This window comes from Nitratiruptor tergarcus DSM 16512 (assembly GCF_027946175.1).
Lineage (GTDB): Bacteria > Campylobacterota > Campylobacteria > Campylobacterales > Nitratiruptoraceae > Nitratiruptor > Nitratiruptor tergarcus.
On record NZ_AP026671.1, the window covers coordinates 1035060 to 1265745 of the forward strand.

Consider the following 230686-nt stretch of genomic DNA (forward strand, 5'->3'; position numbering starts at 1 on the left):
AAGATGTCATACCAATCGTAAATCTGGAAAAGTGGATGAAAATAAAAGCTCCTGCTGACAAAGAGAGCAAATATGCTATAGTTATGGAGTTTTTACGTGAGATTATAGGTATTTTAGTGCATGAAGCTAAAAGAATTCGCCGCATCAAGTGGACAGATATTAAAAAACCCCCAGCTAGCGTAGATGAAAAACTGGGAGGAAAAGTTGTAGGGGTAATAGAAATAGAAGATAACCAACTCCTTCTTTTATTAGATTTTGAAGGAATTTTGGATGAACTTGGCATGATAAAAGTTTTCAATGTAGAAGATAAAGATGAGTATGGAAAGAGTGATACATCTTACAATATACTGATTCTCGATGACAGTCCAGTTGCAAGAAAAATTATTCGTAAAATTCTTACACAAGATGGACATAATGTTTATGAAGTTGAAAGCGGAATTGATGGCCTCAAATACCTTGAATCACTTAAAGAGGAAGCTCAAAAAGAGGGAAAAGATATTACAGACAAAATACAACTCATAATTAGTGATATTGAGATGCCAGGAATGGATGGGCTGACATTTACAAAAAGAGTAAAAGAAGATCCAGTATTGTCAAAAATTCCTGTAGTTATCAATACATCACTATCTGATAAAGCAACAGTTGATAAAACAAGATTTGTCAATGCAGATGCACATCTTGTAAAATTTGATACAAAAGATCTTTTACATATAGTTCATGAATATGCAATAAAAAAATAGGGAGGATAAATGGCATTACCAGATAAAAACATAAGAATTTTAGTAGTAGATGATGCACCTATGATTCGCAGAATTCTCAAAAACCTTCTCAAAGAGATGGGATTTAGCAATATTGATGAAGCAGAAGATGGTATGGTAGCACTCCAAAAACTTCGTAGCCAAAAATACGATTTTGTTATTACTGATTGGAATATGCCAAATCTTACAGGCATTGAGCTTGTTCAAGAGATTAGAAAAGATCCCAATCTCAAATCTTTACCGATAATGATGGTTACAGCAGAAGCAAAAAAAGAAAATATCATACTAGCCCTTAAAAGCGGAGTCAATAACTATATCGTCAAACCTTTCACTCCAGAAAATGTCAAAGCTAAAATCGAGGCAATCTTTTCGGCCAAAAAAAAGTAACAGGAGCACAAAATGAGCAAAAAAGAGCTAAAACTAGAAAATGTAGATGAATGCAGAGAAGATCTCGAAACTTGTATAAGAGAAAAAGAGACGATTTTGAAAAATGGAAAAAGACAATGGATAAGAAGTGGTATCAATTTAAGCGAAGGTATCTTTAATGCAAGTTTAGTTGCAACTGGAATCTATAATTTTAAAAACCGTTTTTCAAAGTTTAACGATACGTTCGACAAAATCACAAGTACAAGCGAAGAGAGTCTCAAAATCACTGATACTATTATGCATAGTATTTCTGAGATAGAGCAGGCACAGAAAGATACAACCACTGAAATTGAAAATGGCGAAAATATCTTAAATAAAACAAACCAAGATATCTTAGAGTCTGTTAAAGCTATGGACAATCTTACAAAAACCACAGAAGAACTCAAAAGAAAAATCAGTGGTATCGACCATGTGCTTAATGTCATCTTAGAAATCACTGAACAAACAAACCTCCTTGCACTCAACGCAGCAATCGAAGCAGCCCGAGCTGGAGAAGTAGGACGTGGATTTGCAGTTGTAGCTGATGAAGTAAGAAAACTAGCTGAAAAGACAAGCAAAAGTGCAAGTGAGATACGTGAAGTAACAATTTCAGTTATGGATGAGATGGATAATACATCAAAAGTGGTTGGAAACGCAAAAACAATTGTAGAAGATAGTGCAGAAGGTGCAAGTAATGTACTAAAAACCTTCCGTAAAATAAAAGAGACAAGTAATAGTGTAACGCATCTTATTCAACGCCAAATCCAATATACTAACCAACAAAAAGAGCATATCTATACCTTTAATGATGAAATTTTAAAACTTAATGAAGATCTCAAACAGGCTCAAGATTTAGCTCATATAACTGGACTCCGCATCTTCTCAACAATCGATTTCATGAATGAAGGAATTGAAAAGTGTGAAGTAAATGAAAAAGATGAGGTGATCACAAAACTTTTTGATGCAATTAAAACACATTCAGTCTATATTATGAATGTTGCGAAAGTTCTTGAAGGTTATGAAAATATTTCTCTTCAAGATTTTACATCTTGCAATTTTGGTAGATGGTTCTATTCTGGAGAGGCTTTTAAAGCATTAAAGCCATACGGTGATGAGGTAATAGCGCTCCTTGAAGGCACCGAAGATCTTCATAAAAAAGTACATAATCTTGCTTTTGAATTAATAAGGCTACAAAAAGAGGGTAGAAAAAATGAAGTTTTTGAAAAAATTGAAGAGCTTGCAGACACAGCCAATGCAATTGTAAAAGAACTAACAAAAATAGTAGCAATTATTTCTGCAAAAGAGCTCGAATAAAGGCTGTAAAATGACATATAAAAATATTTATAATAAAAGAGGGATTGAGCCCAAAAATAGCGAATCCCCTTTTGCCCTTGATGAGCTATTCTTTTCAATTACTGATCCAAAAGGTATAATCCTTACAGGAAACGATGTTTTTCAAGAAGTTTCAAAGTTTGATAGAGATGAACTCATTGGTAAACCACACAATATCATACGTCATCCAGATATGCCACGAGCTATCTTTAAAGCTGTGTGGGATACTATCAAAGCAGGAAAACCTTTTGTAGGGTACGTAAAAAATATGGCAAAAGATGGCAGCTACTACTGGGTCTTAGCTGCAATTTATCCTGTTGTAAATGAGGAAGGAGAAATAGAGAAATATATCTCCATTCGTCTTAAGCCCTCTTCCAAGATATTTGATCTTATCCCCAATCTTTACAAAGAGATTTTAGAAGTTGAACTCAAAAACGATATGGAGAGTGCACACGCCTTTTTAATGGAAAAACTCCATGCACTTGGTTTTGAAACATATGAAGATTTTTCAAAAAGAGCATTTTTTGAAGAGATTGAAAGTAGAGAGAAACTTCTTGATAATCAAAATAACGTCTCTTGTCAAACAGATTTAACACAAGTTAATAATAAAAATATTGGATTTATTGATTTACTATGTAATCTCCAAACAATCTTTTTCCGTCTCAACCGCTACTTTAATGAGATTTTTGGAAAAGTAAATCTTTTTTTAAATCTCAATGAGGAACTCAACAAAAAAAGTAAGTTTATTTATGAACTGGCAGAAGATATCCGTCTACTCTCACTCAATGCTTCAATAGAGAGCTATAAAATAAAAAAGGATGGAGTCTCTTTCTCTACACTCTCACATGAGATGCGAAAAAATGCTGAACTAAGCGAACGTAAGATTTTGCAACTTAGTAAAATCATAGAAAATACAAAAAAAGATATCGAAGATATAGGCTTTAATATTCTCTCCTCTAAACTCATTATTGAGATGATTACCTTCTTTATCAAAGAGATGATCCAAAACCTCTCACAAGCCTCACTCAGCCATGAAAAACAGCAAGAAGTTATCAATAACATTAACGAACTCTTTGAGCTTTTGCGAATATATGCAAAACACTTAGCAATAAATGTGGATAAATCTAAAAGTCAACTGCGTTCAATGTATTACAACATTCAAGAGCTCAATGTCCTCATCAATAGGCTCGACTTTATCCACATCAATGGTCTTATTGAATCTGCTCATACTAAAGAGGAAGGCGGAGGATTTACAATTATATTTTCACAAATGCTCAAACTCATAGAGGCAGCTAAAAGCGAAATAATAAATTTGGAAACAAGTATTTATAGCGCTTCAGAAGAGAATCAAAACGTCAATCTTATTACGCAAATTGCTCAAAGAAAGATAATGAAGTTACAAAAGGAGTATGGTGCAGTTTTAAGCTCTTATATCTAGTCTAAGATCTCTTCTAGCTTTTTAAATGCTTTTTGTAAAATGCGCTCATTATATCTTTCACAATCACTTTTGAGAGATTTTTTAAAACTAAGCCTCTTTATCTCCTCTTTACTTGCACCCTCATCAATCGCTCTTTTGAGCTCTTCGTCTATATCAAGCTCCATATTAGCAAGCTCCCAAAGGGTAATACCAAAAGCACGAGAGTATTTAATAGCATCACTATCTGCTAATACAAGGTAGTTACGATCCTCTTCATCGATATAGTTTATAACACCTTTTGTATCAAAAAAACCGTACTTATCACCTAAAAAAATATCAAATTGCGACTCTATTTCACGCATCTCATTCCATCGATTGAGAGCAAATACAGTTTTTAGCTCACTATTAGCATTTTTAAGTTTTTGGTAGATGTGAATGGCACTTGTCGCATCAAGCTCCCCATCCATTAACGGAATAACAACTGCATCTAAAGCATATACCATACCACTATCTATAAGTGCATCGAGTACATATACAGCTGTCTTATTTGCACCTACATCCATAACAATATTATTTTCAAGAAGCAAGATATCACGCAATTCCTCACGAAGATCTTGCCCTGCAACACCTATACGCTCTAGCCATACCAAACGGCTCTTTTCAAAAGAGATACTATCTTCGTTTTCATCATCAAGTTCAAAAAATGATACTGGGTTTTGCGATTTCTGGTAGAGAAAGGGAGCTACTAATTGCATGCTGATCGTACTTTTTCCAACACCTCCTTTGGTGTTGATTACAGCAATTTTATAAAATTTTTGCATTACTACCTCTTATTACATCTTTGAGGTAATTATACCAAAAGCGAGGTCTCCCTCGCTTAGTGATTACATCCGCATCCACCATCTTGATGGCCGCCACTTTGTGTATTGCCACCAGTAGAGCATGCACTCACACCTGGAGGTGTTGTTGGTTGGATCATCTCGTTGCTCGCCCCTCCCTCTTCATTCACTTTTTCGATAAAGTGCCAGAGTCTGTTTGCAGCTTGATGATAGCGCTTTGCAGTCTCACTCTCAGGATGATAGAAAACTACCGGTTTTCCTTCATCACCCCCTTCCCTAATTGCTGGCTCAATTGGAATCTCCCCGAGTACACTTGTTCCATACTCAAGAGCTACATCATGTGATGTACCTTTGCCAAAAATATCACTCTCAGTGCTACAATTTGGACAGATAAAACCACTCATGTTTTCTACAATACCAGCAATTGGAATATGGAGTTTTTTGAACATATCAAGACTTCGTCTACTATCATCAAGACTCACCATCTGTGGTGTTGTAACTGTTACTCCAGCAGTCACTGGTACACTCTGTGCTAGAGTCAGCTGTGCATCACCAGTTCCTGGAGGCATATCGATAAAGAGCACATCCAAATCACTCCATAAAATATCTCTTAAAAACTGCTCAACCGCCTTCATAATCATTGCACCGCGCCAAATGAGTGACTGCCCTTCTTCCATAAGTACACCCATACTCATCACTTCTACACCATATTTTGTCTCAATAGGCTTAACTTTATTGCCAACAACTTCTGGCTGTGCTCCGAGAATTCCCATCATACGAGGGATATTTGGGCCATAAATATCTGCATCAAGGATTCCTACTTTTTTGCCTTGCATTGCAGTTGCGATTGCGAGGTTGACTGTAGTAGTCGATTTACCAACTCCCCCTTTACCACTACTTATCATCACAAAATTTTTCACTTGAGGAGCGAGATTTTTTCCTCTACTTGATGTCTCTCTTGGCATTTTTGGCTGATGAATATTGACAACAACCTCTTTTGCCCCTTCAAGCTGCAGCTTTTTTGTGATTTCATCACGCAGTTGCTGTGCTACTTCCGGAGCACTTGAAGTGATATCGAGCTCCACAAAAACTCTGTCTCCACTTACTTCTACAGCTTTAACAAAACCAAATGTCACGATATCTTTGGTAAAACCAGGATATGCAACAGTGCCTAAAACCTCTTTTACTTTTGCTTCATTTAGCATTACACTGCTCCTTTATTTTTAATTCGGATAAATTTTATCCTATTTAACTTTAATAGAGATTAATTTTTGAGGTAAATGCAGAATATAGTGCAGCGGAGCTTATGCTCCGTGCTCTTCGAGGATAGTTTGTGTGATTTTATAACTACAAAATTTAGGTCCACACATAGAGCAAAATTCAGCCTCTTTAAAAACATCTTGTGGAAGGGTTTCATCGTGATACTCACGCGCACGATCGGGGTCGAGTGCAAGTTCAAACTGCTTATTCCAATCAAAATGATACCTCGCATCACTCATAGCATCATCTACGTCTCTTGCACCTTTTCTTCCTCTTGCAATATCTGCTGCATGGGCAGCTATTTTATACGCTACAATACCTTCGCGCACATCTTGGGCATTTGGAAGGCCAAGGTGCTCTTTAGGTGTCACATAGCAAAGCATACTCGCTCCATACCAGCCAGCCATTGCAGCGCCAATTGCACTTGCAAGATGATCATATCCTGCAGCGATATCGGTAACAAGCGGACCTAATACATAAAAAGGTGCTTCATGGCAGTAGTCGCGCTCTATTTTAATATTGCGCTCGATCTGATTCATTGGAACATGCCCCGGCCCTTCGATCATCACTTGGACATCTTTATCCCATGCTTTGAGTGTGAGCTCACCTAAAACTTTGAGCTCTTCAAGCTGCGCATCATCGCTTGCATCAGCAAGGCATCCCGGTCGCAAGCTATCTCCAAGAGAGAGGCTTACATCATATTTGCGACAAATATCTAAAATATCATCAAAGGCCGTATAGAATGGATTTTCTTTATGGTAATGCATCATCCACGCTGCCATCAAACTGCCACCTCTTGAGACTATTCCCATTTTTCTCTTAGCTACAAGTGGCATGAAACGGAGTAAAAATCCAGCATGGATAGTAAAGTAGCTTACACCCTGCTGCGCCTGGCGCTCTATGACTTCAAGCATCTTATCAATAGTAAGATCTTCTATTTTATTATTGCAGTCATGGAGGATTTGATAGATTGGTACTGTACCAATAGGAACTTCTGCATTTTTGATAACCTCTTGCCTGATTGCATCAAGATCTCCACCAGTTGAGAGATCCATAATAGTATCAGCACCATATTTTTGGCACACTTTCACCTTTTCAACTTCGCCCTCAATATCGCTTGCTAATGCACTACTTCCAATATTTGCATTGATTTTACACTTTGCTGCAATTCCTATTGCCATCGGTTTTTGATGGATATGATTAACATTAGCAGGAATTATCATGCGTCCACGCGCTACCTCTTTTCGCACTGTCTCAGGCTCCAGCCCTTCAACTTGTGCTACATATTGCATCTCCTCAGTGATAATGCCCTGTTTAGCATAGTACATTTGTGTTTTAACAGTATTATTTTTTCTCTTTTCAACCCATTCTCTTCTCATATTTTTCTCCTTCAAAGCTTAAAGCTAAGGCTGGCTTTTCAAAATATTACTCAAAAAAGATAAAAAAAAGCTTTTATTATGTATAATTTTGTAACATTCAGGGAAAAAGGATAAATATTGTCCGAGATCACACTTGTGTTACTAGGAGCTGGTGCCTCTTCGCGCTTTACACTGCCAGTAAAGAAACAGTGGTTATGGATAGGTGATGAGCCTCTATGGCTCTATGTGTTACACAGATTTACATCTTTTGCACAATTTAACAATATCATACTTACAGCCCATCCTCAAGAAAAACCACTTTTTGAAAAGTATAGTAATGCTTTGGTCATACCAGGTGGAAATACAAGACAAGAATCAATACGCAATGCTCTTGAGCATGTAAGAAGCGAATATGTCCTCATTAGCGATATAGCAAGAGTCTGTGTGCAAAAAGAGGTAATAGAAAGAATCCTTGAACAAAAAGGCAAAGCAGATTGCATTGCTCCCTATGTACCAGCAGTAGATACTGTTATGTATAAAAATGAAACAATTGATAGAAGTGAAGTAAAACTTATCCAAACTCCACAGCTCTCTCGCACAAAAATATTACAAGAAGCTCTTTTACAAGAGAGAGAGTTTACAGATGAGAGCTCAGCAATTAAAGCTCTTGGAAAAGATGTAGTGTATGTATTAGGAAGCGAGAAGCAGCGTAAACTTACATACAAAGAAGATCTTCACTATCTTGATTGCCTACAACCCCCAGCAAATACGCAGCGTGTTGGAATGGGATTTGATGTACACGCATTTTGCGAAGGTAGGCCTCTCATGCTTTGTGGAGTAGAAGTTCCTCACCATTTAGGACTAGCTGGACATTCTGATGCAGATGTGGCAATCCATGCTATTATTGATGCACTTATGGGGGCTGCGGGATTTGGCGATATTGGAGAACTTTTTCCTGATAGCAATATGGAATATAAAGATATTGACTCAAAAGTTTTGCTACAAAAAACTGCTACACTTCTGCGTCAATGCGGATTTACAATCGTGCAGATTGATCTTACTATTATGGCGCAAGCGCCAAAACTTCTCGATTTTAAACCTGCAATGCAACAAACCATTGCATCACTGCTTGAGCTACCCCCGCATAACCTTAATATAAAAGCCACAACTACGGAGAAGTTAGGATTTGTAGGACGCAAAGAAGGAATAGCTGCACAAGCTATTGCTACATTGAAATATTTTGATTGGAGAAAAATATGAGAGTATTAATTGTCGAAAATGAGATATATTTAGCTCAAAGCATCTCTGCAAAACTGAGTGAAATAGGTTTTCAGTGTGAACTGGCTGCTGGAATCAAAGATGCTTTGAGTGATAAAAACTATGATGTCATACTACTCTCTACCAACATTAATGGTCAAGATTTTTATCCTGTACTCAACGCTTTTAAAGATAAAATCGTCATTTTACTTGTAACACATCTTACTCATGATACTGTAGCTGAACCGCTGCAAAAGGGAGCCAATGATTACATTATTAAACCATTTATTATGGATGAACTTATTCGCAAAATAAATCACCTCATAGAGCATGAACATCTAAAAAAAGAAAATCTTGCATACAAAGCATATATTGCTCACTCCTTTAAAGGATTACAAATAGACAATATCTCCATCAAAGAACCCCTCCCCCTCTTTATAAAAACGAATTATCAAAAATATGCCGATGCATATGCATTCTCATTTGCTAATCTCTTACAAGAGCCCTTTAAATTCTACTCACTTACTGAAAAAGGGATCTTCAATAAAATCAAAAATGAAAAAGATACACAACTCCTCTATATTAGTGATTTTCAGACACTTAAAAAAAGCGAAAAGCAGCAGTTTTTCGATATTATCAAAGATAAAAGAGCAATTGTCTCTACTACTGAATCTGCAGAAGAGGAGATACCTTTTAAGACAATCTTTCTTAAAAGCGATAACAAAATATTTGATAGGAATGATATTCTCACTATAGATGAGTATGTCAAATATATAATTATAAATTATCAAAACAAATTTCCCGATACTATGCTCTCAAAAAAATTGGGGATTTCTCGCAAAAGCCTTTGGGAAAAAAGGAAAAAATATGAAATCTTTAAGAAAAAATAAAATCTATATCGATAAAGAGGCGCTCGCTTCATTAGCTCTCGTGCAAGAGGGACTTCTCTTTCCAGTCGATAAACTTATGAATGAAAAAGAGACGCAAGAGGTAGACCGCACTAAAGAGTATAAAAATAGAACTTTTCCTTTCTCTTTCATTCTCGCACCCAGTGGAAAAAAGAATCAAGAGGTTATTAAAGCTTTAAAAAAAGGGGATAAAGTCGCACTTGTTGAAAATGATAGAGATGTAGGTGAGATTGAAGTCGAAGAGGTTTTTACAATTGATCCACTACAACGTATCAAAAATATATATGGTACAGATGATATCTCTCATCCAGGTATTAAAAAGAATCTCCAAAGACTTGGAAAATATGCTGTTAGTGGTAAATTTCATGTTATTTTTGATGATTTGAAAAGAACAAAAGAGCTTATCGCAAAAAAGAAAAAAGAGCTTAAAGCAAAAAATGTGGCAGCTATTATGCTTGCAGCAAAACCTCTCCATAGAGCCCACGAAAGACTCATTCGGCTTACTATGGAAAATAGCGACCTTGTAGTACTCTTTTTACTCAAACCCTACACTGAAGATAGATTTTCCTATGAGCTGCGTAAAAAGTGTCTTGAGTATTTTGTGAGTAACTACCTTCCAAAAAATCGTGTCATTATAGCACCATTAGAAAACACCTATATTTTTGCTGGATTTAATGAATTGATTCTCGATGCAATCGTAGCACAAAACTTTGGTTGCACAAAACTGGTTGTAGGAAAAAACCACGCGGGTCTGGGACTTTATTACGATAAAAATAGCGTAAAAAGTGTTTTTGATAATATCAAAGGCATTACTATTGAAATCGAAACAGTAAGTGAGTTTGTATACTGTAATGAGTGTAAAACATTAGTGAGCACCAATACCTGTCCTCACGGTACGCATCACCATATCTCCTACCATGCAGACTCTATTTTAGAACTTCTAGAGCTTGGTATTTTGCCGCCTGCAGTTTTAGTGCGCAAAGAGATAAGTGCTATAATTTTGAGTGAGCTCTTTCCAAATAGATTTAAAAATCTTGAAAAACTCTTTGCTGACCTCATACCAAACCCAGGCCTCATAGTCAAACATAATGAAGAAGATTTCTATAAAGAACTCATGAAACTCTATCAAACTACCTCTTTGACATAGGAAAAACCATGCAAAAATGTTTTCTTACAGGATGCTATACTGGACTCCTCCCAAAAGCTCCCGGCACATGGGGAACGCTCTTTGGAGCAGTTTTAGCTTGGATTATTTTACTTTTTATGCCCCAATCAACACTCTTTTTGCTTGTTGTTCTCATAACTATTATTGCTATAAAAGAGATTAACAAATATGAAGAAGCAACAAAAACACACGATGATCCTTCAATAGTTATTGATGAGATTGCTGGTATTTGGTTAGCAATCTCTCTCCTACCTAGTACCACACTGCCTTGGCTTTTATTGAGTATACTCTTTTTTAGATTTTTCGATATCAAAAAGCCTTCATATATAGGAAAACTTGAAAAACTCCCCGGTGGCATTGGTGTTATGGCAGATGACCTTTTAGCAGGAGTTCTTGCAGGACTATCTACAGGTTTAGTATACGTTGTTTTTACGCACAATCTGTTATAATGAAAAAAAGGAGGTGTACAATGAAAAAACTGCTCATATTGCTATTTACTGCACTAGCACTTTTTGCAAGTCCATATACAGGGTTTATGAAGCTTAAAAAGGGTGATTGGGCTAAATATATAATCTATACCGATGAAGGTACATTTTCAATGACTACAAAGTTTCTCGGTACCACCGAGTATAAGGGACTTAAAGTCAATATTGTAGAAATAGAGAGTAACGGAATGGTTACGCAATACTGGAGTGCAGTAGGAAATGATAGAGCTATCCAAAAACTTATAACAAAAACACCTCAAGGTATTATGTGTATGAGTGAAGAGATGATAGGAATGATGAATGCAGATAAAAATGCTGGATACCATACAACAACACCTAAAGAGTATAACCCCAATAAACCGCATATTAAATTTGCAACCTACACTCTTCCCAATGGAAAAAAGATAAAAGTTGCTATATTTAAAAATAAAAAGAGTGAAGTTTGGGTAAGCTCGCAAGTTCCTTTTGGCATTGTACTTGCAAAAGAGAATGGAAAGACAGTTATGAAACTTGAAGACTTTGGAAGTGGTGCAAAACCTACAATACCACTTAAAGAGGCGCGTAGCTGTACACCTATGGCATTGCCATTTCCAACAATGTAAAGCGGGCTTACGCCTGCTCTACCTCTTCAAAATTTTGCAAGATTTTATCTAACACTTTTCTAAACTTCTCATAAGCCTCTTTTTTGCCTTCAAAAATTTTCGCACTGTGAGGAAAGTTTTGTGCCAATTCATCATAGACAGCAATCTTTTGTTTTGCTGTAGCATCAACTGCATCAATAAAAGCAGCAAACCCCTCTTTGGAGGTAATAGAACGAAGAATGTCTCTGAGCATTCTTTTACGCTCTCGTACCTGTACATCTTCATCAATCATAAGGCCTATCACTTTGATATCTAATCGACTAAAATAGATCCCACAACGTACAGGTGCTAGCATATACTTTTGAATTGTCTCTATAAACCCACTCTCTTCATCCTCGGCCGTTTCACACCCAATTTCACACGCTTCCTCTTTTATATCTTTTACAGCTTTGAGTGCATCAAACTCTTTTTTAATATCATCAAAATTGATATCCATTCTTTTCCTTTATATCTTTTTTACTAAATCTAATAGTTTTCTATCATCAATGAGCGTCTCCTCTTGTGCTGTGAAAAACTCTAACCCATTTTTGCCCTTTTTGCTCATAAGCAGATACCCATCAATTCCGAAAAACTGGGCAGATTTTTGTTGAAACTCTGGCATAAATATAGTAACTTCAAGTTTTGAGTCTGCAAGATTGTAAATAAAGAATCCAAAATCCTCTTCATTGATGTTTATACCAATAAGCATCAACCCATCTTTGGCAACCTCTTTGTTTACGACACTTATAAAAGCTTTGCCAAATGTATCATGCCCAGCTACTGCTATGAGTTTTTTTCCATGAATATCTTCAGGTCTCATTCTATCCCCCACAACTGTTTTGCCTCTTCCTCTTCGATTTTACATCTTTGACAAATTTTCTCTCCACCAAAATAGGTAAAACATATTCCACAATCTTCACATCTTACTATTGTAAATTTCGCTAATATTTTGGCTTCAGGTTCGAAAAACTGCTTTGTATCAAAATATTCAGCTAGCTTGATGCTTCCTTTTTCACACACATCATGACACAGATGACATCGCACACAAAGCAAAGGATCAAACAAAATTGCAGACGCCTTACTCGTGGTACTGAGTGCCTCTGTTGGGCATATACGATAACAAATAGAGCAGTTATCGCAGCTCTCATCAATCTCTTTTTCTGATGTAAAACTCAAATGCTCATTTTCAAGATACTTGTAGTTTGCTGGTTTTTCAATTTTTTTAAGAAGAGTAAAGAGGAGTTTTCGCTTATTTGGAATACTCTTTTGCCTAATGGCTCGAATCTGCTCTGTATCAAGGCCAACTGTTGGATCTTCTAAAGCTTCAAGCTGCTCATCAATTTTTGCTTTCGTTTTTACTACATTTTTGAGTGTAAAGATATTAAAAAACTCTCTCCTATCTGGAACATTCTCTTTTTGCACTCCAAGTTTTTTGGCTTGCACTCCTCTTTGCTCAATAGCCTCAAGTACATAGTTGGCTTCTGCAATATTGTGCTCTATTTGCGCAAAACACTTCTCTTTAATATCACATGTCTCACAGTGTCCAATATCAAGCACAATCTCTTTGACTGCCCCAAGCGCTATGAGATACTCCACTCCTAATGCTGCAAGGCAGACAAAGTTGCTTTTACATGAAATGATTTTTTCATCAGATTTTACAAAATCAAAAAAGAACTCTGTAACATTAAAATCACTCAGTTGCAATGCTTCAGTGGGACACACCCCAACACATGCGCCACAATCGATACAGCCATCTTGCTTTAATGCAAGCGACCCTTCTTGCGTCTCAATTACATCAGCAGGGCAGATCTGCTCACAACTATTGCACTCATTTAGTTTTGAGTAGTAGCGGACACACTTAGCCGCATCAAGCCTTATCAAGCAATCTCCTCACTCAAATACTCATAATCTTCAAGCAAAAACTCTAAAGCAAGCTTTGCAGCATCTTTATAAAATGGTGTACGAGCTTGCTCTACAACATTGATAAAATACATTGGAGCAAATTGTAAAAGATGATTTTCTAAAAACTTCTTTTGCTCTGCTTTTATCGATTGCACAGCCTCTTCGTCGTTCTCTTCTTCAGCCTTTTGCTGCGCTTCGGTAAGTAGCTTCATAAACTCTAGCTCCACTCCAATATGATCAGGGCTTACTACGCGCGCCCTCTCATAATCCACACGAAATCCCAAATCATTATATACCTGCAATACAGGATTTGCTCCACCGCTCTCTATCATTCCGTCTTCACGCGTATAAAAAGTCTCATACGGTATAAGATGAAGTACTGCAATGTCAGTGAAATCTACGTTGAGAACTTCATTGATAAGTTTATAGCGGCTCTTATTTTGACGCTCTCTCCATTCATAGTAATGAGGAAAAAGTTCTTGAAAATTTGGTAATTTTTCAATGGTAGCAAGCGTTAAATCATCCATCTCGCCAACAAAAATTCTTGAAATAAGTCCATACATTGCATTTCTACTATGAGTCAAAAACTATCCTTTTATATAAAATTATCTTAGCTTCAAAGTTGATTTTATCAATTTTGTTTATTATTATACAGTGTGTCATTTATTTTTACCTTAAGCACTTTATGGGATCTTCAAACTAAGGAGAGTATATGAAAAAAGCCCTTCTTTTAAGTATCACTGCAATTTATCTATTAGCACAGGATAGTAATGTAACACAAGGTGAGCAGCTCTATACAAAAAATGGATGTTATGGATGTCACGGCAGTAAAGCTGAAGGTGCAAACAGTTTTCCAAAACTCGCTGGAAAAAGTGAGTCTTATATAATTAAACGACTTCATGGATACAAAAATGGAACTATCCATTCCAATAGAGCCGATATGATGACACCTTTTGCTAAAGCATTAAATGAAAATGAGATAAAGGCAATTGCCCAGTATATTCACTCTCTTGGTAAGAAGAAACTGTTTGATGAAGAGCGCTATTTTCAAGATTATGAGATAGGAACAAGTAGCGGGAGCTAAAATTTATTTACTTATATATTACACAAGCCAAAAGGCTTGTGTACATTACCCTTTATACATAGGGTTTTTATAGGCTCTTAATGTAAGAGGTGTTGCAGGTCGTTTGATCCAAGGTGGACGTCTAAACTTCATCTTCTCGCTTACTGGACGAGTCAGTTTATCCCTCCAAGCTTGATATGTTTTGAAGTTATTTTCATAGTTCACATAGACATCACCAAACTTATCACCCGGTTTTGCTTTTTCGATATAAACCATCTGATGCCACGCATGGTTACCTGCAATTGGATCTGGATGCACTGGAGCTACTGCATTTTGCCATGCACCAGTTAAACCATCCCACCAGATGTTATCGAGATCTTTATTGATCTCTTTAAATTGCCAGCTATCTTCTCGTTTCTTAAGTCCCTTATCTAGTCCCTCTTTTGCGCGCATCTTACCGATTTTACCATCCATCTCCATTTTATACAGAGGTGCTCCAACTCCCATGACACCAAGCTTATGCTCAAACCCAGGAATCTCTACCGCATTTTTAAGTTTCCATCGTCCTGCGTGGTGACTATTTGCTAAAACTCCTGGTCTTGTAGCTTCAGTTGGAATTGCCATTGCAACAAAATATCCACTTTCAAGCCCACTTACTGTATCCACGATTCGTACTCGAATCTTATCGCCTTTTTTAATTCCTAGTCTCTTCGCATCACTTGTATGGATCCATATAGGGTTATGGTTTTGGCTAATCTCCATCAAATGCTTAGAGTTAACGCTTCGTGTATGGATGTTGTATGGCAATCTATAAATTGTATTGAGTGCAAATTGGTTTTTATCTTTAATATAATCGTGGTGAACCTGTGTTACGAGATGCACCATCTCTTTGCGCTCTCTCCTATCTCGTGGGTAGATAGGAATTGCATATTCAGGCCACTGATACTCTTTTGCAAGCCAATCTACATAGAAATCGAGTCTCTTATCTGGTGTATGGAACCCATGATAGACTTTCCCATCAATTTCTATTCCAAATGGCTTTCCATCATGATAGAGTACATCATACTCATCTTTTTCTACATGGTCTTTATGAACTTTCTTCCCATGAATAGTGTAATACTCTCCATCAAATGGAATCTCTTCTTCTTGTGGTTTATATACATCAGTCTCTTCTGTCCATGCACCTCTATCTCTCATAAACTCATAGCAAGGATACTTACTGTTTGGATATGCTGCAATTGCTGCTTTTTTAAGTTTTGGTAAGTTAGCAAATGCTGCATCATAGAGCTCTGCAATTGTGATAGCCCGGTTTGGATCCTCTTTACTTGCCCAGTACTGTTTTACGCCATATTTTCCATCTGGATCAACATAGTGAACAAAAAGATTTGCCCAAAACTCATTCTCTTCCCAAATTTCCCCAAGACCAGCTTTAATATGTGCTTCAAGTGTTGCTCTTGTTGGATCTTTTGGCTTCCATCCCATTTTTTCTAATGCAACTCTTAAAGCTGGTTGTCTAAATGCTGTCCACTGCTCTGGTTTTGTAGGAGCAGATTGCTGGTCATGTCTCTCGCCAGAAAGCCCTGTTGGCAATACATAATCACAGTACCAGTTTGTCTCACTCCAGGTTGGTGAAAGGTTGAATGTTAGTTCAAACTTGTCTTCTCGCTTCAGTGCTTCTATCCATCGGAAACCATCTGGATTGATCCAAACTGGGTTATACATACGTGGTACCCATACAGCTATTTTTTCTGCTACTTTAAATCCTCGTTTATTCCATTTTTCTCTCCACTCATCATCCATAATAAGGTGTGGAAGCAAAAAACTCATCTCGTATGTAGAGAGTGGATACTCTGGTGGCCATGAGTAGTCATTCCATGTATCGACACGCTCTGGCGCTTTTCCAGCTACTGTCGCTTTGAAAAATTTACCGTTGACACTTACTTCATGCCAATGGTGCCAACTTACTCCACCAATATCACCTTTAAGTGCACCAGTGAGTGCTAGGAGCAAGAAGCCACTTCTTGTGTTCATCCATCCACCTCTATGGCCAATAGTCCCAGCTCGCCATAAATAAGTTGATATTTTATCTCCAGCATCCTGTATCATCTCCCAAAGCTGTTCAAGCTTATACTCTTGCCCTTCAAGCTTACACTCTTTGACAACAAAGTCAAGATCGTATGGCTTATACATATCTTTGAGTAGCTCAACAAAACTCTCATAGCTCTCATCTTTTGGAAGTCTGCTAATATACCCTTTTTCTTTGATGAAGCCCAGATACTCTTTATCTTTCATGAGTTTCTTCCAGTTGACCCAGTTTTTCACAAATTCATGGTCAACCATATCTTCACCATTTTTCTTCTTCTCATGAAGTACTCTATTTGCTAAGTAAAGATACAATGCAGCTTCTGTTCCAGGCCAAACTGGAAGCCAAAGATCAGCCATACCAGCACTATTTGAGAGACGTGGATCAATTACAACAAGTTTTGCACCTTTCTTTCTTGCATCTGCAATTAATCCTGCACTTTGTTGGAAGTAGTGTCCTGCATCTGCAGCATGGGAAGATTGCAAGAAAATAAGCCTACTATTTGCCCAGTCTGGTGAGTTCCTATCATCATTTGCCCACTGGATTGAACCTTGTCTTGCACCTGCACTACAGATGTTAGTATGTGAGTCAAATCCGTCAAAACCAAGTGTGTGAGGCACTTTCCCACTAAATCCATTCTCATTTGGTCGACCGACATGGTAGATGAACATTTTTCTACTTACTTCATCACCTTTTTCTAAAAGTTCGGCTACTTTTTTGCCGATCTCTTTCATAGCATCATCCCAGGTTACGCGAACCCACTTTCCTTCACCTCTTTTGCTTCCAGGTGCACGCTTAAGTGGGAATGGGACTCTATCTGGATCATACATCTGTGACCAAACTGCATACCCTTTTGCACAGTTGCGACCACGGCTTCCCGTATGGAGCGGGTTACCCATATATTTTTTAACTGTTAAGCTCTTTTTGTCAACCCACGCAGTCAAACCACACCCAGCTTCACAGTTACTACATACTGTTGGAACAATGACAAAATCATTTACATAGATACCATCTGGGTTATCTTCGCTTTGTACACCTTTGCGATCTATACCACCTCTTTTCCAATCGTCACCATCAAGCTCTTTAAAATCATCCCACTCTTCAAGTGGAGGATAAAAAGAGATGGTTTTTGGTGTATTGGTAAATTTTCCTACTTCTTCACTTTTTGCTTCAGCAATAGTTTCAAATACACCTTTGCTCACAGCTATTCCTGCTACTGCAGCAGCTGCTGTGCCTTTGAGAAAATTTCTTCTACTTTCTAAAAAACTCATATCGACTCCTTAACTGAGTGGTAGTAATTGTGGGATAATAAGCCATACATGTTTTGTGATATACAAACCCACAATCGCTGAAACGCTAGCCAAATAAAGCAGTGACGCACTTCTGCTTTTAAGGCTAAAATAGACTAAAATCATTGGGATAATAAATGCAAGCCACTGTCCAGCCCAGAACATTGCATGATATGCGCCATGCTCTTTTACATACGCTAAAATTGCTGCAACCTCTTCAGCTTTCATATGTCCAAAATAGTATTCACCCATATAGATTGTAAAGCTCAAAAATGCACTCACACCAAGAATAATTGCCAAATCACGTTTTATCTCATAGCCCCATTTTCCACCAATAATAAGAAATACTGCACTACCAGTTAAAAGAGCTGCTAACATCATCTGCACAAGTTCTGTTGGAGTTTGCCAAAGCTCTCGTGCAGTTGCTTCGCCCATGATAGTAGCTGTGTACATAGTAACTGGTACTGCTAGGACTACAGCAGCTTTTAAAAGAGGAGAATAGAGTGAATCACTAAGAACCTCACACTTTTTAGTAAGCTCTCTTACAAATCTTGGCATCTTATCTTCATGTTTTTTAGCAAAATTTTTGAGAGCTATAAGCATCATGATAAAAATGATACCTGTAAACACTGTCGCCATCCAAGCACCAACTGTAATAGCACTAGTAAAATGAGGATAAGCAAATATATGCCACATTCGCAGCGGCTGATGGAGATCTAAGAGTGTAAAGAGTAAAAAGATATTTAAAAAGATAAATGAAATAAGAGGCATCCAAAACTTCACCTCTTCTCCAACTTTGTCGTTATAGCGTGCTAAAAGATATGCACCGATAAAAACAACACCTGTACCAATACTTTTTGCCCACATATTGAGTGTAATCATCCATCCCCAAATCACCTCTGGAATTGGGACATCAAGCGTTACAATTGCATTTGTTGCTGCTACTGTATGTTCTACCATTAGTGACCTCCTATATGGTCTAAATGCGTGATTTTATTGAAAAGATTGTATCCCTCTTCTCTCTTCGCTGCCAATGGATTGAGCTGTACTTGACCACCACCTACATAAAAATGTTTCGGATGAGTGTTTTTCTCTGGTTTTCTTACTTGTACGCCACCATCTTTTTGATGTTGCATAATATATTGGCTAATATGACTCGTTGGATCGTCAAGATCTCCAAAGATATTTGCTTCAACCGGACATGCTACAACACATGCTGGCATCATCTCACTTGCAATTCTATGTGCACAGTATGTACATTTATCTGCAGTATTTGTGACTGGATCCATATAAATCGCACCATATGGGCAAGCCATCATACATCCTGCACAGCCGATACATCTCTCTTTGTCGATATTGACAATACCGTTTTCAAGATAGTGCAAAGCACTCACTGGACAGATACGCTCACACGGTGCATCTTCGCAATGGTTACAACGGAGTGGCGTATATGTTCTTTTTGTTTCAGGATATACACCTACATCCACATACTTTACACGAAGTCTCCAGCTATGCAGTGGAACCTTATTTTCCACTTTACAAGCAACTTCGCAGCCCTTACACCCCATACATAGGTCAAGGTCGACCAAAAAGCCTAGCTTCATACTTTCTCCTTTCAACTGATAAGCACCAGTGTTATAAGCTTGACTTTTAATAACTATAAGCCAAGCTAAATACCGAAAATGCGCTATTTCATAGCTATTAATAGTCTAACACTCTTTGCTTAACTTTGACTAAAAAATTGTAAAATTGAAAGATTTTTGCAATAAATAAGTTGAAAAAATGAAACAAATAGAGAGAATTTCTATTTACAATTTTTTAAATTCAGTTATATTGATTTATTTTTCAATTTATTTTGAATTTAATTTATGATTTTTGTGATGTATTTGGATGGTGTAATATCAAAGTAGATATTGATTGCATTTGGAAAATGAAGCTCTTGCGGATTGCGCTCTTCTTTGGGAAGAGCGTAGTCTGATGGCCATATTTTTTGCTTTGGACATAAGCTCATCAAAGGTACTTGCATTTCATATGCTGCCAAAGCTATGGGGAAGCTACCCACTTTATGGACTAATCCAAAACTGCCTATACCATCAGCTCCAAAAACTACTACATCCACCTCTTTGATGAGTGTTGCAGCAGCTGCATCTATGATGAGAGTTGCATCGATGCCATCTTGCAGAAGTTGCTGTGCTAAAACTCTGCCCTCATTTTTTGGTCTCGATTCTGTACACAATACTTGCACATCTTTTGCTTCCAATAGCGCTTTATAGACAAGGGAGCTAAAGGAGTGCGTTAAAATCTTTTTACCTCTTAGTATTGGTGCAGCTTTTTGTACTATAAGCTCGTTTGCTTTTTCAAACTCTATCCACCATTTATCACAAAGAGTCGGGGAAAAGTTTTGTAAATTGTTCTCAATAAAAGAGGCAAAGTTATAGATTGAAGCCATGAACGGCTGTGCATTTTTTAGTTTTGGAAGTATTAGTGGAAGTTCATTGAAAGAGGCTTTTTTTACAAGTTCTATGCTCTTTTTCGTTAGATATGTAGCTCCATGAAAAGAATCATTCGCTATCTCATCTATCTCTTTCTCCCACCACTTCATAGCTACTCTTGTAAACTTTTAATTTTTACTAAATAGCTATATTTCATATCTAGTTCAAAACTCTCATTTGTAGGATATTCATAGCCAAATACATCCTTCCACAATGAGTGATCCTCCATACACATATAAAAAAATACTTTTCCATGCCATGGCTTTAAAGACTCATAAGCAAAACGAAAAAGCTCTCTTTTGATTGAGAATGGATAGGAGAGTTTACCAGCTGCATTTACAAGTGGCATCTGTAAAATTTTGCTCTTCATTGCCCTTTGGCGCAGTTTTTTAATCACTGGTTTGATAAAAGTTAACGTTCCTAAACTCACCAATGCGACTCTATTGGGGTCAAACTCTTTTATAAGCCTTGCAAAAATCTCTCCATACTCCTCTTGCCACCCTTTGTAGTAGATCATTGGATGAAAATGAAAACCAACCAATCTTCCTTTATCGTGCACCTTTTTTGCCGCTTGCAATCGCTCCTCTAACGAAGCAGTGAGGCGCTCCTCTTTTTCGATAATTGTTTGAGGATTGAGACTCCATGTGGTTATAATATTTGGAGGATACTCATTTTCTACTAAGTAGCTTACATTATCGCTTTTTGTTTTGAGCTCTAGTATCGCATTTGGATTTTGTTTTGCAAAAGCAAAGAGGGCATCAAGCACTCCTCCACGATTACCCCACATGAGACTATCGCTACTTTGCCCTGTACCAATATGGTAAATCTCATTGGGATCGAGCTCTATATTTAAAAGTTTTTCTTTGAGATTTGTATTAAAAGTAATTGTATCTTCATTGTAAAAACTCTGAATCGAGCAGTAGCTGCAATCATACCCGCAAGACTCTACCATATCCAGTGTCCAAAGATTGCAGCAGCGCGTCTTTGGACTAGCCACAGGACACATACCAAAGCCAAGTTTTTTATCAATTTGCTCAAAACGAATCTTATGTGTTTTTTCTTTGTCTATAGAAAAATTCTCATAGCTTTTGAGATCTTTTCTATAAGCCTCATAGCGCTCATACAAGTGCTTAAGCGCCTCTTTTTTATTTTTTCCCTCTTCCCAAAGCCCCTCAATACTCGCCTCTGCCCACATATAGAGATCTACAGCAATATCACAAATCTGCTTGAGCTCAGCATGAGAGAGTCTATACTTGTAGGCTAGATTACGTATAAACTCTCTTTGCTTTTCGGGAAGAGAGAAATAGTGGGTATGTGCTACTTTTTTTTCAAAATCGTATATTTTCATCCTGGCAGCATAATTCCTCGAATCATAAAATAAAACATCGCTGCCAGCACTCCTGCAGCTGGTACAGTAATAATCCAAGCTGCTACAATCATTTTTAAAGCACTTCGTTGTACAAGCTCATACTTTTTAAGTGCCTTTATAGCCTTTTTCTCAATTTTTGTTAATTTTATCTCTCCATGCTCTAGACTAGCTATAACCTCTTTTTCTCTATTAATTTTTTCAATGAGCGCTTTTACGATAAAAGGATCAGCTTTTTTTGGATCTCCCAAAGCCTCTAATGCTCTTTCATACTCTTCTAATTTTTTCCTCTCCTCCTCTATCTTTGCCTCTTGAAACTCTTTTTCCAACACTTTTTCCTCTTTTTTGGCACGATCTTCTAATCGCATCAAATATTCACGCAAAAATCCAACACCAAATACACCCCCAACAGCAATATGTGTAGAGCTTACAGGAAGTCCCAAAGCAGACGCTACAATAACAGTAATAGCAGCAGCAAGTGCTATACAAAAAGCTCTAATTTGATCAAGCTCAGTAATTTCACTTCCAACTTTTTTAATAAGTTTTGGACCATACAGTGCTAGCCCTATGGAGATTCCAAGAGCTCCCACCATCATAACCCAAAGGGGGATTGGCGCCTTTTTTCCAAATTCTCCACTCATAATAGCATCATTGATACCTGCAAGAGGACCCACTGCATTAGCAACATCATTTGCTCCATGCGCAAAGCTCAAGAGTGCTGCACTAAAAATAAGCGGAATTGTAAATAGTTGATTAATAGATTCTCGCTCATTGGGAAGCGTTTGCGCTTTTTTTGCAATATATGATCGCACAAACATAAAGATTGGTACAGCTATAAAAAAGCCTATTACAACAGCAAGGGGAAGAGGAACTTTTACTATATGTTTGAGTCCTTTAACGATTAAATAGCTTGCAAACGCCCAACTCATTGTAGCAATATAGAGTGGAACCCATTTTTTTGCCGCTGCAATTTTATCTTCTTGAAAAATAACATTCTTCTTGATAATATACAAAAATCCAGCTGCAATGAGTCCGCCCAATACGGGAGAAATCACCCATGAAGCGGCAATTTTACCCATAGTCACCCAATTAACCATTCCAAAACCTGCTGCTGCTATACCCCCACCCATCACACCACCTACAATAGAGTGAGTGGTAGAGACTGGTGCTCCCATAGCAGTAGCAAGATTGAGCCATATTGCACCAGCAAGGAGTGCAGCAAGCATAATCCAAATAAACATCTGCGTATTGGCTATCAGATTAGGATCGATAATGCCTTTTCTGATTGTACCCACAACATCAGCTCCTGCGATAAGTGCACCTGCAGCTTCAAAAATCGCAGCTATAATAATTGCACCCATCAAAGAGAGTGCCCCACTTCCCACTGCAGGACCAACATTATTAGCCACATCATTGGCACCAATATTCATTGCCATATATCCGCCAAAAATTGCTGCAACTATAAGCAGTGTTCTATGCTCAATGCCGCTTGCGTGCATAGATGCATACCACATAACACCAATGATAAAGAGGAGCGCTATAATAATTCTCCCAGCATCTGAAGCTTCAAATTTCCTCGCTCTTTTGACTTCTGGTATATGTTTGAGTTCCAAAATATCTCCTTGCTATGCTTTTTTGAGATGAAGAGTCTATTTTTTTAGTCGTATTTCAATAGATTTTGCATGAGCCTCTAGCCCTTCAGTATGTGCCAAAATTGCTGCTGCTTCACCAATATCTTGCATTGCTTGACAAGAAAAACTAATAATCGAGCTCTTTTTCAAAAAGTGCTCAACACTCAGAGGTGAGTAAAAGCGTGCAGTTCCGCCTGTTGGCAAAGTATGGTTAGGCCCAGCAATATAATCTCCTATAGGTTCTGGCGTATTATCCCCTAAAAATATAGCTCCAGCGTTTTTAATTTTTGGTAAGAGTGTAAAAGGATTTTGCGTCATAATCTCTAAATGCTCAGGAGCTATCTGGTTCATCAAATCAATTGCCTCTTCCATACATTGCGTAACTATTATAGCTCCCCTCTCATCAATAGATTTTTGCGCAATTTCTCTTCTTTGTAGATTTTGCAAAAACTTCACTACTTCGCTGCTTACATTTTTTGCCAAAGTAGCAGAAGTTGTTATTAAAATAGAGCTCGCCATCTCATCATGCTCTGCTTGACTAAGAAGATCTATTGCAACAAAGCGCGGATTTGCACTCTCATCTGCAATAATTCCAATCTCACTTGGACCTGCAATCATATCAATATTGACTTCGCCATAGACAAGTTTTTTTGCAGTGGCTACAAAGATGTTGCCAGGACCAGTAATAACATCTACCTTTTCTATCGTTTGCGTACCATAGGCGAGAGCTGCAACTGCACTCGCTCCTCCTACTTTATAAACTTTTTCAATTCCACAAAGATGGCATGCAGCAAGTAAGAGCTCATTTGGCTCATTGTTGGGAGTAGGAGTAGTCACAACTATATCTTTTACGCCAGCTACTATTGCTGGAATAGCATTCATAAGTAGACTACTTGGATACGCAGCCTTTCCTCCAGGAATATAGAGACCAGCTCTTTCAACTGGTGTGACTTTTTGCCCTAAAATAGTGCCATTCTCTTCAAAATCGTTCCAAGACTTTGGCATCTGCTTTTCATGGTATGCCTTGATCCTCTCATACGCCAAATGCAAAGCCGCACGCAGCTTCTCATCAAGATTTTCATAAGCCTTTTGCATTAAAGCTGCATCAATGCGCAAATCTTCACTGCTCTTTGGTTCCCATCCATCAAACTTTGCTATATGACGATAGAGTGCATCATCACCCTCTTTTTTAATCTCATCAATAATTTGCATCACAATTGGAGTAACCTGCTCTATATCCATATCGGAACGCTCTAAAATTGCTGTAAATTCCCTTTGAAAACTGCTATCATCTGTGTGGAATATTCGCATAAAAGATTCCTTCTCCTACTAATTTATTATGAGATTGTAGCAAACTTTTTCTTGTATCTCTCTTCCATTGTAATATTGCCAAGTACACCTCCTTGATGGATATATAAAAAGGCATTGGACATGAGACATTGGAGATTGGATAAAATTGTGCTAAAGGCTATTGGATCATACAAGAGATCAAATTCCACTCCTGTTTGTTTTTTTAAATTTAGCCATATTTCAAACAGCTCCTCATAAAGTTTTCCAAAACGGTATCTCTTTGGAGGCTCAAGAATAGTTGGATGAAACTTCTCATCTGCTTCAAGAGCAAAAAACTGCTTTTTTAGATACTCTTTATCACCTACACAAGGAACAGTATAGACATTGGACATTGGACACCGGACACTAGAAAGAGTTTTTTGAAGATACAAAGCTGTAGTACCTGTTCCTGATGGTAAAAAGATATTGAGTTTTTCTATATTTTTCTCGTTTGCCCACTCTATAATCTCTTGGGCTAAAATTTTTATGCCATATTCAGCCTCTTTACATCGTACCCCCTCGGGTACTATTAAAGTGTCATCTATGATTTTACACTCACTTAATAAATTCTTCTCCCCAATGTCCATTGTCAAGTGTCCAATGTCTATAATTTTCATCCCCTTTTCAAGTGCTGCTTTTAAATTTCCCTTTGGATTTTGCAAAAGTTCTTCATTGATCCTTGTATGATATTCAAACTGCCAACCCTTCATCTTTGCTAAAACTGCAAGGGAATACATTGCATTGGATTGCATAGAGCCGTAGGAGATAACCTTCTTGATTTTTAAGGGAATTTGGAAAAAGTAGTAGAGTTTTCTTGCCTTATTACCACTAAAATCGGGGTGTAAGAGATCATCACGTTTGAGATAAAAAGAGTACCCTTCAAACTGCACTTTTTGTATGGGAGAAGATTGAAGCTTCAAAGAGCAAAAGCCCTTTGATTAATTGATATTGAGGCAACGAAGATCCTCATAAGCCTTTAGGACTCTTGCTTTCATACTCTTTTCACCCTCTCTTAGCCACTTTCTTGGGTCGTAATATTTTTTATTTGGCTTATCTTCCCCTTCTGGGTTACCAATTTGGCTTTGAAGATAGTCATGATATTTTTCGATATACCCTTTAACACCACTCCAAAATGCCCACTGGGTATCGGTATCAATATTCATTTTTACAACGCCATAATTGATCGCTTCATGGATTTTTGAGAGTTCACTCCCACTCCCACCATGGAAGACAAAGCTCACAGGTTTATCCTTATCAATGCCAAAATGCTTCTTTATATACTCTTGTGAGTTTTTAAGAATAATTGGCTCTAATCTTACATGCCCAGGCTTATAGACGCCATGTACATTGCCAAAACTTGCTGCAATTGTAAAATATGGACTAATTGCACTCAGACGCTTATACGCTTCAGCTACCTCTTCAGGCTGGGTATAGAGCTTGGCATTATCGATACCGGTATTGTCCACTCCATCCTCTTCACCACCAGTTACACCAAGCTCAATTTCAAGATGCATACCAAGAGGTGCCATACGCTTGAGATACTCTTCACAAGTTGCTAGATTCTCTTCAAGAGGCTCTTCGCTTAAATCTAGCATGTGGGAGCTAAAAAGTGGGCGACCATGCAATTTAAAATACTCTTCGCCTGCTGCTAAGAGCCCATCAATCCAAGGAAGCAGTTTTCTTGCAGCGTGATCTGTATGGAGTACCACACTCACACCGTAGCTTTCCGCTAAGATATGAACATGTTTTGCAGCAGCAACTGCTCCAAGAATCGCTGCTTTTTGCCCCTCATTATCAAGACCTTTGCCTGCCCAAAAATGCGCGCCACCGTTACTCAGCTGTATGATAACCGGAGAGTTTGCTTCTCGCGCAGCCTCCATGACAGCATTAATCGAGTTGGTACCTACAACATTGATTGCTGGCAGAGCGAAAGAGTGCTCTTTAGCATACTCATACAGTCGCAAAAGATCCTCACCCCACACTACACCAGGCTTGAGAAACTCTCTCACTCCCATCTCTTATCCTTTATCAGACGTTTTTCTTTATTTTCGCACTTTTTTTAAGCTTTTCAGCCTCACTTTTTATTACTTTTTGAAATTTTTGCATTTTAAGCTGAGATTTAATCTTCTCTTTTACTTGTGCAAAAGGAACAGTTGAAGCTGGTTTTTTATCTTCTACATAGATAACATGGTATCCAAATTGTGTTTTGACTGGTTTTGTTGTAAACTCTCCAGGTTTAAGTGAAAATGCTGCATCACTAAAAGGTTTTACCATCTGTCCCTGTTTAAAGTATCCTAAATCTCCTCCTCTTTTACCGCTTGGACCAACAGATTTAGTTTTTGCTAACTCAATAAACTTCTCTTTGAGTTTATCTTTTGGAGTTTTTTTGAGCTCATTGATAATATCTTTCGCCTCTTTCTCGCTTTTTACAAGAATGTGTCTTGCATGTACTGTCTCAGGCTGTTTAAATTTATCGATATTTTTTTTATAAAAATCCTCCGCTTCTTTATCAGTAACTTTTATAGAGTTAAACTGCTTTCTCATCCAGATTTCAAGAGCTAAATCGGCTTTAAGTTTATTGAGAGCTTCTTTGTACTCTTTTGTCTTTTCTACACCACTTTTGAGAGCCTTTTCTTTGAGAAGTTCTCTTTCAACTAGTTGATCCACAACTTTTTGTTGGATTTGTGGAGGGAGTTGCTCAAATTTCATACCGCTTTGTGCAAGCATTGGAGCTGCATCTTCAGTTGTAATCTTTTTACCATTCACAACAGCCAAAACTTTACCTGCTACTGCACTACTTGCTACAAGGCTTAATGCCACCAAACCACCAACGAAATATTTCTTCATCACTTTCCTTTTGTTGTAATATATAATTTACCCTGCAATTATTTCATATTATGGTAAACGTTTTGCACATCGTCATTTTCTTCAAGTACATCAATAAGTTTTTCTACTTTCTCTGCTGTTGCATCATCTACATCGATCTCATTTGAAGCTACAAGCCCCACGCTACTTTCTAAAATATTTGCCCCAACCTTTTCTACCGCTTCAAGTACGCTGTTAAAATCTGCTGGATCAGTTTCAATCACAAGCACTTCATCAAATTCGAGTATATCACTTGCCCCCGCTTCAAGAGCTGCTTCCATTATTGCATCTTCGTTTTCGCCACGTTCTACAGTGATAACTCCCTTTTTCTCAAACATCCATGATACGCTTCCGCTTGTGCCCAAACTTCCACCACTTTTGCTAAATGCATGGCGTACTGCCGCTACAGTTCTATTCTTGTTGTCTGTAAGGCACTCTACCATGATAGCTACACCACCAGGCCCATATCCCTCATAGGTAATCTCTTCATATTTTACACCTGGAAGGTTACCACTCGCTTTATCGATTGCTCTTTTTATATTATCTTGAGGCATTGAGACCGCTTTTGCCCGCTCAATTGCAAGGCGCAGTGCTGCATTTGTTTCGGGATTCGGTCCTCCATCGCGCACAGCAGTCATGATATCACGCACTGCTTTGGTAAAGACTTTTCCCTTTTTCGCATCCTCTTTTGCTTTGATGTGTTTGACTTTCGACCATTTATTATGACCGGCCATAAAATCTCCTCATAGAAAAATTTAGGTAAAATTATATCAAAAACGAAAGGCTCACTTATGGTACTGCGAAAGCCAAAAGAGATAGAAGAGATAAAAAAAAGACTTTTAGAGCACTATCCCCAAGCCCATACCGAGCTCAAATATAAAAATCTCTACCAACTTCTCGTTGCAGTTATGCTCTCTGCACAGTGTACAGATAAACGCGTCAATATGATTACACCTACGCTTTTTGCGAGATATCCTGATATTCATACACTCGCTCATGCAGATATCGATGAAGTTAAAGAGATTATTAAAAGCTGCTCATTTTTTAACAACAAAGCAAAAAATCTCATCAAAATGGCACAAATGGTAGAAGAAAAATATGGCGGCAAAATTCCTGAAGATGAAAAAGAGCTTGTGAAACTTCCAGGTGTAGGACAAAAAACTGCGCATGTGGTTATGATTGAATACTTCAAAAAAAATCTCATGGCAGTTGATACTCACGTATTTCGCGTAGCACACAGACTAGGTCTCAGTGATGCAAAAACGCCACAAGCTACAGAGAAAGATCTTGTAGAGGCTTTCAAAACAGATCTCAATGCAATCCATCAAGCTATGGTACTTTTTGGGCGCTATATCTGTACAGCTAAAAATCCAAAATGCGATCAGTGTTTTTTGTATGATCTTTGTGAAAGTGAAGATAAGAGAGAAATCAAAAAATAGCGCAAATTAGATCTTTGTAAGGACCCATTTGCCATATCTTTTTTCAAATACTACATCATCGCAACGTTTTTTAATATCATTTTTTTGAAAGTTATCAAATTTTTTCCCTAAGAGTGCTACGAGACCAAAATCAAATTTAGCAAAATGGGAGTTTGGATGTTTTTTGATATAGTCGACCAGACTCTCATAGCTTGTTAAGAAGCGAAATTGATAGCAAACCTTCGCAATGGCTCTTTTTTCATCTACTTTTTCAATCTTTACAACTTCTACACTTTGTGGCACCAAAATATCTATAGATGAGTAGGGCATAAAGTAGTTTACTACCTCATCAGCCACATACACACGCGACAACTCTCTGCTTCCACATCCAGTTAGCACAAATATGAGAAGAAGAAAAAAGAGTCTTTTCATAATAGCTCTTGTAACATTGTATAAAGAGGTTCTATCGTTGCTATCTTTACACGCTCTCTTACAGAGTGGGGATTTTCTATCTCTGGGCCAATAGAAACTATCTGCATATCAGAATATTTTTGAGCAAATATAGCACACTCAAGCCCTGCATGAATTGCTGCAAAATCGACACTTTTACTAAACTTTAGATATTTTTCTCTTATCTCTTTTGCTAAAGGTGTAATTTGTGGTTTCCAAGCTGGATACTCATCTTCCCATTGGCAATTCCAATCTTGAAAAAAGCATCCATATTCACTTTTGAGACGCTGGAGTTTTTCTTGAGAGTTTGCTCTTAGGCTCACTTCAATAGTAAGCTCACTGCCTTGCAGGGAGATTTTTGCTAGATTTACACTCTCTTGAGGAATATTAAAATTTTTCTCCCACGATCTTACTCCATTTGCAAAAGCGCAAAGGGTCTGCACTAAAGGATAATCAATTACTTCAAAAGCTTGGACTGTCTCAACTGTGAAGAAATCATTGTTCTTTAATTTTTTATCTGTAGCAATTAGAGCGTGCAAATGTACAGGAATAGAGTTGCGTCGCTCGCCCGCTTTTATTGCTCCAACTGCAGCATCTTCTACAAAAAATGCAAACTCTTTGATAGCATTGGGGATATCTTTATCAATATCCACACCACTATGACCGCCAGGAAAGTTTTTGGAAGTTACTTTATAAAAATTTTGCTGTGTAGCAGGAATATATCCTATATCTTTTTTAGCAATAAGATCAGCTCCACCTGCACAGCCTACATAAATCTTGCCAAACTCCTCACTATCAAGATTTATCATCTTCGTCGCTTGCAAATCTAAATCAAGGTTTTTAGCTCCAATAAGTCCAATTTCCTCATTATTCGTAAAGAGAAATTCTGCCTCTTTTCCCTCTTCCATAAGTGCAAGCATCATTGCTACGCCAATACCGTTATCAGCACCTAGTGAAGAGTCTTGTGCATAGAGATATCCATCCTTTTCGATACGCTCTATAGCAGGTGCTTTGCCAACACACACCATATCATAATGTGCTTGAAGGCATATATCACGTCTATCTTTATAGCATAAAATATTACCAGCTCTATCAGATTGCACACAATATCCACAATCTTTTGCAAAATTTGCAATGAAGATGCGCAGCTTGGCAGTATTGCCAGAGCAGTGAGGAATCGTTACGATTTCAAGAAATATCTCTAGTACGCGCATAGGGAGGGCAAACCTTCGTTAGAAGTGTTTGCCTTTTTCTTTAAAGATTTTAGGAAGTTCATTTTTATCTGTTTTTGTGAGATCCTCTTCAACATAGCGAAAGAGTTTATTAACAACATCTGGGTATTTTGCCTGTAGATCTTGCACTCTTTGCCAAACTCTTGAAAAGATATTCTCAGGAAGTGCTAGAAAATATTTTGGAGGATTATATTGTTCAACCATTTTCGCAATATCTTCTGCTATCACTTTTATCACATCCTCTTCCATCTTCTTTTCAAGTTCATGGCGCTCTCCTGCATTCCCTCCCATTTTACCAGCATCAGCTTTAAATCTTCCTGCTTCATCTGTAACAATATCTTGAAGCTTCCAGTGAGCTTCGACATAATCAACAGCGTTGACAAGATCAAGCTTAATATTTTCTGGCTTGAGTCCTGCTTCAGCTTCAAGATCTCTTGGATTTGCTTTGTAAACCTTCATCTCTCCAAGGTTTGATACGATTACTAAATCTCCAACTTTCATTCTTATCCTTTTTTTCTTTTATTGTAGCTATTTTTGAGTAAATTTTTGATAAAAGTAGTTGGTAGCAGCAACATATCCTTCCACACTTCCACAATCAAAGCGTTCTCCTCTAAATTTATAGGCAATCACCATATTATTTTTTGCTTGAACTCTTAGAGCATCTGTGAGTTGAATCTCTCCGCCAGCTCCTGGTTTTATATCTTGTAAAATTTCAAAAATATCTGGTGTCAAGATATAGCGACCAATCACAGCAAGATTGCTCGGGGCTTCGTCAATAGATGGTTTTTCTACCATATCGCTCACCATATATACCCCTTCTTCTATCTCTTTGCCGCTAATAACGCCATATTTGCTAATATTCTCCTTCTCAACCTCCATAACAGCTACTATAGATGTACGATACTTTGTAAAAAGTTCCACCATTTGCGCTAAAACCCCTTTGCCCTCGCCTTCACACAAATCATCAGCCAATACCACACCAAAGGGCTCATTTCCTATAAGTGTCTCTCCTACTAATACAGCATGCCCTAACCCTTTCATCTCTTTTTGTCTTGTATAGGCAAAAGTGTAGTTTTCCACCAAATTGCGAATATCTTTTAAAAGATACTCTTTTGATGTACCTTTGATTTGATGCTCAAGCTCATAACTTATATCAAAATGATCTTCAATTGCCCTTTTGCCTCGCCCCGTAACAATAGCCATCGTATCCATACCAGCTTCAATCGCCTCTTCTACACCATACTGAATGAGAGGTTTATTGACGATTGGAAGCATCTCTTTTGGAATCGCTTTTGTTGCTGGCAAAAACCTTGTACCATAACCTGCTGCTGGAAAAAGACATTTTTTAATCATTTGCGCCTTTCAAAAGATTTTATAAATAGCATAATTATAACAACTTCCACTACTAAGAGCAGATAGTGGAGCATATAGACCTGCTGCTGCTTTGATGCATCAACAATCTGATAGAAGATAAAACTTCCCACCATCCCAGCTAAGTAACCCACCTGTTTGCTTACATCTACTTTCGTCAATGCAACTGCTTTTTTGACTATAAGAGTCTCGGCACGCACCAAATAAGCACCAAACATAAATGTAAGCTGATAACCACTATATACTAAAAGTGCTGTCATGTAAGTATAGGGGTGCAGTAAAAAAATGATAATGAGTCCAAGCATTACAAGTTCTACAAAAATGCCTATTTGAAAGTAGCGTCTGATTTTGAGAAGCACATCATAAAATTTTGCAATAAGAAGCATTCCAACTGCAAGCACAATTCCACCAAAAGAGAATATTGAGGGCTGCAAGGGAGTATAAATCACAAAAATACTCCCTACTGAGAGCCCAGTAAAAAATGAATTAAAAAATTTATAAAAGATATAGTTTTTTAGACGCAGTCTCAAAAGCTGCCCTCAATTCCTATATAAAAACTGCGTGGCTGCGCACCGTATCCGTAAACCTCTTGATAGCGTCTATTAAAAATATTTTGTACTCGTACATATCCTCTATAGTTTTTTGCAAACTGATAGGAGAGCAAGAGGTTTGTTACATTGTAATTGCCAGTTTTCTTACTTTTTGCAGCATCATCATAGCGTTTGCCTACATAGTAACCATTGATATTGATAGTATGTTTTGCAGTAGGATACCAAGAAAGTGCATAGCTATAGCGTGTTTTAGCCCTGCGAGGAAGATAGTTACCTTGTGAATCTTTTGTTTGGAGGTAGGTAAAGCCAATTTGAGCAAAAATATCTTCTCCAACTGCTTGGCGATAGCTAGCTTCAACACCTTTAAACTTACTTGTACCAGGAAAATTTTTGTAGTATTCATCTCCATAGCTATTATAGTCTGGATCATACCAGTTGATAAGATCTTTTACTCGCTCTACAAAATAGACCAGTTTTACTCCATATGCTTCAATACCAACATCATAGCTTCTACTCTTTTCTGGCTGGAGATTGAAATTGGCTTTTCCCCATGGATTTATCATTTTGATTTGGTTTGGAATATTGTATGCTTTGGCAATATTGGCAAAGAGATTCACATCTCCTAATGCATATTTTGCGCCAATCTTTCCTGTTACTTGGTTATCAAACTTATCATAAGCATCGTAGCGAACATTTTCTTGGAGTATCAAAGATCCAAAACGGTTAAAATTTGTAAAGTAGATATAGCTATCATCATAATCGATACTTCCACTTTTTGCTGCAGTATCGCTGTATGCGCTCTTATATCTTTGTGATCCTCCTCCTAGTTGCAACTTTCCATTATCATAACGAAAAGTATCTCGCACCTCCACTGTACCTGTTTTACCCTCAAAATAGTTAACACCCCAACTTGCATCTAAAAAGTAGCGTTTAGTCGTTGTAGAATCTAAATGGAATGAGAGATGGTGCTTTTGTAGTTCTTTTGATCCATTGAGAAAAATTGCATAGTATTTGAATTTATCATTATTGCGAGAGTTTGGATCTGGAGCAAAGCTTTTTGGATTGTACCCATCAGCTTCATTATACGCATTGATATAAAAGCCACCAGTATCTAACGAAAAGCTCTCTGCATTATACTCTACTTTAAAGCGAACATTTCTATTGATATAGCCATCACTCTCATAATCTTTTGGATTTTTACGATAAGGTGTAATTGCAGAAAACCCATCAGTTTTATAGTAACTCATATCGAACACATAAGAGAACCTCTTTGTTAAAGAGTCTGCCAAATAGAGTGCTGCTTTTGTAGTACGAAAGCTGCCTCCCATTATATCAATACTCTTTTGGGCTTTTGTTTTCGTAATAATATTGATAACACCTGCAGCAGCATCAGCACCCCAAATTCCACTTTGGGCACCTTTGATAATCTCAACCCTTTCGATATTTTGTAAAAGAAGATGCTCAGAAGATGGACCACTTATATTGGAAGGATCGTTAAATCTTACTCCATCGATGAGAATAAGTACTTTGTCGTTTGCTAAGCCTCGCAAATAAATTGCATTTGCCTTACCCGGGCCACCATTGCTACTTTGCGTCACTCCTACTGCGTATTGCAAAAGATCTTTTAAGCTTTCTATCCCCAGCTCTTCTAATTCTTGTGTATCGATGACTTCGATATCGTCACTCACATCCTCTATCGATTCGCTCGATTTACTTGCACTTACAACCACTTTTTGGATCTGTGCAATTTGTGAAGCCTCAGCTTGCAATACTACCGTTGAAACAGTTGCAGCAATTGCAGCAAGAGAGAAGTACTTCCTTTTAAATCCTTTTGCCATTTTTGCTCCTTCATTGAAATAGAAGGAAATTATACTAAAACTCAAAACCTTCTCGCGCTGCTACTCCTGTATCAAAATAGTGTTTGATTTTCTTCATCTCTGTTACGAGATCTGCAATCTCTATCAGCCTCTTTGTAGCACCTCTACCTGTTAGTACTAGTTCACACTGGGCTTGTTGCATAAGATCTATTATCTCCTCTTCATAGAGCAGTTTAAAATGCATCGCTACTATGATTTCATCTAGCACAATTAGATCGTAACCCTTTTGCAGTGCCTCCTTTGCTCGCTGATATTGCCTTTGCACCATCGCTTTTTGCTCTTGCGATGGAGCATCAACGATAAATCTCCCATCCCACTCCCTATCTACCTCAATTCCTAGGCTCTGCAATACTGCAATTTCACTGGAATGCATTCCTTTCATAAACTGCATAAAGAGCACGCGTTTTTTAGCTCCCACTGCACGTATTGCCAAACCAACTCCAGCTGTTGTTTTGCCTTTACCATCACCAGTGTAGATCTGAATCACTGCGATACCTTGATGACAATATCATCAAAAACTGCTTGCGAGCTACCAGAGGCTACAACTCCTACTCCACCCGCTCTTTTTTTGAGATTTGTGAGTTTTGCAACCTCTTTTTCATCTATAAAAATAGTCGCACTATCTCCACAATAGGCAACTTTTAGTACTTTAGGCTTTTCACTTAAAGAGAGCTTTTTTTCAAGAAGCAGTTTTGGTTTTTTGTTTTCAACCTCCTCTACAATAAGTTTATTGTTTTTAAAATCGATGCTTACTGCATAATAGTTTTTGCGATCTCTTGCTCGAAAAAGCACTCCAGCATTTTTTTTGCTGAGGATTTTTGCTTGGCATACCCCATTGGTAAAATACTCATCTTTTGTAAAGAAGATATTTTTCTCATCTGCTCTATTACCTCGCGGATATTTTATAAAAAGTCTTTTCTTCTCATCTACCTCCCAGATACCTGGAAAAGATTTACCGCTACAGCTCACAATCCAGCCAAAAGGAAGTTCTCCTTTTTGTACATTTGCAAAATCCATCGTAACAACTTTTTGAAAATGTTCACACTTTCCAAACAAAAAGCTTGCCAATAAAGCTATAAATACAACTCTTTTCATACGACTCTCCTTTTTTGGTATTATACCTTGTAGCTAGTTTATTATAAATTTTGAGGAAATAGTATGTGTTTAATAGTAACAACTCTTTTTCTTGTACTCACTTTCTGGGCACTCATGCAAAAAGATTTTACAGCTGCTGCCCTTTATGCAAGCATTGCACTGCTCTTTGGTGCTTTAATGGTTTGGAATATCAAAAAAACTTGGAAAAGTCGTCATAAAACTTGAGAGCTTTTTTCACTAGTGTTGGTAAATGGGCATTACGCGCTTTTGCTAAATCCATCCATATAAAATCTCCTTCAACTTCTTCAGCGTAGCAGTAAACGGTAATTGCATATTTTGTATAGTTGTGTTTGAATGTTCCAAGGAGCTTCTCTTTTTTCTTTGCTTCAGGCAAAAGCAGCATACCTTTGTACATAGAGCCTTTGGAATACGTAAGTGCAATTTTTTTATCTTTGATAAAAAGAGCATAGTGAAGATCGAGTCTTTCATGCTCTCTTTTTCCTTTACTCCAGTACGTTTGTGGCTCGTTTTGCCCTTTGCAACTCTTTTGTAATGGACAATTTTCACACTTTGGATTTTGCACACATACAAGACTTCCAAGATCCATAAGTGCAAGATTGTGCTCTTTAGGAGAGGTTTTATCTAAAAATTCGCTAGCTTTTTGCCATATCTCTTTTTGCGAGCCAGTAAGTGCAAAGAAGCGCCGCAAAACCCGCTCAATATTCACATCCACTACAGGAACTGACTGGTTAAAAGCAAATGAAGCAATTGCATGGGCAGTATATTTGCCTATTCCTGGCAGTTTTTGCAGCTCTTGAATATTTTTCGGTAATGTATCTACAAGCTCCGCAACTTTTTTCATAGCAAGTGCTCTACGGTAATACCCAAGGCCACTCCATTGGGCTAAAAGCTCCTCATCACTTGCCATGCGAAGGCTTTGTAGTGTAGGAAATTTTTGCAAAAACGGCTCATACTTTTGCAGCACCCGCTCTACTTGTGTCTGCTGGAGCATTATTTCGCTCACATAGATATGGTAAGGATTATCTGTTTGGCGCCAGGGAAGATCGTGGCGCCCATGTTGCTTAAACCATCTTAGAAGCATGAGAGTTTTTCCCATTGGATTTTATTATTTCGTTATACTGAAAAATTATTATATCTTAAAACTTTTGTATTGACTATATATGTACATTTTGTTATTATAGTTCACATGAAAGAGATTAAATGGAACGAAGAGAAAAATCAGATTTTACAACTTACGCGAGGTTTTTCATTTGAAATGGTTTTAGATGCTTTAGAAAATAAAGAAATTATTGATATCAAAGAACATCCGAACAAAGATAGATATCCAAATCAAAAGATATTTATTTTAAGACTCAATGATTATTTATGTTATGTTCCATTTGTAGAAAATGAAAAGGAGATCTTTTTAAAAACAATAATACCAAGTCGAAAACTTAAAAAGGAGTATGAAAATGGAAAAAAATGACTTTTTTTACAATTTAGAAGAGATGGAAATCTTGGAAAATATAGAAAATGCAAAAAGTATATTGAAAAAAGAGGATAGAGAAAAATATGCAAAATTTGCAAAATATACAAAATCTTTACGCAAAAAAAAGCCTGTTACTATCCGCTTTAGCATAACCGATTTAGCAGCAGTAAAGGCTAAAGCTAAAGAGCTTGGTATCAGTTATCAAAACCTCATCCAAGCACTTGTACATAATTTCGCAACCGGAAAGATTAAGATAGATTTGTAGGTTTGTTTAATACTAAAAATTTTTTATAAACAATTATTATGATAACTATAATATTACTTCAAATTCTTTGTACTTATTGTCTCTAAACGTTAAAATACTTCGCCTCTGGATGATGTACAACTATCGCACAGGTTGACTGCTCAGGATGTATTTGAAACGTTTCACTCAGCTCAATACCAAACTCCTCTGGTTTTAAGAGGTTAAATATGTGACGATTGAGCTCAAGATCAGGACATGCTGGATAGCCTGGTGAATACCTAGCTCCTTGATAGCCTACCATTTTTACATCGCGTAAATCTGCCTTTTCATTGCGTAAAATCCCAAGCTCTATTCGTATCTGCTTGTGTGCAATCTCAGCCAATGCTTCGGCAAGCTCAACGCTGAGACCATGTACCAAATGATACTCATGATATTTCCCAGCTTTAAAAAGCTCTCCCTCATATTCACTAAACTTGCTTCCAGCACTCACGCAGGTAAAAGCACTTACATCCATTCTATCAGCATGAAAATAGTCTGCGATACATCTATGAGGCGGTTTAGACTGCCTTGGAAAGGTGAAAATCTCTATCGCGTCACCGATGATATTCTCTATCGGCTCACGATTGGCATCCTCATCCCTTTGCCAGCCAAACTCTTCTCCAAAAACATAGAGCTCATTATCTACAGCTCTTGCAGGCCAATATCCATAGAGAATTACTGGCTGGAATATATCTTTTAGCTCACTTCTAAGCCTATTAAAAGCTGGAATCACCTTTTCATCAAGCTGCTTTTGATACTCCTCTTTGCTCAGACCTTTTGACTTATAACCCCAACGCTGTTTAAAAAGAAGCCTTTTGTTGATCCACTCATAGGCGATATCCGGATCAATCTCAAGTGTCTTTCTACCCCAAAATGGTGGGATAGGTACAGGAGCCGGTTTTGGCAAGATAATGTTTGCCGGATCGATCTTTACTTCCTCTTTTGGCTTGACCTCGACAATCTCCTCTTCATCCTTGTCGCTTCCAAGCTTTGTATCAAAGTTTCCCTCTTCGATTCTGCTCATTGCCACTATTCCATCAAAAGCATCGCGGCAATAAAAGATAGGTCCATCATAGGCTGGACGGCAAAACTCATCCACAAATTTCTTCGTCAGCGCAGCCCCACCCAAAAGAACAGGCGCATCAATTCCTTTTTGCTTCATCTCTTTGAGGTTTTCCAACATCACTTGGGTAGATTTGACCAGCAGTCCACTCATTCCGATTGCCTGGGCATTATGCTCTTTATAAGCTTTGATAAACTCTTCGAGCTCTACTTTGATACCTAGATTGACAACTTTAAAGCCATTATTGGTGAGCAATATATCTACAAGGTTTTTACCAACATCATGCACGTCACCTTTGACCGTTCCTAAAATGAGCGTAGTCTGCGACTGTTTCTCTGTCTTTGGCAAAAACTGGTTGAGATAATCCACTGCTGCTTTCATCACCTCTGCACTTTGTAGTACAAATGGCAGCTGCATCTGCCCACTTCCAAAGAGATCGCCCACCTCTTTCATAGCCCCGATTAAAATCTCATTGATAATCTTTTCAGGATCTATCACATCTTTGGCTTTTTCAAGCAGTGGCATCATCCGATCTTTGTCCCCATCGATGAGGAGTTTGTGGATTTGCTCTTCAAGTGGGAGTTTGCTCAGTTCATCATCACTTGCAGTCTCTTTTTTCTCCGCTTTGCTGAAGTGCTCGATAAAGGCAAAGAGTGGATCGCCATTTTCGCGTCTGTTAAAGAGCAGATCCTCACAAACTTTTCGATCCTCTTCACTGATTTTGTGGTAAGGGATGAGATTTTTGACATTGACGATCGCCATCGTAAGACCGGCTTCGACGCAGTGGTGCAAAAAAACACTGTTGAGGTACTCCCTTGCATGTTTGTCTAAGCCAAAGCTGATATTGGATACTCCTAAAACTGCTCCCACTTCTGGATGACGCTTTCTTAACTCACGAATCGCTTCAATGGTTTCAATAGCTGCTGTTTGATACTCCTCATCCCCACTTCCAACAGTAAAGGTTAAAAGATCAAAAACAAGATCACCAGGATTGAGGCCATGCAGATTCACAGCTCTTTCATACATACGCTCAGCAACCGCCAATTTTTTCTCTTTTGTCTTTGCCATTCCCTCTTCATCGATTGCCAACAGTACCAATGCCGCACCATAGCGCTTTGCCAATGAACAGATCTTGTCAAACTTCTCTATCCCATCTTCGAGGTTGGCTGAGTTGATAATCGGACGTCCGCCAATGTGCTTAAGAGCTGTCTCTATGGCTGGCACTTGCGTGGAGTCCGGCATGAGGGGGATTGGAATCTTTTCATTATAGAGCTGGATGACTTCTTTCATATCTTTTGTCTCATCACGCCCTGCAAACCCCACACTTACATCAATTCCATGGGCTCCACTGCGCACTTGCTGCTGGGCAACACTGAGTGTCCCTTCATAATCGCTTTTTAAAAGAAGCTCTCTAAAAGCTTTGCTTCCTGTCGCGTTACTTCGCTCACCCATTAAAAAGGGAGGAGGATTTTGCATGAGTGTACGAGCTTCAAAAAGGCTTGCAATGCTTCTTGGCTGCTTTCCTTTTGGAGGAAGGGGCTTTTTGCCTTCAACTGAATCTACCAAAGCTTTGATATGCTGAGGAGTCGTCCCACAACATCCGCCTAGCAGCGTCACACCCGGTATGGCGGTAAATTTTGCTTCAAGCTCGGTAAACTCTTTTGGTCCCATAGGATAGTAGGTATAGCCGCCTCTGTTTTGAGGAAGCCCAGCATTGGCATGGATACTAATTGGCCGATCCCACACTTCGCTCAGCACTCTTACATGTTTTTCCACCATATCAGGACCGGTTCCGCAGTTAAATCCCAAAGAAATAATGTCAAACGGTTCTAAAATAGTCGCAATAGTTGCTGCATCAGTTCCGATAAGCATTGTACCATTTTGCTCAATGGTAACACTTACCATAATGGGAATTTGGGGAGCTGTATCTTGACAAGCATGAATCGCTGCTTTAATTTGAAGTGGATCTTGACAAGTCTCAAGCAAGAAAAGATCTGCTCCTCCATCTCTTGCCCCACGAGCAGCTTCGCTGTATCCTGCATACATTTCATCATAATCGATATGCCCAAGGCTTGGCAGTTTTGTTCCAGGTCCCAAAGAGCAGGCAGTAAAACGCGGTTTATCAGGTGTGCTATAAGCTTCGCAAACCTCCTTGACTAGCTCACATCCTCGTTTTGTAAGATCATACGCTTCGCTGGCTAAATCATACTCCTCCAAGACCCATGGCATTGAGCCAAATGTGTTTGTTTTAATGATATCAGCCCCTACTTTTGCATAGGCTTCATGGATCGACCTAATCACATCTGGAGCAGTTTTATTGAGAAGCTCATTACACCCCTCTTTACCTTCCCAAGCTTTGGCTGGAATCTCATTTGCTTTTGCCTGAAGCTGCGTTCCCATTGCACCATCAATGACTAAAATCCGCTTTTTTAGCAGCTCTTTAATCAATCTGCACCTCTTTAAATTTTTTTGCCATTATACTATTATATTTAAAAGGAGTTTGCAATGTTTATCAACCGCTTTCCCAAAATGGCAGCACTCCAAAAGTTTCGCGCAATTGCTTTAGGATTTAATGAAGAGATAGCTGAAGCAATTGGCATCGCAGAAGCTACAAAGTATGCAATATTTAAAAACCTCTCTTATAGAAGGCGCAGGGAAAAAGAGCGAGAATATGTCACTAAAAAGCTTAAAATCACACCAGAAAATCTAGATGTTGAGACATTTACTCTATTTAAACTCCAAGCGCTCAATGGGCTACCTTTTGTCGGAGAAAAGACATATACTAGTGAAGATTACAATAGAGCAGTCTTTATGAAATTTGGCGAAGAAGCTGGCAAAAAAATTGAAGAGTGGGCAAAAAATATAATAGATTCATGTGATAAAGCGCTCTTAGAAAATGAACAAAAATTCTTCAATGAGTGCTGGAAACCACACCGGGATGAGAATCCTTTAAAGAATTGATAAGAATCAATATAAAGAGAATAAAAAAAGTTTACAATAGAAACAAGAACTAAAAGGAGATAAATAAAAAAAATGAAAAAAGTCTTAATTTTTATTGTGTTACCTCTTTTTATTTTTTCAACTCCCTATATTGTCGGAAAAATGAGTACATATATTATCCTCAAAACTTCTAGTCAAGAGATTTCCCCTCAGCAGCTACGCAAACAAGCGATTGCAGCTGGATTTCGATCCAATCCCAAAAATTTTAATGATCTTATGAAACTCCTTGATACACCATCCAATCGACTCACAAAAGAAAAAATTCTTCTTGGAAAAATGCTCTTTTTTGATCCAAGCCTATCTAGAGATGGAACGATTAGCTGTGCAAGCTGCCATAATCTCGATAGTGGTGGAGATGATAACAGGCCAACAGCAATCGGTTATAAGAATCGAAAAAATCCTCATCATCTCAATTCTCCAACTGTACTTAATGCAGCGCTTCAAAAGTTTCAATTTTGGGATGGAAGAGCTAAAAGTGTCGAAGAACAAGCCAAAGGGCCATTACAAGCACCTTTTGAAATGGCAATGACGCCAAAAGAGGTGGTAGAACGGGTACGACAAAATCCATCTTACCGCAAGATGTTTAAAGAGGTTTTTGGCGATGAGACTATTACATTTGATCGTGTTACCAAAGCGATAGGAGCCTATGAACGAACACTCCTCACACGAGGGCGGTTTGATGATTTTCTCGATGGTAATCTGAGTGCATTGAATCCAAAAGAGCAAAAAGGTTTGAAACTTTTCATTAGCATCGGTTGTAAAGCATGCCATATGGGACGTAGTATTGGTGGGAAAATTATACAAAAATTCCCTATCATTGAGCGCCATACTCCAATTTATCCGGTTTTTGGTTTTCATGAGGGCAAATACTACTTCAAAGAATTACGTTTCGATACAAATATTTCTTATGAACCCTATCCATTTCCTAATTTTGGCCATTACTATGGCAAAAATAGTGCAAGATATTTTAAAGTTCCAATCTTACGGAATATTACAAAAACTGCCCCCTACTTTCACAATGGAGCTGTAAAAGACCTCAAAGAAGCCATTCGTATTATGGGGAAATATCAAAGAGACTTAAAGTTAAATGAGAATCAAATTGATGCTATAGAAGCATTTTTCCACACATTAGAAGGCAAAATAGTTGATTATGGTATTTAGCGAACTTTCACAACTCTTTTTTTTGACAATTTAAAAATCTTTGATGGCTCACTCTCATAGAGCCCTCGCCAATCTTCTACAACAATATCGGCTCGCTTTATAGCCCACTCTCTCTCAAATCTCTTTCCACTTTCATTGGCACTTGTAGAATAGAACCAACAAAACTTTTGTAAAAACTTATAGTGCTCCCCGCTATTTATCACACGCAAAGCTTTGCCATTCGGATAGATAAAAGTAGTTTTTTTCGCTCGCCTCACTAGGTTTTTGTGCTTTTTGGGAACTCTTACAAACTTTTGTAAATTTTTCAATGAAGATACTGCTATGAGAAATGGTTTGGAGGGAGGACGTTTTTTAATTTGTGCTAGTTTTTCACTATCTTGGCTCAAAAAACCGACAGTTGTGTCGGTTTGAGCAAGGTAAACTTTTGTGGGTTCCATTATTCGCTGAGGTAGTCTTGCAGCGCTTTTGGAGTAAGCTCTTTGGCTCTCAGGCTCTTAATCGCTTCAGCTGCTACTTTTGCTGCTGAAATAGTTGTAAAGTAAGGGATCTGATGGCGCAGCACCTGCTCGCGTATCTTTCTTGCATCACTCTTACTTGCTTTATTGTCACTTGTATTGATTGCCATTGCAATCTCACCATTTTTAATCATATCTTCGATATTCGGACGCCCTTCGCTAATTTTAAGTACCAATGTACTCTCAATTCCAGCATCTTCTAAGATTTTATGCGTTCCTCGCGTAGCAACGATCTCAAATCCTAAATCTTTATAAAGTCTCGCAATCTCTGGGGCATATGGCTTATCATAGTCAGTCAGCGATAAAAAGAGCTTTCCAGCAGTTGCCAGGCGGTTACCTGCTGCAAACTGTGATTTAGCAAAGCTCTCTCCAAAACTTTCACTTATCCCCATTACCTCCCCGGTACTCTTCATCTCAGGCCCTAATAATAAATCGGCTCCAGGAAGTTTGTTGAATGGAAATACCGCCTCTTTTACGGCTATATGATTTTTGAGTTTTGGTTTGAGAATTTCTTGGCTAAAATCTACTACTCCATATTCATCATAATATTGAAGCGCTTCTACAAGATCACCTTTGATCATCACGCGCGTTGCCACTTTTGCCATCGGAACACCTGTAGCTTTACTCACAAATGGCACGGTGCGCGATGCTCTTGGATTTACTTCAATCAAATAGACCTCATCTTTATAGATTGCATATTGGATATTGAGTAATCCCTTTACGCCAAGTCCAAGGGCAATTTTTGCAGTCTGCTCTTCAACTTCAAATAAAATCTTCTCGTCAATCGTCACTGTTGGCAAAGAGCAAGCACTATCACCAGAGTGGATCCCAGCCTCTTCGATATGCTGCATAATTCCACCGATATAGACTCTCTTACCATCACTTATAGCATCTACATCAAGTTCAATTGCGTGATCGAGAAATTTATCAATTAAAACGGGAGATTCATGGCTGACACTCACTGCCTCATCCATATACTCTTTAAGCTCACTTTCATTATAGACGATGCGCATTGCTCGCCCACCGAGAACGTAGCTTGGTCGCACAAGCACAGGATATCCAATCTCTTCTGCAATTTTCAAAGCATCTTCTTTGGTAAAAGCTGTCCCATTTGGAGGCTGTTTGAGTCCATTTTTGGCTATAAATTCGCTAAATTTCTCTCTATCTTCAGCTAAATCTATCACTTTTGCACTTGTTCCTACAATTTTAGCTCCAATAGCTGTGAGAGGCTTGGCAAGTTTGAGGGGAGTCTGCCCTCCAAAGTGCACTATCACACCACTTGGATTTTCTTCTTTGATGACACTGCGCACATGCTCAAAATCGATAGGCTCAAAGTAGAGAATATCACTTGTATCATAATCAGTAGAGACCGTTTCAGGGTTGCAGTTGTACATAATTGATTTAATCCCCATATCTTTGAGAGCAAAGGCAGCGTGCACACAGCAGTAGTCAAACTCAATCCCCTGCCCAATGCGGTTTGGGCCTCCACCGATGATAAGCACCTTCTCTTCATTTGACTCTTTTTGCACCTTTGGAAGTTTTGTAATATTTGTAGAGCTATAGAGATAGGGAGTAAGGGCTGGAAACTCTGCTGCACAAGTATCTACTTCGTTGTATTCAAGTTCAATTCCTAAAGAGACTCTGGCGCTGTACACATCATTTTCTGTAAGCTCTGTATGCTCTTTTTCATTGATAAGCTTTGCAATCATCTTATCGCTAAAGCCATATGTTTTGGCTCTGCGTAGCATCTCTTCATTTTGCAAAATATCAAGATCTATTTTTTCTTCAAACTGCACAATCTCTTCTATTTGATACAAAAACCATGGATCGATTTGTGAGAGTTCATGGATCTCTTCTACACTCAATCCTTCACGAAAACCTTGCGCAATATAGAGGAGGCGTTTCTCATTTGGACGGCGGATTTCATGCTTGATAGTCTCGATATCTGCTTCAATCTTCTCAAATCCAGCAAGTCCCGTCTCTAGTGAGCAAAGCCCCTTTTGGACAGATTCTTTAAAGGTGCGTCCTATTGCCATCACTTCGCCAACACTTTTCATAGATGTAGTAAGTGTAGAGTCAGCTTGTGGGAACTTTTCAAAAGTAAAGCGTGGAATTTTTGTTACAATATAGTCAATCGTTGGCTCAAAACTTGCAGCAGTACCTGTAATATCATTTTCGATCTCATCAAGGGTATAGCCAACAGCAAGCAGCGTCGCTACTTTTGCTATAGGGTAACCTGTAGCTTTACTCGCAAGTGCACTTGAGCGGCTCACTCTGGGATTCATCTCGATAACAATCATGCGCCCAGTTTTTGGATTGACTGCGAACTGCACATTACTCCCACCAGTATCCACACCAATCTCTCGCAAAATTGCAAAAGAGGCATCGCGCATACGTTGATACTCTTTGTCCGTGAGAGTGAGAGCTGGGGCTATAGTGATAGAGTCTCCTGTATGTACGCCCATAGGATCGAGGTTTTCGATGGAGCAGACAATAATACAGTTATCTTCGCGATCTCTGATTACCTCCATCTCATACTCTTTCCAGCCAAGAAGCGACTCTTCGATGAGAATCTCACTAATAGGACTTGCCTCTAAACCCTTGGCTGCAAGAGTTTTAAATTCATCGATATTGTATGCTACACCACTTCCACCACCAGCAAGTGTATAAGAAGCGCGGATAATAAGAGGAAATCCAATTTCACGGGCTGCTTCCATCGCCTCTTCGAGGCTGTAAGCGTAACGGCTCTTTGGAAGATCCATACCAAGCCGTAGCATCGCCTCTTTGAAAGCCTGTCTATCTTCACCCTTTTTAATAGCCTCTGGATTTGCTCCAAGAAATTTTACTCCCTCTAACATCCCCTTTTCATACATACTCATTGCAACATTAAGAGCAGTCTGCCCACCCATTGTAGGCAAGATCGCATCAACTTTTTCTTGTTGAATAATCTTATAGATAATATCTTCTGTAATTGGTTCGATATATGTGCGATCTGCAAAGCCTGGATCAGTCATAATAGTTGCAGGGTTGGAGTTTACTAGAACTACGCGATAACCTAAAGATTTGAGAGTTTTTACTGCTTGAGTTCCTGAGTAGTCAAATTCACATGCTTGGCCTATAACGATGGGACCTGAGCCTATGAGGAGAATCGTGTGGATATCGTCTCTTTTTGGCATTGTTACCCTTGTGATTTTAGTTTTTGATTTTATCGAAAAGTTCTTTATAACTTCATTAGCCAAAAAAATCTTGGATGGGATAAATTAGCAAAAGTACGTACTTTAGCTACTTTATAGCTTCCTTCTTGCCAGATTTTGATTACAACTCCCACTTTCAGTCCATAGACAAAAATCTTATCAAGCCCACTTGTTACAACCTGTTGTCCTACGTGAAAGTTCTCATAATTTGGGATATATTTGACAATGACGAATCTATTATCACCACTTCCAGTCGCAACACCTTGTGCTTTCTCCCCAATAATAACTCCATAGCTACATTTTGTATTACCATTGAGCAGTGCAAGTGTTTTGCCATTCTTTTCAATGGCTATACCTGCAACATACTCTCCTTTAAGTAGCCCAGCAATATTTTGGGATTGCAGTTTTGTATCTAGCCATAATGCAGTAAAATCTCCAAATTTTTCATATGCTAAGGCACGTACATACCGCAAATCTACTTTATATGGAAGTGAAATATTGCAATCATGCATAAGTGATTGGAGATGCTGCTGGAGATCTGCTACAAGAAGTTGCGATTTTTGTAGTTCTCTATTTTCTCGCTGTAATTGTGCTATTTTATCTGCTTGATTGAGATATTTATAAAAAAAAGCATCAATATTATCTAATGTTTTTACTACAGTTGATTTAATAAAATTGGTAGAAGTAAGTATTGCATTGCGCAAATGTGAATCAATCTCAAAAAAGAGCAGCGCCAGTAGCAATGCTGCTATGACAAAACCTACTCTTTTAATCATTAGCGAGTTGTTCGAGGATCTCTATCTCTTCAAGAACTTTTCCAGTACCTTTTGCAACAGCAAGAAGTGGCTCTTCTGCAATATAAACAGGAATTTTTACCGCTTGTGAAAGGTAAGTATCGAGATTACGAATATGAGCACCACCGCCCGTTAGCACAATACCATTTTCTATGATATCACCAGCAAGTTCTGGCGGGGTTTGCTCTAAAACATCTTTGAGTGCTTCTGCAATAGCCTTAATTGGCTCTCGCATTGCTTCATAAATATCTTCACTTGTAATAGTTATACTATTTAAAAGGCCTCCTACCTGATCTCTTCCTGTTACAGTCATCTTGAGAGGCTCATCAAGAGGCATAGCAGTACCTATCTCTATTTTTACCTCTTCAGCTACCCTATCTCCAATGATAAGGTTATACTTTTTCTTTATATAATCTATAATAGCATTATCTATTTTATCCCCAGCTACGCGAATAGATTTACTCACAACAAGACCACCTAAAGAGATCACACCAATCTCGGTTGTCCCTCCTCCAATATCCACCACTAAACTTCCTTGGGGCTCTTTAACAGGAAGTCCTGCACCAATTGCTGCTGCCATCGGCTCTTCTATGAGATAAACCTCTCTTGCTCCAGCACTGAGGGCTGACTCTTTGACAGCTTTACGCTCTACTTGTGTCAAACCATAGGGAACACAAATAATAATACGCGGGCGGATGAAAGCTTTGCGTTTATGAGCCTTTTCAATGAAGTAACGAATCATTTTTTCAGTTATATCAAAGTCTGCTATAACACCATCTTTCATAGGACGAATGGCTGTAATATCGCCTGGAGTTTTTCCTACCATCTCTTTTGCTTCATGTCCTACTGCAAGGATGCGCTGCCTACCAAATTTATCTTTTTTGATTGCTACAACAGAGGGCTCATTGATAATAATCCCTTCGCCGCGACTCAGCACTAAAGTATTCGCTGTACCAAGATCGATTCCCATATCATTGGAAAAAAACCCTATAACTTTATCAAAAATCATACTCCGCCCTTATGCACTCTTCTTCTGTTTTTTTACAAGCAGTGGTGCTGCTTTTTTGGTAATCACATCTTTTGTAATGATAACCTCATACCCTTTATATTCAGGCAGATCATACATAATATCCATCATTATCTCTTCCATAATGCTACGAAGGCCCCGCGCTCCTGTTTTTCTTTTGATAGCAAGATCAGCTACTGCTTCAAGGGCATCTTTTTCAAAAGTAAGCTCCACTTCATCAAGAGCAAAAAGCTTTTTATACTGCTTCACAAGAGCATTTTTGGGCTCAGTCAAGATGCGTACCATATCATCTCGGCTCAGTTCATTGAGTGTAGCTATCATATGAAGACGCCCTATGAGCTCTGGAATAAGTCCATAATGGACAAGATCATCTGGCTCTACATAGTTAAGGAGATCGCTCTCATCTCTTTTACTACGTTTTTCTTGTCCAAATCCAAGGACATTACCACCAAGCCTTCGCTTAATAATATCAGTTAAACCATCAAATGCACCACCACAAATGAAGAGAATATTTGACGTATCTATCTGTACAAACTCTTGATTTGGATGTTTTCTGCCACCTTTTGCACTGATATTAACTACACTCCCCTCAATAATTTTTAAAAGGGCTTGCTGTACTCCTTCACCACTCACATCTCGTGTGATGCTTCGATTTTCACTAAGTCTAGCAATTTTATCTATCTCATCAATAAAAACAATACCCTTTTCTGCCTTTTTCACATCTTCATCTGCTGCATGATAGAGACGTGTAAGGATATTTTCTACATCCTCTCCCACATATCCGGCTTCAGTAAGACTCGTAGCATCTGCAATTGCTAAAGGAACATCAAGCACTTTCGCCATCGTTTGCGCCATTAGAGTTTTTCCACTCCCAGTAGGACCGATAAAGAGAACATTTGATTTTGCAATCTCTGTATCATCCTCTTCAATCTCATTTTGTTTGAAAATGCGCTTATAATGGTTATATACTGCAACACTAAAAACTTTTTTAGCTTTTTCCTGCCCTATAACATACTCATCTAAAATAGCCTTTAACTCTTTTGGAGTAGGAAGATAATCAAGTTTTATCTCTTCTTCACTCTGCTCTTTGATATCTCCAAAAAGAATTTTATATGCTGAGACTATACAGTTTTTACAAATATAGACATCACTCTTCTCTTGTCCAGCTATCAAAGGATTATCACGACTCTCAAAACTTCCACAAAAACTACACTTTTTTAACATCATTCACCTCTATATGGTATCCCTCTTTTTGTTGTAAGCACAAACTGTGCCAAATTTTTTACATGTTCATTGTGAGACTCTTCAAGTAGCTCTTTTGCTACCTCTTGCAAAGGTCTACCACTCAAAAAAAGCTCTTTATATGCTTGTTTTAATGCATTAACAACATCGCTGCCTAGTCTGCGTCTAATTCCTGTAAGATTCAATCCTCGCAGCTTTGCACGATTACCTTCAGCAAGACAGTAAGGTGGAATATCTTGACTCACTGCACTAGCTCCTGCAATCATAGCATAATCACCAATGTGCACAAACTGGTGTATTGGTGTCATTCCTCCAATGACAACAAAATCTCCCAATTCCACATGTCCAGCAAGCGTAGCAGCATTTGCCAAAATACAGTTATTTCCAATTATACAGTCATGTGCCACATGCACGTATGCCATAAGAAGATTATTATCACCAATTACTGTTTTACCACCTCCCCCTTCAGTACCTGGATTTATAAAACAAAACTCTCTTATTATATTATTTTTACCAATTATGAGCTCTACCTCTTCACCTTTAAATTTAAGATCTTGTGGAATAGAGCCTACTACTGCATTATAAAAGACCTTTGTACCTTCACCAATTCTTGTTTTGCCATCTATGATGGCTCCTTGCATAATGGTTACTTCATCCTCAATAACAGCATCTTTTGAGACAAAGGCATAAGCACCTATATTAACATTTTTACCAATCTGAGCACCTGGCTTTACGATTGCAGTTGGATGTATCATCACTTATCCACTATCATAGCTTTGAGCTCAGCTTCAGCTACAAGATTATCATCTACGTAAGCTTTTCCTTCAAGTACCCAGATATTTCCTCTATGTTTAAGAACTTCAAGACGATATTCTAGTCTATCTCCTGGACGTACGGGATTGCGAAACTTACATTTATCAATACTCATAAAATAGACCACTTTATCTTTTGCAGCCTCCTGTTCAGACTCGCTTGCACTCTTAAATGCAAGCACCCCACCAGCCTGTGCCATTCCCTCAACTATCATAACACCCGGATATATAGGATGGCCTGGAAAATGCCCTTGGAAGACTGGCTCAGATATACTGACATTTTTATAAGCTATAATACTCTTTCCCTCTTGAATCTCTGTTACTCTATCAACTAGCAAAAAGGGAAATCTATGGGGTAAAATCTCTTGAATAGCTATCACATCAAGCATTCTTATCCTTTATAATTAATTTCTCTTTTACATCTTTGTAGCTTACTGCATCAATAGCAATCTCAAACTTATCTGGAATTTTATCTAAAACTACAATAGGTGACAAACTCCATTCTCCATCTATATCAGCTCTTATCTTTTGCTCAAGCTCCCAAGGAATTCCTCGGTAATAAAGCTCCTTCATGCTTTGCACATTCATATAATTACGTAAATACTCAAGATCTATGATGCGAATCTCATCTCTATTTGCATACCCCACACCATCAATAATCTCTTCAACTCTTGCTCTTGCATAGTTGCGGCGTAGATGGGAATAGCTCAAAATATAGCTTGGAACAACCTCTTTATTTATTCGAACAAATCCTCTCAAAAGTCTATAATTCAAAAATCTTTTTCTTACAATTGTGTAAGAGATATTTTGTTCTTCTAATTTTATGCGTTTTTGATAGAGTGCAAGACGCTCTTCAATTGAGGCTGGCAAAATCTGGCGAGTAATAGGAGAGAGCATCTCATCCATAATCACCTCTTGCTGCGCACGCTGCTGTGAAAGCCCAAAGAGACAGCCGCAATAGTCTTGGCGATAAAGCTTTTGCTCTTTTGTAACCCTGCTTTGTAGCTGTGTCCCTCCAAAGGATCGGAAATCTACAAAAACAAACTCCGTACCAAGCTTGCTATCTACCTCGAAGGCACTCTGTTTGAGCTGCTCTTGCGATTTGAGAGGACTTACAAGAAGTGTTGTGGTATAGCGTTTAATTCCCAACTCTTTTGCTTTCTTAGCACTCACATGCAGCCGTCTATCAAAGCAAACCCTGCACCGCTCCCCTTTTTCAGGCTCATTTTCTAAACCTCTCACAGCCTGCAGCCAATTTTCGTAATCATACTCCCCTTCAATAAGCTCTATACCTAATCTTTTACAACTTCTTTGCACATCTAGTAAGCGCAGTTTATACTCACTATAAGGATGGATATTGGGATCATAAAAAAAACCTACAAGTCTCTCATGAGGATACTTTTCTTTAAGTTTTTCAAGAAAAAAGTGGCTATCTACACTGCAACATATATGTACTAGCATTACTCTTTCAACTCCTTTAGCCACATAGCAACATTTACATCACTTGGCATACGCCAATCACCCCGAGGGCTTAGTGCAATTGTCCCAACTTTTACACCATCTGGCATAGCATCACGTTTAAACTGATTTGCAAAGAAGCGCTTAATAAAAACTTTTAGCCACTTTTTGATAGTCTCTTCAGAGTATTTTTTACCAAAAGCGAGTTTTGCGATCATGAGAAGTTTTTTTGGCTCTGCTCCATATTTGACAAAATGATACAAGAAAAAGTCATGCAGCTCATAAGGACCTATAATCTCTTCAGTTTTTTGTACTATTTTCTCCCCTTGTGCTGGTAAAAGTTCAGGAGAAACAGGACGCTCAATGATCTTAGTAAGAGTTTCACTCAGATCCTTTTTCACACTAGCTACCCAAGCTATCACATACTTGACCAGTGTTTTTGGTACACCTGCATTAACATTATACATAGCCATATGATCACCATTGTATGTGTTAAACCCTAGTGCAATCTCACTCAAATCTCCAGTTCCTACAACGATACCACCCAACTTATTTGCAAGATCCATAAGCACCATTGTACGATAGCGCGCCTGGGCATTTTCAAAGGTTACATCATGCACACTCTCATCATGACCAATATCTGCAAAATGTTTTTTTACTGTATCAACGATATCAATCTCTTTAAACGTTACTCCAAGCGTAGTTGCTAGCTTTTTAGCACTCTTCCTTGTGCCCTCAGTGGTTCCAAATCCTGGCATAGAAACTGCTATAATATCTTTACGTGATTTACCAAGTTTCTCACACGCTTCAACGCACACAAGAAGCGCAAGTGTAGAATCGAGCCCTCCACTTATTCCAATAATTAGTTTAGGATCTCCAATTTGCCGTATGCGCCTAGCAAGAGCACTCGATTGAATCGAAAAGATCTCTTTACATCGCTCATCTCTATCGGCCTTTTTGCCAGGAACAAAAGGGTGGGGATCGTAATAGCGTTTTGGAGTTTTTTGGACAGGAACATCTGCGCATGCAACAATGCGAAAAGATCTTCTCTCGCTTTGTGCATAACTTGTCTCTGTACCACGTAGATTTTTCAGCTTAGCCGTATCAATATCAGCAATGCAGCCTTGTGAGGCAAAAGAAAACCGCTCTCCTTGTGCTAAAAGCGCTCCATTTTCTGCTATGAGTGTAGCTCCGCTATAACACACATCTGCGCTACTCTCCCCCACACCACTACTTGCATACGCATAGGCGCATACTCCTCTTGCACTCTGGGTGCGCACAAGCTCTGTACGATATGCTGATTTGCCAACCACCTCATCGCTTGCAGAGAGATTGCAAATAAGATTTGCCCCGGCTGCAGCTTGATAGAGTGAGGGGGGAATTACGCTCCACAAATCCTCACAAATCTCCACTCCTACTACAAGTTCGCCACTTTGGAAGAGAATATCCACACCAAAAGGAGCACCAAGAAGCGTCTCTCCATGTATTTCTTTACCACTCACAAACCAGCGCATCTCATAAAATTCACGATAGTTTGGTAAATAGCTCTTTGGCACAATACCTCTTATTTCTCCATTTTGCAAAATAACTGCACAGTTATAGAGCCTCTGGCGAAACCAAAGGGGCGCACCAATAATCACAATTGAGTCCATTGCTGCAGCCTTGAGCTCCTCAATAGCTGCCAAAACCTCTTTTTCTACCTCTTGCTGCAAGAAAAGATCCCCCATTGTATAACCAGTTATACAGAGCTCAGGAAAAACTATTACTGCAGCATCTTTGTATGTATGCATGAGCTCTTTGATGATAGCAACATTTGCAGCTATATCGCCAAGAGAGAGCTTGGGACTCACTGCAGCAACGCGGTAAAAACTCATCTTGTCTCTTTGACTTCAATCTTTTCTATAATGTCGTTTTGATCAATCATATCAAGAGTCATAAAAGATGCGGCATCATCTTCAGGGATCTGTCCAAAAACCGTATGAACTCCATCAAGATGAGGACAATCTACAAAACAGATAAAAAACTGGCTTCCTCCTGTATCTTTGCCAGCATGTGCCATAGAGATTGCTCCCCTTTTATGTTTATGTACATTTTTGTCACATTCACACTTTATCGCCCAACCTGGTCCTCCTCTGCCAGTTCCTTCGGGACATCCACCTTGTGCCATAAATCCTTTAATAACACGATGAAATTTGAGTCCATCATAAAAACCACTATTGGCTAAATAGGCAAAGTTGGCTACTGTATTTGGTACCTCTTCAGGAAAGAGTTTTATCCAGATATCTCCTTTATCTTTTACTTTTATATGAGCCCACTGGTACGTATCTACATTACTCAAATCATACTCTTTGAGCTTTTTTCCAAATATGTTTAACATCTTCGCAAACCTTTTATAATTTTTTGTCTCTTTTGTACATTAAATAGATTTTATCTTAATCTTTGTTACAATTTTATAAATTTCTTTTTTAAGGATTAGCTATGAAAAAGGTTTTAGCAATCACAGCAGCAGCTTCAGTACTCTCTTTTGGCGCAGCATACAAACTCCCTGAACAGTCGGCTAGAAGTGTAGCCCTTTCTGGTGCGTATGTTGCTGGAGCAGATCATGCAGATGCAGCATATTTTAACCCAGCTAATATGAGTTTTATGCCAAATGATAGCTTTTTTGAATTTAGTCTTACCGGCATCTACTTGCCAAAAATCACTTTTACTGGCCAGGTCTACTCTCCGCAAACTAAACAGTTTGAGCCTGCAAATGCCAGAAGTAAAAAAGAGGGATTTTTAGTTCCACATCTACATTGGGTAGGAAAAGAGTACAAAGGTCTTCGTTTTGGTTTAAGTATAGTAACTCCCGGAGGACTTTCAAAAAGATGGACAACACAGCCTCAAATCTGGAGTGCAGAGGAGTTTACACTCCGCATAGCAGAAATCAACCCTTCTGTTTCATATAAAATTACTGATAAAGTTGCGATAGCTGCAGGAGTGAGGGCTCTTTATAGTGATGGAAAAGTACGTGTCCATTTTCCTCATCTCTATAAAGAGGATCTCGATGGAGATACCGATTTTAAATGGGGATACAATTTAGCCCTTGCCTACCGTATCGATCCTACATTTACCCTTGCAGCAACATACCGATCAAAAATTAGCTTGCAAGAGGTTGGATCTGCAAAAGGGTATCTAGGCAAATATCTTCTTTCTAAAAATCCACAAGATCTTACAACGCTTATTCCCTACTACACCAAAGCTAATGTTGCAGTACCGCTTCCAGCAACACTCACTCTAGCAGCAGCACTTTGGATGAGTGAAAACACAAGAGTAGAGTTTACGTATGAACGCACATACTGGAGTAAATATAAAAACCTCGATTTTAATTTTTACAATAATCAATTTGCAGAAGCGGTACTTGGACAACCAAAAGCAAAAAATTGGAAAGATACAAATACTTTTAGAGTGGGTATTACTCACAAAAATAGTCCAAAATTCACAACTATGTATGGTCTTGCATACGATGAAACACCAGTGCCAACAAATCGTGTAGGATTTGAGCTTCCAGATGCAGATGCCATCATTCTCTCTCTTGGTGCACTCTATAACCATACACAAAATCTCTCTTTTGGTATTAGCTATCTCTATAGACTATAAGGTAGAGCGCTCTATTTCGCCACTTGATCGCAATAATAACGGCATAGCTGGAAAATTTAGTAATGTGCGTGCACATCTACTCAATCTATCTCTTTGCTATAGGTATTGATAGATGTTTGATTACAAATACAACAGCTTTTACGAAGTTCTCAAAGAGCATGCCCAAAAACGCCCCAAAGCTACTGCATACTATGTAGGAGATCGTAAAATTAGCTTTGAGCGTATGCTGCTCAAAGTAGACACATTTGCAAGATTTCTAGAGTTAATAGGCGTTCATAGAGGCGATAAAATAGCACTCTATTTGGCAAACTCTATTGAATTTATTGTCGCACTCCTTGCTGCGCAAAAACTAGGAGCCATTCCCGTACCAGTGAATAATTTTTTAAAAGAAGAAGAGGTTGTATTTATACTTAATGACTCTGAAGCTAAAATACTCGTTGCCAGCGCAGATTTTTCAAAAGAGCTGCAAAATATTTTTAGCCGTACCGGAGTACAAAAAATTATATGGGAGGGCGAATACAATGGATTAGATGAGAATAATATCTCTTTTAATGAGATCTTATCCAATCTTGAATCCCATGAAAAGATTACACAAAGTGTAGATATCGACGATATTGCTGTTATTATCTATACATCTGGCACAACTGGTAAACCAAAAGGTGCAATGCTTAGTTACCGCAATATCTTTTCTAATATTTTAGGCATCGAGCAGCTTCTACAAATTAAACCAAAAGAGCGTTTTATTGTATATCTGCCTATGTTTCACTCTTTTACTCTTACCGTTACTATACTTATGCCCCTTTATTTTGGATCCCCGGTGGTTATTATTAGATCAATCATGCCTTTTTCTAATATTATCAAGCAGGTTTTACTCAAGCGTGTCTCAATCTTTGTTGGCGTCCCTGATGTATACAATGCTCTATCCAAAGCAAAACTTCCATGGTATTTTCACTGGTTTAATAGTGTGAAATATTATGTAAGTGGAGCAGCAGCGCTGCCAGAAGATACGCTCAAACGTTTTCGCAAGCGCTTTAAAAAAGGGGTTTTACTTGAAGGGTATGGCCTTAGCGAAGCAAGTCCCGTTGTTGCAGTGAATCTTCCCAATAAGCAAAAACCAAAATCAGTAGGCCCAGCAATTCCAGGTGTTACTGTGAAAATAGTCGATGAAGATATGGTAGAGCTTCCGCTTGGAGAGATTGGTGAAATCATCGTCAAAGGTGATAATGTAATGCAAGGTTACTGGAAAAGGCCAGAAGCGACAGCCGAAACAATTGTCAATGGATGGCTAAGAACCGGGGATCTTGGATATATGGATGAAGATGGCTTTATCTTCATAGTAGATCGTAAAAAAGATCTCATCATCTCCAAAGGCATCAATATCTATCCAAGAGAGATCGAAGAGGTGCTCACTTCACATCCACTCGTAAAAGCTGCAGCTGTTATTGGAATCAAAGATGAAAAGAGTGGAGAGGTACCAGTGGCCTATATTGAGAGCGAAGATGGTGAGCAGATCAGTGAGAGCGAGATAAAAAAATATTTGCGTGAACATCTTGCCAACTATAAGATCCCAAAATCTATATTTATTGTCGATGAACTTCCAAAAAACGCAACAGGTAAAGTGCTCAAACGGGTACTCAAAGAGAGGCTCTCACAATGAAAATAGCAGTAGTAGGAGGTGGTGGAGTTGGCGGCTATATTGCCGCAAAACTGAGTGAACATTTTCATGTGGATCTTCTTTCAAAATCGATGCAGCAACTCCATCTCATTGAAAATGGCAAACTGCAAACCTATCATCCTCATATTCTCGATAAACCAAAAGGGGTATATGATATTATCTTTTTTGCTACAAAAAGTACTGTACTTCCACAAAGAGCTAAGGAGCTACAAACACATATCCATACTCATACCATCATTGTACCCCTTCTCAATGGGATCGAGCCATATAACCAGTTAAAAAAACTCTTTCCCACAGCCAAAGTCCTCAAAGGCGCAATCTATATTATCGCAAACAAAGTAGCACCAGATACAATAGAACTCAAAGGTAAAGGAGCGCTTGTAGTTACTGAGCAAAATGAGACTCTTGCACACATCTTACAAACTGCTGAAATTAAATATAAAATGCCTCAAGATATCGACAAAGCTATTTGGCAAAAGTACCTTTTTATTGCAGCAACTGCAGCTTTAACGACTCTTTATAATGCAACGTTTGGTGAGATTGCAAAAAACCATCTTGACGAATTTACAAGGCTTTTAAAAGAGATAAAAGATATAGCAAACAAAGAAGGAATTCCTCTTAATGAAGAAGATATTGAGCGCTCAATAATGCTTTTAGAAAAGTCTCCACCCAATGCAAAAACTTCTATGCAACTCGATTTTGAAAAAGGGGCTCCAAGCGAAGTTGATAATCTCATTGGGTATCTTGCACAAAAGTCACCACTTTTTACACAGATTCATAATAGACTCTTAGAACAAAGAAGATGAATAGCTCTTTGCTATCTCTTCTGGCTTTACCTCAAGATCCTCTACAAGATTATTTATCTTTTCAAACTCTCCTCGCTCCAGTTTTTGTGCTATACGTAACAGCAACCCATAAGGTGTCTCATGAGCCACTATCGCTTTATGTATCTCTTCATCAAGGGATGGAAACTCTGCTAAAATCTCCTCCTTCTCTCCAAGCACTTCCGTTAACACTGATAGCATTCCTACAAGATATGCTTTATCGCTATCAAGTTCCAACCTTGAAGCTATATTATTTAAAAATGTAGCACGGCTTACTGCCACAGCTACCCAAGGATTTGTATCAAAATCACCTCCTTCATGTGCAAAAAACATGAGTAGAAGCCACTTTTTAAGATTTTTGATACCAAGGTAGGCAACCGCCTGACTAATAGAAGCAACTTCTTTTTGTAGATTAAAATAAGATGAATTTATAAGTTTTAAAATATTAAATGAGAGTTCTGGACTCTTTTTCAATGCTTCAACGATTTCTTCAAACTCATCCTCACTCATTGACCATATCTTTAATATCTCATTTTTTGATGGCATCACTATTTTTTGTCGAGCTATTTGTGGCTTCATAAAATAGTAACCCTGAAAATAGTCAAAACCTAGTTCCTTGAATCTATCATACTGCTCTTTTGTCTCTATTTTTTCTGCCAAAAGTTTAATACCGTTTTTCTTAAGACTTATTACAATCTTCTCTAAAGCATCTTCATCTAAATCTTCATGAAGAGCATCGAATTTAACAATATCAAAAAGTGAAAAAAATTTCTTGTATTTATCAAATGCATTCCAGTTTGCCACAAAATCATCAAGTGCAATCTGAAATCCGGCTTTTTTATGTTTTTCTAAAATATGTGCCACACGAGATATTTCAACCTTTTCTAATACCTCAATAACAAAATACTCTTTGGGAAGAGACTCTATTGTACCACTTACTAAAAGCGTCTCATCTATATTGATAAATCCTAGCTTTCTATGCAGTACTGCCATAAAATTACTAAACAAAAAACCTGTTAGAACTAGACTAGTAGCACCTCTATCTGTTAATTGTTGTTTTTCGCCACGAAAAAGCAGTTCATAACCAAACAGTCTCTCTTCTCTATCTAAAATTGGTTGCCTCGCAAAAACCACCTCTTTAGACATTACCCCTCTATTCCGCAAAGTTTGAGAAGTGCTTCACTTCTTGGCTCTCTACCTGCAAATGCTTTAAAGCTCTCCATTGCTGGACGACTTCCACCTTTACAAAGTATCTCTTGCAGATAACTTTCGGCAATCTCATCATTATAAATGCCATTATCCACAAACATAAAAAATGCATCAGCGCTTAATACTTCTGCCCACTTGTAGCTGTAGTACCCTGCTGCATATCCTCCCGCAAAGATATGACCAAAACCCCATTGAAACTTATTGTATGGTGGTACAGGCACCACACTTACCTCTTTGCGAACTTCATCTAGTATTTGCTGTACGTCCACTGGCCACTGCATGTGTACTTTCATATCAAAAAGACCAAATTCAAGCTGACGTACCATTGCCATGGCACTTTGAAAATTTTTGGCTCGTTTAAGATTTTCTATCATCTCTTTTGGAAGGGGCTCTCCTGTTTGATAATGCTTTGCAAAAAGACTTAGCACCTCCTCTTCATAGGCAAAATTTTCTAAAAATTGGCTTGGAAACTCCACAGCATCCCACTCAACTCCTGCAATGCCACTGACTGCAGGCTCTTTAACTTCGCTTAATAGATGGTGCAAAGCATGTCCCATCTCATGAAAAAGCGTTACCACATCATCTGGTCTTAGAAGACTTGGAGCAGTATCACTACTGGGAGCAAAATTTGCCACAATATAGGCAACAGGATAGACAACCTCTCCCTTTTCATCTACATGGTGCGTTACCCACTCATCCATCCATGCTCCGCCTCGCTTACCTTCTCTCGCTTCCAAATCCACATAGAGTCTTCCTACGAGTCTGTGAGGCAAAGAGATCTCATAGCATTTGACACTCTCATGCCAAACAGGCGTATCAATCTCTTGAAACTGTAGTTTAAAAAGTCTGTTTAAAAAAGTAAAAAGTCCATTTACTGTTGCATCCTTTTCAAAATAGGGTTTATACTTTTCATCATCCACATCCAATTTTGCAATTTTGAGTTTTTCGCTCCAGTAAGCAATATCGTAGGGCTGTAATTCATAGGCAGCACCATTTTCTTTGGCAAATTGTTGCAGCTCTTCAAACTCTTTTTGTGCCTGAGGTTTGCTCTTTTTTGCAAGATCTTCTAAAAAGCTCACTATCTCTTCTGGACTTTGCGCCATCTTTGTCTCTAAACTTAGCTTGGCATAATTTTTAAATCCCAATAGCTTTGCCTTTTTATGGCGCAATTCCAAAATAGCATTAATAAGTTTTTCATTTTCTGGCGCTCTCGTTACATAGGCTTTGTAGAGTTCCTCCCTCCGCTCGCGGCTTGGACCATAAGTCATATAAGCAATATAGCTTGGCTGCTTGAGAGTAAAGCGCCATCCATTTTCTACTTTGGCAGCCCTCAGCTCATCTTCTGGCATCTCAGCTACCTCTTTTGGATCTGTAATGAGCATCTCATACTCATCAGTAGCTTTGAGGAGGTTTTGGGCAAAACTGCTTGAAAGTTCACTCAATTTTATATTAATCTTTTTAAGCTCCTCTTGCTCTTTTTGAGGCAATGCTACACCACTAAGCTCAAACTCTATGAGCATATCTGTTACCACTTTTTTTTGCTCATTACTGAGATCTTGCAACTCAAAAATCTCTTTGAGAGCATCATACACTGCACCATTTTGCCCAAGCTCTGTATGATAGCGACTAAGCTCAGGCAAGAGTTCATCATAAACCTTTTGCGTTTTAGGAGAGTTTTTGACGTAGTTCAGATGACTAATAGGACTAAAATAAAATCCAAGTTTCTCCTCCATAAGCTGCAAAGGTCTTACAAAGTTTTCATAGCTCTTTTTTGGAATTGTCAAAAGATTTGCAAGTTTTTCTCTATTTTCCTCAATTGTTTTTAATACAAGCTCTTTTTGCTTTTCAATATTCTCTTCAGTAATTGTAAACTTTGGGAATTTAGGCATTAAGCCTCCTTGAAAACTTTTTTTCTTCATTTTATCCAAAATATCGCTAATTTTATAATAAAGCAAAGCTTTCAATGATTTTTATGCAGATTAAAAAATATTCTTGTTTTACTCAACTTCGTTTATTTCAAGATAAACTAGATATTTGTATGCCAAGTACAAAATTCTTAAGATTTTCGCAAAAACTCTTAGCGCACTTTGGCGCGCTACCCTCTTTTGTCGTGCTGAGAATGGATCCTTGGTGTAACAAATAGTGAAGCTATAAAAATAGCCTTTCAAAAATATGAAAAAAGATCCTTGGCAGCTATCAAAAGCTTGAGAAATTCAAACGAGGAGAGGATATTAAGAGGATTTTAACAGGCTAAGACCGAAGTATCCGATACGAAGATACAAAGAGGTGATAGGATATAATAGTAAAATGAAAGAATATGAGCGCAATATTATAAGTAAATTCAAAGACTTTGATGCCACAAGCACATTGCAAGCTATCAAAAGCTTCAAAAAAGTCTGGAATAGTGAGCAAGATTATTTAAAGCATATAGAAAAAAGATTGGCTGAAAAAACTATCAGAAATGAAGAGGAATATCTCTATAAAACCATAGATTGTCTGGCAAACGCTGAAACATACGTTGTAGCCGAATATGAACAAAGTTGGGATAGGATTCGATATGCATCTTTTGGTAATTTGGCTGTTGTGTTTAATGAATATGGTACAATATTAACAAGCTACAAAATAGATGAGACAAAAAAGCCTTTTTAGGTGAAGCATAAAGAGTTTGGAGCAAAAATTAAAAAAAGTACGACTGATGAAAAATTTAGAAAAGTTTTTAGAAAGCTACGAGATAAACTTAAAATATTTTGATTTAGAGGCTTTTGAAAATGAGATAATGGATATCCCATATCAAATTGAAGTGCTTGAACAAAACTATGATAAGCTTACAGATGCCCAAAAGAAGAAATTTTTAGAGCTCAATAAAAAACTTGTTGAAATTCTTGGCAATATTCAAGCAAAAAATAGCTTGCAAGAGAAAATTTTAGAAGCGCTAAAAGAGTCTTTAAAAGTAGAGCAAGAAAAAGAACATATAGCAGCTCAAAATTATGCCATAGGCAAGAGGGCTCCCACCTCCTCCTTTGCCCGTTCCTCTGTGCGAGGCGGCACGGCCGGGAGAATCACCGCGTCAACCTATGGCTTTAATAGTATTATAATATAAAATTTACTCTTTACCTAAATCCTCCAATTCCATCCTAATCTTATCCATATATTCAATATCAATGGAGTTTAAATCATTATTAATAATCTGCAGCAGCTTTAGTCTTTCATAGATAAGTTCTGAATAGCCCAAGTTTTTAAATGCTTCGAGTGTACTATGTTTTGATTTTTTTTCAAGAGATCCTATAGAAATACTTACTTGAGTAAAGCGAAAATAGCCCACCTGGTTATTGAAATTTTTAAAATAAAGGAGTAATCACAAACTTGTTTCGCGTCACTCAACTTCGTTTGCTTCAGGGTAAACCAGCCACTCATATGCTCAGACACGAAATTTCTTGAATTTCTACTTCGTATATACTTACGGCTTTCGCTTTGGAACGAAAGCAAAGCAGTTTGCTTTCTTAAGCCTTTGGCTTGCGATTTAATGAAATCATAAATTTGTTTCGCTTCGCTCAACTTCATTTATTTCAAAGCAAACCATCTGCTCGTATATTCGTCACTAAAATCCTTGATTTTAGGACTCACATATACTCGCAGATTTCGCTCAGGCACGGACAACAAGCAGTTGTTGTCCTAAAACTTCGTTTTGCCCTCGCTCACTTAAAATCGGGTCATCGGTGTAATATAAGAAAAGTGGTTCTTTTTTTGAAAGGACATAATATGAGTCTCAATCCCCTTAAAATCGGGTCATCGGTGTAATTTGAAAAAATTGTCAGCTAAAGAATTGGCTGACATTAGTCTCAATCCCCTTAAAATCGGGTCATCGGTGTAATGAAGGCTTGAAGAGGCAGATAAGCTTGCAATAGAAGTGTCTCAATCCCCTTAAAATCGGGTCATCGGTGTAATGTAGGTGCTATTTCATCAAATGTAAAAAAAGTGCTGTCTCAATCCCCTTAAAATCGGGTCATCGGTGTAATTATGATTATCGCTTCAACACTGCAATGGATGTGGCTGAGTCTCAATCCCCTTAAAATCGGGTCATCGGTGTAATATTTAGTCCAGATATAGCTAAATGGGAGGAACTATCAGGAAAGTCTCAATCCCCTTAAAATCGGGTCATCGGTGTAATAAGTTATTAGAGGCATGTTAAGAGGCTATTATGTCTCAATCCCCTTAAAATCGGGTCATCGGTGTAATTGATGTAGCTTTTGAAGCACATTCAGTTAAATCATTAAGTCTCAATCCCCTTAAAATCGGGTCATCGGTGTAATAGCTAAATGGGAAGAGTTAAATAGTGAACAAAAGCTTGGTCTCAATCCCCTTAAAATCGGGTCATCGGTGTAATATAGTGAACAAAAGCTTGAAGTTAAAAAATCCTTAAGTCTCAATCCCCTTAAAATCGGGTCATCGGTGTAATAGTAACAACAAGTTGTCAAATACCCATAAATACGATAATTTAGTGTATCAATAGTTTTCTTAAAATTTACTTTAGTATCCATTATTTGTCTTTTTATCGAAAATCGATCTCCGAAAAATCGATACTTTAAGTCTCATTTAATACTTAAATGAAACTTTAACACATTTACCGTATGAGAAATATCTCTTTCAAATCATACGCAACACCCATGTATATACCATGATCTTTGATTTTGTATATTCTTACATCGTCCTCATCTGGATCAATAAGTTCGGTAAGTTTATCAGCTATCGCATAAATCTCCTCTTTAGTTGCTTTCTTTGCAAGGAAGATAGAGTATTGGATCCTTATACATTCTTGCTCTAATAATTTTGCAATTTTGCGAAGTCTTTTTGGATTGCTAATGTCATAGCAGATCAAATAGTCACTTCTTTTCATAATTTACCACTCTTCCCACTATGTATCTACGTGCATCAATGATATAAACTTTAAAGAATTTTGTAAGATAGAAGAGTTCGCGCAGTGATATTTCGGTATTGAGACTGAGGTAGAGTGCATAAATTTTGTTATATGAAACAATAAATTGAGTATCTTCGATTCTGATATCCAGATATCCATCATTAGCTTTTACTTTGGCATTTGATTTAATGATGAGTTTTTTTCGATAATATCTCTCATTGTTGCGAGGGTTTGCTTTATTGCTGACTCTTGGCCTTCTATGAAAATCTTGAGATTTGTCCATAACTTTTTCCTTCCATTGTGCGTTAGCAGTACACTTTTCTTATTTTTAGAAAAATCCTGAATTGTAAGATGCTTATCGAGAAATTGATATGCTACAAACTTGTCAATTTCAGCTCTGAAAAACTCTAAGATATCTGAACTCAAAGCTAAATGATCTCTAAAAGAGGTATGTAAATAGCCAATAAGTGGCTCAAAACCATAAAAATGAAGCCATGTTGATATTTCAAAATAGAAGATAGTATATACATAGGATAGCAGAGCATTTACCGGATCAAGAGGCGGATTTTTACTTCTTTGCCCTTTGGCTAAAATTTTTGGAAATAACGTAAAATAGTGTTTGAAGTACTCTTTTGCCAAACTACCCTCAATTCCTAAAAGGGTTTGAAGATCTTTTGCTTTTTGCAGTTCTTTTAAAATTTTTCCTTTTTCAAAATTGAGGTTGAAGTGCTTGAGCGTTTCGTATGATTTATGGATCTTCGCTTCAAGAATAAATTTTGCAATTTCTACTCTTTTGACAAGAGCGTGATATTGAGCCTCTTTGAGGTGCGCATTTTTGTTATATTTTTTTTGAATATGGATAAACTCTTTTGGGTTTGTAGTTACTATCAAGATTGCAGTATCATTTTTGGCAATTGTTGCAATATCCTTGAGTGAAATATCGGTTCTATGTGAGAGTATGAGATAATCTATAGCCTTCAATGGGAGCTTCATCTCATTGTCTATTACCAAAACAGTGCTTTTTATCTCTATTGATGACGCTCTATCGATGATGACTCTATTCATATAACAACTGTTCCTTTGTCAAAAGGCAACTGCTTTGCTTTGCCGAGCAAAATAGCATCCTTTTCAACTTCAACAATATTGATTCTATCAACTTCAGCATCCATTCTCAAAAAGAGTTTTCTTATCAATTTTTCGAGATCTTTTTGTGATAGATAACTCTCCACTGCACTCTTTTGCCCGCCAAAGGCAAAAGAGTAAACTACTTTTCTTACCTTATAGAGTCGCTTTTTATCTGCTATGTCATAACAAATAAGATAGAGTTTAGTCTTCATCGACTCTGCTTTTCAAGGATGCAACAAAACTACAATCTTTTTTAATGGCAGACTGCTGTAACGCTTCATATTCACCTTTTAGGCGGCTTAATTCTTCAGCTTTGTCGCCACTTGCCAAAAAGAAAAGAGCCGGCCAAAACACTACTAAACCCACAGTGGTTGCTAATACATCTCGCTTATGAGCTTTATCTTGAACACCTGCAATTTCAGATACTTTTGCAGAAACTCTTGCCATCTCGTCTTGAAGCTGTTCACAAGAGTAATGACGGTATTGCAATGGAGATACATACGCAGCATTGATATCTTCAGCCTTTTTGGCACATCCTGTGAATAAGACTCCCAACATGAGAGACAAAGAAACAATTTTTCTCATAACAACCTCCAGTTTTTGAGGAGATTGTAGTAGATAAAACCGTCAATTATTGTCGTTTAGAAACTTTAATAGAAGATTTTCAAGCTCTTTTTGAAGATATGCAGGGGATATTATTCTCATATGAGGAAGCCATCTCTTGGCCAAAAGGAGAATTTCATTGTCGTTGTTTATATTGTATTCTATGAGCAACGAACCATCTTCATGCTCCTTGAGAATTTTTTGAGATTTTAAAAACTTTTTTACCTTAAAATGCCTTGCAACCTCTGCATCAACTTTTACAGTTACAGGAAAAAATGGCTCATTATAACTTGTAAAGAGAGATTGGAAATTTTTGAAAAAATAGTCTACTTCTGCTGGTGTTTTAAATGTATTCGGATGTTGCGTTATTTCTTGAATAAAATTGATTCTTAAAAATTTAAAACCATTATTAATAGGATCTTTGCTCAAAATCGCCAAATACCAGTTATTTTCTGCAAAAACAATTTTAAGCGGTTTTACTTTACTAAAATAATACGTTTTATCAGATTTATAGACTATATCGATATATTTTTTGAAATAGATTGCGCTTTTGAGGATCTGCAAATGTTTTGTAGCTATTAACTCTTCGAAAGGAGGCTCTTTGATGAAGAATATTTTGTCATCTTTTTTAATTATATTGTTTGGGCAAAAGCCAAGATATTGTAAAAAAGGGCTATTGGTCAAAATCAAAACATCTATAAATTTTTCATACTCTCCAAAATCTCTTTTTGAAGGCAGAAGATCCCCTATAGCCAACGTTTGCGGCAATGCGTAACAGCCTTTTGTAGTTGGGATAAATGAAATCTGAAAAAACTCTTCAATCTCAGCTTTTAACCTCTGTACATTTCGCACAGAAGTTTGAAGCAATTCTGCAAGATGTTTGATACAGAATTTTCTATGTTTTTGAATATACATCAAAAATGCAAGGAGTTTTCTGCTTTTAGTCACTGTCAATCCTATCGCCAAAATAATCTCATCAGCTGTTAAATAGTTCAATGTCTTTGTTTGCTTAAATTTTAAATTGCTCTGCTTCTTTTTTGCTCATTTTGATAACAAATTCTTTGTTCTTGCCTGTTTGGGTCTCTTGAAGAGTTTTTAACATATTTTTATCCTGAAAAAATGAAAGCTTGTATCTTGTATCTTGATCTTTTTGTATCATCCCCAATATTCCCATAAGTTCGCTTCTTGTAAAATTCTTCCTCAATAGAGACAAGCCTGTATCGACCCTTTTTCCATCTATTTCAAAAATGATTTCTACGGGCTGTTCGTTTCTTATGAACTCTATAAAACCCCAGCCAGCCAAAATTGCCAAAGCAACAGCGCTTGCTGTATCCAAGATCCCATATATTTCCCACAAATAAGAATTAAGAATTTTTGCAATGATTCCGCTAATGATTACAACTATAAATACAATAAATGGAATATATCGATTCACTCATATCTCCTAAATCTCACAAATTGAAACTCAGAGTATTTTGCAACTTTATCATCAATGTTTCTCTCTTTTACAATACGTTTCGTGGTAGCATAAACTGGCACTACTCCCAGCTTTTTAGCTTCATTTACAAGAATGCAACAAAGTCCAAAATCTCCTTGAATGAGAGCAAAATCTCCCTTTTTGGTATTCTCTTGCAAAAAATCGACTAGAGGCTTCGCATAATTTCTCAGACTTTCAAGATCAGGCGGCACATTGGAAAAAAGCGTTTGAAGATCTGGCGGAAGATAGACAAACTCTTCTATTCCCATCTCTTTTGCAGCTTTAATCTGTTCAGGTATCAGTTTGTGGGAAAAAAAGAGAAGTAATTTTTTCATTTGTGATACTTTCTCTTCTTTTTTTCCAGTTCATTTAAAAGAAATAGCTTGAAATTACTTTTATCTATAATAGGAGCTTCTTGTAAAACTTTATTTGCTTGATTGATATAATTTTGAAGGTGTTCAATGCTTTTCTTTAGACTTTTTTTACCACCTTTTTCTCCAATGAATGCGTGATTGGCCAAATTCCTCAAATCTTTAATTTGTTCAACAAGCTTGATAAACTCTTTTTTAAAAAAATGCTGCTGATATTTCAATATGTATCCTATTGATGAATCAATATCTCGGATTTTATAACCTTGTTCCAATAAATTAAGTTCTTCAATAATGTAATAATGAAGCGTTTCACGTAAAATAGTAAGAGCCTGAGCATATCTGTTTTTATGAAACAATACATCAGATAGTATAAGATAGAGTTGCCACTTTGGTAAATTGAAATCAAAGTTTTTAGTTTCTTTTTTCAATTCATCGATTATAAATGAAAACGATTTTATATCATTAGGTACATTTTCAACTTTTTCTAATTTCTCTTCAATTTCTTTAATTGTTTCTAAATAGATATCAGCAGCGGCAAAACCGACGCTTTTTGTATAGATATCAAATTTATTCGCCAATGAACTGATTGGATGATATTCTTCATCTCCTTTATGTTCTCTTATTTTTTTAGAAATCAATTGAGCTATTTCTCTGCCATCGCCATATTTTTTAAAAATATTTGCAGACTCTATCCATTGATTAAGTTCGATAAATGGAAGCATATTGACAATAGGTGTTATATTTTCCTCTTTGGCTTCAAATATACCGTAATACACTCCCTTTACTTCAGCATTTTTGAAATTTTTAAAAAATTGCAATATAGTAGATATAAAAAGAGGCAAGGAGCGAAATCCATGAGTAATATCGAAATATATTTCACTATTATCAACATCTAAACTTGTTAAAACTTCAAATATTTTCCAAAACTCTTCACTGTTTTTTCCAAATGGGATAATTACCTTTTCATAATCTTTTATATATTCATCAGCCAAATTCCACAAGGATTCTACAGTTCCTACAATAAAAATTTTGTCAGGATTATATAATCTCCTTAAAGCATCACCGACCAATTTACTTTGAATTATCTTGTCTTCTATTTTATAGGATGTCAAACTATAATTATATTTTTGGTTTTCTTTTTGATATTGCCCTTTTCCAAGTATACTGATAAGTATTTTCTCTTTCATGTTTCTGCCTTAAATGTCTCTTTTTTCTTAATATGGACAGCCTATTTATCTCTACCTACTTTTTTATACTAGTTCCCATAAATGAAATCAAAATTTTCGCCATTATTCAAACTATCTTATTTTTTTACCACACATTTTTGCAGTTTTTTATCAAATGTTTTAATCATATAATCTTGTGACATTGAGCAAAGTAATGCATCTACAAAATCTAAATTCTTTATTGTATATAATCTAAGGGCGTCTATAATGTAATACTTCTTTGGTAAAAGAGTGATATTTGGATATTCAAAAAGCAACTGCAACGAATCAACAATCTCTTTTTTCTGAACATCGTATACACCTCTTAAAACATAAATTACTTCTGCCACCACTTCACCTAAAATTAATATCTCTTGATTTTCGATGATATCTTTCACTTCTTCAAACATTTTTGCATCATCTTGCAGCAAATAACGCAAAACAATATTAGTATCGATTACTATCATTAATCTACTTTTCGATACTTATTCATAACATACTCTTGCCAAGCACCTTCTTCTTTTTCTTTTAAAGTTGGATTTGCATACTTTTTCAACATTCCTGCTGCTCTATTTTTTTTAATTTGTACTATTTTTTTTTCGATTTCATTTACTAAATCTGCATATTTCGCTTGAATATAAAATCCTTTTACTACATTTTTTTTCTTATCGATAATCTCGATAATTTCATACTCATCCAATTTATGCAAATTTCTTTGAATCTCAGAAATTGATAATTTTTGCACAACTTTCCTTTTCATATATATTTTCATATATTATAACAAACTATTTCAAATGGTCATCAATTTTTTCCAAAACTATTTTATTGTCTTTTTCGTTACAATAGACTCTTCTACTATCATCTCCATCAAATGGATAAAATTCATGAGAATTTTTTTTAAAATTTTCCTTCTATTTGTTGTCTCTGTGGGAGATAAACAAAATCCCTTATTCCTTTTTCTTTGATTACTTTAATCTGCTCGGGCACTAGTTTGTAGGAGAAAAAGAGGAGTTTTTTCATAATTGTTAAATTTTAAAAAGTTCTACTTGTTTTAAAAATTCATCTTTTATTATTCGCTTTTTTTCTTCATTTAAATATTTTATATATTTATCATGATCTTCAAAAGTTTTATAAATATAAAAATTATTATCATTAACAAAATAGAAAATTCTATACGGATTATCTCCATTATCATATACATAGTGACCATTTTTTAATTCAGTTTTATTTTGATAGTTCCACTGAAATTTGTTTTTAAGAATATCTATTATGTGTGGTTGTTTTTTAATCTCATTATAAATATCGTCAGTAGTATAAAAAATAAAATTTTCTCTTTTATACTTATCCCATAAAATTTTTCCAAGAGGATTTAATGCAACAATATCCTCTTCTATTTCTAATAAATTTTTACATTTTTTAAGATATTGATAATTTAATTCACTTTTATTTAACAATAAATTTGCGTCAATGATACAAAACTCTTTCCAATACTTATCAAAAAGTTTTTCATCAATACTAATTGGAATTTGTGGAATTTCTATTAGTGCATCAGTAAACTCAAATATATAAAAAATTGGTATTTTATTAACCTGTCCAAATATTGTCATATAAGGAATCACACCTTTAAATCCACCAGTTACATTAAGCACCATATCTCCAAAATATTCTCCATTTGAACCTATTTGATTTAATCTATTAAGAAGATTAATCAAACCTTTTTTATATCTCTTATAATCTGCAACTTGCAGATCTTTAATAATATTTTTCTCATCAAAATTGACTCTATAATTACTATTTTTCTCAATTAGCTCTTTTAATATTTCGCTACATAAAGGAGATAATATAGAGTCTGTAGCAATAAGTTCAATATCAATTGAAAAATTTTTAAATTTTTCATTTTTTTGTATAGCAATAAGACTTTTTATTTCTGCTGAAGTTTTTTCATCAAAAGTAATATTTTCTTTTATAAAATCTTTTAATGCATTAAACTCTTTAGAAAAAGATTCTTTTTCCCTATAGTCCTTCTTAAAAAGTTTAGAAAAATTCTCAAGAGCTTCTTTTTCACTTTGTATTAAATTACATTTATTTCTCAAAGGGTTAATAATATTAGTTACCAAAGATGTCCCTACAGTAGTAACTATTTTCATGGTTTTATCTCCAACTTAGTCCATCCTAATTGATTTTTATCCTCATCACACCAAGTTGAAAGTTGATAAGCAAAATCTTTTTTTACTTTCTTACCTTTTTTATCTTTTACATCAACTTTTATTTTTCTTTTGTTCTCTATTGTTTTGGCACCAGCACCTGAATGTTTACCAATTTTGATTAAATATTCTTCATATTCTGGTATCTTTATACCTTGCCACCACTCTCTTTTTCTCTCAAAACTGTTTATTTTTTGATAATAATCTTTTAAACAAGTTTTGATAAATTCAAAATCAAAATTTTCCGGTACGTGTGAAATCTTTTTTAATAAATTTTCATTTATATTTATTGTTCCTTCAAATTCTCCATTTTTTACCACTTCTAATATTACTGGTATTAATTGAAAATCTTCTTTTCCTTTATTGAAAGGTTGAATTATATTTTTCTCAACATTAACAGGTTTTAAATCACTAATGCTTAAAACTTTTAAAAAGTCTTTTGTAGCATCAAATTTATCTTGATTACAAAAAATTTGAGCCATAAATTTATTTTCATTTTGAATATCTTTTAAATCTTCATACTTTTGATTAAAAATATAGTTTGCAACTGCTGTTCTTATTGCTCCCTTAATACTACTTCCGGGAATATATACTTTTTTATAAACATCTTTAATAAATTGATTAATCGGTGCTCTAATATCTCCCCTTTTTGATAAATACTCTTTTGCATTTGGTTTAAGTTTAATCTCTTCTAAAAATTCTTTTGCATTTTTTCTATAGAAACTAACAATTTTTTGTGAATTTTCGCTAATTTCTAAAAAATTTTGATAAAGTTTTTCATCACTTAACACTCTTTTATTAAACTCTATATCATTAATAATTTTAACACTATTATTTGTAATTAGATAATCATAAGGCCAATAATCTTCCCCACTACCAATATGAATAGGAGTTTTAACTATCAATCTTATTTTAGCTTGCATCTTTGACTCCAAAATAGATTCCTATTGAATAACCACTATGAAAATAGCCTTTTTTATTAAAAACCTCTTCTTTAGCTGTTCCATAAACTTCATTAAACTCTTTTATCAAAAAACTTGTTCCAGGTAAAAACATAATTACAGGATTTTTAAATGGATGATGACTTGCTAAATAACCCCCACTTTTTGGAAATTTGGTGATTTTTTTACCAAAAGAAAGTTGAAGTTTTTTATCTTTAAACATTGTAGAGAGATTTAAATAAAAATTTCTATTTTCTTTTGGTTTAAAAAACTTTTTCTCTTCAAAATCTTCAAAGATTTCAATTCCAAATTTTCCTTTACCGCTACTTTTATCCTTTCCATATCCTCTCATTCCAATAAATTCAAATACTTCTTTAATTTCTTCTAATGAAATTTGCCCTTCATCAAACTTTGCATAAATCTCTATTGCAAAATTTTCTATATAAAAAATCTCATTAATTGCATAAAGTCCTTTTGACGTTCGATTAAATCTTCTATCAATTGAGTTTTTTAAAGTAAGAGTAGTTTTTTTATCTTTTTCATATTTGAATTGTTCCTCTTTAAATTTTTTAAAAATTACTTTATCCGTTAAATTATCAATATTTTTAAATATCCAATTTTTAGGGATAAAATTTGTTTTTTTATATTTTTTATTTAAATCCATAAAATTTGGCGGAATCAGATAAGAAGATAAAAAAGGTTTTGGTAATTTTCCTTTATCAAAACCATCACTAAAAACTATAAAAGGCTTTGATTGAAAATTTTTTAATAGTTCTTTTAACTTACCCTCACCATACTTATAAACTACTCCCCAAGCAAAATGACCAAATATTGTATCACTTTGCAATGGAGTAATAAAAGGTGTTTTAAGTTTCAAAACAATCTTAATTATTTTCATTGCCCAAACCTAACTCTTTTTCAATTTCTTTAATATCTATTAATTTTTTATTATCTAAAAATTTTTCATCAATCCCTTCAATATCAAAAAACTCTACTTTTCCATATCCTCTACTACTATTTCCACCAAGTGCAGTAAGTTCCAAAAGTTTCATTCCAAGAGCTAAATAATTAAAATTATTTTTATCATCTTCATTAAATACCATATAAGTTAAATAAAACTCAAATTCAGCTCCAGCTGGCACTCTTTCAATCTGTCTTAATCCACCCCTTCTAACAGTTCCACTAAACCTGTCTATAATAATCTCATATTTAGATTCAGTTAATGCATTAACGCTCATTAGCTGTTCTTTACTCTCTTTTGTTAAATAACAATCATAAAAACTCACTTTTGTCGGACCTATATCTTTTGCAATGTCTTCATTTTTAATAGTTGCACCATTTCCAAATATTTTAGCGATTATTTTAAAATTTTTTAATTTTTTATCATCTTCATAAATCCATTTATCATCTTTTTTATCTTCAGTTGGTTTATTCACTTTTGTTGGTGAGCCATCTACAATAGTGCCAAGTCTCCATTCAAGCAAAGTTCTCATTTTTCCTTTTATACTACTTCCTGGGATATATGGTTCATTTGTAATTGGATTTTTAATTACTGGCGTATCTATTCCACCTATTTTAATTTCATCATTACCTGCACCAATATGAAGCCCAGTTAATACTTTTATTTTTCCACTAATTTGTTTAATCTCTTGTAGTTTCATTTTCCATCCTTTTTAGTTTTCATTAATTACACCTTTTGCATATGCAATAACTGCTTCAAATAAAGAAACAAAAATTGTAAATTTTTCCAACGATTTTTCTAAATCTTTATCATACCCCTCTACTATGTAATCAATGTTTTTATCAATGAATCTTTTAAAATTTGTATTCATATTTTTCTTTTGATAGGCAATATTTGCTTTAGCTTTTTCCATCTTTATAAGAGGTAAAAGTTCTCTAAATTTTTGTAACTTTTTTTCTTTATAACTTATAGAGTTTATTTGAATCTGATAATTTAAAATCTCATTATAAAATTTTCTCATCTGATTTATAGAAATCTTTCTTTTATTACTTTGATCATCATAAGTAAGATACTTGATACATTTAAAAACAATTTTTTCTGCTATATCACTAAATAAATCTACTTTAATTTTCCCATCAACATCAAAATAATTTACTTCCCATTCAAAATCCCCACATTTCATTTTTTTATCCTTTTTTTCTATTGCTTTTTTTATTTTTTCAAGTCCTTCCATCTTTAATCCTTTTTATATTTTCTCTTAGAATAGAGGTATAAATTTAGTGGAATTTTTAACTTCTCGCCCCACTTTTCTATCCAATCTGCAATTTGCAAAGCTTCATTCCATTTTCTTTCTTGCTCTAATTTATTCTTATCTTTTACACTATTTTTTAAATAATAATTAAATAAGGCTTTCCAACGTGCATTTTCTATTAAAACTTGAGAATTTACATTTTGCATATTTTGCAAAAAAATTAATGTTTGTTGCATATCGATGAAAGTATAAACTTTATATAAAAAACTCTCACTTAAATAATCCATTTTTTTAAACTCATCCTCTAATGCATAAAGCTCTAAAACTTCCTCATTACTTACTTTTATTCCAAAAATTACAGAATTATTTTTATTAAAATCTTTTGCTTTATTTAAATCCTCTTCTGCAAACTCTGCCATTTGCATTATTGGAACATTAGCAGATATGAATTTAATTGCATAACTTAGATGAAAGTCACTATTTTGTGTGAACTTTTTAAAATCTATTATAAGTTCTTTATGCAAAGCAATAATCTCTTCATAATGGCCAATTAAAAAAAGATCATCTCCACCAGCAAATACGGTATAAATATTTTTATATTCTTCTTTTTCTTCTTTAATCTTCTTTTTCAAAATTGAAGTAAAATAGAAATCTGTAAATCTTGATAAACTCATTATTCTTGAAAATGTAGCTTCATCAAAAATTTTTTCATTTTTTACTCTTTTAATTGGAATATAATCATTTTTTTCATTTTTTCCTTTTTTAAACCCATATATAAAAATTTGCCCCAAATTATCCACATCAGCCTTTAAAATAGCCAAATATTTTCGTCCATAAAATCCATCATCTTCTTCTTTTAATCCCTCTACAGCTATATGATAAAAGCTTTTTACATCTCCTTTTTTTAATCTTTCATCAAACTTTTCTTCAATAAGTTTATATCTTTTATCATTTTCATCTTCTATCAAAGGGACATAATTAGCAACTCTTTTATATGCAAAATTATCATTTTCATCCATAGAAAAATAGATTAGATTATGATTTTGTATATCATTTACAAAATCAAATGCATCTATTAGATCTTTTGATAAATCTATTTGAATATATTTTTTCTTCGTAAATTTTTCACCTATTTCTTTAAATTTTTTACAAAACTTACAAATATAAATATCATCTATTTTTTCAGTTGTTGGCACAATTCCACATATATCACATTTTTCTTTACTTTTAAACTCTTCTATATAGTCTTCAAAAACTTCTATATTACTATCAAATTTTAGTTTTTCTTCTTCAAAAGATTTTGCTAAATTCCAAAATACACAAGAAGCATTATAAGGTCTATTTTGACAATGTAAATTCTTTTCTTTTTCAAATATTTTATTATTATATTGCAAATGCTCATATTTTTCTTCTATAAAAGTAAGTGCAAATTTTGTTTGCAAATAATTTATAGTAGCAAACTGCTTATTTATTTCATCTTTTATATACTCAATAAATTCATCAAAAGTAAATTCTTTATTATTAACTTTTACCTTCTCATATTTTGGTGCGATAATAGTGAATTTTCCTCCAGCACTTAATACAATATTTGTAGGAGGTATTTGAAGTAATTTACATATTTTAAGTGCAATATATTCTGTTGAAAGTGATACAAAAAGCGATTTTGCTCTTAATATTTTTGCTAAAAATTTATTACTTTCTCCAAATTTAGAAAAAATAAAACTCTGAATTGAAGTAAAATCACCTTGTATAAGATAAAATTTATCTTTATTTGTTTTCAATGCAACACTTAAAGCAGAGGTTAAAAGTAAATGATCAAACAGTGATACATCTGGATAAGATCTGTAGCTTGAAGAAGGTATAAAGGTTGTATATTTCTCAAGTAATGACTTAATTTTTAAAAACTCTAAAAAATTATCTTCTTTATTAAAGTTCAATTGCAAATTTTCGGCATCTTTTTTAAAATCATTATAAAGTCGTTGATATTTTTCTTGTGCTTGACTATCTTCTTTTTCTCTATTTGGATAAGCAATATTAGAAGTAAATTTTTGCACAGGAAAGAAAAACTCTTCATTTTCATTACATAAAGCTACTTCACTAAAAATTGACATTAACTTAGTCTTTTTAAAATTGGAGCTTTCTCCTTCTTTTCTTTCAGCACTTGCATATCTATCTGCAAGTTGAATTATTTTTTTATCATCATTTAAATTATTTTCATGATGAGATGATGCAATCTCAACTAGATTCTCAATGCCAACTAATCCCATCTCTTCAATAGCTTTGCTCGTATGAGCCGCATGAATATATGAGCATTTTTGTTCATTACATAAAGCAAAAGTCATATCATGATCATCTAAATCCTTTTTACCTGTTCTTTGTCTAAACTTCCCAATATCATGTAAAAGTCCCGCAAGTGCAATTAAATCAACATCTCTCATCTCACATCCTCTACTTCAATTTTCCCTAGTCCAAATGTCCCAAGCTTCCCCACTCCTACAATCTCACCATATTTTAAAAATTCATACGTTTGTCTATCAAGTCCATCAACAACCATTTCTCCTACTATGCCTCCAATTTTCATTTTTGTTTTTTGTCTATTGGAATATCTTGCAAAATCAACAAATCTCAAATCTTTTTTTATTACTTCTGGAAAATTTTCTATCTTTTCATCAATTCCATCAAAAAAGAGCCTCTTTTTATAAATTGAAACTAAAATATCCTTTATATCAAGCTCACTAAGTCGCAAAAATTTTCCCTCCCTCTTTAATCTAAGAGGCGTTACAAATCTTATCTTTACTTTTGGACAAAATTCGTCGCATTTAAAATTTTTTGGCTCTGTTTTTATACTCTTAAACTCATTTTCAAACACAACCTCACTACCTAGATAAATCTTTTCTATCTCATATTTTTTTCTATTTGCCCCAAGTCCTTTTTGCGTTAGCATCCTATAAAGAGCACTTAATACATACGGATACTTTTGACACGCTTCATTAAAAAGATACAAGGAAAAATCAAGTTTTTTTGGCTTTAGTGTAAAATCGAATCTAAACTTGTGAAATCTATTTTTCTCTTCATAAAACTCATAATAAAGACAATTCTCTTTTGCAAAGCAGGTTGAACATTCAAAAGAGGGATTTATGCAGACTACATCTTTGAGATTCACTCCAAAAGCACCACGTAGCATGGAGCCTATAAAGGGAGGTAATTGTGCAAAATCTTTTGATACTACATCTATTTTAAAATAGTTCAAAAACTTACCTTTAAATCTACAATTAATTTATTTTACATTCAAAAAAGTTATATTAAACTTAATTTATGAATACCCTTATAATGTATGATATAAGCTGTGACAAAAAAAGAAACAAAGTTGAAAAGCTCCTCTCTTCATATGGTTATAGGGTCAACTATTCTGTCTTTGAAATTTCAGTGCCAAAGCATCAATTCAAAAAACTTCTTCAAAACCTAATAAAACTAACTTCCAAAGAGGATAATGTAAGAGTCTATATCCTCACAAAAGAGGTATTAAAAAAATCTTTCAAACTCCACTCAAATGAAGGGATCTTTACAGATGAAGAGCTATATTTTTAATAAAACTTTTGAAGATATTTTCACAAAAGAGCGAATTGCATATGAGGCAAAAAGAGCCGGATTTGATATACCATATAAAAACTTTTTTAATTTTGCACCGCACAAAAGTTTTTTTATTCCAAAAAACTCAAATGGAATGCGCCAGATTTCAGTTCCAGATACAAAAGCCAAAATCATTCAAAAAATCCTGCATGATGAACTCACTTCTGTTTTGAGATTTAGTGACAGAAACTATGCATACCAAAAAAATAAATCGCCTCTTAAAGCCATCAATAGAGTTAAACATATTATAAAAAATTACGAATTCATACTCAAAGCCGATATTAAAGATTTTTTCGACAGTATTGATCACGATAGACTCCTTGCTAAACTTTCAAAGATTATCAAAGATCCTAAAATCATATATCTCATCGCTCTTTTCCTCAAAAATGGCTCACTATTTCATAATCAATGGATTGACAAAACTGAAGGAGTTTATCAAGGTGATGTTTTAAGCCCGCTACTATCCAATATTTATTTGCACAAGTTTGATATGAAACTCGAAAATGAAAATATAGAGTTTGTCCGTTTTGCTGATGATATGATCTTTTTTGCCAATCCCTACAAAGAAACTAAAAAGATTTTAAATTTCATAAATCAACTATTACAACAAGAAAAACTCTCTTTACATCCTGATAAACTCTATATTACCCATAAAAACAAACCTTTTGAATATTTAGGAGTACTTTTTGACATCCCTACTAACAGCTACTCCATAGAAAATGAAAGACTTATGAGCAAAATCTCCACCATCTCAAAAGAGACAAAAAATCTTGACCTCGATCAAACTATTAAAAAACTTAATGAACATATTGAAGGATTTTTAAACTATTATGCAAAGATAATCAACAATACAAATCAATTGGAACTTCTGCAAAAAAGAGCCGATGAGATCATCATAGCAAAAATCATAGAGGCAAAACAGAATAAAACCATAACACGCAAAAGCGATTTTTTGCAAAAACTATCTTCTCTTCTTGCCTATACAAAAACCTCTCCTATAAATTTGGTAAATCATGCATACGAACAACTCAGACTCAAAAGTCCAAAAAAAGCAGCGTATAAAACTATTGAACAAAAAAAGAGGGACTTTTTCAAAAATAGTCTTAAAACTACAGAACTCATCATCTCAAAACCAGGAACCTATCTCTCTTTCTCGCAGGGAAAAATTTCTATCAAAACCCACGATGCACCCATCAAAAGAATCCCGTTCAAAAAACTTCGCCGTATCATTATCCTTACAACAAGAAGCTCTCTTTCTACATATCTCATCAAAAAATGCGCCGAAGAAAAAATAGATATAGATTTCATTGCAGAAAATGAACCATACGCTCTTCTCACATATCATAAAACAATAGCTAAAGAACTTCATATCAAGCAGCTTAAACTCATCTTATCCCCAAAAGGTTTACATTACACCAAAAATCTTTATTATGCAAAAGCAAAAAATCAAAGGAATTTGTTAAAATATTTCAATATAAGAAGAAAAAATGAAAGTTTGCAAAAATATATTGAAAAAATCACTCTTCTTATTCCCAAAATCAAAAATGCAAAAGATAGCAAAACCATTATGGGCATAGAAGCACAGATTAGTCAACTCTACTGGAATGGCTTTAAACTTATTACCAATTTACCATATTTCCAGCGAACTCACAAAGATTCCAAAGATCCAATAAATCAAGCTCTAAATTATGGCTATGCAATACTCTATAACAGAATCCAAGCAGCTCTTATCAAAGAAGGATTAAATATCTATTACTCTTTTTTACACGTCACAGATTACCGCAAGCCTACACTGGTTTTTGATATGATAGAGCCTTTCCGTCAACCTATAGTAGATCGAGAAATCATCTCAATAATCACCAAAAACCAAACAATAAAACAAAAAGATGGTAGGCTTACTTCAAATTCACTCAAACTCATTATCCAAAATATCCAGGAGCGTCTTGCATCATTCACCAAAACAAAATTTGGCAAAACCACCTATCTCAATCTCATCTATTTTGAAGCTAATGCGCTCAAAAAAGCAATAGAAAATGAAGATCCAAACCATACATTTTTTATAGCAAAATATTAAAAACAATATTAGAACTTTTTTCATAATCATAAGATAAGATTGAAAGCAAAAATTACCATTTTATGGAATTATTACTTTTTCTGATAGTTCTGATTTCAGGGATTATTAAGTATTCATCAGCAGATGTTAGAACTTTTAGCTAATTTTAAGTTTAAAAAGCCTTATTTTATGGGCTATATTATTTGCAGACTTCTAACATCACATTTTCACAATAATTTTTTTTCAATGTTAGAACTTTTTTAAAGTCAAAAATCCCTTATTTTAGGGGCTTTAAGTTAAAATTAAGCAATTTTTACATATGATATCTTAATAGATGTTAGTATTTTTTGGATATTTGAAAACTCGCTTGTTTTAAAAAGGTAAGTTTTTAAAAAGTCTCGTTATTTGGGTTATTTACCTATTAGACCCGATTTTAAGGGGATTGAGACAGAAAGAGTCTCTAAGAGACTCTTTTCTCTCACCTTTACCCTCTATTTACCTATTAGACCCGATTTTAAGGGGATTGAGACATTTGAAAAGCCCTTTAATGTCGGGCTTTACTAATTCACTATTTACCTATTAGACCCGATTTTAAGGGGATTGAGACTTTAAAAAGAATAACACTGCTTCGCCTCTCATTTTTACTATTTACCTATTAGACCCGATTTTAAGGGGATTGAGACACTTTACTTCCATGTCCCGGGTAAGGTTCCCAACTAAAATAAATTTACCTATTAGACCCGATTTTAAGGGGATTGAGACTTAATTTTAATATTGTAGTCGGTGATGTACAAATTTATTGTCATTTACCTATTAGACCCGATTTTAAGGGGATTGAGACTCAAAACCCGCAACCTTAACATCTCCGTAAATCTCATTAAGATTTACCTATTAGACCCGATTTTAAGGGGATTGAGACCTTCGCTAAAATCGTTCCCGTAAGAGGGGGCTTTGGCGTATTTACCTATTAGACCCGATTTTAAGGGGATTTTTTTTCGGTAACCGGGCGTAGGCTATGGTCGCTACGCTCCCATAAACGCTCGCCGTGCGAGCCTGAAAAAGCCAAGCAGTTGGCTTTTTCTTTACGGCTCTCCCCTATTAGACCCGATTAATAAGTTTGTGGTTAAGATAGATCCTTCGCTTGTGTTCAGGATGACGAAGAGAAAAGCTCAGGATGGTAAGACGTCTATTTTTAAAAATATATCTTATAGACAATTTATGACGCTTTCAAGATGTATCCTTTCAAAAAAAGAAAGGATACAAAATGCGAGAATTTCTCTATTTGTTAGGAGGCGCCAGCGCTTTTGTGGCAATGTTTGTCTGGAGAACTTTTTTCTTCGTGAGTGCCATTGTGATGGCTTATGCTTTTATCAATAAAAGTTTGGATATAGGTGATGCGATCATGATGGTTTTGGGATATGCTTTAGTGGGTTTCGCGTGTATAATCATTGGAGGCTTGGCTATGATGTGGGCAGAAAACATGAAAGGTGGAGACCATTTTAGTCATTGAGAATTTTGGGTATATATATGAACTTTCATACGCCTTTGGATCTATGTGGCGATTATGTTCTCTTGACATACTCCCCATGTATTTTTTTTGGGGGGTTCAGGTAATAACAGCCTATGGCATAGGCTATAAACCTGGCGTAGGTTATGCAAACAAGCTTGCATATACGCCCATATTGGATCTTTTAAAAAGTAGTCAGCTACCCCACGCCTAAAGGCGGGGGAGTAGCTGACCCAAATATTCATTGCTAACGATTTTTAAAATCCATTCTACATCCAAATTCACTATCAAGTAAAAGATTCACTTTTTTCATTTTTTTATCAAACCCTCGGATTTTGACTTCTATTTGCCCATTTTTTAATAGCTCTTTTGCATCTTTTTTGGTTAGCATTTTGCCTCCAAATTTTTTGATACTATCTTTAAATATAGCAAACTCGCACCCCTCTTCCCATTTACTACATCCGTAACTTAGTGGATACTCCACTATATCCGCTCCACACACTGGGCAACTCCCAAGTGATTCTGCTGCAATACCTGCTGTAAAATCGACTTGTGGTAAAAATTTGCTAGCTTTTTGCACAAGCTCCACCCAAAAGAGACGCTCAATGCCACTACTTATTTTAAAAGAGAGTTGGACTGAACCCTTCAATAGTGCTCGCATCTCTTTGGGAGTGATAGTTGGGTGTCCAAGATGAGACAGGGAGCTTTTGCCGATGCTAAAGTCACACCCTTTTACAAATCCAGCGCACCCATAAAAGCTTCCTCTATCTACAACAGCCTTACCGCACTTTGGACACTTTCCAACTTTAGATTGCATCAAGTTTTGCTCTTAACCTCTTAATAAACTCTTCCATCGAAGGGATCTGCACATTGCCTTCTCGCTGCTTCTTGCCCCAAAGAGGCTCTGGGAAGAAGCTGTCATTTTCAAATCTTGCCTGTATGTGCCAGTGGACTTGCGGCACATAGTTGCCAAAGGAGGCGATATTAATTTTATCTGGCTTAAAATAGTCTATCATCTCTTTTTCTACAATCTCTAAAGCTTTGTAGATTGCCTCTTTAGTCTTCTCATCGCACTCGCTCATCTCTTTGCATCTTTTTTTGGCGAAAATTTTCAGCCACGGAACTTCACCAGGCTCACTTTCAATAGTGATATACTCATTTTCATAAATCATCCAAACTCCTCTTTTCAACAATCTCTTCGCTTTTACTTTCTCCATAGGGAGCAAAAAGTTTTTAAAAATTAAATATAACATTTTTTCTTTTTAATATCTTTTTAAGTAATATCTATTACACTTTTTATTGTAACATGAACCCTAATTACAATCTTAGCTACAAAGGAAAAAAATGAGAAAAATATTGATACTTATATTAGCATCTCTTACACTTTTTGCCTCTATCAATTGGTATACAGATTTCAATAAAGCATACCAAGAATCACTTGCAACCAACAAACCTCTTTTTGTCTTTATTGAACGACTCAATCCCCCCTGTCAGTGGTGTCATAAAATGAAAACTACAACACTTAAAGATCCAAAAATCATCGATTTTATCAAGAAATATTTCATAGCTGTCAAACTTGATCGCGACACTAGCGACTATCCTGATAAACTCTATCCAAGATATGTACCAACAATTTACATCATTCAAAAAGAAAAGGTCATTAAACGTATCATTGGCTACTGGTCCAAAGAGGATTTTTGGAGTGATTTAAAAGATATTGAGCGAACTTTGCATAAATGATTAAGAGGATCAGTTTTAAAAGTATAAAGCTCTTTACACTTGGTCTTTTTATTCTTTTTGTTACACTTTTTACTGCATTGATTGTATATGAAGAGTACAATGAATTTAAAAAGGAGATTGCTCTTTTTGAAAAAAATTTCATCAATAAACAAAAAGAGCTCGTCAAAAAAGAGACGCTTCGCGCCCTTCGCTATATATCTTACAAACACCATGAAGCTCCAAACAAACCCCTCGCACAACTCCAAAAGGAGATAATCGATGCTATAGAGTATATGAGAAACGAAAGAGATGGCACAGGATATATATTTATCTATACATTTGACGGAATAAATGTTGCAGATCCAATTTTAAAACAAAATAAAGGTAAAAATCTCATCAACTTTACTGATCCTACTGGGAAAAAAGTGATAAAAGAGCTTATTGAAGTCTCAAAAAAGCCTGATGGGGGATTTGTACAGTACTACTGGAACAAACCAACCACAAATACTCTTGCTCCAAAGATAAGCTATGCAAAAGCATATAAACCATTTAATTGGATGGTAGGTTCCGGTGTATATCTCGATGAAATTGAAAAGATGATTCGCCAAAAAAAGCTAGCCTACCGAGACAAAATGGTGAAGTACATCATCAACATTCTCACACTCTCTTTTATGCTCTTTTTTGCTACATTCGTAATTTTACGCTACACCTCCAATCTCATTGAGCGCTCACTGCAAAAGATTAAAATACGAACACAGGATGCTGCTAACCATGGAACCTATATCTATGCCCAAGATCTTTTATTTAATGAATTTAAAGAGATAGCAGGCTATACCAACAAAATGATAAAAATCATCAAAGATAGAACAAAAAAGCTGCAAGAGCTCAATAGAACACTTGAACTCAAAGTCTTACAAAAGACACAAAAACTCAACCAACAAAACGAAGAGCTTAAAAGAAGTAAAGAGTTTACAGAAAAGCTCCTTCACGATCAAGATCGTTTCTTAAAAACCGCCATTCATGAGATCAATACACCTTTAAGCATCATTCTTACAAATATCGATCTTTTAAAAATGGAAAATATCAAAAACCAAGAGCTTACCAATATTGAATCTGGTATCAAAATCATCCACAATATCTATAATGATCTGGCATATCTACTGAAAAAAGATAGAGTCGAATATAAAAAGGGCTTCATTGATGTCTCATCATTTTTAGAGCAACGAGTGGAGTTTTTTACTGAAGTTGCCAAAGGGAATCATCTACGCTTTATCACTAAGATTGAGCCAGATATCACTCTTTTTATTAACGAGATAGAGTTACAACGCATCATAGACAACAATCTCTCCAATGCTATCAAATACTCCCATATCAATACAGCTATTACTATCAAACTCTATAAAAAAGATACAATAGTACTCGAGTTTTGGACTGAGTCAAAAAAAATAGAAGATAAAGAGGCTATCTTTAAGCAGTTTTACAGAGAAGATAGAGCTAAAGGTGGATTTGGACTAGGCTTAGCCCTTGTTAAAGAGATCTGCGATAAAAACGGTTGCACCATTGAAGTAGACAATGATGGAAAATATAATATATTTCGCTATATTTGGAAGAGACAATGAAAATACTTTTGATGGAAGATGAGATAATTTTGTGCGATTCGATAGAGCGCTACCTTGAAAAGATCGGACACCAGGTCACAACTGCATACGATGGACAGCAGGCATTCGATCTTATTCAACACAATTCTTATGATCTTTTAATCCTTGATATCAACGTTCCCGATATCGATGGATTTACTTTGATGGAGCTTTTGAAAGAACACAAGCGCTATACTCCAGTTATTTTCATCTCTTCTCTCACAGATATTGAAGATATTACAAAAGGTTTTGAACTTGGATGCAAAGACTACATCAAAAAGCCCTTTCATCTCAAAGAGTTGGAGCTTCGCATAGAAAAGCTTGCCATCCAAGACAAATCCCATGTCGTTCTTTCAAAAAGCTACAGCTACTCTTTTGAGCAAAAAACGCTCTTTTTCAATAATACCCCTGTAACCCTTTCCAAAAGACAGCAGCAAATCATCGAACTCTTAGCAAAAAATAGAGGCATCGTGGTCAATTACGATATGTTTCGCGAATATGTATATACAGAGGAGTTTGTGGATAATCCCACAATTAGAGCAGAAATCAGTAGACTCAAAAAACAGCTCAAGGAAGATTTTATTATTAATGTACGAGGACTTGGATACAAAATAGATAAATAGTTTGAGATATTAGATATTCAATGACAAAAACTTATGAACGATTTCTTATACTCCATTAACAAATTACATAAAACTTGCAAATCCTTGTATTTTCAATTTATAAAGCATTTCTAATAATTTTTGGACTGTATGTTTATAACGAATTTCTTTTATCTGCGGGATTCCTTCTTTGATTTTTTCTTCAGGACTCTCAATTTCGAATTGTTTTAATAAACTAATAATTGGTTTTTCTAACTTTTGCCTAGTTCCATGGAGTTTTGGCAGCACTTTCATTTTTACAGCTAAATCAAAAGCTTCCTCTGGGTTATCAAATTTAAATTGTGAATCTTGAGAGTTATATAAAAACATTATGATTTCATCAAAGACACGATATCCAAAGTGAAGGTTATATTTCCTCAAAGTATTATTCATTTTTTCTAGAATTTCTAAATATTTTCTATTTTCTTCTCTTTCCAAAAACTCTCTTATCTTTTGCTTGTCAACAACAGCAAATTCGCCATTATTTATAAAATCTTCTTTGAGATTTCCGATTGTAACTGAGTTTTTATTATCAAAATTTTCTTGTAAAAATTCTAAATAATCCTCAAAACTTCCAACGTTAAACTCTATTGTAAATGCTCTATCTAAAACTTTTGGAGAAAACATGTGGGTAGTTTCATCAATATTTACAGTTCCAACGAAATAAAGGTTTGGTGGTAAAAACAACTCTTTTGGAGTGTCATTTATATCTTCATTATGAAGCTTTATACTTTGAGATGTAAAGTTATAGTTTTCTTCATTTAAAGAGGAAGTATTTTTTCCCAAAGTAACTAAAAATTTTTGAAAACTATGATTTCTCTGCGTTTCATTTTCATTATCAAATCTTTTAACTTCTAATACTGACAAAAAGTCTGCAAAATAATACTCAACTTTTGCCAAATTCATCTCATCAAATAATACAAAAAATGGGTCTGCATTTTTGCCTTTTTCTAAATAATTCTTCGAAGCTACTACAATAAAATCTAATAAAGGGGTAGAATGGTATTGATTTTTTAGTGGGTTATAAAATCCAAGTAGCGATTTTGTATCTTTAAAATCAGGGCGAATGGGGAAGAATAAATTATTTTCTGCATTTGGAAAACAGTTCACAAACTCTTCGAATATTTTTGTTTTTCCTGTTCCAGAAAGCCCTGCAAGGATTACAAAGCCTTTTGTTTTCAAAGAGTTATAAAAAGAGTTTTTAATATAAGGGTCAAGCTTTAGATTTGAATTTTCAAAGCAATTTATTTCATTTGTTGGTGAAGGTGGTTTTGATGAAAATGTAGCAATGTATGATTTTATTATTTCATCTAAATTATTCAACACATCTTCTAATTGTTCTTCTTTTAATTTACCATCTTCTAATTTATAACATTTTTTCAAATAAGAATTAGGATATTTTTCTTTTATTTTTGATAAATTGCATTCACAAGTTGTTTCTTTGATTTGTTTATAATTATTAATTATTTCATCTGGCCACTTTATTTCTGAATTTTCTGTTTCAGATACGCCATAAGCTAAAACTAAGCAATCTTTTCTATTAAATAAAATTACGGGATATATTCCTTTCGATACTGTCTGATTAAATCTTAAGAATGCCATCCAAGATATATCAGCTTGTTGTCCTTGTCCAAAACTAACTTTAGTTTCTAATCCTTCATAATAGGTTTTATAATTTTTGGTTCCTAAAGTATTTTTTTCAATAGATTCTTTTATAAATTTTTTTATTAATTGTTTCATATTATTTTTTGAAAAGAGAGGTTCATAAATATATAAAAAACTACCTACTAATCTATTTGTACTAACAGGTTGGTTACAAAAACTTATTAAATCATCTATTGATATTTCATTTTCTAATTTTTCGATTTTATCAATTAAGAACCAAGTTTTAAAGATTTCACTTCTTTTTCCAGATAATCTTTTTTTCTTTGCCCACGTTTTATTTAATAAATATTTCTCCCATTCTTGTGGACATTCTATTCCTTCATCACCTTCTTTTGTCTTAAAATCTATAACTCTATATCTTGCTTTTAAACTTTTATCTTGATATAAATAAAACCAAAAAGGCTTTTCTTTCTCATAATCCTCTTTACAATGTTTTATTGGATAACTCCACCAAAGAGATATTTTTTTATTTTTATTTAAAAATTCATCGATTTCTTTTATCATTTCATTAATGGATGATTCTTTTTCAACAGCTCCACCTAATGCAATTCTGCTCATATTCTATCCTTAAGCTTATTATTTCATCTCTAACTTTAAATCTAAATACCCAATACCTTCTAATTTTTCTTTATTTTCTTTTATAAATTCAAAAAAAGAATTTATTAGTTTTTTATCTTTGTTTACTTTCCAAAATTTTCCTTCTTTGTTCTTTTTTCCTAAACAAACAGCAATAGCAAACTGTGTTTTTATTCCATCTTTATAATAATGCATATTTTGTAAAATATCTTTTTTATTATCTTCAAAAAATCTAAATTTAGCATCAAAAATACATCTATGTTCTTTATACTCTATATAGATATCCGGTCTAAATTTAAGATTCGAATAACTCCATTTGGTTGGTTGATATTGCAAAATTAATCCATTATTAAACTTAAATTTTGCATACTCATAAATAGTTCCTTGTTCTATCTTTTCTTCAAAATTGATTTCAACTTCATAACCTCCAAAATTGTCTTTAAATTCTTTTAAGATCGTAGTTAAAACATAATACTCCCATAAAGTTGCCATATCTTTTAAAGAAAATGCCATGTCTAAATCTTCAAAGATTTTTGGAACAAATGATAAATGCAATAATCTATAAATCTGGAAAACTTCTCTGTATCCTGATCTTTTCATTAACACCTGTGAATTTGAAGGAAAATAGTTCAGCTCTCCAACATCTGAAAATATATCTGATAGAAGTGCATATTCTATGTCGTTTTTTAGTTCTCGTATTTCTGATAAAAACATAAACTCCTTTAAATCTGTGGATAACACAAACTCTAATTCTTTTAAAAAGTATTTAATAAATCTATTTTCTATTGTGTCAAAAGTTTCTTCTGTTTCATATTGTAAAACTGCCATAGGAGAATATTTTTTATTTTTATATTCAATTATTCCGTTTTCAGTTTCGTATAACCTTTCTGGATTTTGAGCTATATTGACAATTACATCCGGATCTATACAGCTTACTTCATTTAGATTTTTATAAGTTTCATATACAAATAATTTTCTGTGTGGATTCGACAAAATCAAATGTAAAGAACTAATTAACTCTTCTTTCTTTTCCAAAAGTAAAAGCAGTTTGAAAATTTTGCTTTCATTCAGATAACTTTCTTCTACTGAAAAATGAGATAAGCTTAATGTATAAAATAAGTTTTCTTTAGAAAGCTCTTTTAGGATGTATTTCAAGAATTTTTCAAATTGTTTATAATATTTATCTTCGAAATTAGGTACAGGTTCTTTAGTCTCATCTATTAATCCAAAATGCTCAATTAATTTTTCTGGAATAATAAGATATTTTTCACCATTTACTTCAAAAATCCCTGTGAAATTTTTAAAAATTATAAAATTTCCATAGATTTCAATATGCTCTTTTTGTTGTAAGAAATTTAATTTATCTTCTATTTTAATTTCATTTTTTTTTATTTCAAGTTGTTTTTCTGCAAAATGAATTTTCATATCGTTAAATTCGTCTTTAAGTGGAAACAATATTTCTTGTTCAAAGTGATACCTCCTTACGCAAATTTTATTTTTTACCTTGTGAAGTCCTATTTCTATTATAATATTAGAAATTTAAAATCTCAACCTATCATTATCTCGTAAATTTTGCTACGTTTATGCTACGTTTGCTCCTTACAATATAGTTTGAACTACTTCTCAAGGAGCAGATATGAAAAAAATTGCACTCTCATTTGTTGCAAGCTCACTGCTTACTCTTAGCTATGCTAGTGAGGCTACAACACTACAAGAAGCCTTCACAAATGGCAACTTCAAAGGCCATATACGTCTCTTCTATATAGATAGACACTGGCAAGGAAGCATTTCAAAAAAAAATATAGACGCTTTTGCTACAGGTCTTGATCTTCACTACGAAACTGCTTCATTTAAGGGAGTTAGTTTAGGAGTTGGGCTCTACAGTGACAGTGACTTTGGACTCAATCACTCATTTTCAAGCGGCAAACTCAATACTTCCATTCTTGGCGATAAGGGTGAGGGATACGCTTTTGTAGGAGAAGCTTATCTCAAATACCAAATTGGCAAAACCACATTCAAAGTAGGAAGGCAAAAACTCAATACTCCTCTTGCAGCAGCTGATGATGCAAGAATGATTCCAAGCCTCTTTGAAGCCTATGTACTAACAAATACCGATTTGCCAGACACTACGCTCGTTGCTGCCCATGTAACAAAAGAGGCGCCTGGAACATTTTACAATCAGTATCGTATCCCAACACTACCTGCTTTGGCTCTTACAGCGGGGTATGGTGCAGGATATCTCAATCCTACGCAAACAGGTGTAGTAGGACACTTTTTGGATATGGGTCGCTACGCAATTGGACAAGATACAGATGGAGTCACTGCAGCAGCAATTATTTATAAAGGAATACAAAACCTTAGCCTTCAAGTCTGGGACTACTATGCACATGACATTCTCAATGCACTCTATATCCAAGCTGACTACAAAATAGCTCTTGAAGGTGATATAAAACCTTTTATCGCAGCACAATATATCAATGAGCAAGAGGTAGGCGACGAGCTTGCCGGTAAAGTAGACAGCAACTACTTTGCAATCAAGGCTGGTTTAGTATATGGTACACTCAGTGCATATGCAGCCTACTCTACCACAGATGATAGCACTAATGCAGCTCTCAATGGTGGAATCATTACTCCTTGGGGAGGTATGCCGGCATTTACGCAAGGCATGGTAACAAGACATCAATTCTTTGCCGATACCGATGCTTGGAAAGTTGCAGCCGCATATAAATGGAGTGAGTATGGAGTCAATCTCAAAACTGCCTTTTACTACACCTCTTTTGATGTAGGTAAAAACAACTCACTTGCAACTGATTCAGCAGCTTATGCACACAGCTGGACTGCAACAGAAGCGGGATTTGATTTTATCTACTATCCTGAAGCTGTAAAGAACCTTCAACTTCGATTTCGAGGCAATTTCCCAAGAAAATTCCTTGAAAAGAGTGATGGCAACGATCTTGGCTGGAACGAATACCGTTTCATCGTCAACTACACATTCTAAGGAGCAGACATGAAAACAGAAGTTTTAGAAAAACTCAAATCCAATCCAAGACTTTGGGAGCTTGTAGAAAAACGTGAGAAGTTTTCCTGGACTATGGCAATTATCATGCTCATAGTCTACTACGCATTTATTCTCACCATCGCTTTTGATCCTTCATTGTTGGGAAAACCTCTCAGTGAAGGAAGCATCACTACAATCGGTATTCCTATCGGTATAGGAATTATTGTTTTTGCGTTTATCTTAACAGGAATTTACGTCAACAAAGCAAACAAAGAGTTTGACACTATCACAAAAGAACTCAAAGAGTCGATTAAGGAGCTGTTATGAAAAAGTGGCTACTTCCATTTATCTTTTCTCTCTCGGCATATGCAGCAGGTGCAGCAGAGGTAAGCGGTAAAAGAGATCTCAATGTCTCTGCTGTGGTAATGTTTTTGCTCTTTGTTGCATTGACACTTTTCATCACATACTGGGCAGCTAAGAGAACACGCACAGCAAAAGATTTCTATACTGCAGGTGGAGGAATTACCGGATTTCAAAACGGTCTTGCGATGGCAGGGGACTACATGAGTGCTGCCTCTTTTTTGGGGATTTCGGGGCTTGTGTATCTCAAAGGATATGATGGGCTTATCTACTCCATCGGATTTTTGGTTGGCTGGCCTATTGTGCTTTTCTTGATAGCTGAGAAGCTCAGAAACCTTGGTAAATACACATTTGCCGATGTCGTCTCTTTTCGCCTAAAACCGGGACCCACAAGAACATTGGCAGCTTTTGGATCTATTGCAACAGTGCTTTTATACCTCATCGCACAGATGGTTGGTTCAGGAAAACTGATTCAAGTACTTTTTGGACTTGACTATGCCTTTGCAGTCATCATTGTTGGGGTCTTGATGATTTTATACGTTACATTCGGAGGAATGCTTGCTACTACATGGGTGCAGATTATCAAAGCAGTGCTTCTTTTAGCTGGTGCTACCTTTATGGCTTTGGCAGTTATGGCACATTTTGGATTTAGCCTTGAAGATCTTTTCAAAAAAGCAGTTGCAACACACCCTGATGGCTTAAAAATCATGTCTCCAGGAGGATTGGTCAAAGATCCAATATCTGCAATCTCCCTTGGTATGGCTTTGATGTTTGGGCTTGCTGGTCTTCCACACATCTTAATGCGATTCTTCACTGTTGCCGATGCAAAAGAGGCACGCAAATCGGTCTTCTATGCAACAGGATTTATCGGGTATTTTTATATGCTTACATTCATCATCGGTTTTGGTGCAATTGTGTTTGTCATGACAAATCCAGAGTATCTTGGTCCTGATGGGAAAATCTTTGGTGGAAACAACATGGCTGCTATCCACTTAGCGCATGCAGTTGGCGGCAACTTCTTCTTAGGATTTATCTCTGCGGTGGCATTTGCAACGATTTTGGCAGTTGTATCAGGTCTGACACTTGCAGGAGCTTCAGCCATCAGTCACGACCTTTATGCAAGTGTTTTTAAAAGAGGACAAGTAGATGAGATTACAGAGATGAAAGTCTCTAAAATTGCCACACTTGCAATCGGCATTTTGGCAATTTTGCTAGGAATTGCATTTGAAAAACAAAACATCGCTTTCATGGTGGGTCTTGCATTTGCAATTGCAGCAAGTGCCAACTTTCCGGTACTTTTTTTGTCAATGTACTGGAAAGGTCTCACAACAAAAGGAGCATTTCGAGGAGGTCTTCTTGGACTCGTTACTGCAATCGTATTGGTGATTTTGGGACCTACTGTGTGGGTAAGTGTTCTTGGCAATCCTGAGCCAATCTTCCCATATAAATACCCGGCACTTTTTAGTGTGACAGTAGCGTTTATTGGTATCTGGTTTTTCAGCAAAATCGACAACTCCCCAGAAGCGCAGGAAGAGAGAGAAAAATTTGAAGCGCAATTTATCAGAGCACAAACTGGTATCGGTGCCGAAGGTGCATCAGCTCATTAAGTCCAGCCGCTTTTTGCGGCTGCAAAAAGGATAGTAATGGAAGAAGTAAAAAATTTTTTGAGTACAATCCACCCTTTTGATACTCTTACTCCACAACAGCTCAATTTGCTCGTTTCTCATACCGATATAGGTTATTATCAAGAGGGTGAGGAGATTGTACTCAATAGATTTTTTATTATTTTCAAAGGAAGCGTCCAAGAGATACAAGAAGATGATGTAGTTGAAATCTATCATGAAAAAGATTTTTTCGATATTCAAGCACTGCTTGGAAAGAAAGATGCACGCTTTGTGGCAGTGGAAGAGACACTTTTATATGAGATAGATAAAGAGACCTTTTTAGACGTTTTTCACAAAAACAGTACATTCAAACAATATTTTTTTCAAACAATTTCTCAAAAAATTGATAAACTCAAAGAGCAAAGAACTCTTTCACAAGTAGGTGAACTGCTCTCAGCCAAGCTAGAAGATATTCCTCTTACACCTCTTTGCAAAGTGGACGCTTCCACTCCCATCAAAGATGCAGTGAAAAATATGCAACACCTTCTGCTTGTACAAAAAGGAAATCTCGAAGGAGTGGTAACGTCTAGCGATCTTAAAAAAGTTATTCTTCATGCAATCGATTTTTCCTCACCAATAGAGTCAATTGCAACGTTTCCTGCCATAACTATTCAATATGATGACTTTTTATTCAATGCCCTTTTGCTCATGACGAGTAAAAATATCAAACACCTCATCGTTAAAAAAGAGAATATTACAATAGGAAGTATTGAAATTGGAGATCTTTTAAGCTTCTTTTCCAACCAATCCTATCTTTTGGCACGTAAAATCGAGCAGGCAGACTCCATAGAAGATCTCAAAAATGTTACAGATAAGTTTATCCAAATGGTAGAGATCTTGTACCATAAAGGCATTAAAACACGCTATTTAGCAAAACTTGTAAGCGAGCTTAATGAAAAAGTGTATAAAAAGGTCTATGATCTGACATTTTGTATAGATGGTACATTTTTGCTCCTTGGCAGCCAAGGAAGAGGTGAACAGCTTCTTAGAACTGACCAAGACAACGCCTTTATAGTAAAAAATCTGGCAGACAAACAAATTGCACTCAAAAAAGCCGAAGAGTTTATAGCTGCTCTGAAGCTTCTTGGCTATCCACGCTGCAAAGGCAATATTATGCTCAATACTCCGCTATGGAATAAAACTTCCAAAGAGTGGGAAGAGACTATACTTAGCTGGATCGAAGATCCAAATGAGACCCATTTGATGTATATGAGCATTTTTCTCGATGCCAAAGCAGTCTATGGAAATCATAAGCAACTTGAAAATCTCAAAAAGATAATTTTTGATCATGTAAGCGATAATTTAGCATTTCTAGCGCAAATGGCGCGACCTGTTATGCAGTTTGAAAATCCACTCAATATGTTTGGTTTTTTTCGCAAAACGCAACATATCGATCTTAAAAAAGGTGGGGTTTTTGCAGTTGTTCATGGAGCTAGAATCTTAGCATTGCAATACCATATCCACAATACAAATACAGTTGAGCGACTTAAAGAGATCAGCAATCTTGGCATTTTGGAAAAGAGCTTTGTTACCGATCTCATTGAAAGCTATGAGACACTCAACTCCTTTAGACTCAGAGCTTCACTGCACAATATACAAAAAGGATTAGATGCTACCAATAGCATCGATGTTACAACACTCAATAAACTAGAGCGAGATATATTGAAAGAGAGCTTTAAGACAATCGAAAAATTCAAAGAGTTTTTATCATACCACTATAAACTATCGATGGTGAGCTGATGTTTTGGCAAAAGTGGCTATATAGAGGTGATTTTAGGTTTCTTTTTGAACCATACAGTGGTGATGAAGTGATTTTTATCGATTGTGAAACAACTGGACTCGATCCCAAAAAAGATGAGATTGTTTCTATTGCATGTTTGCCTGTCAAAAAAGATAAGATACTTCTCTCGAAAGCACTCTACCTTGAAGTCAAACCACAGCATGATATCAGCGCCCAAAGTATCAAGATCCATCACTTAAGAGCTTGCGATCTGCAAGGTGCGATGGTTCCAAAAGAGGCAATTGAGAGAGTTTTATACTTCATCAAAAATCGCCCAGTAGCGGGGTATTATGTGGAGTTTGATGTGAAGATGATAAGTAAATATACCAAAAAGTTTTTTGGATTCACTCTTCCCAATAAACAGATAGAGGTTTCGGGACTCTACTACGACTATAAACAAAAAGCGATACCGCAAGGGTTTATTGATTTGAAGTTTGATACAATACTTAAAAGTTTGAATTTACCAAAATTCAAAGCACACAACGCCCTCAATGACACTATAATGGGTGCAATGATTTATCTTAAACTTACAAAAAGGAGATAGCATGGAAAAAGTACCTGTTTTTGACCCCACACCAAGGATTAAGGAGCGAGCTCGCATTAATTCTATGGATCAATATTGGCAAATGGTAAAAGAGGCTGAGAGTGATTATGAGGGATTTTGGGATAAACTCGCAAAAGAAAAAATCAACTGGCGTGAGCCTTATACAAAAGTGCTTGATGAAAGTGAAGCACCATTTTACAAATGGTTTGTAGGTGGAAAGCTCAACGTCACTGAACAGTGTATCGATAGACACTTAGAAACGAAAAAGAATAAAGCTGCAATCATCTGGGAAGGCGAGCCGGGAGACAAAAGAGTTATCACTTACTTAGAGCTCTACTATGAAGTGAACCGCTTTGCAAACTTACTGAAAAGCAAATTTGGGATTAAAAAAGGTGATAGAGTCGTTATCTATATGCCAATGATCCCTGAAGCCGCTTTTGCAATGCTTGCATGTGCACGTATTGGTGCAATTCATTCAGTGGTTTTTGGTGGATTTAGTGCTGAGGCATTGAGAGATAGAATCCAAGATGCTCAGGCAAAACTTGTCATCACTGCTGATGGTGCTTATAGACGAGGTAAGCCATATATGCTCAAACCCGTTGTGGATGTAGCGCTGGCAAAGGATTGCGAAAGCGTAGAAGCAGTTTTGGTTGTTAGAAGAAACAACGAAGAGATCAAATGGCATGACCATAGAGACTATGACTATAATGAGCTTATTAAAGATATGCCAGCACGCTGCGAACCAGAAATCATGGATAGCGAAGATCCACTCTTTTTGCTCTATACTTCTGGCTCTACAGGTAAACCAAAAGGGGTGCAGCACTCACAAGCTGGATATATCCTCTGGGCGCAACTTACGATGGAGTGGGTATTTGATATCAAAGATACCGACACCTACTGGTGTACAGCAGATGTTGGCTGGATTACAGGTCACACCTACATTGTCTATGGACCGCTTGCAGCGGGAGCAACAACCATGATGTATGAAGGAGTTCCAGTCTATCCAGATGCTGGGAGATGGTGGAGAATGATTGAAGAGTATAGAGTCAATCAGTTCTACACTGCTCCTACTGCCATCAGACTCCTTCATAAACTTGGAGCGGATGAGCCGGATAAGTATGATTTAAGCAGCCTCTATATCCTTGGAACCGTTGGAGAGCCTATCAACCCAGATGCTTGGATGTGGTATTTTGAAAAAGTGGGACGAGGGCAGTGCCCAATCGTTGATACATGGTGGCAGACTGAAACAGGAGGTCACATGATTAGTCCACTCCCAGGTGCAACTCCAATTAAACCGGGATCTGCAACATTCCCTCTTCCAGGAATCTTTGCTGAAATTATTGATACTGATGGCAACAAAAAAGAGCCAAACGAAAAAGGGTATCTTTGTATCACAAAACCTTGGCCTAGTATGATTCGAACCATCTGGGGAGATCCAGATAGATTTGTCAAAAGCTACTTTGGCACATGTAAAAAAGATGGAAAGCCAGTCTATTTTAGTGGTGATGGCGCAATATATGATGAAGAAGGGTATATCTGGATCACCGGACGTATGGATGATGTAATTAATGTAAGTGGTCACCGCTTAGGAACTGCTGAGATTGAAGCGGCTATCGGTCACCATCCAAGGGTTGCTGAGTGTGCAGTAGTTGGAAAGCCGCATGAGGTAAAAGGCGAAAGTGTTTTTGCATTTGTGGTACTCAAAGATGATGAAGGCGTAGCTGATGAGATGGAGCTCATTAAAGAGATCAATGAAGTAATCACTAAAGATATCGGACCACTTGCAAAATGTGATGAGATAGCATTTGTTCCAGGACTTCCAAAAACAAGAAGCGGTAAGATCATGCGAAGAATCCTCAGAAGCATTGCCAAAGGCGAAGAGATCAAACAAGATACCTCAACTCTTGAAGATCCTAGCGTAGTAGAAAAGATTATTCAAATTGTTCAAGGATAAGAGAGTTTTCTCTTATCCTTACAATCCACAACTCCCATTACTGCAACTCCCACCACCTAGATTAAAATCCTCTTCATAGCCACAGGCACTACATTTATACACTACATTGGATGTGCCGCTGCACCCTCCCTTTTTGGAGTTTTTTACATAGATTGCAGGCTCTTCACACTCTGGACAGATGCCTTGCTGCAGTTTTGAGAGATGTTCCCCTTTATGTTTGATATAAAGGTAATAGGCTAACGCACTTAATGCTATTAAGATTGTCACCACAATAAACATATACATAACTACTCTCTTGCAAAGACACTAGAAGTAGAGCAGATAGTTTGGAGCATATATTTTGCATCAAGATTTCCTCTACGATTTGCTTTTTTCCACCACTCAACCGCCTTGTTTTGATCTTTTTCTACTCCCCACCCTTCATAGTACATCATCCCAAGATAGTACATCGCTTCACCATCACCATTTTTAGCCAACTCTTTAAAAAGTGGCAACGCTTCATCAAATTTATCAGCTTCAAAAAGTGCTACTGCTTTTTGTAACATCTACCCTCCTTCTATCTCATGAAAATGGAGTTTCAACCCCTCTTGCATCATCACAAATCCACTAATGATTATTTTGCCCTCATGCACCATTTTATGGTGTTTTGCACAAAGGGGGATAAGATTATATTTGTGATTTGCTTTGAAATGATCGATAAAACCAGCTTTTGCTTTTGCCTTTGGGGCAATGTGGTGTACTTCCTCTACCGGTGCATTGCAAATAGCACACTTTGTTAAGTATACCTTCTTATTATAGCGGCTCTTTCTTTTTTGCTTCAAAAGCTCCGCTTCACTTTTTTCACCTGTGAGATTTTTGCGAATACTATATGCATACTCTAAAAATTTCCTATCCATATGAAGCGCTTTTGCAAACTCTAGCCCATACATAGTGCTTCCACTTCCAATTTGTAGCTTCCTATCATACACAAGCCTATCTTTCTCCTCATCATAGTACACACCAAGGTGCAAAAAGACAATATTTGAAAGCTCTGCAATAGCTTTAATGGAAGTGAGTTGGTGCAGATGTGTAGCAAAGATAAAGTAGCTTCCAATTTCACTAAGCCGCTTAATCGCTGCACTCACTATGGAGAGTGCTGAGTAAGTCTCTGTCCCATGGCTTATCTCATCTCCGAGTACTAGGGAATTTGCTGTAGCACGGTTAAAGATATTTTTGAGCTCCAACATCTCTATAGCAAAAGTAGAAAGCCCTTTGTAGAGATTATCTTTTGAGACTATTCTTGTAAAAATCTTATCTACCAAACCAAAGCGCATAGCAGCAGCTGGTACAAAAAAGCCAGCTTGCGCCATCACTACTGCAATCCCAACACTCTTCATGAGCGAGCTCTTGCCACTTGAGTTTATTCCATAAAGGAGCACTCCCCTTACCTCTTTGCCACTACTTGCCAAGGTAGTAATATGCTCATGCTCACTTGAAGGCTCACCTAGCAAAAGATCGTTTGGAACATAGATACCATTTTCTTCCCGTGACTCTATGATTGGATGGCGCAAGGCGATGAATTCGAGCTTTTGCTCTTTCGTAATCGTTGGTCTTGCATAGTTGTAGAGTTTGGCAACCTTTGCCCCACTAATTGCAAAGTCAAGCTCACCTATATAGCTAATGAGGCGCTCAAGCAGCGCACTGTAGCGTAGCTCAATCTCTTCAAGAGCCTCTTCATAACTCTTCTTCACTAGAGCAATGAGTTTTGCTTGCAGTGCGATATACTCTTGCGAGAGGTTATCAATATAGCTATTTGTAAGTTTAACGCTATTTTTCAATCGCTTAATGTGAAAATCTTTAAAAAAGTAGTGCTTCCCATCTATTGTGACAAAACTATTAAGGAGTTTTTCTTCAATAAGCTTATAGCGATTTTTAGTAAGGTTTATAAAAAAACCTTCACTCTCTAACCAACCTAAGGTTACAAAAGATTCATCTTTATCAAAAAAACTTTTTACATGCTGCGTGAAGTGCTCTAATTTTGTAAAAATATGCGCAATCTGCTCTTCAATGCGATCGATAAAGATATTAACACCTTCATTGAAAATATTTGCTTCAATTTGGTCGCGGCGAAATTTTGCAGTCTCTTCAAGATTGAAAATATGCTCTAACTCTGTGCGAAAACTATGGAGTTCTGCAAAATCAAACTGGGCAAGATCTTGGAGGCTCTCTTCAAGATCTCTATAAATTTTCTCTATCGCATAGAGCGAAGCATGCAGGTAGTTTATCTCAAAAGGATGGAGCTTTTTTAGCTTTATACGGCGCAAGATGCGCTCTATATCATAGACTTGTTTGAGAAGCTTTTCAAATTTTTCGTACCGCTCCAAAAATGTCTCTATAAGATCGTAGCGTCTTTGCAGCTCATTTGCATCTTGAATAGGATTGAGCAGACGCTCTTTAAGAAGCCTCTTTCCAATCGGTGTAGAGGTGTGATCAATGAGTTTGAGCAGCGTCATCTCTTCAGGATCGCGTGAGATGATATTGAGCTGCTCTAAAGCGTTGTTACCAAGGTAAACATAGTGTTTATTGCCCAAAAATATTGGACGCATAAGCTTTTGTACTAAAGCAGGATCATGCTCGATAATAAAATCGATTAAAATCGCCAGCGCTTCACTGCTATAGGGATAGCGCTCAAGATCGAGATACTCTATAGGTGAGAGAATGGAGTTAATGGAAAAAATCGAAGCAAAGAGAGAGTTTTGATAATCTATTTTGAGTCGTGAGCGATTGATATTGCAGGTATAGTGCTCAAGTTCAAGATAGTTTTGCACAAATTCTTGATCTACATTCCCATCATAAGTAATAACAATTTCATTTGTTTGATAGGTTTGCAAAAGTGTAAAAATCTCATCAAGTGCAAAAGTTTTGTCATCTTTTGTGGAGTAGAGTTGGTTGACATAGCATTTGCCAATAGTTACATCTACAGCTGCATAGCCAGCATAGTAACTTCCTCTATTTTGACCAATAATGAGTGAGACAATGAAGTTCTCATTTGGCTCAGCCTGATAGTCAAAATTGGTACCGGGAGAGATAATATTGGCAATATAGCGCTTGACATTTGGAGGCGCTCCCTTTTGGCGTATAAGGACGATTGTATATTTTTTGCTCTGCACGAGGCGACTAAGATAGCGATCAAGCGCAAAATTTGGCACTCCCGCCATCAAAGGGTTGGCTATAGAGTTTTCTATGATTGATTTATTTTTGCGAGTAAGTTGGATATTGAGAAACTCTGCTATCTCTTTAGCTTTTCCTATTTTTATCTCATCATTGTTGACCTCATACACTTCAAAAAAAGATCCTATCTCCATCAACACAACGGTATTGCTTCCATACTTTTGCTCAAAAAAGCGCTGCAGCTCAAAATATATTTCAGTTAAAAGACGCTTTTTGTCGTTTAGGATCTCATGGAGTCTTGCGAGGTCTTTTTCCAACTATACCCTTTTTTTGTATAATTTTAGCAAAAAAGGCACATAATGGAGCTTTGTGTAGCACTCGATCTCCCCTTGCGTGAACAAAATCTCACTCTTGCCAAAGAAATCAAAGAGTTCCCTGTCTGGCTTAAAGTTGGACTGCGCAGTTATATACGCGATGGCAAAGAGTTTATACAAGATCTCAAAGCAATTAATCCTGAGTTTAAAATCTTTGCAGATCTCAAACTCTACGATATTCCCAATACGATGGCAGATGCAGCCGAAGAGCTTGCAAAAATTGGCGTTGAGATGTTTAATATTCATGCAAGTGCTGGCAAAGAAGCTATGCAAACAGTTATGCAACGATTGGAGCAGTTTTCAAAGAGGCCTCTTGTACTTGCAGTCACAGTGCTTACATCTTTTAATGAAGAGCAGTTTCGCACTATCTACAACGCTTCTATCGATGAAAAGGCAACGCAATTTGCAAAAGATGCCTTTGATGCAGGCTTAGATGGAGTAGTTTGCAGTGTATATGAGAGCAAAAAAATAAAGCAGATTACTGCTCATAATTTTATTACTCTCACTCCTGGCATTCGCCCTTTTGGCGAAGATGCAGGAGATCAAAAGCGAGTTGCAGATATACCTATAGCAAAAGAGAACCGTAGTGACATCATTGTAGTTGGTCGTCCTATCTATAAAGCTAAAAATCCAAAAGAGGTTGTCCAAAAAATATTGACAAAATTGTGAATTTTTTCTATAATGCCAACTCCACAAGGACAGGTGGGTGAGCTGGCTGAAACCACCTCCCTGCTAAGGAGGCGTACCCATTGCGGGTACCGAGGGTTCGAATCCCTCCCTGTCCGCCACGACTTCAAAAATCCCGTAAAACTGGCTTTTTAACGGTTCAAATTAAAAAGTGTCAATTACTTTTGCAAAGCTATTGTTGTAATTCTGCTAAACTTTAATATGAGGATAAATTTTATATACTCTTCGCTATTCCCTCATATTTATCTATCCTATCACTTTGCTTAACCAGCTAAATATTTCAAAAATGAGCAAATATTAGAATTAAACCATTCTCAATGATTCTTTTTAGATAATCCTCTTTTTAAACTATAGCATCTTGGATAATCAACTTAGAGAATCTTTATACTTCTCAATGCAAAAGTAGCAAAAATTTGAATAAATTCAATAATGAAACCAGAATAAAAATATATTCTATGTTTTTCAGCAATGATTTCTTATCTTCAAATAAGTTAAATTGTTATTAAGTTTTTATTCAATATTATTTAAATATACTTTTTGAAATTTATAGTAATAATAAAGGAAAATATCATGAAAAGAGATCTTTTAAAAATGATCTTTTTTGGTTTAGTGATATCACTATTTTTTGGTATAGCAAATCCAGCAAAAGCAGATCATTGGATAAAAGCATATGGTCTGGATAGTTTTGATGAGTTCAATTCTATCATAAAAACAGATAACGGATATATTGCTGCTGGAAGGGTAGGAGGTAATGCATGGATAATGAAATTGGATGACAATGGAAATATAACTTGGCAAAAAAGTTATGGTGAGGATGATTCTGATTGGTTAAATTCTATCATAAAAACAGATAATGGATATATCGCTGCTGGAAGAAAAAGAGGTAATGCATGGATAGTGAAATTTGATGAAAATGGAAATATAACTTGGCAAAAAAGTTATGGTGGGGATAGTTCTGATGAGTTCAACTCTATCATAAAAGCAGATAACGGATATATTGCTGCTGGATATACATATTCTTTTTCTATTGAGGTAGGATATGCTGATGCATGGATAATGAAGATAAATGAAGATGGAACTATTGCTTGGCAAAAAAGGTATGGTGGAAGTAATGATGATAGGATCAATTCCATCGTAAAAATAGATGATGGATATATTGCTGCTGGAGATAGTAGTGGTGATGGATGGATAATGAAAATAAATGAAGATGGAACTATTGCCTGGCAAAAAAGTTATGGTGGAAGTAATAATGATAGGATCAATTCCATCGTAAAAATAGATGATGGATATATTGCTGCTGGAGATAGTAGTGGTGATGGATGGATAATGAAAATAAATGAAGATGGAACTATTGCCTGGCAAAAAAGTTATGGTGGAAGTAATGGTTATTGGATCAATTCTATCGTAAAAATAGATAATGGATATATCGCTGCTGGAAGTACATATTCTTTTGGAACAGGAAATGGAGATGCATGGATAATGAAATTGGATGACAATGGAAATATAATTTGGCAAAAAAGGTATGGTGAGGATGGTTCTGATTGGATCAATTCTATCATAAAAACAGATAATGGATATATCACTGCTGGAAGAACATCTTTGGGAGCAGGAAATGGTGATGGATTTGTTCTTAATCTTGATCAAGATGGAAATGTAAATAATTGTGAAATCATAAAAACTTCTTATGCAGAGATAGAAGACACAACTGTACAACCTGTAGATACAGCAATTGTTCCAGTTGATACAGATGCAAATCCAGTTGATACACTTGTAACACTTCATGAAACTAATATAAGTATATATACAATATGCAAATCTGTTGCCACTGTAGCTGTACCTCTTTTTGGACCTTTTGGTTATCTTGTCTTAATAACTCTACTAGGTTTCTTTGGATATAGAAAATCAAGATAAAAGTGGGGGGGTTTTCCCGCTTTTTAAAAGGTGGAATTCAAATTTTTAGTATTCCCTATATTTGCTAAAAATACACAATCTAAAAGCTCCATGGTGTAGAAATAGAAGAGTTTTTTGTTCCAAGAATAGAAAAGATACAACTTCATCAAATTAAACCTTTTCATTTACATATGCTTTTTACTGTTGAAAAAGGGTCTAATGAAAATAGAGTAAAAGAGCATGTTATCAAAGAATTAAAAAATATTCTTAAATTTTTATCATTGGAAAATATTGTTAAAGTTACAGCACAAAAAGTAGAAGATATTCCACTTGATAAAAAAACAGGAAAATTTAAAATAATATATCCTTATAAAGAGAAAAAATAATAGTCGTTACGTCAGAAAAGACAAAAAGAAGATGTAACACCAAGTACTTTGGTTACCTTGCTATGAAATATAACTTGAAATGTTTCTTAGTACCTTAAATATGCAGAAAAAGAGTTCTCTACTACTCTTTTTAGATAACTTAGTTAGGTATCGAAAATATCACACAGAATTAATTGACATAGATACATTTCTAATAAAACTTGATTAATATTTAATCAAGTCGTTATTTGATAATATTTATAGAAAATGAATGAAAAAGGAGAGGAAATGAAAAGAGATCTTTTGAAAACGATCTTTTTTGGTTTAGTGGTATCAGTTTTTTTATAGCAAATCCAGCAAAAGCGGATCATTGGATAAAAGCTTATGGTGGGGATCAAAATGATGAGATCAATTCCATCATAAAAACGGATGGTGGATATGTTGCTGCTGGATATACAGAATTTTTTGGAGCAAGAGGGACTGCTGCATGGATAATGAAGCTAAATGAGGATGGAACGATTGCTTGGCAAAAAGGTTATAAAGCTGTTCCTGGTGCTTATCTCCTTTCTATCATAAAAACGGATGGTGGATATGTTGCTGCTGGAGATATAATAAGTGATCCGCCTAGTGGATGGATAATAAAGATAAATGAAGATGGAAGTATTGCTTGGCAAAAAACATATTGGGATGGTTTCTATTTCTACTCTATCATAAAAACAGATAACGGATATATTGCTGCTGGATATAGTAGTGGTCCTGGATATAGTAGTGGTGATGGATGGATAATGAAAATAAATGAAGATGGAACTATTGCTTGGCAAAAAAGATATGGTGGGAATAAGAAGGATAAGATCAATTCTATCATAAAAACAGATGATGGATATATTGCTGCTGGATATACAGAATCTTTTGGAGCAGGAAAGTCTGATGCATGGATAATAAAGCTTAATGGAGATGGAAGCATAGCCTGGCAAAAAAGGTTTGGCGGAGATGAGGATGATTTTATCAATTCTATCATAAAAACAGATGATGGATATGTTGCTGCTGGATATACAGAATCTTTTGGGGCAGGAGAGGATTATGATGCATGGATAACGAAGTTAAATGAAGATGGAGATATCGTTTGGCAATATAGATATGGTGGGGACAAGAAGGATAGGATCAATTCTATCATAAAAACAGATGATGGATATATTGGAGCAGGAGTAATAGATTCTACAATGGTAGAAAGTGGAGATGCGTGGATAATGAAGATAAATGAAGATGGAGACATAATTTGGCAAAAAAGGTATGGCGAAGATAATAAAGATGAGATTAATTCTATCATAAAAACAGATGATGGATATGTTGCCGCTGGAGGAACAGTTTCTTTTGGAGCAGGAAATATGGATGGATTTGTTCTCAATCTTGATCAAGATGGAGATGTAAATGGTTGTGAAATCATAAAAACTTCTAATGCAGCAAGATATCCAACAACTGCACAAACTAACAATATAGTTCAAGATCCCGTAGATTTTGATGTAAACCATGTGTCTGATTCAGATGCAACAATTAGTGATCTAGACGTAAATATATATACAATATGCAAATCTGTTGCCACTGTAGCTGTACCTCTTTTGGGACCTTTTGGCTATCTTGTTTTAATAACTCTATTAGGTTTCTTTGGATATAGAAGATCAAGATAAAAGCGGGAATTTTCCCGCCTTTTAAAGGATGGAATTCAAATTTAGTATTCTTTTTATTTGCAACCCAAAAGCTTCAATCACTTCATACAAAATAATCATATATCCTGTTGGCTGATCAAAAAATATGAAAGAACAAGAGCAATAATGGCACTAATGATTCCAAAGATCAAAAAGCGGAGTCATCTACCTTTACACCAAAGCTGAAAAACAATGTATAAAAAGGCTTTTAATCAAGTTTTGTGGCAGAGCAAATAAAGCCTAATTTACTAAAAAACTCCAAATATTTTAAGCTAAAATAACAATTACACTAGCCATTGCCTAAAATCTTTTTGTTTAGAGACAAAAGAAATGAGAAACTCTTCCGAAAAAGCAAACATAAATAGAAACATAATCTGATATTTGCCATCAAAGAAAGCAATGAGCAGCTATTATAAGCAATATACCTAATACTCGACTCTTTTTGCAAAAGAACGGCAATTTTTTGGCCATAGCTATTTCCTCTTATTTCTTACATAAATTGCTTTTGGTCCGTTGAAGCTTTTACGCTCATCTATTTCAAAAAGTCCTGTAGCTTTGACTAATTCACTAAGTTTTTTATAACCATAGTTTCTTGGATCAAATTGTGGTGACTGCTTAGCAATATAGTTTCCCAATGCTCCTAGATGTGCCCAACCACTCTCATCACTTGTTGCATCAGCAGCCTCTTGCAAAAGACGTATCAGTTTTTTATCACGCCTAAGCTCCTGCGTACTCCATCTCTTTTGGTTCTCTTCACTCTGTTCATCGGCTCTTAAAACCTCTGTATAGATAAATTTGTCACAGGCTGCTACAAACGGTAGTGGAGTCTTCTTTTCCCCAAATCCATATACCATCAAACCAGACTCTCTGATTCTTGATGCAAGCTTTGTAAAGTCGCTATCACTACTTACGATACAAAAACCATCAAAATTTCCTGAATAGAGAAGATCCATAGCATCAATAATCATGGCACTATCTGTAGCATTTTTGCCTGTAGTATAACCAAACTGTTGTATAGGCTGAATAGAGTGGGTAAGCAGCACTTCCTTCCAGCCTTTGAGTTTTGGACTTGTCCAATCACCATATATTCTTTTCACATAGGCTGTACCATATTTTGCGATCTCTGCCAATAGCGCATCAATAATAGAAGGCTGTGCGTTGTCTGCATCGATGAGGACTGCTAGTTTTTGAGGTTTTTCCATACTGCTACTTTTTTACTATAATTATACAAAAAGACTTAGAATGCGACTCTTTATCGATGCTGATGCACTCCCTAATATGCTGAAGCCTCTTTTGCTCAAAGCAATAACAAGATACACAATTCCCACATATATTGTTTCTAATAAGCCTGTATCTATCGGATCTTCACCCTTTATCCAGTCAATTATTGTAGACCAAGGTATTGATAAAGCAGATCTATGGATCATTGAGCAAGTAGAGCCAGAAGATCTCGTCATTACAGCAGATATTCCTCTAGCTGATAAAGTAGTTGCAAAAGGAGCTTGGGCATTAGATCACAGAGGAATACTCTACGATCCTGAGAATATCAAACACTATCTTGCACTGCGCAATCTCATGCAAACAATACGAGATACTGGAGAAAAAACGAAAGGGCCTGCATCTTTTAGTCCAAAAGATAAACAGGCCTTTGCAAATGCTCTGAGTAAATTTTTAGCTAAACACATTACACATTAGATAGTATCTGGAATTGGATAGTTTTCAACAACAAAATCGATATCTTTATCCCCACGTCCACTTAAATTCACCAAAATTGCTTCATCCTTATGCTCTTTTGCATGTTTCATCGCATAGGCTACAGCATGGGCAGATTCAAGAGCAGGAATAATTCCTTCAAGTCTTGAAAGTTTATAAAATGCATCAATTGCCTCATCATCGCTAATAGTTTTTACCTGAGTTCTTCCAATCTCTTTGAGATAAGCATGTTCAGGTCCTACCGATGGATAATCCACTCCGCTTCCAATAGAGTGCACCGGTGCAGGGTTGCCTTTTTCGTCTTTGAGCATAATAGAGTTAAACCCATGTAAAATCCCCTCTTCCCCATACGTCAAAGAGGCAGCATGTTCACCAAGTTTCTCCCCTTTTCCCAAAGGCTCTACCGCATAAAGCTCAACTGGATCTTCAATAAATGCACTAAAAAGTCCCATGGCATTACTTCCACCACCTACCACAGCAGCGCAAGCATCCGGAAGTCTCCCCGTCATCTCATAAAACTGCTCTTTTGCCTCAAATCCTACAACAGATTGAAAATCACGTACCATTTTTGGAAAAGGGTGAGGCCCAACAACAGAACCAATTGCGTACATAGCAGTATCAGCTTGCTTGAGATAACTCTCAAAGCAGCTATCGACTGCCTCTTTAAGCGTTCTAAGACCATGTTTTACAGGAACTACTTTGGCTCCTAAAATTTGCATGCGCACTACATTTGGCCTCTCTTTTTCCATATCAACTTCACCCATATGGATCTCACACTCTAGTCCAAAGTACGCAGCAGCCGTAGCCAATGCTACCCCATGCTGTCCTGCTCCAGTTTCTGCCATAATCTTCTTTTTTCCAAGATATTTGGCAAGTAACGCTTCAGCCATACAGTGGTTAAGTTTATGTGCTCCTGTGTGATTGAGATCTTCTCTTTTAAGATAGATCTGCCCTCCACCGATATACTCACTGAGCCTATGACAGTAATAGACTGGAGTAGGCCTTCCCTGAAAATGCTTTCTGATTCTTCGCAGCTCATCGAGATACTCAAAACTTTTAGAGAGTTTTTCATACGCCTCATTTATCTCTTTAAAAGCTTTTTCAAGCTCAGGAGGAATGAAAGCTCCACCATATTTTCCAAAATATCCCTTTTTATCTGGCACTCTCTCAAGATATGGACGCTGCATGTCAAATCCTTTTTTGTTTTATGATAATATTTTTTGTCTTAAAGTCTCCATTACCTCTTTGCAAAACTTCTTTTCATCTATACTCTTTTGATAGAGCTATTATAAAGCCTAATATAATGCAAGACTATATGTTCAACTTCATCAAGCGTAATGTCACTGCTGGCAATATTATTGGAAATAATAGTTGCTAAGAGTTTTGGATCTGTTATCATACATATTGCCCAATTTTCTCTATCGCCTCTTTTGCTCCCATCGCCAAAGAGATATCTGCCCCCTCACTCTCTCTTGGATTGATACGAATAAGTGTAGCATCAAAGCTTTGAGCAATACGCTCTCCCATAATACGAATTGTTGGCACAGCGGTACCTGCACCAAACTCTAAAATCGTAAGTTTTCCATCTACTTTTTGCAAAAAGGTTTCTAAACGTTTGCGCTGTTCCTCCTCACGAGACTCTATCCATCTCCAATCACCAAACATCAAAATATTTGGTCTTGCAATAGCTTGACATTGTGGGCATCTTGGTAATGGATCTTTTGCTAAAAAATGCTCTTCATCGATAACTATCTCTACATTTTCAGCACTCCAAATAACCTGATTGCAAGGAACGCTACACTGCATATAGTGAATACTTCCATGTACCTCATCGATCTTTTCTTCATCAAATCCGGCTTTTTGAAACTGCCCATCTACATTGGAAGTAAGAACAAAATAGTCTTTTTTGCTTTTAGCAATTGCTAGAAGTTTTGCAAATCCGCTATGAGGAGTAGTATCACGATAGAGATGGAGTCTATGCCCATAGAAAGCCCATGCAAGGTGAGGATCTTCTTCAAACCATCTGGGATTTGCCAGCTCTTCAAAGCGCAGTCCAAGCCTTTTTGCTACTGGATAGGCTCTCCAAAACCCTTCAACTCCTCTAAAATCAGGAAGCCCGCTATCAACCCCCATCCCAGCTCCAGCTGTAATGAGAAGATACTCAGCATCTTTTATAGCTTTTGCAGCTTCAGCAATCATGATTTTCTCCCACGCTTTTTATTATTGTATAACATTTTGAAGTACAACTGTGAGACTAATATAAATTATTATGTAAAAAAATGAAAGACAAATAGCAAAATAAAATGAATTAAATAATTTGATATTTAACACACTTGTAGATAGAGATCGGATATGAAGGATTTGAAGAGTTATGGTAGCTGGGGGGAGACTTGAACTCCCGACCTCCGGCTTATGAGACCAGCGCTCTCACCAGCTGAGCTACCCAGCCAAAGCGAGTGAAATTATACTTCAATTTCGCTTTTATGTCAATAATTTGTATAAGTCCAATACATATGGCACTCATAATGATTTTCAAGAAGGTATTGTACCGGAGATTTAAAATTAAGAGAAGAGTGTGGTATTTTGGTATTGTAATCGATGAGCCATTTTGCTAATTTTTTATTGAATTCATCCAAATCTGTAAAGAGTAAATCTTCATAGTATTGAATAAATTGTTCTTGAATTGTTCTATTGAATCTTTCATTGTGTGCATTCATTTTAGGGCTCCTTGGATATGTCCAGTAGTGTGTAAAGCCTTTTTGTTCAAGCAGAGCGTCAAACTCTTTTTTAAATTCACTGCCATTATCTGAAAGAATTGCAAGTTTACGTTTTTGTTTGATGGAGGTTATTCCATCAATTAAAGCTTCAAGAGCATATGCAGTATGTCTTGCTCTTTTGGATGGAATTGCTACTGCGAATGCAATACGTGTGAGTGGGTCAATCATAGTAAGGATATATCGTTTTATACCGTTTGATACTATTTGGATGGTATCGACTGCCCAGAGTTCAAATGGTTTAGATTTGAGGTTTTTTGGTTTTCTGTTTTTTTGTGTCTTCTTTTTTGGTTTCACTTTTCCTTTTGTATCGATGCGGTAGGGAAAAAGTCTCATTGTATCTGGTGCTTTTGCGATTATTCTTCCTATTGTGGATTCCGAGGGAGTTTTAAGTTCTTTTTCTTCACAAAAAGGTTTAAGCAGGTGGTAGAGTTTTGCTTTGCCGATGTTGGGATATGCTTTTCTTAATCGTTTTATCTCTTTAATAACTTCTATTGGAACTTTTGACTCTCTTACTCTTTTTGGTCTTCGTGATTTTGGATTTAAGGCTTTTATATCGCCATCTGCATTATTGAAACTCTTTTTCCATCGAAAGAGTGTTCTTCTGCTTACTCCAAAAGCTTCAGTTGTTGCTGCTAGTCCATATTTTTCCCAAAACTCCAATATCTTTTTTCTTCTTTTTGCCTCTTCGCTTATCATAAGCGAATTGTAGTATATCCTCTCTAATCTTTTATATCCTTTGAGCCCTGGCAACGTGTATTTGATTTGCACTCCTCACTCTCCCTCTCGGAGTGCCATATGTGTTTGAACTTATGCATAATTATATTTTTTCATTACAAATCAAAAAAGATTCAACAACCCTTTTGCTGCTGGGGGAAGGTTCTTTTTCAACAGTTTATCTTGCAGTCTCTTTTTTAGCTCTTTTTTTACTCTGCCTTTTATAAACTCTTTTACATCAATTTTGATATCAGGATTTTGCGGATCTCCTTGCAGTTTTACATATACAGGTCTCTTTTGAATCTCTATGCGAAGTTTTGCATCTATTTTTTGCTTATCAAGATCAATTTTTGCATTTTGAGCACTGATATGTGTCAGTCTACTTTGCATATCAAGATTTGCAATAACTACCTTATCATTAATAGTACTATTGATTTCTGTGAGTTTATATATCTCTCTAGTTATATCGAAGTTTGCCATCTGTTTGAGCATAAAACTCATCTTATTTGGCAAGATCCTGCCATCATGTGCCTCGGCATGGAGCTTTCCTTTTTTGGTTACAAGATTATAATGCATATTCACATCCATTGAAGAATCAAAGATTTTAGGATAGTAGAGCATATGGGTAAGTTTAACTACTTGGATACCTTTTAAAAATGCTTCTACTTTATTATTTAAAAGTTTGCCATTTATTATTCCGCCAAGGGTACTGCTATGGAGTGTTATTAAGAGATTTTTATCCTTTTTAATTTTTCCATTGAGTGTTATTTTTCCTCGCATTTTTTGCTTTGTCAAAAAGTAGAGTTTACCAAGATCTGGAACTTTTACAACATAATCTGCATCGACTGTGCCACTCTTAATAACAAATTTTGCTCCTTTTGTATGAACATCTCCAATATTTGTAAAGAGATCTACATCACTAAAGACTATGCCATTTTTAATACTACTTTTATGTGAAGCATTGAAAGTAATGCGGGCTTTCTCAATCCCAAAATTTTGTTGCAACACTTTCGCATCTGTCTTTCCAGATTTGATCTGAGAAACGATATTGCCTGCTAAATGCTCTGGTTCAAGATTTGTTAGATGAATATCTGCATCTATCAAAGCATCTGCATAGTGAGGCTGATAAAGCATATAGAGGATCTTTTCCAACTTTGCTTGACGAATCTTTGCATCTACTAAAGCTGGCTCAAACTCTTCTAATACTATACGATACTGCGTAGCTGAGCCTACCACATCTGCTTTTCCTGTAATATCAACTTTTTGTTTATCACCTTTTACGTCCCCACTTGTTATAAGTGGTCCTCGCAGTTTTTGCCCTGTAAGGGCTTGGAGATCTTCAAGTTTTGCAATATGTACATCATAGTGAATATCAAAACTTTGCGCAAAGGGATCAAGTTTGCCCCCAGCTTTGATGAGTGTACTTTTTCCCACTTGCAACTCAATATCTAGTGGAGAGATACGAAATTTTTTGAGTGAAGCTTTGACGGGAAGCTTTTTATTGAGATTTGTTTCTATAATTGGACGCAAAAAATTGTTACCGCTTGCTGTAAAGAGTACCCAATAAGTTGCTCCTAAGAGTATCGCTATGATGAATATTATAAATAGTAGTAGCTTTTTCATTGCTCGCCCCTTCTTCGATATAAACTATTATACATTAATTATTGTTCAATAAAGCAAAGAGAGGTTTATTGCATCAAAAATATTATGTTAGAAGATTTTTTAAGTGCTATATACTCAAATTTAATGATATTCATAGTTTAATTTAAGCTTATTTTAAGTTTTATTGCTATAAAATTTTGGCACTGAAAATGACAGACTGACAAAGAAAAAGGAGGGTGCGATGAATTTCAAACCACTTGGAAACAGAGTATTAGTAGAAAGAGTAGAAGAGCCTGAAAAAACTCCATCAGGAATCATTATCCCAGATAATGCAAAAGAGAAACCTCTTGAAGGAAACGTTTTGGCAATTGGTCCAGAAGTAGAAGAAGAGGGACATATTAAAGTTGGAGATAGAGTAGTTTTTGCTAAATATAGCGGAACAGATATTACACTTGAAGGAAAAGAGTATCTCATTTTACAAACTGACGATATTCTTGGAATTTTGGAATAAGAAGGAGGTGATAGATGGCAGCAAAAGAGATTCATTTTAGTGATATTGCTAGAGGAGAACTTTTCGAAGGTGTTAAAAAATTAGCGGACGCTGTAAAAGTAACAATGGGGCCTCGCGGTCGCAATGTACTTATTCAAAAATCTTTTGGAAGCCCAAGTATTACAAAAGATGGTGTAAGTGTTGCAAAAGAGATTGAGCTTCCTAACACTGTTGAAAATATGGGTGCACAACTTGTAAAAGAGGTTGCAAGCAAAACTGCGGATGAAGCTGGTGATGGTACAACTACTGCAACAGTACTTGCATACAATATCTTTAAAGAAGGTCTTAGAAACATCACAGCTGGTGCAAACCCAATCGAAGTTAAAAGAGGTATGGATAAAGCAGCTGAAGCGATTGTGGCTGAGCTTCAAAAAATCTCTCGTGAAGTAAAAGATAAAAAAGAGATCGCACAAGTTGCAACAATTTCTGCAAACAACGATCCAAAAATTGGTGAGCTCATCGCTGAAGCTATGGATAAAGTTGGTAAAGATGGTGTTATTACTGTTGAAGAGGGTAAATCACTCCAAGATGAGCTTGAAGTTGTTGAAGGTATGCAGTTTGATAGAGGATACCTCAGCCCATACTTTGTAACAGATACTGAAAAGATGGAAGCTGTGCTTGAAGACCCATATATCCTCCTTTATGATAAAAAAATCAGTAATATGAAAGATCTACTTCCAATTTTGGAAAAAATTGTACAAACTGGAAATAAACCACTCCTTATCATTGCTGAAGATGTAGAGGGTGAAGCACTTGCAACACTCGTTGTGAACAAACTAAGAGGTACACTCAATGTATGTGCTGTAAAAGCTCCTGGATTTGGTGATAGAAGAAAAGCGATGTTGCAAGATATCGCAATCCTCACTGGTGGCCAAGTAATTAGCGAAGAGCTTGGACGTACATTAGAGAGTGCAACACTTGAAGATCTCGGACGCGCTTCAAGAGTAGTTGTAGATAAAGAAAACACTACTATTGTAGATGGTAAAGGTGACAAAGCTGCAGTTGAAGCACGCATTAAAGAGATCAAAGCACAAATTGAAGTAACAACAAGTGAATATGATAAAGAAAAACTTCAAGAGCGCCTTGCAAAACTTGCTGGTGGTGTAGCAGTTATCAAAGTAGGTGCTGCAACTGAAACTGAAATGAAAGAGAAAAAAGATAGAGTTGATGACGCTCTTAGCGCAACTAAAGCTGCTGTAGAAGAAGGTATTGTTATTGGTGGTGGTACTGCCCTTGTAAGAGCAGCAAACAAAGTAAGTCTTGAACTTGAAGGCGATGAGAAAATAGGGGCTGAAATAATTCTTAGAGCAATCAAAGCTCCACTCAAACAAATCGCTGAAAATGCAGGATTCGATCCAGGTGTTGTAGCAAACAATGTTGAAAATGCTGACAATGAAAACATCGGATTCAACGCTGCAACTGGAGAGTATGTAGATATGTTTGAAGCTGGTATCGTTGACCCAGCAAAAGTTGAGCGTGTAGCATTGCAAAATGCAGTATCAGTTGCAAGCTTGCTCCTTACAACTGAAGCAACTGTAAGTGAAATCAAAGAGGAAAAACCAGCAGCTCCAGCTCCTGACATGGGAGGAATGGGTGGTATGGGAGGAATGGGATTCTAATCCCTTCCCTCACCCAAACTTTTTTATTATCTCATCTACTTTCGATCTTTTAACTTTTTGCACTAAAACCACTTCATTTGTTAGCTTTTCTTCTTTATACTCATCAAATATGTAAAAATTATTATTGTATTTCTCTTTGAGAGTATGATAGGTATTGTCTTTTCGTGGATCTCTTTCAATGAGAAAGTGACCCTTTCCAAGCACTACTTTGCGAAGTAAAATATCATCTACCTCTTCAATAAGAAATTCTATTTTCTCTTTTTCTATAACACCACCCTCTTGGAGCCTTTTGCGCAGTTTCAGTAGCATTTTTGGATAATCGCTTGCTATAAGATCTGCACCTCTTTCATGCATGGCAATGGCAAGATCCTCTTCATTGACTGTCCACACTCCAACTTTGAGATGGATATTGTGTGCAAACCTGTTGGCTTTAGCTGTAGCTATTCGATAGTGAGGCAAGACAAGAGCACATCCAAGCTGCTTTGCATCTGGAATTTTGCCTGGAGGATAGCTATATACAAGACCTGTAGTAATAGTGCTATCAAGGCGTTTTACTTCACTTACAACCTCTTCATAAAAGCTTATAATACATACATCTTGCTGCATCTGATACTCTTGCACAAGCTCTACTACCTTTTGACACGTATCAGGCTCTTTAATCTCCAAAAACATAGCAATTTTGCCTTTTGCGCTCTCAAGCGCTTCAGCCAAAGTGGCTACAGGCTCACTATCTTCAATGAGGATATTTTCTTTGATATATGCAAATTCAAGCTCTTTAGCCTCTTTTGCCACACCAGCCACCCTCTCAAAATCGCTATCGTGCAAGAGTATCAACTCACCATCTTTGGTGCTGCGGATATCTACCTCTACAATATCGGCTTTGATACGAATAGCATGTTTTATGCCTTTGATAGTGTTTTCAGGAACTTCTAATCCCCCACCTCTATGTGCTATAACACCAAAAGGCTTTTGATTGAGTGCTTTTTCAATCATTTTGAATCTTTTCTGTAAGAATTGCAAGAGCTCTCTCTTGCTCTTTTGGAGAGAGTTTTCCAGCTTTATAGAAAACTACTTTGCCCTCTTTATCAACAATGACAATATCTTGATTTTGATCTGCTAATCCCCACTTTTTAACGAGGATCTTCTTATTATCTTTCACATAGATAGTTTATGGAAACTTCTTTTGCTTCTTTTTCAAAATTGCATTGAGTAAAAAGTTTGGCATCCAGGTAGCTGCCATATTGATAATAGCAACTGATCCATACTTGCTTCTATCAAAATTTTTTGCTTTGACTTTTTCAAAAAACTCCTCATTGAGATCTCTTTTATCGGGATCGCTATACACAAGGAGGTAGACCTTGCCGCGAAGGGATGAGAGGTCAAATGCACCACCACTCACTAGTCCTCCATCTTTCTTATCAAGCACCACTTTTGGCACTATACTTCCTATCTCAATACCTAAGCTAAAGATAACCAACATTACAAGTAATGCTATCTTTTTCATTTTTGCTCCAAAAATCGTTTTCTAATGGCAGGATTTGTCATATTCTCTCCTCTTGCCATCATTGCCAAAAACTCTTCAAATCCTACTGCACCAGCTACCTTTTTCTCATAAGCACCAAAGCCATAATTCATTGGAGTTTTATCTCCTAATTTATACCAAGCCTTGCGTGCATCAATATAGCGGTGTGTATCATCAGTATAAATCCAAAGTTTTATTTTGTCTTTCTCTTTTTGGTTGAGATACCACTTTGCCAAGCATCCTGGATCATCAAAAAAATAGACTCTACCATTTGGCATAATAGCTTGGGCACTATGGAGTTTCGTTTCAAGCTGCATAGTACACTCTACACACTGCACTTCACCCGGTTTAAAGATTACCGGCTTTCCATCTTTGCTTTTTTTATAGACTTCAATCTTCTCACATCCCACAAAAAAAAGAAAAAATAGTAATAAAAAAACTCTCTTCATCTCTCCTCCTAAAAGAGCCATACACCATTTTTGAGATAGTAGCTTATGACATAATATGTAAGTATCAATGTAAAAACTATATCAAAAAGAAGCGCTAATTTTACTGAAGAGACAACTCCTAATGCCTTCTTGACCCCTACTGCGATACCTAAAAATGTCCCTAAAAAGAGCAGTGTATAGAGAACGTAGCCTATATAATAGTACTCCTTTTGCAAAATACAAAAGGGGCAGTGATGCGTAGGTAATTCATAGATATAAGGAGAGAAAAAGAAGATAATCGCCAAAATGGCAATGAAAATAAATGTCACACTCAAAAATGCAAAAATATAGATCCTCTTATAAAAAACTATTAACAGAGCAAGATTACCATAAAAAAGCCCTAAAAGCAGTTTTGGCGGAATATGGGATAAAATCCCTAAAGCGCTCTGTCCAACAGGATTAAAGAGCACTCCACAGCAACTTACAATCTTATTCACATCAAGGGCATGAAAATAGGCATATTCAAGCAATAGTTCAGCGACAATAAAAAGATAGAGCAGCACAAACAAGCGAAATTTGAGCTTTGTATAGGCGTAATCGATGGTTTTCATATCAAGTGCGTTGATAACAAGCCAGATACCAAAGAGGTAGATATTAAGAATTTTCACACCAAAAAGCCATACACCATAAGGATTTGCCGTAACAACACCAGCAGCGCACATTGCGCCAGGGATAATATTGGAGAGTTTATCAAGAGTGTATATAAAATAAAAAAGAAGAATGATTTTAAAAAAGAGAGCAAACTTAATAATCGTAGCGGCCAAATAACTTTGACGTAATAATGCATACTGTCTTGGCGTATCGGCATTATAATCAAACCACAAAGAGATCTTTATACTAATTATCCATGCAATACTCAAAAAGATAAAAAGCAGCGTATCTAAAAAGAGATTGATAAAAACCTCAGGAGAGAAAAACATTGCCCTCTCTCACTTCATAAATCTCATCTACAATTTCTAGATCGGCAAATCTGGGATCATGTGTGGCAATTACTATCGTCTTGCCCTCTTGCTTTAATTGGCCTAAAATCTGCAAAAACTGCTCAGTAAGAGCACTATCGAGATTTGCTGTGGGCTCATCTGCTAAAATAATAGGAGGATTGTCTATGAGTGCTCTTGCAATGGCACAACGCTGCTGCTCACCGCCGCTCAGTTTCCTTACAACCATATCCTTTTTGTGTGCAATTGCAAAGCGCTCCATAACTGCACTAGCCATCAGCTCAAGCTCTTTTAGAGGAGTTGGAGTAGGAATTAATGGGACTATCACATTTTCAAAAACTGTGAGATCTTCTAAGAGATTAAATTTTTGAAAAATAAAGCCTATCTTTTCTCTTCTATATACAGCTGCAAATCTATCTGGAAGCTTTGAGATAGTTTGCCCATCTACTACCACTTTTCCACTTGTAGGTCTAGTGAGTGCCGCAATGAGTGAAAGGAGCGTACTTTTGCCACTCCCACTTGGCCCCATAAGAAGCACAAGAGAGCTCCTTTTTATTTGCAAACTTACATCTTTTAAAGCCACAACCTCTTTTGCAGTACCTAAATTGTAAATTTTACTCACTTTTTCCAAAGAAATAATAGCACTCATCGTATCGCCTCTTCTGGATCAATAACTGCCGCTCGCCAGCTTGGAACAATCGTTGCAGCTAAATAGAGAGGCACAAGAATTAAAAAGATGCTCACTGCAATGGAGGGCTCATACACCACCATGAGATCTGCTTGGGGTTTGAGAGCTGAAAAGCCGCTAAAGAGATTGCGTAAAAGAGGCGCTTGTAAAGCAAAAACAAAGAAGTAGCTCCCAATCACTCCTACCAAATAGGAGCTCCCTATCACAATCAAACTCTCTAATAACTTCAAAAACAAAACATCCTCTATGCGCCACCCTAAGGCTTTGAGAATACCAATCTCTTTAATCTGCTCTTTTCCTACACTGCTAGCTTTTTCAAATACCAAGATAAAAAAGGCAAAGAGTGCTCCAATAAAAAGCGCCAAAAAGAGTCCACTCTTATAATCAAAGAGGTTTTGATAGCTAGTTCGCAGATCCTCTTTTGTAATAACACGGGTATCGGGATAGAGTGTGCGTAGTTTAGCAGCGATGGTACGCATCTCTTTTGGATTTTGGAGTTTCACAACAATATCTGTAGCCTCATTTTTTGGAAGTGCAAAGATTTTTCTTGCTAACTGCATCGGAACCAATATCGTATCACTCGCTTCTAGTGCACTTTGTGCTGGGAAGGTACCTGCAAGTTTAACCTTGATAAAATCGCCTTGGGGAGTGATAAAGTTGAAAAAATCTTTATAGTAGTGGTTTTGTAAAACTCTCTTTACCCCCTCTCCTACTACCATAAAATTACCTTCTGCTTCTGTGTTGGCAATAGCTTCATTGAAACTCTCTTTATAGCTTACATCATCAAAATCGATCCCCCCTACACTAAAATTGACTCCAGCAGGTGCGTAGTAGTAATACCCCCACACACGTGGCATTGCCCAGGCTATACCACTGATATTTTCAATTTTTTCAACTCTTTGCATATCTATTGGAGCAAGTCTTCCAGCTGCTACCTTTTGCACATAAATATCAGGTAACGCATTAAGAGTAACAAAGAGCTCCTTTTTGAGCGAAGCTGCAATCAAAAAAACACTCATAACAGTAAAAATGAGCAGACTAAAAATTATAAAAAGACTCACATTTTTCCATACTCTTCGGCGCAATGATGCTAGCGCAAAGGCGAGCATTTTCATTGAATTTGATCCTTTGCATTGAGATAGGGTGGAGGCGCATAGATAAAAGTACTTGGAAAATAGGGAGAAAGCGAAGGACCATATCCAAAAACCTCAAAAAGATTTGTAAGAGACCTGTGGCGAATGCAGTGCGCTTCAGTACTCATTGCAAGATCTGGTAGCTGCAAGAGGTGCACTACTGCTCTTTTTTGCTGCACACTTCCATGCTGCTTATGCATAATCCAAGCAGTCTGCCCTCCCCAGAGTAAAATAAAAAGAATAAAAAAAACAAAAAGATAGAGATATCTATTCAAGTTCTTGTAACACCTCTTTATTTATTTGTGAAAACCGTAAAATTTTCTTTCCTTTATGATCATTCAAAAAGCTCTTTGCATCTTGCAAAGATTTAAATGGAATCAACTCTTTACCCATAGGTCCATACACATCACTGCCTAAAACATAGTAAGCTTTTGTAGCATCTACTGCTTCTCCACTGTAGTAGTCACTCACATAGGCTCGCTTAAATTTATGGTTTTGGAGATATTTCATCATATCTTTGACACCATCAAAGTAGAGCTTTCTCCCCTCTTCATCAACAATCATCGTAGCCCACCGAGGATGTTTTGCTACAAACATTCCACATACAGGACATTTTGCATCTTTTGGTACATGAATATGTTTTTTGTGCTGTTTTTGCCACAGATAGAGCGCCACTGCTTGGAGTTTTTTACCTTGGAGGTTACAAAGATGGTTTTTTACAATATGCTCTTTGAGTTTGGCTAAAGAGGCAAACTCTCCATCAACCTTTTTACAGTGCTTTTTATAAAGAATTTTACCCATCATTGCCATTTTTTTCTGCTTGTGAGCAATTTTTGCTTGCTCTTTTGCAAACATTTTTCGCTGCAAAGCAAAAGCCTCATCAAAGCGCATGATTTTTCCACCATACTTCTTTTGAAATGCTTTAGCATCATCTATCGAACTAAAGGCAATTTTACTTTGCATACTCATCGTCCCAGGTACACTGCTGCCTACTACATAGTAAGCATTTTGTACAGGGATGAACTTACCGCTTTTTGCATCGACTACCATTATTTTTGCAATTTTATCTTTTATATGTGGATAAACTTGCGCTAAGCAGTGCATAGAGCATAGCTGCATCTGCTTGCCATCTTTGAGTACAACAAGGTGATTTGTTTTATAAAATTTTGCAAGATTCATACCACACACACTGCACCATTTTTGATGAAGTTCTGGATGTAGCATCGACTTATTAAAAGCAAAGAGTGCAAGAACAAAAAACATTGGAAGCAGTAGTTTTCTCATAAATCCCCCTTTGCTTTGATTATAGAGCAGAAGTGTTAAATTTATCTTAATTTATACTCTATAGGAACTATAATCTTTACACACTCTTTTGGTGCTGGAAAATCGCGGCGAGCCTTATTTATTGTTTTGATTGCAGCCTTATCCAAGATTTTGTGTCCACTCGATTGTAAAATCTCAATATTTTCTATCTCTTTTTGGGGAGTAAGCTCAAAACATACACGTACAATACCCTCTTTTTTTGTTCGTCTTGCCACTCTTGGATAGTATTTATGTTTTTGGATAGCCAAGCGGATCTTACTTGCAAAACGAGTGGTATATTGCTCTGCATAGGAAGGTTTGCGAGGAGGCTGAGGATGAGGCTTTTGGGTGCTACTCTTGTTTTTGTTTTGTGGTAGTGTTTTTTGCACAGAAGTTGTGTCTACCACCTTTTTCTCAATTTTTTTTACACTCTTTTTTGCAACCACTTTTTTTAGCTGAGGTTTCTGTTTTGGCTTACTATGTTTTTTTGTTATTTTTCGAGGTTTTTTTATAGTTTTTTTGGGTTTTAATAGCTTTTTTGGTTTTTTTAGTGTTTTTTTTATTATTTTACGTGGATTATTTTTTGGTTTTATATTTGGTTTTTGCTTAAGAACCTCTTTTTTGGGAAATTGCGTTTTCTTTTTAGGAGGCCTTTTTATAGTTTTATGCATTTTACAATTTTTACAGGCACATTTTTTGCAACTGCACTCTTTTTTTATTTTTATATCACTAATAACCACTCTTTTTGGCAACTCTTTTGGCATGGAAAAATTAAATTGAGAAATAAGAGCAAAAAGAGCTGCATAGAAAGCTAGTGTTATAAAAAAGGATCGTTTCATTTAACCGTTTCTACTGCAATATTTGTAAAACCTTCTGTTTTTAAAAGATCCAAAACCTCAATAAATACTTCAAACTTTGCATTTTTATCAGTACGAATGAGTATATTGCTCTTTTTATTAAGAGAGAGGAGTTTATTCTTAAGTGTAGCTAAAGTTACAGGATCTTTAAAGTAAAAGATCTTGCCATCTTTTGTAATGGAGAGCTCTATTTTTTTTACTGGCAGATTCTTTGCAGAACCTGCTTTTGGGAGATCAAGAGGAATAGCACCTTTGGCAATAAAGGTTGCAGTTGTTAGTACTATCACCAATAGCACCAACATAATATCGATAAAGGGGATAACATTAATTTGATCAAACTTTTTGAGCTGCATGTACTATATCCCATCGTGCAAGCAAGACTTCTACACGTCTTATCAAAAAGTTGTACATCATCGTTGCTGGAATTGCTACAACCAATCCCATTGCAGTGGCTTTGAGTGCAAGAGCAAGTCCAATCATAATCTCTTTTGTATTGACAATGCCATGCTGTCCCATTGTATAGAAAGTAAGCATAATTCCAAGCACCGTCCCAAGGAGGCCAATATAGGGAGCAGAAGAAGCAATGGTGGCAATCAAAGAGAGATAATCGGTGAGTTTAACTTCTAACTCCTCTTTATTGCTAAACTCTTCAAGCTTGATACTTCTAAAATAGAGCAGTCTTTCAATAAAAAACCAGACACTCAAAAAACTCATAAAGATTAAAAAACCAATTATCCCATAGTCGATAAACTCTTTTAAGTGATTCATACTTTTACCTTTGTAAGATCCAGAGTCACTTTCGTCCCCTTCCCTTTTTCTGCATCAATTGAAATCCTGATATTCTCTTCATCACAAAATCTTTTTACAATATTGAGCCCTATACCATATCCTTCGTTTTTGTCTGTTGCGCGATAGTATCTATCAAAAACTCTCACAAGATCTGCATCGCTCATGCCGATGCCATTATCTTCTATCACAAGTTTTGCATCTTTGACAATGATTTTAATCAATCCATCTTCTGGCGTATACTTTATCGCATTGGATAAAATATTATCAAAACTTTTTATAAATCCAATTTTTGGAAGATTGACCTGCAAAGGCTGTAAATCTATGTAGACTCTTTTTTTTTGTAACAACTCTTTAAAAAACTCTACGCGATCTTTTACAACTTCAGCTACATCAAAATGCTCTCTTGTATCTTTGTCTATCTCTTTTTTTATAAAAAAATCCACCTCTTTATAGAGTGCTAAGAGTTGTTCACTTGCTTTTGCTATGCGCTCAAGCCTCTTTTGCGATTTCTCATGGGGGCAGGATTTTTTGAGCATCGCTACATTGGCTTTAATGGTAGCTACTGGGATATTGAGCTCATGCAAGGTATCTTTGAGCAGATTATCAAGCTCACTATTTTGCTCTATCAGTGGAGAAAAGGCATATTTTGCAAAAAGATACCCAAGCATAACCACTAAAAGCGCTATAATCGCACCTAAAATCCACAAATAGTTCCAGCCAACATTATCGATCCACAAGTACCCCACAAATAGAAGCAAAAAAATAGAAACCCCATAGAGGAGCATAAAAGCAAAGATATCTCTACTTTTCAAACTTATATCCCACGCCTCTTACATTTGTAATAGCATCCTTGCCAAAAATCTTCTTGAGTGTATTCACATAGACACGCAAAGCCCCATCACTTACCACTTCATCTGGTTTCCAAAGATACTCATAAATACGCTCTTTTGTAACAATCTTTTTGCGATTTTTTACAAAAAGCTCCAAAAGCTTCATCTCTTTGGGATTGAGCTCTATGACTTCATCTCCCTTTTGCAATTTCATCTGCTTGATATCAAAAACATACTGATCTATTGCGATTTTTTCTGCACCATAGCTTCTGCGCAGTAAAGCTTTTATGCGAAGAGAGAGTTCGTCCAAGTCTACAGGCTTTGTCATATAATCATCAGCGCCGCGTAAAAACCCCTCTTTGATGTCCTCTTTTTGATTTTTGCTCGTAATAAAAATGGCTGGCGTCTCATCCCCACTCTTGCGCAACTCTTCTAAAAGCGTAAAGCCATCCATCCCTTCAAGCTTTACATCAAAGAGATAGAGATCATATTTGGTGTGATAGCAAAACTCTAAAGCCTCTTTTGCATTCACTGCCCAATCAACCCTATACCCCTCCTCTTGCAAAAACTCCTCTACTGTCTCCCCAAAGAGCTCATCATCTTCAAGCAGCAAAACTCTATATGCCACCCGCTATCCTCCATGCTAAACTTTCGCCTGCAAACATTGGCACTACATTGTTGTAACTTGAAGGAACTTCAAATGGCTCTTTTACAAGTTTGACCTCTTTTTTTGGTGGAGTGATACCATAAATATTTTGCGCATTATCGCTCACAAACTTTTGCAGATTCTCTAGTACCCCTGCTGCTTCAAAGAGCTGGGCTAGAGCTGGGAGTGCAATAGGAGCAGTAAAGACCCCGGCAGCACATCCAGGAGCTTCCTTTTTATCTCTTGGATGGGGAGCGCTGTCACTCCCAAACATCACCTTCTCATGTGCCATGAGTGCTACTTTGCGCAAGGCCATGCGATCTTCTGGTCTCTTTGCGATTGGTTTACAGAATAGATGTGGCTGCAAAAGTCCGCCTGCTACATCATCAAGAGTAATGTAGAGATGGTGCAGCGTAATAGTGGCGTAGAGATTTTCATACTTCATCAAAGCATCTACCGCATCTTTTGTCGTGATATGCTCCATTATTATTTTGAGATCTGGAAATCTTTTGGCTATGCGCTCATAGATAGGAATAAACTCAGCTTCTCTATCCATCACAAAGCCATTTGTCTCTCCGTGTACGCAAAGAGGAATACCCAGCTCACTCATAGCTTCTAATGTTGGTGCTAGAGCCTCAACACTAAAATTATCTACACCATCTTCACTATTTGTGGTAATTCCAGCTGGATAGAGTTTTATAGCTAAAATCGAATCTTTTATATCAGCTAAAAAGGCATAATCATACTCTGGTCTAAAAAAAAGCGTCATATATGGCTCAAAAACCTCATCGCCCATTGCCTCTTTGATACGCTCTTTGTAGCTTTGTACCATCTCTTTAGTTGTTACAGGTGGTACGAGATTTGGCATCACTAGAGCACCTGCAAAGCTTTTGGCACTTAAAGGGGCAACAGTTTGGAGCATCTGTCCATCGCGCAGATGCAGATGCATATCAAGTGGAGAGTGGAGCGTCAATTGCATGTGCTACCTTTCTAAGAAGTTCTATTGTTTTTTGTTGATAAAGCTTGGCAAGTTCAGGACTTTTTGCTTCAAAGCGCGTCACAAGTACTGGCGTAGTATTGGAAGCTCTCACAAGAGCCCATCCCTCATCAAAGACAATGCGCACACCATCTACATCGATAATCTCTTTGATAGGAGGAAAATCATCTGGTGGCATAGCAAGAGCCTCTTTAAGCTTTTCAATAATGGCAAATTTTGCCTCTTCGCTTGTATGGATCTTAATTTCTGGTGTATTATAGACCTTTGGAAGTGAGGCTACTTCTGCATCAAGATCAACTCCCCTATATACAAGTTCAAGTACTCTTAGCATTGCATATATTGCATCATCATATCCAAAATAGCGATCATTAAAAAAGAGATGGCCGCTCACCTCCGCTGCAAAATCGGCATTAGTTTGGGCAATTTTTACTTTAAGATTGCTATGGCCAGTTTTATACATAATCGCTTTGCCAATTTTGTTTATCTCATCATACATCACCTGAGAGCACTTTACTTCACCAATGACTGTAGGATTATCAAGCTGTTTAGCAAAGATAATTGCAAGTTCATCTCCTTTGAAATTGTGCTGCTGTGTTAGTACTGCAATGCGATCTGCATCCCCATCAAAAGCAAAACCCAAATCTATAGCTTTCTCTTTCATTGTTTTTTGCAAATCTTTGAGATTCTCCTCTTCACTTGGATCTGGATGGTGATTGGGAAATGTTCCGTCTGGTTTGCAATAGAGACCTTCGTAAGAGATATCAAGCCCTTTTAGAATCGGCTCAGCAACAATGCCAGCTACGCCATTACCACAATCTATCGCTATTGTTTGCTCAAAATCTCTCAAATGTGAAAAATTTTCTAGCATATATGCGATGTAGCGCTCTTTTGCATCAATTGGATAGTATTTCTCATCATCTGCTATTACTATATCACTCGCTAGTACCTCCTCTCCAAGTGCATAGATATCTGCTCCAAAGAAGGGGTTCTTATCAACTGTAATCTTAAAGCCGTTATACTCAGGGGGATTATGCGATCCTGTAATCATCACTGAAGCACTAGGAGTTACCTTTTTACCATCTATCTCAAATGTTTGAAAATTACTAAAGTAGTTAACTCCCGTTGGCACCATGCCCATGCCAAGTACACGTTTACCTGCTGCATTGATGCCACTTGTAAGCCATTGAAAGAGTATTGGCGAGTGAGTACGTGCATCATACCCTACTGCAATATATTCACCAAGAATCCTTTTAGCTAAAAAGTAGCCTATTTTTTTTGTAGTTGTTTCATTAAGCTCTTTTTCAAATATTCCACGAATATCATATTCACGAAAAATACTCTTTGCCATTTTACTCCTACTTTTTGCTCAATTATAACAAAGTAGTACTAAAAGAGCTTACCTATTTTTTTAAATCCATAGTAGTAAAGCATGATGCCCAAGAGTGTAACTCCAGCAAAATATGGCCACAGATCTACAAATGGTGTACCACGGAAGAATATACTCTCCGTTCCTTCTATATAGTAGCGAAGAGGCGAAAAGAGTGAGAGCTTTTGCAAGATTGGATGCATCGCATAAATGGGTGTCCAGGCACCACTCAAAAATATAATTGGCATCATTATAAGTATTGAGAGCTGTGCTACTTGCATGATATCCCTTGCCACGGCAGCTATGAAGAGCCCGATTCCAGCGCTACTGAGAATATAGAAAAAACTAAGCAGCACAAAAGCCCAAAAAGAGCCGTTTATTGGAGTGTCAAATGCCCAAAGGATCACAAACCCAACAGAAATGATCGTCCCTAAAAGATTGATAAATACCTGTGAGAGACTTTTTGCTAAGATTATCATCTTTGCATCCACTGGCATCAAGAGCATAAGATCCCATGTGCCATCTTCTTTCTCTTTCACAAAAACCATCGCTGTGAGAATGACACTCAACAGTGTTATCACAGAGAGAAGCTCAGCTAAAGAGATAAACATATGAGTATCTGCATTTTGATTGAAGAGTTTGTGGGTTTTGAGCTCAACAGGCAGGCTAAGTTTTTGAAAATCCAAGATAATATTTTGCAAATAACTAAGTGTAATAAAGCTTTGTGCAGCTGCAGTGGAGTCTACAAGCACATTGATAGTTGCTTTTTTACCTTGAGCGTAATTTGTGGCAAATTCTCTATCAAAAATGATACCAACCATGATGTCTTTATTGAAGATCGCTTTGCGAAGGCTTTGCTCATCCAAAAAGGCTTTTGGTTTTTTAAACTCTGGGGCATGAAAGTGTGAAAGGATCTTTTGACTCACTCCACCTCCAGTATAGTCTACATATCCGATTGTCACATTTCTTGGCTTCACTGCTATACCAGCCCCAGCAATATAGACATCAAGAGTATAAAAATAGAGCACAGCTAAAACCAAGAGGGGAAGGCGCAAAAAGGTGAGTATCTCTTTGAAAAAAGTAACGATAAAGGAGCGTATCATCGCATCTCCTTTTTCAGTAGCAGCGTACCTATTAGAAAATAGAGGAGGAAAAATCCCACTAATATTGCAAGATAGAGGATATTTTTTTGCGATGCAAAGCCTTGCCCTATGAGAAATGTATCATAAATGATATGATTGTAATACATCACTGGAAAGAGATGCGCTTCGATATAGGACTCCCCTTTCATCGATGATATAGGCATCAAGATACCTGAATATAAAAATCCAGGAATCACTGTCACAATAACAGTAAGCACCACTGCTACAATCTGGCGCTTTGTAATGATAGAGATAAGAAGCCCAATTGAGAGACTTATGAGCACATAGAGCTCGCTTGCAACCCAATAGAGGAAGAAGCTTCCTCTAAAGGGAACTTCAAATATATAGAGTGCCAAAATGAAAAGCACAAAGATATTGATAGAGTGGAGCAAAAAAACTGGTATCAGTTTTGCTGCTAAAAATTCTGACTTTGAAAGAGGTGAAGCGTAGAAGTTAAAGATGGTACCTTTTTCTTTCTCTTTGACAATTAAAAGGGCTGAGAGAAGCGCTGGAGCTACGAGGAGCACGAGACCTATGAGACCTGGAACAATAGCATCCTCATCACGCATTGCCTGGTTAAAGAGTGTACGCTGATTGATCGCAATTTTTGGCTTCAGCCCCATCCTTGCTCCAATATCTTGGGCAGCTTTGAGGATAGTTCCTTCTAAATAGCTTTGAATGGTTAGCGCTCGCATAGGAAAAGAGCCATCTACAAAAATTCCCATCTCACTTATTTGGCCATGGAGCAAGCGCTTTTCAAAAGAGCTTGGGATGATCACAATTGCATCGATTTTTGCCTGCTTCATGAGGCGCAGTGCCTTTTGCTCACTCATGTGAGAGAGTGTAGGTGTGAAATATTTGGAGTGCTCAAATTTTCCTATCAGTTCAGCTGAGAGTTTGCTTGCATCATTATCTATTAAAAGTACTCTTGCATGGGTGACTTCTAGGCGAATGCCATAGCCAAAAAGAATCAAAATCATCGTTGGTATTAGATAAACGAGATAGATGAGCTTTGTTCTGACTAGTTCAGTAAACTCTTTTTTGATATAGGCTTGTACAGTCCTTATTTTCATCTGTTTACCTTGTAGTAGTAAAGGAAAATGTCCTCAAAGCTTTTAGCTTCAGGATGCTTTTTGTATAGATTATTAACAGTATCATCAACGATCTTTTTCCCCCGCTTAAGCACTACGACTCTATCGCAAAACTCCGCTTCACTCATATAGTGTGTGGTAATAAGAATCGAAATGCCCCACTTCTTTTTTAGCTGCTTCAAAAGCTCCCAAAACTGCGCTCTTGCAATGGCATCTACTCCGCTTGTTGGCTCATCCAAAAAGAGCACCACAGGCTTATGCAAAAGTGCAGCTGCTACCGAAAAGCGCTGATTGACTCCGAGAGGCAAAGAAGTTGGAAAATCATCCATATACTTCTCAAATCCCAGCTCATGGGCATAGCGCTCTATGCGTTCAAGCGCTTCAAGAGGAGGTATTTGGTGCATATTGGCAAAGTAGATGAGGTTTTCTCGCACTGTAAGATCATTATACAGAGCAAAGCGCTGCGATACATAGCCGATTTTTGCCTTGAGATCTTGTCTATCCTGTCCGTTTTTAATGGGTTTTCCTAAGAGATAAAGCTCTCCTTCATCAATTGGGTAAAGCCCCAAGAGCATCTTGATAAATGTTGTCTTACCAGCGCCATTTGCTCCAAGCAGTCCTAAAATCTCACCACGCCTGAGCACCATATCGATATGATCATCTGCTACAAAATCACCAAATCGCTTCGTCAGACCTCGTGCCTCCATCACTATTTCTGGAAGATCAATTGCCACTTTACGCTCAGTTATCTCAATCTTTGGAGGGATTTTATTATGCTGTAAGGCGCTTACAAAAAATATATCTTCTAGAGTTGCTTCTTTGTGCTTTGCTGGCAAAGGTTTCAAAGAATAGGTTTTTCCATGAATTGTAAAGCACTCTTGACACTCTGTCGGCTCATAGACATACTCTTTGATAGCATCCACAAGCTCTTCTGCCTTGCCACTTGCAATGATGCTACCCTCTTCAAAGAGCAGTACTTTATCCATTTTTTGCGCCTCTTGCATATAGGCTGTGCTTACTAGAGCGATAGTTCCTTCTTCTTTTCGGATGTTATCGAGAATCTCCCAAAGCTCAAGGCGGCTTAAGGGATCGACTCCAGTAGTAGGCTCATCAAGCAGTAGTAGCTTTGGGCGGTGCAAGAGGGTGCAAATAAGTGAGAGTTTTTGGCGCATACCACCACTTAAATTTCCAGCAAGCCTATCAGTAAACTCTGCAAGACCTGCCATTTCAAGAAGTCTTTGGCGATAGGCATAAAACTTCTCATCTTTTTTTAATGCTCTAATATCAGCAAAAAAATCGAGATGCTCACCGACACTCAGTGTATCATAGAGTACGAGCCCTAGACCTTGTGGCATGAGGCCTATATCTTTTTTGATTATCTCAGCCTCTTTGGGTAAGTGGTACATAACACCACCAAAGCTTACTTCCCCTTCAAAAGGTATCACTCCAGCAATTGCATGCATGAGCGAGCTCTTGCCAGCCCCATCTGCTCCAATAAATCCTACAATCTCTCCTCTTTGAGCTTCAAGGCTTGCATGTGCGATACCTATGCGCTTTTTGTAACGGACTGTGACGTCTCTAACCTCTAAGAGCGCCATAGTTTTTCCCTACTAATAGCAGCAAGAGTGTAGTAGTCCCAACAAGTGAGAAGACAAGTGCCGTATGCATACCAAAGTGCTCCCAAAGCAGCCCACACACATACGCACCAAGCGCTCCAAAAAGAGCGACTCCGGCATAAAAAACTCCATAGACTGAGCCTTTATTGTCACTTTGCATGGCGATATAGGCTCTTGTGGCATTGAGAGTTGCTACGGTGAAGAGTCCAAAAAAGGCAAAAGCTATCCATGTAAAGAGAGGCTTTTGCAAAAAAAGCAGCAAAAGTGAAGCTACTCCACTTATAAATCCAAAAGCCATGATCTTAAGCGCACCAACTCTATCGATAAATACTCCCAAAAGATAGCTTGTTAGTGTCTGGGTGCCCGTAGATATCGCAAAAAGAAGTGGAATAACCATCACTGCAATACCCACACTCTTTGCTTGCATCGTCAAAAATGCATCACTCCACATGAAAAAGACAAAGAGAAAGTAAAAAAGAAGCATCCCAATGACACGTTTGTCTTTTACAGTGAGACGAAATTTCTGTGATTTTGGCTTTTTGGGCACATCTTTGACAAAAAATATCACTAAAACTAAGCCAATGAGCCCAGGAATGATGGTAAAAAAGAAGATGGAGCGAAAAACCACTTCGCTCTCTCCAAGTTTCCACAATAAAAAAAATGCTAGAAGCGTTCCTGTAAGCTCTCCTGCGATATCAAGCGTCTTATGAAAACCAAAAGTTTTGCCTGTACTCTGTTTCTTGCTGAAACTAGCTATCAAAACATCTTTTGGTGCACTCCGTAGCGCTTTACCTAAACGTTCCAATCCCCGTAAAGCTGCTACACTTTTGTAACTATGAGAAAAACCTATGAGAGGTTTACTCAAAGCCGAGAGCGCATATCCACTCACAACCAAAGGCTTGACAATTCCATAGCGATCGCTAATGAAGCCAGAGAGTAGACGCAGGGCATACGAGACAAAGGTAGCAACTGCTACGATGATTCCAAGCTTATCTACTCCTTCATGAAGAGTAACGACAACAAAGATTGGCAAAATAGGATTGATCATCGCCGTTGCCATATCGGTAAAGAAACTCACCCAGCCAAGGATTACAACGTTTTTATCGATTTTTTGGACATTAGACATTTGACATTCGACATTTGAAGTTTTTGATTCTTCTAAATCATCAAATTTATTTTTCACAATTTTCTCCTCCAATGTCCAATATCTAATGTCCAATGTCTAAATCTGCGGTATCTCATGAAGACTCTTTGGAAGTCCCTTACCATCAATAGATATAACGCCAGTTGCTGGAAGGCCAAGTTTAAGCAAAGGATCTGGTTTAAGAGGCTTGAGGTGCACCGCATAGACTCGTTGTATCCTATCACTCCTTACCGCCACCTCTTTTGGCGTAAACTCCGCTTTTTGCGCTATGCGTACTACCTCGGCCGCGATAGGCTTATTGGGATATGCATCCAAAAAAATCACTGCTTTATCGTGCAGTTTGATTTTACCATTGGAGAGCGTATCGACGTAGATTTTGAGATAGAGAGTGTTTGGATCGATAAGCGTAGCTACTGGCATACCAGCACCAAGAACCTCCCCACTATTTGCAATCTTTTCCACTACATATCCATTGAGTGGACTTTTGAGAGTAAGCTCTGCGATGACTGCTTCGATCTGTTCCTTTTGGGCTTTGAGTGCTTCAATCCCTTTTTTGAGCGCTGCTACACCCTTACGCAAAGCGTCAAGACCCTTTTGTGCAGCCTTGGCATCTACTACATCGCTCCTAGCGATAGCTATGGCTTGGAGGAGTTGTGCTTTTTTGGCTTTGAGTGCTCGAAGCCTGTTTCTATCTGTTTTATATTTGAGTGTAATCTCTTCTAATTTATGTTTTTGAATGAGCCTTTTTTTATAGAGATCTTTGATACGCAGATAGTCTTTTCTATCTTGAGTTACAACATCTCCTTGAGAGGCTATAGCGCTTTGAATCTCTTGAAGCTGCTTTTGCTTGGCTTTGAGAGCAGAGGTCGCTTTTGCAAGAATTTGTGGGATTTTTGTCTCATTTATATTTAGTTCTATCTCTTTAGCTTTGAGCTCTTCTTGTTTAGCTTCTATCTGCTTTTCGATTGCCTCTTTTTGCTTTGAAAACTCCTTGCTTTCTAAAACAGCAACCACATCACCTTTTTTGATCGCATCTCCATCATCGAAAAAGATCTTTGCAACTCTTCCAGGATATTTTGTATTGAGATTGACAAGATCGCCATCAAATCTCCCTACCCCTTCGATTAAGTTTGGTGGTAGCTTTTTTGGATGGAGTTTTATATATATAAGCGCTGCAGCTATTATAAAAAGAGCTAAAGCAAAAAAACCAACCCAATATTTTTGTACTATTTTCATACTAAATCCTTTAATACCTCAAGCGTCTTTTTTCGTCCAATCTCAATAATTTCATAAGCTTTATGAAAATCGAGTGTTCCTGCTATACTTTTGGGTATCTCTATCAATATATCTGGTGGATAGCCTCCAATACGATAATTAGAGAGTGTCTTTTGCATAGACTCAATAGCCATATCCACTATATCTATAAGATGATAGTCTTCTTGCTCATCTTTAAAAATCTGCCTTGCTTTATCTGTCACATTCGTAACAATTGTTTCAAGCTTCGAGACCTTCTGTTTTACATCTTTTGGAATTTTAATCTTAGGAGCCTTTCCCTCACCAAGAAGTGATATAGCAATGGTCAAATCACTAGGACTTGACATCGTAGGAGCCACTGGCAAAGGATTAAGGACACCGCCATCGATAAGGAGCATCCCATCCTTTTCTATAGGTGTAAAAAAAGATGGAATAGCAATAGATGCTCGAATAGCCTCTAAAAGATCTCCTTCTTGAAACCAAATTTCCCGATTGCGTTTGAGATCTGTAGCAACAGCAGTGTAATCATAAGGCAAGTTTTCAATTTTCACATTCCCCAAAATTTGGCGAAGCTTTTTCATAACCCGATCTCCACCAACAAGCCCCCGTTTATCAAAGGAAAAATCAAGCAATTTCATCACATCAAAGGCATCAAGTCCTAAAACCCACTCTTGATATTCCTTCAGTTTTCCAGCTGCATAGAGCCCACCGATAAGAGCACCCATGGATGCACCACTAATTGCAACGATCTCAAAATGCTTCTCAATCTCCTCTATAGCTCCAATATGAGCATATCCTCTTGCACCACCACTTCCAAGAACTAAAGAGATCTTCTTCTTTTTCATTTTCCTACGCCTTGCAAAAAGAGCTCCACTACTTGAGTAGGATTAAGATCTTTATTGTGTACAATCCAGTACTCTACATAGCCATTTGTATAGGAGTTAAATAAAAATGCCAATTTTAAAAAATCATGTTCTCGAAGAGGAGTTTGAGCATGAAGTTTTTCAAACCAAGAAGCAAGTAATGCAAGAATTGGCTCGATGAGCATATACTCCTTTTTACCCATTTTTAAAAAGAAAAGGGGATCTCCCATGAGTGGATCTTCTAATGCTCTTCTTTTTTGTTTAAATACTTCAAATTTAAGATTGACATAGTGCTGCAAGCAAAGAAGTGGGTCATCTATATTATTTGTCTGTTCTTGCAGCATTGAATAAAACTTTTTTATCTCAAATTCAATATAGGCTAAAAGTAGATCCTCTTTTGAAGCGAAAATCTTATAAAGTGCTCCTATAGACATATCAAGATGCTTCGCAATATCTTGCATTTTAAGATCCGCAAACCCTTTTTGCTCAAAAAGTTCGGATATTACCTCTAGTAAAATCTCTTTTTTTGTCTCTTTGATCTTTTGCTTAATTGTTTCTTTCATCATTACCTCTTCTTTAAAACCATTATAACTCAGCATATCTTAATGAAAAATTATATATCATTTTTGTGAATCTCGTTCACAAGGATAGAAATGAGTAAAAAAATTGGCTCAGTAGTTATTATTCTCCTTATTATTTTATTTGGATATCTTGGATTTGATTATCTCCACTATAGAAAAGTCAATGCTGTAAGCGACGCAGCCTTTATCAAAAGTGATGAACTAGCTATGCTTAGTTTTAAAGTAGGCGGTAAAGTAACGAAAATGACCAAAACAGAGCACCAACCTATAAAAAAAGGTGAACTCTTAGCTATAATAGATGATACAGACTTTCGCAAAGCAAAAGAGAAATTAGAGCATAAAAAAGAGGCTTTGATAAAAAAAATAGAAGCTTTGCAGCTAAAAAGAGAGAGACTCAAAAAAAATCTTACTTTGCAAAGTAAAATAGCAAGCCAAGAGATCGAAGCATTGCAAAAAGAGATAGAAGCAAATAAATCAAGAGTAAAAGCTTTTCAAGTAAAACTGCAAAAGCTGCAAAAAGATGAAAAACGCTTTAAATCCCTCCTGCAAAAAAGACTCATAGCAAAAGAGCAGTATGAAAATATACATACACAAAAAATTGCACTTCAAAAAGAGCTCCAAGCCATGCAAAAGGGTATAGAAGCACTACGCATCAAGCAACAAGAGCTACAAAATAGAGCAAAAATAGCAAAAAACCAAGAAAAGTCTATCTTGGAGCTCTCCAAAGAGATTGAGTCACTGGAAAAAGAGAGTGCTGCATTAAAAAGTACAATCGACGAGCTCAACCTCAAACTATCCTATACAAAGCTCTATGCTCCTTTTGATGGAATCATTGCTAAGAAATTCTTCGATACTCCAAAAATAGTTAAAAAAGGTAGCCCTGTCTATGCTATTACTGATCCTAAAAAACTCTATTGCGAAGTACTGCTTTCAGAAAAGAAAATGCACGGAGTAAAGCCTGGAAATCGTGTTACAATAAATGTCGATGCAGTTCCAGACAAAATATACCATGGGATAGTAGAGTCAATTGCTCCTACATCTGCCTCCACTTTTAGCTTGGTCCCCAGGGATATAGCAAGTGGGGAATTTACCAAGCTTGATCAACGCTTCAAAGTTCGCATAAAGCTCAACAATATCGAAGGTCTTCGCGCCGGTATGGGTGCGACTGTCGCTATAGAGAGGAAATAGCATGGCAACGCCAGCTGAAGATGTCGTATTAGAAGAGGGAAAAAAACCTTGGGATATAACCCCAACAGAGCGTGCAATCTTCTCTATCATTGTGATGGTAGGGGCATTTATGGCAATTTTAGATACTACTGTTGTAGATGTCATCGTCCCAAAACTCACAGGTCCCCTCGCCACAGATATGTATGGGGTACAGTGGATTATTACAAGCTATATGATAGCGGCAGCTATTGGCCTGCTTATTACTGAATGGCTCATTAAAACATACGGCTCGAAAGCCATTTTTTTATCAGGTGTAGCTCTTTTTGGTGCAGCCTCCCTCGCATGTGGTATTGCAAACACTCTTGAAGAGATGATAATTTTTCGTATTATCCAAGGTGTAGGCGAAGCTTTTATCATGGTCACAAGTCATATCATGATCTTTAGCTACTTTCCACCCCATCAAAAGGGTTTGGCTATGGGGATCTTTGCATTAGGAGTCAGTTTTGCTCCAGCCCTTGGCCCAACTGTAGGAGGATATTTAACTGAATTTTATAACTGGCGTATGGTATTTTTCATCAATGTCCCAGTAGGTATTTTACTTCTTATCTCCGGTATCATCTTCTTACCAAAAGAGCGTCTCTTTGAAAAACTGCGATTTAATTTTGTTAGCTTCATACTTCTTAGCTTTGCAACAGTCTCACTACTTGTCATGCTCTCAAAGGGACAGCAGTTTGGATGGTTTAACAGCTCTTTTATAGGAGTACTTCTTTTTTGCACCATTATTGGCTTTTTGCTCTACGCTCTTGTGGAGTTTAACTCCAAATATAGGCTTATAGATTTCTCTTTGTTTAAAAATCCCGACTTTTTTAACGGCATGATGATCTACTTTTTCATCCTCGGCTTTTCTATGTATCAATATTTTTATCTACTACCTGTCTATTATGAGCGAATTAAAATGCTTCCAACTCTCAATGCCGGTATTGCCGTTTTTGCATTTGCAGTCTTCATAGGAATCTTCTCTCCACTTGCAGGTATGCTTGCAGATAAAATTGGAGCAAAAAAAACGGTTGCACTGGCAGCATTCGTCTATGTCGCCACTTCTGTACTTTTATTGCCAAAACTCAACTACTATACCCCAATGCACCAGGCAATGCTTTTAACTATCCCTTTTGGTATTGGTATGGGACTCTTCTTTGCTCCTGTGACTGTTATGGTAATGCAAAGCGCGCCACCACATAAAGGTGAACTTGCCATTGTACTTATGGACTACTTTCGTTTCGTGGGAGGCAGTTTTGGTACAGCACTTGCCACAAACAATATGGAATATTTTAAAAATATGCATTTTTTGCGGATGAATGAGCTGCAAAACTATGAATACTTAAACTATTTTCTTCATAAACTACAAAATCTTCTCGGTCTAAGCTGGGAGCAAATAAAGATCATATTTGGTAGTTTTGAAGAGTTTATGAGCTTTAATTATGGCTTTTATAATACATTCATGCATGCAGGCTACTGGGGAGTTTTTGGTACGATTTTTGTACTTTTACTCTTTTTGATAAAACCAAAGGAGAACCAATGAAAAAAATCTTAGCCCTCTTATCTCTTCTCTTACCCCTTTTTGCACAAAATTATACGCAGATATTGCAAAAAATAGATAATTCGCTGCTTTTACAACAAGCCCAAAAGCTAACTATTGCTTCAAAGAAGATGGCTGAGGCTGCAAAGGGCAAAAATCTACCATCACTCGATGTATCTTTACAAGCTATTCATCTCCAAGAGACTCCAACGATGTATTTGCATATGCCTCAAATGCCTGTGGCGGGTCTTCCTATGGGTAAAAAAGAGCAGTGGCAAGGAGAACTGCGACTCACTTATCCACTCTTTAGCGGTTTTGCAATTACAGCTGCTATCCACAAAGCCAAACTAGAGTATCAAAAAGCAAAGCTCAAAAAAGATGATCTCAAAAGAAATCTCTATATGCAAATAACTATGCTTTATAGTTCAATCTTTGCATTAAAACAAAAACTGCGAGCTTTGCAAAAAGCACATGAAGCAATAAAACTGGCTTACAAAAAAGCAAAAGGCTTCTATGATAAAGGGCTATTAGCTCCAAGTGAGCTTTATAATCTCAAAGCCAAAAAGTATGCAATTACAGCAAATATAACACAAACAAAGGGGCAAATCAGCGCACTTTATAATGATATTTCCCATATACTCAATACAAAAATCTCTACTATCGATGGTCTTGTATCGTTCCCAGAGCCGCAAAAAGCACGTATTCTTCAGACTGCTATGCAACAAAGAGAAGATCTAAAAGCTTTGCAAAAGAGTTTAAGTATCAATGAAGAGGATGTTATTCTAGCTAAAAGCTCCTATTATCCTAAAATTGCACTCATTGCAGCACTCAAAAAGCATGGAGATAGCATAGCCCTCAATGGCGATGGATTTACAAATGCGGATCAAAGCTATGCAGGAGCAGTTTTACAGTGGAATCTCTTCTCAGGACTGAGTGATACGCGAACGGTAGAAGCTGCCAAAATTAAAAAAGCGGCAACCGCTTTACAAATAGCAGAATATAAAAAGAAGATTGCTACAAATATACAAAACGCTTTTATCAAGCTTACTGCACTCCAGCAAAAGCTTAAAAGTACGCAAGCTCAGGTAAAAGCACAAAAAGAATATTACAAACTAACCCAGGGAAGATTTGATAATCAGCTTACAAGTGCAGATGAACTGAGTCGTTCCATCGCAGATCTTGCAGCAGCAAAAGCGAGAAAAGCAGCTATAAAGGCAGAGATTTTCAATCAAAAAGCTTATATCTATCTACTCAGTGGACTTAAAAACTTTGAAAAAGTTGCACTACAACGATAAGAGGCAAAACCTCTTATCAATGCTCTTTAATATAGGCTTTTTCTCCATGAATTGCTTCATCAAGCCCCTCTATCTCATCATCGCGGCTTACACGAAGTCCAATAGTTTTATCAACAATTTTGAATATTACATAACTCAAAATTATAGTATAGATACCAACAACTAACAGTGCAAGCAACTCTTTGCCCAAAAGTCCAGCTCCACCGCCATACATTAGTCCATTTGCACCACCAATATCTTCTTTGGCAAAAATTCCAAGCAAAATAGCACCTAGCATTCCCCCAACACCATGCACACCAAAAACATCAAGACTATCGTCATATTTGAATCTATTTTTGAGATATACTACTGCCCAAAAACAGACAACTGCTGCAGCAACACCAATAACTATCCCACCAAAAACATCAACAAAGCCAGAAGCTGGAGTTATTGTAGCAAGTCCTGCAATTATCCCAGTAAAAAGACCAAGGCTTGTAGGTTTTTTAAACTTGATCCACTCTAACACCATCCAAACTATTCCTCCAACAATTGCTGCAAGGGTTGTTACCAATGCTGCACTCACAGCTTGTGCATTCATCGCTAACGCACTTCCTCCATTAAATCCAAACCAACCAAACCACAAAAGCCCGGTACCAATAGCCACAAGAGGCAAAGATGAAGGAAGCATAATAGGCTCTTTACGCTTACCAAGAATGATTGCTCCCACCAATGCGGCAAGTCCACTTGTTTCATGAATGACAATACCGCCCGCAAAATCGAGCACACCAATATCACCTAGCCATCCACCGCCCCAGATCCAGTGAGCCACTGGAAAATAGACAATAGTTGACCAAAGAAGAGAAATGAGCATCCATGCACCAAACTTCATTCTCTCCACAAATGCTCCAGCCATAAGTGCTGTTGCAATTGCCGCAAATGTCATCTGAAAAAAGATAAAAAGGTAATGGTAAAGATTTGGTGCTGCAGGCGCTGCATCACTAGGTTTGATAGAGTTGAGGAAAAAATATTGTAAATTCCCAATAAAACCACCAATATCTGGTGCAAAAACTAATGAATAGCCATATACAATCCATACCAAACTCACTATCCCAAATGCTACCATCACCATCATAATGGTATTGAGTATACTTTTGACTTTGGTAAGTCCACCATAAAAGAGTGCTAACGCTGGGACACTCATGAGGAGTACAAAAGCTGTGGAAACTAGTATCCATACATTATCAGCAACTACAATCTTGTCCATATTCTTCCTTTGATATAAAAATATTTAATTAAATTGCCTCTTCATCCTCTTCGCCAGTTCTAATACGAATAACTTTTTCAATATCACTCACAAATACTTTTCCATCTCCAATTTTTCCTGTACGTGCACTATTAACGATTGCTTGGATAACTTGCTCTACGTTATCGGCTGCAACTACTACTTCGATTTTTACTTTTGGCAAGAAGTCTACTACATATTCAGCCCCTCTATAGAGCTCAGTATGCCCTTGCTGACGTCCATACCCCTTGACCTCTGTAATAGTCATTCCGGTAATTCCAATCTCTGTTAATGCCTCTTTCACATCTTCTAGTTTAAAAGGCTTAATTACTGCCTCAATCTTTTTCATAAAAAACTCCTCTTTTTGTTTTTTTTATTGTAAAAAAATTAGTCTTTAATAATCATAAGAATAGCAATTCAAACAAAGCTTTTTTCCTAACTACACTTAAAAATGATGTTAGAACTTTTTTGGATATTTGAAAACTCGGCTGTTTAAAAAGAAAAATTTTTAAAAAGTCTCATTTTATGGGTTATTTGCCTATTAGAGCCGATTTTAAGGGGATTTTTGGCAACAAGATGTAATAATACTCACTTCACTCACATAAACGCCTCGCCATGCGAGCCTAAAAAAGCCGAGCATAAAGATAAATCGAAAACTTAATATAAGGCAGTTATTAACTTTTTGTATCGAAGCGAAAATATATAAGTATACTTTATGATAAAAACCAAGCAGAACAAATTTAAATTTGTTAACTTGTGAACTTACCTATAAAAATTTAAAAAAGCTTATTCAAAATTTTTAAAAGATTTTCAATCTCACTAAAAATAGCATAACCTACAACTTAAACTCCTCCTCTATATCTTTTGCCAAAGCAAAACCTTTGAAAGTTAAACTCTCATCATTTACATACTGCTCCTGCTTCAACTCCTTTAAAAGTCTTTTACCCTCTTTAAGAGTAAAAAGATGTGAATTTTCTAGCATCAAAAGAATATCTTTGAAACTCTCATCCTCTTTTTTCTTAGCAAGTGCGAGAAGCAAAACTTTTTTGTTAATATCCATTTTAATTCCTTTATTATTGTAAAAAAGCTATAATATCCAAAATTTTTTATAGAGGAAAATATGGCGGATCTGTTCGAAAATAATCAAGACATTCAAGAGATCGATATAGAAGAATCGGTCAAGAGTAGCTACCTTGACTACTCTATGAGCGTCATCATAGGCCGTGCTCTGCCTGATGCAAGAGATGGCCTCAAACCGGTTCATAGACGTATCCTCTATGCTATGAATGAACTTGGTCTCACAAGCCGCGCAGCATACAAAAAGAGTGCAAGAATCGTAGGGGATGTAATAGGTAAATACCATCCTCACGGCGATAGCGCAGTCTATGAAGCACTTGTGCGCATGGCGCAGCCTTTTTCTATGCGCTTACCACTTGTTGATGGTCAGGGAAACTTCGGCTCCATTGATGGTGATAGCCCCGCTGCGATGCGTTATACAGAAGCGCGCATGACGAGCCTTGCTGAAGAGCTCTTGCGCGATATTGACAAAGATACGGTCGATTTCGTACCAAACTACGATGATACGCTCACTGAGCCTGACGTACTTCCTACACGCGTACCAAATCTTTTGCTCAACGGCTCAAGTGGTATCGCAGTAGGTATGGCTACAAACATCCCTCCCCATAGACTCGATGAACTTGTTGATGCCCTTTTAGTTATCTTAGATAATCCTCAAGCAGAACTTGCAGAAGTTATGGAGGTACTCCAGGGGCCAGATTTTCCTACAGGCGGTACTATTTTTGGAAAACAGGGTATTCTCAACTCCTATAAAACTGGCCGTGGTCGCATAAAGGTGCGTGCAAAGACACATATTGAAAAACTCAAATCTCGCGAAGTAATTGTTATTGATGAACTTCCTTATCAAGTCAACAAAGCACGCCTCATTGAGCAAATCGCTCAATTGGTGAAAGAAAAACAGATTGAAGGTATCAGTGAAATACGTGATGAGAGTGATAGAGAGGGTATTCGCGTAGTGATTGAGCTTAAAAAAGATGTTATGAGCGAAATTGTGCTTAATAACCTTTTCAAATCCACACAGATGGAAGTAACTTTTGGAATCATTTTACTTGCAATTATCAATAAAGAGCCAAAAGTTTTCACACTTTTAGAGCTTTTACACCTTTTCCTCAATCACCGCCGTACCATCGTTATTCGCCGCACTATTTATGAGCTCGAAAAAGCAAAAGCTAGAGCCCATATCCTCGAAGGCCTTCTCAAAGCTCTCGATAACATCGATGAAGTAATCGCAACAATTAAAGCCAGTGAAGATACGCCAACAGCACGCGTAAATTTGGTAGAGAAATTTGATCTCACTGAGATCCAAGCAAATGCTATTTTAGATATGAAACTCCAGCGCCTTACGGGGCTTGAGCGAGAAAAGCTTGAAAATGAATATAAAGAGCTTATGGAGCGCATAGCATATTTGCAAAGTATTTTGCGCAGTGAAGAGAAGCTCAACGAAATTATCAAAGAGGAGCTTATTGAAGTTAAAGAGAAATTCTCTACTCCTCGCCTTACAGAAATTATCGAAGACTACAATGAAATTGATATCGAAGACTTAATTCCAAATGAGCCGATGGTTGTAACTATTACACATCGCGGCTATATCAAACGCGTACCACTCAAACAGTATGAGAAACAAAAGCGAGGTGGCAAAGGAAAAACTGCTATAACAACATATGAAGATGATTTTATTGAAGACTTTTTCATCTCCAATACGCACGATACACTCATGTTTGTTACTGATCGTGGGCAGCTCTATTGGCTTAAAGTCTACAAGATCCCAGAAGCTGGTCGTACAGCTAAAGGTAAAGCAGTTGTCAACCTCTTGCAACTCGAGCCTGATGAGAAAATCATGGCAATTATCCCAACTACAGATTTCAGTGAAGATAAATCACTGGCGTTCTTTACCAAAAACGGTATCGTTAAGCGAACAAACTTAGCTGAATTTAGCAATATTAGAAGCAAAGGTGTACGAGCTATTACTCTTGATGACGATGATGAACTGGTTACCGCAAAAATTGTTAAACCTAAGACAAAATGGCTCTTTATCATTACAAAAAAAGGGATGTGCATCCGTTTTCCGGTAAATGATGTAAGGGAAATGGGACGAAGTGCAAGAGGTGTCACAGGTATTCGCTTCAAGTATGAAAGCGATTGTGTCGTTGGAGCAGAAACTATTCGTAGTGAAGAGCAAGAACTCTTGACTGTGAGTGAAAGAGGTATCGGAAAGAGAACCGAGGCGAGTGAATATCGTGAGCAGAGCCGTGGTGGCAAGGGTGTGATTGCTATGAAGCTTACACCAAAAACAGGTGATGTTGTAGGTGTAGTCACAGTAGAAGCAAATAAAGATCTCATGGTACTCACATCTAGTGGCAAGATGATTCGTGTAGATATGGAAAGTATCCGCAAAGCTGGCCGCAATACAAGTGGTGTGATGATAGTACGCCTCGAAAAAGGCGATAAAGTAATAAGCATTGCAAAATGTCCTAAAGAGGAAGAGGAGGAAGAAATTGAGGAAATTTAATGTTGCAGTAGTAGGTGTTACAGGTGCAGTGGGCGAAGAGATGCTACGCGTTATGGAAGAGGTAGATTTTCCCGTAGCAAAGCTTGTACCACTAGCTAGCAAGCGTAGTGCTGGAAGCAGTGTAGAGTACAAAGGCAAAGAGTACACAGTACAAGAGCTTACAGAAGATATTTTTGAAAAAGAGGATATAGAAATCGCTCTTTTTAGTGCTGGTGGTAGCGTCTCAGCCCATTACGCTCCCTATGCGGCTGAAGCAGGCGCAGTAGTAATAGATAATACAAGCCATTTTCGTATGGACCCAGAAGTACCTCTTGTGGTACCTGAAGTAAACCCTGAAGATATTGCAGCATGGAAGACAAAAGGGATCATTGCAAATCCAAACTGCTCAACTATTCAAATGGTACAAGCGCTCAAACCTTTAGATGAGAAATTTGGCATTACAAGAGTTGATGTTGCTACTTACCAAGCAACTAGTGGAGCTGGCAAGAGTGCAATGGATGAGATGGTCAACCAGATGAAAGATTTTTTCAATTTCAAGCTTGATGAGAGTGAGAAGAAAAAATTCCCTCACCAAATAGCTCTCAATGTCATCCCGCAAATTGATAAATTCTTGGATAATGGCTACACAAAAGAAGAGATGAAAATGGTCAATGAGACTAAAAAAATTATGCACAAAAACATCGAAGTAAGTGCTACATGTGTACGCGTACCGGTGCTGCGTGGCCATAGTGAAGCTGTAACTGTATGGTGTGAAAAAGATATCACACCTGAAGCTGCAAAAGAAGCTCTCTATAATGGTAAAAATATTGTAGTTATGGATGAGCCGCAAAAGAGCATCTATCCTATGCCAATAACTGTCGTAGACAAAAATGAAACATACGTTGGACGTATTCGCAAAGATGTCTATCGTGATAATGTATTGCATATGTGGGTAGTAGCTGATAACCTCCGAGTGGGTGCAGCAACAAACGCTGTGAGAATCGCTCTTAAATGGATAGAGATGGAGAGTGCATGAAGTATTTAGAAAATGCATTTGAATGGCTTTTATGGGAGGGAAGACTCTTTATTCTCCTCGCTGTCATATTTGGGATGCTTGGAGCACTTATACTCTTTGTAGTGGCAAGTATCGATATTTACCATGTAGCTCACTATACCTATGAGGCACTGAGCAGTGCACACCACCCGCCAAATTTTCATGAAAAGATTGTTGGCGAGATTATTGGTGCAGTCGATCTCTATCTTATTGCAGTAGTTATGCTTCTTTTTAGTTTTGGCTTGTATGAGCTTTTTATCTCAAAAATAGATCCTGCTGAAGCAAGTGAGTCAAGTGGAATACTAAAAATAAAAAGCCTTGATCAACTTAAAGATAAACTTGCTAAAGTAATTGTTATGGTTCTTATAGTGAGTTTTTTTAAACGAGTTATCAATATGGAGTATCATGGAGCATTGGAGATGCTCTATTTTGCTCTCTCTATTCTTGCATTGGGATTAGCTCTTTACTTTATGCATAAAGGCGCAGAACAACACTAAGGATTATGTATGGTTTTCATTGATGCATGTTTTCGTAAAAAAACCCCCTACACTCCCATCTGGATGATGCGTCAAGCTGGACGCTATCTGCCAGAATATATGGAGGTACGCAACAAAGCTGGAAATTTTTTAACGCTTTGCAAAAATCCCGCAATGGCTGCTGAAGTAACCCTCCAGCCAGTTGAGATTTTAGATGTAGACGCTGCTATTTTATTTAGTGATATACTTGTTATTCCACTTGAAATGGGAATGGATCTACGCTTTGAAAAAGGTGAAGGACCAATTTTTAGCGATCCTATACGTACACTAGAAGATCTTGAACGTCTCTACGACTATCCAGAAGAGAGACTTACATATGTGTATGATACGATTAAAATAGTGAGAGAAAAACTCCCAAAAGATAAAGCCCTCATCGGCTTTAGTGGAGCACCATGGACTTTGGCTACATACATGGTAGAAGGAAGCGGCTCCAAAACCTATGCCACTATCAAAAAGCTTATCTATACAGATCCAGAATTTATGCATGCCCTCATGATTAAAATTACAGAAGCTGTCAAAGCATATCTTGTCAAGCAGATTGAAGCCGGCGTTAATGCAGTGCAGGTCTTTGATAGTTGGGCAAGTGCACTGGAAAAAGAGAAATATTTTGAGTTTGGCTGGGACTATATGGTAGATATCGCAGAATTCCTCAAAGAGCGCTATCCCCATATCCCTGTGATTCTCTTTCCAAAAGGCATTGCAGGATATTTAGATGGTATTTATGGAAAGTTTGATGTCTTTGGTGTTGACTGGGGCACACCTATAGATTTAGCAAAAGAAAAACTTGGTGAAAAATATGTCCTCCAAGGCAATATGGAGCCAACAAGACTCTACTCCAAAGAAGCCACAAAAGAGGGAGTAGAAAAGATCATAGAGGTAATGGGAGCCAAACCTGGTCATATCTTCAACCTCGGTCATGGAATGTTACCAGATCTTCCCGTAGAAAATGCCAAATATCTCGTAGAACTTGTTCACGATTTGACACGCAGATGAGTATTATCTTTGGTCCTGTTAATTCCAGGAGATTTGGTCTCTCTCTTGGAATTGATCTCTCACCATCACAAAAGTCTTGCACTTTTGACTGTTTGTATTGCGAGCTAGAGCCTGCAAAACCGGTAGATACTATTATAAATCCACCAAGTGTAGAAGAGGTTATCAAAGAAACACAAAAAGCTTTGAAAGAGTTTCCCGATGTGGATGTCATCACAATAACAGCAAATGGAGAACCAACCCTCTACCCTCACCTTGATGAACTTGTGGATGAACTGGGTAAAATCAAAAAAGATAAAAAGCTCCTCATCCTCTCAAACGCTAGTCGCATAGATGAGCCAGCTATACAACAAACTTTGAGAAAATTCGATATCGTCAAGCTCTCACTCGATAGCGCCAATCAAAAGACATTCAAAAAAATTGATCGGCCTTTAAAAGGCATTAATGTTGATAACATCATAAAAGGAATGATCGGCTTTCGTAAGATTTATACTGGATTTCTCGTTATTGAGATATTAGTAGTAAAAGGCATCAACGATAAGCCACAAGAGTTTGAGGCACTCAATGAAGTACTCCAACAAATAAAGCCCGATCGCATCGATATCGGCACAATCGACCGCCCACCAGCATACAAAGTTGAGCCAGTAAGCTACGAAAAACTTTTTGAACTATCAAAAAAGATTAAAAACCTTCCAGTTACAATTGTCTCACGAAAAAAAGAGAAAAAGTATCACTTACATCTAAACAAACAAGAACTTATCGAACTTCTTGCTCATAGACCACTTACGCAAGAAGATGTTGACACACTTTTTGATCAAACCACCAAAAACTTAGTAAATGAACTCCTACAAACTCACCAACTTCAAGAAAAAAAAGTCGGTAATGTAACATTTTTGGAAATCATCCAGAAAAAATAGAGTATTTTTCAAACTTCACTATTTTTATCTTTTTAAGATATGCAATATAACTTTCTAGCACCACCGGATATTTTGATAACAATTATCATTTTAAGAAAAGAGAAAGGTATTTTGTTTTAGAATTTTAATAATGATTATCATAATTAAAAGGAGATGAGATGACTGTAGGAAAAACACATAAAAAAGCAAAAAAAATTCTTTTAGAAGCATTTTCTATCTATATAAAAGCAAAAGTTGGAGGCAACTAATGAACAAAAAATTCATAGTAGCAACTATACTTGCTTGTCATACAACACTTTCTCCCTCCCTTTTTGCTCAAGTTATTCCTGGTATCAACTCAAAAGGTGGTGCTATGGTAGTTCCAGAAGGCAAACTTAAAATGGCTATGAAACATATCTACTTTCAGCGAAAACATATGTTCGATGGCTCACATGAAGTTACTAATAAAGAAAACTTAGATGCTACAGCAAATATAACACTCATGGTATTTCGTTATGGAATTGTCAACAATGGTGACATTCGGCTAATGATTCCCTATAAACGCATAGACGCTACAGCAAAATTAGGACCAAACAATGTAGCTATCGATAACAGTGGCATTGGGGATATTGCGATAATTGGAAAATATGTTCTGTTACCAATGAAACAATATGGCTATCAAGTAGCTGTTGAAGCCGGAGTAAAATTTCCTACGGGAAAGACAGACAAAGGGTTCAAAAAAGCTCCTCCTTTTGCACAAAATATTGCTACTCCACTACCCACACAACCTGGAACAGGCGGAGCTGAATACAAATTTGGACTTGGATTTTCAAAAATATTGAGCAATACTTGGAGAGTAGATGCTCATACAATGTATACTTATCGTCCAAAAGCAAAACATGACTATGACTTTGGGAATGAAATTACATTTGATATAGGAACTACAAAAGCGATAACAAAAAATATCAATATAGGACTTGAATACAATTTCAAGTATAATTCTAAAACCAATATGGGTAATGATACAAATCCAATCCTTCGCTCAAAACTGCCTTTCAAAGCATTTAGTGGAAGTGCTGGATATATCACACCGCAAATCGAATTTTTACCATTTGATAAACCAAAACTGCATATAGGAGTAGGTGTAAGTTTTTTAGCGCACTATAATCTTAAAGAGTATCAACCGCTTGAAAAGAGACGAGTAGTACTTCGAATTGGATATCTATTTTGAAAGGAAGAAATATGTTGAAAAAGATTGTTTTATTTCTTGCAACTTTATTAATTGTCAGCGCCAATGCGGCTAAACTGGATAAAATCGTCATTGCAGGACCTTCTGCAAATGTCTCTCATCCGATTTTTCATATGATTGAAAGCGGTGCTCTGAAAAAATATGCAAAAAAGATCGAGTTTCGCCTTTGGAAAAACCCTGATCAGCTAAGGGCTATGATTATCAATAAAGAGGTCGATTTTGTTGCGGTACCAACCAATGTTGCATCCATTCTTTATAACAAAAATCAGCCAATTAAACTGCTCAATGTCTCTATTTGGGGGATTTTGCATATTTTAGTCCGGGATAAAAACATCAACTCCCTTGAAAAACTCAAAGGCAAATCTTTGCTTGTTCCTTGGCGAGGCGACATGCCAGATATTGTTCTTAGAGCCATTATGAAGCAAAAAAAATTAAGCAACAAAGATATCCATCTCATTTACGTTTCCAATCCAATGGATGCAGCAAGCCAGCTTATTATGAGACGACAAGACAATGCCCTCTTGCCAGAACCAGCGACATCAATGGTGCTAAGAAAAACCCACTCTTTTCCAGTTAGTATCGTTGCACCTGAGCTTTATAGGGGTATTGATTTGCAACAAGAGTGGGGAAAAGCTTTTCATACAGAAGCTAAAATTCCACAAGCCGGGATGGCGGTTGTAGGAAAAATGAGAGAAAATAGAGATATTATAGAAGCCTTTGAAAAAGCATATGAAGAAGCAATGCAGCGGTATAAAAACCATCCAAAAGAGGCTGGTAAACTGGTAGTAAAATATGTAAAGATGTTTACGCCTGAAGCTGTAGCAGACTCCATTAGCCATGTAAAAATGCAAGTAGTTTCGGCAAAAGAAGCGAAAAAAGATATAGAATTTTTCTTTGAAAAACTCAAAGAGCAAAGTCCAAAGATTATTGGTGGGAAACTTCCTGATGAGGAGTTTTACTACTGATGGACGCACTTAAAAAAATCATCAAAGATTTTCCCAAATTTTTATGGAGCGGCTGGGGCTCCATAGCTGCGATTTTTCTTTTTATTGCCGCTTGGGATGTGGGCAATCAGATCTATGGGGATATGATTTTGCCCTCCCCTTTGCAAAGCTTTCAAAGTGTATTGGAGCTTTTTAAGGACAAAGAGTTTTTGGATAATCTCTCTATTACCATCGATAGAGTCATTGTCGGATTTGGACTTTCCCTTTCTATTGGAACAATTCTTGGATTGATAGCTGGTTTTTTTGTTACAGCTTCTGTTGCAAGCCGACCGATTATCACAATCTTAATGGGAATGCCACCGATTGCCTGGATTGTTTTGGCGATGATCTGGTTTGGTATGGGTGATATGACGGTAGAGTTTACCGTATTTGTAGCTTCCATGCCTATTGTCTTTATCGGAGCATTACAGGGCACCAGGACATTGGAGGATAAATTTGAAGAGATGGCAGATACCTTTAAAGTACCAAAGCTGATGAAATTTACCGATATTTATCTGCCTCACATCTTCTCTTATATCTTTCCAGCCTGGGTTAGCGCTCTTGGAATGGCTTGGAAGATTGTTGTAATGGCTGAGCTTTTGGCTACAAGTGACGGAATTGGCGCAGCTTTGGCGATGGCTAGAAGTCAGCTCGATACAAAAACAGCTCTTGCACTTGTTGTCATTATGATTGCTCTTTTAATGATTGTAGAGTATGTATTTTTAGAACCTATTAAAAAAGAAGTAGAAAAATGGCGCGATTAAAGGTAGAGCATCTGACATTTTCCTTTGGATATAAAACAATTCTTGAGGATATCAGTTTTGAGATACATGAAGGAGAAGTAGTTTCTGTTGTAGGTCCTAGTGGCGGAGGAAAAACGACACTTCTTAGGCTTTGTGCCGGTCTTTTGGATAGACAGGAAGGAACAATTGAAAACAGCTTCAAAACCCAGTCAATCGCCTTTCAAGATCCAAGACTACTGCCATGGAAAAATGTGCTTGACAATATCGCTTTTGGCTTGAAAGCTCAAGGGGTATCTAAGAAAGAGCGCATCAAAAGAGCACAAGAGATTGCACTACAATTTGATTTGGAAGAAGATGATTTTGAAAAGTTTCCAAAAGAGCTTAGTGGCGGAATGAGTCAAAGAGTCTCATTTGCCAGAGCCCTTGTTACACAACCAGAGCTTCTATTTTTAGATGAGCCGTTTTCAGCTTTGGATATTGGCCTCAAAAGAGAGCTACAAAACCATTTGATTGAACTCATTACAAAAAAAGAGATTACAATCTTTTTTATTACACACGATTTGATGGAAGCGGTGAGACTGAGTGACAAGATTTTTGTGCTTGAGCCAGATCCAGGTAGAATCGTAAAAACCTTTACACTCGATATTCCTCAAAGCAAAAGAGATGATAGCTATGTTTACAGCGAAACTGCAAAACTGTTAAAAGATCCTTATATTATAGAAACGTTTGAACTGGAGTAAATATGGCAGCTACAAAACATTATGAATCATACCCAAAAGGAGAATTTCCAATATATCTTGCTTATGGATTTCGCCCGGCATTTCTCCTGATGCCTCCTTATATGATTCTTTCCATCATTCTTTGGGTACTTTACTACAACGGCTACATTGCTTTGCCATTTATTGGCGATGGTATAAGCTGGCACATTTATGAGATGCTTTTTGGAGTTGGATTTTTGGGAATGGCTGCCTTTATTCTCACAGGAGCTCCCGAGCTTTTTCCTGGAACGGTTCCGATCGTTGGCAAAAAACTGGCTGCTCTTTTTGGGCTTTGGATTGTAGGAAGAGTTACTTTTTGGATGATGGGAGTTATTGGAGTCTATCCGGCAGCCATTGTCAATATCATTCTTTTTGCATGGCTTACGATATTGGTAGCAAAACCGATCTTCAAAGACCCAGCAAAACGCCATGTCAGTATCGCTTACACTTTCATAGCTGTGCAGATTATGCAAATCTGGTTTTTTTTAAGTGTTGCTGGAGTCGTCACAACAAATTCATTGGATATTTTAAAAGTAAGTCTCGGAGTGTTTTTAGTTCTTATCATCCTTGCAATTCGCAGAGTCAATACTGAAGCAGTCAATGAGATTTTGGAGCATGAAGGGTATGAAGAGATCTTTTTTGCAAGACCTCCGGCATATAACTTAACAATTTTTATGATTGCTCTTTTTAGCGCACTTGAGTTTTTCTTCCCGCAAAACAGAGCCTTAGGCTGGGTAGCTTTAGGCACAGCTAGTGCAGCTTTGGCGATTTTAAATGATTTTATCAACTATGAAGAGACAAATATACTATTTAAAAAGCTCATTTTCTCACTTGAGCTTATTCCAATTCTAATAGCTCTTGGCTATGGGCTCATTGGATATAATTACTTAAGTGGAATGAAGCTATTTAATGGAGATCTTTTACATATGCTTACAACCGGTGCTTGGACACTTTCGTTTTATGTAGTTATGATTGTTGTTACGATTGTCCATACAGGAAGAGATATCGCTAAAGAAAGGGATGTTTTTATCTGTTTAGGCACTTTATCGATAGTAATTGCGGCAATCTTTAGAAGTGCTGTTGCCTTTTATCATGAGTATTCTCAAATGCTCTATCTACTTTCTGCAATTATTTGGATACTGCCTTTCATTATTTATATGATACGTTATTTTAAATGGTTGATTACTCCACGGGCAGACGGACTGCCGGGATAAATTCAAAAGTTCTTTTAAAAATATCTATTCAAGAGAAGACCAATTTTTTTGATGAAAGAGAGCTTTAGAAGAAGTAGATAAAAAACCCTGAGATGAATGCACACAATGAGAGATTTAATAGAACCATCCAAGAACAGTTTATCAATTACCATGAAGATCTACTCTTTACAGACTTAGATGCATTCAATAAAAAATTAGCCCAATGGCTTATCGATTACAATACGAAAATACCTCACTATTCACTTAATTTAATCTTGGGTACAATACCTTCTTGAAAATCACAATGAGTGCCATATGCATTGGACTTATACAAACTCTCTATAAAAATTTTGCTGTCATTTCTCATGGGTAGACTTCTACATCCTTCTTTTTCTCACTAAAGAGTTCATTCAATCCCTTCAGGGGTATCAATTAAAATTACAAACAAACGTGTACACTATCGTTAGTCCTAAGATTCAATGTAATTTTACAATTTTCTACAAAATGATCTTATGTTTGCATTTTCTATGAGACAAAGAGTTTATGCATAATTTTAAACAAGTCTATTAGGCAATATCTAAAGATGCAATGGAAGTTGAACTTGATAAACTCCAAGAGAAATGCGACTAATTCATCTCATCTCAATTTTGCATACTCTCTATTTCAATCTTCTTAAATGAAGCTGGATATTGCGATTCAAACCCAGTGAAATAGTCGCCAAATAACATATCAAGAAGATCAAAAAATCAAAAAATGTATAGCAAGCCAGAGGCTCACTGGCTTGGGCATGTACCCCATACTGGCTGCAGATCATCTCTGCCTTCAAATGCTGCGCGAGTATCAAAATTCCTAGGTTTTTGCGGGATTTTACTCGCGCACCAGTTATGGATATTTTGGTTGAAACTTTCAGCATAGAAAAACATATAATCCATATTTGCCACATTAGATGTATCCCAATCTCCTATTGGTTGATTGAAGCTTGAAGCTCTGAAAAACATATAACTCATATCCTTAACATTGGATGTGTCCCAGTTACCTATTGGTTGATTGAAGTTTTCAGCACAATAAAACATATTACGCATATTTGTCACACTAGATGTATCCCAATCCCCAATTGGCTGATTGAATTTCACAGCATTGTAAAACATACTATTCATATACTTAACATTGGATGTATTCCAACCCCCTATTGGTTGATTGAATTTCACAGCATTGGAAAACATATTAGACATTTTTATTACATTGGATGTGTCCCATTTGCCTATTGGTTGATTGAATTTCGAAGCATAGAAAAACATATTACTCATGTCCGTTACATTGGATGTGTTCCAATCTCCTATTGGCTGGTTGAAACTTGTAGCATATTCAAACATACCTGCCATATTTGTCACATTGGATGTATCCCAATTTCCGATTGGCTGATTGAAGCTCACGGCATTATAAAACATACTATCCATATTAGTCACATTGGATATATCCCAATTGTCAATTGGCTGATTAAATTCCACAGCATTATAAAACATCAAACGCATATCCGTCACATTGGATGTATCCCATTTTCCTATTGGTTGATTAAAATTGACTGCATCACGGAAAAGATTGCTCATATCTGTTACTTTGGACGTGCAGATATGCTCATAATCATCACTCTTGGGATCCATGTTTTTTAGCATTGTGTTATCTACTACTTTATATGTGACGCCATTGATTTTAAATGTATCCCCTGGAGAGAGGGAATTACATTTAATTGTCTTAATAGTTGCAAGATTAACAGTTTTCTCTTGATTTGGAGTAGTTATCACTAATATAGTTTGTGGCTGGGTAGAGCCTAGATGAAGTGTATGATCACTTACAGATGCTTTAAAAGATGCAGAGAGGTTTGTCCATCTAAAGTAACCGTTTTGATCGAGCCCTTCTAATTTATAGAGGCCATTAGTTCCTCTTGGATTATATATCCAGTCATATGCTCCCGAGCCATAGTGAACGAAGTAACCATCTATTGGATAGTTAGCTTTTTTACCTACTTGATTTATTATATTTTCACTGGGAGCACCAAAGAGTGTAGAAGCCAGGAGGAGAGAAGAAAGTGCAAGGCGTTTCATGGTGTATCCTTTTTGTGTGAAAAATGATCAAAAAGCCCAGCAAGCCAAAAGGCTCACTGGCTTGGACATGTACCCCATACTGGCTGGAGATCATCTCTGCCTTCAAATGCTGCGCCGGTATCGAACAGGGTTGGTTTTTGAGGGATTTTACTCACGCACCAGTTATGGATGTTTTGGTTAAAACTTTCGGCATGGTAAAACATATAATTCATATTCGTAACATTAGATGTATTCCAATCCCCGATTGGCTGATTGAAGCTTGTAGCACCATAAAACATGCTACCCATATATTTAACATTCGATGTATTCCAATTTCCTATTGGCTGGTTGAAGCTTGTAGCATCCCTAAACATACTATACATATTCGTCACTTTTGACGTATCCCAGTTACCGATTGGCTGATTGAAGCTTTTAGCACCCCAAAACATACCATACATACTTGTTACTTTTGATGTGTTCCAATTTCCTATTGGCTGGTTGAAGCTTGTAGCATTATAAAACATATAATTCATACTTGTCACTTTTGATGTATTCCAGTTGCCAATTGGCTGATTGAAGCTTGTGGCATTATAAAACATATAATTCATACTTGTCACTTTTGATGTATCCCATTGTCCAATTGGCTGATTGAAGCTTGTGGCATATTTAAACATATAACTCATATTCGTAACATTCGATGTATTCCAGTTGCCGATTGGCTGATTGAAGCTTGTGGCATATTCAAACATACTACTCATATTCGTCACTTTGGATGTATCCCATTCTCCTATTGGCTGATTAAAGCTTGTGGCATATTTAAACATACCATACATATTCGTCACATTGGATGTATCCCAATTGCTAATTGGCTGGTTGAATTTCACAGCACTCCAAAACATACTACTCATATCCGTCACATTTGATGTATCCCATTTACCTATTGGCTGGTTGAAATCTACAGCATCACGAAAAAGATCACTCATATTCGTTACTTTGGATGTACAGATATGCTCATAATCATCACTTTTTGGATCCATGTTTTTTAGCATTGTATTATCTACTACTTTATATCTAACGCCATTGATTTTAAATGTATCTCCTGGAGAGAGGGAATTACATTTAATTGTCTTAATAGTTGCAAGATTAACATTTACCTCTTGATTTGGAGTAGTTATCTCCAAGATAGTTTGTGGCTGGGTAGAGCTTAGATGAAGTGTATGATCACTTACAGATGCTTTAAAAGATGCAGAGAGGTTTGTCCATCTAAAGTAACCGTTTTGATCGAGCCCTTCTAATTTATAGAGGCCATTAGTCCCTCTTGGATTATATATCCAGTCATATGCTCCCGAGCCATAGTGAACGAAGTAGCCATCTATTGGATAGTTAGCTTTTTTACCTACTTGGTTTATTATATTTTCACTGGGAGCACCAAAGAGTGTAGAAGCCAGGAGGAGAGAAGAAAGTGCAAGGCGTTTCATGGTGTATCCTTTTTGTGGTGTTGAGTATTATTCTTTTATACTCTATTTCGAGCTTCTTATATAAAACTGAAACGCAAAAAGAAATGATTCATAAAAATATCAATAAGACAATTTCTCTATTTTTTGATACAGCTTTACTTATTTGACCGACAATGCTATGTCTGCAATACCAAAGAGAGTGAAAAGCAATGAGACAACCACGCTTTATCACAACTCTTTTAATAAATTCTTATAATTATTATTGCTCATACATACTTAAAGTTTTATCAAAAGTGTACACTAAAATTTGCAATTTTGAGGTAGATTTCTCGGTATAAGAAAACAAAAAAGGAGAAGTATATCCATAAAAAATGATAGTAAAATTTTCAGAAGACTCTTAACCAGATTTTTGCCTGAAGAGTAACCACTTCTTTTGATGATGAAACGGACAAAGGATCAGTTGATGCAAATTGAGGCAGAGCAAAAAAATGTAGTTGAAAATAAGAGCATAACAGTAATGGAAAAAGCTATTTCGACAGATACCTGGTAAGGCTACAATAAATGGTACAAAGAAATAAACTATAACCAAGAAAATAGGAAAGAGAAAGAAATGGCCAGAGGGGGGCAAAATAAAAAGTATCCAGAGGAATTTAAACAGATAGCAATTGAGCTGGCAATAGCTAGTGACAAACCAATAACGTAGATAGCCAAAGAGCCTGCATAAGTTCAAACACATATGGCACTCCGAGAGGGAGAGTGAGGAGTGCAAATCAAATACACGTTGCCAGGGCTCAAAGGATATAAAAGATTAGAGAGGATATACTACAATTCGCTTATGATAAGCGAAGAGGCAAAAAGAAGAAAAAAGATATTGGAGTTTTGGGAAAAATATGGACTAGCAGCAACAACTGAAGCTTTTGGAGTAAGCAGAAGAACACTCTTTCGATGGAAAAAGAGTTTCAATGATGCAGATGGCGATATAAAAGCCTTAAATCCAAAATCACGAAGACCAAAAAGAGTAAGAGAGTCAAAAGTTCCAATAGAAGTTATTAAAGAGATAAAACGATTAAGAAAAGCATATCCCAACATCGGCAAAGCAAAACTCTACCACCTGCTTAAACCTTTTTGTGAAGAAAAAGAACTTAAAACTCCCTCGGAATCCACAATAGGAAGAATAATCGCAAAAGCACCAGATACAATGAGACTTTTTCCCTACCGCATCGATACAAAAGGAAAAGTGAAACCAAAAAAGAAGACACAAAAAAACAGAAAACCAAAAAACCTCAAATCTAAACCATTTGAACTCTGGGCAGTCGATACCATCCAAATAGTATCAAACGGTATAAAACGATATATCCTTACTATGATTGACCCACTCACACGTATTGCATTCGCAGTAGCAATTCCATCTAAAAGAGCAAAACATACTGCATATGCTCTTGAAGCTTTAATTGATGGAATAACCTCCATCAAACAAAAACGTAAACTTGCAATTCTTTCAGATAATGGCAGTGAATTTAAAAAAGAGTTTGATGCTCTGCTTGAACAAAAAGGCTTTACACACTACTGGACATATCCAAGGAGCCCTAAAATGAATGCACACAATGAAAGATTCAATAGAACAATTCAAGAACAATTTATTCAATACTATGAAGATTTACTCTTTACAGATTTGGATGAATTCAATAAAAAATTAGCAAAATGGCTCATCGATTACAATACCAAAATACCACACTCTTCTCTTAATTTTAAATCTCCGGTACAATACCTTCTTGAAAATCATTATGAGTGCCATATGTATTGGACTTATACAAACTCTTGACAAGCAAAAATTTTTTGCTTATAATTCTACTCACAAATCAAACGCGAAGCTTCTAAACTTCGATATTCCGGATTAGCTCAGCGGTAGAGCAACCGGCTGTTAACCGGTTGGTCGCAGGTTCGAATCCTGCATCCGGAGCCATTTATTTACTTCCTTTTTTAAAAATCTCTCAAACTATCCTCGATACTAATTCATCTTTAAACAACTTTTCTATACTATAATCAATGAAAATTTTATAAGGAGGATAGATGCAGATTTCTCAAGAGGGGCTCCTCACACAACTTGGCTACCACCCAGATGATAGCAACATTCGCCAACTAGAAGCTATTCAAAAAGCTACTCCTGGCTTTGAGCAGATACAAAAGCATATTGTTGCACTCAATGATCATCTCAAAAACTATGGTGGTTTTGTTGCAATGTCAAACTCCCATCCCTACTTCAAAATAAAAATTGAAGCCACTGAGCCTTCAGCAATCGAAGTAGCAAAAAACGAGATATCCAAATGGGCAGACAAATATAATGTTAAGCTTCAAAAAGTTGAAAACAAAGAGACCTACTATATTTTGGGCGTAGAAAAATAATCATCTCTTCGCATCAGCTAAAACTAAAGCAAAGAGCGGGTTTGCACCTGCTCTTTTTACTACACTGTAAGCTTCTTTGAGAGTAGTACCAGTTGTAACTACATCATCAACTAAAATAATATCTTCTTTTTTGCCCTTGTAAATAAAATTTCTAGGATTACTGAGGCGAAATGCAAGAGATTTACCTGCATAGCTTACACTGTTATTTGCCCATAAAGTATTACGACGTAGTTGAAGATTTTTGCTCTTCATACTGTGAGCTAAGATTGCTGTATGAGAATAGCCATGCTGAGAGATTTTATCATCAATTGCAACAATTCCTGCATCCAAATGAAACTCTAAAGCAAATTTACGCAAAGAGTTATTAGCTAAGATTTTATAAATGTAACTCCCAATATAGTGATATTTTGTATATAAAAGCTCTTCTATCTCAGAATAATCGTAAAAGCTATACACAAAAAAGTTGTCAATAAGCTCTCTTTTTCTTAGAGTTGGTTGCAACAGCTCTTTTTGACACTTTTTGCAAATATGTATAAGAGAAAACCTCTCACACACTAAACATCTCACACCATCTCCTCAATAAGTCCTACAGCCTCCTCTATCATGGAATATAAGAGTTGCTCAATTTTTTTCTCATAATCTATTGGGATAATATGAAGCGCTCTGTTAATAGCAATTTTTTTAATAAGTAGCCTATTTTTTTGAGATAGTCTTACTTCAAGCAGCAGTTTGCCAAAAAGATTATTTCCACTTTTTTGAGGAAAATATACAATACGCACTTTTTGAATTTTCAAATGAATAGCGTACGTTGCAAGCTTTTTGTTTTTTGTTTGAGAAAGTTTTGCTTTAAGAAGCGATCCAATACTTTTATCAATCTTGATAGGTATTTTTTGGTTTTTATCGACAATATACCCAAGTAGAGGAGAAATCTGCTCTTCAATTACAATGTGCAAAGATGTATTGGAAACAAGAGTCACTTGCGGGGAGAGCTCCACACTTTTGTAGCTACATCCAAGGAGGAGCAGTGCTACAAAAGCAAAGAGGCGCATTAATCAATCTTCAAGACACTTAAAAAGGCTTCTTGGGGTAATTGCACTTTACCTATAGCTTTCATACGTTTTTTCCCAGCTTTTTGCTTTTCAAGAAGCTTTCGTTTACGTGTAATATCACCACCATAACATTTTGCAGTAACATTTTTGCGCATTGCGCTCACGGTCTCTCTAGCAATAATCTTGTTACCGATACTTGCTTGAATAGCCACTTCAAAGAGCTGCCTTGGCACGAGCTCTTTCATCTTTTTGACAAGCTCTCGTCCTTTATATTGCGCCTTATCCCTTGGAACAATAATAGATAGAGCATCTACTACTTCACCTGATACGCGAATATCAAGTTTTACAAGATCCCCCTCCTTGTAGCCACTTGGCTCATAATCAAAACTCGCATACCCTTTCGTGACAGTTTTGAGCTTATCATAAAAATCCATAACAATCTCATTCATCGGGATCTCATACTCAAGCATCACACGATCTTCAGTAATATAATCCATTTTTTGCTGCACACCTCGCTTTTCGCTTAGGAGGTTGAGCACATTACCCAAAAATTCTGTTGGCGTAATGATAGTCGCTTTCACATAGGGCTCATAAATTGTATCAATCTCTTGGGGAGGTGGAAGTTCGCTGGGATTTTGAATAGCAATCTCCATACCATCTGTTTTTTTGACTCTATATGTAACAGTAGGCGCAGTTGCAATGAGTTCCAATCCAAACTCTCTCTCCAAGCGCTCTTTGACTACCTCCATATGCAAAAGTCCCAAAAATCCTACGCGAAAGCCAAATCCAAGAGCTGCTGAAGTCTCCGGCTCATAGGTAATGGCTGCATCATTGAGTTTGAGTTTATCAAGCGCTTCACGCAAATCTTCAAATCTATCGGTATCGATTGGGTACAGACCAGCAAAGACAAAGGGTTTTGCCTCTTCAAACCCTTCAATAGGCTCAGCTGTAGGATTTTTAGCATCGGTAATAGTATCTCCAACCTGCACATCACCGATGTTTTTAAGTCCCATAACAACAATGCCAATCTCACCGGTTTTTATAGCATCTGTTTTTTGGGGAGAGAGGGGATGAGGATACATGAGATCTAACACCTCGTGCTGCTTACCTGTACCCATGACAAGCACCTCTTGTCCCTTTTTGATCTCTCCATCAAAAACACGCACCAGTGCAAGAGCTCCCAAATAACTATCAAACCAACTATCATAGATGAGCGCTTTTGTAGGTGCTTTAGGGTCACCTTTAGGTGCTGGAATGCGTTCTACAATAGCTTCAAGAAGCTCTTCTATGCCAATCCCTGTCTTTGCACTCACCTCAATTGCATCTGTACAATCAAGCCCGATAGTATTTTCAATATCCTCTTTAACCCTATCAGGCTCAGCCGCTGGCAGGTCAATTTTATTAATGACAGGAATAAGCTCAAGATCGTTTTCCAAAGCGATATAGACATTAGCAATTGTTTGCGCTTCTACTCCCTGGCTTGCATCCACTACAAGGAGTGCTCCCTCACTTGAAGCCAAAGATCTACTCACTTCGTAGCTAAAATCCACGTGTCCAGGTGTATCGATGAGATTGAGAATATACTCTTTGCCATCTTTTGCCTTGTAACGAAGCCGCACACTTTGGGCTTTAATAGTAATGCCCCGCTCTTTTTCTATATCCATCGTATCCATCACCTGCTCACTCATCTTGCGATCTTCAATCGCTCCACAGGTCTGGATAAGCCTATCGGCAAGTGTACTTTTTCCGTGATCGATATGTGCGATGATGGAGAAGTTTCTAATATTTTCCATAGTAACCTTTTTTAATGAAAGAGACTATTTACGCTCTCATTATAGTAAACTCTTCTAATAACTTCACCAAAAAGATTGGCAACAGAAAGCACCTTAATTTTGCTGCACTCTTTTTTAAGAGGCAATGTATTTGTCACAACCAACTCATCAAGCTCGCCCTCCTCAATCCTCTCATACGCTGGACCGCTAAGCACAGGGTGTGTACAGCAGGCCATAACAGAAGTAGCTCCTTTTTCTTTAAGCGCTTTTGCTGCTTTGACTATTGTGCCTGCAGTATCAATCATATCATCAACAATAATAACATCTCTTCCTTCCACATTGCCTATGATATTCATAACTTCAGACTCATTTGCTTTCTCACGTCTTTTATCAACAATGACCATGTCATATCCAAGCTTCTCGGCAAAATATCTTGCTCTTGCAACACCACCAATATCTGGACTCGCAACTACAGGACTATTGAGATTTTTACTTCTGACATACTCTTTGAAAATAATAGAACCATAGAGGTTGTCCACGGGAATATCAAAAAAGCCTTGAATCTGCCCCGCATGGAGATCCATTGTAATAACACGCGTAATACCCGCTTTTTCCATCATATTTGCAATAAGCTTTGCTGTGATGGGAACTCTCGGCGCTGCTTTTCTATCCTGTCTTGCATAACCAAAATATGGCACAACAGCAGTGATAGAAGCTGCACTCGATCTGCGCAGGGCGTCAGTCATTATAAGTAGTTCCATCAAATTATCATTTGCCGGCGCTCCAGTAGGTTGCACGATGAATACATCACGTCCACGTACAGACTCTTTTATCTGCACATTAATTTCACCATCACTAAATCTACTCACAGTCGCCTGTGAAAGAGGAACACCCAAATATTGCACCATTTGTGCAGCAAATTCCGGATGTGCAGTACCAGAAAAGACTTTATAACCTCTCATTATCACTCCCATAACTTTTTGTTGTAATTATAGCTAAACTATCCATCCGCCACCTAAGACTTTTTCTCCCTCATAAAAGACCCCAGCCTGCCCTTTTGCTACTCCATAGACAGCCTCTTCTAATTCTACTAAAGCTACATTCTCATCTATTTTGACATGACAGGGAACTTTATGGGTGCGGTATCGCACTTTTATAAAACAATCAAACTCTTTTTTTTCTATAAACATATTGAGCCCACGCAAAACAATGCGTTTCTTGGCAAGTTCCTCTTTTTTACCAACAACTATAATATTTTTTTGGGGAATCATATCTACTACATAGTGTGGCTCGTGGGCACCATGGACGCGAAATCCTTTACGCTTTCCTATTGTATAGTGCATATATCCTTTATGCTCACCTATCACTTTACCGCGCTTATTGACTACTACACCTGGCATATCTACTTGCGTATGCTCTTTGAGTACATCTATGTAGCTGTTTTGTACAAAGCAGATTTCGCTACTCTCTTTTTGCTCTGCAATAGAACGCAAAAGTGGGATTTGCAAAGCCTCTTTTTTCACATCCTCTTTGAAACGTTTCCCTAGAGGAAAAATAATGCGTGGCAAAAATTCACGTTTGAGATTAAAAAGAAAATAGCTCTGATCTTTTGTTTTATCTACTCCTTCATAGATAAATTGTCCATCTGTTATAGCATAATGCCCCGTAGCTACATGCTCAATTCCCAGTTTATCTGCAAAGGCTATGAGTTCTGTAAACTTCATTACACGATTACAAAGTGCGCAAGGATTTGGCGTAAGCCCAGCAATATAGCCATCAACGAAGGGCTTATATACCCGCTCTTGAAACTCCTGCATACGATCTTCTATGTGGTATTCAATTCCTAGCAGTTTGGCTACCTGTTTAATATTTTGAATATTCTTTTCATGATACTCTTCATGGGGATGAAACTTAAAATATACCCCAACAACCTCAAAACCCTCTTTTTGTAGCAAAGTAGCAGTAAAGGAGCTATCTACTCCTCCACTCATTGCTAATAATACTCTTTTCACCCTTTCTCCTCAAATTTGTTGCAAAAGCCTTTTAAAAAATATAGCAATATTTGGTGTCTCTTTGATATGTTCTCCATCTTTTGTCAAAGAGTTTGTCAGTTTTTTGACTATATTGGCAATTTCAATTGCTGGAATCGATGAAGCATAAGATTGCACAACAATCTCACGTCTTTTTGATGCCTCTTCGATTAAGTTGCTCTTTTCCACATATCCCAAAAACTCTAAGTGTGCATTGGAATCGATGTGTTTTTTTGCCACACTCTCTAACTTTACAAAAATCTCATGCGCCTCTTTTGCACTTTTAGTGCGATTAACAACAAGATAGATTTCGCTTTTTACTTTGAGAGTATATTTTATCATAGAATAAGCATCCATTATAGCTGAAGGATCTGGAATGGTCACAACTATCGTATCTGTAGCCGCTTTAATAAAGCTTTGTACATACTCTCCTATCCCAGCTCCCGTGTCAATTATTAAAAAATCGAAATCGTTAAACTTCTCTACTCCAGCAAAAAACTTCTCCAAAATATCACTATTTTTGTACTGGAAGATCTCCTCCCCACTTTCACCTGGTATAAGATAGAGGTTGTTATTGAGCTGCACAACTATATCTTCAAAATTTGCATCACCTTTTAAAACATCTAAAATTGTATTTTGCGGTTTTACATTGAATATTATATCTTGGTTGGCCAAACCCACATCTGCATCAAAAATTGCTGTTTTATATCCATAAATCGATAAAAGATAGGATATATTTGCAGCCAAAGTACTTTTACCAACACCCCCTTTGCCACTGGTAATCGTTACAAACCTCATCTAAACTCCAACAAAAATTTTAGAGGAATTATAACCGATTCACGCTCGCTCCAAAAGGGATGAGGAATGAAAAGATCTTTTTTGTTTACTATTTTGTCTTCAAAAAAGATAATATCTACATCAAGTGTACGGGGAGCATTTTTAAAAGTACGCTCCCTTTTAAAACGTTTTTCAATATATAAAGCATAATGAAGGAGCTCTTGTGGAGAAAATGTAGTATCTACTGCAATGATAGAATTATAAAAATCGGCTTGTTCCATATACCCAAAAGGTGGATTTTTAAGAATAGGAGCTGTTGCAATTGGTCTGATTTTAGGATTGGATTTGAGGAAGAGCAGAAGCTTTTTGAATCTTCTTTTCACATTGCCAATATTACCACCAATGCCTAAAATAGCAAGATTATTGTAGCATTTTGTCTGTAATACAGCAGGAAATCCTCCAGTAAAAAAGAGCTGTAAATCTTCACTGATACTCTTTCTCAACTATAAAACCTCTGCTCGTCCATTGCGCAGTACCACCATATCTTCAATGCGTATACCAAACTCCCCTGGAATATAGATACCTGGCTCTATAGTAAAGACCATACCGTCTTCTAAAATCTGTTCATTACGCGCATTAATAAAAGGCATCTCATGGATATCTAATCCTACTCCATGCCCCAATGAGTGGACAAAATATCCCTTAAACTCACTGCTATCGATAATTTCTCTAGCAATTTTATCAAGATCTTTTGCTCTCATTCCGATTCTAGCAGCACTTATCGCTTTTTCTTGCGCTTTTCTTACTATATCGTAAGCTTTTTGGATTTTAGGGTTAGAAAACTTCTGATCTTTTTCAAAAGTTATATTTTCATCATAATAACTTGTACGTGTGCGATCAGAGCAGTAGCGCTTATATTTGATGCCAGCATCAAAAAGAATCAAATCCCCTCTGTGCAATGCTTTATCACTTGGTAAAGCATGAGGTTTGGCAGCATTTTCGTTGATTGCCACAATAGGATCGAAGCTAAGATCATACTCTCCATGATGAGTTAAAACTGTTTTTGCTTCCCAGTGGAGGAACTTCTCTTTTTTACCTTCACTTTTTTGTAGAGTCTTTGCAAATGCATCAAATGCCAAAGCATTGAGCTGTGCAGATTTTTGGATAAGAGCTATCTCCTCTTCACTTTTTATAATACGCTTTTGCCAAGAGAGATTGGGCTTGGGAGTAAGTTGCAAAGGAAGTTTGCGCAAACTCTCCAGTTGTGCACAGCTAAACTCATTGGGATCATAAAAGAGTTTTTTGCATGTACTTTTGCGAAGAATTTCCCGGGCAGCTTTGTAGAGATCGCGCGCTTCTATAACAGCGGCATTTTTAACATGCTCTTGTGCTTCGATCGTATAGCGTGCATCTGTGATAAAAAACTTTTCACTTCCTAGACACAAAAGCAGCTCATTATCGCAACTAAAACCTACCTCATAGTAGACGGCATTTTCATCTTTATATATGCAGTCCAAAAGGATCTCCTCCTTAGGACTGCTGTTGTGCTTGTTGCTGTGCTTGCTGTTGCGCTTTTATCGCTTTAATCTCTTGAAAAATCTGATTCATTGCTACCATAGCAAGGTGGTAACTAAATGGACCAAAACCGGTAATCACTCCAGCACAAACAGGAGCTATCATACTCTTTTGACGAAACTCTTCTCTTCGATAAACATTGCTAAGATGTACTTCAATAGTTGGAAGCTGTACTGCTGCTATCGCATCACGAATGGCAATAGAGGTGTGCGTATATGCTCCTGCATTAATAATGATGCCATCTGCATCACCTAAACACTCTTGAATCTTATCAACAATTTCACCTTCAAGATTTGATTGGAAAAACTCAATATCCATACCATTTGCATCAGCAAAAGCCTTCATCTGCGCATGGATCTCTTCAAGTTTCATTGGACCATAAATCTGTTGCTCTCTAATACCTAACATATTAAGATTTGGACCTTGGATCACCATTACTTTCATACAAATATCCTTTTGTTAAAATTTTGGTTATGATTATATCAACTTTTAGCTAAAGGAGTTTTTATTGCAAATAGCTTATGCGAAATATCTCCTCACTCCACATACTATAGAGCAAGATATGGCTATTGCCTATGATAAAGAGATTATAGCGATTGCTCCTTTAGAAAAACTGCGCGCACAGTTTCCAAGTGCAGAGATTCATGACTATGGAAATGCCGCACTCCTCCCTACTTTTGCCAATCCCCATGTGCATTTGGAGTTTAGTGCAAATAGGGCAACGCTGAGTTACGGGGATTTTCTCGTTTGGCTCTATAGCGTGATTGAGCATAGAGAAGATCTCTTGCCACGCTGTGAAAAAGAGTGTTTAGAAGAAGCAATAAAACAGATTTTACACTCCGGTACAAGTGCAATAGGCGAAATTAGCAGCTATGGTGAAGAGATGGAACTGTGTGCCGCCTCACCACTTAGAGTACACTTTTTTAATGAAATAATAGGCTCCAATCCAGCAGCCGCAGATGTTATGTATGCCTCATTTATTGAGCGCTACGCGCGGAGCAAAAAACTTGAATCACCTACATTCAAAGCGGGCATCGCTATTCACTCTCCCTACTCTGTGCATTATATCTTGGCAAAAAAAGCTTTGGAAATAGCAAAACGTGACAATGCACTTGTAAGTGTACACTACGCTGAAAGCCGTGCTGAGAGAGAGTGGCTTGATCATGCTACTGGTCCATTCAAAAAATTTTTCAAAGAGCTTTTAGGCCAAAGTACGCCAGCAAATGAGCCGATGCGGTTTTTAGAGCTTTTCCAAGATTTACGCACACTTTTTGTGCATATGATCAATACAACAGACAAAGAGCGCGAACTCCTTAAAAATTTTGATGCTACTATCATCCACTGTCCTGTCTCTAATAGACTCCTTGGCAATGGAGTGCTCGATATCGATGCGCTGCACAATCCTTATACTCTCGCTACAGATGGGCTAAGTTCCAACTATTCACTCAATATGTATGAGGAGATGCGTGCAGCTCTTTTTATGCATCCCTATAAGAATGCAGTCACTTTTGCAAAAGATCTTATAGTAAAATCTACAGATTTTAGCCATGAAATTCTTGGATTTCCTGGCGGTAAAATCGCTCCAGGCCTGCCAGCAAATTTTCAAATTGTCGATATTCCAGATGATTTACGAGCTCGTGAAGAGATATACTTGCATATTATTTTGCATACACAACTTCCCAGAAAGGTGATCATAGATGGAACAGAACTCTAACAATAAAACAAACCCTCTAAAAATACTCTTTTTACCTATTACGGCTACACTTGATTTTATTCAAAAGTATTTCAAAGCAATCATCTTTTTGCTCATTGTACTGCTACTTTTTGGAGTGATGCAAAAAGAGCAGATCTCTCAACCAAATCTCATGGAGATCTCACTTGATGGTGCAATTTTAGATGCAAAAACAGTCTTAGAACAGATTGAAGAGGCGCAAGATGAGAATATTAAAGGTGTGCTTTTTGTAGTGAACTCTCCAGGAGGTGCAGTTGCACCATCAGTTGAAATTAGTTATGCAATTAAGAGACTGCGAGAAAAAAAACCTGTAGTAGCCTATGCAGCAGGTACAATGGCTAGTGGCAGCTACTATGCAAGTATCTGGGCAAACAAAATTATTGCAAACCCTGGAAGTACTATAGGATCTATTGGTGTTATTTTTGAAGCGCCAAATCTTCAAAAACTTCTCGATAAAATCGGCATTGAGCCACAAGTTGTTAAAGCTGGAAGATATAAAGAGGTAGGTACACCTTTTCGCAAATGGAGTGAGCTTGAAAAGGAGGAGTTAAAAAAGGTAATTTCTAATACATACAAGATGTTTACTACAGATGTAGCAAAAGCACGAGGTCTTGATCTCAACAACTCTTCACAATGGGCAGATGCACACATATTTACCGCCTATGGAGCTAAACAGGTTGGCCTCATTGATGCAGTTGGCACACAGTATGAAGCAAAAAAAGCAGTTGAGAAACTCGCACATGTAAAAAAAGCTGTATGGAAAAAGCCAAGCGAATTTGAAAAAATGCTCAAACGCGTCACAAGTGAGACAAGTAGCAAACTTCTCTCACTCCTCTTTGGAGGGAAACTCTTCTAAAAAAGTAAACTCCCAATAGGGTATAAAAGAGGCAAAAAAGTAAGTAAAAGCCTCTTGCCTCTTTCCATTTACTAAAATTTCGATAACTTTTCTTTTATAGTAGCGTGGATGCTCCTCGAGTCTATCAATCTGCTTGAGTGTTGCTAGATTAAGGGCATAGAGCTCGCCTCTAATGCGCTTTCCCTTACCTGGCTTATCAATAAGATAAGGATACCATCTCTTTGGAGCAATGAGGGGATAAGCTTGCAATGTTATTGCCTCACCCAAAAAGGTTGCTTCGTGTAAATAAAAATGATTGCATAGCCCTTTTTTGAGTGTACCATAAACGAAGAGTTTATAGCACATCCTTACTCTCAACTTTTACACCTACGCGATAGTGAAGATCTTGAAGCTGCACCTCATCACCTATTTTAAGATCGGATAGCATGACAGGTTTGCCATTCTTTACTACTTGTGCACTCCCTTTTGGCAGCTCCTTTGCTCTATATGCCATCTCCATCTTTTGCTGTAACAGTATCAACTCATTTGTTTTTGCCTGCAACTGCATTGCTAAACTATTGTGCAATGCTTGCAGGAGTCTAGGGATCTCTTGCTCTTTGGTTTGTATACTTATGCGCAGAGCCTGTGAAAAACCCTGGCTAAGATTGAGGATTTGTTGCCTATATAGCTCTAGTCTTCTATGAGGAGAGAGTTGTGCCATGGACTGCTGTATATGGCGAAGTTCTTGTTCTTTGAGTCCCACAATGCTTTGCATACGCTTGTGCATCCTATCCATAAGTGTATCAAGATAGAGTAGTATCTCCTCTTTGTCTGGCAAAATCCTCTCAATGGCTGCACTAGGCGTTGGAGCACGCAGATCTGCAACAAAATCACTAATAACATAATCGATCTCATGCCCTACTGCAGAGACAACGGGAGTTTTTGCTTTGTAAATTGCTTCAGCAACTATCTCTTCATTGAAGCACCACAGATCTTCAATACTTCCCCCACCCCGTCCTACTATCATAACATCGGCCCCAAGAGAGTCTGCTATCTCGATGGAGTGAGCAAGATCTTGTGCTGCCTCTTTTCCCTGTACCAAGGAGTTTACAATATATACCTTCACTAAAGGCCAGCGTTTATCAATAATGCGCAGCATATCTTGCAACGCTGCACCAGTAGCAGAAGTAACGATTGCAATAGTTTTTACAAAATCTGGAATTGGGCGCTGCTTTGCAAAATAGCCCTTTGCTTCAAGCTTTTTCTTGAGTTGCTCGAAAGCTATCTGTAATGAGCCTGCACCTGCTGGATGTAGCTCTTTTGCATAGAGTTGATACTCCCCTCTTGGTGTGTAAATTCCGATGCGGCCCTTGAGGATAAGCTTTTGCCCCTCCTCTACCCTAAAAGGTACACTGCGCAGATCACTGCGAAACATAACACAACGAATGACGCTTTTTTCATCTTTGAGGCTAAAGTAGAGGTGTCCGCTGGTATGGTACGTAGGCCTGCTCACTTCTCCTTCTACATACACCTCAAGAAAGTGAGACTCTAAAAGCGATTTTATCTGCTCATTGAGCTGAGAAACAGTTAAGACCTGCATGGAGCTTATACTTTTTTAGCAATAAAGAGTGTAGAGATCCCAAAAGAGAAGGCTTTCACATACTCCATAGTAAACCCTACAGCCTCAAGCTCCTCAATGAGCTGCTCTGTAGTCAAAAAGCTATCAATGGAGTTTGGAAGATACTCATAGGCATCTTTGTTTCCTGATACCATGCCTCCTACCCTTGGTAAGATATTTTTCATATAAAACTCGACGATGTTATCCATGAGATTTTGCTTGCGCCGTTTGGTAAATTCTAAGATAACAAGCACTCCTCCCGGCTTTAAAATGCGATAAAACTCATCAATTGCCTCTTTGCGCTCTACAACATTTCTAATACCATAGGTGATACTGACAAATTCTGCTGCCTCGCTTGGGAGAGGAAGATCTTGTGCAAATGCAACTACATAGGAAAAGTGTGGAAACTTCTCTTTTGCTACTTCAAGCATTCCCTCAGAAGGATCTACTCCAACAAAATCATCTACACCAATCCCTTTTTTGCGAGCTGTCTGCTCCCAAAACCCAAGCATATCGCCAGTCCCGCACGCTACATCTACAATACGCTCTATGCTATCATTATTATAGATCTCAAATGCCCTCTCGCAGGCTCTCTTGCGCCATACAATATCACTGCCAAAACTAAGAATCCTATTTGCAATATCGTAACTTTTTGCAATATCGTCAAACATTGAAACTATTTTTTTCTGCTTATCCATTCTTACTCCATATAAGGAGATCATCCCCTATGTTTTGTGTATGTAAAAAACGTAACTTCTTATTAAAAGTATAATTTGGTTTTTCCAAAGATTTGGGAGCAATGAAGATCATATACCAATCTACTAGTGCTCTTGTGGCTTTAAGCATTCCCTCGCCCCCTTCTACCATAATGAATTTATACTCTTTTACTCTTTCCAAACTATCTTCTATAAATACTTCTCTCTTTGGAACTTTAAAAAGAGGAATCTTTGCATCAAACTCTGTTTTTTTAGAGTAGATAAGAACATCAGGGGCACGTCCTTGAACAAGGCGGCTATCCAAGATAGGTCTATCTTTTCTCACGGTATTCCCCCCTATCACAAGGAGGTCTATTTTATTGCGCAACTGGTGCACTATCTCACGTGATTGAATATTACTAATAGTTCCAGCTGTTAAATTTCCATTGATTGTTTGAGCAAATTTAAAAAAGATGAATCTACTTTTACTCCAGCGAATAAAAGGCTCAAGAAGATCTTTTGCTTCTTGCTCTTTAACACCTACTACTACCTCCAAACCACTCTCTTTGAGATAGCGTGCACCACCTGTAGCCTTTTTGTTTGGATCTAAAATTGCAATAACGATTCTTTTAAATCCAAGATTTTTAATCAATAGTGAGCAAGGAGGAGTTTTTCCATAGTGAAAGCAGGGCTCTAGCGTTACATACATCGTAGCGTCTCTAAAGAGCTCACCTGCATTTTTTAATAAGTAGTTGTGGAGATGCAAAGACTCATTTATAGGAAGTATCTCCTCATCTTTTGTCAAAGCGTAGTAGGCATCTTTGATAGCCAACACTTCAGCATGGGGAGCACCTGCTTGTTGGTGTGCTGCAATGCTAAGAAGCTTCCCATCTTTGACAACTACTGCACCCACGGCAGGATTGGGGTATGTTAATCCTTGAAATTTCCAGGCTTCATCGAGTGCTGCCTGCATGTAGAAGCTATCGAAATTTACCATTCAAAATAGGTCTTTGCACTGGAGATATTATCAAAATCGATACTTATTTTGCCTTGAGAGGTTTGTAGCGTAATCTTTTTATCTTCTACCCCTACAAGTTCTCCTTCGTAAACTTCTCCATCAATTGTAGTGATACGTACCTTCTCTCCAATAGAATTTTCAAAATGAGAAAGCTTTTTGAGTTTTCTCTCAATTCCCGGAGAGCTTACCTCAAGATTGTAATCACCCTGTACGGGAGGATGAACATCAAGCAGTGGAGAAATGAGTTGCGAGATCTGGACACATTTATCAAGACTCACACCCTCTTTATCTGTAATTGTTACCCGGTAAATCGTCTTGCCCCTCTCGCTCACTGTCTCAATATCATAGAGTTTCGCTCCACATGATTCTACGATATTTTTTATATCTTGCTCAAGACTCACTTCTCTTCCTTTATCTTTGCAAAGAGATCTTCGATTTTCTTCTGCTGATCTAGAAGCTCATCAAATTTAAAATGGAATTTTGGACATTTAAACCAGCCACTCATCTCTAAGCAGTAACTTTGCAAAAGAGGTGCTGCTTTTTTAAGGGCTTTGAGAATCTCTTTTTGCTCCTCAGGTGAATAGAATGATTTGTCTATATAGACATCTGCATCGTATCCACCCTTTTTTACATCAACTTCTGTCACAGTAATGCCATGCAACCGCTCATCATCTAACTGCCCTACTGCTTCACTAATAAGCTCTCGCAGCAGCGATGCTTGGCGTTTTCTTTTTATTTCACTTGGTTTCACATTTACTCCTACAGCGTTGCTGCTTCCTCAATCTCTTTGTAGGCTTCAATAACATCGCCTGGCTTGATATCATTGAAATTCTCTATCATCATACCGCACTCATACCCTTTGCTCACCTCTTTTACATCCTCTTTAAAACGTTTGAGTGAACTGATCTTACTATCATAAATAACAACGCCATCTCGAATTACGCGTGCTTTTGCATTTCTTTCAATTATTCCATCTGTGACCATACATCCTGCAACTGTACCTACTTTTGGTACGTTAAAGGTCTCTCTTACTTCTGCTTGTCCAATAGACTCTTCACGAATCACAGGTGAGAGCATACCGCTAAGCAGTGCTTTGACATCATCAAGTAGATCGTAAATAATTGAATATGTTTTAATAGTGACACCAAGCTGCTTTGCTTTCTCTTTTACACTTCCAGTAGGTCTCACATTAAAGCCAAGTATCACAGCATTTTCACTCGCATCCGCTAACGTTACATCGCTCTCACTGATAGCCCCTACTCCTGAGTGGATAACATCGACTTTTACCTCTTCGTTTTTGAGTTTATCAAGACTTCCTTTAATAGCCTCCAAACTTCCTTGCGTATCAGCTTTGATGATGACAGGCAGCTTTTTGAGCTGTCCCTCTTTGACAAGTTGGCTAAGCTCTTCAAGAGTCACTTTTGTAGTTTTGGAGAGCTCTTTTTGTCTTTCATACTCTGCTCTACGCTCAGCATACATCCTTGCAGTCTCAGCATCTTTGACAGCTATCATAATCTCCCCTGCAGGTGGTACTTTATCAAGTCCTACCACCATACCGGGCTCGCTTGGGGTTCTGGTTTTCACCATTTTACCCATATCATCGATAATAGCTCTAGCGCGGCCATATGCCACACCGCATACCACATGATCACCAACTTTCAATGTCCCATTTTTCACAATAACTGTCGCTACCGGTCCACGCCCTTTTTCCAAAGAGCTCTCAATGACAACAGCTTTTGCCTCTCGCTTTGGATTAGCCTTGAGCTCCATGAGCTCAGCTTGGAGTAATATCGTATCAAGGAGTTCATCTACACCTTCACCAGTTTTTGCACTCACATTCACAAACTCATACTCTCCACCCCACTCACTAGGAGTAATGCCAAGCTCTGCCATTTGTGATTTTACAAGATCAGGATTTGCATCTGGTTTGTCAATCTTATTGACTGCTACAATCATCGGAATATCTGCATTTTTAGCGTGATTGACAGCCTCTACTGTTTGAGGTTTGACGCCATCATCTGCAGCTACAACGATAATGGCAATGTCTGTAGCCTGTGTCCCACGTGCACGCATCTCAGTAAAAGCTTCGTGCCCAGGTGTATCTATAAATGTAATCTTTTTGCCATCTTTTTGGATCATATATGCACCAATATGCTGGGTAATGCCGCCAGCCTCACGTTCAGCAATCTTCGAATGCCTGATAAAATCGAGCAAAGAGGTCTTTCCGTGATCCACGTGTCCCATGATAGTAATAACAGGAGGTCTCTCTTCTAAATAGTCATCTTCAATCGCATCATACGCACTTACATAATCGAGTTCTTCAAGTACATCTTTGACTTTAATTTCGAGTCCAAACTCTTCTGCTAAGATCTCTATTGTCTCTTTATCTAAAAAGTCATTTTTTGTAGCCATCATACCAAGATTAAAAAGAACTTTTATAACATCTGCTACACTTTTGCCAGCCTTTTCAGCAAATTCGTATACTCTTACCTCTTCTGGAATTTCAACGACTTTTACTTCTCCCTCGCTCTTTGTCTCTTTTTTCTTACGCTTTTTCTTTTTAGATCTACTTATTCCCGTCTGCTCAACATTAAAACTTTTGCGTGCGACTTTTACCTGCTTACTTGGCGTTTTTTTAGTCTGTTTTTGCTCCTCTTCAACTTTGTTGAGCTCTTCACTAAAATCTGGCAGTACAACAACTTCTTCTTCTAACTCCAAACTCACATCGCTCAAATCTCTATCTTCGAGTATTTCTATTTTCTTGCCTTCCTGTTTTTTTGCAGGAGCAGGAGCTTTTTTCGCTTTTTTCGCTTTTCTTTTCAGCTCAAGACCTTCACTCTCTTGTGACTGCTCTTTTTTTTGCTCTTTTTGCTCCTCTTCTACTTTAGGCTCTGGTTTTCGTTTTTTCTTAACAATTACCAATCCCCGACGTTTTTTCAATGAAGGAGGAGTAAGAGACTCTTTTTTCTCTTCTGTTTCTTCTTTTTGCTTTTTGGGTTTATTCTCTTCTTCTTTGGCCTCTGGAGCTGCAACCTCTTGAGGTTTCTCTTCTTTTGGTGCTTTGGCTTTTTCCTCTTGTGGTTGGGGCTTTGGTTTTGGTTGCTCTTTTTGTGGTGTTACAGAGGCTTTTTCTTCAGATTGTACTGGGGCACCACTCATAATATATTCAGTAAGTTTTTCAGCCTCCTCAAAGGTTACAGTACTTTGTACTCCGCGTACCTTAAGCCCCATCTCTTTGGCTTTATCTAAAACATCTTTACTTTTGAGGCCTAATTCACTGGCTATCTCATGGATTCGCACTTTATCCATTATCAATAATCTCCTTTAACATTTTCAAAGCCGAGGCAGGATCTGTTTTACAGATTCGAGCGAGATTTTTAGAGAGGTTTTTATCCTCTAGGCAGGATTTGCATATATAAAAGCTTCTGCCAACTCCGCCATAGGCATATATCTTCTTCTCCTCACAGCGAAGTCTGCTGAGCTCGTCTTGATAAAATCGTTGTCTACAATTGATGCACATTCTTATCGGCTTTGACATTGGGACTAATTATATCAAAAAAATATGCGTAAAGAAATAGATGGAGTATTCTTACTCCTCTATTATGATCCCTTGATTGTCAAAATCCAAAATTTTAATAGCAAATTTGGAAAATCTATTTTGCAATTTGTATGCAAGAGGTTTTGCATCCTCTGCATATACCATATTGAAAAATGTAGAACCACTGCCTGAGAGCGTACTCATCAAAGCCCCATTTTGCAACGCTAGCTTTTGTACTTCAAAGAGTTCTGGCATTGCACGCATACGGATATCTTGGTGGAGTTTGTCTTTAGAGGCGATACGTAGCAGATCCCACTCCTCATTAAAGATAGCTGCTGTAAGAAGAGAGCTATGAGAGATATTAAAAACTGCATCACTCAAAGAGAGTTTACGAGGAAGTTTGGTGCGTGAATGGGAAGTAGAAATAGGTCTATTTGGTATAACAATAACAGCTTTGAGATTTTGAGGCATCTCTTTTTTTATACTATATACTCTACTGTTTTCAACAACAGCAGCATTGAAGCCTCCCATAACAGCAGGAGTTATATTATCGGGATGTGGCTCATAGCTCAAAGCCAAACTCAACAATCTTTGAGAAGATAGAGGAATACCAGCCATTGCATAAGCTGCAGCTATTGCACTTACAATAACTGCTGAGCTACTTCCTAGCCCTCGTGAAAGAGGTATTTTATTATAAAAAGTAAAGCGAAATTTCTCTTTTTTATCTACTAGATTACGGTAATGCTCATTAAAAATAGAGATAAAAATATTATTACCTTTGAGGCGAAAACTCTTTGAACCCTCCCCCTTTATAGAGATACTAAAAAATCTACTTCTTTTTATACTCACTTCATTACGCAAATCCAATGCTACACCCAGTGTATCAAATCCCGGCCCTAAATTTGCACTTGTTGCTGGTACACTTATAAACAATACTACGCCTTTACCGCAGGGATAACATAGAGTGGACTAGTCTCTTCTTCACTACACGCTAAATCTTGCAGATTTTGCGGCAATTGAAAACTGCTTTCCACTTCACCCTCTATTTTTTTTGTCACAATTTTACCATTTTCTTCTACAAAATAGAGGTTTCCTACAGCTTTTATTGGCTGGTGATTGTTAAATGCAAATCCACTACAACCAAAAAGTCTAATATTGCGAGCAATTTGGAGAGTCTTTAAGAAAATATAGACAAGTTTAATAGCCATAAAACTTCCTGGGCCTCTTGCAAAGTAGACACTCTTAATGGTATAACGCTGTAAGAGATTTTTAAAAATTTGCGGCAAAATATCGCTCGTCTTCTCCTCTTTGACTATAGTTTCTGTGAGCTTACCATCTTGATAAACTCCAACGAGGAGTGGTGAAGAGAGGCCAACTACGACAATATCTACATTACTCTTTTGCGTAGGCAGCCCCAAGCACAAATCCTTCTTCGTTTGTACCTTTTGTTTCAACTATTTCATAAGCATCAGGATTTGCAAGAAGTTGTTTTGTCAGAGCGTGGTTGAGTGCATGACTTCCTGCATACGCCTCATACTCGCCCATAATCGGACAACCAAGCAAAGAGAGATCACCTATTGCATCTAAAACTTTATGTCTTACAAACTCATCTGGATAGCGCAGACCTTCTGGATTGAGTACTCTGTTTTCATCAAGCACAATAGCATTTTCCAAACTTCCACCTCGTGCCAATCCAATACTACGCAGATACTGCACCTCTTTTAAAAACCCAAATGTTCTTGCTTTTGCAATCTCTTGAAGATATGCTTTTTTGCTAAATTCAAATCGTAAATACTCTTTACCAATTACAGGATGAGAAAAATCGATGGTAAAATCAAAAATCATAGAGTTTGAAGGTTTGAGTTTCACATACTTATTTTCTTCTCTCACCTCAATCTCTTTTGTAATTTTTAACACTTTTTTAGAAGCATTGAGTGTAGCAATTCCAGCCTCATCTAGCAGCATACAATAGCTCATTGCGCTTCCGTCCATTATAGGAACCTCATCATTATCCAAAATAATGAGGAGATTGTCGATCCCATAGCTATATACTGCACTCATGAGATGCTCAATAGTGGAGATACTCTCGTCCCTCTTTCCAATTACAGTAGCCATTTTTGTATCGACAACGCTATCTGGATGGAGAGGAATATAGAGATTTTTATCTTTTCTATAAAATATAATTCCTTCTCCTGCGCCAAGAGGCTCTAAGCGCATTTTGACAGGAACTCCTCTATGTAACCCGATACCGACTAATTCTACCGCTTTTTTGATTGTAGTCTCTTGCATCTCCATCCTTTATCTTACTACCATTTTAGCAAAATTATCTAGTGGTGTCTATTATCTTTTTGGCATCACGCAATATATCAGAAATGTTAACTTTAATCCATTTTTTATCCATCCATTCTGAAGGATGCACCTCTATACCTTGCACCAAGACACCAAAGTGAAGATGATCTCCTAAAGCCAGACCAGTATTTCCTGTTTTAGCTATCGTTTTGCCTCTTGGTACATGCTCGCCTTTTTTTACTAAAATGCTTGAACAGTGTCCATAGAGGGTATAAAGCCCTAGTCCGTGAGATATGATTGGCATATTGCCATATATGCCGTTATAGTCTGCAAAAACCACATCTCCAGCATTACTCGCCTTAATGGAAGCTCTTTTTACACTTGCAAGATCAAGCCCAAGATGGTAAGACTCACTAACCAACTTTCCATGATAATAGTAGTATCTATGTGTACCAAAACTAGCCACTGGTGCTGCATTTTTCAATGGGTAGAATGGCTTTAAAACAAATTTTTGCAACAATTTTTGCGGCACTTTTGATGTGAGAGTATGAATAAGCTTCTCATTTTGCTCTCGCAGCGTTTCATTGACAAATTTAAATTTCTCAATTAGATCCATCCCTTCTGTTTGCGGATAATCTTCTGCTAAAATCGAGACTTTTCCTTCCAAAAAGCTCTTTTTAAGATGAATGATACTCTTTTTATATCGCCTATTTTTTAAGTATAGCGGTATATGTATCTTTGCTCTGTTACCAGCTTTATCGTATGCCACAATATCAGCACGAAAACTCTTTTTCCATAAAGGCCAGGCAATGAGGGCAGCGTAGTAACCTTTTTTATAAAAAGGCTCAGCATAAAATTTTTTGCCAAAATTGGTTTGAATGTAAAACTCTTTAAGATTTTCATCTTTGCATCCAAAAACTACAAGCGCACTTCCACCTTTTAAAATAGCATAGGAGTTGGAAATGAGAGTAAGTTCAGGTCTTTTTGTATCAATATAAATCTTAACACTCTTCTTAGCACTATTACCCAAAAAATAGTTCCAATAGCTTCTATCACGTACCTCTATCTCAAGCTCAGCCTTTTTGGAAGGAAACTCCATGTCTGCAGGTGCTTTAAGCTGGAGTTCTACCTCTTTTTTAGGAGTGTTAAGTATCTGCTTTTCAAGTGTTTTCTTTTGCTTTCCATTACTTATGACAACTGTATACTCTTTAATAGCTTCATTATCTGTAAGCTTTATTTGAATAGGTTTTTTAAGATTCCAATAGATCTTATCGGAAATTGCAATCGTTGGCTTTTCTCTCTCAAATGCTTTTGATGTAGAAATAAAATATGCCACTCCCCCAATAATTGCCACTACTGCTATAAAAAGATATAAACCCTTTTTACTTCTTCTCAATATCTAACTCCTTTGCTAATATGTCTAAAATATCTTCTTCTACTTTTTTAAAATCGTTTAAAGGCGATGTAAACCCTGCAGCCCGTTTGTGGCCACCCCCGCCAAAAACGAGGGCAATTTTTCCAACATCAACAAAATTTTTCGATCGCAGTGATACCTTGATATTTCCATTTTCTTCTTGGCGTAAAAGCATTGCTACTTCCACTGTTACAAGGCTTCTAGCCATATTGAGTGCATCATCAGCCATCTCTTTTGTTGCACCTGTAGTTTTGAGCATCTGTTGGGTAAGATATAAAATCGCAACTTTTGCATTGAGTCTTAGCGTTAACGTTTCTAATACAAGAGGAAGTAAACGAAGCTTCGCTAGAGGCTCTCGCATAGTAAGCTGATTTGCTACATATTCAGGCACTACTCCTATTTCGCAAAGCTCTTTTGCAAAAGCAAAAACATCTGCATTGACACTATCGTACTTGAAAAAGCCGGTATCATCCACTAAAGCAGTATAAAAACAGAGTGCACTCTCTTGCGAAATTTGTACACCGCACTCTTGTAAAAACCTATATACCACTTGAGAGGTTGCAGCAGCTTTAGGATCGATAATATTAAAATCTCCGTACAGCGTATTTGTACGATGATGGTCAAAATTAATAAGTGGCAGTTCCATTTTTGGAATTCCTAGCCTATCAAAACTCCCACAATCAAAACTTATGAGGAGCTCAGATTTAGGTGGTAAACTCTTTTTTATACTCTTAAATCCTGGTAAAAAATCGAGATTGTAAGGAAGTGGTGTGACATTCACAACTGTTGGCTTCTTGCCCATTTTCCGTAAAACATGGTACATCCCAAGAGCGCTACCGAGTGTATCAGCATCTGGATTGACATGGGTAAGAAGAGTGATATATGTTGCTTCTTCTATTCTCTTCCACGCCTCTTTCATAACTCAATCTTCATAGAGATATCTGGCCATACTGCTTGATGGACAATACTCCCACTACTTATAGCATCTATACCAGTATCGATATACTCTTTGATGTTTGCAGGTGTAATATTGCCGCTTGCTTCAATCAAAACATGAGAAAACTGCTCGTTGCGCAGCTCCACGACTCTTTTAATCTCTTCAATTTCCATATTATCACACATGATAATATCGGCTCCCGCTTCCATAGCCTCTTTTGCTCTTGCGAAACTTTCACACTCTATCTCTATTTTTGCTGTAAAGGGAATCGCTTTGCGCGCTTTTTGCACAAAGGAGCCAAGATCTTCTATTGTAGCTAAGTGGGTATCTTTAAGCATCAAACAATCATCTAGACCCATTCTATGATTTATTACTCCACCTATTCTTGCTGCATACTTTTCAAATACCCTTAGTCCAGGCCTTGTCTTTCTCGTATCCAAAACCTTGATTTTTCCACCACTGAGCTTCACAAACTCTTTCGCTTTTATTGCAATACCAGAGGCGTGTAAAATAGTATTGAGAAGACTACGCTCAGCTTTTAACAGAGCAATCGATTCTCCATACACATAAGCGATTATGTCACCCTCTCCAAATGCATCGCCATCATTTTTTTGCCATGAAACCTTGAGTCCAAGCTGTGCGGCAATTGCATCGGCATAAGGCTGCCCAGCTAAAACGCCCTCACTCTTTGCGACAATTTTTGCAGCAGCCTGTCGTGACTCCCCTACTCTTTCAAAGAGATCGCCTCTTCCTATATCTTCAGCAAGTACCGCTTTTGCAAACTCCTCTATTCCCATTACGCCTCCAGATACGCAAACATTCTCTCAAGAGCCACTTTTGCCCAGTGGATTGTCTCTTCATCAACATGGATCTCATTTATAGGATTGCCTTTTTGGATCTCAAGAAGAGTATTATAAACATCTTCGAGAGTCGTCTCATTCATTGTAGGACACTCTGGCTTTGTAGATGAGAGGACATAGGTATTTTTTGACCTCAGTCTATGCACAAGATTATACTCCGTGCCTACCGCAACTTTTTGCTCAAGAGGCAAAGATTGTACATATTTGATAATCTGGCTTGTAGATCCGACAAAATCGGCTACTTCACACACACTTGGATCGCACTCTGGATGCACCGCTATTTTAATGCCAGGATACTTTTTTCTAAAAAACTCGACATCTTTGAGGGTAAAGAGCTGATGCACTGAGCAAAAACCGTTATAGCAGATAATATCAGCTTGGGCTATCTCTTGCGGCTTATCAATCCCTATTACTGCACTCTTAAGCCCCATTTTTCGCGCAACATTTTGCCCTAAGCAGCGATCAGGTACAAATAAAATCTTCTTTTTGCTCTCCATAGCCTTTTGGATAATACTCACAGCACTACTGCTCGTACATACAGCACCACCCATCTGTCCTACTTTTGCTTTTACTTCAGCGCCGCTATTGATATATGTTATAGGTAAAATATCCTCTTTTGGTATGCCAGCTTCTACCATCGCTGCTACCGACTCATCAAAATAGGTACTATCTATCATTCTTGCCATGGCACAACATGCAATTTTTGGCATTGCAACTCTTTTTTGAGGAGCCAATATCTTGACACTTTGCCCCATAAATCCTACACCACAAAAGAGGACCCACTCGCTATCGCTCTCTTTTGCCCTCTTTGCAAGTTCTAAACTATCACCAGTAATGTCTGCAATCTCATAAACCTCATCTTTTTGATAGTAGTGCGCCACAATTGTGACGGAGAGTTCGTTCTTTAGCTCTTCAATACTCTTTTTCAACGCTTCGATACTACTCAATAAGACTCCTTTAGGCTAACGTTATGTAATTTTAGCTAAAATTGATTAAAAATTTTTATCACAAAGGGAGTGAATGGATTTTTTAACAAATCCAAATGTGCTTTTTTATATTGCTGCATATTTGATTGGAGGCATACCTTTTGGCTATATATTAGCAAAGATTTTTGCTAAAGTAGATATCAAAAAGAGTGGTTCGCATAGCATTGGGGCTACAAATGTATTGCGTGTAGTCAAGCAAAAAGATGAAAAACTTGCTAAAAAACTGGCAATCGCCACTGTAGTTTTTGATGCACTCAAAGGTGCTGTATTAGTTCTCATTGCAAAATTTTTGGGTTTTCCTCCTGCAGTTTGGTGGATGGTTGGGATTATGACAGTGCTTGGTCACTGCTATAGCATCTTTTTGCGCTTTGAAGGGGGCAAAGGCGTTGCTACTGGCATGGGTGTTTTGCTGGTATTGTTGCCTATAGAGACGCTCATTGGCATTGTAGTCTGGGCACTTGTAGCTAAAACAACAAAGATATCCTCTTTAGCTTCACTGAGCGGACTTATTGCAGTGATAGTTGCAAGTTTTATTATCCACCCTGAACTTCCTCATGTCAAGTCACATGCACCCTTACTACTCTTAGCTTTCATTATTGTTTATAAGCACTTACCAAATATCGTACGCCTTATCCAAGGCAAAGAGGGCAAGGTGGCAACTTGATGGAGTTTCGCATCGATCTGCGCGATCTTGAATTCTATGCAATTATAGGTATCTTGCCCCAAGAGCGCAAAATGCAGCAAAAGATCATCGTCGATCTTTGGCTTACCTATGAATATGCACAAGGTTTTGTCGATTATGCAAAGGTAGCAGATCTTATTAAAAAGCATATGCAAAAAGAGCAATTCGAGCTTCTTGAAGATGCACTCATTTCATGTGCAAATCTTATAAAAGAGTCTTTTCCCCAGATAAAAAACCTCTCAATCGCCATAAAAAAACCGCAAATTCTGCATAACGCAACTCCCAGCGTATCGCTTTTTCTTAAATTTGAATAAAAATTTTTTTAAAAAAAGCTAAAAATTTGTTTAAATCTAGTTGAAATTGTGCTATAATTTTGCCGGATTCTTAAAATAGACTAAGGGGCGGTGAATGAGAATTTTGATAGTAGAAGATGAGGTAACCCTCAATAAAACGCTTGCAGAAGGACTCAAAGAGTTCGGTTATCAAAGCGATATTAGTGAAAGTCTCAAAGATGCACAATACTATCTCGATATTAGAAACTATGATCTCATACTTGTTGACTGGATGCTACCTGATGGCAGTGGACTAGAACTCGTCTCACAAGTAAAACAGGACAATCCAAAAACTATCGTCATAGTGCTAAGTGCTCGCGACGATAAAGAGAGTGAAATAGAGGCTTTGCGTGCAGGTGCAGACGACTATATACGCAAGCCATTTGATTTTGATGTTTTAGTTGCTAGAATAGAAGCACGCCTTCGCTTTGGCGGTAGCAGTATCATTGAAATCAAAGAGCTCATTATCAATCCGGAGGAGGAGAAAATCCTCTATAAAGATAAAGAGATTGAGCTCAAAGGTAAACCTTTTGAGGTACTGACACACTTAGCACGCCATAAAGACCAAATTGTCTCCAAAGAGCAGTTGCTCGATGCAATCTGGGAAGAGCCAGAGCTTGTCACACCAAACGTCATTGAAGTTGCAATCAATCAGATCCGACAAAAGCTTGACAAACCTCTAGGCATCCAAACAATCGAGACTGTTAGACGTAGAGGCTACCGCTTTTGCTATCCACGAAAAGCTTAAGAGTCAAGCTTCTATGGCGATTAGTAGTGGCTTCGGCCATTCTCATCGCCCTCTTTTCAACATTTTTATACAGTTTCATCAAACAATCACTCTATGAAGAGGTACAAGAGCAACTCCTTCGTCAAGCGCAATTTATAGCTACGACTGTTACAAACTATCATATTGGAGAGAAGATAGATAATTTCTATCTCAAAAAGACTCTCAATATATCTGTTACAGTTATTCCAAAACCGCAATTTATCAATGATAGTACATTTCAAGAATTCAGTAAAGAGGGAAAACATTTTCTTGTACTTTTTTACCCTTACAACTTTGAAGAACAGACATTTTTAAAGGTAGAAAAAGATATAACAAATATTCATACTATGCTACATAAAATATACAAAATAATCCTTTTTACCAATGCTCTAGCATTTGCATTTATTATACTCTATGCTGCAATTCTTGCTAACTATCTTACAACATATATCACCAATCTCAATAAAAAGCTCTCTGCAATGAACGAGCATATGCTCAAACCCATAAAAATTAAAGATCTCCCAGAAGAGTTTCAACCTTTGGGTCAGGCAATCAATATGCTCATCAATCGCATACAGACATTCATAAAATATCAAAAAGAGCTTTTTATAGGGATTGCACATGAGCTCAAAACCCCTTTAGCAGTTATGAAACTCAAAAATGAAGTAACACTTATTAAAAAGAGAACTCCCGAAGAGTATATTGAGACAATCAAACTCAACATAAAAACAATAAATGAGATGAATAAAATGATAGAGAGCATACTAAAAATAGGTCGTCAAGAAGGGGATCAGTTCGAGCCACCTGTCAAACTTGATCTCATTGAGTATCTCAAAGAAAAAAGCAAAAACTATGCTCTTTTGGCAGAGAGCGAAGGGAAAAAGTTTATAGCAGAGCTCAAACCCCAAACCTATATCACAACAATTCAACCAACCCTTCTCAATCATATCATTCAAAACTTTGTGCAAAATGCTATTAAATTTACAAAAGAAAATGGCACTATAATATTGAGAAGCTACCCTACAGCCAAAGGTATAAAAATAGAAGTTATCGATGAAGGACCGGGAATAGATACATCAATTGATCTCTTTGCACCATTCAAACGTAAAGGAAAACAGGGTGGTGTAGGATTAGGACTCTTTCTGGCTAAAAGTGCTGCAGATGCAATGGGAGCAACTATCACCATCGCCAATAGGAAAGATAAAAAGGGCGCTATCGCAACTCTCTTTATCCCCAAACAGCTGGCATGTCCACTCTGTTAGTTTAAAGTTATTTTAAGCATATCTTCTGTATAAATCTCTCTAAATTACTGAAAGAGGGGGACGAATGTCTTTGATGATAACTGAAGAGTGCATCGCATGTGATGCATGTAGAGAAGAGTGTCCAACAGGTGCTATTGAAGAGGGAGATCCAATTTATATCATTGATCCAGATAGATGTACAGAGTGTGTTGGATTTTATGATGAGCCTGCATGTATTGCGGTATGCCCAGTAGATTGCATAGTACCTGATCCAGATAATGTAGAGACAATTGCTGAACTCAAATATAAATACGATCAGATAGTTAACGAAGAGGATTGATGGCAAAACGTACCGCCATCATCGATATTGGCTCCAACTCCGCTCGCATGATTCTCATCGAGCGTACAAGCCGTTTTGGCTTTTTCCTTCTCAATGAAACAAAAAGTCGCGTTCGCATCAGTGAAGGTGCATATGAGCACGAAGGATGGCTCCAAGAAGTGCCTATGCAAAGGGCTCTTCATGCTTTAAAAGAGTTCAAAAACATAGCACTTGCCTTCAAAGCCAAAAAGATCCTTTGCGTAGCTACTTCTGCTGTTCGGGATGCTCCGAATGGCAAAGAGTTCAAAAATCTTGTCAAAAAAGAGACAGGCATCAACATCAAGATTATCGACGGAGATACCGAAGCGAAACTAGGAGCCATCGCTGCAGCAAATCTATTGCCGATACGTGACGGCATTACTATAGATATTGGTGGAGGATCTACTGAGCTAGCACTTATCCGCAATAAAGAGGTCATAAAAAGTATATCCCTCAATCTTGGCACTGTGCGTCTCAAAGAGCTTTTTTTTGACAAAGAAAAAAATATAAAAGAGGCTCTTCTTTACATCCATGAAGAGATGCAAAAAATTCCACAAGATTTCAAAAATAATTGCGCTATTGGCATTGGTGGAACGATTCGTGCTCTTTCACAAGCTATCATGAAAAAAACTGCTTATCCCCTCGATAAACTCCACGGATTTACCTATGACTACTCCCAAGAGAAAAAATTTATAGATAAAATAATCGAAACTCCTGTTTTGAAACTAAAAAAATTCTCTATCAAAAAAGACCGCTATGATACCATCAAAGAGGGCAGTCTTATTTTTCGTGAGATCGTCAATCATATTGGAGCAAAAAAGATTATTACAAGTGGCGTTGGCGTACGCGAAGGGTTATTTTTATACGATCTCTTACGCAATAGCAACTATAAATTCCCTGCAAATTTCCAACCAAGTCTTCGAAGTCTTCTTGATAGGTTTTGCATCGATGAAAAAGCAGCAAAATGCCACTATAAATTTACTAAGAAGTTATACAATACGCTTTACGAGCAGTTTGATCCCAAAAGAGAGCACGAAAAAATTCTCCTCTATGCTGCAAAGCTTCTCAATATCGGTATCAAAATAGATTTTTATGAGCATCATAAACACAGCAGCTACATCTGCCTTAACGATTTAGAGTATGATCTCACTCACCAAGAGATTGTAACAATCGCAATGCTAGTGAGATTTCATAAGAAGAAACTACCAAATAAAGATGTGACAAAACCTTTTGCACAACTTTTGCCAAAATCTTCAATACTAGCATGGATGAGTTTCATTCTCGCACTTGCTGAATCACTCAATAAGGATCATAGTTGTCCAGATTTTGAAGCCTCATTTACCAATGATGTACTAACTATTACAAGTAGCAAACCTCTCTATCTTGCACGTGAAGAGGCAAAATCTTTGCAAAAACCGCAAAGTTTTGCACTAAAATTTGTAAGCTCTTAAAAACGTGTTCCTACGCTAAATTCAAAGTTAGAAACTCTATCACCCTCTTCATCGTTAAGTGCATGGGCAAATACCAATTGAATTGGTCCCATTGGCGAAAACCACTCAATTGCCGCACCAGCTCCTGCTCTTGTAATTTCACTAAAACTATCTTCACCGATTCCACCATAATCGACGAAAAATGTTAAACGCATATTTGAGCTTTTAATCATAGGAATACTTGCTTCCAGTGATGCAGAGAACATCTCTTTACCGCCAATAAGCCTTCCTTGACTATCTTTTGGAGATAGAGAAGCTGTCTCGTATCCGCGTAAAGTCCTTATTCCACCAAGATAGAATTTTTCAAAAACTGGAAGATTACCATTATCTACAATATATCCTACACGCCCTTTAGCACGTAAAATGAGATCATAATCTATGAGCTCTTCAAGCCCATAATAGTATCCACCATGCAAGAAAAATTTCGTATATTTTTCATCTCCACCAACACCCGCATACTCAATAGAGCCTGAGATATTCATGCCTGAGCGTGGTAAATAGTAATCATCGGTATTATCAAAAACTACGCGCGGAATAAAAGCACTTTTAGTATAAGTACCCTCTTGGAAGTAGATGTTATCAAACTGCACATCACTCAATTTGTTTTTTTCATATGCATAGGTAAGAGATCCTGACAAATGTCTTGTAAAACGTTTTCCAACACTGAGACTTCCACCCTTCCTCTCTTGCGTATAGTCATAATATTCAAATTTTGTATTATAGAGATTGAGTCCTAGACTGTAGTCACTATCAAAAACTCGTGGATTTGTTATACCAAGATTGAAGCGGAGGGATTTTGATGAGTAGTCAATTTGAAAGTTTCCATCAATTCCGCTTCCAAATATGTTTTTATCATTGATGCTGGCATTGATCAAAAATCCCTCATAGGAACTATATCCACCACCAACCATGATATTACCGGTAGGCATCTCCTTGACACGTACAAGAAGATTCATCTCATTCGGTCCAACACGTCTCTCTTCGATCTTTACATCAGAAAAAAAGCCGGTTCTGCGCAGTGCATTTTTAGACTCGATTAAGTCAGTATAGTTATATACATCTCCCGGTGCTAAATAGACCTCGCGTCTAATAACTCTATCAAGCGTTCTTTGATTGCCAGAAATAATCACATCTTTAATATAGACCTTTTCTCCTGGGTTAATAATATAACGGATTTTGACTGTATGGTTTTTCTCATCTTTTTGAAAATCTGGGGCAATGCGCACAAATGCATATCCTAAATCAGCAACTTTTCTTTTGATGGTTTCAATATCTTTGCGCATTTTTTCGATGTTAAAAACTTTTCCAGGTGTTAAACGCAAATCCTCCAAAAGTTGCTCTTTTTTTATAATAGGCTCTAGAAGTTTTATATCCACGCTGGCTACACTATATTTTTGCCCCTCTTGGACATGGTAGCGTAGCTTCGCTTTATAGTTATCAAAATCAACGCGCAAAAATGGATCGCTTACTTGGGCATCAAGATACCCTTTTGTAAGGTAAAGATTTTTAATACGTGCTGCATCAAGTTCAAGTTGATCGAGTTTAAGTTCACCACTATTAAATCCTATCATCCATCCAAGGTATTTATTGCGCTCTCTATTAGCAACTACATCTTCGATATCATCTTTATCAAACGTTTTCGCTCCACAAAGCGTAAGATCTTCAATAGTGATTTTTTCACCTTTATTAACAATAAAAGTCACTTTAACACTATTTTCACCTACTTTTTCAGTATCTACTTCTACAACCGTATCAAAAAAGCCTTGTGAGCGTGCTTTTTGTTTAATATGCTCTTTGGCCTTTTCTATTGCTGCCTCATCATAGATATCACCTTTTTTAAGTCCCAAAATATCATCGAGTTCCTCTTTTTTATTCTCAAGATACCCTAAAACCTCTATCGCAGCTATGAGGGGCTTCTCTACAAAATGAAAGATTACTTTACCATTTTCCTCTTCCACCCAGATATCTTTAAAATATCCCTGGGCATAAAATTTCTTTATAGCTTCATCTATTTTTTGCATATCAAGCTGCTCGCCAGGATGGAGTCCCACCATCTCTTTTGCAATGGTTGGCGAAAGATGCAAAAGTCCATCAAATTTTATCTCTTTTATGGTTTTTGCCTCTGCAAATGAGGCTAGCAGCAATAGAGCCAGATACCTTTTTTTCATATTACGCCCTAGTTAAAGTATTTGGTATTAAGTTTACCAATATTTTGATTAATATTCATTAAAAGCCCCCCTTGCTATAATATAAAACTTCAAAACAAGGAACTGCATGAAGGTGGGAATAGTCGGCCTGGGTCTCATGGGAGGATCTTTGGCACTCGACTTGAGAAAACATAATCTTGCAAATAAGATAGTAGGCTATGATCGCAATCCTCGTCACAAGAAAGAGGCTTTGGAACTTGGACTTGTTGATGAGATTGTAGAGTTTGACAAACTTAAAGAGTGTGACATAATATTTTTGGCAATCCCGGTAGAAGGGATCATCGATGCTTTACACAATCTCCAAGATATTCCTCCAACAACTACTATTATCGATCTAGGTAGCACAAAAGAGAAAATTGTCAAATCCTGCCCTACTACAATACGCAAAAACTTCATTGCAGCCCATCCTATGACAGGAACAGAATACTCTGGACCCATGGCGGCAGTAGAGGGACTCTATTACGATAAAATCGTAGTACTTTGCAATACTGAGCAAAATGAACCTCTCCATAAAGAGCGCGCAGAAAATATCTTTGTTGCCATTGGAATGCAGATAGTCTATATGGATGCTAAAGAGCACGATCTCCATGCAGCCTATATTAGCCACTTGCCACACGCTATTAGCTATGCACTTGCTAATTCAGTTTTAAAACAAGAAGATCCAAAAAGTATTCTTATTCTAGCGGCAGGAGGATTTCGCGACATGAGCCGCCTTGCAAAAAGTAGCCCTACAATGTGGAGTGATATCTTCAAACAGAACAAAGAAAATCTTCTCACCTCTTTGGAAGATTTTAAAAAAGAGCTACGCTATGCAAAAGAACTCATAGAAAATGAGGAGTGGGAAGAACTCAAAAAGTGGATGCAAAACGCCACGACGCTACACCAGATCTTTTAAGACCTTCTCCACCTCTTTTCTTGTTATACGATGTTTTTTGCCTTCATAAATCTCTTCATAGAGTGCTTGTGCAAGACTCGCTGCCTCTTTACTTTGGGCTACATATGGCAATAATTTTTTTAGCATTTCTCTTTTGCCATCCTTATCAAACTTCCATATACCTTTTCGCACTTTCAAGCGCATCACAAAATAGATCCCAAGCATCACCACAATGCCAGCAATAGTTCCATAAATAAAACTTATCCAATCAAAGCCACATTTTTTAGCAGCTGTTGATTGAGTTAGTAGCTGTTTTGTTTGCTGCTGTGGCTGCGTTGGTGATTGCTGCGGTAAGTTTGCTGCAACTTGACGCCCTCCTACTACTTCAATATTAATTGGATCACTTTGGAGAGTTTGTATACTTTTTTGCTTAAGACTAAAGTAGCGCAAACGTATTGCAGGGATTGTATAGCTATGATCGGCAATGATAGAGAATTTTTGCTCAAAGCTACTTTGCAATCCCTGCTCGGTATAGCGCTCCTTGATTTTTGGCTTGTCTGCATATATTGTTACATCACTAATATTGAGATCTATCCCATCAAAATTTTCTAAGTTACCGACACCTTCAATCTTTACATACAAATTTACCGGTTCATTAGGCTTTACCCTTTTCTTATCTACTTGCACCTGCATACTAAAATCACCTACCAAATCCACGTTTTGTGGCAAAGGCTTGACAATCACACTCGCACCATTGGAAACTGTACTGTACCAGCGCGGTGCAGTTACAACAAAACCAAACATGTTGGCATTATTGTCAGGAATTGCATATTTAAATACTCCAGGAGCAATATGGAGCACACCACTCTTTTGCGGAAGAAGTAAAAACTTGATACGCTTAATGAGATACTCACCATGCTCTTCAAGATATTTATTGCTGGATTTGAGCTCTTTTACCCAAAAATTATCAAATTTTGGCATCTGAAATTGATAATCGATAATATTGAGTGTTCGCCGGATTTTGAGCTCCAATTCAGCAATAATTGGCTCACCTACATACGCCTCTTTTTTGTTGAGTTTGAGCGTAAAAAAGATGTTACTATTTTTTTTCGCCTTTTTTACAACAAGTTCAAGAGGGTCGCTTTTAATCTCCTCCCCATCTACTTTTGCTGTAAATGAGGGAATTGTTACATTAGTATCTGGATAAAAGACAACAATCTGCGATTTTTTAACTGTTAAATTTCCATTTACATTAACAACGCTCTCACTTTTACTCACACCACTCACCGGATAGGAACCTATCTTCTCAACTTTTGGCAGCTCAATCTCATCTCCACTTGCTTCCATGACAAGCTTAGCAGGTTCTCCCTGGTAAATCGGATTTTGCTCTAAATAGACTTTAAAACTTCCTGCCAAAAGAGTAGCTACTACAAGTACTAAACTACCAAGGATTCTCATTGCCTGCCTCTTTTTTGATTTTTATTGGAGCTTTGTACAAGAGTGTTGGAGCACTGTTTTTTTGTATCATTTTGAGCCATTTTTTCTCCTCTCTGTTGCTTATAGGCTGATTTTGCTGCTCCTTTTGCTCCCCTTTTTCTCCACTTTGCTGCTGGTTTTGCTCCTGCTTTTTTTGCTGCTTTTTATTTTGCTCATTGCTCTTTTGCCCTTTTTGGTTCTGCTTCTTTTGCTGCTTTTTCTTGTTGTTTTGCTTCTGATTGTTTTTTTGCTTTTGCTGCTGTTTCTTGAGCATCTTTTTAGCTAGTTCTAGATTAAATCGTGTATCTTTATCCTCTTTTATCTTCAAAGCCTTCTCATACATCTCAATCGCTTTTTTATACTTTTGCAGCTTAAAGTAGCTATTGCCTAGATTATGGAGTTTGCGAAACTCTAATTCCTTATCATCAGTTTGCACTTTGTTGTAATAACGTATAGCCTCTTTATATTTTCCGCTTTTATAGAGTGCATTTGCCAAATCATAGTAGCTTTGGGGGCTCTTTTTAATAGCAGTAATTTTACGAAACTCTTCTACTGCACTCTCATAGTTCCCCCTACTATACGCTTCTTTAGCCTCTTTGATAGTTTTAAAGTCGGTCAAACCCGCATGTGCATCAAAAACCAGCAGCAACGGTAAAAGATAAAGCGCCTTTGTTGAAGGAAGATCGAAAAATGCCAAAAACAAAAAGATAAAGGCAACAGTTAAAAAATAAGGATAAAACTCCACTTGGTCTACCACCTTTTCCACCTCTTTTTCCTTTTTGATACCACCAAGATTTGCTAGAATTTGCTCAATATCTTTTTGATCAAGTCTCGCTTGGATAAAAAGACCACCCGTCTCATTTGCCAACTTAGCAATATCGGGATTAAGCTTGGTTATTACAATATTACCCTCTCTATCTTTGAGATACTCTTCCTTCTCTTCAATGGGCGCACCTTTTTTTGTTGCTACTGCAAGAACAATTATCTTAAATCCATGATCTTTTGCATATTTTATCTCTTCAGTAAAATCCTTTTTATCCCCTCCATCTGTTACAAGTATCAACTGCTTTGGCTCTTTGTTTCCATAAAGAAGATTTGCGCTCATTAAAGCTGAGAGAATGTTGGTGCCTCGCAGTGAGAGGAGATTTGTATCTAGTCTTTTTAAGAGATACTTCAATGAGTGTTTATCATCAGTAATAGGAGAGACAATGTAAGCGTTTTCTGCAAATGCCAAAATTCCTATTGCTAAATTTTGCGCTTTATTTATAAACTCTTCGATCTTTTTCTTTGCAAAGGTGAGTCTATCAGGATAGTAATCTTTAGCTTTCATTGAACGAGAGATATCAAGAGCAATAACTACATCTCCCCTATAACTCTCCACTTCAACAATTCCTTTTTGATACACAGGGCGAGCCATCGCCAAAATCATGAGAAAAAGTGCTCCAAACAGGAGTATAGTTCGTAGTTGTTTTGATAACCCTTGCTCAATTCTTAGCTTTGCTAAAACTTCATTATCAAAGATCCTATCAATCAAACTCTTATTGGTCAAAACAAGATAGAGAAGTATCAATGATGGCACAAGCATATAGGGAATGAAAGCAAAATCCAAAAACTTCATCAAAATCCTCGCTTGCTATAGATATAGATATACCCAAGTAGAGCTAAAATAGCTACAAAGAGCACATAGGGATAGAGTTCTGCTTTTTTAACAAACTCTTTACCTCTAATCTCACTCTTTTCAAGTTTATCTATAGTAGCATAGACCTTATGCAAATCTTTTGCTGTGCGTGCAAAGAAGTATTCCCCACCGCTCTCCTCAGCTATCCATGAAAGCAGCCTCTCATCAATTCCTCGTCTTTGGCCAATTCCGATAGTATAGATCTTGATATGATACTTCTTTGCCATTTTCATAGCCACACTTATAGGGGTTTTACTCGCAGTATCTATACCATCAGTAAGTAAAATAATAACTTTTGATTTTGCTTTAGAGTCTTTAAGCATCGAAATACTCTCAATAAGCGCATCACTAATAGCTGTTTTTTGACCAGCTATGCCAATATCAAGATAATCAAGGATCTTGTTGACAACATCCTTATTGAACGAAAGTGGTGAAGCGATATAGCTAAAAGATCCAAATATAACTACTCCAATATTGTCATTCACTCTTCTTTTTATAAAGTCCTTGACAAGCTCCTTAACCACTTCAAACTTTGTTTTAAAGGGATTACTCTTATCAAACCCCTTCTCTCGCATCGACCCACTCGCATCAAGTGCTAAGACAATATCATAGCCTCTCTTTTTGAGCTCTACACTTTTATCAATAGCTACTGGACCAGCTAAAGAGAAAATGAGGCCAAAAATAGCCACTGCTTTGAGAAATTCCGGCAAAAAGCTCTTTTTGTCTGCTGCTTTTTTGAGAATAGAGAGGTGTGGAAAGAGCAGTGCACTCTCTTTTGCTCTACACTTTATAAAACATATAATCACTAATACAATGAGCCATAACACTAAAGGCCGCTCAAACGCAAACTCACTCATCATGCACTCGCAAAAATAGTTTTATCTCTTTTTTTATATCACTACTCAATGGAGGAACCTCTTTTTTATATTTATATTTGGTAAGTTTTCTCACTAAATCCTCATAGAGCCGCATACTTGATTCATCGCGAATAATATATTTTCCATACTTTGTAATTTCATATGCCACTCTTTTAGGATCATTCAAATCAAGGCTGCGTAATCGCTCCAAAATCTCTTTGCGCTTATCAATTTTCTTTCTGCTTAAAAGTTTTATAATAAAATAGACCAGCACTGCTGCTAAAGTAGTAACAAGAACAATAAATCCAATATAGAGATAAAAGCTATAATCAGGAATTGCTACAAGCGGTTTTATATCTTTAAGCTGCTCCATCACTTTTGTCCAAACAGTTTTAAAAGTTTGATAAATGGCTCTTCGTGAGTGTAAATTTTTGTAAAACGTACACCACTTTGCTTAAAATGCTCATACATCTTGCTATCAGCTTTTTTGATCTCTTTTTTATAGTTTTTCAATGTAGATCCTTCAAAATCTACAATAAAACTCTTTTTTGTCTCAGGATCTATAAGATTCATAAAACCAATAGGTGTTGGATCCTCTTCAAAACGATCGCGTACTACAATTGCAACTACTTCATGTTTTTTAGCCAAAACCTTAAAATCATACTCTCCAAAAAAATCGCTTATTATAAAAACAATAGATTTTCTTCTTATTTTAAAAAGCCTCTGTGTAAGCTGAGAAAAATTGGCACTCTTTCCAAGTGTCACAAACTTCGCCACAGATTCTGCACATTTTTGCACTGCATTAATATGTTTTGTAGGACGTATACTGCTATACTCTTTATCTGCAAAGAGAATATAAGAAAAATTATCCTGGTTTTTAATTGCAGCAAACCCGAGTATCGCACCAATTTCGGCAGCAAGCTCTTGTTTGAATCTCTTTGTTCCAAAAAACATACTTCCGTTTAGCATAAAAGCTACTACTACATTAAGCTCTCGCTCTTCACGATAGAGCTTTATATAAGGCTTTTGCAGTTTTGCAGTAACAAGCCAATCTATTTTTTTAACGTCATCTCCTGGCTGATACTCGCGCAGCTCTACAAAATCAAAACCTTCCCCTTTAAAAAGTGAGGGATTATTGCCAGGAATTTCACTAAAAACCTGCTTTTTTGCTTTGATAAGAAGCTTTTTGATATTTTTTTGCGTCATGGAATGGGCACTGCCTCTAAAACTTTGTTGATGATAAAGTCTGCTTTGATATCTTCTGCTTCAGCCTCATAGCTCAGAATAATTCTATGGCGCAAAACATCCTTTGCTAAATATGCGATCTCAAGTGGCGTTACATGATCTTTTCCGCGCATATACGCTAGCGCCTTTGTAGCTTTAAACATATCAATACTAGCACGTGGACTTGCTCCAAAAGCAATGTATTTTGCAATTTCAGCCAAACCGTAATTTTTTGGCTCTCTTGTAGCAAAAATGAGATCAATTATATACTCTTCCACCTCTTTATCGATATGAACCTCTCTTACCTCCTCTTTAAGTTTTTCAAGATCATCTTTTGTTGCAACTGTCTCAATTTTGCCAAATGCATTGTTTGCTACGCGTCTTGCAATCTCTAATTCCTCTTCTTTTGTGTTGTAACCAACAATAAGCTTCATCATAAAGCGATCGAGCTGTGCTTCAGGCAGGTTATAAGCACCTTCTTGCTCTACAGGGTTTTGCGTAGCCATAACTAAAAATGGCCTATCTATCATAAATGTCTCATCACCAATTGTCACTTGGCGCTCTTGCATCACTTCAAGCAAGGCTGATTGCACTTTAGCTGGTGCTCTGTTGATCTCGTCAGCTAGTAAAAGATTGGTAAAGACTGGTCCATGCTTAATTTTAAACTCATTTTTTGCAGGATCATAAATTTCTGTACCTATAATATCGCTTGGCAGTAAATCTGGAGTAAACTGCACCCTTTTAAACTGTAATCCAAGTGTCTTAGCAAGGGCATTGACGGTGGTTGTCTTTGCAAGTCCTGGCACACCTTCGAGCAGGATATGCCCATCACACATGAGGCCAATAAGCAGCCCATCGATCATTCCCTCTTGGCCGACAACAACCTTTTTAACTTCATTTTTGATATTTTCTATAATAGTTCGCATACCCGTCCCCAGAAATTTTTTTGCAATTGTAGTATAAAAAAGTTAGCGACAGAGGATATTTGCTCTCACTGTATTACACTTTTTTCTATAAGCTCTTTTTCCTCTTGCGTAAGATTATAAAGATCATAAATCATTGCATCGATTTTATCTTCAAGCTCTTTTGTATCCTCACCACTCTTTTTCTTTTGGATAATCTGATCGACAATTGTTATAAAATCATCTTTGTCATCACACTTTACTATTGGCAACTGTTCAAGTTTAAACTTTTTCCATCGATTTGTACCCATACCAGTGGTAGTTGATATATGCTCAAAATACCATTTCGAAAGCTTTGAATTTAGAATACCCAAAAGAAATTTCAAATCATTTCCAATCATAATAAAACCGGTTGCCTCTACATAAAAACCCTCATCATCATAAGCAAACTTCGGCTTATCCGAAATTTCACCCCAAACAATTTTCGGTTTTTCAAAATCATCAAGATAGGCACAGTTTCTCAGATTGTAAGGGGTATTACCTTGGTCCTTTCGTTTGACGAGTTTTTCATAAAACTGATCCAAATACGCTTTAATGGCAGGATATTGTTCAACATCAACAGGTGGGTTGTTATGAGTATTGATAAGCCACATACCTGCCCAATTAATTTTATATTTGTACACATCACGCCCTCGGATCAGAGGCTTGAGCAGTTCGGCACTTTTTGGATCTTGCTCTACAAGCCTATTTTTAGTAGCAGCATCGATGATAAAGGCCTTATTGTATCCAGTTTTTATGCCGTAATTTATTGAAATATCCCTCTCTCCCAGTGGTATGCCCTGCTTCTCAATACGGCGCATCAGAGCAGCCTCTTTTGCGCCACTCCTTGCAAACCGCTCAATAGTATCTTGTAGAGTTTGCACTGTAGCATTTTGTACATCAAACTTGCGAATATTTACCACTTGAAACGATGGGTTCTCTTCACTTCCTATTGTAATAATACAAGTCTCCACTGTTGCTTCATCAAAAATCTGCGTATCTTCAAAATCGAGCACATTGACCGATCTGCCTGAATTTTCAAGAATCTTTTTGAGTACTTCACCATAACGGGTCTTGAGCCAGCTATTGGATGTAATGAGTGAAACTATTCCTTGCTTATTTATCAAGGAGAGAGACTTTTCGACAAAAAGTGCTAAAATATCCCCCCTCTTATCGTAAGCTTGATAGCCAAAAAGAGCATAATCAATTCCCTTGAGCTTACTCAGTGAAATATATGGTGGATTTCCAAGTATTACATTAAATCCTACAAAATTTCCCTCTTCATCCAGTACTTCTGGAAACTCAAAGCGCCATTCAAAAGCATTTTCATATACACGTCCTAATCGAATCTCTTCTATCTGTTGATAGATCTCTTCTATCTCTTGCAAAAATCTCTTTTGCTTTTTGGCATCATCATTTTCTTTCACAAATAATATTCCCTGCCTTCCATAACCAAACTGAATGGCATCAAGCATCATCTCATCACGTAACCCATCAAAACCATAATCTTGTACATATTCTTTGAGCTTCTTTTTGTACGTCTGTTTTTGTTTCCATTGCTCTTGGAGTGTCTGGCCAAACATCTCTTTGAGCCTCTCAATGGACTCTTGCATCTGCTCTTTTGTCCCCTCAAAAATCCCATCTTTATATTCACGTACAAGCTTTTTGTACTTCTCGATCTCATACTGGATATTGGGTATTGTTATCTCATCATGGAGCCCATATCTGCTCACCAAAGAGTTGCCAACTTTTATATTGATATCTATGTTTGGCATAGTTACAAGCTGTCCATTTTCATCATAGTAGCTATGTTTAAGCAGCTCGATCCAAAGTCGAAGTCTTGCAATATGTGCCGCATTGGGATTGATATCGACACCAAAAAGAGAGTTTTCAATAATTCTCTTTTTCTCTTCAAATATTGCTCTTTGTATTCTATATCCCTCTTGAGAACCACGTCGATACTCAAATATCTCGCCTTCATCATCTCTAATAATTAATTCATCATTTTCCACTTCCAAAATATAGTCTTTGATGCGTTTGCCCTGCACATCATATAAAAGGCGAAGTTCGCTTTTTATTGCAAGAATGGTATTGAGTGCAGAAACGAGAAAGTGTCCGCTCCCAACTGCTGGATCACAAATTGTAAGTGAATTTATAATCTCATTTGCTTCTTTTTTATCTTCAATCTTTTCATCAAGATCACCAAGAGTTTTACACTTCCACCCTTTGAGCGTATTGAACTTTTTTATAATTGCTCTTTCAATCGTCTCTCTTGCCATATACATTGTCACAAAGCTTGGAGTATAGTAGCTTCCCTCTTTATATCCATTGAGTTTTTCAAAAATAAGTCCTAATACTGCAGCATTAATAAGAGTCTTATTATCTTTAGTAATCTCTTCCATACCTTCACTGGAAAAATCATAAGCATCGAGAAACTCGAAGAGATACTGCAGCATATTGCAACTGCCTTTGCGCCGTTTCCCATTCTCATCACGCAAAACCGTTTTGGAGTAATAGGGTAGCTCGCAGTTATCTTCAAGATTTGAAATATCTATATATTCCTTCTCAACTGGTGATATCTCAAAGAGTGAGGAATTGAGATAAGGAATATGCTCATACTCTTTGTGAACTCTTTTGTGCTGTGGTCTTGCAAGAATATCAAAAAAGAATATCTTCAATACATCAAAATCTTTTATAGTCTGAATATGTAAAAATTTATAACGTTCTTCACCACTATTCCATTGAAGCAGCTGCGCCTCAAGAAGCTTCATAAATAAAATACGATTCATCCAGATGATTAAGAGTTGCAATACAATTTCAAAATTTGCCCTATATCCTGTATACTCCAAATTCCTTGCAATATTCTCATACAAAGAAGCCATGTGAGGAGTTGTGGCTCTATCAATGATCTTTTTACCGCCTACTTTTTTCTCTTCTAGTCCCAAAATGTAGAGCAACTCATTATAAAAACCTCTATCAAGTTTATTCGCATCATTGGGATTAAATGTTTTAAAAAGATACTTTTTTGAGAAAAGCTTATAAAGTGCAGCCTTTTGGCTTTCACTCATCGGTTTTTGCAAATCTACATAAGCTGCTTCTATTGTTATATCTTGCTTGGAAAGCTTATTTTGCAGCAGTTTGTAAAACTCTTTGGTTTTATCAATCAATGTGGAAGGATTTTTTATATTTTCATAGATTTTTCTTATCTCTTTGTTTTGCCAAAAGAGTTTATCAAACTCTTTAGCATCAAATATATACCATTGGTAAAAATTTGTAATAATAATGTGATAAAGATTATAATTATCTTGGTCACGTTCACGCATAAAATAGAGTATTGCTTCATGGAGAGCTTTTTTATTTGGATCACTTTGTGATATGTTGGCGGAAGAGTCCGGTCTTTTAGCTTCTAAAATTACTGCAGGCTTACCATCATGCATTAAGGCCAAATCTATACCGCTTTGTCCTTTTTGAGAAAAACTTTGCGCATCGTAATGCATTGAGTCAAAAAAAGGCTTCAAAACAGATGAAACCATAACAGGCTCTGTTTGCTGCATTTTTATCTGCTCATGAAGATTATCAAGATATCTTTTCAATATATCATCGAAATTATGTAGAGCAGATTTTGTTATGCTTTTTTTAGAATAGAGTGGAGAAAATACTTTTCTTGGTGGAAAAATTTTTATCTGCAACATTGTACTCCAAAAAGGTTTAGATAATATGGTAAACAATTATAATTATAAAGAATTTAAAAATGTATTATAGAAGAGTTAATTTCTTAGATTTTGTAATTATGTGAAATATTAATCGAAGAAGTAATCGAAGGAAAAAATCTTGGCCTGGCGCCGACCTACTTTTCCACAGCCGAAGGCTGCAGTATCATCAGCGATGCGGAGCTTAGCTTCCAGGTTCGAAATGGGACTGGGCGTTTCCTCCGCTCTATAGGCACCAGGACAAGAGAAGAGAGGCTTTTGGAGTTAAAAGACTCTCTTCTCTTGTCATTGAGACAATAGTTTTATTTAAAGAACACTCATTGTTCGTAGCAAAGAGCGGTAGCTCAGTAAGGCGGCGGTGCATATGTTATGTGTAAGCCAAACGGACTATTAGTACTGGTCAGCTAAACGCATTGCTGCGCTTACACACCCAGCCTATCAAGGTGGTAGTCTTCCACCGTCCTTCAGGGAAGGCTCATCTTGGAGTCGGCTTCCCGCTTAGATGCCTTCAGCGGTTATCCGTTCCGTGCATAGCTACCCAGCGGTGCCCTTGGCAGGACAACTGGTACACCAGTGGCACGTCCAACCCGGTCCTCTCGTACTAGGGTCAGCTCTCCTCAGCCTTCCTACGCCCACGGAAGATAGGGACCGAACTGTCTCACGACGTTCTGAACCCAGCTCGCGTACCGCTTTAAATGGCGAACAGCCATACCCTTGGGACCTGCTCCAGCCCCAGGATGCGATGAGCCGACATCGAGGTGCCAAACCTCCCCGTCGATGTGAGCTCTTGGGGGAGATCAGCCTGTTATCCCCGGGGTACCTTTTATCCTTTGAGCGATGGCCCTTCCACTCAGAACCACCGGATCACTAAGACCGACTTTCGTCTCTGCTCGAGTTGTCTCTCTCACAGTCAGGCTGGCTTATGCCTTTATACTCTCCAAGCGATTTCCAACCGCTTTGAGCCAACCTTTGTAAGCCTCCGTTACTCTTTAGGAGGCGACCGCCCCAGTCAAACTACCCGCCAGGCATTGTCCTCCCACAGGATAACTGTGGCGAGTTAGCCACCAGAATGAGGAAGGGTGGTATCTCAAGGACGGCTCCACCAGAGCTGGCGCCCTGGCTTCTCAGCCTCCCACCTATCCTGCACATCCTCATCCCGATGGCAGTACCAAGCTGTAGTAAAGGTCCACGGGGTCTTTCCGTCTTTCCGCGGGTAGGAGGAATTTTCACCTCCACTACAATTTCACCGGATCCCTGGTCGAGACAGCCCCCATCTCGTTACGCCATTCATGCAGGTCGGTATTTAACCGACAAGGAATTTCGCTACCTTAGGACCGTTATAGTTACGGCCGCCGTTTACCGGGGCTTCGGTTCACGCCTTCGCTCCGAAGAGCTAAGCGATCCCCTTAACCTTCCGGCACCGGGCAGGCGTCACACCATATACATCCTCTTACGAGTTAGCATAGTGCTGTGTTTTTGATAAACAGTCGGATGGAGCGCTTCGCTGCGACCCGCCTCGGCTCCAGCCGCATGGGCCTTCACCTACTACGGGCACACCTTATACCGAAGATACGGTGCCAGTTTGCAGAGTTCCTTGACCAGGGTTCTTCCGCGCGCCTTAGAATACTCATCTCACCCACCTGTGTCGGTTTACGGTACGGGCTACTTACTACTTAAACGGCTTAGAAGCTTTTCTCGGCTCGACGGCATCACCGGTTCCCCCGCCGCCCCGAAGGGCTTTGGGGGCCTGTCAGGTCTCGGCCTCACGCTAGGCGGATTTGCCTACCTAGCAGCCTACACCCTTCGAGCCCGTATTCCATCACGGACCCCGGCTAGCCCTAAGCGTCCCTCCATCGCCTTGTAGTAAGTAGGTATCGGAATATTAACCGATTTCCCATCGCCTACCCCTCTCGGACTCGGCTTAGGACCCGACTAACCCTACGTTGACGAGCATCGCGTAGGAAACCTTGGGTTTTCGGCGAAGTGGATTCTCACCACTTTTATCGCTACTCATGCCTGCATGCTCACTTCCAGCCGCTCCACTGCTCCTCACCGGTACAGCTTCACCGCTGACTGGAACGCTCTGCTACCGCGCATACACCAGTATGCACCTGCGACTTCGGTGTGTGACTTAGCCCCGTTATATTTTCCGCGCAGGGCCGCTAGACCAGTGAGCTGTTACGCTTTCTTTAAAGGATGGCTGCTTCTAAGCCAACCTCCTGGTTGTCTAAGCAGCCCCACATCGTTTTCCACTTAGTCACAACTTGGGGACCTTAGTCGGCAGTCTGGGTTGTTCCCCTCTCGACATAGGATTTTATCACCCTACGCCTGACTCCCAGGATTACACTACAGGTATTCGGAGTTTGACAGGGTTTGGTACCGCGGTGAGCAGCCCTAGCCCTATCAGTGCTCTACCCCCTGTAGCTACTTCCTGAGGCTATACCTAAATATATTTCGCAGAGAACCAGCTATCACCGAGTTTGTTTGGCCTTTCACCCCTATCCACAGCTCATCCAAGGAGTTTTCAACCTCCACTGGTTCGGCCCTCCATGGGGTCTTACCCCCACTTCAGCCTGGCCATGGATAGATCACCCGGCTTCGGGTCTGCAGCCAGTGACTCAATCGCCCTATTCAGACTCGCTTTCGCTACGGCTTCGCGTTTGCTTAACCTCGCCACTGACCACAACTCGCAGGCTCATTATGCAAAAGGCAGTCCGTCACCCTGAGCCGAAGCTCATAGGGCTCCGAATGATTGTAGGCATACGGTTTCAGGTTCTATTTCACTCCCCTCACTGGGGTTCTTTTCACCTTTCCCTCACGGTACTTGTGCACTATCGGTGTGATGGTAGTATTTAGCCTTGGAGGGTGGTCCCCCCATCTTCAGTCAGGATAACACGTGTCCCGACCTACTCGCAAGGCCTCTGCTTAGTCCCACCTACACTATTTCGTCTACAGGGCTATCACCTTCTATGGCTTACCTTTCCAGGTAATTCAACTATAATGTAGGCTACACAGAGGCGGGCTACTCCCCGTTCGCTCGCCGCTACTAGGAGAATCTCGGTTGATTTCTTTTCCTCCGGGTACTGAGATGTTTCACTTCCCCGGGTTCGCCCCTGACATAGTCAGGTGACCAGTATTACTACTGGCCGGGTTGCCCCATTCGGAAATCCCCGGATCAACGCTTCTTGGCAGCTCCCCGAGGCTTTTCGCAGCCTAGCACGTCCTTCATCGCCTCCATCACCCTAGGCATCCACCGTACGCCCTTTGTAGCTTACACCTACTTCTAAGACGCACCGCCGCCTTACTCAACTACCTTAGTCAAGTAAAACAGCTTGCCTATTGTTTTTACCTCTTTTACTACGAACAATGAGTTGTCAAATAACCTTAGACTTAAAAGTCTAAAAACAATCTTCCTCTGAAGATTCTTTTTAGACTTTGGTGGAGTCTACCGATGACCCTTCCGGTAACCTCTCACAGGCGTATGCTATGCACTCGCTCCGCTCGCGCATATACGCATCGCCGTGCGCAGCTACAAACGACAAGCAGTTGTCGTTTGCTTTACGCTCCTCCCGTGCAAAGCACGCAGTCGGCAATGTAATCTCTCTTACACTCCCAACTACGTGCTTTTATCTTGGTGGAGTCTACCGGGATCGAACCGGTGACCTCCTGCGTGCAAGGCAGGCGCTCTCCCAGCTGAGCTAAGACCCCATCTTGTGTTTAGTTGTGAATTGTTTAGATTTTTTAGCGTAGCGTACAACTGAGTACGTGAGCTGGAAAATCTAGGCAAGATTCAACTAAACTGGTGGGCCTGAGAGGACTTGAACCTCTGACCTCACCCTTATCAGGGGTGCGCTCTAACCACCTGAGCTACAGGCCCATTATTAAAGCTCCGCCCCTGATAAGGGCTTCTCTTAGCTCTTGACTCCACTTTTCCTTTTCAAAGAACATCCTTGATCTCTCACAACTAGACAGAGAACGAGCCCCCTGAGTCAATAAGTGTGAGTACTTATTGACTCTTCCATCCAAAGAAACGAATCTTTGGATCATCACTCTAGAAAGGAGGTGATCCAACCGCAGGTTCTCCTACGGTTACCTTGTTACGACTTCACCCCAGTCGCTGAGCCCACCGTCGACAGGGGTCCTCCCTTTCGGGTCGGTCCCCCGGCTTCGGGTGAGCTCAACTCCCATGGTGTGACGGGCGGTGAGTACAAGACCCGGGAACGTATTCACCGCGGCATGGCTGATCCGCGATTACTAGCGATTCCGACTTCATGCAGTCGAGTTGCAGACTGCAATCCGAACTGGGACGCGCTTTAGAGATTTGCTCCACCTCGCGGTATTGCCTCTCTCTGTACGCGCCATTGTAGCACGTGTGTCGCCCTGGGCATAAGGGCCATGATGACTTGACGTCATCCTCACCTTCCTCCCGGTTACCCGGGCAGTCTCCTTAGAGTGCCCACCCGAAGTGCTGGCAACTAAGGACGAGGGTTGCGCTCGTTGCGGGACTTAACCCAACATCTCACGACACGAGCTGACGACAGCCGTGCAGCACCTGTCACCTGGCTCCCCCAAAAGGAGGCACCCCTCTATCTCTAGAGGGTTCCAGGGATGTCAAGCCCAGGTAAGGTTCTTCGCGTATCTTCGAATTAAACCACATGCTCCACCGCTTGTGCGGGTCCCCGTCTATTCCTTTGAGTTTTAGCCTTGCGGCCGTACTCCCCAGGCGGGATGCTTATTGCGTTAGCTGCATCACTGAGGTGACTAGCACCCCAACGACTAGCATCCATCGTTTAGGGCGTGGACTACCAGGGTATCTAATCCTGTTTGCTCCCCACGCTTTCGCGCCTCAGCGTCAGTACCGTCCCAGCAGGTCGCCTTCGCAATGGGTATTCCTGGTGATCTCTACGGATTTTACCCCTACACCACCAATTCCACCTGCCTCTTCCGGACTCTAGTCTACCAGTTTTGGACGCAGTTCCACAGTTAAGCTGTGGGCTTTCACATCCAACTTAGCAGACCGCCTACGCGCCCTTTACGCCCAGTGATTCCGAGTAACGCTTGCACCCTCCGTATTACCGCGGCTGCTGGCACGGAGTTAGCCGGTGCTTATTCGACAGGTACCGTCATCTTCTTCCCTGTCAAAAGGAGTTTACACCCCGAAGGGCGTCATCCTCCACGCGGCGTTGCTGCATCAGGGTTTCCCCCATTGTGCAATATTCCCCACTGCTGCCTCCCGTAGGAGTCTGGACCGTGTCTCAGTTCCAGTGTGGCTGACCATCCTCTCAGACCAGCTACCCGTCATAGCCTTGGTAGGCCTTTACCCCACCAACTAGCTGATAGGCCGCAGCCCCATCCCATAGCGCTAACGCTTTCCACAACCATACTTTCGTATGGAAGGAGTATAGGGTATTAGCAGCCCTTTCGGGCTGTTATCCCCCACTATGGGGCAGGTTAGCTACGTGTTACTCACCCGTGCGCCGCTTAGCTGACACTCTATCCCGAAGGATAGAGCCGTTCTCGCTCGACTTGCATGTGTTAAGCACGCCGCCAGCGTTCACTCTGAGCCAGGATCAAACTCTCCATAAATATCTTTATGAAGTTTTAAAATCCTCTTTTAAAACTCAAAGGACTCGTCTCTGTCTAGTTGTCAAAGATCCTAAATTCACAAGAACTCTCTCACTCATCTTCACTCAAGATAAGTGATTTGAACTCTTCTCAGCTCTCTTTTTCAAGGGGCGTTATTTTACTCAATCTCTCGATTTTTGTCAAGAACTCTTTGAAATCTCTCTTAAGATTTCTCTCAACCCCTCTTTTTTCGAGGACTGAAATTATGCCAAACTTTCAGCTCTTTGTCAAGAACCCCTCTCACGCTAATCACTCTCTTTAGAGCCCCCGCGTTTGAGAGAAGGAATTATATTTTAATAGCTTGGCTTTGTCAAGAGCTTGTATAAGTCCAATACATATGGCACTCATAATGATTTTCAAGAAGGTATTGTACCGGAGATTTAAAATTAAGAGAAGAGTGTGGTATTTTGGTATTGTAATCGATGAGCCATTTTGCTAATTTTTTATTGAATTCATCCAAATCTGTAAAGAGTAAATCTTCATAGTATTGAATAAATTGTTCTTGAATTGTTCTATTGAATCTTTCATTGTGTGCATTCATTTTAGGGCTCCTTGGATATGTCCAGTAGTGTGTGTAAAGCCTTTTTGTTCAAGCAGAGCATCAAACTCTTTTTTAAATTCACTGCCATTATCTGAAAGAATTGCAAGTTTACGTTTTTGTTTGATGGAAGTTATTCCATCAATTAAAGCTTCAAGAGCATATGCAGTATGTTTTGCTCTTTTAGATGGAATTGCTACTGCGAATGCAATACGTGTGAGTGGGTCAATCATAGTAAGGATATATCGTTTTATACCGTTTGATACTATTTGGATGGTATCGACTGCCCACAGTTCAAATGGTTTAGATTTGAGGTTTTTTGGTTTTCTGTTTTTTTGTGTCTTCTTTTTTGGTTTCACTTTTCCTTTTGTATCGATGCGGTAGGGAAAAAGTCTCATTGTATCTGGTGCTTTTGCGATTATTCTTCCTATTGTGGATTCCGAGGGAGTTTTAAGTTCTTTTTCTTCACAAAAAGGTTTAAGCAGGTGGTAGAGTTTTGCTTTGCCGATGTTGGGATATGCTTTTCTTAATCGTTTTATCTCTTTAATAACTTCTATTGGAACTTTTGACTCTCTTACTCTTTTTGGTCTTCGTGATTTTGGATTTAAGGCTTTTATATCGCCATCTGCATCATTTAAACTCTTTTTCCATCGAAAGAGTGTTCTTCTGCTTACTCCAAAAGCTTCAGTTGTTGCTGCTAGTCCATATTTTTCCCAAAACTCCAATATCTTTTTTCTTCTTTTTGCCTCTTCGCTTATCATAAGCGAATTGTAGTATATCCTCTCTAATCTTTTATATCCTTTGAGCCCTGGCAACGTGTATTTGATTTGCACTCCTCACTCTCCCTCTCAGAGTGCCATATGTGTTTGAACTTATGCAGAGCTCATTGGCCTGCAAAAGGTACAAGGGCACTACCCCATGTAAAACCGCCACCAAATGCATCAAGCAGCATCAAATCTCCACTTTTTAAAAGCCCTTGTTCATATATTTCATTTATCGCCATTGGAATAGAAGCTGAAGAGGTATTCCCATATTTACTTACAGTCATAACTATCTGTTCTTGGGAAAGTCCCAAAGCATTAGCAACTGCATTGAGAATACGATAATTTGCTTGGTGTGGGACAAAAAAATCTATCTCTTCACTCTTAATTTTATTTTTTTCTAATATCTCAATCACATCATTTGTTAGCGTTTTTACTGCTACTTTAAAAGTCTCGTTGCCCTTCATTTTGATGTAGCACTCTCTCTCTTTCAAAACCTCTTCGCTACAAGGTCTATTTGTACCACACCCTGGCGTTATAAGATAGTCATAATATTTCCCATCAGCTGCAATATTAATGTCTTTGATTGCTTCATCTTTGTTTTCTGTAGCACTTACAATAGCAGCACCTGCACCATCTCCAAAAAGGATACATGTTGTACGATCTGTATAATCAACTATAGCACTCAATTTCTCTGCGCCAATAATTAAAACATTTTTTGCCATACCACTCTCTATAAAAGCTTTTGCAGTGGCTAACGCATATATAAATCCACTACAAGCTGCGCTGATATCAAAAGCCGGAATATTAGCAATTTCTAGTTTTTTTGCAATCATGCAAGCGGTAGAAGGCATACAAAAGTAGTCTGGAGAAATTGTTGCACAAACAATCATATCTACATCAGTAACTTGCATACCAGCACGTTCTAAAGCATTACGAGCTGCATTTACACCAAGATCGCTTGTAGATTCATCTTTATCAGCAATATAACGCGTTTTGATACCTGTACGCTTTGTAATCCATTCATCACTTGTATCAACCATTTTTTCTAAATCATGGTTAGTCAAAACATTTTTTGGAATGTAAGCCCCGATAGAGCGCAGTGCTGCATACAATTTCTATCCTTTATTTTACCTCTTCGAGCCGTTTTTCTATATAACTATTAATATCAGATCGAATGTAATTAATAGCTTGATTGATAGCGTTTTTGATAGCTTTAGGTGTACTCTTTCCATGACTTATTATTGCACACCCTTTTACACCAATCAAAGGTGCACCACCATACTCACTATAATCAATCTCTTTTTTGAGCATACGAAAAACTTTTTTCATCATTAGTGCCCCAGCCATGCTCACTGGACTCTTTTTTATATTTTTCTTTATAAGCTTACTTATTGCGTCTGCAACACCCTCACTGGTTTTGAGCAAAATATTCCCAGTAAATCCGTCACAAACAACAACATCAACACTGCCATCAAAAATATTATTGCCTTCTACATTGCCTGTAAAAGTAGGTAAAGAACGTAGTAGCGAAAATGCTGCTTTTGTAAGTTCATTACCTTTGGTATCTTCTTCGCCATTAGAAAGGAGGCCAACTTTTGGTTCGCTATTTTTTAGAACAGCTCTTGCATACGCTTCTCCCATGACCCCAAACTCAAAAAGATGTTCCGGCTTACAATCAACATTGGCACCCACATCCAAAACAAGCGTTTTTTTATTTTTATATGTAGGCATAAGTGTTGCAATAGCAGGTCGGCTCACATTTTTCAATCTTCCCATGCGGAGTGTCGCTAAACTCATGGTCGCTCCACTGTGGCCTGCCGATACAACTCCATCTGCTTGCTGTGTTCGGACTAACTCAATAGCTTTATATATAGAGCTCTCTTTCCGTTTAAGCGCTTCAGTAGCTGGCTCATCCATACCAATCACATCACTGGCTTCTACAATCTCTACTCTATTGGAATATTTTTTGGGGATATGTGGAAGAATCTTCTCTTTTTTACCAACAAGTATGGCTTTGAAATCTTTATGCTCTTTAAGAGCCAACAATGTTCCCTCTACTATAGGATAAGGACCGAAATCCCCTCCCATAGCATCGACAGCAATCTTAATCATGCTTAGCTTTTATATTCGCCTGTTGTAGGATTTACATGGTGTGGCATTTTCCATGTGCCATCTTTATCTTTTACTGGTCTTACTAGTTTAATTTTATAGTGCGTTCTTCTTTTCGCTGCTCTTGTTTTGCTTACACGTCTCTTAGGTACTGCCATTTTCTTCTCCTTCGGTTTGTTGTATACACTTTTTACAGATATGATAGTCGAGTTTTATCGACTCGCTTTCTGCATTTATGACTTCGTCAAGATCAATTGAACCATCGTAAAATTCAATTACATCGGCTTCTTCATCAAAGCCCTCATAGATGCCGTCACTAAATTTAAGAAAAATCTCTTCGTCTATTGTAACAAAAAAATTCTCTCCACATCTACTACACTCTACCTCTTGCTTTCCTTGCAAGACACCAAGGAAATCAACGAGTTCTTTCTTCTTTTCTAATTTTCCACGGAGTGTAAGAGTGTCTTTCGTAACCTCTACATCTTTTTTTGAGAATCCGATTTTTTTAAAGGCAATTCTCAATTAAAGGATCTCCCTTTGTGCAAAGAAAAATGCAATCTCTTTTTGGGCATTTTCCAAACTGTCACTTCCATGAACAGCATTTGCTTCAATACTCTCAGCAAAATCGGCACGAATTGTTCCAGGAGCAGCCTCTTTCGGATTAGTAGCACCCATAAGCTCTCTGTTTTTTGCAACAGCATTTTCACCCTCTAGTACCATTACTACAACAGGGCCACTTGTCATATACTCAACAAGATCATTGAAAAAAGGGCGCTCTTTGTGTACTTCATAAAATTTAGCTGCATCCTCTTTTGTAAGTTTAATTTTTTTCATTGCAGCTATTCTTAGTCCATTTGTTTCAAATCTGTCGATTATCTTGCCAATAACATTTTTTGCTACAGCATCCGGTTTGATAATAGAAAGTGTTCTTTCCATTTGTGCTCCTACAGGGTTTTCAGAATTTTAGAGGGTGATTATAGCAAAGAAAGCATAAGAAAATATTAAAAAGGAGGCTTAATTGGGGCAAGTGCCCCAATTAAGTTATTCTATTACAGGCTGATGATTTTCTCTCGCTTCGGCTGGAACATCATCTCTACATGTTGCGCCTTCAAGGCATACATCCCAAACGATACATCCCTCAGTAGGGCAAGCTTCTGCACATGCAGGAGTATCATGATATCCTACACACTCAACACATTTATCTGGATATACATAATAGATCTCTTCTCCTGTTGGATTATCTTCATCATCAACAATTGCTTCAACTGGACATTCATCAATACATGCTCCACAGTTGATGCAGATATCAGTAATTTTAACCGCCATGTTTTGCTCCTTCTTTGGGTTTAATGTCAATCAAACTATAACAAAACAAATTTAAACTTTGCTTATTCTCAAAAACTCTGCTATCTCTTCAGCCTTATTTGTCATTTCCCATGTAAATTCCGGTAACTCCCTGCCAAAATGACCGTATGCTGCAGTTTTTCTATAAATTGGTCGAAGAAGATCTAACGTCTCTATAATCCCTTTTGGTGTAAGATCAAACAGTTCTTTAACGCACTCTTCAATTTTTTCATCTGCAACTTTGCCTGTACCGTGTGTATCAACCATTATAGAAACAGGTTCTACTACACCTATTGCATAAGCAATCTGGATCGTAACTCTTTCGCATACTCCACTTGCTACAAGGTTCTTTGCAACATACCTTGCAGCATAGGCACCACTGCGATCCACTTTTGTAGGATCTTTACCACTAAATGCTCCACCTCCATGTGGGCAGCTTCCCCCATAGGTATCAACAATGATTTTGCGGCCAGTAAGACCTGCATCCCCTTGCGGACCACCTATAACAAACCTTCCTGTTGGATTGATATGATAGACAATGTCATCCGCGATGAGCTCTTTTGGTATTACCTTGTAGACTATTTCCTCTATAACTGCATCTTTGAGCCTGTTGTAACTTACATCTGGATCGTGTTGTGTGGAGATAACAATAGTTTTGATCTCTTTTGGCTTACCATCTTCATAGCGTACTGTTACCTGCGCTTTGCCATCCGGACGTAAAAATGGCAAAACACCATCTTTTCTTGCGCGTGCTAATTCATAGGTAAGTCTATGTGCCATTGTGATTGGCAGTGGCATCAGGACATCAGTCTCTGTACAAGCATATCCAAACATAAGCCCTTGATCACCTGCGCCTATTTCCCCACTTGCTTTATCAACACCTTGATTAATATCTGGAGACTGCTCTCCCACTGCATTGAGCACTCCAGCACTTCTATAATCAAATCCATAGAGTGCATCTGTATAACCAATTTCACGAATCACTTCTCTTACTATATCTTGCATAGGTGCATACGTATGAGTTTTGAGCTCGCCTGCAATGATTGCAAACCCATTACTTAGAAGCGTCTCACACGCAACACGTGCATGTGGATCTCTTTGGATAATATAGTCTAAGATGGCATCACTTATCTGATCGGCCATTTTATCTGGATGTCCTTCCGTTACCGATTCAGAAGTAAATAAGTAATCTCTTGCCATAGCATCCCTTTTTGTTTTTTGCAAATTATATCCAAAATTGGAAATGTTGCATCTATCACTTTGGGAAGCAATTTTTTTACACTAAAGAGTGCAACTAAATTTTTATTGCAACACTTTTTTTTTAATAAATATTTAGCTAAAAATTGTTATCATTACAATGTTTTTCAAAAGAAAAAAATTATCCAAAAGGAGAAAAGATGCTTGTAACAAAAAAAGCACCAGATTTTACTGCACCAGCAGTTATGCCTAATAACACTATCAATGAAAACTTTAACCTCTATGAAAATATTGGTGAAAAGGGAGCGGTACTCTTTTTCTATCCACTCGATTTTACATTTGTATGTCCGAGTGAAATCATCGCTTTTGATCACAGACTCGATGAATTCAAAAAAAGAGGCATCAATGTAATTGGATGCTCAGTAGATAGCCACTATACACACCTTGCATGGAAAAATACTCCTGTTGAAAAAGGTGGTATTGGTAATATCCGCTATCCACTTGTTGCAGATCTTACAAAGCAGATCGCAAAAGATTATGATGTATTGCTTGAAGAAGCAGGAGTTGCTCTAAGAGGAAGCTTCTTAATCGATAAAGATGGTACTATCCGCCACTGCGTTATCAATGATCTTCCACTTGGAAGAAACATCGATGAGATGATTCGTATGGTGGATGCTATGGAGTTTGCAAACGAGCATGGCGAAGTATGTCCAGCAGAGTGGGAAAAAGGTAAAGAGGCAATGAAACCAACTCCTGAAGGTGTTGCAGAGTATCTTGCAAAACACGCAGACGAACTCTAACACTTCACGGGCTTTTAGCCCGTTTTCTGCTTAATTTTTTGCGCCAACTGCTTTGGCGTAAGTCCCAAAGCCTCTTCAACATCGCCTACTTTTCCATGAGAGATAAACTTATCCTCAAACTCAAATGAGACTACTGCTACATCTTCTATATTTTTTTGCGCAAAGAGCTCCAAAATTGCACTAGCTACTCCACCAAGTTTTGCACCATCACTAAAAACAAACCATTTTTTATAGCGCCGTGCTAAATGCATTAAAAGCTCTTCATCTAAAGGCTTGACAAAACGTAAATCGAGCAAAGATGCATCAAAATCGAGCAGTTTTAATGTCTCATATGCTCTTCCTACACCATTGCCATACCCTACCAAGAGAATATCACTCTCTTTTTCAATCAAAAGTTCACCTTTGCCAAGAACAAAAGGTGTAGCCTCAAATGTATCACAATCAAGAATAAAACTACCTCGTGGATAGCGAAAAGCGCAGGGTCTTTGAAAACCTTGGGCAAATTCTATAGCATATTCAAGTGTCTTAACATCCCGTGGAGCAAAGAGATGGAGATTTGGTATAGGTCGTAAGTAGCTTATATCAAAAGCTCCTTGATGCGTCTCTCCATCCTCTCCCACAATCCCTGCTCTATCGATTGCAAAAGCTACAGGCAGATCCATCAAGGCAATATCGTGAATAACTTGATCATATCCTCGCTGTAAAAAGGTTGAGTAGATGGCTACAAAGGGCTTAAAACCCTCTTTTGCTAAAGGCCCCATAGATGTGACTGCATGCTGCTCTGCAATCCCTACATCCCAAAAGCGATCTGGAAACTCTTCAAGCAAAGGTTTCAGCCCTGTTCCGCTTGGCATTGCAGCAGTCACACCTACGATTTTTTCATCTTGGCGTGCCAGTTCTAAAAGTTTTTTACTAAAGATTGAAGTGGCACTCGGCTTGGTACTCCTCTTAAGAGACTCTCCAGTCTCAAGATCAAAAGGTCCCACACCATGCCAATGCTCAAAGTACCCTTCTGCAATTTTATACCCTTTTCCCTTTACTGTTTGGGCATGAATAATAACCGGTTTTTGCATCTCTTTGGCAATGGTAAGAGTTTCTATAAGAAGTTTAAGATCGTGCCCATCGATTGGACCTATATAATCAAGCCCCAACTCTTCAAACAAAATTCCCGGAGTTATAAGTTTTAACGACTCTTCAAACCGCTTTGCAATATATGTTGCTGACTCTGGCAGATGCTGTAAGAGCTGCTCGGTACGCTTCTTCATATGCTGATAAAAAGGGCTTGCCATCTTGCGACTTAGATATTTACTGATAGCACCTATAGGCTTGGCAATACTCATCTCATTATCATTGAGAATAATAACTACTGGATATTTACGATCTCCTAGCTCGTTAAGCGCTTCATACACCATTCCTGCACTCATTGCTCCATCACCAATGAGCACTACAGGAGTTCGATCTTCTCCTTTGAGCGCAATCGCTTTTGCTGCACCTACAGCCAAAGAGATAGATGTGGAGCTGTGCCCTGCTACATAGTAATCATAAGGGCTCTCGCTTGGTTTTGTATATCCACTAATTCCTCCAAACTGGCGGAGTGTATCAAACCTCTCCCATCTATCAGTAAGAAGTTTATGAGCATAGGCTTGATGGCTCACATCGAAAATGAAGGGATCTTTATTTACATCAAAAACATAGTGCATCGCAATAATAAGCTCCACTGCACCCAATGTGGAGCTCAGATGCCCCCCATTTTTGCTTACTACCTCTAAGATACGCTTGCGAATGGAAGATGCTACCTCTTCGAGTTCTTCGATGCTTTTATCTTTTATATTCATCAAATACCTCTTTACATTTTTCAAAAAAGATACTGTTTTGCTCTGGTGTCCCTATGGTGATGCGCAGTGCATTCATACCATAGCTACTGAGATCTCTTACAATAATACCGCGACGCAACAAGGCATTGGCTAAATCTTTAGCATTGATATTTTGAGGTAAGAGATATGTAATAAAGTTTGTATAGCTATCAATAAATTCAAGTTCATTTTGCATCGCAAAATGGATAAAGCGATCCATTTGCGCAAAGTTTTTCTCAATTGCCCTTTGCACAAATTCCTCATCTTTAAGTGCCTCGGTCGCTGCTAGGAGGGAGAGCGTAGTAATATTAAAAGGTGGGCGCAGTTTATAAAGCTGCTGGATAATCTCTTTTTGCGCAATCCCATATCCTACACGCATACCTCCAAGTCCATAGGCTTTGGAAAATGTACCAAGATAGATAGCATTGGGATACATTGCAATTAGCTCACGTGGGGGTATAAGCTTTTTAGGATCTTTATAGGCAGCATACTCCATATATGCCCCATCTACAACTACTAAAGGATCTTTTACCTTTTCTAAAAAGGAGTAGAGATACTCTTTATCAATTGCATCTCCTGTAGGATTGTTGGGAGTGCATATATGCACGATTGAAGGATTATGTTTTTGGTATAAATCGTAAAACTCATCCAAATCATGGCGGTAGCAGGAGCTACGAATAATCTTTGATCCTTGCTGCAACGCATATATCTCATACATTGCAAAAGTAATTTTACTCATAAGTACACTCGTATGCTCATTGAGTACCGCCCTTGCGCAAAACTCTAATACCTGATCACTACCGGCTCCAATGATAATCTCCTCTGCACTCACACCAAATCGCTTAGCCAAAGCGGCTTTGAGCTCATACATACTATCATCAGGATAGAGATACATTTTATGCGCATTCTCTTGCACCTTTTTAACTACTTTTGGACTCGTCCCATAAGGATTTTCATTTGATGCGAGCTTAATAATATCCTTTTCATCTATTCCATACTCTCGTACTACGAGCTCTATTGGTTTCCCCGCTTCGTAGGTTTTGAGTCTTTGTAAATTCTCATTAAATCTCATTTGGGCTCTCCTTTTGCATAGCTGCCCAGCCATTTAATCTCTTTTTTGTGTTTTGCAAAGACCTCTTGCACATTCTTATCATCAACATGCCCATCAAAATCTATATAAAACCAGTAGTTAAAATCTTTATCTTCAGCAGGGCGCGACTCAATTTTTGTAAGATTAATCTTTGCTGCATCAAAATCTTCCAAAAATCTCACCAAGGCTCCTGGTCTATCTTGCAGTTTTGCAAGGATAGATGTCTTATCAAAACCGCTTCGCTGATTTTTAAAGTTACTAAGCACTATAAAGCGTGTCATATTTGTATGCACATCTTCAATATTTTCAAAAAGAATAGGTAAATTATAGAGCTTTGCAGCAATATTGGAGCATATTGCTGCACTCCCTGGTTCTTTTGCTGCAAGCATGGCAGCTTTTGCAGTAGATTCCACAGGAATCTGCTCTACATCTTCTAAGAAGTGCTCTTGCAAAAAGTTTCTACATTGGCCAAAGGCAATATCTTTGGAGTAGATCTTTTTAATTTTTTTGAGATCCTCTTCGAGTGAAGCAAAAGAGTGATGAATGGGCATATAGACTTCTGCAACAATTTTTAAATCACTTTTGCCAAGGAGATCGAGCGTCTCTCCTACAACGCCATCGATAGAGTTTTCTATCGGCACTACTCCATATTTAGCCCTCTGCGCTTCGACAGATTTAAAGACTGCAGCAATAGAGTGGGTCGGTAAATATTCACTCATAGCACCAAAGCGAGACTCTGCAGCCTGGTGGGTAAAACTTCCCTCAGGACCCAAATAGGCTACACGCTCAGGGCGCTCCAGATTGCGTGAAACAGCAAATATCTCTAAAAAGATCGCTTCAATAGCTTTATCGTTAAGAGGACCTCTGTTTTTTTCTTTGAGTCTATTGAGGATAGCAATCTCCCTCTCTGGCCGATATATGGGAGCGTTTGTTCTGTTTTTTAGCTCTCCTACCTTCTTGACTACTTCCATACGCTTATTTAAGAGCTCTAAAATCGCATCATCTATGCTATCGATCTCTTCGCGCAGTTTTTGTAATTTCTCATCCATGATCCACTCCTAAACATTGTGCTGCCTCGCCAATATCTTTGCAAATAAAATCCGGCTTGAAATCGAGTTTTGGCAAAATCTCCTCAGCATTTTTAAATTTCCCACTCAATACAAAAACAGTTTGCATCCCAAGCTGATGGGCTCCTAGGAGATCTCCTTGTACATCATCACTAATAATTGTAATCTCTGAAAAATCTTTTGCACCAATTCTTTGGAGCGCTTTTTGAAAAAAGAGTCTGCTCGGTTTTCCAACTACACTATACTTGGCTCCCGTAGCAAAGTGAAACATCTCTAAAAGTGCTCCTACACCTGGATAGCGCTTATCTCCTTTTGCATAGATCGATGTTTGATGCATTCCATACAGTGCTGCTCCACGAAGTAAAAACTCATCAATTTGTGCAAACTCATCAAATGTATAATTATCTTTGACACTCAAAACTACAGCTTCAGGTGCTTCATATTCTAAAATATATCCTTTTGCCTTCAATACATCCAAAAATCCCTCTACTCCATAGGCAGCAACTTTTTTTGCTTGCAAAACCTCTTGCAGCACCATTAAAGGATCTATATATGCATCTTTTTTAATCGCAAATCCAAGGGAGCGAAGATACTCTAAAAAATCGGCTCTTTTTGTATTATTGGTAATTATGATATAAGGAATCTCTTTTTTATTGAGCAAATCAATAAATGTTACAGCCCCTTTGATAGGAAGTTTATCTTTATCATCAATAAGAGTTCCTTGCACATCGATAAAGAGCTTCACACCATAAACCTTACTTCTTTCTCTATTAAGTACTCAAAACTCTCTCGCTCGCGAATGAGCCTATCTTCTCCCCCCTCAATAGCTACTTCAGCTGGACGTGGGCGCGTGTTGTAGTTGCTACTCATAACAAATCCATAAGCTCCCGCACTCTTAACAACTACAATATCTCCATGCTCTGTTTTTGGAAGGAGGCGATCCTTAGCAAAAAAATCCCCACTTTCACACACTGGCCCCACAACATCAGCCAAACTCGCATCCTCACTCTTTCCTACAACTTCTACCTCATGGTAAGCGTTATAAAGACTAGGACGCAAAAGATCATTCATTCCACCATCTACAATAATAAAGCGCTTAGAGCCAGTCTCTTTCTCATAGAGCACACTTGTCAAAAAGACTCCCGCATTTCCCACTATAAATCTCCCAGGCTCACAGATAATCGTCATATCTGTGCCACTTAAGGTAGAGAGGATTGCTTGCGCATAGTCATAAGGCTCAATGGTCTTTTCATCTTTGTAGCGTATCCCAAGACCTCCACCAACATCAAAAAATTTTATATCAATATCTATTTTTTGCAGCGCTCTTGTAAGTTCTGCTACAATCGCACTAGCCTCTTTTATCGGTGCAAGTTCGGTTAACTGGCTGCCAATATGAAAATGGATACCTACAGGATTGAGATAGGGTGAACTTTTAGCTTTAAGATAGAGTTTTTTAGCAGTATCTATTGCAACACCGAATTTATTTTCACTCAAACCTGTAGAGATATAAGGGTGAGTGAGTGGATCAATATTAGGATTTACCCTCACACTAATGCGTGCCTGTTTGCCAAGTTTTGCAGCAATCTCTTCTACTCTAAACAGCTCTGCTTCACTTTCTATATTTATAAAAAGTATATCTTTTTCTAGAGCCTCGGCTATCTCATCATCACGTTTTCCCACACCACTAAAAATAATTTTATAATTGGGAATACCTGCAAGGAGCGCTCTTTTAATCTCCCCAATGCTTACACAATCAGCACCACTGCCAAGATTTGCTAAATGCTTTAAAAGACTTAAATTGGAGTTTGCCTTAACCGCGTACGCAATAATCGATTTTCTTGCTTTGAAAGCAGTTTTTATTTTGTTATAGTTGCGGGAAATCTCATCAAAATCGTATACATACAGAGGTGTACCATACTTTTGGGCAAGCGCCTTATAATCCATCCAGATCCTTTTTTGCCCCAATATTAGCAAAATTTTTTAGAATTTCTTATAAAAATAGTAAGCAATAAGAGCAAGTATAAGTATTGGTGCTACTATAGCGATTTCTGGTTGCAAAGATCCTGCAAAGGCTAGTTTAACAAAACTATATAATACTCCCCATACCACAAGTGTCGATAAAATTGCACCAAAACTAAACAGATTAAGATTGGCAATGCGAGCACTCACCGGAACAAAGTAGAATATCACTATCATGAGTAATGGAGCAAAGAAAGGATAAAAAAGATGAAAAAGTATTACAGCTTTGAGTTTACTAATATCGATTTTTTGACTTTGAAAAAGCTTTAAAGCATAGATTGCATCCAGTAGTGATATATTGGTCTTACCCTCATACACAGAATCAAGTATTTTTGGTTTATACCCCACAAGGGTATCGAGGGAGGTCTCTTTGATGCTAATCCTCTCTCTTAGCCTCTCTATCACCGATGCCTTTGTGATATGCCAATAGTTTTGTTTGAAATCTGCATGTTCTGCTAACACAATTTTTTTGATATTTGTACCGTTTACTTCAAAAATTCGTACACCTTCTGCGCTGCGATCTAAAGGTAGAAGTCTTTTAAAATAGACATAGGAGTTATTGTATTTAAAAAAGAGATTTTTTGTTGTATTCATAATAGAGTTATATTTTTTGATGTTATTAGCATATTCATCTGCATAGGTAAAGGATGTAAGATGTAAAATAAGATAAACCATAGTCAATGCAACTGCTGTAATAAATAGAGGGAAAATTATCGCTTTTTTGCCAATGCCAAGAGCATAGAAAGCAACAAGCTCATTGGAGCGAATCAGTGAAATCTTGAGGCTTATCATTGCAAATACTAATGAAATGGGAAAGAGAATATCGATGCCATTCATAGCCTTATAGGTAAGATAGAGCACTTGTAAATTGGCAGAATTTGGAAGTTTTTTAAATACTTGTAAAAAGTCGAGTCCTACAAAGAAGAGTGTCAAGGAAAAGAGGATCAAAAAAAAGTATTTACTATATAAAAAAACAAGATATCTCTTGGCCATCAAACCTCTTTGTTACCGTTTATTGAGATTGTAGCAAAAAAAGTTTAGTCGCACTTGAGAGGTTTTTGACTATAGCGGCTGCGAACAGAGTCTAAATCCTCTTTTGTTAATGCCAATGCCGCATCGGCAGCTTTTTGCAAAGATGGACGTATGCACTCTAGCTCTTTTGGAGTAAAATTGCTCAATACATATTTTATAACTTCCTCTTTAGAAGAGGGTCTTCCAATTCCAAATCGGATGCGAAGATAATCCTGTCCGATAGAGCTATCAAGAGACTTCAAGCCATTATGGCCACCGCTACTGCCCCCCTTTTTAAAACGTAAAGCTCCAAGTCCTAAATCAAGATCATCATGAATCACTATGATATCGTCTAATGCAATTTTGTAAAAATTTTTCACTGCAGCTACGCTTTCACCGCTGCGATTCATATATGTAAGAGGTTTGAGAAGAAAAATATTTTTATGGCGGAAAAGCTCGCCTTTGAAAGAGGCTTTATTAATTTTTGCTGGCTCAAGGCGGTGGATAAGCTCATCCACCACCATAAAACCTACATTATGCCTGTTGAGTGCATACTCACTTCCAGGATTACCCAGACCTACGATGAGGTGCATTACTTGGCTTTAACAACTCCAACTACAGCAACTCTATCTGGTATCATATGTGTTACACCTTCAGGAAGCTCAATATCGCGAATCAAAATTGCATCACCTACATCAAGATTACTTACATCAAGAGTAATGCTATCAGGAATGTTTTCTATAGCACCTTTTACTTTGATACGTCTCTTTGAAGTAACCAAAACACCTTTGTTTTTGAGTCCTATTGGAGTTCCTACAGTTTTGATAGGTACCATATAGTATGTCACAACGCCAGGTTGTGCAACCATCAAGTCAACATGTAAAAGATCGTATGTTACTGGATCTTTTTGATAATCTTGCACAACTACTTGCAACTCCTTATCACCAACTTTTACTGGAAAAGCCAAAGTCTCTTTATGGCGAACAGTACGGATGAAATCACCTTTTTTAAATGCCGCATGAATATTTGGAAAATCTTTTCCATATATATTGGCAATTAGATAACCATCCCGTCGCAAAGCTTTTGTAGCTTTCTTCCCGGTACTCTCTCTAATAATGCCTTCTAACATTGCACTTCCTTACTTAAAATTTAATGGGAGCTAATTATAGCGAAAAAAGTTTTTTATTTACTTAATTTTGAGATCTATTATATCACTATCTCTGCCAACGAACTCATCTTGGGACTTATCAATATGATCTATCATAAGATTGAGATTCGATTTTGATGAAGCGTGAAGGAGAGCCTCTTCTTTACTTATAATTCCTCTTGCATAGAGATTTGCAAGGGCTTGATTAAATGACTGCATACCATATATTTTTCCCTCTTCTATAGCGTCACGAATATCCATGTCTTGCCCTTCTGCAATCATAGAGGCTATGCGCTCTGTTTTAAATAAGATCTCTAAAGCTGCTGTTCTTTTCCCATCTACTGTTTTGACAAGTCTTTGCGAAAGAATAGCTTCTAAAACTGAAGAGAGGATAAGACGAATACGGTTTTGCTCTTCAACAGGAAATACACTCACAATTCTATTAATAGTATCTTTTGCATCGAGTGTATGGAGCGTAGAGAGCACAAGATGTCCTGTCTCTGCAGCGTGGAGTGCCATCTCTATTGTCTCAAGATCTCGCATCTCACCAATTACAATAATATCAGGATCTTCTCTGAGTGCTGCACGAAGTGCTCGTGCATATGAAGGTGTATCTTGGCCAAGACTTCTTTGATTAATAATACAGTTTTTATTTTTATGCACAAACTCCACAGGATCTTCAATAGTGACTATGTGTTCTGCTCTTGTATTGTTAATGGCATCAAGAATCGCTGCCATAGTGGTCGATTTCCCGCTTCCTGTAATACCTGTAACAAGTACTAAACCTCGTTTGAGTTCCGTTATTTTCTGCACAGATTCTGGAAGTCCAAGCTCATCAATCGATTTAATCTGTGTAGGAATAACACGAAAGACTGCAGAAACCCCATCTATTTGAAAAAATATATTCGCTCTAAAGCGATACTCTTCATTCAAACTGAATATGAGATCTACATCTTTATTTTTAATCAACTCCTCATAGCGAGTGCGCAAAAGCTCTTTTGCCAAAAGCTTAACATCTTCTGCACTCATTGACTCTTTAGTCATAGGTATAATATCACCCTCTATGCGTGCATACACAGGAGCATTTGCTTTTATATGCAAATCGCTCCCGCCATATTGAATAAGTGTTTGCAAATATTGTTTCAATCTTGCAATCATCCGATAATCATGCGTTACCGGATCAAAACCTAACATTGCAACTCTTTTAAAATCTCTTCGAAGGCATCGACAAAAGCCTGCAGCCCCTCTTGGAGCAGTTCATGATAGACTTTCTTCATATCGATCTCATTAGCTTTTAAAAGTGCAAAAAATTTATCAATCTCATCTTGTGGAAGTGGGAGTTTAGCACTTTTATCTCCATCACGTACAAAAGCTTCAATTGTATGGATTGGAGCAGTATTTACAGCTTTTGGAGCTACAAGCTCACTGATATAGTAGTGTGGAGGATACTCTCCTCCTTTAACGCCTGTACTTGCAAAAAGAGCTTTGGTATTGGGGAGGTTGCGTTTTTTTATCATATTGTAAATCTTTGCTGCATTCATAATGCCAACTTTGCCAATAGGCAATCCTTTAGCTTGCATGAGAGGATCGAGCTTGCGATCAAAGCGGCTCACAAAGATGCTAAGTACCGTATGGCTTGATTGGTTCTTTTTAAAACCTGTTTCTATAGCATCGAGGCACTCATCAGCTTGATTGGGTGAAAAAATGAGCGTAGCATTGACATTCACGCCTTTTCCAACAAGCTCTTCAATAGCCGCACATCCAGCTGGTGTCACAGGCACTTTTATCATTACATTTTTGCGATCAATTCTTTGTAGTAGTCGTAACGCCTCTTCAACTGTTCCTTTCGCATCATTTGCAAGTCTAGGATCTACCTCTATACTTACAAAACCATCATCACCCTTTTCATACAGAGGCTTTAAAATATCAGCAGCCTTTTGGATATCTGCTATAGCTAGGGCCTCATACTTCTCTTTTGGTGAAAGCCCAGTAAGCTCAGATAGTTGCTCTTTATATGCAGGAGATTTTAAAATCGCATCTTTGAAAATTGCAGGATTACTCGTAGCGCCATTAACAATCCCTTCATGAAGGAGTTTTGGAAACTCTTGCTCCAAAAAAGATCTTTCAATAAAATCTGCCCACAGTGAAAACTCAATTTCAGGTAAGTACATGCTCCTCCCTTGTCCATTTTCCAACTTTACTACTCTTTTGCATTGCTCTTTCTAATTCATCTAAAAACTGATCTCTAGCGATTTCAACAGCGCCAAGGCGTTTGAGATGATCGCTAGGCACCTGACAATCGATGAAATCAAATTTAAACTCCTCAGCTAATTTGCAAAGATGCACAAGAGCCACTTTACTTGCATCGCTCACTTTACTAAACATGCTCTCACCAAAAAAAGCAGCACCCATACTTAGTCCATAGAGCCCACCTACAAGTGTTTGTTCTTGGTACACTTCTATAGAGTGAGCAAAACCCATCTCGTGCAACTCACAAAAGGCCTCAACTACTTCCGGTAAAATCCAAGTACCCTTCTCTTGGCGCAGTTCTTTGCAACTCTCAATTACTGCTTTGAACTCAGTATCGATTTTGACAGTGAATTTTTTTAGACTTTTGCGCAAAGATCGGGAGATTTTTATATCAGTTGGATAGAGAAGGAGTCTTGGATCTGGTGACCACCAAAGAATAGGATCTCCTTCGTTATACCATGGAAAGATTCCCCATTTATATGCGTTAAGTAATCTATTGGGGTTGAGATCGCCGCCATAGGCGACAATCCCTTCACGGCTTGCATAACGAGGATCTGGAAAATTATAACTATAAAGACTTAGTCTTGGAATAAAGATGCCACTCATTGAATATCAAAAACTATCTGCTCTTTTTTCGCATCAACTTTTACCTTACCACCATGTCTTAGTTTTCCAAAGAGAATCTCATTTGTAAGTGGCGTTTTTATCTCTTGTGCTATTACTCTTGCAAGAGGCCTTGCACCGAGCTCCTCGCTATATCCTTTTTTAGCGAGATACTGACGCGCACTCTTTGTGAGTGTAAGCAAAATACCCTTGTTATCAAGCTGCATATTGAGTTCATCTATGAACTTATCTACAATCCCTTCCACAATTTCAATACTAAGTGGTTTAAAGCGAATAATTGCATCGAGGCGATTACGAAACTCTGGTGTAAAGTACTGCTTCAACGCCTCATCAAATTTACTCACTGACTCTTTTTTAAATCCCATAATATTTGCTTCAGTAGCACCTACATTTGATGTCATAATAAGTATTACATGTTTAAAATCAGCAATGTTTCCATTATTATCTGTCAAAGTCGCATTATCCATAACCTGCAGCAAAATATTGATGAGATCTGGATGTGCTTTTTCTATCTCATCAAGCAGCAACACTGTATAAGGATGCTTACGAATCGCTTCAGTTAAGAGTCCTCCCTCTTCATATCCTACATAGCCTGGAGGTGCGCCAATAAGACGTGATACAGCATGTTTTTCCATATATTCACTCATATCAAATCGCTCAAAATGTACTCCAAGTGTGCGGGCAAGCTCTTTTGCAAGCTCTGTTTTTCCTACTCCTGTTGGTCCTACAAAAAGAAAAGATCCTATCGGCTTATTTGGTGGATTGAGCCCAGCACGACTTCTCTTAATTGCCATCGCCACTGAATCAACCGCCTCTTCTTGTCCAAGAACACGAGTTTTGAGACGCTCCTCAAGATTTTTCAAAATCTCTAGATCATCGCTAGTAACTCTTTGTGGCGGTAGTCCCACCATTTTAGCTATCGTATCTTCAATATCGTTGACTGTCACAACGCTTCTTCTTTTTTTGCGCAAATGAAAACTTGCACCAACCTCATCAATCAAATCGATAGCTTTATCCGGAAGCTGCCTGTCATTGATGTATTTATCACTCAACTCCACTGCGCTGCGCAAAGCATTGATATGATATTTGACTTTATGATGTTTTTCATATTTATCTTTAAGTCCTTTGAGGATCTTAAAGGTTGTTTCAAGATCTGGCTCTTTCACATCCACTTTGGCAAAACGGCGGCTCAATGCTCTATCTTTTTCTAAAAAGTTGCGAAACTCACTATAAGTTGTAGCACCAATACATCGAATTGCACCACTTGCAAGGGCAGGTTTAAGCATATTCGATGCATCCATGCTACCACCTTGTGTCGCACCAGCTCCTACAATTGTATGGATCTCATCAATAAAAAGAATAGCTTTAGGAATAGCTTTGAGCTCCTCTACCACTCCTTTGAGCCTTTTTTCAAAATCTCCTCGATATTTTGTCCCTGCAAGCAGTGCTCCCATATCAAGCGAATAGAGTTTTGAGCCTTGGAGAATATCTGGCACACTATCCTCCGCAATCTTTAGAGCAAGCCCCTCGGCAATAGCGGTTTTACCAACTCCTGGCTCACCTACAAGCAAAGGATTATTTTTCTTGCGACGACAAAGGATCTGCATAACGCGCTCAATCTCTTTTTCGCGTCCAATGACAGGATCGATTTTACCCTCTTTGGCCTCTTCTATGAGATCAAGCGTAAACTTCGCTAAATATGAATCTTCATCTTTTTTAGTCTCTTTTTTCGGTTCAGAAATCTCTGGATGATGAGAGATGATCTCTAAAATATCGAGCTTACTAATACCCTGCTCTTTGAGAAGATAGACACTATAGCTATGCTCTTCATCAAAAAGAGCTGCTAAGAGATCTCCTACAGTAGCCTCTTTTTTCTCAGCACTCTGGATATGGCGTATCATATTTTCTATGACACGCGAAAGCGCTACAGTCTCAAAAGGCTCACGTACCACATTTTCTGGTAAGGGTTTGAGCGTATTTTCAAGATGCTGGATGAGTTTTTTCTTAAGTGTAATAACATCTGCACCAGCCTCTTTGAGAATCGCTTCACCTTCGCGACTATTAAGGAGTGCTAAAAAAACATGCTCTACAGTAAGATATTCATGTCGATGCCTCTTAGCAAATCGCACCGCTTCTTTAAAAATTGTATTGAGTTGATTACTTATCATTATTCTTCCTCCATAACCGCTTTAAGCGGAAACTCATGGGCACGTGCCAGGCGGTGCACTTGATCTACCTTTGTCTCGGCTATTTCATATGTATAGACACCGCACAGGCCTTTGCCCTCTTTATGTATTTTTAGCATAATATTGACTGCTTCTTCATAGCTTTTATGAAAAACTTCACAAAGTACATCCACAACAAAATCCATAGTTGTATAATCATCATTTAATAAGAATACTTTATACAGTTTTGGCTCTTGCAGAGCCGTACTCTCTTGCGATTCAACCTTTGTCGCCACCATCCCCTCTTTTCTTCTATTTCTCGCCTACTTTTATTTTAGTATAATTTTCTTAAAAGCAAAAGCATCAAAAGGAGCTGGATGAAAATTTTTATCACCGCTACCGATACAGGTGTAGGCAAAACCTATACTCTTCTCAAACTCTTACAATTATCAAAAGAGTTCGGTCTTAGAGCCGCAGCTTTCAAACCTATAGAAACGGGGGTTACGCGCAGTCCTGAAGATGGTAGCAAACTTTTAAGAAAAAGTCAAGAAATAAATCCAAACTTAAAGAATTTAACCATAGATGATATTGTGCCATACAGATTTGAACTGCCTGCAGCCCCCTATGTAGCTAAAAAAGGAGAGAGCATAGATTTGGATCTCATTGAAGAGAAAATAGAAAAAATCTATGCACATTGTGATATTCTTTTCATTGAGGGTGCAGGGGGATTAATGGTACCTATTAAAAAAGATTTTTTTATGATTGACCTCATTCAAAAGCTACATATCCCCGCTTTACTTGTCACACCCTCTAAGCTTGGCTGCATCAATCAGACACTTTTAAGTCTAGAGGCACTGCGCAAAAGAGCCATACCTCATCAATGGTTTATAAATCTCTTTGAAGACAAAGAGAGTTTTTATGAAGTAACTTATCCTTTTTATAAAGACTATTTCGATGAAGTGCCTCTTGATCTGCGATCAATACTCCACCGTTACACGCACGCGTATATGGCGTAGTGGTCTATCGCTATAGCGTACAATTTGATGTCCCATCACCTTAGCATAGTTTTTATACTCTATAATGCGCTCACCCGTCTCTTTATAGCGAGTACGACACCTTCTTACTACTCTATAGTCGCGATGTGAACCTTTATTTGCGAGATTTTTACCAATTAATGTACCTATAATCGCTCCTCCTACAGTGGCTGCTGTTTTTCCACTTCCCCCACCTATTTGATGGCCAAGGACACCCCCAGCAGCTCCACCAATAATCGCTCCTACAGTCTCATCATTACTATTTTCATATACAGGAACCTCCTCTTCCCAACACTCCTCATAAGGGACTCTGCGTGTCACATGACGGCTTACCTCTACGCTTTTATATACTGGTACTCTTTTTGTAAAGGTTATCACTTCAGCATACAAAGATCCTACAAGAGCCATACTTAGTAGTAGCGCTATTTTTTTCATGCTCGCTCCTTTAGATAACTTTTTGTATAATATATCAAATAAATGTGAGGCGATTGTGAAATGAGCAAACATCTAATTACTACCAAAGATCTCAAGAAAGAAGAGATTGAAGATATTTTCAATCTTGCTACACAATTTTTACAACCCCCTTATGAAAAACTCTTGCAAGATAAACTCATTATAACTATATTTTTTGAAAACTCTACCCGTACAAGAAGCAGTTTTGAAGTAGCTGCTAAAAATCTTGGAGCACAAGTTGTCAATCTTGATGTGACTCGTAGCAGCACAAAAAAGGGAGAAACACTCTTTGATACTGCAGCAAATCTTGATGCTATGGGGCCAAATGCTATAGTAGTACGCCATAAGCATGCAGGAGCTCCCGCTCTCCTTGCTCGCCATGTGAGCTGCTCACTCATCAATGGAGGAGATGGGGCACACGCCCACCCCACACAAGCCCTTCTCGATCTTTTCACACTCAAACAACATCTAGGCAATGTGCAAGGGAAAAAGATAGCGATTGTGGGAGATATTAAAAACTCCCGTGTAGCCAACTCCAATATAGAGCTGCTTACTCGTTTTGGTATGGAGGTGATATTGGTTGCGCCTCCACACTTTTTACCTCCTACATCTCTTCGCACTTCAAGTAGTCTCCAAGAGGTCATAGATGAAGTAGATGCTATTATGAGCCTGCGTACACAAACAGAGCGACACAAGTATCCAATCTATGCTTCACTACGTGACTATGGGAGCGATTTTTGTATCACAAAAGATCTCATTGGCGATCGTGATATTCTTATCCTCCATCCAGGACCAGTCCACCGAAATATCGATATAAGCGACGAAGTTCTTGCAGATCCTCGATGCAAAGTACTTGAGCAGGTAAGAAATGGAGTAGTAGTGAGGATGGCGATTTTGGTAAAACTGATACATGGATAGACTCTCCTATTATGCGAGCAAAAATATCCCTTTTTTGTTTGTTATCGACTATAAAAAGGAAAATGTTTTTGCCAAGCCTCTAGCAGAGTTACAAAATATCTATTTTAAAGTTCCCAGCTTTTGCAACTACACACTTCCCCCTAAGCGCTATCCTAAAATCTTAAAAAAAGAGCCCATCTCTTTTGCAAAGTATCACAAAGCATTTACCTATGTGCAAGAGGAGATAAAAAATGGAAACACCTACCTCCTCAACCTCACCTTCCCTACTAAAATCGCTACTGATAGCACACTCCTAGAGATTTTCTATGCCACAAAGGCTAAATTTAAACTCTACTTCCAAGATAGCTTCATCTGCTTCTCACCTGAGCGATTTGTGAAAATAGAAGATAACTGCATAAGTACCTATCCAATGAAAGGCACAATTGATGCAAATTTGCCAAATGCCAAGCAAAAAATTCTATCAAATATAAAAGAGATGGCAGAGCATACAATGGTAGTAGACCTTTTGCGCAACGATCTCAATATGGTTGCAAAAAATGTGCGTGTAAAACGCTTTCGCTATGTAGATAAAATCCGTGCAGGAGACAAAGAGCTTTTACAAGTATCGAGTGAAATTGAGGGAAAACTTGAGCCCCACTGGCAAAAACACTTAGGAGAGATCTTCGATGCACTTCTTCCTGCTGGAAGTATCACAGGTACTCCTAAAATTTCTACATGCCATATCATTGAAAAAGCAGAGCAGTATGCAAGAGGATTTTATACAGGAGTTTTTGGCTATTTTGATGGAAAAAGTCTCGATAGCGCAGTTATGATACGCTTCATTGAAAAAAGCCCAGGGGGACTTGTTTATAAAAGTGGTGGAGGTATCACCATTGATAGCGATGTAGAAGCTGAATATAAAGAGCTACTTGACAAAATCTATTTACCACTCTAATTTGCATCTATTTTTTTATGCAGACATCGCTTTGCAACATCTTTTGCCACCATCGCATAGAGGTTTTGCAATGCGCTATCAAAAGTCTGCTGGATATTTTCTTGGAGATCTTTTTTTACTACAAATTTTTTATCAAAATAGTATCCCTCAATGACGAGATGATTTGCATGTATATAGATCGCATCTACATGTAATTTGACAATACAACGTGGTACCTTATCCCCTTCCCAAGGGTAGTGCAATACATTCTCATTTCCTAAGTAACTGTGCAGATATGCAATAAGTCTCTTAGTTAAAAGTTCATCTGGCTCGCCAGCTAACGCAAAATCAATAAATCTCTCACTCTCTTCCCGCACTAAAATTTTATCAATAAGAAGATAATCTGGTAGTTCCACATCTGCTACGCCAATAAAAATTTTAGTATGATAATGTGCAGTTGTTTCAAAATATGGCTGATGGTAGACTTTTTGCGCACATCCTATCATTAAAAATGCAATAAGCCATACAAAACGCATCTAATCTCCAAAAATCAAAGCATTTGGTTTTTTATCTAATTTCAGTAGTACCTTACGCAGCGCCTTACTAGCTCTATCAATATCTTCAAGAGTTTTTGTAAGCTGCTTTTTAAATAAGGAGTTATTGGAGTAGCTTTTTGCTAGGGTTTCATACGATTTAAGTGTATGTTGTAAATCTTTAAGAAGTGTGTGAAGCTCTTTTGGCAACGCTTTGGTTTCATTTGCATCTAACAGTTTTGTCACTGCATCAGAACTTTTACGCAAAGAGAGAAGAGTCTGACGAAGAGGCTCACTATTTTTTTCTAAAAGATTTGAAAATGCATTTATACTATGCTCTATTGGGAGTTTTTCAAGTTTTGTAAGTAGAGATTGAATCTGCACTATGAGACTATTTTGCTCTACAGGCAAAGTAGGTAAGAGATAGAGATTTGTGTCTATCTGATGCAAAGCACCTGGCTTTTTATCGAATACGAGATTAACGAAAAGCGTTTTTGTTAAAATATTTGATTGTTCCAGTCTTGCTTTAAGACCATTTTTGACAGCCTCTTCAAAAGGTCCAATGCCTTCTTTGGAAGTCTTTTTAAATGCTGCTACATCGATAGAGGCTATGACTTCTGAATCTATCTCTCCTCCCTTCACAGAAGCCTTTATATCTTTAACGCTCCCTATTTCAAAGCCCTTAAATTTTACAGGAGCACCTTTTTGCAAATAACCTACCCCTTTGTTAAAACGCAGAAGAAAATTGCGATAATCAGTTTGAGAGACTCCTAACTTCTTATGGAGTGCGCTCTCTTTACTTGGATAGAGCCATAAAGGATGATGCAAATCTATCTTTTCATGCAGCTTGGCAACAGGAGTAAAAAACTCCACCCCTCCAATGAGCAGTTGTGATAGAGTACCAATATTAAGATTGATACCATTGGCAGCAAGATTGATATCGACACCTCTGATATTCCAAAATTTTGTAGAGGAGTTGATATAGCTATCATACGGCTTTTTAACAAAAATATAGATATTGACAAACTCTCCACTCTTATCAAGCTCTACTTTTTTAATACTTCCTACTTCAAGATCTTTAAAATAGACAGGAAGTCCAGGAGTCAGTGTATATGAAGATGAGGATTTGAGCCAAAAGTTACGTCCCTCTTGCAAGATAATATCTAGAGGAGCTTCATCCAAACCTTGAAATTCCACCTTCTTTTTTCCTCCAACCTCACTCGCCATCTGGATGTAAGAGCCACTCACTAAAGCATCCAGTCCCCGTACTTTTCCAATGGCAATCTCTGGTTTTACTATCCAAAATCGCGCCTTCTCATTCAAAAAAGGAGTAACATCTTTATTCATACGGGCATATACTGCCACTCCCTCTTTTTGTTTGAGAATCTCAATCCTCTCAACTACTCCCACTTTTACATCGCGAAACTTCACAAAAGACTGCTTTGGTTCCAATCCCCCACTATTTTTAAAATATATCACGACCTCAGGACCAAGCTTAGCATAGTAGCGATAGATCATCCACCCACCAATAAGGAGAGCTATGACAGGAATGATCCATACAACAAAATTGATTTCACTTTTTTTAATTTTTACTTCAACAATTTCATCTTTTTTCACATTCCTCTCCAATAAGCCTCTCATCAATTGATGAGGCACTGAGTATCGTCAACACTACCATTATCGCAAAAGATGTAGCCCCAACTCCTGGTATTATAGCTATATTCTTAAAATGTATCAAAGCAACCAAAATAATAACCACAAATACATCTATCAATGACCAAGGCCCTGTAATTTCAATGAGATGATAGAGAAAAATCTTTTGGCGCACGCTTTTGCAATCAGCCTTCCATAGCGCATAAATGATATAAAAAAGCACGATAAATTTAGTAAGAGGAATTATTACCGATGCTACAAGTATTATGAGAGCTACTGGATAATCACCTGCTTGAAACATCTGTATCACACCTTCAATAATAGTGCTCCCATAGGTATTGGAAAACTTACTTGTTTGCAAAATTGGATAGATATTTGCTGGAATATAAAATGCAATTGCTGCAATGAGCAGTGCCAAAGCTTTCTGGAGCGAAGCTTTGCGCTGTAAAAAAATAGTTTGATCACACCTTCTACATTTTGGCACATCTTCATTCACAGCACCACAAAAAGGGCAACGAATATATTTCATACCTCTTCCCATAAATCCCAGTACTGCTCAATTTTTATGTAGCGCGTCAGATAAATCTCAAGCAGTACAAAAAACGCCATTGCCCAAAAAGCCAGTCCAAAATGGATATGTGCATACTCATAGATTTTTACCATAGCAACGAGAATAGAGACAAAGAAGATATCGAGCATACTCCAACGGCTCAATAGCGTCATAAACTGCAAAACCCATTTAGCAAAAACTCTTTTTTTCATCACTAATAATAATGAAAATATAAATAGAGTTCCCATAAGCAGCAAAGGAAAGAGAAAAAGCACTAAAAAAGCAAAAAGTGCCATAAAAATGTATCCTTCATGGAGCAGTTGCCAAATAGCATCTAAAAGATTAACAGAAGAAAAACTCCCTGCAAAATCGATCTGGACAATAGGAAAAGTAGAGGCAATAGTAAAAAAGATAAGTGCAGCTAAACTCAATGCTAAAGCTCTTTGGGGAAGATCTGTATAATTTTTATAAAGTCTTGCATTGCAGTTTGCACAGTGTGCCTCTTCTTTTTTGCTTAATGGCAGCTTCTTATGGAGCGTTTGACATCGAGGACAGATAGTGAGATCTTTTAAGTTATTCATTTTACAATTTTAGCATATTTTAAGCTTCAAAAAAGATTCGTAAAAGTATAATTAATTAAAATTAGCGAAAGGAGCGCAGATGAATAAGCTTGAAGAAAAGATAGCTCTTTATAAAGAGAAGATGAAAGAGATCGAGCCAAATTTTGATGAAGAGCTTCTTGAAAAGATAACAAGAAGTCTTGGCCCTTCAATCTATAAAAAAGATTCTGAAATAGTCTCTTGCTCAAGCGAGAGTGAACTTGAACGAGTACGCAAAAATTTTCTTAAAATGAAACTAGGTCTTGATAAAAGTGATGAAGAGCTTGATAAGGCTATCAAAGAGGTTTGTGAAAAAATGGGAAGCTCTAATCGCAATAAGTATCGTGCACTTTTTTACTACTTTCTTGTGAAAAAATTTAATAAAGAGTCCCTCTATATCTAATGCAAGAGCTTTTTGAAAAACTAGGTCTTTTTTACCTTGGTAAGCAAGTAGATCAAAAAGGGGAAGAGACAGGACTATTAGAGCTCATAAAAAGCAAAGATTTTACCACCCACGCCGCTATCATCGGCATGACAGGTAGCGGCAAAACCGGTCTTGGTATCGGGCTCCTTGAAGAGGCTGCAATCGATAAGATCCCAGCTCTCATTATAGATCCAAAAGGTGATATGGGCAATCTGCTCTTAACTTTTAAGAACCTCTCTGCTAAAGAGTTTGCGCCATGGGTAGATCCACTTGAGGCACAAAAAAGCGGTCTTAGCATCGAAGAGTATGCTGCAAAAATTTCTTCTATGTGGAAAGAGGGGATAGAGAGCTTTTACCAAGACGCATCGCGCATAAAGCGACTGAAAAATGCTGCCGACTTTACAATATATACGCCGGGCAGCAGCGCAGGTGTACAACTCTCAATTCTCTCCTCTTTTGATG

General features: G+C 37.6%; 224 protein-coding genes, 5 tRNA genes, 3 rRNA genes, 3 pseudogenes and 2 CRISPR repeat arrays (2 of these 237 only partly in view). Of the genes and pseudogenes, 73 read left to right on the forward strand and 162 right to left on the reverse strand.

The window, feature by feature from the left end:
- The 5 genes and pseudogenes from NITER_RS05430 to NITER_RS05445 form a co-directional block, all read left to right on the forward strand.
- On the forward strand, nucleotides 1–740 hold the 3' portion of the coding sequence (locus tag NITER_RS05430; protein WP_084275505.1) for a chemotaxis protein. It extends 220 nt beyond the left edge of the window; only the last 740 of its 960 coding nucleotides appear in the window; its start codon lies off the left edge, out of view; its stop codon occupies nucleotides 738–740.
- Nucleotides 741–749: 9 nt separating this feature from the next.
- On the forward strand, nucleotides 750–1145 hold the full coding sequence (locus tag NITER_RS05435) for a chemotaxis response regulator CheY (RefSeq protein ID WP_084275504.1): 396 nt from the start codon (nucleotides 750–752) through the stop codon (nucleotides 1143–1145).
- A 276-nt stretch (nucleotides 1146–1421) separates the two neighbouring features.
- Nucleotides 1422–1925: pseudogene (locus NITER_RS10240) on the forward strand (methyl-accepting chemotaxis protein); the annotation flags it as partial.
- 135 nt (nucleotides 1926–2060) lie between these two features.
- A complete protein-coding gene (locus tag NITER_RS10245; RefSeq protein WP_414859000.1) occupies nucleotides 2061–2477 on the forward strand; it encodes a CZB domain-containing protein in 417 nt (138 codons plus the stop codon).
- 10 nt (nucleotides 2478–2487) lie between these two features.
- Complete coding sequence (locus NITER_RS05445) at nucleotides 2488–3933, forward strand: methyl-accepting chemotaxis protein (protein WP_084275502.1); 1446 nt, start codon at nucleotides 2488–2490, stop codon at nucleotides 3931–3933.
- Here the strand turns inward: NITER_RS05445 and NITER_RS05450 are convergent.
- The 3 genes from NITER_RS05450 to thiC form a co-directional block, all read right to left on the reverse strand.
- Nucleotides 3930–4733, reverse strand: coding sequence for a hypothetical protein (locus tag NITER_RS05450; protein ID WP_084275501.1), 804 nt, complete (start codon nucleotides 4731–4733; stop codon nucleotides 3930–3932). The two genes, NITER_RS05445 and NITER_RS05450, sit on opposite strands and share 4 nt — an antisense overlap.
- 56 nt (nucleotides 4734–4789) lie before the next feature.
- A complete protein-coding gene (locus tag NITER_RS05455; RefSeq protein ID WP_084275500.1) occupies nucleotides 4790–5956 on the reverse strand; it encodes an Mrp/NBP35 family ATP-binding protein in 1167 nt (388 codons plus the stop codon).
- Between the two features lie 99 nt (nucleotides 5957–6055).
- Entirely contained in the window at nucleotides 6056–7390 is a 1335-nt protein-coding gene (thiC, locus tag NITER_RS05460; RefSeq protein ID WP_084275499.1) for a phosphomethylpyrimidine synthase ThiC, read from the reverse strand.
- A 117-nt stretch (nucleotides 7391–7507) separates the two neighbouring features.
- Here thiC and NITER_RS05465 point away from each other — a divergent pair, with 117 nt between their 5' ends.
- Genes NITER_RS05465 through NITER_RS05485 form a run of 5 tightly spaced genes read left to right on the forward strand, consistent with a single transcriptional unit; the run spans nucleotide 7508 to nucleotide 11786 of the window.
- Entirely contained in the window at nucleotides 7508–8629 is a 1122-nt protein-coding gene (locus NITER_RS05465) for a bifunctional 2-C-methyl-D-erythritol 4-phosphate cytidylyltransferase/2-C-methyl-D-erythritol 2,4-cyclodiphosphate synthase (protein ID WP_084275498.1), read from the forward strand.
- Nucleotides 8626–9516 (forward strand): response regulator, encoded by an 891-nt coding sequence (locus tag NITER_RS05470; protein WP_084275497.1) that lies wholly within the window; start codon nucleotides 8626–8628, stop codon nucleotides 9514–9516. The genes NITER_RS05465 and NITER_RS05470 overlap by 4 nt, the downstream gene beginning before the upstream one ends.
- Nucleotides 9494–10681 (forward strand): sulfate adenylyltransferase, encoded by a 1188-nt coding sequence (locus NITER_RS05475; RefSeq protein WP_084275496.1) that lies wholly within the window; start codon nucleotides 9494–9496, stop codon nucleotides 10679–10681. Before NITER_RS05470 ends, NITER_RS05475 begins: the two co-directional genes overlap by 23 nt.
- Before the next feature lie 8 nt (nucleotides 10682–10689).
- Complete coding sequence (locus NITER_RS05480; RefSeq protein ID WP_084275495.1) at nucleotides 10690–11148, forward strand: phosphatidylglycerophosphatase A family protein; 459 nt, start codon at nucleotides 10690–10692, stop codon at nucleotides 11146–11148.
- A gap of 20 nt (nucleotides 11149–11168) precedes the next feature.
- Nucleotides 11169–11786 (forward strand): hypothetical protein, encoded by a 618-nt coding sequence (locus NITER_RS05485; RefSeq protein WP_084275494.1) that lies wholly within the window; start codon nucleotides 11169–11171, stop codon nucleotides 11784–11786.
- A 7-nt stretch (nucleotides 11787–11793) separates the two neighbouring features.
- Here the strand turns inward: NITER_RS05485 and NITER_RS05490 are convergent, their stop codons facing one another.
- The 4 genes from NITER_RS05490 to NITER_RS05505 are packed head-to-tail and all read right to left on the reverse strand — an operon-like array spanning nucleotide 11794 to nucleotide 14290.
- The gene (locus NITER_RS05490; RefSeq protein WP_084275493.1) at nucleotides 11794–12261 is read right to left on the reverse strand and encodes a hypothetical protein; all 468 of its coding nucleotides are present in this window, start codon (nucleotides 12259–12261) and stop codon (nucleotides 11794–11796) included.
- Nucleotides 12262–12270: 9 nt separating this feature from the next.
- Nucleotides 12271–12624 (reverse strand): hypothetical protein, encoded by a 354-nt coding sequence (locus NITER_RS05495; protein ID WP_084275492.1) that lies wholly within the window; start codon nucleotides 12622–12624, stop codon nucleotides 12271–12273.
- Nucleotides 12621–13685, reverse strand: a complete 1065-nt coding sequence (locus tag NITER_RS05500) for a 4Fe-4S dicluster domain-containing protein (RefSeq protein WP_084275491.1) — start codon at nucleotides 13683–13685, stop codon at nucleotides 12621–12623. Before NITER_RS05500 ends, NITER_RS05495 begins: the two co-directional genes overlap by 4 nt.
- A complete protein-coding gene (locus NITER_RS05505; RefSeq protein ID WP_197685305.1) occupies nucleotides 13682–14290 on the reverse strand; it encodes a TorD/DmsD family molecular chaperone in 609 nt (202 codons plus the stop codon). The genes NITER_RS05500 and NITER_RS05505 overlap by 4 nt, the downstream gene beginning before the upstream one ends.
- A 128-nt stretch (nucleotides 14291–14418) precedes the next feature.
- On the opposite strand from NITER_RS05505, the gene NITER_RS05510 reads away from it, so the two are divergent.
- A complete protein-coding gene (locus NITER_RS05510) occupies nucleotides 14419–14790 on the forward strand; it encodes a c-type cytochrome (RefSeq protein ID WP_084275490.1) in 372 nt (123 codons plus the stop codon).
- A 45-nt stretch (nucleotides 14791–14835) separates the two neighbouring features.
- Here the strand turns inward: NITER_RS05510 and NITER_RS05515 are convergent, their stop codons facing one another.
- From NITER_RS05515 to NITER_RS05565, 11 genes are all read right to left on the reverse strand, one after another.
- A complete protein-coding gene (locus NITER_RS05515) occupies nucleotides 14836–18123 on the reverse strand; it encodes a molybdopterin-dependent oxidoreductase (protein WP_084275489.1) in 3288 nt (1095 codons plus the stop codon).
- A gap of 9 nt (nucleotides 18124–18132) precedes the next feature.
- Complete coding sequence (nrfD, locus tag NITER_RS05520) at nucleotides 18133–19101, reverse strand: NrfD/PsrC family molybdoenzyme membrane anchor subunit (protein ID WP_084275488.1); 969 nt, start codon at nucleotides 19099–19101, stop codon at nucleotides 18133–18135.
- Entirely contained in the window at nucleotides 19101–19745 is a 645-nt protein-coding gene (locus NITER_RS05525) for a 4Fe-4S dicluster domain-containing protein (RefSeq protein WP_084275487.1), read from the reverse strand. The genes nrfD and NITER_RS05525 overlap by 1 nt, the downstream gene beginning before the upstream one ends.
- A gap of 257 nt (nucleotides 19746–20002) precedes the next feature.
- Nucleotides 20003–20743: an eIF2B alpha/beta/delta subunit family protein gene (locus tag NITER_RS05530; RefSeq protein ID WP_084275486.1), complete on the reverse strand. Its 741-nt coding sequence runs from the start codon at nucleotides 20741–20743 to the stop codon at nucleotides 20003–20005.
- Nucleotides 20744–20745: 2 nt separating this feature from the next.
- The gene (locus NITER_RS05535) at nucleotides 20746–21981 is read right to left on the reverse strand and encodes an SPL family radical SAM protein (protein WP_084275485.1); all 1236 of its coding nucleotides are present in this window, start codon (nucleotides 21979–21981) and stop codon (nucleotides 20746–20748) included.
- Nucleotides 21978–23612, reverse strand: coding sequence for an inorganic phosphate transporter (locus NITER_RS05540; protein ID WP_084275484.1), 1635 nt, complete (start codon nucleotides 23610–23612; stop codon nucleotides 21978–21980). The genes NITER_RS05535 and NITER_RS05540 overlap by 4 nt, the downstream gene beginning before the upstream one ends.
- A 36-nt stretch (nucleotides 23613–23648) precedes the next feature.
- Nucleotides 23649–24941 carry a histidinol dehydrogenase gene (gene hisD, locus NITER_RS05545; RefSeq protein ID WP_084275483.1) on the reverse strand — a complete coding sequence of 431 codons (1293 nt, stop codon included), beginning with the start codon at nucleotides 24939–24941 and terminating at the stop codon, nucleotides 23649–23651.
- Between the two features lie 26 nt (nucleotides 24942–24967).
- Nucleotides 24968–25879, reverse strand: coding sequence for a 1-aminocyclopropane-1-carboxylate deaminase (locus tag NITER_RS05550; protein WP_084275482.1), 912 nt, complete (start codon nucleotides 25877–25879; stop codon nucleotides 24968–24970).
- Nucleotides 25880–25897: 18 nt separating this feature from the next.
- Entirely contained in the window at nucleotides 25898–26974 is a 1077-nt protein-coding gene (gene fbaA / locus NITER_RS05555) for a class II fructose-bisphosphate aldolase (protein WP_084275481.1), read from the reverse strand.
- Nucleotides 26975–26987: 13 nt separating this feature from the next.
- Nucleotides 26988–27806, reverse strand: a complete 819-nt coding sequence (locus NITER_RS10215) for a peptidylprolyl isomerase (protein WP_084275480.1) — start codon at nucleotides 27804–27806, stop codon at nucleotides 26988–26990.
- 38 nt (nucleotides 27807–27844) lie between these two features.
- The gene (locus NITER_RS05565) at nucleotides 27845–28558 is read right to left on the reverse strand and encodes a YebC/PmpR family DNA-binding transcriptional regulator (RefSeq protein ID WP_084275479.1); all 714 of its coding nucleotides are present in this window, start codon (nucleotides 28556–28558) and stop codon (nucleotides 27845–27847) included.
- Nucleotides 28559–28615: 57 nt separating this feature from the next.
- Here NITER_RS05565 and nth point away from each other — a divergent pair, with 57 nt between their 5' ends.
- Nucleotides 28616–29263 carry an endonuclease III gene (gene nth, locus NITER_RS05570; protein ID WP_197685304.1) on the forward strand — a complete coding sequence of 216 codons (648 nt, stop codon included), beginning with the start codon at nucleotides 28616–28618 and terminating at the stop codon, nucleotides 29261–29263.
- 6 nt (nucleotides 29264–29269) lie between these two features.
- On the opposite strand, the gene NITER_RS05575 is transcribed toward nth, so the two are convergent.
- From NITER_RS05575 to NITER_RS05610, 8 genes are read right to left on the reverse strand one after another with little or no spacing between them, the layout of a single operon-like run.
- A complete protein-coding gene (locus tag NITER_RS05575; RefSeq protein WP_084275478.1) occupies nucleotides 29270–29674 on the reverse strand; it encodes a hypothetical protein in 405 nt (134 codons plus the stop codon).
- Entirely contained in the window at nucleotides 29671–30906 is a 1236-nt protein-coding gene (locus NITER_RS05580) for a M20/M25/M40 family metallo-hydrolase (RefSeq protein WP_084275477.1), read from the reverse strand. Before NITER_RS05580 ends, NITER_RS05575 begins: the two co-directional genes overlap by 4 nt.
- Nucleotides 30907–30924: 18 nt before the next feature.
- Nucleotides 30925–31425, reverse strand: a complete 501-nt coding sequence (locus tag NITER_RS05585) for a host attachment protein (protein WP_084275476.1) — start codon at nucleotides 31423–31425, stop codon at nucleotides 30925–30927.
- A 27-nt stretch (nucleotides 31426–31452) separates the two neighbouring features.
- Nucleotides 31453–32277, reverse strand: coding sequence for a UTP--glucose-1-phosphate uridylyltransferase GalU (galU, locus tag NITER_RS05590; RefSeq protein ID WP_084275475.1), 825 nt, complete (start codon nucleotides 32275–32277; stop codon nucleotides 31453–31455).
- The gene (locus NITER_RS05595) at nucleotides 32274–32825 is read right to left on the reverse strand and encodes a hypothetical protein (RefSeq protein WP_084275474.1); all 552 of its coding nucleotides are present in this window, start codon (nucleotides 32823–32825) and stop codon (nucleotides 32274–32276) included. The genes galU and NITER_RS05595 overlap by 4 nt, the downstream gene beginning before the upstream one ends.
- Nucleotides 32822–34684 (reverse strand): TonB-dependent receptor plug domain-containing protein, encoded by a 1863-nt coding sequence (locus tag NITER_RS05600; protein ID WP_084275473.1) that lies wholly within the window; start codon nucleotides 34682–34684, stop codon nucleotides 32822–32824. Before NITER_RS05600 ends, NITER_RS05595 begins: the two co-directional genes overlap by 4 nt.
- A 34-nt stretch (nucleotides 34685–34718) precedes the next feature.
- Nucleotides 34719–35210 (reverse strand): cob(I)yrinic acid a,c-diamide adenosyltransferase, encoded by a 492-nt coding sequence (locus NITER_RS05605; protein WP_084275472.1) that lies wholly within the window; start codon nucleotides 35208–35210, stop codon nucleotides 34719–34721.
- A complete protein-coding gene (locus NITER_RS05610) occupies nucleotides 35207–35818 on the reverse strand; it encodes a hypothetical protein (RefSeq protein WP_084275471.1) in 612 nt (203 codons plus the stop codon). The genes NITER_RS05605 and NITER_RS05610 overlap by 4 nt, the downstream gene beginning before the upstream one ends.
- A 63-nt stretch (nucleotides 35819–35881) precedes the next feature.
- Between NITER_RS05610 and NITER_RS05615 the strand changes: the two genes are divergently transcribed.
- The gene (locus NITER_RS05615) at nucleotides 35882–36043 is read left to right on the forward strand and encodes a hypothetical protein (RefSeq protein WP_159445316.1); all 162 of its coding nucleotides are present in this window, start codon (nucleotides 35882–35884) and stop codon (nucleotides 36041–36043) included.
- Here the strand turns inward: NITER_RS05615 and NITER_RS05620 are convergent.
- Entirely contained in the window at nucleotides 36009–36935 is a 927-nt protein-coding gene (locus NITER_RS05620; protein WP_084275470.1) for an A/G-specific adenine glycosylase, read from the reverse strand. The two genes, NITER_RS05615 and NITER_RS05620, sit on opposite strands and share 35 nt — an antisense overlap.
- A 90-nt stretch (nucleotides 36936–37025) precedes the next feature.
- Here NITER_RS05620 and NITER_RS05625 point away from each other — a divergent pair, with 90 nt between their 5' ends.
- Both NITER_RS05625 and NITER_RS05630 read left to right on the forward strand, forming a co-directional pair.
- Complete coding sequence (locus NITER_RS05625) at nucleotides 37026–37304, forward strand: BrnT family toxin (RefSeq protein WP_084275469.1); 279 nt, start codon at nucleotides 37026–37028, stop codon at nucleotides 37302–37304.
- Nucleotides 37291–37572, forward strand: a complete 282-nt coding sequence (locus NITER_RS05630; RefSeq protein WP_084275468.1) for a hypothetical protein — start codon at nucleotides 37291–37293, stop codon at nucleotides 37570–37572. The genes NITER_RS05625 and NITER_RS05630 overlap by 14 nt, the downstream gene beginning before the upstream one ends.
- Before the next feature lie 82 nt (nucleotides 37573–37654).
- On the opposite strand, the gene metH is transcribed toward NITER_RS05630, so the two are convergent.
- Nucleotides 37655–41101, reverse strand: coding sequence for a methionine synthase (gene metH, locus NITER_RS05635; RefSeq protein ID WP_084275467.1), 3447 nt, complete (start codon nucleotides 41099–41101; stop codon nucleotides 37655–37657).
- A gap of 57 nt (nucleotides 41102–41158) precedes the next feature.
- Between metH and NITER_RS05640 the strand changes: the two genes are divergently transcribed.
- Nucleotides 41159–41614 carry a hypothetical protein gene (locus NITER_RS05640; RefSeq protein WP_084275466.1) on the forward strand — a complete coding sequence of 152 codons (456 nt, stop codon included), beginning with the start codon at nucleotides 41159–41161 and terminating at the stop codon, nucleotides 41612–41614.
- A 72-nt stretch (nucleotides 41615–41686) separates the two neighbouring features.
- The gene (locus tag NITER_RS05645; RefSeq protein ID WP_084275465.1) at nucleotides 41687–42814 is read left to right on the forward strand and encodes a cytochrome-c peroxidase; all 1128 of its coding nucleotides are present in this window, start codon (nucleotides 41687–41689) and stop codon (nucleotides 42812–42814) included.
- Here the strand turns inward: NITER_RS05645 and NITER_RS05650 are convergent.
- Genes NITER_RS05650 through NITER_RS05695 form a run of 10 tightly spaced genes read right to left on the reverse strand, consistent with a single transcriptional unit; the run spans nucleotide 42811 to nucleotide 54233 of the window.
- Nucleotides 42811–43251, reverse strand: coding sequence for a Sua5/YciO/YrdC/YwlC family protein (locus NITER_RS05650; RefSeq protein ID WP_084275464.1), 441 nt, complete (start codon nucleotides 43249–43251; stop codon nucleotides 42811–42813). The genes NITER_RS05645 and NITER_RS05650 overlap by 4 nt on opposite strands.
- Nucleotides 43251–46505, reverse strand: a complete 3255-nt coding sequence (carB, locus tag NITER_RS05655; protein WP_084275463.1) for a carbamoyl-phosphate synthase large subunit — start codon at nucleotides 46503–46505, stop codon at nucleotides 43251–43253. Before carB ends, NITER_RS05650 begins: the two co-directional genes overlap by 1 nt.
- Nucleotides 46506–46549: 44 nt before the next feature.
- Entirely contained in the window at nucleotides 46550–47299 is a 750-nt protein-coding gene (gene mreC / locus NITER_RS05660; protein WP_084275462.1) for a rod shape-determining protein MreC, read from the reverse strand.
- Nucleotides 47292–48326 carry a rod shape-determining protein gene (locus tag NITER_RS05665; protein WP_084275461.1) on the reverse strand — a complete coding sequence of 345 codons (1035 nt, stop codon included), beginning with the start codon at nucleotides 48324–48326 and terminating at the stop codon, nucleotides 47292–47294. Before NITER_RS05665 ends, mreC begins: the two co-directional genes overlap by 8 nt.
- Before the next feature lie 9 nt (nucleotides 48327–48335).
- Entirely contained in the window at nucleotides 48336–49571 is a 1236-nt protein-coding gene (gene clpX, locus NITER_RS05670; RefSeq protein ID WP_345741483.1) for an ATP-dependent Clp protease ATP-binding subunit ClpX, read from the reverse strand.
- On the reverse strand, nucleotides 49568–50341 hold the full coding sequence (gene lpxA, locus NITER_RS05675) for an acyl-ACP--UDP-N-acetylglucosamine O-acyltransferase (protein ID WP_084275459.1): 774 nt from the start codon (nucleotides 50339–50341) through the stop codon (nucleotides 49568–49570). Before lpxA ends, clpX begins: the two co-directional genes overlap by 4 nt.
- Entirely contained in the window at nucleotides 50341–50787 is a 447-nt protein-coding gene (gene fabZ / locus NITER_RS05680) for a 3-hydroxyacyl-ACP dehydratase FabZ (RefSeq protein WP_084275458.1), read from the reverse strand. The genes lpxA and fabZ overlap by 1 nt, the downstream gene beginning before the upstream one ends.
- Nucleotides 50780–51859 carry an epoxyqueuosine reductase QueH gene (locus NITER_RS05685; protein WP_084275457.1) on the reverse strand — a complete coding sequence of 360 codons (1080 nt, stop codon included), beginning with the start codon at nucleotides 51857–51859 and terminating at the stop codon, nucleotides 50780–50782. The genes fabZ and NITER_RS05685 overlap by 8 nt, the downstream gene beginning before the upstream one ends.
- Nucleotides 51859–53730, reverse strand: coding sequence for an NAD(+) synthase (locus NITER_RS05690; RefSeq protein WP_084275456.1), 1872 nt, complete (start codon nucleotides 53728–53730; stop codon nucleotides 51859–51861). The genes NITER_RS05685 and NITER_RS05690 overlap by 1 nt, the downstream gene beginning before the upstream one ends.
- On the reverse strand, nucleotides 53727–54233 hold the full coding sequence (locus NITER_RS05695) for a peptidylprolyl isomerase (protein ID WP_231988937.1): 507 nt from the start codon (nucleotides 54231–54233) through the stop codon (nucleotides 53727–53729). The genes NITER_RS05690 and NITER_RS05695 overlap by 4 nt, the downstream gene beginning before the upstream one ends.
- 101 nt (nucleotides 54234–54334) lie before the next feature.
- Between NITER_RS05695 and NITER_RS05700 the strand changes: the two genes are divergently transcribed.
- The 3 genes from NITER_RS05700 to NITER_RS05710 all read left to right on the forward strand — a co-directional run bounded on the left by NITER_RS05700 (nucleotide 54335) and on the right by NITER_RS05710 (nucleotide 57976).
- Entirely contained in the window at nucleotides 54335–55495 is a 1161-nt protein-coding gene (locus NITER_RS05700) for an OmpP1/FadL family transporter (protein WP_084275455.1), read from the forward strand.
- Between the two features lie 112 nt (nucleotides 55496–55607).
- Complete coding sequence (locus NITER_RS05705) at nucleotides 55608–57152, forward strand: fatty acid--CoA ligase (RefSeq protein WP_084275454.1); 1545 nt, start codon at nucleotides 55608–55610, stop codon at nucleotides 57150–57152.
- On the forward strand, nucleotides 57149–57976 hold the full coding sequence (locus tag NITER_RS05710) for a ketopantoate reductase family protein (RefSeq protein WP_084275453.1): 828 nt from the start codon (nucleotides 57149–57151) through the stop codon (nucleotides 57974–57976). Before NITER_RS05705 ends, NITER_RS05710 begins: the two co-directional genes overlap by 4 nt.
- On the opposite strand, the gene NITER_RS05715 is transcribed toward NITER_RS05710, so the two are convergent.
- Both NITER_RS05715 and NITER_RS05720 read right to left on the reverse strand, forming a co-directional pair.
- Complete coding sequence (locus tag NITER_RS05715; RefSeq protein ID WP_084275452.1) at nucleotides 57959–59140, reverse strand: EAL and HDOD domain-containing protein; 1182 nt, start codon at nucleotides 59138–59140, stop codon at nucleotides 57959–57961. The genes NITER_RS05710 and NITER_RS05715 overlap by 18 nt on opposite strands.
- Nucleotides 59140–61092 carry a M3 family metallopeptidase gene (locus NITER_RS05720; protein ID WP_084275451.1) on the reverse strand — a complete coding sequence of 651 codons (1953 nt, stop codon included), beginning with the start codon at nucleotides 61090–61092 and terminating at the stop codon, nucleotides 59140–59142. The genes NITER_RS05715 and NITER_RS05720 overlap by 1 nt, the downstream gene beginning before the upstream one ends.
- Nucleotides 61093–61510: 418 nt before the next feature.
- On the opposite strand from NITER_RS05720, the gene NITER_RS05725 reads away from it, so the two are divergent.
- Together NITER_RS05725 and NITER_RS05730 are read left to right on the forward strand one after the other, a co-directional pair.
- The gene (locus NITER_RS05725; protein WP_084275450.1) at nucleotides 61511–61852 is read left to right on the forward strand and encodes a hypothetical protein; all 342 of its coding nucleotides are present in this window, start codon (nucleotides 61511–61513) and stop codon (nucleotides 61850–61852) included.
- A 46-nt stretch (nucleotides 61853–61898) separates the two neighbouring features.
- Nucleotides 61899–62303, forward strand: a complete 405-nt coding sequence (locus NITER_RS05730) for a hypothetical protein (protein ID WP_143779634.1) — start codon at nucleotides 61899–61901, stop codon at nucleotides 62301–62303.
- Nucleotides 62304–62966: 663 nt separating this feature from the next.
- Nucleotides 62967–63659: a CRISPR direct-repeat array (repeat unit 36 nt; unit sequence GTCTCAATCCCCTTAAAATCGGGTCATCGGTGTAAT).
- Between the two features lie 165 nt (nucleotides 63660–63824).
- Here NITER_RS05730 and cas2 (NITER_RS05735) read toward each other — a convergent pair.
- The 17 genes from cas2 (NITER_RS05735) to cas6 form a co-directional block, all read right to left on the reverse strand.
- Nucleotides 63825–64097 (reverse strand): CRISPR-associated endonuclease Cas2, encoded by a 273-nt coding sequence (gene cas2 / locus NITER_RS05735; protein ID WP_084275447.1) that lies wholly within the window; start codon nucleotides 64095–64097, stop codon nucleotides 63825–63827.
- 189 nt (nucleotides 64098–64286) lie between these two features.
- On the reverse strand, nucleotides 64287–65183 hold the full coding sequence (cas1, locus tag NITER_RS05740; RefSeq protein WP_084275446.1) for a CRISPR-associated endonuclease Cas1: 897 nt from the start codon (nucleotides 65181–65183) through the stop codon (nucleotides 64287–64289).
- Entirely contained in the window at nucleotides 65180–65455 is a 276-nt protein-coding gene (gene cas2, locus NITER_RS05745) for a CRISPR-associated endonuclease Cas2 (RefSeq protein ID WP_084275445.1), read from the reverse strand. The genes cas1 (NITER_RS05740) and cas2 (NITER_RS05745) overlap by 4 nt, the downstream gene beginning before the upstream one ends.
- Nucleotides 65445–65828, reverse strand: a complete 384-nt coding sequence (locus tag NITER_RS05750) for a hypothetical protein (RefSeq protein ID WP_084275444.1) — start codon at nucleotides 65826–65828, stop codon at nucleotides 65445–65447. Before NITER_RS05750 ends, cas2 (NITER_RS05745) begins: the two co-directional genes overlap by 11 nt.
- Before the next feature lie 42 nt (nucleotides 65829–65870).
- On the reverse strand, nucleotides 65871–66842 hold the full coding sequence (locus tag NITER_RS05755) for a WYL domain-containing protein (RefSeq protein ID WP_143779633.1): 972 nt from the start codon (nucleotides 66840–66842) through the stop codon (nucleotides 65871–65873).
- 13 nt (nucleotides 66843–66855) lie between these two features.
- Nucleotides 66856–67281 carry a hypothetical protein gene (locus tag NITER_RS05760; RefSeq protein WP_084275442.1) on the reverse strand — a complete coding sequence of 142 codons (426 nt, stop codon included), beginning with the start codon at nucleotides 67279–67281 and terminating at the stop codon, nucleotides 66856–66858.
- Nucleotides 67278–67658, reverse strand: a complete 381-nt coding sequence (gene csx20, locus NITER_RS05765; RefSeq protein WP_084275441.1) for a CRISPR-associated protein Csx20 — start codon at nucleotides 67656–67658, stop codon at nucleotides 67278–67280. The genes NITER_RS05760 and csx20 overlap by 4 nt, the downstream gene beginning before the upstream one ends.
- The gene (gene csx2 / locus NITER_RS05770; protein WP_084275440.1) at nucleotides 67655–68881 is read right to left on the reverse strand and encodes a TIGR02221 family CRISPR-associated protein; all 1227 of its coding nucleotides are present in this window, start codon (nucleotides 68879–68881) and stop codon (nucleotides 67655–67657) included. Before csx2 ends, csx20 begins: the two co-directional genes overlap by 4 nt.
- 116 nt (nucleotides 68882–68997) lie before the next feature.
- The gene (locus NITER_RS05775) at nucleotides 68998–69366 is read right to left on the reverse strand and encodes a type II toxin-antitoxin system VapC family toxin (RefSeq protein ID WP_084275439.1); all 369 of its coding nucleotides are present in this window, start codon (nucleotides 69364–69366) and stop codon (nucleotides 68998–69000) included.
- On the reverse strand, nucleotides 69366–69644 hold the full coding sequence (locus NITER_RS05780) for a hypothetical protein (RefSeq protein ID WP_084275438.1): 279 nt from the start codon (nucleotides 69642–69644) through the stop codon (nucleotides 69366–69368). The genes NITER_RS05775 and NITER_RS05780 overlap by 1 nt, the downstream gene beginning before the upstream one ends.
- A 280-nt stretch (nucleotides 69645–69924) precedes the next feature.
- Nucleotides 69925–71046 (reverse strand): hypothetical protein, encoded by a 1122-nt coding sequence (locus NITER_RS05785; protein WP_084275437.1) that lies wholly within the window; start codon nucleotides 71044–71046, stop codon nucleotides 69925–69927.
- Complete coding sequence (gene csm5 / locus NITER_RS05790) at nucleotides 71043–72026, reverse strand: type III-A CRISPR-associated RAMP protein Csm5 (protein WP_143779632.1); 984 nt, start codon at nucleotides 72024–72026, stop codon at nucleotides 71043–71045. The genes NITER_RS05785 and csm5 overlap by 4 nt, the downstream gene beginning before the upstream one ends.
- Entirely contained in the window at nucleotides 72016–72942 is a 927-nt protein-coding gene (gene csm4 / locus NITER_RS05795; RefSeq protein WP_084275435.1) for a type III-A CRISPR-associated RAMP protein Csm4, read from the reverse strand. Before csm4 ends, csm5 begins: the two co-directional genes overlap by 11 nt.
- Nucleotides 72929–73705 carry a type III-A CRISPR-associated RAMP protein Csm3 gene (csm3, locus tag NITER_RS05800; protein WP_084275434.1) on the reverse strand — a complete coding sequence of 259 codons (777 nt, stop codon included), beginning with the start codon at nucleotides 73703–73705 and terminating at the stop codon, nucleotides 72929–72931. The genes csm4 and csm3 overlap by 14 nt, the downstream gene beginning before the upstream one ends.
- Before the next feature lie 12 nt (nucleotides 73706–73717).
- On the reverse strand, nucleotides 73718–74239 hold the full coding sequence (csm2, locus tag NITER_RS05805) for a type III-A CRISPR-associated protein Csm2 (RefSeq protein WP_084275433.1): 522 nt from the start codon (nucleotides 74237–74239) through the stop codon (nucleotides 73718–73720).
- Nucleotides 74240–74241: 2 nt separating this feature from the next.
- Complete coding sequence (gene cas10, locus NITER_RS05810; RefSeq protein WP_084275432.1) at nucleotides 74242–76695, reverse strand: type III-A CRISPR-associated protein Cas10/Csm1; 2454 nt, start codon at nucleotides 76693–76695, stop codon at nucleotides 74242–74244.
- Nucleotides 76692–77507, reverse strand: coding sequence for a CRISPR system precrRNA processing endoribonuclease RAMP protein Cas6 (gene cas6, locus NITER_RS05815; RefSeq protein ID WP_084275431.1), 816 nt, complete (start codon nucleotides 77505–77507; stop codon nucleotides 76692–76694). Before cas6 ends, cas10 begins: the two co-directional genes overlap by 4 nt.
- 65 nt (nucleotides 77508–77572) lie before the next feature.
- Between cas6 and cas2 (NITER_RS05820) the strand changes: the two genes are divergently transcribed.
- The 3 genes from cas2 (NITER_RS05820) to NITER_RS05830 all read left to right on the forward strand — a co-directional run bounded on the left by cas2 (NITER_RS05820) (nucleotide 77573) and on the right by NITER_RS05830 (nucleotide 81450).
- Nucleotides 77573–77845, forward strand: a complete 273-nt coding sequence (gene cas2, locus NITER_RS05820) for a CRISPR-associated endonuclease Cas2 (protein WP_084275430.1) — start codon at nucleotides 77573–77575, stop codon at nucleotides 77843–77845.
- Nucleotides 77826–79961 carry a CRISPR-associated endonuclease Cas1 gene (gene cas1 / locus NITER_RS05825; protein WP_159445315.1) on the forward strand — a complete coding sequence of 712 codons (2136 nt, stop codon included), beginning with the start codon at nucleotides 77826–77828 and terminating at the stop codon, nucleotides 79959–79961. The genes cas2 (NITER_RS05820) and cas1 (NITER_RS05825) overlap by 20 nt, the downstream gene beginning before the upstream one ends.
- Nucleotides 79962–80352: 391 nt before the next feature.
- A CRISPR array of direct repeats spans nucleotides 80353–80935; the repeat unit is 37 nt; unit sequence ATTTACCTATTAGACCCGATTTTAAGGGGATTGAGAC.
- A gap of 269 nt (nucleotides 80936–81204) precedes the next feature.
- Nucleotides 81205–81450, forward strand: a complete 246-nt coding sequence (locus NITER_RS05830) for a hypothetical protein (RefSeq protein ID WP_084275428.1) — start codon at nucleotides 81205–81207, stop codon at nucleotides 81448–81450.
- Between the two features lie 244 nt (nucleotides 81451–81694).
- Here NITER_RS05830 and NITER_RS05835 read toward each other — a convergent pair whose 3' ends face one another.
- Together NITER_RS05835 and NITER_RS05840 are read right to left on the reverse strand one after the other, a co-directional pair.
- Complete coding sequence (locus NITER_RS05835; protein WP_143779631.1) at nucleotides 81695–82264, reverse strand: hypothetical protein; 570 nt, start codon at nucleotides 82262–82264, stop codon at nucleotides 81695–81697.
- Nucleotides 82254–82619 carry an HIT family protein gene (locus NITER_RS05840; RefSeq protein WP_084276575.1) on the reverse strand — a complete coding sequence of 122 codons (366 nt, stop codon included), beginning with the start codon at nucleotides 82617–82619 and terminating at the stop codon, nucleotides 82254–82256. Before NITER_RS05840 ends, NITER_RS05835 begins: the two co-directional genes overlap by 11 nt.
- A 172-nt stretch (nucleotides 82620–82791) precedes the next feature.
- On the opposite strand from NITER_RS05840, the gene NITER_RS05845 reads away from it, so the two are divergent.
- The 3 genes from NITER_RS05845 to NITER_RS05855 are packed head-to-tail and all read left to right on the forward strand — an operon-like array spanning nucleotide 82792 to nucleotide 85426.
- Nucleotides 82792–83187 carry a thioredoxin family protein gene (locus NITER_RS05845; RefSeq protein ID WP_084275426.1) on the forward strand — a complete coding sequence of 132 codons (396 nt, stop codon included), beginning with the start codon at nucleotides 82792–82794 and terminating at the stop codon, nucleotides 83185–83187.
- Nucleotides 83184–84785, forward strand: coding sequence for a cache domain-containing protein (locus NITER_RS05850; RefSeq protein WP_084275425.1), 1602 nt, complete (start codon nucleotides 83184–83186; stop codon nucleotides 84783–84785). The genes NITER_RS05845 and NITER_RS05850 overlap by 4 nt, the downstream gene beginning before the upstream one ends.
- Nucleotides 84782–85426 carry a response regulator transcription factor gene (locus tag NITER_RS05855; protein WP_084275424.1) on the forward strand — a complete coding sequence of 215 codons (645 nt, stop codon included), beginning with the start codon at nucleotides 84782–84784 and terminating at the stop codon, nucleotides 85424–85426. The genes NITER_RS05850 and NITER_RS05855 overlap by 4 nt, the downstream gene beginning before the upstream one ends.
- Before the next feature lie 63 nt (nucleotides 85427–85489).
- Here the strand turns inward: NITER_RS05855 and NITER_RS05860 are convergent, their stop codons facing one another.
- Both NITER_RS05860 and NITER_RS05865 read right to left on the reverse strand, forming a co-directional pair.
- On the reverse strand, nucleotides 85490–87667 hold the full coding sequence (locus tag NITER_RS05860) for an MrcB family domain-containing protein (RefSeq protein ID WP_084275423.1): 2178 nt from the start codon (nucleotides 87665–87667) through the stop codon (nucleotides 85490–85492).
- Nucleotides 87668–87685: 18 nt separating this feature from the next.
- Nucleotides 87686–89110, reverse strand: a complete 1425-nt coding sequence (locus tag NITER_RS05865) for a DUF2357 domain-containing protein (RefSeq protein WP_084276574.1) — start codon at nucleotides 89108–89110, stop codon at nucleotides 87686–87688.
- A gap of 211 nt (nucleotides 89111–89321) precedes the next feature.
- On the opposite strand from NITER_RS05865, the gene NITER_RS05870 reads away from it, so the two are divergent.
- The 6 genes from NITER_RS05870 to acs are packed head-to-tail and all read left to right on the forward strand — an operon-like array spanning nucleotide 89322 to nucleotide 96985.
- Nucleotides 89322–90683: an OprD family outer membrane porin gene (locus NITER_RS05870; RefSeq protein WP_084275422.1), complete on the forward strand. Its 1362-nt coding sequence runs from the start codon at nucleotides 89322–89324 to the stop codon at nucleotides 90681–90683.
- Nucleotides 90684–90692: 9 nt separating this feature from the next.
- Nucleotides 90693–91010 (forward strand): DUF485 domain-containing protein, encoded by a 318-nt coding sequence (locus NITER_RS05875; protein ID WP_012081902.1) that lies wholly within the window; start codon nucleotides 90693–90695, stop codon nucleotides 91008–91010.
- Nucleotides 91007–92650, forward strand: a complete 1644-nt coding sequence (locus NITER_RS05880; protein WP_084275421.1) for a cation acetate symporter — start codon at nucleotides 91007–91009, stop codon at nucleotides 92648–92650. The genes NITER_RS05875 and NITER_RS05880 overlap by 4 nt, the downstream gene beginning before the upstream one ends.
- A gap of 36 nt (nucleotides 92651–92686) precedes the next feature.
- A complete protein-coding gene (locus NITER_RS05885) occupies nucleotides 92687–94447 on the forward strand; it encodes a putative nucleotidyltransferase substrate binding domain-containing protein (protein ID WP_084275420.1) in 1761 nt (586 codons plus the stop codon).
- A complete protein-coding gene (locus NITER_RS05890; RefSeq protein ID WP_084275419.1) occupies nucleotides 94447–95031 on the forward strand; it encodes a 3'-5' exonuclease in 585 nt (194 codons plus the stop codon). The genes NITER_RS05885 and NITER_RS05890 overlap by 1 nt, the downstream gene beginning before the upstream one ends.
- Before the next feature lies 1 nt (nucleotide 95032).
- Entirely contained in the window at nucleotides 95033–96985 is a 1953-nt protein-coding gene (gene acs / locus NITER_RS05895) for an acetate--CoA ligase (RefSeq protein WP_084275418.1), read from the forward strand.
- A gap of 18 nt (nucleotides 96986–97003) precedes the next feature.
- Here acs and NITER_RS05900 read toward each other — a convergent pair whose 3' ends face one another.
- Genes NITER_RS05900 through NITER_RS05910 form a run of 3 tightly spaced genes read right to left on the reverse strand, consistent with a single transcriptional unit; the run spans nucleotide 97004 to nucleotide 100452 of the window.
- The gene (locus tag NITER_RS05900; RefSeq protein WP_084275417.1) at nucleotides 97004–97270 is read right to left on the reverse strand and encodes a hypothetical protein; all 267 of its coding nucleotides are present in this window, start codon (nucleotides 97268–97270) and stop codon (nucleotides 97004–97006) included.
- Nucleotides 97271–97272: 2 nt separating this feature from the next.
- Entirely contained in the window at nucleotides 97273–97530 is a 258-nt protein-coding gene (locus tag NITER_RS05905) for a tetratricopeptide repeat protein (RefSeq protein ID WP_084275416.1), read from the reverse strand.
- Entirely contained in the window at nucleotides 97531–100452 is a 2922-nt protein-coding gene (locus NITER_RS05910) for a MutS-related protein (RefSeq protein WP_084275415.1), read from the reverse strand.
- A gap of 42 nt (nucleotides 100453–100494) precedes the next feature.
- Between NITER_RS05910 and pyrF the strand changes: the two genes are divergently transcribed.
- The 4 genes from pyrF (at nucleotide 100495) to NITER_RS05930 (ending at nucleotide 105136) form a co-directional block, all read left to right on the forward strand.
- Nucleotides 100495–101178 (forward strand): orotidine-5'-phosphate decarboxylase, encoded by a 684-nt coding sequence (gene pyrF / locus NITER_RS05915; protein WP_084275414.1) that lies wholly within the window; start codon nucleotides 100495–100497, stop codon nucleotides 101176–101178.
- Between the two features lie 27 nt (nucleotides 101179–101205).
- A tRNA-Ser gene (locus NITER_RS05920) sits at nucleotides 101206–101297 on the forward strand.
- Between the two features lie 469 nt (nucleotides 101298–101766).
- Nucleotides 101767–103107 (forward strand): PQQ-binding-like beta-propeller repeat protein, encoded by a 1341-nt coding sequence (locus tag NITER_RS05925; protein WP_084275413.1) that lies wholly within the window; start codon nucleotides 101767–101769, stop codon nucleotides 103105–103107.
- 838 nt (nucleotides 103108–103945) lie between these two features.
- Entirely contained in the window at nucleotides 103946–105136 is a 1191-nt protein-coding gene (locus NITER_RS05930; RefSeq protein ID WP_084275411.1) for a hypothetical protein, read from the forward strand.
- Between the two features lie 491 nt (nucleotides 105137–105627).
- On the opposite strand, the gene NITER_RS05935 is transcribed toward NITER_RS05930, so the two are convergent.
- Nucleotides 105628–106356 (reverse strand): NYN domain-containing protein, encoded by a 729-nt coding sequence (locus NITER_RS05935; protein WP_084275410.1) that lies wholly within the window; start codon nucleotides 106354–106356, stop codon nucleotides 105628–105630.
- Nucleotides 106357–106396: 40 nt separating this feature from the next.
- Here NITER_RS05935 and NITER_RS05940 point away from each other — a divergent pair, with 40 nt between their 5' ends.
- Nucleotides 106397–106849 (forward strand): YaiI/YqxD family protein, encoded by a 453-nt coding sequence (locus NITER_RS05940; RefSeq protein WP_084275409.1) that lies wholly within the window; start codon nucleotides 106397–106399, stop codon nucleotides 106847–106849.
- Here the strand turns inward: NITER_RS05940 and trpB are convergent.
- The 6 genes from trpB to NITER_RS05970 form a co-directional block, all read right to left on the reverse strand.
- The gene (trpB, locus tag NITER_RS05945) at nucleotides 106846–108054 is read right to left on the reverse strand and encodes a tryptophan synthase subunit beta (RefSeq protein WP_084275408.1); all 1209 of its coding nucleotides are present in this window, start codon (nucleotides 108052–108054) and stop codon (nucleotides 106846–106848) included. The two genes, NITER_RS05940 and trpB, sit on opposite strands and share 4 nt — an antisense overlap.
- Before the next feature lie 77 nt (nucleotides 108055–108131).
- Nucleotides 108132–108266: a hypothetical protein gene (locus NITER_RS05950; protein ID WP_269456998.1), complete on the reverse strand. Its 135-nt coding sequence runs from the start codon at nucleotides 108264–108266 to the stop codon at nucleotides 108132–108134.
- Nucleotides 108263–109066, reverse strand: a complete 804-nt coding sequence (locus NITER_RS05955) for an SIR2 family NAD-dependent protein deacylase (protein WP_084275407.1) — start codon at nucleotides 109064–109066, stop codon at nucleotides 108263–108265. The genes NITER_RS05950 and NITER_RS05955 overlap by 4 nt, the downstream gene beginning before the upstream one ends.
- A 173-nt stretch (nucleotides 109067–109239) precedes the next feature.
- Nucleotides 109240–109316, reverse strand: a tRNA-Met gene (locus NITER_RS05960).
- 37 nt (nucleotides 109317–109353) lie between these two features.
- Complete coding sequence (locus NITER_RS05965) at nucleotides 109354–110412, reverse strand: integrase core domain-containing protein (protein WP_281847463.1); 1059 nt, start codon at nucleotides 110410–110412, stop codon at nucleotides 109354–109356.
- A 69-nt stretch (nucleotides 110413–110481) separates the two neighbouring features.
- On the reverse strand, nucleotides 110482–111981 hold the full coding sequence (locus tag NITER_RS05970) for a hypothetical protein (protein WP_084275406.1): 1500 nt from the start codon (nucleotides 111979–111981) through the stop codon (nucleotides 110482–110484).
- A gap of 220 nt (nucleotides 111982–112201) precedes the next feature.
- Between NITER_RS05970 and groES the strand changes: the two genes are divergently transcribed.
- Together groES and groL are read left to right on the forward strand one after the other, a co-directional pair.
- Nucleotides 112202–112471 (forward strand): co-chaperone GroES, encoded by a 270-nt coding sequence (gene groES / locus NITER_RS05975; protein ID WP_084275405.1) that lies wholly within the window; start codon nucleotides 112202–112204, stop codon nucleotides 112469–112471.
- 14 nt (nucleotides 112472–112485) lie between these two features.
- A complete protein-coding gene (groL, locus tag NITER_RS05980; RefSeq protein WP_084275404.1) occupies nucleotides 112486–114129 on the forward strand; it encodes a chaperonin GroEL in 1644 nt (547 codons plus the stop codon).
- Between the two features lie 9 nt (nucleotides 114130–114138).
- On the opposite strand, the gene NITER_RS05985 is transcribed toward groL, so the two are convergent.
- Genes NITER_RS05985 through NITER_RS06095 form a run of 23 tightly spaced genes read right to left on the reverse strand, consistent with a single transcriptional unit; the run spans nucleotide 114139 to nucleotide 133358 of the window.
- Complete coding sequence (locus NITER_RS05985) at nucleotides 114139–115122, reverse strand: glycerophosphodiester phosphodiesterase (RefSeq protein ID WP_084275403.1); 984 nt, start codon at nucleotides 115120–115122, stop codon at nucleotides 114139–114141.
- Entirely contained in the window at nucleotides 115115–115288 is a 174-nt protein-coding gene (locus tag NITER_RS05990) for a YtfJ family protein (RefSeq protein ID WP_159445314.1), read from the reverse strand. Before NITER_RS05990 ends, NITER_RS05985 begins: the two co-directional genes overlap by 8 nt.
- Nucleotides 115289–115297: 9 nt before the next feature.
- Complete coding sequence (locus tag NITER_RS05995) at nucleotides 115298–115633, reverse strand: hypothetical protein (RefSeq protein ID WP_084275401.1); 336 nt, start codon at nucleotides 115631–115633, stop codon at nucleotides 115298–115300.
- Complete coding sequence (locus NITER_RS06000; RefSeq protein WP_084275400.1) at nucleotides 115630–116100, reverse strand: hypothetical protein; 471 nt, start codon at nucleotides 116098–116100, stop codon at nucleotides 115630–115632. The genes NITER_RS05995 and NITER_RS06000 overlap by 4 nt, the downstream gene beginning before the upstream one ends.
- An 8-nt stretch (nucleotides 116101–116108) precedes the next feature.
- Nucleotides 116109–117059: a hypothetical protein gene (locus NITER_RS06005; RefSeq protein WP_084275399.1), complete on the reverse strand. Its 951-nt coding sequence runs from the start codon at nucleotides 117057–117059 to the stop codon at nucleotides 116109–116111.
- On the reverse strand, nucleotides 117043–117726 hold the full coding sequence (locus NITER_RS06010; protein ID WP_197685302.1) for an ABC transporter ATP-binding protein: 684 nt from the start codon (nucleotides 117724–117726) through the stop codon (nucleotides 117043–117045). Before NITER_RS06010 ends, NITER_RS06005 begins: the two co-directional genes overlap by 17 nt.
- On the reverse strand, nucleotides 117723–118880 hold the full coding sequence (locus tag NITER_RS06015; RefSeq protein ID WP_084275398.1) for an ABC transporter permease: 1158 nt from the start codon (nucleotides 118878–118880) through the stop codon (nucleotides 117723–117725). The genes NITER_RS06010 and NITER_RS06015 overlap by 4 nt, the downstream gene beginning before the upstream one ends.
- The gene (locus tag NITER_RS06020) at nucleotides 118877–119173 is read right to left on the reverse strand and encodes a hypothetical protein (RefSeq protein ID WP_084275397.1); all 297 of its coding nucleotides are present in this window, start codon (nucleotides 119171–119173) and stop codon (nucleotides 118877–118879) included. Before NITER_RS06020 ends, NITER_RS06015 begins: the two co-directional genes overlap by 4 nt.
- A complete protein-coding gene (locus tag NITER_RS06025; RefSeq protein WP_084275396.1) occupies nucleotides 119166–120182 on the reverse strand; it encodes a nitrous oxide reductase accessory protein NosL in 1017 nt (338 codons plus the stop codon). Before NITER_RS06025 ends, NITER_RS06020 begins: the two co-directional genes overlap by 8 nt.
- 41 nt (nucleotides 120183–120223) lie before the next feature.
- Entirely contained in the window at nucleotides 120224–121039 is an 816-nt protein-coding gene (locus tag NITER_RS06030) for an energy transducer TonB (protein WP_084275395.1), read from the reverse strand.
- Complete coding sequence (locus NITER_RS06035; RefSeq protein ID WP_084275394.1) at nucleotides 121036–121410, reverse strand: ExbD/TolR family protein; 375 nt, start codon at nucleotides 121408–121410, stop codon at nucleotides 121036–121038. The genes NITER_RS06030 and NITER_RS06035 overlap by 4 nt, the downstream gene beginning before the upstream one ends.
- On the reverse strand, nucleotides 121391–121825 hold the full coding sequence (gene exbB, locus NITER_RS06040) for a TonB-system energizer ExbB (protein WP_084275393.1): 435 nt from the start codon (nucleotides 121823–121825) through the stop codon (nucleotides 121391–121393). The genes NITER_RS06035 and exbB overlap by 20 nt, the downstream gene beginning before the upstream one ends.
- Nucleotides 121822–122658, reverse strand: coding sequence for a sensor histidine kinase (locus NITER_RS06045; protein WP_084275392.1), 837 nt, complete (start codon nucleotides 122656–122658; stop codon nucleotides 121822–121824). Before NITER_RS06045 ends, exbB begins: the two co-directional genes overlap by 4 nt.
- Entirely contained in the window at nucleotides 122648–123304 is a 657-nt protein-coding gene (locus NITER_RS06050) for a response regulator transcription factor (protein ID WP_084275391.1), read from the reverse strand. The genes NITER_RS06045 and NITER_RS06050 overlap by 11 nt, the downstream gene beginning before the upstream one ends.
- Nucleotides 123294–124301, reverse strand: a complete 1008-nt coding sequence (gene pyrC / locus NITER_RS06055) for a dihydroorotase (RefSeq protein ID WP_084275390.1) — start codon at nucleotides 124299–124301, stop codon at nucleotides 123294–123296. Before pyrC ends, NITER_RS06050 begins: the two co-directional genes overlap by 11 nt.
- Nucleotides 124273–125667, reverse strand: coding sequence for a phosphomannomutase/phosphoglucomutase (locus NITER_RS06060; RefSeq protein ID WP_084275389.1), 1395 nt, complete (start codon nucleotides 125665–125667; stop codon nucleotides 124273–124275). Before NITER_RS06060 ends, pyrC begins: the two co-directional genes overlap by 29 nt.
- A 38-nt stretch (nucleotides 125668–125705) precedes the next feature.
- Nucleotides 125706–126788 (reverse strand): ABC transporter permease, encoded by a 1083-nt coding sequence (locus NITER_RS06065; protein WP_143779630.1) that lies wholly within the window; start codon nucleotides 126786–126788, stop codon nucleotides 125706–125708.
- Nucleotides 126785–127900, reverse strand: a complete 1116-nt coding sequence (locus NITER_RS06070) for an ABC transporter permease (RefSeq protein WP_084275388.1) — start codon at nucleotides 127898–127900, stop codon at nucleotides 126785–126787. The genes NITER_RS06065 and NITER_RS06070 overlap by 4 nt, the downstream gene beginning before the upstream one ends.
- A complete protein-coding gene (locus NITER_RS06075; RefSeq protein WP_084275387.1) occupies nucleotides 127897–129516 on the reverse strand; it encodes an ATP-binding cassette domain-containing protein in 1620 nt (539 codons plus the stop codon). The genes NITER_RS06070 and NITER_RS06075 overlap by 4 nt, the downstream gene beginning before the upstream one ends.
- Nucleotides 129497–130717, reverse strand: coding sequence for an MFS transporter (locus NITER_RS06080; RefSeq protein WP_197685301.1), 1221 nt, complete (start codon nucleotides 130715–130717; stop codon nucleotides 129497–129499). The genes NITER_RS06075 and NITER_RS06080 overlap by 20 nt, the downstream gene beginning before the upstream one ends.
- 39 nt (nucleotides 130718–130756) lie before the next feature.
- Nucleotides 130757–131914, reverse strand: coding sequence for an HlyD family secretion protein (locus tag NITER_RS06085; RefSeq protein ID WP_084275386.1), 1158 nt, complete (start codon nucleotides 131912–131914; stop codon nucleotides 130757–130759).
- Nucleotides 131911–132777, reverse strand: coding sequence for a patatin-like phospholipase family protein (locus NITER_RS06090; RefSeq protein ID WP_084275385.1), 867 nt, complete (start codon nucleotides 132775–132777; stop codon nucleotides 131911–131913). Before NITER_RS06090 ends, NITER_RS06085 begins: the two co-directional genes overlap by 4 nt.
- A complete protein-coding gene (locus NITER_RS06095) occupies nucleotides 132774–133358 on the reverse strand; it encodes a TetR/AcrR family transcriptional regulator (RefSeq protein WP_159445313.1) in 585 nt (194 codons plus the stop codon). Before NITER_RS06095 ends, NITER_RS06090 begins: the two co-directional genes overlap by 4 nt.
- A gap of 90 nt (nucleotides 133359–133448) precedes the next feature.
- On the opposite strand from NITER_RS06095, the gene NITER_RS06100 reads away from it, so the two are divergent.
- From NITER_RS06100 to NITER_RS06110, 3 genes are read left to right on the forward strand one after another with little or no spacing between them, the layout of a single operon-like run.
- Entirely contained in the window at nucleotides 133449–134564 is a 1116-nt protein-coding gene (locus tag NITER_RS06100; RefSeq protein ID WP_084275383.1) for an HlyD family secretion protein, read from the forward strand.
- Nucleotide 134565: 1 nt separating this feature from the next.
- The gene (locus NITER_RS06105; RefSeq protein WP_084275382.1) at nucleotides 134566–136122 is read left to right on the forward strand and encodes a DHA2 family efflux MFS transporter permease subunit; all 1557 of its coding nucleotides are present in this window, start codon (nucleotides 134566–134568) and stop codon (nucleotides 136120–136122) included.
- Entirely contained in the window at nucleotides 136119–137414 is a 1296-nt protein-coding gene (locus NITER_RS06110) for a TolC family protein (protein WP_084275381.1), read from the forward strand. The genes NITER_RS06105 and NITER_RS06110 overlap by 4 nt, the downstream gene beginning before the upstream one ends.
- 16 nt (nucleotides 137415–137430) lie before the next feature.
- Here the strand turns inward: NITER_RS06110 and NITER_RS06115 are convergent, their stop codons facing one another.
- The 3 genes from NITER_RS06115 to NITER_RS06125 form a co-directional block, all read right to left on the reverse strand.
- Complete coding sequence (locus NITER_RS06115) at nucleotides 137431–138657, reverse strand: ammonium transporter (RefSeq protein WP_084275380.1); 1227 nt, start codon at nucleotides 138655–138657, stop codon at nucleotides 137431–137433.
- Nucleotides 138658–138685: 28 nt separating this feature from the next.
- The gene (locus tag NITER_RS06120) at nucleotides 138686–139024 is read right to left on the reverse strand and encodes a P-II family nitrogen regulator (protein ID WP_084275379.1); all 339 of its coding nucleotides are present in this window, start codon (nucleotides 139022–139024) and stop codon (nucleotides 138686–138688) included.
- 486 nt (nucleotides 139025–139510) lie between these two features.
- Entirely contained in the window at nucleotides 139511–139735 is a 225-nt protein-coding gene (locus NITER_RS06125) for a hypothetical protein (RefSeq protein WP_084275378.1), read from the reverse strand.
- A gap of 60 nt (nucleotides 139736–139795) precedes the next feature.
- Here NITER_RS06125 and gyrA point away from each other — a divergent pair, with 60 nt between their 5' ends.
- The 11 genes and pseudogenes from gyrA to NITER_RS06180 all read left to right on the forward strand — a co-directional run.
- A complete protein-coding gene (gene gyrA, locus NITER_RS06130) occupies nucleotides 139796–142261 on the forward strand; it encodes a DNA topoisomerase (ATP-hydrolyzing) subunit A (protein ID WP_084275377.1) in 2466 nt (821 codons plus the stop codon).
- Complete coding sequence (locus tag NITER_RS06135; RefSeq protein WP_084275376.1) at nucleotides 142248–143276, forward strand: aspartate-semialdehyde dehydrogenase; 1029 nt, start codon at nucleotides 142248–142250, stop codon at nucleotides 143274–143276. The genes gyrA and NITER_RS06135 overlap by 14 nt, the downstream gene beginning before the upstream one ends.
- Nucleotides 143273–143791: a YqhA family protein gene (locus tag NITER_RS06140; protein WP_084275375.1), complete on the forward strand. Its 519-nt coding sequence runs from the start codon at nucleotides 143273–143275 to the stop codon at nucleotides 143789–143791. Before NITER_RS06135 ends, NITER_RS06140 begins: the two co-directional genes overlap by 4 nt.
- 9 nt (nucleotides 143792–143800) lie before the next feature.
- On the forward strand, nucleotides 143801–144823 hold the full coding sequence (gene hemE / locus NITER_RS06145; RefSeq protein WP_084275374.1) for a uroporphyrinogen decarboxylase: 1023 nt from the start codon (nucleotides 143801–143803) through the stop codon (nucleotides 144821–144823).
- On the forward strand, nucleotides 144820–145737 hold the full coding sequence (locus NITER_RS06150) for a radical SAM protein (RefSeq protein ID WP_084275373.1): 918 nt from the start codon (nucleotides 144820–144822) through the stop codon (nucleotides 145735–145737). The genes hemE and NITER_RS06150 overlap by 4 nt, the downstream gene beginning before the upstream one ends.
- A 247-nt stretch (nucleotides 145738–145984) precedes the next feature.
- On the forward strand, nucleotides 145985–146947 hold the full coding sequence (locus NITER_RS06155; RefSeq protein WP_084275372.1) for a transporter: 963 nt from the start codon (nucleotides 145985–145987) through the stop codon (nucleotides 146945–146947).
- A gap of 11 nt (nucleotides 146948–146958) precedes the next feature.
- Nucleotides 146959–147930, forward strand: coding sequence for an ABC transporter substrate-binding protein (locus tag NITER_RS06160; RefSeq protein WP_084275371.1), 972 nt, complete (start codon nucleotides 146959–146961; stop codon nucleotides 147928–147930).
- On the forward strand, nucleotides 147930–148712 hold the full coding sequence (locus NITER_RS06165) for an ABC transporter permease (RefSeq protein ID WP_084275370.1): 783 nt from the start codon (nucleotides 147930–147932) through the stop codon (nucleotides 148710–148712). The genes NITER_RS06160 and NITER_RS06165 overlap by 1 nt, the downstream gene beginning before the upstream one ends.
- A complete protein-coding gene (locus tag NITER_RS06170) occupies nucleotides 148700–149431 on the forward strand; it encodes an ABC transporter ATP-binding protein (RefSeq protein ID WP_084275369.1) in 732 nt (243 codons plus the stop codon). The genes NITER_RS06165 and NITER_RS06170 overlap by 13 nt, the downstream gene beginning before the upstream one ends.
- Nucleotides 149432–149433: 2 nt before the next feature.
- Entirely contained in the window at nucleotides 149434–150663 is a 1230-nt protein-coding gene (locus tag NITER_RS06175) for an NnrS family protein (protein WP_084275368.1), read from the forward strand.
- Nucleotides 150664–150743: 80 nt separating this feature from the next.
- Nucleotides 150744–150987: pseudogene (locus tag NITER_RS06180) on the forward strand (integrase core domain-containing protein); the annotation flags it as partial.
- A 428-nt stretch (nucleotides 150988–151415) separates the two neighbouring features.
- On the opposite strand, the gene NITER_RS06185 reads toward NITER_RS06180, so the two are convergent.
- Both NITER_RS06185 and NITER_RS06190 read right to left on the reverse strand, forming a co-directional pair.
- Nucleotides 151416–152744: a BspA family leucine-rich repeat surface protein gene (locus NITER_RS06185; protein ID WP_084275366.1), complete on the reverse strand. Its 1329-nt coding sequence runs from the start codon at nucleotides 152742–152744 to the stop codon at nucleotides 151416–151418.
- A 53-nt stretch (nucleotides 152745–152797) separates the two neighbouring features.
- Nucleotides 152798–154201: a BspA family leucine-rich repeat surface protein gene (locus NITER_RS06190; RefSeq protein ID WP_197685300.1), complete on the reverse strand. Its 1404-nt coding sequence runs from the start codon at nucleotides 154199–154201 to the stop codon at nucleotides 152798–152800.
- A gap of 742 nt (nucleotides 154202–154943) precedes the next feature.
- On the opposite strand from NITER_RS06190, the gene NITER_RS06195 reads away from it, so the two are divergent.
- From NITER_RS06195 to NITER_RS06205, 3 genes are all read left to right on the forward strand, one after another.
- Nucleotides 154944–156002, forward strand: a complete 1059-nt coding sequence (locus tag NITER_RS06195; protein WP_281847485.1) for an integrase core domain-containing protein — start codon at nucleotides 154944–154946, stop codon at nucleotides 156000–156002.
- Nucleotides 156003–156068: 66 nt separating this feature from the next.
- A tRNA-Asn gene (locus NITER_RS06200) sits at nucleotides 156069–156143 on the forward strand.
- Nucleotides 156144–156250: 107 nt separating this feature from the next.
- Nucleotides 156251–156583 carry a hypothetical protein gene (locus tag NITER_RS06205; RefSeq protein WP_197685299.1) on the forward strand — a complete coding sequence of 111 codons (333 nt, stop codon included), beginning with the start codon at nucleotides 156251–156253 and terminating at the stop codon, nucleotides 156581–156583.
- Here NITER_RS06205 and NITER_RS06210 read toward each other — a convergent pair whose 3' ends face one another.
- The 9 genes from NITER_RS06210 to aroQ are packed head-to-tail and all read right to left on the reverse strand — an operon-like array spanning nucleotide 156584 to nucleotide 164230.
- Entirely contained in the window at nucleotides 156584–157150 is a 567-nt protein-coding gene (locus NITER_RS06210) for a ComF family protein (RefSeq protein WP_084275364.1), read from the reverse strand. It abuts the gene before it with no gap.
- Nucleotides 157147–157632, reverse strand: a complete 486-nt coding sequence (locus tag NITER_RS06215; RefSeq protein WP_084275363.1) for a hypothetical protein — start codon at nucleotides 157630–157632, stop codon at nucleotides 157147–157149. The genes NITER_RS06210 and NITER_RS06215 overlap by 4 nt, the downstream gene beginning before the upstream one ends.
- A complete protein-coding gene (lepA, locus tag NITER_RS06220; protein WP_084275362.1) occupies nucleotides 157632–159425 on the reverse strand; it encodes a translation elongation factor 4 in 1794 nt (597 codons plus the stop codon). The genes NITER_RS06215 and lepA overlap by 1 nt, the downstream gene beginning before the upstream one ends.
- 11 nt (nucleotides 159426–159436) lie before the next feature.
- The gene (locus NITER_RS06225) at nucleotides 159437–160366 is read right to left on the reverse strand and encodes a ribose-phosphate pyrophosphokinase (RefSeq protein ID WP_084275361.1); all 930 of its coding nucleotides are present in this window, start codon (nucleotides 160364–160366) and stop codon (nucleotides 159437–159439) included.
- 33 nt (nucleotides 160367–160399) lie between these two features.
- Nucleotides 160400–161416 (reverse strand): tRNA 2-thiouridine(34) synthase MnmA, encoded by a 1017-nt coding sequence (mnmA, locus tag NITER_RS06230; RefSeq protein WP_231988936.1) that lies wholly within the window; start codon nucleotides 161414–161416, stop codon nucleotides 160400–160402.
- Nucleotides 161417–161425: 9 nt separating this feature from the next.
- Complete coding sequence (locus NITER_RS06235) at nucleotides 161426–162232, reverse strand: P-loop NTPase (RefSeq protein ID WP_084275360.1); 807 nt, start codon at nucleotides 162230–162232, stop codon at nucleotides 161426–161428.
- On the reverse strand, nucleotides 162229–162714 hold the full coding sequence (folK, locus tag NITER_RS06240) for a 2-amino-4-hydroxy-6-hydroxymethyldihydropteridine diphosphokinase (RefSeq protein WP_084275359.1): 486 nt from the start codon (nucleotides 162712–162714) through the stop codon (nucleotides 162229–162231). Before folK ends, NITER_RS06235 begins: the two co-directional genes overlap by 4 nt.
- Nucleotides 162715–163728: a M24 family metallopeptidase gene (locus NITER_RS06245; protein WP_084275358.1), complete on the reverse strand. Its 1014-nt coding sequence runs from the start codon at nucleotides 163726–163728 to the stop codon at nucleotides 162715–162717. It lies immediately after the preceding gene.
- A gap of 13 nt (nucleotides 163729–163741) precedes the next feature.
- Complete coding sequence (aroQ, locus tag NITER_RS06250; RefSeq protein ID WP_084275357.1) at nucleotides 163742–164230, reverse strand: type II 3-dehydroquinate dehydratase; 489 nt, start codon at nucleotides 164228–164230, stop codon at nucleotides 163742–163744.
- Nucleotides 164231–164294: 64 nt separating this feature from the next.
- On the opposite strand from aroQ, the gene mqnF reads away from it, so the two are divergent.
- Nucleotides 164295–165500, forward strand: a complete 1206-nt coding sequence (mqnF, locus tag NITER_RS06255; protein WP_084275356.1) for an aminofutalosine deaminase family hydrolase — start codon at nucleotides 164295–164297, stop codon at nucleotides 165498–165500.
- Entirely contained in the window at nucleotides 165484–166374 is an 891-nt protein-coding gene (gene sppA / locus NITER_RS06260; RefSeq protein ID WP_084275355.1) for a signal peptide peptidase SppA, read from the forward strand. Before mqnF ends, sppA begins: the two co-directional genes overlap by 17 nt.
- On the opposite strand, the gene NITER_RS06265 is transcribed toward sppA, so the two are convergent.
- From NITER_RS06265 to nadA, 15 genes are read right to left on the reverse strand one after another with little or no spacing between them, the layout of a single operon-like run.
- Nucleotides 166345–166719 (reverse strand): gamma-glutamylcyclotransferase family protein, encoded by a 375-nt coding sequence (locus NITER_RS06265; protein WP_084275354.1) that lies wholly within the window; start codon nucleotides 166717–166719, stop codon nucleotides 166345–166347. The genes sppA and NITER_RS06265 overlap by 30 nt on opposite strands.
- Nucleotides 166709–167953: an exodeoxyribonuclease VII large subunit gene (gene xseA / locus NITER_RS06270; RefSeq protein WP_084275353.1), complete on the reverse strand. Its 1245-nt coding sequence runs from the start codon at nucleotides 167951–167953 to the stop codon at nucleotides 166709–166711. Before xseA ends, NITER_RS06265 begins: the two co-directional genes overlap by 11 nt.
- A 5-nt stretch (nucleotides 167954–167958) precedes the next feature.
- Nucleotides 167959–168669, reverse strand: a complete 711-nt coding sequence (gene ubiE, locus NITER_RS06275) for a bifunctional demethylmenaquinone methyltransferase/2-methoxy-6-polyprenyl-1,4-benzoquinol methylase UbiE (protein WP_084275352.1) — start codon at nucleotides 168667–168669, stop codon at nucleotides 167959–167961.
- Nucleotides 168662–169663 (reverse strand): bifunctional diaminohydroxyphosphoribosylaminopyrimidine deaminase/5-amino-6-(5-phosphoribosylamino)uracil reductase RibD, encoded by a 1002-nt coding sequence (gene ribD / locus NITER_RS06280; RefSeq protein ID WP_084275351.1) that lies wholly within the window; start codon nucleotides 169661–169663, stop codon nucleotides 168662–168664. Before ribD ends, ubiE begins: the two co-directional genes overlap by 8 nt.
- Entirely contained in the window at nucleotides 169657–170085 is a 429-nt protein-coding gene (rimP, locus tag NITER_RS06285) for a ribosome maturation factor RimP (RefSeq protein ID WP_084275350.1), read from the reverse strand. The genes ribD and rimP overlap by 7 nt, the downstream gene beginning before the upstream one ends.
- Nucleotides 170082–170435, reverse strand: coding sequence for a 30S ribosome-binding factor RbfA (gene rbfA / locus NITER_RS06290; RefSeq protein ID WP_084275349.1), 354 nt, complete (start codon nucleotides 170433–170435; stop codon nucleotides 170082–170084). The genes rimP and rbfA overlap by 4 nt, the downstream gene beginning before the upstream one ends.
- 8 nt (nucleotides 170436–170443) lie before the next feature.
- A complete protein-coding gene (gene infB, locus NITER_RS06295; RefSeq protein ID WP_084275348.1) occupies nucleotides 170444–172993 on the reverse strand; it encodes a translation initiation factor IF-2 in 2550 nt (849 codons plus the stop codon).
- Entirely contained in the window at nucleotides 172986–173222 is a 237-nt protein-coding gene (locus NITER_RS10220; RefSeq protein WP_084275347.1) for a DUF448 domain-containing protein, read from the reverse strand. Before NITER_RS10220 ends, infB begins: the two co-directional genes overlap by 8 nt.
- A gap of 51 nt (nucleotides 173223–173273) precedes the next feature.
- Nucleotides 173274–174155, reverse strand: a complete 882-nt coding sequence (thrB, locus tag NITER_RS06300; protein ID WP_084275346.1) for a homoserine kinase — start codon at nucleotides 174153–174155, stop codon at nucleotides 173274–173276.
- Between the two features lie 2 nt (nucleotides 174156–174157).
- On the reverse strand, nucleotides 174158–174640 hold the full coding sequence (locus tag NITER_RS06305; protein ID WP_084275345.1) for a hypothetical protein: 483 nt from the start codon (nucleotides 174638–174640) through the stop codon (nucleotides 174158–174160).
- The gene (gene lpxC, locus NITER_RS06310; RefSeq protein WP_084275344.1) at nucleotides 174615–175511 is read right to left on the reverse strand and encodes a UDP-3-O-acyl-N-acetylglucosamine deacetylase; all 897 of its coding nucleotides are present in this window, start codon (nucleotides 175509–175511) and stop codon (nucleotides 174615–174617) included. The genes NITER_RS06305 and lpxC overlap by 26 nt, the downstream gene beginning before the upstream one ends.
- Nucleotides 175512–175545: 34 nt before the next feature.
- A complete protein-coding gene (pgp6, locus tag NITER_RS06315; RefSeq protein ID WP_197685296.1) occupies nucleotides 175546–176907 on the reverse strand; it encodes a peptidoglycan metallopeptidase Pgp6 in 1362 nt (453 codons plus the stop codon).
- Entirely contained in the window at nucleotides 176894–177844 is a 951-nt protein-coding gene (locus NITER_RS06320) for a DHH family phosphoesterase (RefSeq protein ID WP_084275342.1), read from the reverse strand. Before NITER_RS06320 ends, pgp6 begins: the two co-directional genes overlap by 14 nt.
- Nucleotides 177841–178659 (reverse strand): carboxylating nicotinate-nucleotide diphosphorylase, encoded by an 819-nt coding sequence (gene nadC, locus NITER_RS06325; protein WP_084275341.1) that lies wholly within the window; start codon nucleotides 178657–178659, stop codon nucleotides 177841–177843. The genes NITER_RS06320 and nadC overlap by 4 nt, the downstream gene beginning before the upstream one ends.
- Nucleotides 178659–179669 carry a quinolinate synthase NadA gene (nadA, locus tag NITER_RS06330; protein WP_084275340.1) on the reverse strand — a complete coding sequence of 337 codons (1011 nt, stop codon included), beginning with the start codon at nucleotides 179667–179669 and terminating at the stop codon, nucleotides 178659–178661. Before nadA ends, nadC begins: the two co-directional genes overlap by 1 nt.
- A 73-nt stretch (nucleotides 179670–179742) precedes the next feature.
- Between nadA and plsY the strand changes: the two genes are divergently transcribed.
- The 6 genes from plsY (at nucleotide 179743) to NITER_RS06360 (ending at nucleotide 184538) form a co-directional block, all read left to right on the forward strand.
- Complete coding sequence (plsY, locus tag NITER_RS06335) at nucleotides 179743–180372, forward strand: glycerol-3-phosphate 1-O-acyltransferase PlsY (protein WP_084275339.1); 630 nt, start codon at nucleotides 179743–179745, stop codon at nucleotides 180370–180372.
- Nucleotides 180372–180704 carry a dihydroneopterin aldolase gene (locus NITER_RS06340; RefSeq protein ID WP_084275338.1) on the forward strand — a complete coding sequence of 111 codons (333 nt, stop codon included), beginning with the start codon at nucleotides 180372–180374 and terminating at the stop codon, nucleotides 180702–180704. Before plsY ends, NITER_RS06340 begins: the two co-directional genes overlap by 1 nt.
- A 94-nt stretch (nucleotides 180705–180798) precedes the next feature.
- On the forward strand, nucleotides 180799–181470 hold the full coding sequence (gene hsrA, locus NITER_RS06345) for a homeostatic response regulator transcription factor HsrA (RefSeq protein WP_084275337.1): 672 nt from the start codon (nucleotides 180799–180801) through the stop codon (nucleotides 181468–181470).
- A 26-nt stretch (nucleotides 181471–181496) separates the two neighbouring features.
- The gene (locus tag NITER_RS06350; protein WP_197685295.1) at nucleotides 181497–182750 is read left to right on the forward strand and encodes a sensor histidine kinase; all 1254 of its coding nucleotides are present in this window, start codon (nucleotides 181497–181499) and stop codon (nucleotides 182748–182750) included.
- Between the two features lie 64 nt (nucleotides 182751–182814).
- Nucleotides 182815–183069 carry a YfhL family 4Fe-4S dicluster ferredoxin gene (locus NITER_RS06355; RefSeq protein WP_084275335.1) on the forward strand — a complete coding sequence of 85 codons (255 nt, stop codon included), beginning with the start codon at nucleotides 182815–182817 and terminating at the stop codon, nucleotides 183067–183069.
- The gene (locus tag NITER_RS06360) at nucleotides 183069–184538 is read left to right on the forward strand and encodes a Ppx/GppA phosphatase family protein (RefSeq protein ID WP_084275334.1); all 1470 of its coding nucleotides are present in this window, start codon (nucleotides 183069–183071) and stop codon (nucleotides 184536–184538) included. The genes NITER_RS06355 and NITER_RS06360 overlap by 1 nt, the downstream gene beginning before the upstream one ends.
- Here the strand turns inward: NITER_RS06360 and bamA are convergent.
- Complete coding sequence (gene bamA, locus NITER_RS06365; RefSeq protein ID WP_084275333.1) at nucleotides 184535–186745, reverse strand: outer membrane protein assembly factor BamA; 2211 nt, start codon at nucleotides 186743–186745, stop codon at nucleotides 184535–184537. The genes NITER_RS06360 and bamA overlap by 4 nt on opposite strands.
- A 106-nt stretch (nucleotides 186746–186851) precedes the next feature.
- On the opposite strand from bamA, the gene NITER_RS06370 reads away from it, so the two are divergent.
- Nucleotides 186852–187679 (forward strand): prephenate dehydrogenase, encoded by an 828-nt coding sequence (locus NITER_RS06370; protein ID WP_084275332.1) that lies wholly within the window; start codon nucleotides 186852–186854, stop codon nucleotides 187677–187679.
- Here NITER_RS06370 and NITER_RS06375 read toward each other — a convergent pair.
- From NITER_RS06375 to metK, 20 genes and pseudogenes are all read right to left on the reverse strand, one after another.
- Nucleotides 187662–189116, reverse strand: a complete 1455-nt coding sequence (locus tag NITER_RS06375; RefSeq protein WP_084275331.1) for a BatD family protein — start codon at nucleotides 189114–189116, stop codon at nucleotides 187662–187664. The two genes, NITER_RS06370 and NITER_RS06375, sit on opposite strands and share 18 nt — an antisense overlap.
- Nucleotides 189100–190752, reverse strand: a complete 1653-nt coding sequence (locus NITER_RS06380) for a VWA domain-containing protein (RefSeq protein ID WP_084275330.1) — start codon at nucleotides 190750–190752, stop codon at nucleotides 189100–189102. The genes NITER_RS06375 and NITER_RS06380 overlap by 17 nt, the downstream gene beginning before the upstream one ends.
- The gene (locus tag NITER_RS06385) at nucleotides 190752–191669 is read right to left on the reverse strand and encodes a vWA domain-containing protein (protein ID WP_159445312.1); all 918 of its coding nucleotides are present in this window, start codon (nucleotides 191667–191669) and stop codon (nucleotides 190752–190754) included. Before NITER_RS06385 ends, NITER_RS06380 begins: the two co-directional genes overlap by 1 nt.
- On the reverse strand, nucleotides 191662–192042 hold the full coding sequence (locus NITER_RS06390) for a hypothetical protein (RefSeq protein ID WP_084275328.1): 381 nt from the start codon (nucleotides 192040–192042) through the stop codon (nucleotides 191662–191664). Before NITER_RS06390 ends, NITER_RS06385 begins: the two co-directional genes overlap by 8 nt.
- Complete coding sequence (locus tag NITER_RS06395) at nucleotides 192042–192875, reverse strand: DUF58 domain-containing protein (protein ID WP_084275327.1); 834 nt, start codon at nucleotides 192873–192875, stop codon at nucleotides 192042–192044. Before NITER_RS06395 ends, NITER_RS06390 begins: the two co-directional genes overlap by 1 nt.
- Complete coding sequence (locus NITER_RS06400; RefSeq protein ID WP_084275326.1) at nucleotides 192872–193819, reverse strand: AAA family ATPase; 948 nt, start codon at nucleotides 193817–193819, stop codon at nucleotides 192872–192874. The genes NITER_RS06395 and NITER_RS06400 overlap by 4 nt, the downstream gene beginning before the upstream one ends.
- Before the next feature lie 65 nt (nucleotides 193820–193884).
- The gene (locus tag NITER_RS06405) at nucleotides 193885–197526 is read right to left on the reverse strand and encodes a type IIG restriction enzyme/methyltransferase (RefSeq protein WP_084275325.1); all 3642 of its coding nucleotides are present in this window, start codon (nucleotides 197524–197526) and stop codon (nucleotides 193885–193887) included.
- A gap of 142 nt (nucleotides 197527–197668) precedes the next feature.
- Nucleotides 197669–197784 (reverse strand): 5S ribosomal RNA (gene rrf, locus NITER_RS06410).
- A 129-nt stretch (nucleotides 197785–197913) separates the two neighbouring features.
- A 23S ribosomal RNA gene (locus NITER_RS06415) occupies nucleotides 197914–200821 on the reverse strand.
- Nucleotides 200822–201176: 355 nt separating this feature from the next.
- A tRNA-Ala gene (locus NITER_RS06420) sits at nucleotides 201177–201252 on the reverse strand.
- A 92-nt stretch (nucleotides 201253–201344) separates the two neighbouring features.
- Nucleotides 201345–201421, reverse strand: a tRNA-Ile gene (locus NITER_RS06425).
- 178 nt (nucleotides 201422–201599) lie between these two features.
- Nucleotides 201600–203130 (reverse strand): 16S ribosomal RNA (locus NITER_RS06430).
- The 16S, 23S and 5S rRNA genes sit together here with 2 tRNA genes alongside, the layout of an rRNA operon.
- A 349-nt stretch (nucleotides 203131–203479) precedes the next feature.
- A pseudogene (locus NITER_RS06440) lies at nucleotides 203480–204540 on the reverse strand (integrase core domain-containing protein).
- A gap of 50 nt (nucleotides 204541–204590) precedes the next feature.
- Complete coding sequence (locus tag NITER_RS06445) at nucleotides 204591–205583, reverse strand: beta-ketoacyl-ACP synthase III (RefSeq protein ID WP_084275324.1); 993 nt, start codon at nucleotides 205581–205583, stop codon at nucleotides 204591–204593.
- Nucleotides 205584–205593: 10 nt separating this feature from the next.
- Nucleotides 205594–206583, reverse strand: coding sequence for a phosphate acyltransferase PlsX (plsX, locus tag NITER_RS06450; protein WP_084275323.1), 990 nt, complete (start codon nucleotides 206581–206583; stop codon nucleotides 205594–205596).
- Nucleotides 206584–206585: 2 nt separating this feature from the next.
- Nucleotides 206586–206738 carry a 50S ribosomal protein L32 gene (rpmF, locus tag NITER_RS06455; protein WP_084275322.1) on the reverse strand — a complete coding sequence of 51 codons (153 nt, stop codon included), beginning with the start codon at nucleotides 206736–206738 and terminating at the stop codon, nucleotides 206586–206588.
- Nucleotides 206725–207102 carry a DUF177 domain-containing protein gene (locus NITER_RS06460; protein ID WP_084275321.1) on the reverse strand — a complete coding sequence of 126 codons (378 nt, stop codon included), beginning with the start codon at nucleotides 207100–207102 and terminating at the stop codon, nucleotides 206725–206727. The genes rpmF and NITER_RS06460 overlap by 14 nt, the downstream gene beginning before the upstream one ends.
- The gene (ndk, locus tag NITER_RS06465; RefSeq protein ID WP_084275320.1) at nucleotides 207103–207516 is read right to left on the reverse strand and encodes a nucleoside-diphosphate kinase; all 414 of its coding nucleotides are present in this window, start codon (nucleotides 207514–207516) and stop codon (nucleotides 207103–207105) included. It lies immediately after the preceding gene.
- 105 nt (nucleotides 207517–207621) lie between these two features.
- Entirely contained in the window at nucleotides 207622–207906 is a 285-nt protein-coding gene (locus NITER_RS06470; protein WP_084275319.1) for a 4Fe-4S dicluster domain-containing protein, read from the reverse strand.
- Between the two features lie 51 nt (nucleotides 207907–207957).
- Entirely contained in the window at nucleotides 207958–209124 is a 1167-nt protein-coding gene (metK, locus tag NITER_RS06475) for a methionine adenosyltransferase (RefSeq protein ID WP_084275318.1), read from the reverse strand.
- 197 nt (nucleotides 209125–209321) lie between these two features.
- On the opposite strand from metK, the gene NITER_RS06480 reads away from it, so the two are divergent.
- Nucleotides 209322–209921, forward strand: coding sequence for a peroxiredoxin (locus NITER_RS06480; protein ID WP_084275317.1), 600 nt, complete (start codon nucleotides 209322–209324; stop codon nucleotides 209919–209921).
- A gap of 14 nt (nucleotides 209922–209935) precedes the next feature.
- Here NITER_RS06480 and dxs read toward each other — a convergent pair whose 3' ends face one another.
- From dxs to clpS, 13 genes are read right to left on the reverse strand one after another with little or no spacing between them, the layout of a single operon-like run.
- The gene (gene dxs, locus NITER_RS06485; protein WP_231988935.1) at nucleotides 209936–211756 is read right to left on the reverse strand and encodes a 1-deoxy-D-xylulose-5-phosphate synthase; all 1821 of its coding nucleotides are present in this window, start codon (nucleotides 211754–211756) and stop codon (nucleotides 209936–209938) included.
- Nucleotides 211740–212846 carry a histidinol-phosphate transaminase gene (hisC, locus tag NITER_RS06490; RefSeq protein WP_084275315.1) on the reverse strand — a complete coding sequence of 369 codons (1107 nt, stop codon included), beginning with the start codon at nucleotides 212844–212846 and terminating at the stop codon, nucleotides 211740–211742. The genes dxs and hisC overlap by 17 nt, the downstream gene beginning before the upstream one ends.
- Complete coding sequence (pheA, locus tag NITER_RS06495; protein ID WP_084275314.1) at nucleotides 212843–213913, reverse strand: prephenate dehydratase; 1071 nt, start codon at nucleotides 213911–213913, stop codon at nucleotides 212843–212845. Before pheA ends, hisC begins: the two co-directional genes overlap by 4 nt.
- Nucleotides 213906–214676, reverse strand: a complete 771-nt coding sequence (locus tag NITER_RS06500; protein WP_084275313.1) for an HAD-IIA family hydrolase — start codon at nucleotides 214674–214676, stop codon at nucleotides 213906–213908. The genes pheA and NITER_RS06500 overlap by 8 nt, the downstream gene beginning before the upstream one ends.
- Entirely contained in the window at nucleotides 214673–215875 is a 1203-nt protein-coding gene (gene lysA, locus NITER_RS06505; protein ID WP_084275312.1) for a diaminopimelate decarboxylase, read from the reverse strand. Before lysA ends, NITER_RS06500 begins: the two co-directional genes overlap by 4 nt.
- Nucleotides 215876–215911: 36 nt before the next feature.
- Nucleotides 215912–216943, reverse strand: a complete 1032-nt coding sequence (locus NITER_RS06510; RefSeq protein ID WP_084275311.1) for an LptF/LptG family permease — start codon at nucleotides 216941–216943, stop codon at nucleotides 215912–215914.
- A gap of 44 nt (nucleotides 216944–216987) precedes the next feature.
- Nucleotides 216988–217554 carry an aminoacyl-tRNA hydrolase gene (gene pth / locus NITER_RS06515; RefSeq protein ID WP_084275310.1) on the reverse strand — a complete coding sequence of 189 codons (567 nt, stop codon included), beginning with the start codon at nucleotides 217552–217554 and terminating at the stop codon, nucleotides 216988–216990.
- Nucleotides 217554–218090, reverse strand: coding sequence for a 50S ribosomal protein L25/general stress protein Ctc (locus NITER_RS06520; RefSeq protein WP_084275309.1), 537 nt, complete (start codon nucleotides 218088–218090; stop codon nucleotides 217554–217556). Before NITER_RS06520 ends, pth begins: the two co-directional genes overlap by 1 nt.
- A gap of 57 nt (nucleotides 218091–218147) precedes the next feature.
- Nucleotides 218148–219302 carry a type IV pilus twitching motility protein PilT gene (locus tag NITER_RS06525; RefSeq protein WP_281847518.1) on the reverse strand — a complete coding sequence of 385 codons (1155 nt, stop codon included), beginning with the start codon at nucleotides 219300–219302 and terminating at the stop codon, nucleotides 218148–218150.
- Complete coding sequence (locus NITER_RS06530) at nucleotides 219296–220279, reverse strand: transaldolase (protein ID WP_084275308.1); 984 nt, start codon at nucleotides 220277–220279, stop codon at nucleotides 219296–219298. Before NITER_RS06530 ends, NITER_RS06525 begins: the two co-directional genes overlap by 7 nt.
- Entirely contained in the window at nucleotides 220266–220964 is a 699-nt protein-coding gene (gene aat, locus NITER_RS06535) for a leucyl/phenylalanyl-tRNA--protein transferase (RefSeq protein ID WP_084275307.1), read from the reverse strand. The genes NITER_RS06530 and aat overlap by 14 nt, the downstream gene beginning before the upstream one ends.
- Nucleotides 220961–223150 carry an ATP-dependent Clp protease ATP-binding subunit ClpA gene (clpA, locus tag NITER_RS06540; RefSeq protein ID WP_084275306.1) on the reverse strand — a complete coding sequence of 730 codons (2190 nt, stop codon included), beginning with the start codon at nucleotides 223148–223150 and terminating at the stop codon, nucleotides 220961–220963. Before clpA ends, aat begins: the two co-directional genes overlap by 4 nt.
- The gene (gene clpS / locus NITER_RS06545; RefSeq protein WP_281847519.1) at nucleotides 223150–223443 is read right to left on the reverse strand and encodes an ATP-dependent Clp protease adapter ClpS; all 294 of its coding nucleotides are present in this window, start codon (nucleotides 223441–223443) and stop codon (nucleotides 223150–223152) included. The genes clpA and clpS overlap by 1 nt, the downstream gene beginning before the upstream one ends.
- A gap of 81 nt (nucleotides 223444–223524) precedes the next feature.
- On the opposite strand from clpS, the gene bioD reads away from it, so the two are divergent.
- Nucleotides 223525–224163, forward strand: coding sequence for a dethiobiotin synthase (gene bioD, locus NITER_RS06550; RefSeq protein ID WP_084275304.1), 639 nt, complete (start codon nucleotides 223525–223527; stop codon nucleotides 224161–224163).
- Here the strand turns inward: bioD and NITER_RS06555 are convergent.
- Nucleotides 224125–224616, reverse strand: a complete 492-nt coding sequence (locus tag NITER_RS06555; protein WP_143779629.1) for a glycine zipper 2TM domain-containing protein — start codon at nucleotides 224614–224616, stop codon at nucleotides 224125–224127. The two genes, bioD and NITER_RS06555, sit on opposite strands and share 39 nt — an antisense overlap.
- A 60-nt stretch (nucleotides 224617–224676) precedes the next feature.
- On the opposite strand from NITER_RS06555, the gene NITER_RS06560 reads away from it, so the two are divergent.
- Together NITER_RS06560 and NITER_RS06565 are read left to right on the forward strand one after the other, a co-directional pair.
- On the forward strand, nucleotides 224677–225552 hold the full coding sequence (locus NITER_RS06560; protein ID WP_084275302.1) for an aspartate carbamoyltransferase catalytic subunit: 876 nt from the start codon (nucleotides 224677–224679) through the stop codon (nucleotides 225550–225552).
- Complete coding sequence (locus tag NITER_RS06565; RefSeq protein ID WP_084275301.1) at nucleotides 225545–226486, forward strand: aminodeoxychorismate synthase component I; 942 nt, start codon at nucleotides 225545–225547, stop codon at nucleotides 226484–226486. Before NITER_RS06560 ends, NITER_RS06565 begins: the two co-directional genes overlap by 8 nt.
- Here NITER_RS06565 and NITER_RS06570 read toward each other — a convergent pair.
- Genes NITER_RS06570 through NITER_RS06585 form a run of 4 tightly spaced genes read right to left on the reverse strand, consistent with a single transcriptional unit; the run spans nucleotide 226483 to nucleotide 229782 of the window.
- Nucleotides 226483–227001, reverse strand: coding sequence for an ABC-type transport auxiliary lipoprotein family protein (locus tag NITER_RS06570; RefSeq protein ID WP_084275300.1), 519 nt, complete (start codon nucleotides 226999–227001; stop codon nucleotides 226483–226485). The two genes, NITER_RS06565 and NITER_RS06570, sit on opposite strands and share 4 nt — an antisense overlap.
- Nucleotides 227002–228615 carry a PqiB family protein gene (locus NITER_RS06575; RefSeq protein WP_159445311.1) on the reverse strand — a complete coding sequence of 538 codons (1614 nt, stop codon included), beginning with the start codon at nucleotides 228613–228615 and terminating at the stop codon, nucleotides 227002–227004. It abuts the gene before it with no gap.
- Nucleotides 228602–229180 carry a paraquat-inducible protein A gene (locus NITER_RS06580; protein WP_197685293.1) on the reverse strand — a complete coding sequence of 193 codons (579 nt, stop codon included), beginning with the start codon at nucleotides 229178–229180 and terminating at the stop codon, nucleotides 228602–228604. Before NITER_RS06580 ends, NITER_RS06575 begins: the two co-directional genes overlap by 14 nt.
- Nucleotides 229177–229782, reverse strand: coding sequence for a paraquat-inducible protein A (locus NITER_RS06585; protein WP_084275297.1), 606 nt, complete (start codon nucleotides 229780–229782; stop codon nucleotides 229177–229179). The genes NITER_RS06580 and NITER_RS06585 overlap by 4 nt, the downstream gene beginning before the upstream one ends.
- Nucleotides 229783–229861: 79 nt before the next feature.
- Between NITER_RS06585 and NITER_RS06590 the strand changes: the two genes are divergently transcribed.
- Entirely contained in the window at nucleotides 229862–230203 is a 342-nt protein-coding gene (locus NITER_RS06590; RefSeq protein ID WP_084275296.1) for a DUF2853 family protein, read from the forward strand.
- Nucleotides 230203–230686 carry the 5' end (the start) of an ATP-binding protein gene (locus tag NITER_RS06595; protein ID WP_084275295.1) on the forward strand. It continues 1451 nt past the right edge of the window, so only the first 484 of its 1935 coding nucleotides appear in the window; the start codon lies at nucleotides 230203–230205; its stop codon lies beyond the right edge, outside the window. Before NITER_RS06590 ends, NITER_RS06595 begins: the two co-directional genes overlap by 1 nt.

Excerpts from the sequence above, each read along its gene's own strand:
- NITER_RS05435 (WP_084275504.1), top strand. The coding sequence starts at position 750 with ATGGCATTACCAGATAAAAACATAAGAATTTTAGTAGTAGATGATGCA.
- NITER_RS10245 (WP_414859000.1), top strand. The coding sequence starts at position 2,061 with ATGAATGAAGGAATTGAAAAGTGTGAAGTAAATGAAAAAGATGAGGTG.
- NITER_RS05445 (WP_084275502.1), top strand. The coding sequence starts at position 2,488 with ATGACATATAAAAATATTTATAATAAAAGAGGGATTGAGCCCAAAAAT.
- NITER_RS05450 (WP_084275501.1), bottom strand. The coding sequence starts at position 4,733 with ATGCAAAAATTTTATAAAATTGCTGTAATCAACACCAAAGGAGGTGTT.
- NITER_RS05455 (WP_084275500.1), bottom strand. The coding sequence starts at position 5,956 with ATGCTAAATGAAGCAAAAGTAAAAGAGGTTTTAGGCACTGTTGCATAT.
- thiC (WP_084275499.1), bottom strand. The coding sequence starts at position 7,390 with ATGAGAAGAGAATGGGTTGAAAAGAGAAAAAATAATACTGTTAAAACA.
- NITER_RS05470 (WP_084275497.1), top strand. The coding sequence starts at position 8,626 with ATGAGAGTATTAATTGTCGAAAATGAGATATATTTAGCTCAAAGCATC.
- NITER_RS05475 (WP_084275496.1), top strand. The coding sequence starts at position 9,494 with ATGAAATCTTTAAGAAAAAATAAAATCTATATCGATAAAGAGGCGCTC.
- NITER_RS05480 (WP_084275495.1), top strand. The coding sequence starts at position 10,690 with ATGCAAAAATGTTTTCTTACAGGATGCTATACTGGACTCCTCCCAAAA.
- NITER_RS05485 (WP_084275494.1), top strand. The coding sequence starts at position 11,169 with ATGAAAAAACTGCTCATATTGCTATTTACTGCACTAGCACTTTTTGCA.
- NITER_RS05490 (WP_084275493.1), bottom strand. The coding sequence starts at position 12,261 with ATGGATATCAATTTTGATGATATTAAAAAAGAGTTTGATGCACTCAAA.
- NITER_RS05495 (WP_084275492.1), bottom strand. The coding sequence starts at position 12,624 with ATGAGACCTGAAGATATTCATGGAAAAAAACTCATAGCAGTAGCTGGG.
- NITER_RS05510 (WP_084275490.1), top strand. The coding sequence starts at position 14,419 with ATGAAAAAAGCCCTTCTTTTAAGTATCACTGCAATTTATCTATTAGCA.
- NITER_RS05515 (WP_084275489.1), bottom strand. The coding sequence starts at position 18,123 with ATGAGTTTTTTAGAAAGTAGAAGAAATTTTCTCAAAGGCACAGCAGCT.
- nrfD (WP_084275488.1), bottom strand. The coding sequence starts at position 19,101 with ATGGTAGAACATACAGTAGCAGCAACAAATGCAATTGTAACGCTTGAT.
- NITER_RS05525 (WP_084275487.1), bottom strand. The coding sequence starts at position 19,745 with ATGAAGCTAGGCTTTTTGGTCGACCTTGACCTATGTATGGGGTGTAAG.
- NITER_RS05530 (WP_084275486.1), bottom strand. The coding sequence starts at position 20,743 with ATGAAGTGGTGGGAGAAAGAGATAGATGAGATAGCGAATGATTCTTTT.
- NITER_RS05535 (WP_084275485.1), bottom strand. The coding sequence starts at position 21,981 with ATGAAAATATACGATTTTGAAAAAAAAGTAGCACATACCCACTATTTC.
- hisD (WP_084275483.1), bottom strand. The coding sequence starts at position 24,941 with ATGCGAATATTCCACACAGATGATAGCAGTTTTCAAAGGGAATTTACA.
- fbaA (WP_084275481.1), bottom strand. The coding sequence starts at position 26,974 with ATGGGAGTGAGAGAGTTTCTCAAGCCTGGTGTAGTGTGGGGTGAGGAT.
- NITER_RS10215 (WP_084275480.1), bottom strand. The coding sequence starts at position 27,806 with ATGAAGAAATATTTCGTTGGTGGTTTGGTGGCATTAAGCCTTGTAGCA.
- NITER_RS05565 (WP_084275479.1), bottom strand. The coding sequence starts at position 28,558 with ATGGCCGGTCATAATAAATGGTCGAAAGTCAAACACATCAAAGCAAAA.
- nth (WP_197685304.1), top strand. The coding sequence starts at position 28,616 with ATGGTACTGCGAAAGCCAAAAGAGATAGAAGAGATAAAAAAAAGACTT.
- NITER_RS05575 (WP_084275478.1), bottom strand. The coding sequence starts at position 29,674 with ATGAAAAGACTCTTTTTTCTTCTTCTCATATTTGTGCTAACTGGATGT.
- NITER_RS05580 (WP_084275477.1), bottom strand. The coding sequence starts at position 30,906 with ATGCGCGTACTAGAGATATTTCTTGAAATCGTAACGATTCCTCACTGC.
- NITER_RS05585 (WP_084275476.1), bottom strand. The coding sequence starts at position 31,425 with ATGAAAGTTGGAGATTTAGTAATCGTATCAAACCTTGGAGAGATGAAG.
- galU (WP_084275475.1), bottom strand. The coding sequence starts at position 32,277 with ATGATTAAAAAATGTCTTTTTCCAGCAGCAGGTTATGGTACAAGGTTT.
- NITER_RS05600 (WP_084275473.1), bottom strand. The coding sequence starts at position 34,684 with ATGGCAAAAGGATTTAAAAGGAAGTACTTCTCTCTTGCTGCAATTGCT.
- NITER_RS05610 (WP_084275471.1), bottom strand. The coding sequence starts at position 35,818 with ATGAAAAGAGTTGTATTTATAGCTTTATTGGCAAGCTTTTTGTTTGGA.
- NITER_RS05615 (WP_159445316.1), top strand. The coding sequence starts at position 35,882 with ATGTGTTTAATAGTAACAACTCTTTTTCTTGTACTCACTTTCTGGGCA.
- NITER_RS05620 (WP_084275470.1), bottom strand. The coding sequence starts at position 36,935 with ATGGGAAAAACTCTCATGCTTCTAAGATGGTTTAAGCAACATGGGCGC.
- NITER_RS05625 (WP_084275469.1), top strand. The coding sequence starts at position 37,026 with ATGAAAGAGATTAAATGGAACGAAGAGAAAAATCAGATTTTACAACTT.
- NITER_RS05630 (WP_084275468.1), top strand. The coding sequence starts at position 37,291 with ATGGAAAAAAATGACTTTTTTTACAATTTAGAAGAGATGGAAATCTTG.
- NITER_RS05640 (WP_084275466.1), top strand. The coding sequence starts at position 41,159 with ATGTTTATCAACCGCTTTCCCAAAATGGCAGCACTCCAAAAGTTTCGC.
- NITER_RS05645 (WP_084275465.1), top strand. The coding sequence starts at position 41,687 with ATGAAAAAAGTCTTAATTTTTATTGTGTTACCTCTTTTTATTTTTTCA.
- NITER_RS05650 (WP_084275464.1), bottom strand. The coding sequence starts at position 43,251 with ATGGAACCCACAAAAGTTTACCTTGCTCAAACCGACACAACTGTCGGT.
- carB (WP_084275463.1), bottom strand. The coding sequence starts at position 46,505 with ATGCCAAAAAGAGACGATATCCACACGATTCTCCTCATAGGCTCAGGT.
- mreC (WP_084275462.1), bottom strand. The coding sequence starts at position 47,299 with ATGATTAAAAGAGTAGGTTTTGTCATAGCAGCATTGCTACTGGCGCTG.
- NITER_RS05665 (WP_084275461.1), bottom strand. The coding sequence starts at position 48,326 with ATGATTTTTGATAAAGTTATAGGGTTTTTTTCCAATGATATGGGAATC.
- clpX (WP_345741483.1), bottom strand. The coding sequence starts at position 49,571 with ATGATGTTAAAAAAGTGTAGTTTTTGTGGAAGTTTTGAGAGTCGTGAT.
- lpxA (WP_084275459.1), bottom strand. The coding sequence starts at position 50,341 with ATGATACATCCAACTGCAATCGTAAAGCCAGGTGCTCAGATTGGTAAA.
- fabZ (WP_084275458.1), bottom strand. The coding sequence starts at position 50,787 with ATGCTTGATGTGATAGCTATTCAAGAGATTTTACCCCATAGATTTCCC.
- NITER_RS05685 (WP_084275457.1), bottom strand. The coding sequence starts at position 51,859 with ATGCTAGTACATATATGTTGCAGTGTAGATAGCCACTTTTTTCTTGAA.
- NITER_RS05690 (WP_084275456.1), bottom strand. The coding sequence starts at position 53,730 with ATGAGTTTTTACCGCGTTGCTGCAGTGAGTCCCAAGCTCTCTCTTGGC.
- NITER_RS05695 (WP_231988937.1), bottom strand. The coding sequence starts at position 54,233 with ATGTTAAACATATTTGGAAAAAAGCTCAAAGAGTATGATTTGAGTAAT.
- NITER_RS05700 (WP_084275455.1), top strand. The coding sequence starts at position 54,335 with ATGAAAAAGGTTTTAGCAATCACAGCAGCAGCTTCAGTACTCTCTTTT.
- NITER_RS05705 (WP_084275454.1), top strand. The coding sequence starts at position 55,608 with ATGTTTGATTACAAATACAACAGCTTTTACGAAGTTCTCAAAGAGCAT.
- NITER_RS05710 (WP_084275453.1), top strand. The coding sequence starts at position 57,149 with ATGAAAATAGCAGTAGTAGGAGGTGGTGGAGTTGGCGGCTATATTGCC.
- NITER_RS05715 (WP_084275452.1), bottom strand. The coding sequence starts at position 59,140 with ATGTCTAAAGAGGTGGTTTTTGCGAGGCAACCAATTTTAGATAGAGAA.
- NITER_RS05720 (WP_084275451.1), bottom strand. The coding sequence starts at position 61,092 with ATGCCTAAATTCCCAAAGTTTACAATTACTGAAGAGAATATTGAAAAG.
- NITER_RS05725 (WP_084275450.1), top strand. The coding sequence starts at position 61,511 with ATGAAAGAATATGAGCGCAATATTATAAGTAAATTCAAAGACTTTGAT.
- NITER_RS05730 (WP_143779634.1), top strand. The coding sequence starts at position 61,899 with ATGAAAAATTTAGAAAAGTTTTTAGAAAGCTACGAGATAAACTTAAAA.
- cas2 (WP_084275447.1), bottom strand. The coding sequence starts at position 64,097 with ATGAAAAGAAGTGACTATTTGATCTGCTATGACATTAGCAATCCAAAA.
- cas1 (WP_084275446.1), bottom strand. The coding sequence starts at position 65,183 with ATGAATAGAGTCATCATCGATAGAGCGTCATCAATAGAGATAAAAAGC.
- cas2 (WP_084275445.1), bottom strand. The coding sequence starts at position 65,455 with ATGAAGACTAAACTCTATCTTATTTGTTATGACATAGCAGATAAAAAG.
- NITER_RS05750 (WP_084275444.1), bottom strand. The coding sequence starts at position 65,828 with ATGAGAAAAATTGTTTCTTTGTCTCTCATGTTGGGAGTCTTATTCACA.
- csx20 (WP_084275441.1), bottom strand. The coding sequence starts at position 67,658 with ATGAAAAAATTACTTCTCTTTTTTTCCCACAAACTGATACCTGAACAG.
- csx2 (WP_084275440.1), bottom strand. The coding sequence starts at position 68,881 with ATGAAAGAGAAAATACTTATCAGTATACTTGGAAAAGGGCAATATCAA.
- NITER_RS05775 (WP_084275439.1), bottom strand. The coding sequence starts at position 69,366 with ATGATAGTAATCGATACTAATATTGTTTTGCGTTATTTGCTGCAAGAT.
- NITER_RS05785 (WP_084275437.1), bottom strand. The coding sequence starts at position 71,046 with ATGAAAATAGTTACTACTGTAGGGACATCTTTGGTAACTAATATTATT.
- csm5 (WP_143779632.1), bottom strand. The coding sequence starts at position 72,026 with ATGCAAGCTAAAATAAGATTGATAGTTAAAACTCCTATTCATATTGGT.
- csm4 (WP_084275435.1), bottom strand. The coding sequence starts at position 72,942 with ATGAAAATAATTAAGATTGTTTTGAAACTTAAAACACCTTTTATTACT.
- csm3 (WP_084275434.1), bottom strand. The coding sequence starts at position 73,705 with ATGAAACTACAAGAGATTAAACAAATTAGTGGAAAAATAAAAGTATTA.
- csm2 (WP_084275433.1), bottom strand. The coding sequence starts at position 74,239 with ATGGAAGGACTTGAAAAAATAAAAAAAGCAATAGAAAAAAAGGATAAA.
- cas10 (WP_084275432.1), bottom strand. The coding sequence starts at position 76,695 with ATGAGAGATGTTGATTTAATTGCACTTGCGGGACTTTTACATGATATT.
- cas2 (WP_084275430.1), top strand. The coding sequence starts at position 77,573 with ATGAATACCCTTATAATGTATGATATAAGCTGTGACAAAAAAAGAAAC.
- cas1 (WP_159445315.1), top strand. The coding sequence starts at position 77,826 with ATGAAGAGCTATATTTTTAATAAAACTTTTGAAGATATTTTCACAAAA.
- NITER_RS05830 (WP_084275428.1), top strand. The coding sequence starts at position 81,205 with ATGCGAGAATTTCTCTATTTGTTAGGAGGCGCCAGCGCTTTTGTGGCA.
- NITER_RS05835 (WP_143779631.1), bottom strand. The coding sequence starts at position 82,264 with ATGCAATCTAAAGTTGGAAAGTGTCCAAAGTGCGGTAAGGCTGTTGTA.
- NITER_RS05840 (WP_084276575.1), bottom strand. The coding sequence starts at position 82,619 with ATGATTTATGAAAATGAGTATATCACTATTGAAAGTGAGCCTGGTGAA.
- NITER_RS05845 (WP_084275426.1), top strand. The coding sequence starts at position 82,792 with ATGAGAAAAATATTGATACTTATATTAGCATCTCTTACACTTTTTGCC.
- NITER_RS05850 (WP_084275425.1), top strand. The coding sequence starts at position 83,184 with ATGATTAAGAGGATCAGTTTTAAAAGTATAAAGCTCTTTACACTTGGT.
- NITER_RS05855 (WP_084275424.1), top strand. The coding sequence starts at position 84,782 with ATGAAAATACTTTTGATGGAAGATGAGATAATTTTGTGCGATTCGATA.
- NITER_RS05860 (WP_084275423.1), bottom strand. The coding sequence starts at position 87,667 with ATGAGCAGAATTGCATTAGGTGGAGCTGTTGAAAAAGAATCATCCATT.
- NITER_RS05865 (WP_084276574.1), bottom strand. The coding sequence starts at position 89,110 with ATGAAAATTCATTTTGCAGAAAAACAACTTGAAATAAAAAAAAATGAA.
- NITER_RS05870 (WP_084275422.1), top strand. The coding sequence starts at position 89,322 with ATGAAAAAAATTGCACTCTCATTTGTTGCAAGCTCACTGCTTACTCTT.
- NITER_RS05875 (WP_012081902.1), top strand. The coding sequence starts at position 90,693 with ATGAAAACAGAAGTTTTAGAAAAACTCAAATCCAATCCAAGACTTTGG.
- NITER_RS05880 (WP_084275421.1), top strand. The coding sequence starts at position 91,007 with ATGAAAAAGTGGCTACTTCCATTTATCTTTTCTCTCTCGGCATATGCA.
- NITER_RS05885 (WP_084275420.1), top strand. The coding sequence starts at position 92,687 with ATGGAAGAAGTAAAAAATTTTTTGAGTACAATCCACCCTTTTGATACT.
- NITER_RS05890 (WP_084275419.1), top strand. The coding sequence starts at position 94,447 with ATGTTTTGGCAAAAGTGGCTATATAGAGGTGATTTTAGGTTTCTTTTT.
- acs (WP_084275418.1), top strand. The coding sequence starts at position 95,033 with ATGGAAAAAGTACCTGTTTTTGACCCCACACCAAGGATTAAGGAGCGA.
- NITER_RS05900 (WP_084275417.1), bottom strand. The coding sequence starts at position 97,270 with ATGTATATGTTTATTGTGGTGACAATCTTAATAGCATTAAGTGCGTTA.
- NITER_RS05905 (WP_084275416.1), bottom strand. The coding sequence starts at position 97,530 with ATGTTACAAAAAGCAGTAGCACTTTTTGAAGCTGATAAATTTGATGAA.
- pyrF (WP_084275414.1), top strand. The coding sequence starts at position 100,495 with ATGGAGCTTTGTGTAGCACTCGATCTCCCCTTGCGTGAACAAAATCTC.
- NITER_RS05925 (WP_084275413.1), top strand. The coding sequence starts at position 101,767 with ATGAAAAGAGATCTTTTAAAAATGATCTTTTTTGGTTTAGTGATATCA.
- NITER_RS05930 (WP_084275411.1), top strand. The coding sequence starts at position 103,946 with ATGAAGCTAAATGAGGATGGAACGATTGCTTGGCAAAAAGGTTATAAA.
- NITER_RS05935 (WP_084275410.1), bottom strand. The coding sequence starts at position 106,356 with ATGGAAAAACCTCAAAAACTAGCAGTCCTCATCGATGCAGACAACGCA.
- NITER_RS05940 (WP_084275409.1), top strand. The coding sequence starts at position 106,397 with ATGCGACTCTTTATCGATGCTGATGCACTCCCTAATATGCTGAAGCCT.
- trpB (WP_084275408.1), bottom strand. The coding sequence starts at position 108,054 with ATGCAGCGTCCATATCTTGAGAGAGTGCCAGATAAAAAGGGATATTTT.
- NITER_RS05950 (WP_269456998.1), bottom strand. The coding sequence starts at position 108,266 with ATGATAACAGATCCAAAACTCTTAGCAACTATTATTTCCAATAATATT.
- NITER_RS05955 (WP_084275407.1), bottom strand. The coding sequence starts at position 109,066 with ATGATTGCTGAAGCTGCAAAAGCTATAAAAGATGCTGAGTATCTTCTC.
- NITER_RS05970 (WP_084275406.1), bottom strand. The coding sequence starts at position 111,981 with ATGAAAAAGCTACTACTATTTATAATATTCATCATAGCGATACTCTTA.
- groES (WP_084275405.1), top strand. The coding sequence starts at position 112,202 with ATGAATTTCAAACCACTTGGAAACAGAGTATTAGTAGAAAGAGTAGAA.
- groL (WP_084275404.1), top strand. The coding sequence starts at position 112,486 with ATGGCAGCAAAAGAGATTCATTTTAGTGATATTGCTAGAGGAGAACTT.
- NITER_RS05985 (WP_084275403.1), bottom strand. The coding sequence starts at position 115,122 with ATGATTGAAAAAGCACTCAATCAAAAGCCTTTTGGTGTTATAGCACAT.
- NITER_RS05995 (WP_084275401.1), bottom strand. The coding sequence starts at position 115,633 with ATGAAAAAGATAGCATTACTTGTAATGTTGGTTATCTTTAGCTTAGGT.
- NITER_RS06000 (WP_084275400.1), bottom strand. The coding sequence starts at position 116,100 with ATGAAGAGAGTTTTTTTATTACTATTTTTTCTTTTTTTTGTGGGATGT.
- NITER_RS06005 (WP_084275399.1), bottom strand. The coding sequence starts at position 117,059 with ATGTTTTTCTCTCCTGAGGTTTTTATCAATCTCTTTTTAGATACGCTG.
- NITER_RS06010 (WP_197685302.1), bottom strand. The coding sequence starts at position 117,726 with ATGAGTGCTATTATTTCTTTGGAAAAAGTGAGTAAAATTTACAATTTA.
- NITER_RS06015 (WP_084275398.1), bottom strand. The coding sequence starts at position 118,880 with ATGAAAATGCTCGCCTTTGCGCTAGCATCATTGCGCCGAAGAGTATGG.
- NITER_RS06025 (WP_084275396.1), bottom strand. The coding sequence starts at position 120,182 with ATGAGAAAACTACTGCTTCCAATGTTTTTTGTTCTTGCACTCTTTGCT.
- NITER_RS06030 (WP_084275395.1), bottom strand. The coding sequence starts at position 121,039 with ATGAAACGATCCTTTTTTATAACACTAGCTTTCTATGCAGCTCTTTTT.
- NITER_RS06035 (WP_084275394.1), bottom strand. The coding sequence starts at position 121,410 with ATGCAGCTCAAAAAGTTTGATCAAATTAATGTTATCCCCTTTATCGAT.
- exbB (WP_084275393.1), bottom strand. The coding sequence starts at position 121,825 with ATGAATCACTTAAAAGAGTTTATCGACTATGGGATAATTGGTTTTTTA.
- pyrC (WP_084275390.1), bottom strand. The coding sequence starts at position 124,301 with ATGCAATTGACGCTCCACTCTCCACTTGATATGCATCTGCATCTGCGC.
- NITER_RS06060 (WP_084275389.1), bottom strand. The coding sequence starts at position 125,667 with ATGGCAAAGAGTATTTTTCGTGAATATGATATTCGTGGAATATTTGAA.
- NITER_RS06065 (WP_143779630.1), bottom strand. The coding sequence starts at position 126,788 with ATGATACGCTCCTTTATCGTTACTTTTTTCAAAGAGATACTCACCTTT.
- NITER_RS06070 (WP_084275388.1), bottom strand. The coding sequence starts at position 127,900 with ATGAAAATAAGGACTGTACAAGCCTATATCAAAAAAGAGTTTACTGAA.
- NITER_RS06075 (WP_084275387.1), bottom strand. The coding sequence starts at position 129,516 with ATGGCGCTCTTAGAGGTTAGAGACGTCACAGTCCGTTACAAAAAGCGC.
- NITER_RS06085 (WP_084275386.1), bottom strand. The coding sequence starts at position 131,914 with ATGAAAATAGTACAAAAATATTGGGTTGGTTTTTTTGCTTTAGCTCTT.
- NITER_RS06090 (WP_084275385.1), bottom strand. The coding sequence starts at position 132,777 with ATGAAAAAGAAGAAGATCTCTTTAGTTCTTGGAAGTGGTGGTGCAAGA.
- NITER_RS06095 (WP_159445313.1), bottom strand. The coding sequence starts at position 133,358 with ATGAAAGAAACAATTAAGCAAAAGATCAAAGAGACAAAAAAAGAGATT.
- NITER_RS06100 (WP_084275383.1), top strand. The coding sequence starts at position 133,449 with ATGAGTAAAAAAATTGGCTCAGTAGTTATTATTCTCCTTATTATTTTA.
- NITER_RS06105 (WP_084275382.1), top strand. The coding sequence starts at position 134,566 with ATGGCAACGCCAGCTGAAGATGTCGTATTAGAAGAGGGAAAAAAACCT.
- NITER_RS06110 (WP_084275381.1), top strand. The coding sequence starts at position 136,119 with ATGAAAAAAATCTTAGCCCTCTTATCTCTTCTCTTACCCCTTTTTGCA.
- NITER_RS06115 (WP_084275380.1), bottom strand. The coding sequence starts at position 138,657 with ATGGACAAGATTGTAGTTGCTGATAATGTATGGATACTAGTTTCCACA.
- NITER_RS06120 (WP_084275379.1), bottom strand. The coding sequence starts at position 139,024 with ATGAAAAAGATTGAGGCAGTAATTAAGCCTTTTAAACTAGAAGATGTG.
- NITER_RS06125 (WP_084275378.1), bottom strand. The coding sequence starts at position 139,735 with ATGGATATTAACAAAAAAGTTTTGCTTCTCGCACTTGCTAAGAAAAAA.
- gyrA (WP_084275377.1), top strand. The coding sequence starts at position 139,796 with ATGGCGGATCTGTTCGAAAATAATCAAGACATTCAAGAGATCGATATA.
- NITER_RS06140 (WP_084275375.1), top strand. The coding sequence starts at position 143,273 with ATGAAGTATTTAGAAAATGCATTTGAATGGCTTTTATGGGAGGGAAGA.
- hemE (WP_084275374.1), top strand. The coding sequence starts at position 143,801 with ATGGTTTTCATTGATGCATGTTTTCGTAAAAAAACCCCCTACACTCCC.
- NITER_RS06150 (WP_084275373.1), top strand. The coding sequence starts at position 144,820 with ATGAGTATTATCTTTGGTCCTGTTAATTCCAGGAGATTTGGTCTCTCT.
- NITER_RS06155 (WP_084275372.1), top strand. The coding sequence starts at position 145,985 with ATGAACAAAAAATTCATAGTAGCAACTATACTTGCTTGTCATACAACA.
- NITER_RS06160 (WP_084275371.1), top strand. The coding sequence starts at position 146,959 with ATGTTGAAAAAGATTGTTTTATTTCTTGCAACTTTATTAATTGTCAGC.
- NITER_RS06165 (WP_084275370.1), top strand. The coding sequence starts at position 147,930 with ATGGACGCACTTAAAAAAATCATCAAAGATTTTCCCAAATTTTTATGG.
- NITER_RS06170 (WP_084275369.1), top strand. The coding sequence starts at position 148,700 with ATGGCGCGATTAAAGGTAGAGCATCTGACATTTTCCTTTGGATATAAA.
- NITER_RS06175 (WP_084275368.1), top strand. The coding sequence starts at position 149,434 with ATGGCAGCTACAAAACATTATGAATCATACCCAAAAGGAGAATTTCCA.
- NITER_RS06185 (WP_084275366.1), bottom strand. The coding sequence starts at position 152,744 with ATGAAACGCCTTGCACTTTCTTCTCTCCTCCTGGCTTCTACACTCTTT.
- NITER_RS06190 (WP_197685300.1), bottom strand. The coding sequence starts at position 154,201 with ATGAAACGCCTTGCACTTTCTTCTCTCCTCCTGGCTTCTACACTCTTT.
- NITER_RS06205 (WP_197685299.1), top strand. The coding sequence starts at position 156,251 with ATGCAGATTTCTCAAGAGGGGCTCCTCACACAACTTGGCTACCACCCA.
- NITER_RS06215 (WP_084275363.1), bottom strand. The coding sequence starts at position 157,632 with ATGCGCCTCTTTGCTTTTGTAGCACTGCTCCTCCTTGGATGTAGCTAC.
- lepA (WP_084275362.1), bottom strand. The coding sequence starts at position 159,425 with ATGGAAAATATTAGAAACTTCTCCATCATCGCACATATCGATCACGGA.
- NITER_RS06225 (WP_084275361.1), bottom strand. The coding sequence starts at position 160,366 with ATGAGAGGTTATAAAGTCTTTTCTGGTACTGCACATCCGGAATTTGCT.
- NITER_RS06235 (WP_084275360.1), bottom strand. The coding sequence starts at position 162,232 with ATGAGGTTTGTAACGATTACCAGTGGCAAAGGGGGTGTTGGTAAAAGT.
- aroQ (WP_084275357.1), bottom strand. The coding sequence starts at position 164,230 with ATGAAAGTAATGGTGATCCAAGGTCCAAATCTTAATATGTTAGGTATT.
- sppA (WP_084275355.1), top strand. The coding sequence starts at position 165,484 with ATGGAACAGAACTCTAACAATAAAACAAACCCTCTAAAAATACTCTTT.
- NITER_RS06265 (WP_084275354.1), bottom strand. The coding sequence starts at position 166,719 with ATGTGCTATAAACTCTTCGTTTATGGTACACTCAAAAAAGGGCTATGC.
- xseA (WP_084275353.1), bottom strand. The coding sequence starts at position 167,953 with ATGCAGGTCTTAACTGTTTCTCAGCTCAATGAGCAGATAAAATCGCTT.
- ubiE (WP_084275352.1), bottom strand. The coding sequence starts at position 168,669 with ATGGATAAGCAGAAAAAAATAGTTTCAATGTTTGACGATATTGCAAAA.
- ribD (WP_084275351.1), bottom strand. The coding sequence starts at position 169,663 with ATGGTAAATTTCGATAGCTTCTACATGCAGGCAGCACTCGATGAAGCC.
- infB (WP_084275348.1), bottom strand. The coding sequence starts at position 172,993 with ATGGATAAAGTGCGAATCCATGAGATAGCCAGTGAATTAGGCCTCAAA.
- NITER_RS10220 (WP_084275347.1), bottom strand. The coding sequence starts at position 173,222 with ATGTCAAAGCCGATAAGAATGTGCATCAATTGTAGACAACGATTTTAT.
- lpxC (WP_084275344.1), bottom strand. The coding sequence starts at position 175,511 with ATGCAAGAGACTACAATCAAAAAAGCGGTAGAATTAGTCGGTATCGGG.
- NITER_RS06320 (WP_084275342.1), bottom strand. The coding sequence starts at position 177,844 with ATGAAAGAGGCGTGGAAGAGAATAGAAGAAGCAACATATATCACTCTT.
- nadC (WP_084275341.1), bottom strand. The coding sequence starts at position 178,659 with ATGGGAATAGAGGAGTTTGCAAAAGCGGTACTTGCTGAAGATATAGGA.
- plsY (WP_084275339.1), top strand. The coding sequence starts at position 179,743 with ATGGATTTTTTAACAAATCCAAATGTGCTTTTTTATATTGCTGCATAT.
- NITER_RS06340 (WP_084275338.1), top strand. The coding sequence starts at position 180,372 with ATGGAGTTTCGCATCGATCTGCGCGATCTTGAATTCTATGCAATTATA.
- hsrA (WP_084275337.1), top strand. The coding sequence starts at position 180,799 with ATGAGAATTTTGATAGTAGAAGATGAGGTAACCCTCAATAAAACGCTT.
- NITER_RS06355 (WP_084275335.1), top strand. The coding sequence starts at position 182,815 with ATGTCTTTGATGATAACTGAAGAGTGCATCGCATGTGATGCATGTAGA.
- NITER_RS06360 (WP_084275334.1), top strand. The coding sequence starts at position 183,069 with ATGGCAAAACGTACCGCCATCATCGATATTGGCTCCAACTCCGCTCGC.
- bamA (WP_084275333.1), bottom strand. The coding sequence starts at position 186,745 with ATGAAAAAAAGGTATCTGGCTCTATTGCTGCTAGCCTCATTTGCAGAG.
- NITER_RS06370 (WP_084275332.1), top strand. The coding sequence starts at position 186,852 with ATGAAGGTGGGAATAGTCGGCCTGGGTCTCATGGGAGGATCTTTGGCA.
- NITER_RS06375 (WP_084275331.1), bottom strand. The coding sequence starts at position 189,116 with ATGAGAATCCTTGGTAGTTTAGTACTTGTAGTAGCTACTCTTTTGGCA.
- NITER_RS06380 (WP_084275330.1), bottom strand. The coding sequence starts at position 190,752 with ATGAAGTTTTTGGATTTTGCTTTCATTCCCTATATGCTTGTGCCATCA.
- NITER_RS06385 (WP_159445312.1), bottom strand. The coding sequence starts at position 191,669 with ATGAGTGAGTTTGCGTTTGAGCGGCCTTTAGTGTTATGGCTCATTGTA.
- NITER_RS06390 (WP_084275328.1), bottom strand. The coding sequence starts at position 192,042 with ATGGAGCAGCTTAAAGATATAAAACCGCTTGTAGCAATTCCTGATTAT.
- NITER_RS06395 (WP_084275327.1), bottom strand. The coding sequence starts at position 192,875 with ATGACGCAAAAAAATATCAAAAAGCTTCTTATCAAAGCAAAAAAGCAG.
- NITER_RS06400 (WP_084275326.1), bottom strand. The coding sequence starts at position 193,819 with ATGCGAACTATTATAGAAAATATCAAAAATGAAGTTAAAAAGGTTGTT.
- NITER_RS06405 (WP_084275325.1), bottom strand. The coding sequence starts at position 197,526 with ATGTTGCAGATAAAAATTTTTCCACCAAGAAAAGTATTTTCTCCACTC.
- plsX (WP_084275323.1), bottom strand. The coding sequence starts at position 206,583 with ATGATTAAGATTGCTGTCGATGCTATGGGAGGGGATTTCGGTCCTTAT.
- rpmF (WP_084275322.1), bottom strand. The coding sequence starts at position 206,738 with ATGGCAGTACCTAAGAGACGTGTAAGCAAAACAAGAGCAGCGAAAAGA.
- ndk (WP_084275320.1), bottom strand. The coding sequence starts at position 207,516 with ATGGAAAGAACACTTTCTATTATCAAACCGGATGCTGTAGCAAAAAAT.
- NITER_RS06470 (WP_084275319.1), bottom strand. The coding sequence starts at position 207,906 with ATGGCGGTTAAAATTACTGATATCTGCATCAACTGTGGAGCATGTATT.
- metK (WP_084275318.1), bottom strand. The coding sequence starts at position 209,124 with ATGGCAAGAGATTACTTATTTACTTCTGAATCGGTAACGGAAGGACAT.
- NITER_RS06480 (WP_084275317.1), top strand. The coding sequence starts at position 209,322 with ATGCTTGTAACAAAAAAAGCACCAGATTTTACTGCACCAGCAGTTATG.
- dxs (WP_231988935.1), bottom strand. The coding sequence starts at position 211,756 with ATGAATATAAAAGATAAAAGCATCGAAGAACTCGAAGAGGTAGCATCT.
- hisC (WP_084275315.1), bottom strand. The coding sequence starts at position 212,846 with ATGAGATTTAATGAGAATTTACAAAGACTCAAAACCTACGAAGCGGGG.
- pheA (WP_084275314.1), bottom strand. The coding sequence starts at position 213,913 with ATGGATGAGAAATTACAAAAACTGCGCGAAGAGATCGATAGCATAGAT.
- lysA (WP_084275312.1), bottom strand. The coding sequence starts at position 215,875 with ATGGATTATAAGGCGCTTGCCCAAAAGTATGGTACACCTCTGTATGTA.
- NITER_RS06510 (WP_084275311.1), bottom strand. The coding sequence starts at position 216,943 with ATGGCCAAGAGATATCTTGTTTTTTTATATAGTAAATACTTTTTTTTG.
- pth (WP_084275310.1), bottom strand. The coding sequence starts at position 217,554 with ATGCACCTCATCGTAGGTCTGGGTAATCCTGGAAGTGAGTATGCACTC.
- NITER_RS06520 (WP_084275309.1), bottom strand. The coding sequence starts at position 218,090 with ATGTTAGAAGGCATTATTAGAGAGAGTACCGGGAAGAAAGCTACAAAA.
- NITER_RS06525 (WP_281847518.1), bottom strand. The coding sequence starts at position 219,302 with ATGTTAGGTTTTGATCCGGTAACGCATGATTATCGGATGATTGCAAGA.
- NITER_RS06530 (WP_084275308.1), bottom strand. The coding sequence starts at position 220,279 with ATGTACTTACCTGAAATTGAGTTTTCACTGTGGGCAGATTTTATTGAA.
- aat (WP_084275307.1), bottom strand. The coding sequence starts at position 220,964 with ATGAGTGGCATCTTTATTCCAAGACTAAGTCTTTATAGTTATAATTTT.
- clpA (WP_084275306.1), bottom strand. The coding sequence starts at position 223,150 with ATGATAAGTAATCAACTCAATACAATTTTTAAAGAAGCGGTGCGATTT.
- bioD (WP_084275304.1), top strand. The coding sequence starts at position 223,525 with ATGAAAATTTTTATCACCGCTACCGATACAGGTGTAGGCAAAACCTAT.
- NITER_RS06555 (WP_143779629.1), bottom strand. The coding sequence starts at position 224,616 with ATGAAAAAAATAGCGCTACTACTAAGTATGGCTCTTGTAGGATCTTTG.
- NITER_RS06560 (WP_084275302.1), top strand. The coding sequence starts at position 224,677 with ATGAGCAAACATCTAATTACTACCAAAGATCTCAAGAAAGAAGAGATT.
- NITER_RS06565 (WP_084275301.1), top strand. The coding sequence starts at position 225,545 with ATGGATAGACTCTCCTATTATGCGAGCAAAAATATCCCTTTTTTGTTT.
- NITER_RS06570 (WP_084275300.1), bottom strand. The coding sequence starts at position 227,001 with ATGCGTTTTGTATGGCTTATTGCATTTTTAATGATAGGATGTGCGCAA.
- NITER_RS06580 (WP_197685293.1), bottom strand. The coding sequence starts at position 229,180 with ATGAAATATATTCGTTGCCCTTTTTGTGGTGCTGTGAATGAAGATGTG.
- NITER_RS06585 (WP_084275297.1), bottom strand. The coding sequence starts at position 229,782 with ATGAATAACTTAAAAGATCTCACTATCTGTCCTCGATGTCAAACGCTC.
- NITER_RS06590 (WP_084275296.1), top strand. The coding sequence starts at position 229,862 with ATGAATAAGCTTGAAGAAAAGATAGCTCTTTATAAAGAGAAGATGAAA.